General features: G+C 62.3%; 197 protein-coding genes, 2 tRNA genes, 1 pseudogene and 1 riboswitch (2 of these 201 cut by a window edge). Of the genes and pseudogenes, 95 read left to right on the plus strand and 105 right to left on the minus strand.

All coding sequences use genetic code 11. The annotated features are described in order from the left end of the window. Positions 1 to 359, plus strand: partial view of a MarC family protein gene (locus tag FX984_RS27880; RefSeq protein ID WP_003217330.1) — the 3' portion only. It extends 238 nt beyond the left edge of the window; only the last 359 of its 597 coding nucleotides appear in the window; its start codon lies beyond the left edge, outside the window; its stop codon occupies positions 357 to 359. Here FX984_RS27880 and FX984_RS27885 read toward each other — a convergent pair. The 5 genes from FX984_RS27885 to cobG form a co-directional block, all read right to left on the minus strand. After that, entirely contained in the window at positions 356 to 1,135 is a 780-nt protein-coding gene (locus FX984_RS27885; protein ID WP_027607752.1) for a hypothetical protein, read from the minus strand. The genes FX984_RS27880 and FX984_RS27885 overlap by 4 nt on opposite strands. A 237-nt stretch (positions 1,136 to 1,372) precedes the next feature. Further along, on the minus strand, positions 1,373 to 3,010 hold the full coding sequence (gene cobJ / locus FX984_RS27890; protein WP_098480451.1) for a precorrin-3B C(17)-methyltransferase: 1,638 nt from the start codon (positions 3,008 to 3,010) through the stop codon (positions 1,373 to 1,375). Beyond that, a complete protein-coding gene (locus FX984_RS27895; RefSeq protein ID WP_027607750.1) occupies positions 3,010 to 3,741 on the minus strand; it encodes a precorrin-2 C(20)-methyltransferase in 732 nt (243 codons plus the stop codon). The genes cobJ and FX984_RS27895 overlap by 1 nt, the downstream gene beginning before the upstream one ends. After that, positions 3,741 to 4,367 carry a precorrin-8X methylmutase gene (locus FX984_RS27900; RefSeq protein WP_027607749.1) on the minus strand — a complete coding sequence of 209 codons (627 nt, stop codon included), beginning with the start codon at positions 4,365 to 4,367 and terminating at the stop codon, positions 3,741 to 3,743. Before FX984_RS27900 ends, FX984_RS27895 begins: the two co-directional genes overlap by 1 nt. Beyond that, on the minus strand, positions 4,360 to 5,706 hold the full coding sequence (cobG, locus tag FX984_RS27905) for a precorrin-3B synthase (RefSeq protein WP_146478269.1): 1,347 nt from the start codon (positions 5,704 to 5,706) through the stop codon (positions 4,360 to 4,362). Before cobG ends, FX984_RS27900 begins: the two co-directional genes overlap by 8 nt. A 38-nt stretch (positions 5,707 to 5,744) precedes the next feature. Between cobG and cbiE the strand changes: the two genes are divergently transcribed. From cbiE to FX984_RS27925, 4 genes are all read left to right on the plus strand, one after another. Beyond that, positions 5,745 to 6,950, plus strand: coding sequence for a precorrin-6y C5,15-methyltransferase (decarboxylating) subunit CbiE (gene cbiE / locus FX984_RS27910; RefSeq protein WP_146478271.1), 1,206 nt, complete (start codon positions 5,745 to 5,747; stop codon positions 6,948 to 6,950). After that, entirely contained in the window at positions 6,947 to 7,672 is a 726-nt protein-coding gene (locus FX984_RS27915) for a cobalt-precorrin-6A reductase (RefSeq protein WP_146478273.1), read from the plus strand. The genes cbiE and FX984_RS27915 overlap by 4 nt, the downstream gene beginning before the upstream one ends. Before the next feature lie 127 nt (positions 7,673 to 7,799). Continuing rightward, positions 7,800 to 8,078, plus strand: coding sequence for a hypothetical protein (locus tag FX984_RS27920; protein WP_065925573.1), 279 nt, complete (start codon positions 7,800 to 7,802; stop codon positions 8,076 to 8,078). Further along, entirely contained in the window at positions 8,075 to 8,563 is a 489-nt protein-coding gene (locus FX984_RS27925; protein WP_027607744.1) for a PIN domain-containing protein, read from the plus strand. Before FX984_RS27920 ends, FX984_RS27925 begins: the two co-directional genes overlap by 4 nt. A gap of 58 nt (positions 8,564 to 8,621) precedes the next feature. Here the strand turns inward: FX984_RS27925 and FX984_RS27930 are convergent, their stop codons facing one another. Continuing rightward, positions 8,622 to 8,873 (minus strand): DUF6124 family protein, encoded by a 252-nt coding sequence (locus tag FX984_RS27930; RefSeq protein WP_027607743.1) that lies wholly within the window; start codon positions 8,871 to 8,873, stop codon positions 8,622 to 8,624. A gap of 443 nt (positions 8,874 to 9,316) precedes the next feature. Here FX984_RS27930 and FX984_RS27935 point away from each other — a divergent pair, with 443 nt between their 5' ends. From FX984_RS27935 to FX984_RS27980, 10 genes are all read left to right on the plus strand, one after another. Next, positions 9,317 to 9,673: a helix-turn-helix domain-containing protein gene (locus FX984_RS27935; protein WP_154905406.1), complete on the plus strand. Its 357-nt coding sequence runs from the start codon at positions 9,317 to 9,319 to the stop codon at positions 9,671 to 9,673. Between the two features lie 175 nt (positions 9,674 to 9,848). Then, positions 9,849 to 10,244: a DUF2946 domain-containing protein gene (locus tag FX984_RS27940; protein ID WP_098480458.1), complete on the plus strand. Its 396-nt coding sequence runs from the start codon at positions 9,849 to 9,851 to the stop codon at positions 10,242 to 10,244. 47 nt (positions 10,245 to 10,291) lie between these two features. Beyond that, a complete protein-coding gene (locus FX984_RS27945; RefSeq protein WP_027607741.1) occupies positions 10,292 to 10,774 on the plus strand; it encodes a copper chaperone PCu(A)C in 483 nt (160 codons plus the stop codon). A gap of 11 nt (positions 10,775 to 10,785) precedes the next feature. Then, positions 10,786 to 11,187, plus strand: a complete 402-nt coding sequence (locus FX984_RS27950) for a DUF2946 domain-containing protein (protein ID WP_027607740.1) — start codon at positions 10,786 to 10,788, stop codon at positions 11,185 to 11,187. Between the two features lie 93 nt (positions 11,188 to 11,280). Next, positions 11,281 to 13,350 carry a TonB-dependent copper receptor gene (locus FX984_RS27955; RefSeq protein WP_146478274.1) on the plus strand — a complete coding sequence of 690 codons (2,070 nt, stop codon included), beginning with the start codon at positions 11,281 to 11,283 and terminating at the stop codon, positions 13,348 to 13,350. 118 nt (positions 13,351 to 13,468) lie between these two features. Beyond that, entirely contained in the window at positions 13,469 to 14,851 is a 1,383-nt protein-coding gene (locus tag FX984_RS27960; RefSeq protein ID WP_146478275.1) for a PepSY-associated TM helix domain-containing protein, read from the plus strand. 152 nt (positions 14,852 to 15,003) lie between these two features. Next, positions 15,004 to 17,112: a TonB-dependent receptor gene (locus FX984_RS27965; RefSeq protein ID WP_146478276.1), complete on the plus strand. Its 2,109-nt coding sequence runs from the start codon at positions 15,004 to 15,006 to the stop codon at positions 17,110 to 17,112. 44 nt (positions 17,113 to 17,156) lie between these two features. Then, a complete protein-coding gene (locus tag FX984_RS27970) occupies positions 17,157 to 17,939 on the plus strand; it encodes an ABC transporter ATP-binding protein (protein ID WP_092358940.1) in 783 nt (260 codons plus the stop codon). Continuing rightward, complete coding sequence (locus FX984_RS27975) at positions 17,936 to 18,883, plus strand: ABC transporter substrate-binding protein (protein WP_146478277.1); 948 nt, start codon at positions 17,936 to 17,938, stop codon at positions 18,881 to 18,883. Before FX984_RS27970 ends, FX984_RS27975 begins: the two co-directional genes overlap by 4 nt. Continuing rightward, the gene (locus FX984_RS27980; protein WP_146478278.1) at positions 18,880 to 19,890 is read left to right on the plus strand and encodes a FecCD family ABC transporter permease; all 1,011 of its coding nucleotides are present in this window, start codon (positions 18,880 to 18,882) and stop codon (positions 19,888 to 19,890) included. Before FX984_RS27975 ends, FX984_RS27980 begins: the two co-directional genes overlap by 4 nt. 3 nt (positions 19,891 to 19,893) lie before the next feature. On the opposite strand, the gene FX984_RS27985 is transcribed toward FX984_RS27980, so the two are convergent. Then, positions 19,894 to 26,454 carry a DUF4329 domain-containing protein gene (locus tag FX984_RS27985; RefSeq protein ID WP_190329710.1) on the minus strand — a complete coding sequence of 2,187 codons (6,561 nt, stop codon included), beginning with the start codon at positions 26,452 to 26,454 and terminating at the stop codon, positions 19,894 to 19,896. 311 nt (positions 26,455 to 26,765) lie between these two features. Here FX984_RS27985 and urtA point away from each other — a divergent pair, with 311 nt between their 5' ends. The 11 genes from urtA (at position 26,766) to ureC (ending at position 36,793) form a co-directional block, all read left to right on the plus strand. After that, positions 26,766 to 28,031 carry an urea ABC transporter substrate-binding protein gene (gene urtA / locus FX984_RS27990; protein ID WP_027607732.1) on the plus strand — a complete coding sequence of 422 codons (1,266 nt, stop codon included), beginning with the start codon at positions 26,766 to 26,768 and terminating at the stop codon, positions 28,029 to 28,031. A 154-nt stretch (positions 28,032 to 28,185) separates the two neighbouring features. Next, positions 28,186 to 29,688: an urea ABC transporter permease subunit UrtB gene (gene urtB, locus FX984_RS27995; protein ID WP_146478280.1), complete on the plus strand. Its 1,503-nt coding sequence runs from the start codon at positions 28,186 to 28,188 to the stop codon at positions 29,686 to 29,688. Beyond that, positions 29,688 to 30,755 carry an urea ABC transporter permease subunit UrtC gene (gene urtC / locus FX984_RS28000; RefSeq protein ID WP_027607730.1) on the plus strand — a complete coding sequence of 356 codons (1,068 nt, stop codon included), beginning with the start codon at positions 29,688 to 29,690 and terminating at the stop codon, positions 30,753 to 30,755. Before urtB ends, urtC begins: the two co-directional genes overlap by 1 nt. Continuing rightward, positions 30,752 to 31,585, plus strand: coding sequence for an urea ABC transporter ATP-binding protein UrtD (gene urtD / locus FX984_RS28005; RefSeq protein WP_043293781.1), 834 nt, complete (start codon positions 30,752 to 30,754; stop codon positions 31,583 to 31,585). The genes urtC and urtD overlap by 4 nt, the downstream gene beginning before the upstream one ends. Positions 31,586 to 31,597: 12 nt before the next feature. Next, on the plus strand, positions 31,598 to 32,296 hold the full coding sequence (urtE, locus tag FX984_RS28010) for an urea ABC transporter ATP-binding subunit UrtE (protein WP_027607728.1): 699 nt from the start codon (positions 31,598 to 31,600) through the stop codon (positions 32,294 to 32,296). Between the two features lie 33 nt (positions 32,297 to 32,329). Next, complete coding sequence (locus tag FX984_RS28015) at positions 32,330 to 33,169, plus strand: urease accessory protein UreD (protein ID WP_027607727.1); 840 nt, start codon at positions 32,330 to 32,332, stop codon at positions 33,167 to 33,169. A 146-nt stretch (positions 33,170 to 33,315) separates the two neighbouring features. Further along, positions 33,316 to 33,618, plus strand: a complete 303-nt coding sequence (ureA, locus tag FX984_RS28020; protein ID WP_003171437.1) for an urease subunit gamma — start codon at positions 33,316 to 33,318, stop codon at positions 33,616 to 33,618. A 9-nt stretch (positions 33,619 to 33,627) separates the two neighbouring features. Continuing rightward, a complete protein-coding gene (locus FX984_RS28025) occupies positions 33,628 to 34,140 on the plus strand; it encodes a GNAT family N-acetyltransferase (RefSeq protein WP_027607726.1) in 513 nt (170 codons plus the stop codon). A 5-nt stretch (positions 34,141 to 34,145) separates the two neighbouring features. Then, positions 34,146 to 34,679, plus strand: coding sequence for a GNAT family N-acetyltransferase (locus tag FX984_RS28030; protein ID WP_027607725.1), 534 nt, complete (start codon positions 34,146 to 34,148; stop codon positions 34,677 to 34,679). Beyond that, complete coding sequence (locus FX984_RS28035; protein WP_027607724.1) at positions 34,676 to 34,981, plus strand: urease subunit beta; 306 nt, start codon at positions 34,676 to 34,678, stop codon at positions 34,979 to 34,981. The genes FX984_RS28030 and FX984_RS28035 overlap by 4 nt, the downstream gene beginning before the upstream one ends. Positions 34,982 to 35,092: 111 nt before the next feature. Continuing rightward, entirely contained in the window at positions 35,093 to 36,793 is a 1,701-nt protein-coding gene (ureC, locus tag FX984_RS28040) for an urease subunit alpha (protein WP_027607723.1), read from the plus strand. 46 nt (positions 36,794 to 36,839) lie between these two features. Here the strand turns inward: ureC and FX984_RS28045 are convergent, their stop codons facing one another. After that, positions 36,840 to 37,778 (minus strand): DnaJ C-terminal domain-containing protein, encoded by a 939-nt coding sequence (locus tag FX984_RS28045; protein ID WP_027607722.1) that lies wholly within the window; start codon positions 37,776 to 37,778, stop codon positions 36,840 to 36,842. 238 nt (positions 37,779 to 38,016) lie between these two features. Here FX984_RS28045 and FX984_RS28050 point away from each other — a divergent pair, with 238 nt between their 5' ends. After that, positions 38,017 to 39,285 (plus strand): Hsp70 family protein, encoded by a 1,269-nt coding sequence (locus FX984_RS28050; RefSeq protein WP_027607721.1) that lies wholly within the window; start codon positions 38,017 to 38,019, stop codon positions 39,283 to 39,285. Positions 39,286 to 39,480: 195 nt separating this feature from the next. Beyond that, positions 39,481 to 40,629 carry an integrase core domain-containing protein gene (locus FX984_RS28055; RefSeq protein WP_098480417.1) on the plus strand — a complete coding sequence of 383 codons (1,149 nt, stop codon included), beginning with the start codon at positions 39,481 to 39,483 and terminating at the stop codon, positions 40,627 to 40,629. Positions 40,630 to 40,706: 77 nt separating this feature from the next. Here the strand turns inward: FX984_RS28055 and FX984_RS28060 are convergent, their stop codons facing one another. From FX984_RS28060 to FX984_RS28070, 3 genes are all read right to left on the minus strand, one after another. After that, positions 40,707 to 41,720, minus strand: coding sequence for an AI-2E family transporter (locus tag FX984_RS28060; RefSeq protein WP_027607720.1), 1,014 nt, complete (start codon positions 41,718 to 41,720; stop codon positions 40,707 to 40,709). A gap of 176 nt (positions 41,721 to 41,896) precedes the next feature. Further along, positions 41,897 to 42,196 (minus strand): PsiF family protein, encoded by a 300-nt coding sequence (locus FX984_RS28065; protein ID WP_027607719.1) that lies wholly within the window; start codon positions 42,194 to 42,196, stop codon positions 41,897 to 41,899. Between the two features lie 71 nt (positions 42,197 to 42,267). Next, positions 42,268 to 43,056, minus strand: coding sequence for an AraC family transcriptional regulator (locus FX984_RS28070; protein ID WP_027607718.1), 789 nt, complete (start codon positions 43,054 to 43,056; stop codon positions 42,268 to 42,270). A gap of 97 nt (positions 43,057 to 43,153) precedes the next feature. Here FX984_RS28070 and FX984_RS28075 point away from each other — a divergent pair, with 97 nt between their 5' ends. Further along, positions 43,154 to 44,032 carry a DMT family transporter gene (locus FX984_RS28075; protein WP_027607717.1) on the plus strand — a complete coding sequence of 293 codons (879 nt, stop codon included), beginning with the start codon at positions 43,154 to 43,156 and terminating at the stop codon, positions 44,030 to 44,032. Here the strand turns inward: FX984_RS28075 and FX984_RS28080 are convergent. Beyond that, the gene (locus FX984_RS28080; protein WP_146476863.1) at positions 44,029 to 44,919 is read right to left on the minus strand and encodes an esterase/lipase family protein; all 891 of its coding nucleotides are present in this window, start codon (positions 44,917 to 44,919) and stop codon (positions 44,029 to 44,031) included. The two genes, FX984_RS28075 and FX984_RS28080, sit on opposite strands and share 4 nt — an antisense overlap. A 176-nt stretch (positions 44,920 to 45,095) precedes the next feature. Between FX984_RS28080 and FX984_RS28085 the strand changes: the two genes are divergently transcribed. Further along, positions 45,096 to 45,626, plus strand: a complete 531-nt coding sequence (locus FX984_RS28085; RefSeq protein ID WP_027607715.1) for a ferritin-like domain-containing protein — start codon at positions 45,096 to 45,098, stop codon at positions 45,624 to 45,626. Between the two features lie 128 nt (positions 45,627 to 45,754). Here the strand turns inward: FX984_RS28085 and FX984_RS28090 are convergent, their stop codons facing one another. Further along, positions 45,755 to 47,824 (minus strand): AsmA family protein, encoded by a 2,070-nt coding sequence (locus FX984_RS28090; RefSeq protein ID WP_108573620.1) that lies wholly within the window; start codon positions 47,822 to 47,824, stop codon positions 45,755 to 45,757. 358 nt (positions 47,825 to 48,182) lie between these two features. Between FX984_RS28090 and FX984_RS28095 the strand changes: the two genes are divergently transcribed. Together FX984_RS28095 and FX984_RS28100 are read left to right on the plus strand one after the other, a co-directional pair. Next, complete coding sequence (locus FX984_RS28095; protein WP_065925601.1) at positions 48,183 to 48,554, plus strand: hypothetical protein; 372 nt, start codon at positions 48,183 to 48,185, stop codon at positions 48,552 to 48,554. Between the two features lie 163 nt (positions 48,555 to 48,717). After that, complete coding sequence (locus tag FX984_RS28100; RefSeq protein ID WP_027607712.1) at positions 48,718 to 49,350, plus strand: TetR family transcriptional regulator; 633 nt, start codon at positions 48,718 to 48,720, stop codon at positions 49,348 to 49,350. A 5-nt stretch (positions 49,351 to 49,355) separates the two neighbouring features. Here FX984_RS28100 and FX984_RS28105 read toward each other — a convergent pair whose 3' ends face one another. Continuing rightward, positions 49,356 to 49,877 carry a C40 family peptidase gene (locus FX984_RS28105; RefSeq protein WP_027607711.1) on the minus strand — a complete coding sequence of 174 codons (522 nt, stop codon included), beginning with the start codon at positions 49,875 to 49,877 and terminating at the stop codon, positions 49,356 to 49,358. Positions 49,878 to 50,216: 339 nt separating this feature from the next. Between FX984_RS28105 and ureE the strand changes: the two genes are divergently transcribed. The 5 genes from ureE to FX984_RS28130 all read left to right on the plus strand — a co-directional run bounded on the left by ureE (position 50,217) and on the right by FX984_RS28130 (position 53,921). Further along, positions 50,217 to 50,717 (plus strand): urease accessory protein UreE, encoded by a 501-nt coding sequence (gene ureE / locus FX984_RS28110; RefSeq protein ID WP_065947138.1) that lies wholly within the window; start codon positions 50,217 to 50,219, stop codon positions 50,715 to 50,717. Next, positions 50,714 to 51,388, plus strand: coding sequence for an urease accessory protein UreF (locus FX984_RS28115; protein WP_027607709.1), 675 nt, complete (start codon positions 50,714 to 50,716; stop codon positions 51,386 to 51,388). The genes ureE and FX984_RS28115 overlap by 4 nt, the downstream gene beginning before the upstream one ends. 21 nt (positions 51,389 to 51,409) lie before the next feature. Continuing rightward, complete coding sequence (ureG, locus tag FX984_RS28120) at positions 51,410 to 52,024, plus strand: urease accessory protein UreG (protein ID WP_012721947.1); 615 nt, start codon at positions 51,410 to 51,412, stop codon at positions 52,022 to 52,024. A gap of 22 nt (positions 52,025 to 52,046) precedes the next feature. Next, the gene (locus FX984_RS28125; RefSeq protein WP_092358952.1) at positions 52,047 to 52,619 is read left to right on the plus strand and encodes a HupE/UreJ family protein; all 573 of its coding nucleotides are present in this window, start codon (positions 52,047 to 52,049) and stop codon (positions 52,617 to 52,619) included. Between the two features lie 180 nt (positions 52,620 to 52,799). Continuing rightward, complete coding sequence (locus tag FX984_RS28130; RefSeq protein WP_027607707.1) at positions 52,800 to 53,921, plus strand: AGE family epimerase/isomerase; 1,122 nt, start codon at positions 52,800 to 52,802, stop codon at positions 53,919 to 53,921. 27 nt (positions 53,922 to 53,948) lie between these two features. Here the strand turns inward: FX984_RS28130 and FX984_RS28135 are convergent, their stop codons facing one another. From FX984_RS28135 to amaB, 9 genes are all read right to left on the minus strand, one after another. Beyond that, the gene (locus FX984_RS28135; RefSeq protein ID WP_092358954.1) at positions 53,949 to 54,854 is read right to left on the minus strand and encodes a cation diffusion facilitator family transporter; all 906 of its coding nucleotides are present in this window, start codon (positions 54,852 to 54,854) and stop codon (positions 53,949 to 53,951) included. A 150-nt stretch (positions 54,855 to 55,004) separates the two neighbouring features. Then, positions 55,005 to 55,769: an SDR family oxidoreductase gene (locus FX984_RS28140; protein WP_027607705.1), complete on the minus strand. Its 765-nt coding sequence runs from the start codon at positions 55,767 to 55,769 to the stop codon at positions 55,005 to 55,007. 726 nt (positions 55,770 to 56,495) lie between these two features. Next, positions 56,496 to 57,212 (minus strand): ABC transporter ATP-binding protein, encoded by a 717-nt coding sequence (locus FX984_RS28150; protein ID WP_027607704.1) that lies wholly within the window; start codon positions 57,210 to 57,212, stop codon positions 56,496 to 56,498. After that, positions 57,209 to 58,084 carry an ABC transporter ATP-binding protein gene (locus FX984_RS28155; RefSeq protein WP_027607703.1) on the minus strand — a complete coding sequence of 292 codons (876 nt, stop codon included), beginning with the start codon at positions 58,082 to 58,084 and terminating at the stop codon, positions 57,209 to 57,211. Before FX984_RS28155 ends, FX984_RS28150 begins: the two co-directional genes overlap by 4 nt. Further along, entirely contained in the window at positions 58,081 to 59,358 is a 1,278-nt protein-coding gene (gene livM, locus FX984_RS28160) for a high-affinity branched-chain amino acid ABC transporter permease LivM (protein ID WP_027607702.1), read from the minus strand. The genes FX984_RS28155 and livM overlap by 4 nt, the downstream gene beginning before the upstream one ends. 2 nt (positions 59,359 to 59,360) lie before the next feature. Continuing rightward, complete coding sequence (locus tag FX984_RS28165; protein WP_003236186.1) at positions 59,361 to 60,275, minus strand: ABC transporter permease subunit; 915 nt, start codon at positions 60,273 to 60,275, stop codon at positions 59,361 to 59,363. Positions 60,276 to 60,458: 183 nt separating this feature from the next. Continuing rightward, positions 60,459 to 61,595, minus strand: a complete 1,137-nt coding sequence (locus FX984_RS28170) for a branched-chain amino acid ABC transporter substrate-binding protein (RefSeq protein ID WP_027607701.1) — start codon at positions 61,593 to 61,595, stop codon at positions 60,459 to 60,461. 374 nt (positions 61,596 to 61,969) lie between these two features. After that, a complete protein-coding gene (amaA, locus tag FX984_RS28175) occupies positions 61,970 to 63,253 on the minus strand; it encodes an L-pipecolate oxidase (RefSeq protein ID WP_146476862.1) in 1,284 nt (427 codons plus the stop codon). A gap of 171 nt (positions 63,254 to 63,424) precedes the next feature. Further along, the gene (gene amaB, locus FX984_RS28180; protein ID WP_027607699.1) at positions 63,425 to 64,915 is read right to left on the minus strand and encodes an L-piperidine-6-carboxylate dehydrogenase; all 1,491 of its coding nucleotides are present in this window, start codon (positions 64,913 to 64,915) and stop codon (positions 63,425 to 63,427) included. Positions 64,916 to 65,068: 153 nt separating this feature from the next. On the opposite strand from amaB, the gene FX984_RS28185 reads away from it, so the two are divergent. The 3 genes from FX984_RS28185 (at position 65,069) to nadE (ending at position 68,225) form a co-directional block, all read left to right on the plus strand. Then, the gene (locus FX984_RS28185) at positions 65,069 to 65,959 is read left to right on the plus strand and encodes a LysR family transcriptional regulator (RefSeq protein ID WP_146476861.1); all 891 of its coding nucleotides are present in this window, start codon (positions 65,069 to 65,071) and stop codon (positions 65,957 to 65,959) included. A gap of 220 nt (positions 65,960 to 66,179) precedes the next feature. After that, entirely contained in the window at positions 66,180 to 67,394 is a 1,215-nt protein-coding gene (gene pncB, locus FX984_RS28190) for a nicotinate phosphoribosyltransferase (RefSeq protein WP_012721934.1), read from the plus strand. A 3-nt stretch (positions 67,395 to 67,397) separates the two neighbouring features. Further along, a complete protein-coding gene (gene nadE, locus FX984_RS28195) occupies positions 67,398 to 68,225 on the plus strand; it encodes an NAD(+) synthase (RefSeq protein WP_027607697.1) in 828 nt (275 codons plus the stop codon). A gap of 75 nt (positions 68,226 to 68,300) precedes the next feature. Here nadE and azu read toward each other — a convergent pair whose 3' ends face one another. Continuing rightward, positions 68,301 to 68,747 (minus strand): azurin, encoded by a 447-nt coding sequence (gene azu, locus FX984_RS28200; protein WP_027607696.1) that lies wholly within the window; start codon positions 68,745 to 68,747, stop codon positions 68,301 to 68,303. Positions 68,748 to 69,079: 332 nt separating this feature from the next. Between azu and FX984_RS28205 the strand changes: the two genes are divergently transcribed. Then, positions 69,080 to 69,262, plus strand: coding sequence for a hypothetical protein (locus FX984_RS28205; protein ID WP_027607695.1), 183 nt, complete (start codon positions 69,080 to 69,082; stop codon positions 69,260 to 69,262). Positions 69,263 to 69,308: 46 nt separating this feature from the next. Here the strand turns inward: FX984_RS28205 and FX984_RS28210 are convergent, their stop codons facing one another. The 13 genes from FX984_RS28210 to rnr all read right to left on the minus strand — a co-directional run bounded on the left by FX984_RS28210 (position 69,309) and on the right by rnr (position 87,462). Next, positions 69,309 to 70,199 (minus strand): transglutaminase family protein, encoded by an 891-nt coding sequence (locus tag FX984_RS28210; protein WP_092358964.1) that lies wholly within the window; start codon positions 70,197 to 70,199, stop codon positions 69,309 to 69,311. Then, complete coding sequence (locus FX984_RS28215; RefSeq protein ID WP_092358966.1) at positions 70,199 to 72,685, minus strand: circularly permuted type 2 ATP-grasp protein; 2,487 nt, start codon at positions 72,683 to 72,685, stop codon at positions 70,199 to 70,201. The genes FX984_RS28210 and FX984_RS28215 overlap by 1 nt, the downstream gene beginning before the upstream one ends. A 96-nt stretch (positions 72,686 to 72,781) precedes the next feature. Further along, on the minus strand, positions 72,782 to 76,072 hold the full coding sequence (locus tag FX984_RS28220) for a transglutaminase family protein (RefSeq protein WP_146476860.1): 3,291 nt from the start codon (positions 76,070 to 76,072) through the stop codon (positions 72,782 to 72,784). Between the two features lie 187 nt (positions 76,073 to 76,259). Further along, the gene (locus FX984_RS28225) at positions 76,260 to 76,721 is read right to left on the minus strand and encodes a hypothetical protein (RefSeq protein WP_146476859.1); all 462 of its coding nucleotides are present in this window, start codon (positions 76,719 to 76,721) and stop codon (positions 76,260 to 76,262) included. Further along, positions 76,718 to 77,638, minus strand: coding sequence for an Ssp4 family T6SS effector (ssp4, locus tag FX984_RS28230; protein WP_027607691.1), 921 nt, complete (start codon positions 77,636 to 77,638; stop codon positions 76,718 to 76,720). The genes FX984_RS28225 and ssp4 overlap by 4 nt, the downstream gene beginning before the upstream one ends. 207 nt (positions 77,639 to 77,845) lie before the next feature. Beyond that, entirely contained in the window at positions 77,846 to 80,149 is a 2,304-nt protein-coding gene (locus tag FX984_RS28235; protein WP_027607690.1) for a YgiQ family radical SAM protein, read from the minus strand. Positions 80,150 to 80,245: 96 nt separating this feature from the next. Further along, on the minus strand, positions 80,246 to 81,643 hold the full coding sequence (gene dnaB / locus FX984_RS28240) for a replicative DNA helicase (protein ID WP_017526410.1): 1,398 nt from the start codon (positions 81,641 to 81,643) through the stop codon (positions 80,246 to 80,248). 110 nt (positions 81,644 to 81,753) lie between these two features. After that, positions 81,754 to 82,200, minus strand: coding sequence for a 50S ribosomal protein L9 (rplI, locus tag FX984_RS28245; protein ID WP_003171376.1), 447 nt, complete (start codon positions 82,198 to 82,200; stop codon positions 81,754 to 81,756). 18 nt (positions 82,201 to 82,218) lie between these two features. Next, complete coding sequence (locus FX984_RS28250; protein ID WP_065925619.1) at positions 82,219 to 83,109, minus strand: YybS family protein; 891 nt, start codon at positions 83,107 to 83,109, stop codon at positions 82,219 to 82,221. 36 nt (positions 83,110 to 83,145) lie between these two features. After that, positions 83,146 to 83,376 carry a 30S ribosomal protein S18 gene (gene rpsR / locus FX984_RS28255; protein ID WP_003171373.1) on the minus strand — a complete coding sequence of 77 codons (231 nt, stop codon included), beginning with the start codon at positions 83,374 to 83,376 and terminating at the stop codon, positions 83,146 to 83,148. Positions 83,377 to 83,405: 29 nt separating this feature from the next. Then, on the minus strand, positions 83,406 to 83,828 hold the full coding sequence (rpsF, locus tag FX984_RS28260) for a 30S ribosomal protein S6 (protein WP_003171371.1): 423 nt from the start codon (positions 83,826 to 83,828) through the stop codon (positions 83,406 to 83,408). A 248-nt stretch (positions 83,829 to 84,076) separates the two neighbouring features. Continuing rightward, positions 84,077 to 84,832: a 23S rRNA (guanosine(2251)-2'-O)-methyltransferase RlmB gene (gene rlmB / locus FX984_RS28265; protein ID WP_027607688.1), complete on the minus strand. Its 756-nt coding sequence runs from the start codon at positions 84,830 to 84,832 to the stop codon at positions 84,077 to 84,079. Next, complete coding sequence (rnr, locus tag FX984_RS28270; protein WP_027607687.1) at positions 84,829 to 87,462, minus strand: ribonuclease R; 2,634 nt, start codon at positions 87,460 to 87,462, stop codon at positions 84,829 to 84,831. The genes rlmB and rnr overlap by 4 nt, the downstream gene beginning before the upstream one ends. A gap of 224 nt (positions 87,463 to 87,686) precedes the next feature. On the opposite strand from rnr, the gene FX984_RS28275 reads away from it, so the two are divergent. The 4 genes from FX984_RS28275 (at position 87,687) to FX984_RS28290 (ending at position 90,750) form a co-directional block, all read left to right on the plus strand. Further along, positions 87,687 to 87,773: transfer RNA gene (locus tag FX984_RS28275), tRNA-Leu, on the plus strand. Positions 87,774 to 87,927: 154 nt separating this feature from the next. Then, positions 87,928 to 88,014: transfer RNA gene (locus FX984_RS28280), tRNA-Leu, on the plus strand. Between the two features lie 145 nt (positions 88,015 to 88,159). Next, on the plus strand, positions 88,160 to 89,185 hold the full coding sequence (locus FX984_RS28285) for an iron ABC transporter substrate-binding protein (RefSeq protein ID WP_065925621.1): 1,026 nt from the start codon (positions 88,160 to 88,162) through the stop codon (positions 89,183 to 89,185). Next, the gene (locus FX984_RS28290) at positions 89,185 to 90,750 is read left to right on the plus strand and encodes an ABC transporter permease (protein ID WP_092359357.1); all 1,566 of its coding nucleotides are present in this window, start codon (positions 89,185 to 89,187) and stop codon (positions 90,748 to 90,750) included. The genes FX984_RS28285 and FX984_RS28290 overlap by 1 nt, the downstream gene beginning before the upstream one ends. A gap of 47 nt (positions 90,751 to 90,797) precedes the next feature. On the opposite strand, the gene FX984_RS28295 is transcribed toward FX984_RS28290, so the two are convergent. The 12 genes from FX984_RS28295 to FX984_RS28350 form a co-directional block, all read right to left on the minus strand. Continuing rightward, positions 90,798 to 92,732 (minus strand): methyl-accepting chemotaxis protein, encoded by a 1,935-nt coding sequence (locus FX984_RS28295; RefSeq protein WP_027604895.1) that lies wholly within the window; start codon positions 92,730 to 92,732, stop codon positions 90,798 to 90,800. A gap of 139 nt (positions 92,733 to 92,871) precedes the next feature. Next, the gene (locus FX984_RS28300; protein ID WP_027604896.1) at positions 92,872 to 94,161 is read right to left on the minus strand and encodes an adenylosuccinate synthase; all 1,290 of its coding nucleotides are present in this window, start codon (positions 94,159 to 94,161) and stop codon (positions 92,872 to 92,874) included. A gap of 54 nt (positions 94,162 to 94,215) precedes the next feature. Next, positions 94,216 to 95,403 (minus strand): ATP phosphoribosyltransferase regulatory subunit, encoded by a 1,188-nt coding sequence (locus FX984_RS28305; protein WP_092359361.1) that lies wholly within the window; start codon positions 95,401 to 95,403, stop codon positions 94,216 to 94,218. Positions 95,404 to 95,696: 293 nt separating this feature from the next. After that, the gene (hflC, locus tag FX984_RS28310) at positions 95,697 to 96,563 is read right to left on the minus strand and encodes a protease modulator HflC (RefSeq protein ID WP_010213607.1); all 867 of its coding nucleotides are present in this window, start codon (positions 96,561 to 96,563) and stop codon (positions 95,697 to 95,699) included. After that, positions 96,563 to 97,738 (minus strand): FtsH protease activity modulator HflK, encoded by a 1,176-nt coding sequence (gene hflK, locus FX984_RS28315; RefSeq protein ID WP_092359364.1) that lies wholly within the window; start codon positions 97,736 to 97,738, stop codon positions 96,563 to 96,565. The genes hflC and hflK overlap by 1 nt, the downstream gene beginning before the upstream one ends. Before the next feature lie 96 nt (positions 97,739 to 97,834). Then, positions 97,835 to 99,136, minus strand: a complete 1,302-nt coding sequence (gene hflX, locus FX984_RS28320) for a ribosome rescue GTPase HflX (RefSeq protein ID WP_027604899.1) — start codon at positions 99,134 to 99,136, stop codon at positions 97,835 to 97,837. A 12-nt stretch (positions 99,137 to 99,148) separates the two neighbouring features. Further along, entirely contained in the window at positions 99,149 to 99,409 is a 261-nt protein-coding gene (gene hfq / locus FX984_RS28325; protein WP_003171355.1) for an RNA chaperone Hfq, read from the minus strand. Between the two features lie 94 nt (positions 99,410 to 99,503). Continuing rightward, positions 99,504 to 100,475, minus strand: coding sequence for a tRNA (adenosine(37)-N6)-dimethylallyltransferase MiaA (gene miaA / locus FX984_RS28330; RefSeq protein ID WP_027604900.1), 972 nt, complete (start codon positions 100,473 to 100,475; stop codon positions 99,504 to 99,506). Next, positions 100,475 to 102,388, minus strand: a complete 1,914-nt coding sequence (gene mutL, locus FX984_RS28335) for a DNA mismatch repair endonuclease MutL (RefSeq protein ID WP_146476858.1) — start codon at positions 102,386 to 102,388, stop codon at positions 100,475 to 100,477. Before mutL ends, miaA begins: the two co-directional genes overlap by 1 nt. Beyond that, positions 102,388 to 103,809, minus strand: coding sequence for an N-acetylmuramoyl-L-alanine amidase (locus FX984_RS28340; protein WP_027604902.1), 1,422 nt, complete (start codon positions 103,807 to 103,809; stop codon positions 102,388 to 102,390). Before FX984_RS28340 ends, mutL begins: the two co-directional genes overlap by 1 nt. A 15-nt stretch (positions 103,810 to 103,824) precedes the next feature. Next, complete coding sequence (gene tsaE, locus FX984_RS28345) at positions 103,825 to 104,295, minus strand: tRNA (adenosine(37)-N6)-threonylcarbamoyltransferase complex ATPase subunit type 1 TsaE (RefSeq protein WP_027604903.1); 471 nt, start codon at positions 104,293 to 104,295, stop codon at positions 103,825 to 103,827. Beyond that, positions 104,283 to 105,143 carry an NAD(P)H-hydrate dehydratase gene (locus FX984_RS28350; RefSeq protein ID WP_146476857.1) on the minus strand — a complete coding sequence of 287 codons (861 nt, stop codon included), beginning with the start codon at positions 105,141 to 105,143 and terminating at the stop codon, positions 104,283 to 104,285. Before FX984_RS28350 ends, tsaE begins: the two co-directional genes overlap by 13 nt. 63 nt (positions 105,144 to 105,206) lie before the next feature. Here FX984_RS28350 and queG point away from each other — a divergent pair, with 63 nt between their 5' ends. After that, positions 105,207 to 106,271 (plus strand): tRNA epoxyqueuosine(34) reductase QueG, encoded by a 1,065-nt coding sequence (gene queG / locus FX984_RS28355; protein ID WP_027604905.1) that lies wholly within the window; start codon positions 105,207 to 105,209, stop codon positions 106,269 to 106,271. Here queG and FX984_RS28360 read toward each other — a convergent pair. Beyond that, a complete protein-coding gene (locus tag FX984_RS28360; protein WP_027604906.1) occupies positions 106,268 to 106,882 on the minus strand; it encodes a trimeric intracellular cation channel family protein in 615 nt (204 codons plus the stop codon). The genes queG and FX984_RS28360 overlap by 4 nt on opposite strands. A 175-nt stretch (positions 106,883 to 107,057) precedes the next feature. Continuing rightward, entirely contained in the window at positions 107,058 to 107,600 is a 543-nt protein-coding gene (gene orn, locus FX984_RS28365; protein ID WP_010213620.1) for an oligoribonuclease, read from the minus strand. A 108-nt stretch (positions 107,601 to 107,708) separates the two neighbouring features. Between orn and rsgA the strand changes: the two genes are divergently transcribed. Continuing rightward, the gene (rsgA, locus tag FX984_RS28370; RefSeq protein ID WP_017734951.1) at positions 107,709 to 108,740 is read left to right on the plus strand and encodes a small ribosomal subunit biogenesis GTPase RsgA; all 1,032 of its coding nucleotides are present in this window, start codon (positions 107,709 to 107,711) and stop codon (positions 108,738 to 108,740) included. A 49-nt stretch (positions 108,741 to 108,789) separates the two neighbouring features. On the opposite strand, the gene motB is transcribed toward rsgA, so the two are convergent. Further along, entirely contained in the window at positions 108,790 to 109,812 is a 1,023-nt protein-coding gene (gene motB / locus FX984_RS28375) for a flagellar motor protein MotB (protein WP_027604909.1), read from the minus strand. Positions 109,813 to 109,815: 3 nt separating this feature from the next. Continuing rightward, a complete protein-coding gene (gene motA / locus FX984_RS28380; RefSeq protein WP_003171338.1) occupies positions 109,816 to 110,667 on the minus strand; it encodes a flagellar motor stator protein MotA in 852 nt (283 codons plus the stop codon). Positions 110,668 to 110,834: 167 nt separating this feature from the next. On the opposite strand from motA, the gene FX984_RS28385 reads away from it, so the two are divergent. The 3 genes from FX984_RS28385 to asd are packed head-to-tail and all read left to right on the plus strand — an operon-like array spanning position 110,835 to position 114,121. Further along, positions 110,835 to 112,370, plus strand: coding sequence for an HDOD domain-containing protein (locus FX984_RS28385; protein WP_027604910.1), 1,536 nt, complete (start codon positions 110,835 to 110,837; stop codon positions 112,368 to 112,370). A gap of 58 nt (positions 112,371 to 112,428) precedes the next feature. Next, positions 112,429 to 113,244 carry a rhodanese-like domain-containing protein gene (locus FX984_RS28390; protein WP_027604911.1) on the plus strand — a complete coding sequence of 272 codons (816 nt, stop codon included), beginning with the start codon at positions 112,429 to 112,431 and terminating at the stop codon, positions 113,242 to 113,244. A 16-nt stretch (positions 113,245 to 113,260) separates the two neighbouring features. Continuing rightward, positions 113,261 to 114,121, plus strand: a complete 861-nt coding sequence (asd, locus tag FX984_RS28395) for an archaetidylserine decarboxylase (RefSeq protein WP_146476856.1) — start codon at positions 113,261 to 113,263, stop codon at positions 114,119 to 114,121. A 50-nt stretch (positions 114,122 to 114,171) separates the two neighbouring features. Here asd and serB read toward each other — a convergent pair whose 3' ends face one another. After that, positions 114,172 to 115,386 carry a phosphoserine phosphatase SerB gene (serB, locus tag FX984_RS28400; RefSeq protein WP_027604912.1) on the minus strand — a complete coding sequence of 405 codons (1,215 nt, stop codon included), beginning with the start codon at positions 115,384 to 115,386 and terminating at the stop codon, positions 114,172 to 114,174. A gap of 133 nt (positions 115,387 to 115,519) precedes the next feature. Between serB and FX984_RS28405 the strand changes: the two genes are divergently transcribed. Then, positions 115,520 to 117,052: an AhpA/YtjB family protein gene (locus tag FX984_RS28405; protein WP_027604913.1), complete on the plus strand. Its 1,533-nt coding sequence runs from the start codon at positions 115,520 to 115,522 to the stop codon at positions 117,050 to 117,052. A gap of 168 nt (positions 117,053 to 117,220) precedes the next feature. On the opposite strand, the gene FX984_RS28410 is transcribed toward FX984_RS28405, so the two are convergent. The 8 genes from FX984_RS28410 to FX984_RS28445 form a co-directional block, all read right to left on the minus strand. Then, positions 117,221 to 117,931 (minus strand): PqiC family protein, encoded by a 711-nt coding sequence (locus tag FX984_RS28410; protein WP_027604914.1) that lies wholly within the window; start codon positions 117,929 to 117,931, stop codon positions 117,221 to 117,223. Between the two features lie 173 nt (positions 117,932 to 118,104). Then, entirely contained in the window at positions 118,105 to 120,369 is a 2,265-nt protein-coding gene (gene parC, locus FX984_RS28415) for a DNA topoisomerase IV subunit A (protein ID WP_146476855.1), read from the minus strand. 73 nt (positions 120,370 to 120,442) lie between these two features. Further along, positions 120,443 to 121,438, minus strand: a complete 996-nt coding sequence (locus tag FX984_RS28420) for an esterase-like activity of phytase family protein (RefSeq protein ID WP_108573630.1) — start codon at positions 121,436 to 121,438, stop codon at positions 120,443 to 120,445. Continuing rightward, a complete protein-coding gene (parE, locus tag FX984_RS28425; RefSeq protein ID WP_027604917.1) occupies positions 121,438 to 123,342 on the minus strand; it encodes a DNA topoisomerase IV subunit B in 1,905 nt (634 codons plus the stop codon). The genes FX984_RS28420 and parE overlap by 1 nt, the downstream gene beginning before the upstream one ends. Positions 123,343 to 123,386: 44 nt before the next feature. Next, positions 123,387 to 123,995 (minus strand): YqiA/YcfP family alpha/beta fold hydrolase, encoded by a 609-nt coding sequence (locus FX984_RS28430; RefSeq protein WP_027604918.1) that lies wholly within the window; start codon positions 123,993 to 123,995, stop codon positions 123,387 to 123,389. 49 nt (positions 123,996 to 124,044) lie between these two features. After that, positions 124,045 to 124,860 (minus strand): 3',5'-cyclic-AMP phosphodiesterase, encoded by an 816-nt coding sequence (gene cpdA, locus FX984_RS28435; protein ID WP_146476854.1) that lies wholly within the window; start codon positions 124,858 to 124,860, stop codon positions 124,045 to 124,047. A gap of 97 nt (positions 124,861 to 124,957) precedes the next feature. Continuing rightward, complete coding sequence (locus FX984_RS28440) at positions 124,958 to 125,407, minus strand: DUF1249 domain-containing protein (RefSeq protein WP_017526444.1); 450 nt, start codon at positions 125,405 to 125,407, stop codon at positions 124,958 to 124,960. After that, positions 125,398 to 126,015, minus strand: a complete 618-nt coding sequence (locus FX984_RS28445) for an NUDIX domain-containing protein (RefSeq protein ID WP_027604920.1) — start codon at positions 126,013 to 126,015, stop codon at positions 125,398 to 125,400. Before FX984_RS28445 ends, FX984_RS28440 begins: the two co-directional genes overlap by 10 nt. Positions 126,016 to 126,208: 193 nt before the next feature. Between FX984_RS28445 and FX984_RS28450 the strand changes: the two genes are divergently transcribed. Then, positions 126,209 to 126,955 (plus strand): RsiV family protein, encoded by a 747-nt coding sequence (locus FX984_RS28450; RefSeq protein ID WP_027604921.1) that lies wholly within the window; start codon positions 126,209 to 126,211, stop codon positions 126,953 to 126,955. On the opposite strand, the gene cytX is transcribed toward FX984_RS28450, so the two are convergent. Both cytX and thiC read right to left on the minus strand, forming a co-directional pair. Then, entirely contained in the window at positions 126,924 to 128,216 is a 1,293-nt protein-coding gene (gene cytX / locus FX984_RS28455; RefSeq protein WP_027604922.1) for a putative hydroxymethylpyrimidine transporter CytX, read from the minus strand. The genes FX984_RS28450 and cytX overlap by 32 nt on opposite strands. Positions 128,217 to 128,374: 158 nt before the next feature. Beyond that, positions 128,375 to 130,279 carry a phosphomethylpyrimidine synthase ThiC gene (gene thiC / locus FX984_RS28460; RefSeq protein ID WP_027604923.1) on the minus strand — a complete coding sequence of 635 codons (1,905 nt, stop codon included), beginning with the start codon at positions 130,277 to 130,279 and terminating at the stop codon, positions 128,375 to 128,377. Between the two features lie 149 nt (positions 130,280 to 130,428). Next, a riboswitch (TPP riboswitch) is annotated at positions 130,429 to 130,534 on the minus strand. Positions 130,535 to 130,730: 196 nt separating this feature from the next. Between thiC and FX984_RS28465 the strand changes: the two genes are divergently transcribed. Next, positions 130,731 to 132,170, plus strand: coding sequence for a TolC family outer membrane protein (locus tag FX984_RS28465; protein ID WP_027604924.1), 1,440 nt, complete (start codon positions 130,731 to 130,733; stop codon positions 132,168 to 132,170). Positions 132,171 to 132,232: 62 nt separating this feature from the next. Here the strand turns inward: FX984_RS28465 and waaA are convergent, their stop codons facing one another. Both waaA and FX984_RS28475 read right to left on the minus strand, forming a co-directional pair. Beyond that, positions 132,233 to 133,510 (minus strand): lipid IV(A) 3-deoxy-D-manno-octulosonic acid transferase, encoded by a 1,278-nt coding sequence (waaA, locus tag FX984_RS28470; RefSeq protein WP_027604925.1) that lies wholly within the window; start codon positions 133,508 to 133,510, stop codon positions 132,233 to 132,235. Positions 133,511 to 133,533: 23 nt separating this feature from the next. Further along, positions 133,534 to 134,424: a LysR family transcriptional regulator gene (locus tag FX984_RS28475; RefSeq protein WP_027604926.1), complete on the minus strand. Its 891-nt coding sequence runs from the start codon at positions 134,422 to 134,424 to the stop codon at positions 133,534 to 133,536. A gap of 102 nt (positions 134,425 to 134,526) precedes the next feature. Here FX984_RS28475 and FX984_RS28480 point away from each other — a divergent pair, with 102 nt between their 5' ends. The 4 genes from FX984_RS28480 (at position 134,527) to FX984_RS28495 (ending at position 137,976) form a co-directional block, all read left to right on the plus strand. Then, positions 134,527 to 134,862: a DMT family transporter gene (locus tag FX984_RS28480; protein ID WP_027604927.1), complete on the plus strand. Its 336-nt coding sequence runs from the start codon at positions 134,527 to 134,529 to the stop codon at positions 134,860 to 134,862. A gap of 119 nt (positions 134,863 to 134,981) precedes the next feature. Next, positions 134,982 to 136,157, plus strand: coding sequence for an NAD(P)/FAD-dependent oxidoreductase (locus FX984_RS28485; protein ID WP_027604928.1), 1,176 nt, complete (start codon positions 134,982 to 134,984; stop codon positions 136,155 to 136,157). Continuing rightward, the gene (locus FX984_RS28490; RefSeq protein WP_027604929.1) at positions 136,154 to 136,966 is read left to right on the plus strand and encodes an aldo/keto reductase; all 813 of its coding nucleotides are present in this window, start codon (positions 136,154 to 136,156) and stop codon (positions 136,964 to 136,966) included. The genes FX984_RS28485 and FX984_RS28490 overlap by 4 nt, the downstream gene beginning before the upstream one ends. Positions 136,967 to 137,007: 41 nt before the next feature. Beyond that, positions 137,008 to 137,976, plus strand: coding sequence for a hypothetical protein (locus FX984_RS28495; RefSeq protein WP_027604930.1), 969 nt, complete (start codon positions 137,008 to 137,010; stop codon positions 137,974 to 137,976). Between the two features lie 18 nt (positions 137,977 to 137,994). Here FX984_RS28495 and FX984_RS28500 read toward each other — a convergent pair whose 3' ends face one another. The 6 genes from FX984_RS28500 to FX984_RS28525 form a co-directional block, all read right to left on the minus strand. Beyond that, positions 137,995 to 138,930, minus strand: a complete 936-nt coding sequence (locus tag FX984_RS28500) for an NAD-dependent epimerase/dehydratase family protein (protein ID WP_146476853.1) — start codon at positions 138,928 to 138,930, stop codon at positions 137,995 to 137,997. Beyond that, positions 138,923 to 140,347 (minus strand): bifunctional D-glycero-beta-D-manno-heptose-7-phosphate kinase/D-glycero-beta-D-manno-heptose 1-phosphate adenylyltransferase HldE, encoded by a 1,425-nt coding sequence (gene hldE / locus FX984_RS28505; protein WP_027604932.1) that lies wholly within the window; start codon positions 140,345 to 140,347, stop codon positions 138,923 to 138,925. Before hldE ends, FX984_RS28500 begins: the two co-directional genes overlap by 8 nt. Positions 140,348 to 140,450: 103 nt before the next feature. Continuing rightward, positions 140,451 to 141,059, minus strand: coding sequence for an adenylyl-sulfate kinase (cysC, locus tag FX984_RS28510; RefSeq protein WP_146476852.1), 609 nt, complete (start codon positions 141,057 to 141,059; stop codon positions 140,451 to 140,453). Next, a complete protein-coding gene (locus FX984_RS28515; RefSeq protein ID WP_027604934.1) occupies positions 141,052 to 141,756 on the minus strand; it encodes a sulfotransferase family 2 domain-containing protein in 705 nt (234 codons plus the stop codon). The genes cysC and FX984_RS28515 overlap by 8 nt, the downstream gene beginning before the upstream one ends. Positions 141,757 to 141,909: 153 nt before the next feature. Beyond that, the gene (gene msbA / locus FX984_RS28520) at positions 141,910 to 143,718 is read right to left on the minus strand and encodes a lipid A export permease/ATP-binding protein MsbA (RefSeq protein ID WP_027604935.1); all 1,809 of its coding nucleotides are present in this window, start codon (positions 143,716 to 143,718) and stop codon (positions 141,910 to 141,912) included. A gap of 9 nt (positions 143,719 to 143,727) precedes the next feature. Next, positions 143,728 to 144,906 carry an O-antigen ligase family protein gene (locus FX984_RS28525; RefSeq protein ID WP_027604936.1) on the minus strand — a complete coding sequence of 393 codons (1,179 nt, stop codon included), beginning with the start codon at positions 144,904 to 144,906 and terminating at the stop codon, positions 143,728 to 143,730. Between the two features lie 148 nt (positions 144,907 to 145,054). Here FX984_RS28525 and FX984_RS28530 point away from each other — a divergent pair, with 148 nt between their 5' ends. Continuing rightward, on the plus strand, positions 145,055 to 145,621 hold the full coding sequence (locus FX984_RS28530; protein WP_027604937.1) for a BUD32 family EKC/KEOPS complex subunit: 567 nt from the start codon (positions 145,055 to 145,057) through the stop codon (positions 145,619 to 145,621). Here FX984_RS28530 and FX984_RS28535 read toward each other — a convergent pair. The 7 genes from FX984_RS28535 to FX984_RS28565 are packed head-to-tail and all read right to left on the minus strand — an operon-like array spanning position 145,610 to position 153,704. Further along, entirely contained in the window at positions 145,610 to 146,707 is a 1,098-nt protein-coding gene (locus FX984_RS28535; protein ID WP_027604938.1) for a glycosyltransferase, read from the minus strand. The genes FX984_RS28530 and FX984_RS28535 overlap by 12 nt on opposite strands. Before the next feature lie 39 nt (positions 146,708 to 146,746). Beyond that, positions 146,747 to 147,511, minus strand: coding sequence for a hypothetical protein (locus FX984_RS28540; RefSeq protein ID WP_027604939.1), 765 nt, complete (start codon positions 147,509 to 147,511; stop codon positions 146,747 to 146,749). 51 nt (positions 147,512 to 147,562) lie between these two features. Continuing rightward, positions 147,563 to 148,519: a glycosyltransferase family protein gene (locus tag FX984_RS28545; protein ID WP_146476851.1), complete on the minus strand. Its 957-nt coding sequence runs from the start codon at positions 148,517 to 148,519 to the stop codon at positions 147,563 to 147,565. 23 nt (positions 148,520 to 148,542) lie between these two features. Next, complete coding sequence (locus FX984_RS28550; protein ID WP_146476850.1) at positions 148,543 to 149,940, minus strand: PIG-L deacetylase family protein; 1,398 nt, start codon at positions 149,938 to 149,940, stop codon at positions 148,543 to 148,545. Beyond that, complete coding sequence (locus FX984_RS28555; RefSeq protein ID WP_027604942.1) at positions 149,937 to 150,833, minus strand: GNAT family N-acetyltransferase; 897 nt, start codon at positions 150,831 to 150,833, stop codon at positions 149,937 to 149,939. Before FX984_RS28555 ends, FX984_RS28550 begins: the two co-directional genes overlap by 4 nt. Next, positions 150,833 to 151,963: a glycosyltransferase gene (locus tag FX984_RS28560; protein WP_146476849.1), complete on the minus strand. Its 1,131-nt coding sequence runs from the start codon at positions 151,961 to 151,963 to the stop codon at positions 150,833 to 150,835. Before FX984_RS28560 ends, FX984_RS28555 begins: the two co-directional genes overlap by 1 nt. Next, a complete protein-coding gene (locus tag FX984_RS28565; protein ID WP_027604944.1) occupies positions 151,947 to 153,704 on the minus strand; it encodes a carbamoyltransferase family protein in 1,758 nt (585 codons plus the stop codon). The genes FX984_RS28560 and FX984_RS28565 overlap by 17 nt, the downstream gene beginning before the upstream one ends. A gap of 284 nt (positions 153,705 to 153,988) precedes the next feature. Here FX984_RS28565 and FX984_RS28570 point away from each other — a divergent pair, with 284 nt between their 5' ends. Further along, a complete protein-coding gene (locus FX984_RS28570; RefSeq protein ID WP_146476848.1) occupies positions 153,989 to 156,088 on the plus strand; it encodes a TonB-dependent receptor family protein in 2,100 nt (699 codons plus the stop codon). A gap of 180 nt (positions 156,089 to 156,268) precedes the next feature. Here FX984_RS28570 and FX984_RS28575 read toward each other — a convergent pair whose 3' ends face one another. The 12 genes from FX984_RS28575 to glnE all read right to left on the minus strand — a co-directional run bounded on the left by FX984_RS28575 (position 156,269) and on the right by glnE (position 170,814). Then, positions 156,269 to 157,195 (minus strand): ABC transporter permease, encoded by a 927-nt coding sequence (locus tag FX984_RS28575; RefSeq protein WP_146476847.1) that lies wholly within the window; start codon positions 157,193 to 157,195, stop codon positions 156,269 to 156,271. Next, entirely contained in the window at positions 157,192 to 158,178 is a 987-nt protein-coding gene (locus FX984_RS28580; RefSeq protein ID WP_146476846.1) for an ABC transporter permease, read from the minus strand. The genes FX984_RS28575 and FX984_RS28580 overlap by 4 nt, the downstream gene beginning before the upstream one ends. After that, on the minus strand, positions 158,171 to 159,694 hold the full coding sequence (locus FX984_RS28585; protein ID WP_146476845.1) for a sugar ABC transporter ATP-binding protein: 1,524 nt from the start codon (positions 159,692 to 159,694) through the stop codon (positions 158,171 to 158,173). The genes FX984_RS28580 and FX984_RS28585 overlap by 8 nt, the downstream gene beginning before the upstream one ends. Beyond that, positions 159,694 to 160,680, minus strand: coding sequence for a sugar ABC transporter substrate-binding protein (locus FX984_RS28590; RefSeq protein ID WP_092359401.1), 987 nt, complete (start codon positions 160,678 to 160,680; stop codon positions 159,694 to 159,696). Before FX984_RS28590 ends, FX984_RS28585 begins: the two co-directional genes overlap by 1 nt. 190 nt (positions 160,681 to 160,870) lie before the next feature. After that, positions 160,871 to 162,313 (minus strand): lipopolysaccharide kinase InaA family protein, encoded by a 1,443-nt coding sequence (locus FX984_RS28595; RefSeq protein WP_146476844.1) that lies wholly within the window; start codon positions 162,311 to 162,313, stop codon positions 160,871 to 160,873. Beyond that, positions 162,313 to 163,065, minus strand: coding sequence for a lipopolysaccharide kinase InaA family protein (locus FX984_RS28600; protein ID WP_027604951.1), 753 nt, complete (start codon positions 163,063 to 163,065; stop codon positions 162,313 to 162,315). The genes FX984_RS28595 and FX984_RS28600 overlap by 1 nt, the downstream gene beginning before the upstream one ends. Further along, positions 163,062 to 163,796 (minus strand): lipopolysaccharide kinase InaA family protein, encoded by a 735-nt coding sequence (locus FX984_RS28605; protein ID WP_027604952.1) that lies wholly within the window; start codon positions 163,794 to 163,796, stop codon positions 163,062 to 163,064. Before FX984_RS28605 ends, FX984_RS28600 begins: the two co-directional genes overlap by 4 nt. Continuing rightward, entirely contained in the window at positions 163,796 to 164,602 is an 807-nt protein-coding gene (rfaP, locus tag FX984_RS28610) for a lipopolysaccharide core heptose(I) kinase RfaP (protein WP_115486431.1), read from the minus strand. The genes FX984_RS28605 and rfaP overlap by 1 nt, the downstream gene beginning before the upstream one ends. Then, positions 164,599 to 165,723 (minus strand): glycosyltransferase family 4 protein, encoded by a 1,125-nt coding sequence (locus FX984_RS28615; RefSeq protein WP_146476843.1) that lies wholly within the window; start codon positions 165,721 to 165,723, stop codon positions 164,599 to 164,601. The genes rfaP and FX984_RS28615 overlap by 4 nt, the downstream gene beginning before the upstream one ends. Beyond that, positions 165,723 to 166,784, minus strand: coding sequence for a lipopolysaccharide heptosyltransferase I (waaC, locus tag FX984_RS28620; RefSeq protein WP_146476842.1), 1,062 nt, complete (start codon positions 166,782 to 166,784; stop codon positions 165,723 to 165,725). The genes FX984_RS28615 and waaC overlap by 1 nt, the downstream gene beginning before the upstream one ends. Position 166,785: 1 nt before the next feature. Beyond that, complete coding sequence (waaF, locus tag FX984_RS28625; RefSeq protein ID WP_146476841.1) at positions 166,786 to 167,820, minus strand: lipopolysaccharide heptosyltransferase II; 1,035 nt, start codon at positions 167,818 to 167,820, stop codon at positions 166,786 to 166,788. A gap of 54 nt (positions 167,821 to 167,874) precedes the next feature. Further along, positions 167,875 to 170,814 (minus strand): bifunctional [glutamate--ammonia ligase]-adenylyl-L-tyrosine phosphorylase/[glutamate--ammonia-ligase] adenylyltransferase, encoded by a 2,940-nt coding sequence (glnE, locus tag FX984_RS28630; protein WP_146476840.1) that lies wholly within the window; start codon positions 170,812 to 170,814, stop codon positions 167,875 to 167,877. Between the two features lie 383 nt (positions 170,815 to 171,197). Between glnE and aceE the strand changes: the two genes are divergently transcribed. From aceE to msrA, 4 genes are all read left to right on the plus strand, one after another. Next, positions 171,198 to 173,843, plus strand: coding sequence for a pyruvate dehydrogenase (acetyl-transferring), homodimeric type (gene aceE, locus FX984_RS28635; RefSeq protein ID WP_027604958.1), 2,646 nt, complete (start codon positions 171,198 to 171,200; stop codon positions 173,841 to 173,843). Positions 173,844 to 173,854: 11 nt separating this feature from the next. Then, entirely contained in the window at positions 173,855 to 175,504 is a 1,650-nt protein-coding gene (gene aceF, locus FX984_RS28640; RefSeq protein ID WP_027604959.1) for a dihydrolipoyllysine-residue acetyltransferase, read from the plus strand. 303 nt (positions 175,505 to 175,807) lie between these two features. Beyond that, a complete protein-coding gene (locus FX984_RS28645) occupies positions 175,808 to 178,501 on the plus strand; it encodes a putative bifunctional diguanylate cyclase/phosphodiesterase (protein ID WP_027604960.1) in 2,694 nt (897 codons plus the stop codon). A 72-nt stretch (positions 178,502 to 178,573) separates the two neighbouring features. After that, positions 178,574 to 179,221: a peptide-methionine (S)-S-oxide reductase MsrA gene (gene msrA / locus FX984_RS28650; RefSeq protein WP_027604961.1), complete on the plus strand. Its 648-nt coding sequence runs from the start codon at positions 178,574 to 178,576 to the stop codon at positions 179,219 to 179,221. Positions 179,222 to 179,311: 90 nt separating this feature from the next. Here the strand turns inward: msrA and FX984_RS28655 are convergent, their stop codons facing one another. Then, the gene (locus FX984_RS28655) at positions 179,312 to 180,148 is read right to left on the minus strand and encodes a 23S rRNA (adenine(2030)-N(6))-methyltransferase RlmJ (protein WP_098480495.1); all 837 of its coding nucleotides are present in this window, start codon (positions 180,146 to 180,148) and stop codon (positions 179,312 to 179,314) included. A 175-nt stretch (positions 180,149 to 180,323) separates the two neighbouring features. Here FX984_RS28655 and FX984_RS28660 point away from each other — a divergent pair, with 175 nt between their 5' ends. Next, positions 180,324 to 181,601: an O-acetylhomoserine aminocarboxypropyltransferase/cysteine synthase family protein gene (locus FX984_RS28660; RefSeq protein WP_027604963.1), complete on the plus strand. Its 1,278-nt coding sequence runs from the start codon at positions 180,324 to 180,326 to the stop codon at positions 181,599 to 181,601. On the opposite strand, the gene FX984_RS28665 is transcribed toward FX984_RS28660, so the two are convergent. The 3 genes from FX984_RS28665 to putP form a co-directional block, all read right to left on the minus strand. Beyond that, a complete protein-coding gene (locus FX984_RS28665; protein WP_027604964.1) occupies positions 181,587 to 182,312 on the minus strand; it encodes a DUF4123 domain-containing protein in 726 nt (241 codons plus the stop codon). The genes FX984_RS28660 and FX984_RS28665 overlap by 15 nt on opposite strands. Beyond that, positions 182,287 to 184,341, minus strand: a complete 2,055-nt coding sequence (locus FX984_RS28670; protein ID WP_146476839.1) for a type VI secretion system Vgr family protein — start codon at positions 184,339 to 184,341, stop codon at positions 182,287 to 182,289. Before FX984_RS28670 ends, FX984_RS28665 begins: the two co-directional genes overlap by 26 nt. A 203-nt stretch (positions 184,342 to 184,544) precedes the next feature. Beyond that, the gene (putP, locus tag FX984_RS28675; protein WP_027604965.1) at positions 184,545 to 186,029 is read right to left on the minus strand and encodes a sodium/proline symporter PutP; all 1,485 of its coding nucleotides are present in this window, start codon (positions 186,027 to 186,029) and stop codon (positions 184,545 to 184,547) included. Positions 186,030 to 186,489: 460 nt separating this feature from the next. On the opposite strand from putP, the gene putA reads away from it, so the two are divergent. Both putA and FX984_RS28685 read left to right on the plus strand, forming a co-directional pair. Continuing rightward, a complete protein-coding gene (gene putA, locus FX984_RS28680) occupies positions 186,490 to 190,443 on the plus strand; it encodes a trifunctional transcriptional regulator/proline dehydrogenase/L-glutamate gamma-semialdehyde dehydrogenase (RefSeq protein WP_098480497.1) in 3,954 nt (1,317 codons plus the stop codon). 153 nt (positions 190,444 to 190,596) lie between these two features. Further along, the gene (locus FX984_RS28685) at positions 190,597 to 192,399 is read left to right on the plus strand and encodes an acyl-CoA dehydrogenase (protein ID WP_098480498.1); all 1,803 of its coding nucleotides are present in this window, start codon (positions 190,597 to 190,599) and stop codon (positions 192,397 to 192,399) included. Here the strand turns inward: FX984_RS28685 and FX984_RS28690 are convergent. Together FX984_RS28690 and FX984_RS28695 are read right to left on the minus strand one after the other, a co-directional pair. Beyond that, positions 192,396 to 192,686 carry a cell division protein ZapA gene (locus FX984_RS28690; protein WP_017526490.1) on the minus strand — a complete coding sequence of 97 codons (291 nt, stop codon included), beginning with the start codon at positions 192,684 to 192,686 and terminating at the stop codon, positions 192,396 to 192,398. The two genes, FX984_RS28685 and FX984_RS28690, sit on opposite strands and share 4 nt — an antisense overlap. Then, positions 192,683 to 192,913 (minus strand): hypothetical protein, encoded by a 231-nt coding sequence (locus FX984_RS28695; RefSeq protein ID WP_003187970.1) that lies wholly within the window; start codon positions 192,911 to 192,913, stop codon positions 192,683 to 192,685. Before FX984_RS28695 ends, FX984_RS28690 begins: the two co-directional genes overlap by 4 nt. A 290-nt stretch (positions 192,914 to 193,203) precedes the next feature. Here FX984_RS28695 and FX984_RS33305 point away from each other — a divergent pair. The 5 genes and pseudogenes from FX984_RS33305 to selO form a co-directional block, all read left to right on the plus strand. Further along, positions 193,204 to 193,959, plus strand: a pseudogene (locus FX984_RS33305) (MCP four helix bundle domain-containing protein); the annotation flags it as partial. Further along, complete coding sequence (locus FX984_RS33310) at positions 193,951 to 194,814, plus strand: methyl-accepting chemotaxis protein (protein ID WP_370671258.1); 864 nt, start codon at positions 193,951 to 193,953, stop codon at positions 194,812 to 194,814. The pseudogene FX984_RS33305 and the gene FX984_RS33310, both read left to right, overlap by 9 nt. A 233-nt stretch (positions 194,815 to 195,047) precedes the next feature. Then, positions 195,048 to 196,790 (plus strand): potassium/proton antiporter, encoded by a 1,743-nt coding sequence (locus FX984_RS28705; RefSeq protein WP_027604969.1) that lies wholly within the window; start codon positions 195,048 to 195,050, stop codon positions 196,788 to 196,790. Positions 196,791 to 196,842: 52 nt separating this feature from the next. Then, on the plus strand, positions 196,843 to 200,226 hold the full coding sequence (gene mscK / locus FX984_RS28710; RefSeq protein WP_027604970.1) for a mechanosensitive channel MscK: 3,384 nt from the start codon (positions 196,843 to 196,845) through the stop codon (positions 200,224 to 200,226). 48 nt (positions 200,227 to 200,274) lie between these two features. Beyond that, on the plus strand, positions 200,275 to 201,738 hold the full coding sequence (gene selO, locus FX984_RS28715) for a protein adenylyltransferase SelO (RefSeq protein WP_146476838.1): 1,464 nt from the start codon (positions 200,275 to 200,277) through the stop codon (positions 201,736 to 201,738). Between the two features lie 18 nt (positions 201,739 to 201,756). Here selO and FX984_RS28720 read toward each other — a convergent pair whose 3' ends face one another. Further along, positions 201,757 to 202,158 carry a helix-turn-helix domain-containing protein gene (locus FX984_RS28720; protein WP_146476837.1) on the minus strand — a complete coding sequence of 134 codons (402 nt, stop codon included), beginning with the start codon at positions 202,156 to 202,158 and terminating at the stop codon, positions 201,757 to 201,759. Positions 202,159 to 202,164: 6 nt separating this feature from the next. Continuing rightward, positions 202,165 to 202,452 carry a type II toxin-antitoxin system HigB family toxin gene (locus FX984_RS28725; protein ID WP_027604973.1) on the minus strand — a complete coding sequence of 96 codons (288 nt, stop codon included), beginning with the start codon at positions 202,450 to 202,452 and terminating at the stop codon, positions 202,165 to 202,167. A 234-nt stretch (positions 202,453 to 202,686) separates the two neighbouring features. Between FX984_RS28725 and trxC the strand changes: the two genes are divergently transcribed. Further along, complete coding sequence (trxC, locus tag FX984_RS28730) at positions 202,687 to 203,121, plus strand: thioredoxin TrxC (RefSeq protein WP_146476836.1); 435 nt, start codon at positions 202,687 to 202,689, stop codon at positions 203,119 to 203,121. A 77-nt stretch (positions 203,122 to 203,198) separates the two neighbouring features. Here the strand turns inward: trxC and FX984_RS28735 are convergent, their stop codons facing one another. Then, on the minus strand, positions 203,199 to 203,969 hold the full coding sequence (locus FX984_RS28735) for a ParA family protein (protein ID WP_027604975.1): 771 nt from the start codon (positions 203,967 to 203,969) through the stop codon (positions 203,199 to 203,201). Between the two features lie 337 nt (positions 203,970 to 204,306). On the opposite strand from FX984_RS28735, the gene FX984_RS28740 reads away from it, so the two are divergent. The 20 genes from FX984_RS28740 (at position 204,307) to FX984_RS28835 (ending at position 221,790) form a co-directional block, all read left to right on the plus strand. Further along, a complete protein-coding gene (locus tag FX984_RS28740; protein WP_027604976.1) occupies positions 204,307 to 205,026 on the plus strand; it encodes a beta-ketoacyl synthase chain length factor in 720 nt (239 codons plus the stop codon). After that, the gene (locus FX984_RS28745) at positions 205,002 to 205,814 is read left to right on the plus strand and encodes a lysophospholipid acyltransferase family protein (RefSeq protein WP_027604977.1); all 813 of its coding nucleotides are present in this window, start codon (positions 205,002 to 205,004) and stop codon (positions 205,812 to 205,814) included. Before FX984_RS28740 ends, FX984_RS28745 begins: the two co-directional genes overlap by 25 nt. Continuing rightward, positions 205,792 to 206,061, plus strand: coding sequence for a phosphopantetheine-binding protein (locus FX984_RS28750; RefSeq protein ID WP_027604978.1), 270 nt, complete (start codon positions 205,792 to 205,794; stop codon positions 206,059 to 206,061). The genes FX984_RS28745 and FX984_RS28750 overlap by 23 nt, the downstream gene beginning before the upstream one ends. Positions 206,062 to 206,070: 9 nt before the next feature. Then, positions 206,071 to 206,325: an acyl carrier protein gene (locus FX984_RS28755; protein WP_003187949.1), complete on the plus strand. Its 255-nt coding sequence runs from the start codon at positions 206,071 to 206,073 to the stop codon at positions 206,323 to 206,325. Beyond that, positions 206,322 to 206,867 carry a COG4648 family protein gene (locus FX984_RS28760; RefSeq protein WP_065925689.1) on the plus strand — a complete coding sequence of 182 codons (546 nt, stop codon included), beginning with the start codon at positions 206,322 to 206,324 and terminating at the stop codon, positions 206,865 to 206,867. Before FX984_RS28755 ends, FX984_RS28760 begins: the two co-directional genes overlap by 4 nt. Next, complete coding sequence (locus FX984_RS28765) at positions 206,864 to 208,534, plus strand: acyl-CoA synthetase family protein (RefSeq protein ID WP_146476835.1); 1,671 nt, start codon at positions 206,864 to 206,866, stop codon at positions 208,532 to 208,534. The genes FX984_RS28760 and FX984_RS28765 overlap by 4 nt, the downstream gene beginning before the upstream one ends. Positions 208,535 to 208,755: 221 nt before the next feature. Then, the gene (locus FX984_RS28770; protein WP_065925691.1) at positions 208,756 to 209,490 is read left to right on the plus strand and encodes a glycosyltransferase family 2 protein; all 735 of its coding nucleotides are present in this window, start codon (positions 208,756 to 208,758) and stop codon (positions 209,488 to 209,490) included. Next, on the plus strand, positions 209,487 to 210,422 hold the full coding sequence (locus FX984_RS28775) for a lysophospholipid acyltransferase family protein (RefSeq protein WP_146476834.1): 936 nt from the start codon (positions 209,487 to 209,489) through the stop codon (positions 210,420 to 210,422). Before FX984_RS28770 ends, FX984_RS28775 begins: the two co-directional genes overlap by 4 nt. Further along, a complete protein-coding gene (locus FX984_RS28780) occupies positions 210,406 to 211,947 on the plus strand; it encodes an HAL/PAL/TAL family ammonia-lyase (RefSeq protein WP_027604983.1) in 1,542 nt (513 codons plus the stop codon). Before FX984_RS28775 ends, FX984_RS28780 begins: the two co-directional genes overlap by 17 nt. Beyond that, positions 211,940 to 212,365: an acyl-CoA thioesterase gene (locus FX984_RS28785; protein WP_027604984.1), complete on the plus strand. Its 426-nt coding sequence runs from the start codon at positions 211,940 to 211,942 to the stop codon at positions 212,363 to 212,365. The genes FX984_RS28780 and FX984_RS28785 overlap by 8 nt, the downstream gene beginning before the upstream one ends. Then, positions 212,362 to 212,952 carry an outer membrane lipoprotein carrier protein LolA gene (locus FX984_RS28790; RefSeq protein ID WP_027604985.1) on the plus strand — a complete coding sequence of 197 codons (591 nt, stop codon included), beginning with the start codon at positions 212,362 to 212,364 and terminating at the stop codon, positions 212,950 to 212,952. Before FX984_RS28785 ends, FX984_RS28790 begins: the two co-directional genes overlap by 4 nt. Next, a complete protein-coding gene (locus FX984_RS28795) occupies positions 212,942 to 215,254 on the plus strand; it encodes an MMPL family transporter (RefSeq protein WP_027604986.1) in 2,313 nt (770 codons plus the stop codon). Before FX984_RS28790 ends, FX984_RS28795 begins: the two co-directional genes overlap by 11 nt. Positions 215,255 to 215,287: 33 nt before the next feature. Continuing rightward, on the plus strand, positions 215,288 to 216,535 hold the full coding sequence (locus FX984_RS28800; RefSeq protein ID WP_098480506.1) for an NAD(P)/FAD-dependent oxidoreductase: 1,248 nt from the start codon (positions 215,288 to 215,290) through the stop codon (positions 216,533 to 216,535). Further along, positions 216,532 to 217,266: a class I SAM-dependent methyltransferase gene (locus tag FX984_RS28805; protein ID WP_027604988.1), complete on the plus strand. Its 735-nt coding sequence runs from the start codon at positions 216,532 to 216,534 to the stop codon at positions 217,264 to 217,266. The genes FX984_RS28800 and FX984_RS28805 overlap by 4 nt, the downstream gene beginning before the upstream one ends. After that, on the plus strand, positions 217,263 to 217,745 hold the full coding sequence (locus tag FX984_RS28810) for a hypothetical protein (RefSeq protein ID WP_146476833.1): 483 nt from the start codon (positions 217,263 to 217,265) through the stop codon (positions 217,743 to 217,745). The genes FX984_RS28805 and FX984_RS28810 overlap by 4 nt, the downstream gene beginning before the upstream one ends. Beyond that, entirely contained in the window at positions 217,742 to 218,908 is a 1,167-nt protein-coding gene (locus FX984_RS28815; RefSeq protein ID WP_098480507.1) for a beta-ketoacyl-[acyl-carrier-protein] synthase family protein, read from the plus strand. Before FX984_RS28810 ends, FX984_RS28815 begins: the two co-directional genes overlap by 4 nt. After that, entirely contained in the window at positions 218,905 to 219,366 is a 462-nt protein-coding gene (locus tag FX984_RS28820) for a hotdog family protein (RefSeq protein WP_027604991.1), read from the plus strand. Before FX984_RS28815 ends, FX984_RS28820 begins: the two co-directional genes overlap by 4 nt. Further along, positions 219,363 to 220,091 (plus strand): 3-oxoacyl-ACP reductase FabG, encoded by a 729-nt coding sequence (gene fabG, locus FX984_RS28825; protein ID WP_027604992.1) that lies wholly within the window; start codon positions 219,363 to 219,365, stop codon positions 220,089 to 220,091. Before FX984_RS28820 ends, fabG begins: the two co-directional genes overlap by 4 nt. Continuing rightward, entirely contained in the window at positions 220,091 to 221,317 is a 1,227-nt protein-coding gene (locus FX984_RS28830) for a beta-ketoacyl-ACP synthase (protein ID WP_027604993.1), read from the plus strand. Before fabG ends, FX984_RS28830 begins: the two co-directional genes overlap by 1 nt. Before the next feature lie 26 nt (positions 221,318 to 221,343). Beyond that, entirely contained in the window at positions 221,344 to 221,790 is a 447-nt protein-coding gene (locus tag FX984_RS28835) for a hypothetical protein (RefSeq protein ID WP_065946649.1), read from the plus strand. Positions 221,791 to 221,854: 64 nt separating this feature from the next. Here the strand turns inward: FX984_RS28835 and FX984_RS28840 are convergent, their stop codons facing one another. Beyond that, entirely contained in the window at positions 221,855 to 222,748 is an 894-nt protein-coding gene (locus tag FX984_RS28840) for a LysR family transcriptional regulator (RefSeq protein WP_146476832.1), read from the minus strand. A 172-nt stretch (positions 222,749 to 222,920) separates the two neighbouring features. Here FX984_RS28840 and FX984_RS28845 point away from each other — a divergent pair, with 172 nt between their 5' ends. From FX984_RS28845 to FX984_RS28855, 3 genes are all read left to right on the plus strand, one after another. Continuing rightward, a complete protein-coding gene (locus tag FX984_RS28845; RefSeq protein WP_371914546.1) occupies positions 222,921 to 224,150 on the plus strand; it encodes an MFS transporter in 1,230 nt (409 codons plus the stop codon). 76 nt (positions 224,151 to 224,226) lie between these two features. After that, a complete protein-coding gene (locus FX984_RS28850) occupies positions 224,227 to 225,492 on the plus strand; it encodes an AAA family ATPase (protein WP_146476831.1) in 1,266 nt (421 codons plus the stop codon). Then, complete coding sequence (locus tag FX984_RS28855) at positions 225,489 to 226,133, plus strand: retron system putative HNH endonuclease (RefSeq protein WP_081744406.1); 645 nt, start codon at positions 225,489 to 225,491, stop codon at positions 226,131 to 226,133. The genes FX984_RS28850 and FX984_RS28855 overlap by 4 nt, the downstream gene beginning before the upstream one ends. On the opposite strand, the gene FX984_RS28860 is transcribed toward FX984_RS28855, so the two are convergent. The 4 genes from FX984_RS28860 to gltB all read right to left on the minus strand — a co-directional run. Continuing rightward, complete coding sequence (locus FX984_RS28860; RefSeq protein ID WP_146476830.1) at positions 226,091 to 226,669, minus strand: cytochrome b/b6 domain-containing protein; 579 nt, start codon at positions 226,667 to 226,669, stop codon at positions 226,091 to 226,093. The two genes, FX984_RS28855 and FX984_RS28860, sit on opposite strands and share 43 nt — an antisense overlap. Positions 226,670 to 226,864: 195 nt before the next feature. Next, on the minus strand, positions 226,865 to 227,932 hold the full coding sequence (gene hemE, locus FX984_RS28865) for a uroporphyrinogen decarboxylase (RefSeq protein ID WP_027604999.1): 1,068 nt from the start codon (positions 227,930 to 227,932) through the stop codon (positions 226,865 to 226,867). Positions 227,933 to 228,174: 242 nt separating this feature from the next. Beyond that, complete coding sequence (locus FX984_RS28870) at positions 228,175 to 229,593, minus strand: FAD-dependent oxidoreductase (protein WP_053140574.1); 1,419 nt, start codon at positions 229,591 to 229,593, stop codon at positions 228,175 to 228,177. A gap of 32 nt (positions 229,594 to 229,625) precedes the next feature. Continuing rightward, positions 229,626 to 230,686 carry the 3' portion of a glutamate synthase large subunit gene (gene gltB, locus FX984_RS28875; protein WP_027605001.1) on the minus strand. 3,385 nt of this gene lie beyond the right edge of the window, so 1,061 of the gene's 4,446 nt are visible here — the last part of the coding sequence; the start codon falls outside the window, past its right edge; its stop codon occupies positions 229,626 to 229,628.

A 230,686-nucleotide genomic window follows, 5' to 3' on the forward strand; every position in this document is an offset into this window, starting at 1 on the left:
TGCTGTTTATCTCCGCCCTGGGCATGGCCCAGGGCAAGTCGGCCGTGCAGACCGACAATGTGCAGCAGGACGTGACCATCGTGCCGCTGACCATTCCCCTCACGGTCGGCCCCGGCACCATCGGTGCGCTGTTGGTCATGGGCGTCAGCCAACCGCACTGGGATGACAAGATCACGGCCATCCTCAGCATCGCCCTGGCCAGCCTCACGGTCGGTGTGGTGCTGTACCTGTCCAACCGTATCGAACGGATTCTCGGTGACCAGGGCTTGCAGATTGTCAGTCGGTTGATGGGATTGTTCGTGTGTGCCCTCGCCGCGCAAATCATCTTTACCGGGGTGCGCGGCTACCTGGTGCCTTAGATCCGGTATTTGGCGATCGCCGACTGCACCTTGTCGCCCGCGCTCTCGCGCATCAGCTGGATGGTTTTTTCGTTGACCATCGAGGTATTCAGCACCAGGCAGGTCTGCCCGCTGAAGGCCTCGAACGAGGAACTGTCCCACTCCAGAAACGGCAGCCCCACCTGTTTGTTCACGCCTTGGGTGCTGTACGTCACCAGCACCATCATCAATTCGCCGTCGGTTTCGGCGCAGGATGCCAGGCCGAAATCACCGCCCTGGTGCACCGTACTGTTGCGCTTGAACAGTTCGAATGAACTCGGTTGCTGCTTCAGTGCCTCCAGCGCATCGGCTGCCAGTTTCGGCAGCGCCGTAACCAGCGGTCCCGAAACCGACGCCCCCGCCAGTATCGTGGCGATGATATTCAGCGCCGCCAATTGCACGGTCAGGCCCTTGCCCGACTGTGAGACCCGCTTGAAACTGCTGCGCACCGGCAGCCAGCCCAGGCTGATCATCACCTTGATAAATTCGTCGTACCAGGCCTCGGTACCTCGCTGGATCTTCAATACATCGCTGACGTAGCTGCTGGCCAGCAGATAGCTTTTGCGGATGTATTCCCGGTTCAACCCGGACAGCCCCTCGGCAAACGAAATCACGCTGTTGTTGACCACCGCCGCGTTGCAGTCGTCCTCCGTGTCGAGCGGCAATGAGGGCTGCGCACCTCGCGCCCTCGGCAATGTGTAGCGCGCAATCAACTTGCGCCGTTTTGTGTTGTTGATCCTTCTGTGATGTCGCTCCATTTCAGTTCTCCACAAACACCCCGGCTCGGGGCTTGTGTCCACACTAGTCCAGTCAGCGGCGGCTCTTCCATGCCACAAACATCGCTTGCCGGAACGCGGCAAAAAACGCTGCCCAGCAATGACAGGGCGCCCCTCGTGGCCTTCCGGCTTTCGTCACTCAAAAAAGAAAAAGCCCCGAGCAACAGCAGGTGATCACCCATTGTCATTCGGAGCTTTCGTGCAGCCATCCAGGCGTTTTCAGGAGGCGGGTTTTGCACCGTACCAGCGCGGTGTGTACACCCATTCACCGCCACCGGCGCGAGGGAATGTGCAGGTAGTGGATGAGCCGACCAGCACCATGGTGCGCATGTCCACCTGGTCTGGCGTGAGTTGCCCGAGGGTGGTGACGCGCAGGGTCTGGCCGGGGCGACCGATATCGCGACCCAGCACCACCGGGGTCTCAGGCCTGCGGTGTTGCGCGACGATTTCCAGGGCGCGCCCCAGCTGCCAAGGCCGCGAACGCGAGATCGGGTTGTAGAACGCCAGGGCCAGGTCGGCCTGGGACGCGAGGTCCAGGCGCTTTTCGATGATCGACCAGGGCTTGAGGTTGTCCGACAGCGACATCACGCAAAAGTCGTGGCCCAACGGCGCGCCGGCCTGGGCGGCAGTGGCCAGGGAGGCCGAAACCCCCGGCAGGATTTCCAGGTCGACCTGATGCCACGCCGGATCGCCGGACTCGTGCAACGCCTCGATCACCGCCGCCGCCATGGCGAAGACGCCCGGGTCGCCGGACGACACCACCACCACCGAACGCCCCTGGGCGGCCAGCTCGAAGGCGTGGCGGGCGCGCTGCATCTCTTCGCGGTTATCGGTGCAATGCTGTACCTGATCGTCACGGAACGGCCCGGCCATGCGCACGTAGGTTTCATAGCCCAGCACATCGGTGCAGCGCGCCAGCTCGGCCTTGACCGCCGGCACCATCAGCTCGGCGGCGCCAGGGCCCAGGCCGATCACGGCAAGGCGGCCGCGGCAGCGGCCGACCTGGGCCAGCTCCAGCGGTTGGTCAGCCACCTCGATGACAATATCGGCAGCCTGGGTAACGCCGCCAAAGCGCAGCGGCACGCCCAACGCCGACGCGGCTTCGTGCAACGACGGGTCAGCCATCTGCGTATCGCTGGCCAACAGGCACGCCAGGGATTGCACGGCAATACCCGCCTCGTGCAAGGCCGCGCGCACACGCTCGGCCAACTGCGCACCCGGCTTGCAGGTCACGCACACCGTCTTTGGATAGATCAGCAACTCGTTGGCGGCAGGCACACGCTCGGCACTGCCCACGTGAATGGCTAGATGCGCCTGTTGGTCCTGAGGCAAATTCGCCTGGTCCAACCACGGTGCCGCACCTTCGATGCGCACGCTTTCGCCCGCCAGCAGGTCGGACACGAAGCGCTTGCCCAGTTCCAGGTCTGCCAGCTCATAACCCGCAGGCGGGTTGAGCAGGCAGGTGCCGAAACGCAGCTCGCCACTGGTGGTGATCGCCGCAGCGACACCCAGTGCTGCCGCGATGTCCCGCGCCATGACGTTCACACCGCCAAGACCACCGAGCAACGGCACCACGGCGCTGCCATCTTCCGCCACGGCCAGCACGGCGGGTTCTTCGCCTTTCTCCAGCAGCAGCGGCGCCAGGGTGCGGATCACGATGCCGGCCGCACACAGGGCGATCAGCGGCGTGCCCTGCTGGTAGAGCTGACGCAGGGTCGCGCCGAATTCGCCGTAAGGCTGGTCCGCCCCCTCAACCCGCCCGGCCAGGCCGTGGATCAGTGCCCCAGGGTAAACCTGCTGGATCCTGCGCGCGGTGGCCAGGCTGCCCTGGCCCAGAATGACAATCGCCGGGGTCATCAACCTTGCCACCGTTCACCCGGCACGATGATCAGCGAGAAGTACGGCGAAGACATCGGCTCCACCTGGTCCAGCGCCACGATTTTCTGGTTGGCCATGGTCGCGCGCTCCACATACAGTGCGCGCTCGGCCAGGCCGAGTTCTTCGAGTACCTGGCGCACCTTGGGGAAGTTGCGCCCCAGCTTCATGATCACCGCCGCGTCGGCATCCGCCAGGCGGCGCTTGAGGTCTTCGTGGGGCAATACGCCCGACAGCACCGACAGGCTCTGGTTGCGATACACCAACGGCGCGCCCAGCACCGAGGCGCCGCCAAGCATCGAGCACACACCGGGGATAACCTCGGCTTCGTAGCGCTCGGCCAAGCGGTCATGCAAATACATATAGGAGCCGTAGAAGAACGGGTCGCCTTCACAGATCACCGCCACGTCGCGACCGGCGTCCAGGTGCACGGCCACCTCGACACTGGCGGTGTCGTAGAAGTCGCTGATCACTTGTTCATAGGACAACGGCGCCGGCAGCGCTTCGGTGGTCACCGGGTACACCAGCGGCATCAGGGTTTGCTGTGGCACCAGGTGGTCTTCGATGATGCCGAAGGCGTTACCCTTCTTGCCCTTGGCCACGAAATACGCCACCACCGGCGATTCGCGCAGCAGGCGCAGGGCCTTGAGGGTAATCAGTTCCGGGTCGCCGGGGCCGACGCCCAGGCCGATCAAACGTCCGCGTGCCGGCATTATTCGACCTCCGTGGCGAGCGCATTCACCGCCGCGGCGGCCATGGCACTGCCGCCCAGGCGGCCCTGCATGATCACGAACGGTACGCCGCGGCTGTCCGCTGCCAGCATCGCCTTGGATTCGGCCGCGCCGACAAACCCGACCGGGAAGCCGAGGATCAACGCCGGTTTTGGTGCACCCGCGTCGAGCATTTCCAGCAGGTAGAACAACGCCGTCGGCGCATTGCCGATCACCACCACGCTGCCTTCCAGGTGCGGACGCCACAGCTCCAGGGCCGCAGCGGAACGGGTATTGCCCAGCTCCCGCGCCAACTCCGGCACGCTGTCGTCGCGCAGGGTGCAGATCACCGGGTTGTTGGCCGGCAGGCGCGCACGGGTCACGCCTTCGGAGACCATCCGCGCATCACACAGAATCGGCGCACCAGCGGCCAGCGCATCGCGCCCGGCCTTGCCCGCACCGGTGGAGAACTGCAGGCCATCGATGGCCTCGACCATGCCGCAGGCATGGATCACCCGCACCGCGAGTTTCTCCAGGTCGGCCGGGATACGCTCCAACTTGGCTTCCGCGCGAATAATGGCGAAGGAGTTGCGATAGATCTCCTGACCGTCGCGGATGTAATCAATCATCGGTGTTGCTCCGTGGGTGAGCGCGCAGCAAGGCGCCCGCCGCTTCAATGGAAAGGGTGCGTGCGTGCAGCCGGCCGAAACCGGGGTGGGCTGCATCGCGAAAATACAGGTCGTAGTGGCCGGGGCTCACCGCCAGCAAGGTGACCGGCGCGATATGTGCGGCGGCGCAGGAACGCGAGCAGCCGGACAGGTGCACGTCATGGCCGGGATGCAGCGCGGCCAAGTGCACGGCGTCGGCCTTGGTGTCGGCGAGGGCTTTGGCGCAGCCGCTGGAACCGGTGCAGGCGATCACGCGGGCCAAGGGTTGGTCGACGGTGCAGAGGAAACCCAGTTGCGCCAGGCGTTGGGTCACGGCGTGAGGTTTTTCGACGTTGGGCAGTAACACACCTTGCCAGGGGGTGAAGCGCACGGTGCCGTCGCCATATTCGCTGGCGAGCTGCGCCACGCCTGTGAGCATCGTCGAATCCAGGCGCCCCAAGGGTGCGATGGCCGCGACGTAGAATTGATTGCTTTGAGCCTGTGGATAACTCCCGAGGTGCAGCAAAGCGCCGCTGGGCGGGCGTTTGAAGCCATCGGCCGGCAGCAGCGGCAGGCTGAGGCGGCTCAGCAACTTATCCACAGCCAGGTGGCGCATGCGGGTTTGTTCCGGGGTGGCGAGGTCAAGAAACGCCTCCAGCACCGCCACCACCAACCCATGGCCCTGTGCCAACGGCACGGCGGCCAACGGCGCATCCCGCCCTGGACAACCCGCCAGGCCGAACGCAAGGAGCGTCTCGCCATTGCGTACGAACGCCGACAGCCACAGATCATGATGATGCTCGAGCATCGCCAGGGCCTCGCCGCCATCCAGTTGCACGGCGAACTTGGCCGACAGCTCATGGAAACGCGGACGGTTTTGCAGGCTGGCGAGGATCTGCTCGGCCAGCGGCCGGGTGTCGAACAGCATCTGCGGGTCGATACCGGCGCTGGGGCTGAGCATCAGGTTGCGCACGTCATCGCCAGCGGCGTTACTCGGGCCCAGATCGGCGGCCAGCAGCATGGCGATCAAGGCGTCTTGCTCGGCACCGATCCCACGTATCTGCAGGTTGGCGCGGTTGGTCGCCTCGATCACCCCGCCCGCATAGGCCTGGGCCGCGTCCGCCACGGCACAGGCCTGGGCGGCGCTGATCGAGCCACCGGCCAGTTTGATCCGGCAGATGCCGCCATCCAGCGCCTGGACGATACGCAGCAACCCCGGACAAGCCGAGGGGCGCAAGGTATTCACAGCGGGCGTTGGGTTCACGGGGCTACCGGTTGACGGGTAAAGGCGCGGTATTATGCCTGCTTTGTCCGGCGGCATGAAAAGCCTGCCCGTCGGATGTCGCTCAAGGAATTGATATGTCGCCCTGGCTGACGGTTGTAGGCATCGGTGAAGACGGCTTCAAGGGGCTGGGCAGGAATGCCCGGCATGCCCTGTTGCGCGCTTCGCGGATTATAGGTAGTCAGCGCCAGTTGGACCTGTTGCCGGTGTGTATTCGCGGTGAGCGCCAGGTGTGGCCGAGCCCGTTCTCCCTGGAACCGGTACTGGCGCGGCGTGGCGAGCCTGTGTGCGTGCTGGCCAGTGGTGACCCGATGTTTTATGGCGTAGGGGCCAGCCTGGCGCGACAGGTGGCGGCTGAAGAACTGCTGATTTTGCCGGCGCCGTCGTCGGTGTCGTTGGCGGCGGCGCGGCTGGGCTGGCCGTTGCAGGAGGTGGTGACGCTGTCCGTAGTGGCCCGGCCAGTGGCGGCGATCAATGCGCATCTGGCCACAGGTGTGCGTATATTGGTACTGAGTAATGACGGCGGCAGTCCTGCGTTGATTGCTTCGTTGTTGGCTGAATCCGGGTTTGGGCCCAGCCGATTGACAGTATTTGAACACCTGGGCAGCGCAAATGAGCGGCGCATCGACGGTTTGGCTGAGGATTGGCAGCACGCCTGTGTCGCCGATTTGAACCTGGTCGCCATCGACTGCGTGGCCTCCAGCGACACACCACGTCTGTCGCGCCTCGCTGGCTTGCCCGATTCCGCCTTCCGGCACGACGGCCAACTGACCAAACGCGATGTGCGCGCCATGACCCTCGCCCGCCTCGCCCCGATGCCCGGCGAACTGCTGTGGGACGTGGGTGCGGGCAGCGGCTCCATCGGTATCGAATGGATGCGCGCCCATCCGAGCTGCCGAGCATTGGCAATTGAAGCAGACGAAGGCCGACAGGGCCTTATTGAACACAATCGCGACGCCCTCGGCGTGCCCGGTTTGCAGTTGATTCGTGGCAAAGCCCCGGAAGCGTTGCACGGCCTTACAGCTCCCGACGCCATCTTCATCGGCGGCGGCGTCACCCGCGACGGCGTGCTCGACACCTGCTGGCAACACCTGCGCCCCGGGGGTCGGTTGGTGGCCAATGCCGTCACCCTGCAAAGCGAAATGACCTTGATGAACTGGCGCGCGGCGCATGGCGGCGAACTGACGCGCATCCACGTCGCTCAGGCCCAGCCACTGGGTGAGTTCGATACGTGGCGCCAGGCGCTTCCAATCACCCTGCTGGAAGTGGTCAAGCCGCGATGAAACGCATCCTGCTGCTGGGCGGTGTGACCGAAGCGCTGGCTATCGCGCGCACCTTGGGGCCGGCGCATATCTACAGCCTGGCGGGTGTGGGGCGTGTGCCTACCGATCTTACCTGCCAGGTGCGTGTCGGCGGTTATGGCGGCGCCGAAGGCTTGGCGCAGTTTGTTCGCGATGAACAGATCAGCCTGATCCTCGACGCGACCCATCCGTATGCGGCGCAGATCAGCCGCAATGCCGCCGAGGCTGCACGGTTGGGCGGTGTGCAGTGTTGGGCATTGCGTCGCCCGGCGTGGCAGCCGCAGGCCGGCGATGACTGGCGGGAGGTCAATGACTGGGCTGAGTTGATCGACGCCTTGAAACCCTTCAAGCGTCCGCTGTTCACCTTGGGCCGCGAGCCATTGCAGCATCTCGACGAAATCCCCGCCGAGCAGTTCTGGACGTTGCGCGCGCTGGATGTGTATCCGGGGAATGATCGCTGTGAAGTGATCGGCGCGCGCGGACCGTTTCTGATCGAAGATGAACGCGCGTTGTTTGAACGGCGTGGGATTGATGTGCTGATCAGCAAGAACAGTGGCAGCACCGCCACCGAGCCGAAGCTGGAAGTGGCGCGGGAACGGGGGGTGCCGGTGTTGGTGTTGAAGCGGCCGGTGTTGGCGGCGGTGGATCGGGAGCTTTTGTCGCCCGCAGAAACAATCGATTCGTTGGCAGATTTCATTCGATAGATCAGGATCATCCGCCACCCTCTATCCAATCTTTTTGTTACCTCAAGGGACGGCGATGAACCCACAACACGAAGTGCTAAACTCCAGGAACAGTTCAAGCCAGGCCCAACGGTATTCAGGAGCTGACATGATAGAAGTTAAAGAAGCCGTACAAGTCGCCAAGGCGGTCGCAAACGACTTTCTCGGGCAAGAAACAGCACTACAAGACCTGATGCTTGAGGAAGTAGAGTTAGACCCAGACAATAAAACCTGGGCAATAACACTGGGCTTCAATGTCCCCAACCCTAATAACTATGAAAGGCTAGGCGCATCTTTAGCCGGACAAATGCATGCAAGAAAATACAAAACATTCATCATCGACTCGGAGACTGGCGAGTTCCGCTCCATGAAGATTCGCGAAGTATGATCGAAGCCTACATCAAGCAATACCGAAGAAAAGGAATCATCGTTGATACTAACTTGCTGCTTCTGGCACTGATAGGAGGAACGTCCAGCATCGTGGAGTTCAAGAGAACACGCGGCTACAGCGATGCAGACTATCAACTTTTGCTCAAAGTGATTGACCAGTTCGAAAAACTTGTTTCAACCCCTCACATTCTCGCTGAAGTCAGCAACCTGACAAATGGACTTCATGGAAACAAGCTGCGCGATTTTTATGCAACATTAAAAAACTCACTATCAACAATAATCGAGGTCCATCATCCAGCCTTGGATATAAGTCGCGATTATGAGCTTTCACCCTACGGCCTTACCGACGTTGGCATTGTTGCCGCAGCAAAAGATAACTATCTGGTTTTGACTGACGATCTCAGAGTCGCTGGGTTTGCTCATCAGCACTGCGTAGATGTCGTCAACTTCAATCATATACGGGAAGCCAGCTGGGAGGTCTAAGACCTGCCACACGATCATTCCCACACATATGCGCAGGAACGATCGCTCATCGAACTTGTTAACTACTCGCGGCGGTTGCCTGCCCTGCTCCTTCGTGCACCCTGTCAGCGAGCAATTGTGCCAGCTCGATCAACTGCGCAACGCCCAGTAATTCCTCGCGTGGTGCGCCTTCCAGGTTAAAGGCAAGGTCGCAACTCAGCGCGTTGGCCGAGGCAAGTGTTTCGCTGAGGTTGACCAACAGGTCTTCGGTGCTGATGCCATCGGCCACGGTGAACAGCCGGACGGGGGGATTGGGGGTGGGTTTGATCATTGTGAAGCTCCTCAGGAATGTGGAGCTGCCACTGATTCGCCGCGACGCGATAGGGTGGCAGCTGTACGCAGGTTCGCGGACCGGTCCCGAGGCAACCCGGCATACCCAAAGGTATCCCGCGCACAGCCGCCATAGCGCCGCACAGTAGACGATAAAAAAGCATCAACTGAAAGCAGACGATAGCGCTTTTGCTCTTAGGAAGTCGGGCCGCGACGCCCGTCCGCGGCATTTGCAGCGGTGTACGAAGACTAGAGATTGAGTTTCCTACCGGCAACCTCAAAGAGTTGTCGGAAGTTTCTGTGGAACGACCTCATATTCGGGCTGCGCGGCGGATCAAGGAGAATTTACCTACATGCGTAACGGAACCCGCTGACTACCTAGAACCGCATACCCTTGGCGATGATCCTCGACGCTTTGTCCTACGGCGTAAACATGAGGTTCACATGACTAACAAACCCCGTACGCAGCACCTGACTCGACCTGCTGAAAGCACAATTATCGAGCACATAATCGCGAACCCAGAGTTCGCGCACGCGCTAAGCCTTGAGGCCGACGAACTAAAATTGGATGAACCCGAAGTCGCAGCTCGATTAAACCAATGGCTGGAAAAAGCCCAATACCTATCTGACAGAAAGACGACGTTCACAGTTTTCGACGCTGCTGACCATCTCCACAAACAAGAAGAGATGGATGCTTTCCTTGAAGCCTGTATCGAAGAAGACCCAGGCGATGGCTCATTGATCAAGGTGGCGCGAGCCGACATTGCCCGCGCGACTCGCAGGCTCAACGCGAAGCAATAGCCACACACAATCCAAAATGTGGGAGGGGCGTTGACTTGAAGATCGGCATCCTCTCGATTCCCCGTCTATCCTCAAACCCAGCACTGCGACACCAAACCACACCACCACTTTTTACTTATCCCCCCCGATCAGGCTAAATACCCGCCTGATCGTTTAACCCTACGGATTGTCCGCCATGGCCCGTCAACGCTTTGCAATTGCCTGGATCGCCTGCCTTGCAGTGCTGTTCAACGCCTTTGCCATGCCAATGGCCAGCGCGATGCAACAATCCAAGGACCCCGTGCAGCAATTGCTGTGGGGCAGTTTCTGTTCGTCCAATGGCGCCAGCATGAAGACCATTGCCCTGGGCAAGCTGGAGATTCCGGCGCCGCAGCCGGACGATCATTCCACCATGCAGCATTGCTGGTGTTGCTCGGGCTCGGCGCCGTTGGTGGCGTTGCCGGGGCATGTGCCGCAGTTGTATCTCACGCGATTCGAGACGGTACAGCGTCAACCACACACCCCATTGCAAACCCCCACCCCGCGCCAGCAATGGCCGAGCCTTAACCCCCGCGCCTCTCCAACGTCCTGATCTTCTTCGCAAGTGAACTGCGTTTAGAACCGTTCTGGAGAACTGCCATGCTTAAATCTTCCCTGCTTCTGGCTGCGTTGCTGCTGCCGGTGTTCAGTGCTGCCAATGCCGAAGACTACAAGGCCGGCGACCTGCTGGTCAGCGATCCCTGGTCCCAGGAATTGCCGCCCAACGCGCCCACCGTCGCCGCGTATTTCGTGATTCATAACACCGGCGCTACCCCGGACCGCCTGCTCAGTGTCGACACACCAGTGGCCGACAAGGCCGAGCTGCATGAGCATGTGATGCAGGGCGACTTGATGAAGATGCAGCAAGTCCCCAGCGTTGCCGTACCGGCCAAGGGTGACCTGACCTTCGCGCCCATGGCGTATCACGTCATGTTGCTGGGCCTCAAGGACCGCAGCCTGCTGGCCGATGGCAAGCAATTCCCGCTGACCCTGACCTTTGAAAAAGCCGGCAAGGTCGAGGTGGAAGTGTCGGTACAGAAAGTACCGCCGATGGCCGGCCACGCGCACAAGCACCCTCAATAGACTGACTCCAGATGGGCGCCCCTCGCGCCAGGCTATCCCCACACCGCCGCGTGAAGCGCGGCAGTTGGATCAGCCTGTTCGCCATGCTGATGATCTTTATCGGTCCGCTGATTTCCCAAGCGATGCCGATGGATCATCACGCCGGTATGTCGATGAACATGTCCATGGACATGCCCGGCGACCACGGCGACGTCCATCACAAGAAAGCCCCTGACGAACACCACGCGCTCTGGTCCAAGTGCGGCTATTGCGACTTGCTCTACAGTTGCCCGGCCCTGCCCGGCAGCGTGTCATTCACGGCCATCGGTACCCCGCCGCCGGCCAATGCCCTTACCCCCGCACCGCGCCTGGGCCATGCCCGGCAGAGCATCTTCCCCGGCGCCCGCAGCCGCGCCCCGCCCATCGCCTCGTAAGCACCTGACACCGTTACTTCACCCCGGCCGACTTTAGACAGACAGCCGCAGGCTGCTGGCCGTGTTGTTTACGATTGATTGATGGAATTTGTCATGTCCAGGTTTACTGCTGACTCCCGTTTGGGAAGCACCTCTGTGCTCGCTGCCCTATGCGGCGCCCTGCTCGTTCCCCACGCCCAGGCCGATGAACATGCCGAGCATGAGCTGACGCCCACGGTGATCACCGCCATTGCGCCCAGCTCGCCGCTGACCGTGGTCACCAACCCCAAGGACCCACGCCAACCGGTGCCCGCCAGCGACGGCGGCGACTACCTCAAGACCATCCCCGGCTTCGCCCTGGTACGCAACGGCGGCACCAATGGCGACCCGGTGCTGCGCGGCATGTTCGGCTCGCGCCTGAACATCCTCACCAACGGCAGCATGATGCTCGGCGCCTGCCCCGGCAGGATGGATGCGCCGACCTCCTACATTTCGCCGGAAACCTACGACAAGCTCACCGTGATCAAAGGCCCGCAGACCGTACTCTGGGGCCCCGGTGCTTCAGCCGGCACCATCCTGTTCGAGCGCGAACCGGAACACTTCGGTGAACTCGGCACGCGGCTCAACGCGAGTGTGCTGGCCGGCTCCAACGGGCGCTTCGACAAGGTCATCGATGCCGCCGCCGGTGGGCCGCTGGGCTATGTGCGGGTGATCGGCAACCAGGCCCATGCCGATGACTACAAGGACGGCAACAACGACACCGTCGCCTCGCGCTACGACAAATGGAATGGCGACGTCGCCGTCGGCTTCACCCCGGATGCCGACACCCTGCTGGAGCTCACCGCCGGCCGTGGCGACGGCGAAGCGCGTTACGCCGGGCGCGGTATGGACGGTTCGCAGTTCCTGCGCGAAAGCCTGGGCCTGCGCTTCGAGAAATCGAATATCGGCGAAGTGCTGGATAAGGTCGAAGCCCAGATCTACTACAACTACGCCGACCACGTGATGGACAACTACAGCCTGCGCACACCCTCAGGCACCGGGATGATGGCCGGGCCCATGGCCTCCAACGTCGACCGCCGCACCCTCGGCGCGCGCATCAAGGCCACCTGGCGCTGGGCCGATGTACAACTGATCAGCGGCCTGGATGCGCAGACCAACGAACACCGCCAACGCAGCAGCATGGGCATCGACACCTACAAGGATTTGCCCAAGGTCAAGGACGCCAACTTCCACAACTACGGCGTATTCGGCGAACTGACGTGGTACGCCGCCGACCGTGACCGCCTGATCACCGGCGCGCGCCTGGACCGCGCCTCGGCCAAGGACTTCCGGCAAACCACCGGCTCCGGGATGAGTGCACGCGCCAACCCGACCGCCGACGACATCCGCGCCGATACGTTGCCCTCGGGTTTTGTGCGCTATGAGCACGACCTGGCCGACAGCCCGACCACCCTCTATGCCGGCCTGGGCCACTCGGAGCGCTTCCCGGATTACTGGGAGCTGTTCTCGCCCAACACCGGCGCAGTCGGTTCGGTCAACGCCTTCGACGGCGTGAAGCCGGAGAAAACCACCCAGCTCGACGTCGGCGCGCAGTACAAAGCCGACAACCTCGAAGCCTGGGCCTCGGGCTACGTCGGCCAGGTGCGTGACTTCATCCTGTTCGACTACCGGGCGGGGATGATGGGCACCACCTCCCAGGCGCGCAATGTGGACGCGCGCATCATGGGAGGTGAACTCGGCGCGGCCTACAAACTGACGCAGAACTGGAAAGCCGATGCCACCCTCGCCTACGCCTGGGGCAAGAACAGCAGCGACGGCAAGGCCCTGCCGCAAATGCCACCGTTGGATGCACGCTTCGGCCTGACCTACAGCGAAGACGACTGGAGTGCCGGCGCGTTGTGGCGGGTAGTGGCGGCGCAGAACCGCATCGACCAGAACAAGGGCAATGTGGTCGGCAAGGACTACGACAAGAGCGGCGGTTTTGGCGTGTTCTCGGTCAATGGCGCCTATCGCATCAACAAGAATTTCAAGGTCAGCACCGGCGTCGACAACCTGTTCGGCAAAGCCTACGCCGAGCACCTGAACCTGGCCGGCAACGCCGGGTTCGGCTACCCGGCCAACGACCCGCAGGCCATCAAGGAGCCGGGGCGCACCCTGTGGACCAAGGTTGACATGAGCTTCTAAAAGCATCGCGGGCAAGCCCCCTCCCACAGTTGGAATGCATTCCACATGTGGGAGGGGGCTTGCCCCCGATAGCAGTCTGACCAACGACAAAAAATTCAAGCTTTGCGGAGCATCCCTGATGACCACTCAAAAAGTTTCCTTCTACAACCTGGCCTGGCGCTGGCACTTCTACGCCGGCCTCTTCGTCGCCCCTTTCATGGTGCTGCTGGCCCTGACCGGCATCATCTACCTGTTCAAACCCCAGCTCGATCCGCTGATGTACAGCGACCTGCTCAAGGTGCAAAGCGCCGAGCACGCCTTGAGCGCCGACGAACAGTTGCAACGCGCCCAGGCGGCCTTTCCCCAGGGCAAGATCAGCAAGTACCTGCCACCCGCCGACGCCACCAGCAGCGCGCAGTTCGTGATGCACGACGGCGGGCGCGAAGTGATAGTGTTCGTCGACCCCTATCGTGGCACCGTACTCGGTGAGCAGGATGCGAAAAACAACCTGCAAGCCATCGCCCGCGCCCTGCACGGCGAGCTGATGATCGGCACCGTCGGCGATCGCCTGGTGGAGCTCGCCGCCGGTTGGGGCGTGATGCTGGTGGTGTCCGGCCTGTACCTGTGGTGGCCGCGCGGCAAAACGTCGGCCGGGGTGTTATGGCCGCGTTTCACGAGCCGTGGCCGCGTGTTCTGGCGTGACCTGCATGCCGTCGCCGGCTTCTGGGGCGCGGCGTTTCTGCTGGTGATGCTGCTCAGCGGCATGACCTGGACCGGCTTCTGGGGCAAGCAATACGCCGACCTTTGGAACACTTTCCCGGCGGCGATGTGGAACAACGTGCCGCAGTCCGATCAGCAGGCGCGGGTGCTCAATACCGCAACGCAACAGACCGTGCCCTGGGCCATGGAAAACACGCCGATGCCGATGTCCGGCGACCATGCCGAACACATGAACCACGGCGCCATGCACGCTGCTCCCGCCGCGCCCACGGTGCGCCTGCAACAGGTGGTGGACCTGGCCACGGCACGCAAGGTCGAGCCCGGCTACAGCATCACTTTCCCCACCACCGCCGAAGGCGTGTTCACCGTCGCGGTGTTCGCCGACGACCCGCGCAACGACGCCACCCTGCATGTGGACCAGTACACCGGCAAAGTCCTCGCCGATGTGCGCTGGGCGCACTACAACACCGTGGCGCGGGCCACCGAGACCGGCGTGATGCTGCACGAGGGCAAGATGTTCGGCTGGGTGAACCAGCTGATCGTGCTGCTGATCTGCCTGATGATCCTGCTCAGCGCGGTGAGTGGCGTGTTGATCTGGTGGAAGCGTCGGCCCCAGGGCGGCCTGGGAGTTCCGCCGTTGCGTCATGACCTGCCGAAGTGGAAAACCGCGATGGTGATCATGCTCGGGCTGGCGCTCCTGTTCCCGCTGGTGGGCGCCTCGTTGATCGCGGTCTGGGCGCTGGATCGCCTGGTGTTTTCACGGTTGTTCAGCCAACGTGAATCCACCTCAGGTTCGCTATGAAGTAGGCGAGATGCCCTACATAGAGGCGTTAGGTAGTCTTACGCGGGCTTTCGCCAAAGACGCAGGAAGTGTTAACTTATAACACTTCCTGCATACCTCAGCTCGCCGCGCCCAGCGGCGAGCACCGCCTCGAAGAAGCGATTTTCCGCCCAATGAACAAGTACCTAGTGTCCGGCCTGTGCCTGCTCGCCCTGCATGACAGCGCCCAGGCCCTGACCCTGCCCGCCAGCCCGGTGACCGCAGCGGCCGTGGATGACCAACACGTCGACCTGAACACACCGACCACCGCAGGCTCGCGCCTGAATCTCAGCGCGCTGCAAACCCCGGGCAGTGTCGAAAGCCAGACCGGCACGCAGATCCGCGCGCGTGGCGGCGCCAGCGTGCAGGACGCCATTTCCCGTGCCACCGGCATCAGCCGCACCGGCACACCGGGCGATGGCGGCACCTCGCTGGCGGCCCGTGGCTTTACCGGCCAGGGCTCGGTGATGCAACTGTACGACGGCACCCGCATGTACATGGGCATGGGCACCTCGACCTTCCCGGTGGACACCTGGGCGGTGGAACGCGTAGACGTTTTGCGCGGCCCGGCCTCGGTGCTGTACGGCGAAGGCGCCACCGGTGCGGTGATCAATACCGTGCCGAAAAAACCCTTCGAAGGCGAGATCGAAAACCACCTCCGCCTCGGCTACGGCGCCTACGATCGCCAGCAACAAGCCCTGGACAGCGGCGGCTCGCTGACCGACACCCTGAGCTATCGCCTGAACCTCAACCGCCTGCGCAGCCACGGCTTTATCGACCATGGCGACTCCAGCAGCGACTTCGTCAGCGGCGCCCTGCGCTGGCAGGCGGCGGACAACCTGAGCTTCACCCTGGCCAGCGACTACGGCGACCAGCGCCCGCAGAACTACTTCGGCACGCCGCTGATCAATGGCCAGTTGCACAAGGGCCTGCGCGACAAGAACTACAACGTCAGCAACGACACCCAGCACTACAACGACCAGTGGACGCGCCTGACCAGCGAGTGGCAGATCACTGACAACGTCAGCGCCACCAATGAACTGTTCTACCTGAAGAACCAGCGCCGCTGGCAGAACGCCGAGAACTACAACGTCACCAACGGGCAACTGACCCGCAGCGGCAACTTCGGCATCAAGCACAACCAGGAACAGGTCGGCGATCGCCAGACCTTCACCTTCAAGCACAGCCTGTTCGGCCTCGACAGCCAGACGGTGACGGGCGTGGAATACAACCGCATCCGTTTCCGCCTGGCCAGCAACTCACCGTTCAACGACGTACTGCCCGGCGGCCAGCCGGTGGATATCAACGATCCGGCGCCCGCTCGGTTCGACAGCCAGAACCCGTTCAAACCGCTGTTCGCCACCACCACCAAAACGGTCGCCGGTTTCGCCGAAAACCGCCTGCAACTCACCGACCAACTGGCGCTGGTCACCGGCATCCGCCGCGACTATGCCCACGTCGAGCGCGATGATTTGCGTGACGCCAGCCAAAGCGACAAGACCCTCACCGGTAATAACTGGAAGGCCGGCCTGGTCTACGCAATCACCCCCGACACCTCGGTCTACGGCCAGAACGCCACCAGCACCGACGGGGTCGGCGGCCTGATTTCCCTGAGCCCTGGCCAGCAGCAGTTCGACCTCTCCACCGCCAGGCAAACCGAGATCGGCCTCAAGCAGGCCTTCTGGGATCAACGCGGCGAATGGACAGTGGCGGCCTACCATATCGTCAAGAAGAAACTGCTCACCGACGTCCCCGGCAACCCGGACCTCAAGCAGCAAGTCGGCCAGCAATCCTCCAGCGGCCTGGAAGCCAGCCTCGACCTGCAACTGCCGCACGCCTGGGCGCTGCAAGCCAACGCAGCCGTCGTGCGGGCGCAGTACGACGACTTCAAACAGGCTGTCGACGGCGTACAAGTGTCCCGCGACGGCAATCGCCCGGTGGACGTGCCACGCCGCACCGCCAACCTGTGGCTGAGCAAGGCCCTGAGCGACGACATCCGCGCCGGTGCCGGGGTGCGCTATGTCGATGCACGGTATGCCGACATGGCCAACCAGAACGAGCTGCCGAGCTACACCGTGGTCGATGCCACGCTGTCGTGGAAGGCGATGCGCAACACCACCCTGGGCCTGCAACTGAACAACCTGTTCGACCGCACCTACGCGGTCAGCCAGTACAACGACGGCCAGCAATGGATCCTCGGTGAACCGCGCTCGTTCTTCGTCACGGCGGACTACACCTTCTAACTGACCCAAACACCGTTGGATCCCTGCAGGCCTTGAGAGACTTGATGACTTCACTTACCCTCACCCGCATCAACTGGGCCCCGGCGAACCACAGCCAACACCCGTTCCAACTGCGTGACGCAGGCCTTCACGTCGCTGCGGGGGAGTTCGTCGGGCTGATCGGCCCCAATGGCAGCGGCAAGACCAGCCTGTTGCGCTGCGCCTATCGGTTCACCCAGCCGGAGCGCGGCGACGTATTGCTCGCCCACCGGAACCTGTGGAAGCAAGGCGCCAAGTGGTGTGCGCAACGTATCGCCGTGGTGTTGCAGGAGTTCCCGGATGCCTTTGGCCTGCGAGTCGATGAAGTGGTCGCCATGGGCCGCACGCCCCACAAGGGCCTGTTCGACAGCGACACCCTGGAGGATCGGCAGCTGGTGCAACAGGCGCTGGTATCGGTGGGCATGCAGGGCTTTGAAGCGCATGCCTTCGCCACCCTCTCGGGCGGTGAAAAACAGCGCGTCATCCTCGCCCGCGCCCTGGCCCAGCAACCGCAATTACTGATCCTCGACGAACCGACCAACCACCTCGATCCACGCTACCAGCTTGAGCTGTTGAGGCTGGTCAAGCGCCTGGGTATCGGCACCCTGGCCAGCATCCACGACCTCAACCTGGCCGCCGCTTTTTGTGATCGGCTCTACGTGATCGACCACGGGCGCATCGTCGCCAGCGGCACGCCTCACCAGGTGCTGACCACTGAACTGCTGCGCGATGTGTTCGGCGTCGAGGCGCTGATCGACACTCATCCCCTGGCCGACCATCCCCGCATCACCTGGATAACCCAACCATGATCCTGCGCGCCTTCGCCCTTGTGGCCCTGCTGTTCGGTGCTTCACCAGCCTTCGCTGAAGCCACCCATTACCCGGTCACCGTCAAAAGCTGCAACCGCGACGTGACCTTCCGGGAGGCGCCGAAGCATGCGGTGAGCCATGACATCAACATGACCCAGATGATGCTCGCCCTGGGCCTCAAACCGCGGATGGCCGGCTATAGCGGCATCACCGGCTGGAAGTCGGTCACCCCGGATATGGCCCGGACTCTCGATGGCCTGCCGGAGCTGGCGAGCAAGTACCCGTCGGTGGAAACCCTGCTCAATGCCAATGTGGATTTCTTCTTTGCCGGCTGGGACTACGGCATGCGCGTGGGCGGCGACCTGACGCCGAACACCCTGCTGCCCCTGGGGATCAACGTGTACGAGCTGACCGAGTCGTGCGCCTTCGTGATGAAGCGCCCGGCCGCGACCCTGGACGACACCTATAACGACCTGCGCAACCTGGGCAGGATTTTCGACGTGCAGGACCGCGCCAATGCCTTGATCGCGCAGATGCAGGCACAGGTCGCCGAGGTGCAGACAGACCTGCCCGCCCACAAGCCGCGCGTGTTCCTCTACGACAGCGGCGAAGACCGCGCCATGACCTCCGGCCGCCTCGGTATGCCCCAGGCGCTGATCGACGCGGCCGGCGGGCGCAACATCCTCGATGACGTCGACGCCAGCTGGACCCGCGTCAACTGGGAGATGGTGGTGGAGCGCAATCCACAGGTGATCGTGATCGTCGACTACAGCGAAGTCACCGCCGATCAAAAACAGCAGTTCCTGCTCAACAACCCGGCGCTGCAAGGGGTGGACGCGATCAGGAACCAGCGCTTTATCGTGATCCCGTATGTACAAGCCACGCCGGGCATCGATAACGTGCTGGCGGTGGAAACCCTGGCCAAGGGGTTCCACGGCGAATGATCACCCGTCGTTACCCCCTGTTGCTTGCCGTCCTGGGCGCATTGCTGCTGGTGTCCTGTGTGATATCCCTGGGCTTTGGCCCGGCGCGGGTACCGGCGGACGTGGTGTGGCGCATCCTGCTGTACAAGGTCTTCGGCATCGGCGAAGTGAGTTGGTCGGCCGGGCTGGCACCTATCGTCTGGCTGATCCGCGTGCCGCGCATGCTGCTGGGGGCGTTGGTGGGGGCCGGGCTGGCGTTGATCGGTGCGGTGTTGCAGGCGGTCACGCGTAATCCGCTGGCCGATCCGCACCTGCTGGGTGTCACTTCCGGCGCGACCCTGGGCGCGGTGATCGTGGTGCTGCATGTAGGCGAGATCATCGGCCTGCTGACCTTGCCCATCGCCGCCTTTATCGGCGCCCTGTCGAGCATGATCGTGGTGCTCGCGGTAGCCAGTCGCAATGGCCGGCTGGAGAGTGATCGCCTGTTGCTGTGCGGCGTGGCAGTGTCGTTCGTGATGATGGCGGCGGCCAATCTGCTGCTGTTCATGGGCGACCATCGCGCCGCCTCGGCGGTGATGTTCTGGATGCTCGGCGGCCTCGGCCTGGCACGCTGGGAACTGCTGGCGATTCCGGGCGCCAGCGTAGTGCTCGGGCTCCTGGTGCTGGTGGGCATGGCCCGCCCGTTGAACGCGCTGATGGCCGGCGAACAGACCGCCGTGACCCTTGGCCTGAACGCCCGCAATGTACGGCTGAAGGTGTTCCTGGTCGCCTCGTTGATGACCGGCGTGCTGGTGTCCATCAGCGGCTCCATCGGCTTTGTCGGGCTGATGGTGCCGCACATCGCCCGGCGCCTGGTGGGCGCCGAGCATCGTCGCTTGCTGCCGGTGTGTGCAGTGCTGGGCAGCCTGTTCCTGATCTGGGTCGATGTGGCGGCGCGCACCTTGATCGCCCCCGAAGACCTGCCGATCGGCGTGGCCACGGCGGCGATCGGCGGCCTGTTCTTCATCGGCCTGATGCGCAAGCGCTGACGTTTACAGCTCGTCGCGGTCGCGCAGGCTCAGCGGTTCGTCGACCTCGGGCACGGCGACTTCCAGGCCATTGGAGCGCTCCACTTGCCGTTCGGACAGTAGACCCTCGTTCATCCAGAAGTCGTCCTTGTCCAGCACAAACAGCTTGCCGGTCCTGGCCACGCCCTTCAGGAACACGGTGGGATACACGTCGGGACCGCCCACCAGGACCCGGCTTTCCTGCGCCGAATAACTGGGCAAGTACTTCAACAACGCACCGGCCTGGCTCGACAGATACAGACCCGGCGACGGCCGCGACAGCCTGCGCAACACCCTGATGAAATAACTCAGGAAGGTCGGCGCCACGAAATGACGCGTCAGGGCGATATCTTTCGGCGCCCGGCTGTCGGTGGCCGGCATGCTGTTGTAGAGCAGATGGACACCCGCAACCGCATATGGCTGCGGAAAGTCCGGCAGGGGCGCTGGCGGCACCGCCGGTTGTACAGGGCCCAGCGGCCCGCTGTAGAACAGGCGCAGAATCAGCGACTGGTCGGCCCCGGCCGCTACCGGCAAGGTAGCCAGGAACGACGTGCCCGCCGCATTGGCGAGTATCGCCGAGAGGTACTGTTTGCCCTGATACGGCGAAAGCTGGCGCCGGAGATAGCGCGCGGCATCATCCCCATCGGAAAAAACCGGACCGCAGGCCGCACGCCAAGGCGGCACAAACACCTCATCGACACCGGGTTTCCAGAACGTATCGACACGATTGCGCGTGGTCCAGACCTCGCCTCGGACCAGCGTATCCAGGACCCCTTTGTCGAGCAGGCGATGGACGTAACTGAGCAGGGTCATCCGGCCTGCGCGCAACTGCTGCCGTGTTTCAAGCAGCGAGCCCCACGAATCCAGCTGCGCATCCGTGCCCAGGTATTGATACCTGAGCAGGGCACCATCCGCGCATGACAGGTAAAACGTGAGTTGCTTGCCCCTGATTCCGTGAATCGAGAAGCGGATGCCGATGTCCATGTCCGTGGGCGAAAAAAATGCCTGGTGCAACGGATCCGTGGCCGGCGTGACGCTGTCGCTGCTGGCACACAGGTAGAAGCCTTCCAGCCCATAGCCCTGGGGGAAAAGACCGTCGGGAAAGACTTGCGCAAAGTCACGATAACTCTGGCGCACCAGCGGCATGCTGACCATGTAGTGCCCGTTTTTCTGCGATTTGAACACGTAGCCGAACTGCAGGTGTTCGCCATGCCGACGATGCTGATGGGCATACCGCACCGCGTCCTGCTCCTGGGTGAACAGCGGGCTGAACGCCGGGTCTGCCAGTGCGTTCCGGATCGCCAATGGCGCGGGGCGGTCGCTATTGACGATGAAGGCGCCAAGGATCCGGCGTGGCGTGCCCCACGTCGGGCTGCCCTCCACCACCCGCAAGACACCCGCATTGGCCAAGCGCGTGACAAATTCGCCAGGCGCCAGCGCGGCGTTGCGAATCTGACGTTCGAGCAGGTTTTCCAGGCGATCGCGTCGTGTCTCGTCGAGGGGCAAAAGCTGTTTTCTCAGCGCTTCCTCCAGCGCGGAGTGGCTGCGTGTGTAGCTCACCACACAGCCATCGGAACCCAGCAGGTACTCGCGGTTCAGGCGTGCGTCCTGGCCTGCGAGGGCCGAAGAAATCACGCGGGTGGACAGCATGTTGCGATAGAGGCCGGCCTGCGCCAGTTCGAGTACGAAGGGCAACTCCCGGGCCGGGCTGGAGCGGTAACGTGCAACCACCGTATGGGCCGCCGGGAAGCCACCGGTACTGACCACCTCATCCGGGAAAATCCACTTGGGGTCGAAGTCTTCCTGGGGCACCTTGAGCGGTTCGGTGGCGACAAACAGGCCATCGGGACGCTGCAGAATCAACCCGCCCAGCAGACCATTGCCCTGCAGCAGCGAACGGACGTGCCGGGCCGCATCGTCCTGGGAATGAAAGGCCGGGCCCAGGCGACGGCGGATGAAGTTGGCGTAGGGGCGCCAGGCCACGCCACCCTGGCCTACCGCTCCCCGGCGGTCCCAGCACTGGCTGGTGTAGAGCACCCGCAGGTCCGCAGGCTGGGCGACCTGTGACACATAGCGCTGGACGTCCAGCGTCCCGTTGTGCAGGTTCATCCCGGCGATGATCACGCCCGTGCCGTCGGTGGCCTCCTTGAGCAGGGAGGATGCCGGAGGTTGGTAGCGCAACAAGGCGCCATCGTGTGTCGACACATACACCGGCAGTATCGCAGTGGCTGCCGGGCGCGGCAGATGCCGGGCATCCTGTTCGGCGCGCAGCAGCACCTCGGGGGTGATGAAGAACCGTGCCAGCCAGGCCTCGGGGGTGGGCAATCCCGCCGGCACCCATTGCTGCGAAAACAGCAGGCCGGCCAGCTCGAACCCCTTGGCGAATTCGCCACCGGCCAGATAACCGACGCCCCTGGAGGAGTCACTCAACCAACGCCCGCCGGAGGTGATCGCCAGCAGTTCACTGACCACAAACTCATCGCGCTGCGGATGCTTGAGGATGTACGCCGTGCAGCGTTGCGCATCCAGGTTCCTGCCGTACCAGCGCACATGGGCATTGAGTGCCGCGGCATCGAGACTGTCGAAGATCGCGCCGAACGCCGGTGCCTGCAGATCGACTTCGGCGTAGTCGAAGTTGGGCGTCCAGTCGTTGTAGACCCGGCCGCGCGGCCCCCACAACGCGCTGCGCACCAGCACGCTCAAGGTGCCGGCATCGGCCAGCCGGGCGACGATGTCCACCGGCTTGAGCCGGCCGCTCTCCAACCGCTCGAAATAGCCATGCTGGCCTGCTTCGCGCCGGGTATTGCTCAGTACCAGCAGCTCATTGGCCGAGCCACTGGGGCGATAGCTGATCAGGTTATTCGGCGAACCGCTCAGATAGGCCGGCAGCCGCGACTCGATCACCGAACGGATCTCCACATCGGAGAACAGCGTGGCGTTGACTTCCAGATCGGCCAGCGTCCAGCCAAGACGCCGCTGGCGTTCCAGGTCAGCCACGGATAACGCGGTATGCGAACTGTAGCGCGCATACAGCTGATGGCCCGCAGGCGGCACCAGATAAGCACTGCCGTTGGCAGGGCGCAGCAGGTCGGAGGCGAAGCCGTCGCCGGAAATGGCCACCGGCTCAGTGAATACAAATCGCCCATCGTCCCGCTTGAGGACATACCCGGCATAGGCATTGCTGCGGCGAACGCCGATGCGTTCATGGGCATGCCGCGCGGCGTCGTCCGCGGTCAGGAACATCCCGCTCAAGGGCAGCGCGCCTGAACCGAGCGGCAAGTGCTCGCTGTCATACAACGGCCCGAGGGTGTTCCACAGGCCGCCTTGCTGGACCACCGACAACGCGCCCGCGCGAATCACTCGGCGCACGAAGTCCCGCGGCGACAACGTGCCGTCGAGCAAGGCCGCTTCATTGCCGTTGTCGGTCACGGTTTGGCCGTCGACGACAAACAGCTCGTTGGCAGACGAGGCACTCGGCACCTGCCAGTGCAGCAAAGCGTTATCAGCGGTGCGCAGATACAGCTTGAGACCAAGCTCAGCGAGCTGGATACCGGTGCTGGCGATCGCTTGCCTCATGGCGTCCACCAGCAACGGCGGCGTAGCAAAGCGCTTGTACAGCCACGCCTCCTTGGGCGGAAGGCGCTCCGGCGCCTGGGCCGGCTGGGCGTGGTAGAGGCCCACCAGGCGATAATTCGGCACCAGCCTTGGCTCACCGCGGTCCCCCACGGGAAACAGACTGTCCAGGGTCGTCCCCAACGGCGCCGGCAACGTAGCGATGTAATTCGAGGTGGTACGGTGTTTCAGCACCACGCCCACCGCCGCCTGCCCCAGCAAGTCGACGCTGCTCAGGGCGACCAGCACCGCGCTGTGCCCCATCGACAGCAGCGGGGTAAAAAACGGCAGGTCCTGCACCGAGGTGACAGGGCTGCCCAGGGTCCAGCCGTGCAGCACACGCCCCCGCACCCCACCCCAGACCTTGCTGCCCACCACGACCCGCAGGTCCCCGGCCTGCGCCAGGTTCCACACCGCCCCCTCGAACGCGGTGAGAGGCTGCGCCGGCTCGATCCCCGTCAACTGCCGCAACAGGGATTGTTCGGCCTGGGAACCGCTGCTCGTGTACTTGAGCAATGCTCCGTCAGGACCGGACAGATAATGCACCGGGGTGAAATCACGGTGGGACAGGGCAAACACCTGATCGGCATTCAAGAAGAAGCTGCCGGTCAGCACAACCTGGTCCGGGTTGTAGCCCGGGTTGTAGCGCTCCACCTCGCCAGGCTCGGCCGGATAGGAACGGTAGAAGCCCTGGCATTCATAAGAGGGCGGAGCAATGAACCGGGACCGATCATCCGTGCCCAGGAGGGTGAGGAAGTCGAACCGCACGCCGGTGCTGACTTGCGGCTCGGTGGCAAAGAAATGCCCGCCAGGCTTTTTCAGGATGACTCCACCGAACTCGCGCGCGCGTCGCGTCCCGATACGCCGGTGAGCCCACAGTGCCGCATCATCCGCAGACACAAACGCCGGGCTCAAGGCCGGCAGGGAAGCCACGGCGGTCGCGGCGCTCGGCAGGGACGACGCGGCGGCAAACGCTCGCCAGTGCCGGTCAATGACGCCAGGCGGCCCCCATAGCGCATTGCCCAGGACCACCCGCAGGCGACTGACCCCAGCCAACTTGCGCACGCCTTCGGCAGGCGCATAGGTACCGTCCGCCAGGTCTCTGGCAATCAGGCTGCCGCCCGGCGCCGGCGCGAACAATCGCGTGAATGCGGCCTGGTCCGCCCCTTCCGGCTCCAGCACAAGCAGGCTGTCTGCAGCGCCGGAGAGGTAGCCCGGCACGCGCAGTTGATGAATCCTGTGGGCCTCGACATCAGTAAAGCCCTGGAAGTAGACGCTGGCATCTTCGCGGGCCCACTTCGTCTTGAAGTCGGCATCGAGGTTCTCCCATGACAACGCCATGTGCGAGCCGAACCAGGCGTGCAGTTGATAACCACCGGGTAACGCCAACTGTTTGCTGTAAGCGTCCCACGGGTAGAACCCCTGGAACCCATAAGGGTTGGTGCCCGCCTGCAGCAATTGCGTCAGTACAAAGTGCTGGTCGGGGTGCTTCAGAATCAGCGCCACATAGGCGCGGTCACGGCGCTCGCCCACCTGCGCATGGGCAAACTGTGCGGCCTTGTCGGCCGACGAAAACGCCTGGCCGAGGCTGGCCTGCTTGAAGGGGAAGCGTGCATAGGGCGTCCAGTTGTTCTCGACCACGCCTTCCACGTCCCACAGCGGGCTGGTCTGTTCGACGCTCAACTCACCGGCTTCGGCCACCTGTTTCACAAACTGGCGCGGGGTCAGGGTTCCCGCCGCGAGGGCCAGGTCAAGGCCGGGCTCATCGGTGGTGAACAATCGCGTTTCCGCCGGTGAGCCGCTGAACCGGTAGCGCAGCAAGGCATTGTCCTTGGTGCGCAGGTACAGCGAGATGCCCAGCACGGAGGGCGCCGTATGCATGTAGCGGCGGGCCTTGGCGATGTAGGCCGCCAGCTCCCGAGGGCTGAAGAACTGCTGGTACAGCCACGGTTCCACCGTCGGAAACTGCGCCGGCACCGGCCGCGACAGATAGAAGAAGCCCTGCAGGTGAAAGCCCTCCGGCAAGGGTGGCCCGCCCGCCAGCAAAGGCAGGTGGTTGTCGGTGGGCAACTGCTCTGCACTGCTGAGTACGAAGGGCTGGGTGGCGGCGAACTCATCGCGCAGCTCATGCTTGAGCAGCAGGGCCATCTGGCTGACATTCGGCATGCGCCGCATGCGCGCCTGCACGGCGTTGAGCGCCTGGGTGACCTCGGGATACACCGCCCCGCAGGCGATGGTGGGCTGGCCGCTGTTCAATGGCAGATAGGGCCGCCAGCGCTGATCGATGACACCGGGCACCCCGCCCCAGTCATCGCTGGCGACCAGCAACGACAGGCGGCCTACCGACGCCACTTTCCTGATAAAGCCTTCGAGCGTGCCATCGTGACCATCGGCGGGCACGGCTGTACTGACGTCGTCGATCCAGTCGACAAACTTGCGCTCGGCCTCGGAAAAACCCGGCTGGTACTTGAGCAATACGCCCTGGGGGCCCGACAAGTAGGCGGTGCCGAACGCACGCCCTTCATAGTGGTTGAAGACCACATCGCGGGTGGAAAAAAAGCTGTTGAAGATACGCACCTGGCGGTCCCGATAACCGGGATTGAGGGCCTTGAGCTGGGCAAACTGGTCAGGGTGAGAATGCACCCCGCCCACCAGTTTGTAGCCCGCAGGATCGAGGAACTCGTTCTGCGCCCCGCGCTCCAGCAACAGCGAAAAGTCGAACGTCGCCGCCTTGCCGGGAATCGGCTCGGTGGCAAACACTTTGCTATCGGCCAGGCGCTGGAGAATGACACTGCCGTACTCGCGGTCGCGCTTGTCGCCAATGCGCTCGTGCACATAGCGTGCAGCATCGTCGGCACTGATAAACCCAGGGCTGAGGGTATATCGAAGGCCCCTCGCTGCCGCGCGCTCCTCTCTGGATAAATGCTCTTGCATGACACTCCCTTGATCATGTTCGTCGTCGGTGCCCATGGGCACCGGGCTCGCACAACGCTTGCCATGCAGAAGCGTCCTCGCTTGAACCGCCAGCAGGGCGCTGCATAGTTATCGAGGCCCCAGGCACTCTTTAGGCGCATCCCCTGCACCGCCAACGCCTGCACGCTCCGCATTGGTGCGTCAACGCCAGGCACCGGGCTCCAGCCCCCGCAAAACCGGGCGTTGCGCCATCGGGCACAGCCCTTGCTAGTACCCCTTCAGCGTTCACATCGGCCTATCAAAAAAAACTAAACGTTTACGGAGACCGCACCATGAAGCGTCGCAGCTTGATCAAGGCTTTCACCCTGTCCGCCTCCATTGTCGCCATGGGCCTGACCTGGACCGTGCAGGCCGCCGAGACCATCAAGGTCGGCATCCTGCACTCGCTGTCCGGGACCATGGCCATCTCCGAAACGTCCCTCAAAGACATGGCGCTGATGACCATCGACGAGATCAACGCCAAGGGCGGGGTGAACGGCAAGATGCTTGAGCCGGTGGTGGTGGACCCGGCGTCGAACTGGCCGCTGTTCGCGGAAAAGGGCCGGCAGCTGCTGACCCAGGACAAGGTCGCCGTGGTGTTCGGCTGCTGGACCTCGGTGTCGCGCAAATCGGTATTGCCGGTGTTCGAAGAGCTCAACGGCCTGCTGTTCTACCCGGTGCAATACGAGGGTGAAGAGATGTCGCCGAACGTGTTCTACACCGGTGCGGCGCCGAACCAGCAGGCGATCCCGGCGGTGGAATACCTGATGAGCGAAGAAGGCGGCAGCGCCAAGCGTTTCTTCCTGCTCGGCACCGACTATGTGTACCCGCGCACCACCAACAAGATCCTGCGTTCGTTCCTGCATTCCAAAGGCGTGGCGGACAAGGACATCGAAGAGGTCTACACCCCGTTCGGCCATGCCGATTACCAGACCATCGTCGCCAACATCAAGAAGTTCTCCGCCGGCGGCAAGACGGCGGTGATTTCCACCGTGAACGGCGACTCCAACGTGCCGTTCTACAAGGAGCTGGCCAACCAGGGTTTGAAGGCGACCGACGTACCGGTGGTGGCCTTCTCCGTGGGTGAAGAAGAGCTGCGCGGCATCGACACCAAGCCGCTGGTGGGCAACCTCGCGGCCTGGAACTACTTCCAGTCAGTGGAGAACCCGGTGAACAAGAAGTTTGTCGCCGACTGGAAAGCCTACGCGAAGAAACACAACCTGCCGGGCGCGGACAAAGCGGTGACCAACGACCCGATGGAAGCCACCTACGTGGGCATCCACATGTGGGCGCAGGCAGCCGAGAAAGCCAAGTCCACCGATGTCGACAAAGTGCGCGAAGCCCTGGCCGGCCAGACCTTTGCCGCGCCATCGGGCTTTACCTTGACCATGGACAAGACCAACCACCACCTGCACAAGCCGGTGATGATCGGCGAGATCCAGTCCGACGGGCAGTTCTCGGTGGTGTGGCAGACCCAGGAGCCGATCCGGGCGCAGCCGTGGAGCCCGTACATTCCTGGCAATGACAAGAAGCCGGACTACGCGGTGAAGAGCAACTAAGTCTCACGACAGATCAAAAATGTGGGAGGGGCGGTGCGACGATTCGACTTGCCCCCGATAGCTGAGTGTCAGGCACTGCATGTGCTGACTGATGCACCGCAATCGGGGGCAAGCCCCCTCCCACAATTGACCGCGTACGATCAGGACAATTTGTATGCCCACTGCCCTGCACCGTTTCATCCTCACGGCCCTGCTATTGCTGCCTTTGGCGGCCCATGCCGGCGACGCCGAAGACTTCCTGGCCGCCAACCCGACGCAACAAGCCAAGCTCCTCCAGGACTGGGCCGCCCAGCCCGATCCGGCGCGCATCGAGTTGGTGGACGCCCTGCAACAGGGCCAGCTCACGCTCAACGGCGAGACCAGGACCGTACGCCTGAACAACCGCCTGCGCGGCTTGATCGACAACGTGCAGGCCAGCCAGCAACTGCTCGCCGCCGACCCCAAGGTGCGCCTGGCCGCGGCACGCACCCTGCAAAAAAGCGCGCAACCGGCGCAACTGAAATTCCTCGACCAGCAGGTCGCCGCCGAGACCAACGAGGATGTGCACTCCGCCCTCAGCCTGGCCCTGGCCAACCTGCAACTGGTCGACACCGACCCGGCCGTGCGCCTCGCCGCCGTGCGTCTGCTCGGCAGTACCGGCGACCCGCTGGCCCGCACGCGCCTCGAAGCGCTGCTGGAGCCCGGGGTGGAAACCGACGCCGCCGTGCACACCGCCGCCGAGACCAGCCTGGCCCAGGTCAAACGCAAACTGATGCTGGGTGAGATCCTCGGCCAGGCCTTCAGCGGCATGTCCCTGGGCTCGATCCTGTTGCTGGCGGCCCTGGGCCTGGCGATCACCTTCGGCCTGCTCGGCGTGATCAACATGGCCCACGGCGAGATGCTGATGCTCGGTGCCTACTCCACCTACGTGGTGCAGCTGCTGATGCAGCGCTATGTGCCCCAGGCCATCGAGTTCTACCCGTTGATCGCACTGCCGGTGGCGTTCTTCGTCACCGCCGCCATCGGCATGGCCCTGGAGCGTACGGTGATTCGTCACCTGTATGGACGCCCGCTGGAAACCCTGCTCGCCACCTGGGGCATCAGCCTGATGCTGATCCAACTGGTGCGCCTGGTGTTCGGTGCGCAGAACGTCGAGGTCTCCAACCCTGCGTGGCTGTCCGGCGGGATCCAGGTGCTGCCCAACCTGGTGCTGCCCTACAACCGCATCGTGATCATCGCCTTCGCGCTGTTTGTGGTCGTGCTCACCTGGCTGCTGCTGAACAAGACGCGCCTGGGCCTCAACGTGCGCGCCGTGACCCAGAACCGCAACATGGCCGCCTGCTGCGGCGTGCCCACCGGGCGGGTGGACATGCTCGCGTTTGGCCTGGGCTCCGGTATCGCGGGCTTGGGCGGCGTGGCGCTGAGCCAGATCGGCAACGTCGGCCCTGACCTGGGCCAGAGCTATATCATCGACTCGTTCCTGGTGGTGGTACTCGGCGGCGTCGGCCAGTTGGCCGGCAGCGTGATGGCAGGGTTCGGCCTGGGTATCGCCAACAAGATCCTGGAACCGCAGATCGGTGCCGTGCTCGGCAAGATCCTGATCCTCGCGCTGATCATTCTGTTTATCCAGAAACGCCCGCAGGGACTCTTCGCACTGAAAGGACGGGTGATCGACTGATGAACCAGCCATTGATGCTTACGGCCACGCAAAAGGCCGGCCCCCAGGTGACGATTGCAGTCGGCGCGGTGGTGCTGTTGCTGCTGCTGGCCCTGCCGGTGTGTTCGCTGCTGTCGCCGGAAAACCCGCTGCATGTATCGGCCTACACCCTGACACTGGTGGGCAAGATCCTTTGCTACGCCATTGTCGCCCTCGCCCTGGACCTGGTGTGGGGCTACGCGGGGATGTTGTCCCTGGGCCACGGCCTGTTCTTTGCCCTCGGCGGTTATGCCATGGGCATGTACCTGATGCGCCAGGCCGCAGGCAGTGAGCTGCCGGCGTTCATGACGTTTTTGTCGTGGACCGAATTGCCCTGGTATTGGGTCGGCACCGAGCACTTCCTCTGGGCCCTGTGCCTGGTGGTGCTGGCGCCGGGCGTGCTGGCGCTGGTGTTCGGTTTCTTCGCGTTCCGCTCGCGGATCAAGGGCGTGTATTTCTCGATCATGACCCAGGCGCTGACCTTTGCCGGGATGCTGTTGTTCTTTCGCAACGAGACCGGGTTCGGTGGCAATAACGGCTTCACCAACTTCCGCAGCATCCTCGGTTTCGGCATCACCGAACCGGGCACGCGGGCCGTGCTGTTCGTGGCCACGGTGGTGCTGCTGGTGGCGAGCCTGTACATCGGCTGGCGCCTGGCCCGGAGCAAGTTCGGCCGGGTGCTGACCGCCCTGCGCGATGCCGAGAACCGCCTGATGTTCTGCGGCTACGACCCGCGCGGCTTCAAGCTGTTCGTGTGGGTGCTGAGCGCGGTGCTGTGCGGCCTGGCAGGCGCGTTGTACGTGCCGCAGGTGGGCATCATCAACCCGAGTGAAATGTCGCCGACCAACTCCATCGAAGCCGCCGTGTGGGTGGCCCTGGGCGGGCGTGGCACGCTGATCGGGCCGTTGCTCGGCGCCGGCGTGGTCAACGGCATGAAGAGCTGGTTCACCGTGGCCTTCCCGGAGTACTGGCTGTTCTTCCTCGGGGCGCTGTTCATCATCGTCACCCTGTACCTGCCCAAGGGCGTTATCGGGCTGTTGAAGAAATGAGGAACGTCATGCTCGAACCTATTTTCGATGCGGGCAGCGGCCGCGATGCCATCGGCATCGGCCAGGCCGCAGGCACCGGCCTGAACACCCGCCACGGCACCATCCTGACCCTGGAAGATATCAGCGTCAGCTTCGATGGGTTCAAGGCGCTCAACGACTTGAACCTGTACATCGGCGTCGGTGAATTGCGCTGCATCATCGGCCCCAACGGCGCGGGCAAGACCACACTGATGGACGTGATCACCGGCAAGACCCGGCCCAGCCACGGCAAGGCCTGGTTTGGCGAAACCCTCGACTTGACCAGCATGAGCGAAGTGCAGATCGCCCAGGCCGGCATCGGCCGCAAGTTCCAGAAACCCACGGTGTTCGAAGCCCTGAGCGTGTTCGAAAACCTGGAGCTGGCGCAGAAGACCGACAAGTCAGTGTGGGCCAGCCTGCGTGCGCGCCTGAGCGGCGAGCAAAAGGATGGAATCGATGAAGTGCTCGATACCATCCGCCTCACCGCCTCAATGCATCGGCCCGCCGGCTTGCTCTCCCACGGCCAGAAGCAGTTCCTGGAAATCGGCATGCTGCTGATGCAAGACCCGCAACTGTTGCTGCTGGACGAACCGGTGGCGGGCATGACCGACGCCGAGACCGAATTCACCGCCGAACTGTTCAAGCGCCTGGCGGGCAAGCATTCGTTGATGGTGGTGGAACACGACATGGGCTTTGTCGGCTCGATTGCCGACCACGTCACCGTGTTGCACCAGGGCAGCGTGCTGGCCGAAGGGTCGCTGGAACAGGTGCAGGAAAATGAGCGGGTGATCGAGGTCTACCTCGGTCGCTAAGGAGAACTGAACATGCTGCAAGTCGACAAGCTGCACCAGTACTACGGCGGTAGCCACATCCTGCGCGGGCTGTCCTTCGACGTGAAGATCGGCGAAGTCACCTGCCTGCTCGGCCGTAACGGCGTGGGCAAGACCACCCTGCTCAAATGCCTGATGGGGTTGCTGCCGGCCAAGGAAGGCGCGGTGAACTGGGAGGGCAAGGCCATCACCGGCTTCAAGCCGCACCAGCGCGTGCACGCCGGCATCGCCTACGTGCCCCAGGGCCGGGAGATTTTCGGGCGGCTGACGGTGGAAGAAAACCTGTTGATGGGGCTGTCGCGTTTTCCCGGTTCCGAAGCCAAGGAAGTGCCGGCGTTTATCTACGAACTGTTCCCGGTTTTGCTGCAAATGAAGCACCGACGTGGCGGCGATTTGTCCGGCGGCCAGCAGCAACAGTTGGCCATCGGCCGCGCCCTGGCCAGCCGCCCGCGCCTGTTGATCCTCGATGAGCCCACCGAAGGCATCCAGCCCTCGGTGATCAAGGAGATCGGCGCCGTGATCAAGAAGCTCGCGGCGCGCGGCGATATGGCGATCCTGCTGGTGGAGCAGTTCTACGACTTTGCCGCCGAACTGGCCGACCAGTACCTGGTGATGTCGCGCGGTGAAATCGTGCAGCAGGGCCGTGGTGAAAATATGGAGAGTGAGGGTGTGCGCGGTTTGGTTACCATCTAACCTGTAGCGTCCTGACGATAAGCACAAGAAACCATGAACCTGCCCGTTTCCCCTGCCCTGTTCACCCCCAGCTGGCACGCCGAGCTGGACCTCGGCTACGCGCGTTTCGGCGACACCACGCGCCCGGTGATGCGCCGTCACCTTGGCCCGCTGCGGGTGCAAAAGCACCTGTACGCCGAAGGCCCCGAGGTGTGCCAGCACATCATCGTGCACCCGCCCGGCGGGATTGCCGGCGGCGACCGCCTGGACATCCGCGCCCATGTCGCCGAGGGTGCCTGGGCGCAATTGACCAGCCCCGGCGCGGCGAAGTGGTATCGCGCCAGCGGCCCGGCGTATCAGCAACTTGATCTCACCGTGGAAGCCGGCGCGACCCTGGAATGGCTGCCCCAGGAAACCATCGTGTTCAGCGCCGCCCAGGCCGAACTCAGCACCCGCATCGACCTGCACGGCGATGCCCGGCTGTTCTACTGGGACGTGATCGCCCTGGGGCGCCCGGCCAGTGGCGAGCGCTTCGACCTGGGCCACTTTCAATCGCACCTGGATATCCGCCGCGACGGCCAGTTGCTCTGGCACGAGCGCCAGCGCATTGTGGGCGCCGATGGCCTGCTCGACTCGCCCATCGGCCTGGACGGCCAACCGGTGTTCGCCACGCTGCTGGTGACCGGCGATATCGAGCCCGAATTACTCGAACACTGCCGCGCCCTGCCCCACGCCGTGCGCGGCGACCTGACCCAACTGCCCGGCTTGCTGGTCGCCCGCTGCCTGGCCAGTGAAGCGCTGCTGGCGCGGGGGTGGTTGATTGATTTATGGAAATTGTTACGCCCGGCGGTGCTAGGACGGGAAGCAGTCTCACCACGAATATGGAGCACATGAAGATCAAAATGTGGGAGGGGGCTTGCTCCCGATGGTGGTGGGTCAGTGAAAGATGTATTGCCTGACACCCCCCATCGGGGGCAAGCCCCCTCCCACACTTGATCTCTGTTGTATTTAAGAATGCATTCTTTGAAGGACCTTGAACCATGGACCTGACCCCACGGGAAAAAGACAAACTGCTGATCTTCACCGCCGGCTTAGTCGCCGAACGGCGCCTGGCGCGCGGTGTGAAGCTCAACTACCCGGAAACCATCGCCTATATCTCCGCCGCCTTGATGGAAGGCGCCCGCGATGGCCGCACCGTGGCCGACCTGATGCACTACGGCACCACCCTGCTCAGCCGTGAACAGGTGATGGAAGGCATCCCGGAAATGATCCCGGATATCCAGGTGGAAGCCACCTTCCCCGATGGCACCAAGCTGGTGACCGTCCACCAACCCATCGCGTGAGGCACGGCCATGATTCGTGATGCAACCGAGCAAGACCTGCCGGCGATCCGCGACATCTACAACGACGCGGTACTCAACACCACGGCAATCTGGAACGAACAACCGGTGGACCTCGGCAACCGCCAGGCCTGGTTCAGTGCACGCCAGGCCCAGGGCTATCCGATCCTGGTCGCAGTGGAGAACGATGAAGTCACCGGCTACGCCTCATTCGGCGACTGGCGCCCGTTCGAAGGCTTTCGCTACAGCGTCGAACACTCGGTGTACGTACGCAACGACCAGCGCGGCAAGGGCCTCGGCCCACGCCTGATGCAAACCCTGATCGAGCGCGCCCGCAGTGGCGGCAAACACGTAATGGTGGCGGCCATCGAAAGCGGCAACCGGGCCTCGATCCGCCTGCATGAACGCCTGGGTTTCGTCACCACCGGGCAAATGCCCCAAGTGGGCATCAAGTTCGGCCGCTGGCTGGACCTGACCTTTATGCAACTGACATTGAATCCGGGCGCGCAACCGCCCAAGGAGTGAGTTCGATGAACGCCGCGCAACTGCGTCGAGTCAATGCTGAAAGTTTTGCCCACTACCGTCGGGGCCTGATCGAGCTGTTGCTGGATGCGGTCAAGCACGGTGCGTCGGTGGGTTTCATGGCCGACTTCGATGAGGCCCAGGCCCGTGCCTATCTGGACGGGGTACAGGCGAGCATTGAAGACGCCAGCCTGTTGCTGTGGGTGGTGGTGCGCGATGAGCAGGTGATCGCCAGCGTACAGTTGGCGCTGTGCCAGAAAGCCAACGGCCTGAACCGCGCCGAAGTGCAAAAGCTGCTGGTGCACAGCAACGCGCGGCGCCACGGCCTGGGCCAACAATTGATGAACACCCTGGAACTCGCCGCGCGTCAGCACAAGCGCGGCCTGCTGTACCTGGACACCGAAGCCGGCTCGCCTGCCGAAGCCTTCTACCAGTCGCTGCGCTACACCAAGATCGGTGAACTGCCCGACTACTGCCAAAGCCCGGACGGGCGCTACAGCCCGACCGCCATCTACTTCAAGACCCTGGGGCAACCTGCATGATTCCTGGCGAATATCAGATCCAGCCTGGCGAGATCGAACTCAACGTCGGCCGACGCACCGTCACCCTCAGCGTGGCCAACAGCGGCGACCGGCCGATCCAGGTGGGTTCGCACTACCATTTTTTCGAGACCAATGACGCGCTGACATTTGACCGCCCATTGAGCCGCGGCATGCGCCTGAATATTCCGGCGGGCACGGCGGTGCGGTTCGAGCCGGGGCAGAGCCGTGAGGTCGAGCTGGTGGATTTGAGCGGCGGGCGGCGGGTGTTCGGGTTTGCCGGGCGGATCATGGGCGACCTTTAGGGCCTCATCGGGGGCAAGCCCCCTCCCACAGGGGAACGCATTCCAAAGGTGGGAGGGGGCTTGCCCCCGATAGCGATTTCACATTCAACACAAATATTTCAGGGCACACACATGAAAATCAGCCGCCAAGCCTACGCCGACATGTACGGCCCCACCGTCGGTGACAAGGTCCGCCTGGCCGACACCGAGCTGTTCGTCGAAGTCGAGCAGGACTTCACCGTCTACGGCGAAGAAGTGAAATTCGGCGGCGGCAAAGTGATCCGCGACGGCCAGGGCCAGAGCCAATTGCTCGCCCATGAAGTCGTCGACACCCTGATCACCAACGCGCTGATCATCGATCACTGGGGCATCGTCAAGGCCGACGTCGGCTTGAAGAACGGCCGCATCCACGCGATCGGCAAGGCCGGTAACCCGGATATCCAGCCCGGCGTGACCATGGCCATCGGCGCCAGCACCGAAGTGATCGCCGGCGAAGGCATGATCCTCACCGCCGGCGGCATCGACTCCCACGTGCATTTCATCTGCCCGCAGCAGATCGAAGAGGCGCTGACCAGCGGCGTCACCACCATGATCGGCGGCGGCACCGGGCCGGCCACCGGCACCAACGCCACCACCTGCACCTCCGGGCCCTGGCACCTGGCGCGCATGCTGCAGGCCAGCGACTCGTTCCCGATGAACATAGGGTTGACCGGCAAGGGCAACGCCAGCTTGCCCGAGCCGTTGATCGAGCAGGTCAAGGCCGGCGCCATCGGCTTGAAGCTGCACGAAGACTGGGGCACCACCCCCGCCAGCATCGACAACTGCCTGAGCGTCGCCGACCAGTACGACGTACAGGTGGCGATCCACAGCGACACCCTCAACGAATCCGGCTTTGTCGAAACCACCCTGGCCGCGCTCAAGGGCCGCACCATCCACACCTACCACACCGAAGGTGCCGGCGGCGGCCACGCGCCGGACATCATCAAGGCCTGCGGCTTTCCCAATGTGCTGCCCAGCTCCACCAACCCGACGCGGCCGTTCACGCGCAACACCATCGACGAGCACCTGGACATGTTGATGGTCTGCCATCACCTGGACCCGAGCATTGCCGAAGACGTGGCCTTCGCCGAAAGCCGCATCCGCCGCGAGACCATCGCCGCCGAAGACATCCTGCACGACCTCGGCGCGTTCTCGATGATCAGCTCCGACAGCCAGGCCATGGGCCGCGTCGGTGAAGTGATCACGCGCACCTGGCAGACCGCCGACAAGATGAAGAAACAGCGCGGCGCCCTGCCCGGTGACGGCCCCGGCAACGACAACTTCCGCGCCAAGCGCTACATCGCCAAGTACACCATCAACCCGGCGATCACCCACGGCATCAGCCATATCGTCGGTTCCATCGAAGTGGGCAAGTGGGCTGACCTGGTGCTGTGGCGCCCGGCGTTCTTCGGCATCAAGCCGACCCTGATCCTCAAGGGCGGCGCGATTGCGTCCAGCCTGATGGGCGATGCCAATGCATCGATCCCCACCCCGCAGCCGGTGCACTACCGCCCGATGTTCGCCAGTTTCGGCAGCTCATTGCATGCCACCAGCCTGACCTTTATCAGCCAGGCAGCCCTGGACGCAGGCTTGCCGCAAGCCCTGGGCCTGAAGAAACAGATTGGGGTGGTGAAAGGGTGTCGCGATGTGCAGAAAACCGACCTGATCCACAACGATTACCTGCCGGACATCGAGGTGGACCCACAGACCTATCAGGTCAAGGCCGACGGGGTGCTGCTGTGGTGTGAGCCGGCGGATGTGTTGCCGATGGCGCAGCGGTATTTCCTGTTCTGACTTGAAACCTGTGGTGAGGGAGCTTGTGCCCTCACCACAAATCCCCTTAGAACTGCTCGCGCGGATTGAACGCGGCTTTTTTTGCCAGCTCCTGCCACAACGCTTTCACGTCGTCATCGCCTGCCGGCGGCATCACCGCCTTGAGCTGCACGTACAGGAAGCCGCGCTGCCCGGCCTTGTTCAGCAAACCATGGCCCTTGGCGCGCATGCGCTGGCCGTTCTGGCTGCCGGCCGGCACCTTGAGGTTGATCTTGCCGGTCAGGGTCGGCACGGCCACTTCCGCGCCCAACGCCAACTCCCACGGCGCCAGCGGCAGGTTGATGATCAGGTTTTCGCCATCCACTTCGAACTTCGGGTGCGGCGCAAACTTGACGATCAGGTACAGGTCACCGTTGGCCCCGCCGCCAACACCCGGTGCGCCCTGGCCCTTGAGGCGAATACGCTCACCGTCGGCCACGCCGGCGGGGATCTTCACGTTCAGGCTCTTGGTGGTGTTGCTGACATGCCGGCCCGAGGCGTCGTATTGCGGCACCTGGAAGCTGATCTGCTTGGACTCGGTGGACAGTGTCTCTTCGAGGAACACCGACAGCTGCATCTCCACGTCCTGGCCTTTGCGCCCGGTTGGACGGCGCTGGCCGCCACCGAAGGCATCGCCACGCCCGCCAAAGATCGAGCTGAAGAAGTCGGAAAAATCCTCGGTGCCCTGGCCACCGCCAAACCCGCCACGGCTCTGCCAGCCTGGCGGGCCCTGGAACGGCTGGCCATGCTGGCCGTATTTGCGCAGTTCGTCGTATTCGGCGCGCTTGTCGGCGCTTTTAAGCGCTTCATAGGCTTCGGACGCGTCCTTGAACTTGGCTTCGGCGTCTTTTTCCTTGCTCACGTCCGGGTGATATTTGCGCGCGAGCTTGCGATAGGCGGCCTTGATTTCCTTGTCATCGGCGCTCGGCTCGACACCCAGAATCTTGTAGTAGTCTTTGAAATCCATCGGCGGTTCACCATCCTTAATCGAGATCGCACAGCCCGGGGCACAACGTGCGCTGGTTTGCACCTGTTGAGTCTTGTGGCCTGGGGGTGCGTCAAAGTGTTATCGGCGCTTGCCGTATGCACCAGATGTGGGGGCGAATGCTGAACTTTCAAGCACGATTTAACGGATGGTCGGCCTACGCATCCGCCCTCGACTGGCATACACTGCGCGGCCGTTTTTCAACCGGAACCCGATAGACATGAAAAACCCATCCCCAGCCCGTGCCTGCGGTATCGACTTCGGCACGTCCAACTCCACCGTCGGCTGGATCCGCCCCGGCATGGAAACGCTTATCGCGCTGGAGGACGACAAGATCACCCTGCCGTCGGTGGTGTTCTTCAACTTCGAGGAGCGCCGCCCGGTCTACGGTCGCCTGGCCCTGCACGAATACCTGGAGAACTACGAAGGCCGGCTGATGCGCTCGCTCAAGAGCCTGCTGGGTTCCAAGTTGATCAAGCACGACACCAGCGTATTGGGCACGGCGATGCCGTTCACCGACCTGCTGGCGCTGTTTATCGGCCAACTCAAGAGCCGCGCCGAAGCCACCGCCGGCCGCGAATTCGAAGAAGTGGTGCTGGGCCGCCCGGTGTTTTTCGTCGATGACGACCCGATGGCCGACCAGGAAGCCGAAAACACCCTGGTCGACGTAGCGCGCAAGATCGGTTTCAAGGACATCTCGTTCCAGTACGAACCGATTGCCGCTGCGTTCGACTACGAGTCCACCATCGAGAAGGAAGAGCTGGTACTGATCGTCGACATCGGCGGGGGTACGTCCGACTTCTCGCTGGTGCGCCTGTCCCCGGAGCGCCGCCACAACGACAACCGCCAGGACGACATCCTCGCCACCGGCGGCGTGCACATCGGCGGGACCGACTTCGACAAGCAACTGTCCCTGGCCGGCATGATGCCGCTGTTCGGCTATGGCAGCCGCATGAAAAGCGGTGCCTACATGCCCACCAGCCACCACATGAACCTGGCGACCTGGCACACCATCAACTCGGTGTACTCGCAGAAATCCCAGCTGGCCCTGGGCAGCATGCGCTATGACATCGAAGACACCGGCGGCATCGATCGCCTGTTCAAGCTGATCGAACAGCGCGCCGGGCACTGGCTGGCCATGGAAGTGGAAGAGACCAAGATCCAGCTCACCCACGAAGACAGCCGCCACGTGCCGCTGGACCGGGTTGAAGCGGGGTTGAGCGTGGACCTGAGCCGCGCACTGTTCGAGTCGGCCATCGATGGCTTGCTGGAGCGCGTGCGCAACAGCGTGACGCAGTTGCTCACCGACGCTTCCGTGGAGGTGGCCCAGGTGGACACGGTGTTCTTCACCGGCGGTTCCAGCGGCATCCCGGCGCTGCGCCACAGCATCTCGGCCATGCTGCCGAATGCCCGGCATGTGGAGGGGAATATCTTCGGCAGTATCGGCAGTGGTTTGGCGATCGAGGCGAGCAAGCGCTACGGCTGCTGAGTTTTACCTGAAATACCGTGGCGACTTCATCGGGGGCAAGCCCCCTCCCACACTGACCGTGTTCACAAGTCGACCTGTGTAGACACAGTAAATGTGGGAGGGGGCTTGCCCCGGTACAAACCGGGGACATCGTTTACATTTCTAACCGGGGACATGGTTTACAGGCTAATACGCATGATCAGGAGGTAACTGATCATGCCCTGGAACCAAGAGTCCCCCATGAATCAAAGAATCAAGCTGGTAGCTGATTGGCTTTCTGGCAACTTCACTAAAAGCCAGTTGGCACGCCGCTTTGACGTTAGCCGACCTACCGTCGATAAGTGGATTGCCCGGCACGACGGCGATTTGAGGTCTTTATCCGAACTGTCCCGGCGACCTCACAACAGCCCAAATAAAACCGACGACGAGATTTTGGCCCGTGTAGTCGCGATGAAGGAGGCTCACGATAAATGGGGGCCGAAAAAGCTTCTCGAGCTATTACGGCTGGAAGATCCCTCCGTCACCTGGCCCTCTCCAAGTACGGCCGGTCAATGGCTTGACCGACTTGGGCTCGTCAAAAAGCGGCGCTTCAAACGCCGACACAGCATTTCCCACGCACAAATGCGAAAGGCCGACGAACCTAACAAGACGTGGTGTGCTGACTACAAAGGGCAGTTCAAGATGCTTAATGCTCAGATGTGCTTCCCTTTGACCGTCACAGACCATGCGACGCGGCTGATTTTAGCGTGTAGGGCCCATCCCAAGATCATGACCCAGCCCGTAAAACAGGCCTTTGAGAGGCTTTTTCAGGAGTACGGCATGCCGGAAGTTATCCGTTCAGACAACGGGGTACCGTTCGCCTCTCCTGGCCTGGCAAGAATCTCCACACTGGCAGTTTGGTGGATTCGGCTGGGTATTTATCCCGAGCGAACCATGCCGGGAAGACCCGCCCAGAATGGTCGCCATGAACGAATGCACCGTAGCTTGAAACTTGAGTTGCCCTTAGGGAAAAACTTAGTCGAGCAGCAGCTTTTGCTGGAGCATTTCAGGCATGAGTTTAATTACGTACGCCCTCACGAAGCGCTCGGCATGAAAAGTCCGGGAGACTTGTATGTGCCGTCCACCCGAATTTATCCAGGATGCTTGCCCGATGTGGAATATCCGGCAGAAATGAAAGTTCGAAGCGTCAGGCAGGACGGATCGATCAAGTGGAACGGCAAGTTGGTATTTATCAGCGAGGCGCTGTCCGGGGAAAGGATAGGGCTCAAAGAAGCTGAAGATGATGCTTGGGATTTGTACCTGTGTGATTATCCCTTGGGGAGGCTTGGACGAGGTATGACCCGCGTCCAGGCCTCAAATGTGTAAACGATGTCCCCGGTTTCAGATGTAAACGATGTCTACGGTTCTACACCCCGATGGGGCCCGCCCAGGCAACACACGCCTTAAACCATACCACCGAGCTTCAGCTCACTCTTCAGATACGCATAGTAAATCGGCCCCGCCACCACCCCCGGCAAACCAAACGCCGCTTCAAACACCAGCATCGCCAGGAGCAACTCCCACGACTTGGCACTGATCTGCCCGCCGACGATGCGCGCGTTGAGGAAGTACTCGACCTTGTGGATCACGATCAGATACCCCAGCGCCGCCACCGCCACCCAGATCGACAACGACAGCGCGACGATGGTGATCAGGGTGTTGGACATCAGGTTGCCGATCACCGGCAACAGGCCGAGCAGGAAGGTCAGCACGATCAGGGTCTTGGTCAGCGGCAGGTGGATGCCGCACAGCGGAAGCACCACGGCGAGGAACACGGCGGTGAAGGCGGTGTTGAGCGCGGCGATCTTGATCTGTGCGAAGACGATGTTGCGGAACGCCTGGACCAGCAGGTGCAGGCGGTCGAACAGCGCCGCGGCCAGGGGTTTGCGCTTGGTCAGGTCGGGCACCCGCTGCAGGGCGATGATCGCGCCGAGCACCATGCCGATCAGCAGGGTGACGAACATGTGGGCGGCGTCTTTGCCGACCAGTTGCAGTTCGCTCAGGTGCTTGCTCAGCCAGTCGCCGATGGCTACACGGAACTCGGCCGCGCTGGCGGGCAGGTAGGCATCGAGGAACGGCGGCAGTTGGCCGCGCGCGCGGTCGACTACGCCCATGAATTTATCCAGGGAAGCCCCGGGGTTTTCCGCTTCATGAAGCAGGAAGCTGATGGCGCCGGCGAAGATCAGGGCCAGCACGCTGACGATCAGGGTGCCGAGCAAGGCCACCGCCAGCCAGCGCGCGCGGCGCCCTTCGATCAGCCGTTGCAGTTGGGGGGTGAGCATGTTGACCAGTTCATAGACCAACAGGCCGGCCAGCAGGCTGGGCAGCAATTTCAGCGGCAATACCAGCAGCAACCCGCCGAAAATGATGATGTAGCTGGCCAGCAATAACACGTGACGCTGAGAAAACGTTGGCATACAGCCTCAAAACGAACGGCGTTAAAGGATGTGTAGGAGCGAGCTTGCTCGCGAAGGTCGCCAACGATAACGCGTTTATTCTGAATAAACGCGGGGTAATTGCGTTCTTCGCGAGCAAGCTCGCTCCTACAGAGGGGCTGTGTGCGAGTGTCGCAGCCTTCTGGGGCCTGGGGCTATCAATTCTTCAGGCAGGTGCTCATGAACGTCTTGCGGGCATCGCCGGTCAGCGCCTTGGTTTTCGCCGACGCATTGCAATCCTTCATCTTCTGCTGTTGCGGGGTGAGCGTCTTCGCATCATTGGCCGCCGGCGCCGACAGGCAGGTTTTCATGAAAGCCTTGCGCTCGTCGCCCTTGAGCGTCTTGGTAGTGGCTTCGGCATTGCAGGTGGTCATCTTGTTTTGCTGGGCAGTGGCGGCAAAGCCCTGGGAACACAGCAGCAGGCCCATCATCAACAGCGGAATACGCAGCATCTTCATGGAGTTTTCTCCCTGTTACCGTGCCGGGAGGCACGGCCTACCCAGCAGTGTAGCCAAACCTTGTTACATCTTCATCGGCTGCGAATATTCGTCCGCCGGTACTGCTCCGGGGTGCAGCCGGCCTGGCGCTGGAACATCGCGATAAACGCCGAGGCGCTGCTGTAGCCGAGGTCAAACGCCACATTTTGCACACTGCGCTCGCTGTCGAGGGCTTCGATGGCGGCGAGGTAGCGCAGGCGCTGGCGCCATTCGCCGAAGCTCATGCCCAGCTCGCGCACAAATTGTCGCGCCAGGGTGCGCTCGCTCACATGCACCTGGTCGGCCCAGTGCGCCAGGGGGCGATTGTCAGCGGGGTCGGCCTGCATGCCTTCCAACACGCCGAGCAGCCCGGGGTGGCGGGCGTAGGGCAAAAAACCCTCGTGGATCGGCGCCTGCCTGAGCTGGTCGACCAGCACCTGGGCCAGGCGAATATCGGCGTCGGTGTGCGGGATATTGACGTCACGCTGGGCGAAGTCGCTGAGGATGGCCTTGAGGATGTCGCTGATCGCCAGGGTGCAGGGCTGCTGGGGTAATTGCTCGCAAAGCTGCGGTGAAAGGCCCACCGAACGGTAGACAATCGCCTGGGCATTGTAGGAACTGTGTTCGGTATTGGGTGGGATCCACACCGCGTACTGCGGTGGCGACATAAAGCGGTTGCCGGCCACTTCCATGCGCATTACGCCACTGGCGGAGTAGTCCAGCGAGCCCCAGACATGCTGGTGCGGGGTGCACTCCGTGTCGGGGGCAAAGTCGGAGTAACGGAAGTACACGGGGCTTGGCAGGCTGCCAAAATCCGCAAGGCGTACGGTGTGTCGGGCCATATTGTCTGGATACAGAGGTCGTTTGTCTGGATCGCAGTATAGGCTTCGATCCAGACAATGGATAATCCTGGCTCATCAACACATCTGGTTTCTTTCGATGCAATACGCGTATCCCCTGCTGGCCATCTTTATCTGGGCCGGCAATACCGTGGTCAATAAATTGGCCGTGGGTTCGATCTTCCCGGCTGAAATCGGCTTTTATCGCTGGTTGCTGGCGGCCCTGCTCTTTACGCCGTTCATGCTCAAGCCGGTCATCGCCCACTGGCCGCTGATCCGCCCGAACCTGGGCAAGATCGGCATCCTTGGCGTGCTGGGCATGGCGGTGTACCAGAGCCTGGCGTACTACGCTGCCTCGCTGACCAGCGCCACCAATATGGGCATCATCCTGTCGTTGATGCCGTTGATGGCCTTGACGGCGGCCATCATCAGCCTGGGCCAGCGCCTGACCTTGGGCGCACTGACGGGGGCGGTGCTGTCATTCGCAGGGGTAGTGGTGGTGGTGTCGGCCGGCAGCCTCGGCGCGTTGCTGCAGCACGGCGTGAACCTGGGCGATGCGATGATGCTGGTCGCGACCCTGGCGTACGCGGTCTACAGCACCCTGTTGAAAAAATGGCAACTGCGCCTGCCGCCGCTGGTGCTCCTGTATCTGCAGGTGCTGGTGGCGGTGGTGGTGCTGTTTCCGCTGTTTCTGTTCTCGGCAAAAGCCGGCCTGGGCTGGACGAATATTCCGCTGGTGCTCTATGCATGCTTGCTGGCTTCGATGCTGGCGCCACTGGCGTGGATGCACTCGGTGAAGACCCTGGGCCCCAGCCGCACCACGTTGTTTTTCAACCTGCTGCCGTTGATTACCGCATTGATTGCGGCCGTGGTGCTCAGGGAAGAATTGGCGTTGTATCACCTGGTGGGCGGTTTGCTGACCTTGGGCGGGGTGATTTTGTCGGAGCGCTGGACCACGCCGGTGCGCCGCCAGGCTTAAACCCCGGCCGCCTTCAGGCGCTGGGCATGCTCGACGAACAACCGAATCGGCTCGGCGCCCTTGCCGACCAGGCCCATGGATTGGTTGACGATATCGAAGTGGTCCAGGGCGTAGTCATCGCCGATCACCCGCCCCAGGTGCGAGCTGCAGCGCCCGACCATGCCGTCGCACTGGCCCTTCTCGCGCACGAAGCTGCGGGCGAACAATCGGCAGCTGCGATTCGTCCCGTCCAGCAGGTTGCGTCCGCGATCGGTCTTGCCCGGTTGCAAGGTGCCGGACCATGAGTAGTAGCGCACGCCATTGTCCACCTCCGCCCCGTGCCCGCCCCAGATATGCGGCAACCCTTGGGGATACTTGCGGTTGAACAGCGCCACGCCTGCGCTGGTCAGGGAATGGTGGGACGCCTGCAAGTCCGCCTTGAAACGCGGGCCGCGATAGCCGGTTTCCAGCAGGCTCATCACCGTTGCAACCAGATGAAACAGCGCGCTCATCAGCCGGCCCTTCACGCTGTCGGCCGGATAATGGGCGTGGATATGGTCCGCCAGTTCCGAACCGTGGTTGGGCCCGGCCACCGACGTCACCGACGCCACCCACTCCGGGCGCTTGGCCGCCGCATAACGGGCGGTCAGCGCGCCCTGGCTATGGCCGATCAGGTTGACCTTGTCGGCGCCGGTCTCAAGGCGAATCCGCTCGATCTGCGCCAGCAACTGCTCGCCACGCACCTCGCTGGAGTCCAGCGGCGCCACCTGGATGGGAAACACCTGCGCCCCACCCGCCCGCAGTGCCGGGACAATGCCGTACCAGTAAGGGAAGAACCCCAGGCGCACGAACCCCAGCATGCCGGGCACCAGCACCAAGGGATAACGCGTGGCTAACGACTGCGACATGAAGCGAACGTCCTTGATCAAGAGAGGATGATGGCAGGCTAGCCCAATTCCGGCGACGCGCTGATGACACGCCTGGCAAATCCAATAAAACTTTTTGCTGCGCCCGTGACTCACAACTGGGAGCGATCACGCCGACAGAGCGTGGCGTAAAACCGGATTAGCCCCAGGAGATTGAGATGACTGAAGCAAACTTGACTGACGTTGCGACCCTGCGCAGCCGCGCCCGCCAGAACGTCGAAAACGGTGCCGTGACCGAGGGCTATGACGCCGACCGCGAAGAGATCATCCGCCTGCTCAACGGCTCCCTGGCCACTGAACTGGTGTGTGTGCTGCGCTACAAGCGCCACTACTTCATGGCCAGCGGCGTTAAAGCTGCCGTCGCCGCGCAGGAATTCCTCGAACACGCCACCCAGGAAGCCGAGCACGCCGACAAACTGGCCGAACGCATCGTGCAGCTGGGCGGCGAGCCGGAGTTCAACCCGGACCTGCTGTCGAAGAACTCCCATGCCCAATACGTGGCCGGTAACAGCTTGAAGGAAATGGTCTACGAAGACCTGGTGGCCGAGCGGATCGCGGTGGACAGCTACCGCGAAATCATCCAGTACATCGGTGATAAGGATCCGACCACGCGCCGTCTGTTTGAAGAGATCCTGGCTCAGGAAGAAGAGCATGCGGACGATATGGCCGACATCCTCGAAAGTCTCTAAGCAGCGCAATTCAAAACATGTGGGAGGGGGCTTGCCCCCGATGCGTCGTTTCAGCCACTGCATCTGGTGACTGACACTCCGTCATCGGGGGCAAGCCCCCTCCCACATTGGGGTTTGTGTTCTATATGCTAGCCCTTCACCGTCTTCGGCGCCTTGCCTTCCTTCATCTGCTGCAACAACGGTGCACACTGGTTCGGCGCATCGGCGCTCGGTGCCACCAGCGCCAACAGACCCGCTGCCGGGCCGGCGATCACGCCCAGTGCCACCATGCCCGCGCCCCGCAGGGCCAGGGGGATGGCCTTTACACCCGCATTGGGCTTGATGAACGGGCCATTGACGTACAACGGCGAACGCAGGGAAAACAGGCGGAAGCCCTTGGACTCGGGGGTGATGGTCAGGTCGAGCTGTTCGGTGGCCATGTTGGCGGTGCCATCGATATAGATGATCGCGTTCTCGGTATCGAACACAAACAAGCGCGTGGTTGCCAGGCCGGTCTTGATCCCGAAGTCCGCCGCCGCGCAGTTGATCTTCACTTCCTTGTCGCCGAACAGGCGACCCACCACGTAGTTGCCCACGTTGAGCCCGGCAATTTCCATCAGGCCACGGCTGATGGCGCCGTCGTTGATCAGCATCTTCAGGTCACCGTTGGAGGTGCCCAGCAGCGCCGCGACGGAGTTGCCACGCCCGGAAATATCGGCATCGCCGTTGAGTTCACCAAAGCTGGTTTTCATCGGTTCGAAGGTCGGGAACAACTGCTTGAGCTTGAAGTTGCGCGCAGTCAGTTTGGCGCGGCCTTCCATCGGCGTGGTGCGGCCGTTCAAGCGGATCTGCGCATCCAGCTTGCCGCCAGCGACGCCGAATCGCAGCGGTTCCAGGCTCAGTTCGCCGTCGTTGAGCACCAGGTGGGTATAGAGGTCGGTGAAGGGCAACTCGGCACTGTGCACGATGCGTTTGCCGGTGAATTCCACATCGGCATCCATGTCGCGCCAGCGCTCGGTGCGGAACTCTTCCACCGGCAGCACTTTGGTCGCCGGCTGCTTGCTCTCACCGCCACGCGCTTTTTGCTTGGCGTTGGAGTCGGCACCGATCAGGGGGGCGAGGTCGCTCATCAGCAATTGGTTGGACACCAACGCACCGCTGAGCTTGGGACGTGGCTGGCTGGCGACATAGGCGAGGTTGCCGTGAATATCGCTGTTGCCGATCTTGCCGTTGAAGTTTTCGTAGCTGAATGACGCGCCGCTGGCCTCGTGCAACTTGGCGATCAAGTGGCCGTCAGTCGAGTAGGCCGGCGAATCCGGCAAGGTGACGCCGGTCAGCGGGTAGAGGTTACCCAGGCTGCTGCCGGACAGTTTCAGGCGCAGGTCCAGGGCGCCGAGGTTCAACGGGTCGGTCAAGGTGCCGGCCAACGCGATGCTGGTATCGGCAATCCTGACCTGGGCTTGCAGCGGAAACGGCCTGGCCGCGTCCTGCAGGGCCAGCAGGCCACCGATCTTGCCGCTGCCGTCGAGTTTCTGGCCGTGATACTGGCCCTTGACCTTGAGGGCGAACGCATAGTCCTGGGGCGCGGAGCCTTTTTCCAGGGCCTTCCTGGCATCGGCGTCGCCGACGATTTCGCCGAACGGAATCGGCTTGCCCAGGGGGTCGATGATCACGTCCAACTGAGTCTTGAGGGTCTGGTCGTCGAGGGTCACGTGGCCTTTGTCGAAGCCAATGGCGCCGATGTCCACCACCCAGTTGGAAGGTTCGGCGTCGGGGTCCTTGGGGTCGAACGTGAACGTCCAGTTGGCGCGGCCATCGGCCAGGCGCTGCAACTCGGCACTCGGTTCGGTGAGGTCGATACGCGGGATCACCACGCGCTGCACCAGCAACGCCAGCGGCGAAATACGCAGCTCGACCTTTTTCAGCGTGACCATCTGCGGTTTTTTCGACCAGTCGGGGTTGCCCAGGGTCAGGTCCTCGGCAATCACATGGGGCCACGGCACCCAGGCGCGCCAGCCGCCTTCATCGGGCTCACGTGCCCACACCACCGCCAGGTTGCCATTGATGGCAAACGGACGATGCAGTTCTTCGGAGACTTTGGCATTGAGGGGCGGTTTGATGCGGTTCCAGTCAAAGAACACCAGGACCAGTACCACCACAGCGATTAACACAACGAAGCTGGCGCAGCTCCACATGACGATTTTACGAGTGCGCGTCATTGCACAGGACTCCTGAATACGACCGGCTGAACCAACACCTGTAGGACAGCTTATAAAACTACGACTGGCAAACCGCTCGTGGGTTTAACCCAATCTCCGATTTACCCTTGAAAACCTGCTTTCCTGACCGTTTCGACAGATTCGATCCTCCACGGCGCACCATTGTTACCCGGATTCGTGTCGAAAATACCCACCTCGGTGCAAAACCGCGTGCTTGAGAGGCCCGATCTAGAGCCTCCCTGAAGAACAATCAATTCTGTTGATTATTACCATTGTGTTTATGAACTTTTATATCGACTTATCGAGAGTAGCATTAGCCCCGTACCCACTTTATCGCCCTCCCAAGGAGCAACCCATCATGAAACGCCAAGTACTCGCTACCGTCCTGTTATCCATCCTGGCTTCCAGCGCCTTTGCCCTGCCAGCCGCCGAACAGGTTACCCCACAAGCCAAGGCCGACGCCGTTCACTTCAACCAGACCCTGGCCCGCAGCGGTTCGCAAGAAGACGAGAACCGTGACTACGCCAAAGGTGCTGTCGCTGAAAACGGTTCGGAACACGCCAACAAGCGTGCCTACACTGAAGGTGTTGCCGAAGGTGGCCGTGATCGCCTGGAACAGAAAGGCCTGGTTGAAGGTGGTGCGGAACAAGCCAACGAACGTGCCTACACCGAAGGTGTTGCCGAAGGTGGTGCTGATCGCCTGCAAGAACTGCATCAAGCTCAGAGCTGACCCTGTGGTGGCCCAGAAAAAAGCCCGATCTGCCGACCGGGCTTTTGACTTTTTGTAGCGCCTGTCACGCAACACTCCCCACCTATTCCCCGCCAAGTTCGACGTCAATGAAGCTGTTTTGCTAGAGTGCGTCGCTGTACTTGCCGACAAAGCCCGCCCGCCCATGCTGCCCCGTGCCGAACAGAAGCAACAGACCCGCCTCGCCCTGATGGACGCTGCCCGCCATCTGATGGAGTGTGGCCGTGGGTTTGGCAGCCTGAGCCTGCGTGAAGTGGCCAAGGCCGCAGGCATTGTCCCCACCGGCTTCTATCGCCACTTTGCCGATATGGACCAGCTTGGACTTGTATTGGTGAGTGAGGTGGGCCAGACCTTTCGCGCCACCATTCGCCTGGTGCGCCACAACGAATTCGTGATGGGCGGCATTATCGATGCCTCAGTGCGGATTTTTCTCGATGTGGTCTCGGCCAACCGCTCGCAATTCCTGTTCCTGGCCCGCGAGCAATACGGCGGTTGCCTGGCGGTGCGCCAAGCCATCGGTGCCCTGCGTGAAGACATCACCCGCGACCTGGCGGCCGACCTGACCCTGATGCCCAAGTTGCAGCACCTGGACGCCGATGGCCTGCATGTAATGGCCGACCTGATCGTCAAGAGCGTGTTCGCCACCCTTCCCGACATCATTGATCCACCGGCCCAGGCCTTGCCTGCCCACCTCACGCCCCAGGCGAAAATCACCCAGCAACTGCGCTTTATCTTTATCGGCCTCAAGCATTGGCAAGGCCTGGGCAGTACGGAGTAAGCCGGCTATCCCGCCGAGTGAAAGCGCTTGGCGGTACTGTAGTTCTTGTTCCAGTAGCGATTGCTCAGTGAGTCGATTCGCACCGTCTTGCCGGCGCGCGGCGAATGAATGAATTTGCCCTCGCCTATATAAAGGCCGACATGGCTGACCTGACTGCGCCCGTTACCTTTGAAGAACACCGCATCCCCAGGTTTGAGCGCGTTACGCTTGATCGTCATGGCATTGGAACGGTGCATCGCCGCCGTGGTGCGGGGTATACGGATATTGGCTTCGGTCCTGAACAGGTAGACCAGCAAGCTGCTGCAGTCGAAGCCCTGCTCCACGGTGTTCCCGCCCCATTTATACGAGGTGCCCAGCAATTGATGGGCGCGGTCGATCACATTGTCGATGGCTGGGCGCTTTTGCAGCGACTGCAGGGGCGTCGCGATCTCGAGAGGGGCTGCCCCGCGCGGCTGGATATTGGCCGAGGACGAGGGAGTGACCAGGTAAAGACTGAAAATGAATAAACACACAATTGATTTGAACATACTGGAACTCGCCGTGGATGTTTAGCACGGCGCAAATCCTAACGGTCTGGCGCGTAAGCAGATGAACGCCGAATCCTTACATCCAGTAGGACAAATCCGAAAATCCCATATACGAAAAAACGGAAGGAACTTGATGTGATAAACACCACCCGCCAACAAAAAGAGCACCATTTAAGTGCTGAATAGCCGGCAGCGCACCAACAGCAAGCACTCGCAGCACTCAACCCCGCCCTATTCAGTGGCATCTCCTCGCGCACCGACAGAGAATTCCTACATCAATACCTGATTGGCAAGGCCCTTGCTCTAGCACTTCCATCGCTCATAGCTGGAAGCTTCCTGATGCTGGTGATCCACCGCCGAATCGCCCCCCAAGCCCTCTGGGCCGCTGAGCTGCTGCTGAATTTCGAAGCACGCAGCAAGAGCCGCCTGCGCTGTTTCAGTGCCGACGGTGAAGACGTCGGCCTGTTTCTGGAGCGCGGCCAGCCGCCGCTGCACGATGGCGAATTCCTGCAAGCCGAAGACGGACGTGTCGTACGCGTGTGCGCCCGCCCTGAACACCTGCTACACGTCACCTGCAGCAACGCGTTTGAACTGACCCGCGCCGCCTACCACCTCGGCAACCGCCATGTGGCCTTGCAAGTGGGAGACGGCTGGTTGCGCCTGCTCGATGACTACGTGCTCAAGGCCATGCTTGAGCAACTGGGCGCCCACACCGAAACCATCGAGGCGCCGTTCCAACCGGAACACGGCGCCTATGGCGGCGGTCACCACCACTCCCGGCATGGCGATGAAGATTTCAACTACCCGCCCAAGCTGCATCAGTTCGGCGTACGTCTATGAACCCAGCCTGGGCGCTGTTGCGTCTGGCCAGTCCGCAATTGCCGATTGGCGGCTACAGCTATTCCCAGGGCCTGGAAATGGCCGTGGAGAACGGCCGCGTCAACGATGCCGCCAGCGCTCGGCGCTGGATCAGCGACCAATTGCTGCTCAACCTCGCGCGCTTCGAAGCTCCGCTGTTGCTCGCCCATTGCCGCGCCGCCGCAGAGCAGGACTGGCCAGCGTTGGCGCAGCTGTGCGAAGCGCATCAAGCCAGCCGCGAAACCCGGGAGCTGTATCAGGAAAGCCGACAGATGGGTTATTCCCTGCAGCAGTTGCTCAATGGCCTGCCGGAACTGGACAGCGACGCCCGCCGCTTCCTGGAGCAACGCCGCGAACCGCACTTGGCCCTCGGCTGGGCACTGGCCGCGCGCGCCTGGGCGATCAGCGCCGACGACGCCCTCGCCGCCTGGCTCTGGAGCTGGCTGGAAAACCAATTGGCCGTGCTGATGAAAACCCTGCCCCTGGGCCAGCAAGCCGCGCAACGCCTGACCAGCGAGCTGCTGCCCCAGCTGCAACAGGCCCGGCAGGACGCCGCCCGCATCGACCCCCAGCATTTCGGCAGCGCCGCCTTCGGCCTGTCCTTGGCGAGCATGGCCCACGAGCGCCAGTACAGCCGCCTGTTCCGTTCCTAAGGTTTTTTTGGAGAATCAGACATGAACACACAACCCCTGCGTGTCGGTATCGGTGGCCCGGTCGGCTCCGGCAAGACCGCCCTGACCCTGGCCCTGTGCCTCGCGCTGCGCGATCGCTACAACCTGGCGGTGGTCACCAACGACATCTACACCCGCGAAGACGCCGACTTCCTGGTGCGCAACCAGGCCCTGGCGCCGGAGCGCATCATCGGCGTGGAAACCGGCGGCTGCCCGCACACGGCGATTCGCGAGGACGCCTCGATCAATCTGGAAGCGGTGGACCAACTCAATCGCCGCTTTCCCGGCCTGGACCTGATCCTGGTGGAGTCCGGCGGCGATAACCTGTCGGCCACCTTCAGCCCGGAGCTGTCGGACCTGACCATCTATGTGATCGATGTGTCCGCCGGCGACAAGCTGCCGCGCAAAGGCGGGCCTGGTATTTGCAAATCCGACCTGCTGGTGATCAACAAGATCGACCTGGCGCCGCTGGTGGGCGCGTCGCTGGAGCTGATGAACAGCGACACCCAGCGCATGCGCAACGGCAAACCCTTTGTGTTCAGCAACCAGAAAACCGGGGTAGGCCTGGAAGAAATCGTCGCCTTTATCGAACGCCAAGGCCTGCTGACCGCCGCCTGATCAACCCATAAGGAACCTGTTTATGAACCTCAATAAACTCCTCGCAGCCGCCGCCCTGCTGCTCGCGCCCGCCCTGGCCTTCGCTCACCCTGGCCACGGCGACAACGGCCTGGTAGCCGGTATCAGCCACCCGCTGGGCGGCCTCGACCACCTGCTGGCCATGCTTGCGGTCGGCCTGTGGGCCGCGCAACAAAAGGGTGCCGCGCGCTGGGCCCTGCCGTGCACCTTTGTCGGCACCATGCTGATGGGCGGCGTGCTGGGCTTTGAAGGGCTGCAATTGCCCGCGCTGGAAAGCGGGATCGCCGCCTCGGTGCTGGCCCTGGGCCTGGCGGTGGCACTGGCGGTGCGTCCGCCGTTGTTCATGGCCATGGGTGCGACGGCGTTGTTTGCGTTGTTCCATGGTGTGGCCCATGGCTTGGAGCTGCCGGACATGTCGAGCCCTTGGGCGTATGCCGCCGGTTTTGTCGGCGCGACCGCTGCACTGCACGCGGCCGGGTATGCGCTGGTGCGCTGGCTGCCGGCCGCAGCGGCGCCGCTGGTGCGGATTGCCGGAGCGGCTTCGGCGGCGACTGGGGTGTGGTTGCTGGCAGGCTAAGATTTGCAGCGCTTATAAGGCCCTTATCGGGGCAAGTTCCCTCACATTCGACCGAGTTCCACCTGTGGAACGCAGTCAAAAGTGGGAGGGGGCTTGCCCCCGATAGCGGTGGCGCAGACACCACAGTTCCCAAGCCTGCTACCATGCGCGCCTACACCCCTGCCGTGACGACGCCAGCCGATGCCCATCGCTCCAAGCTCCGCCCCCCAGCCTTCGTTGAATGCCGTGCTCACGCACTTCCACACCCTGATCGTGCCGCTCTGGCAGGGCCCGGGCTGGAATGCCGAATTGGCGCTGCCCTATGAGGCGCTGGACGCCGATCACCGCCCACTGCCGCCGCAACGCTACCGCGCCATGGCCTGCGCGCGGCAGTTGTACCTGTTCGCCAGCCTGATCGGCGCGCCAGGGGCGGCTTTCGCTGAAGAGCGCGCGGCGGTGCTGTTCCGCTCCCTGCAACGGCATTTCCACGATGCCGAACACGGCGGCTGGTTCTACAGCGTCGACCCCGCCGGCCAGCCGCTGGACAAGCGCAAAGACCTCTACACCCACGCCTTCATCATCTTTGCCTGCGCCCATTACTGGGCCAAGGTGCGTGAACCGCTGGTGGAATCGGTGCTGAACGCCGCCCTCGAAGTCGTCGCCCAGCGCTTCGCCACCGAGGACGGCCTGTACGAGGCGGTGCTGGAACGCAACTGGTCGTCCCTCCAGTCCGGCCCGCTGCAAAACCCGTTGATGCACCTGGCCGAAGGTTTCCTAGCCACCCTCGCGGTGCGCGAGGATGCCCCTGTGCAAGCGGCCCTGCTGGCCTTGGCGACGGCCATGCAGCAGCGTTTCATCAACCGCCGGCACGGCGTGATGATGGAAAAGCCGCTGGGCGCTGTGGATAACTGGTTTGAGCCGGGGCACCAGTTCGAGTGGTTCTTTTTGCTCGAATCGTCGCCCGTGCTGCGCGGCACGCCGCTGCATGCGTCACTGACGCGGGCGTTTGCCTACGCTGAGCAAAAGGGTGTGGACAGCGCGACCGGAGCGGTCAGCGGCATGTTGGCACTCGACGGCAGCGTGCGCGACGGCACCCAGCGTATCTGGGCCCAGGCCGAGTACCTGCGGGCACTGACCTTGCGCCCTGGCAGTGAGGCGGTGCTGCAGCGCCAGCTGCTGGCGCTGCAACAGCATTTCCTGCATGAGAAAGGCTGGCATGAATGCCTGGATGCCAACGGCGCGGTGAGCCGACGGGATATGCCATCGACCACCCCTTATCATTTGGCAACCTGCTACCAGGGGCTGATCCAGCCTCTCGGGTGACCTGCAGGGCCTCGGTCTAACGACCCATCACGCAATCCACTTGCGATCCCCGGTAAAGCTGATCGTCAGCCAGCGCGCCGCATCCGGTGCGCCGAGCCCTGTGGATATCTCTTCACGCAGCCCATCCAGGGTCGCGACGTTATCCACCGGGTAATCCGCCGGCAGCACCACATGGATTTCGATAAACCGCGCCCGACCGTGCTTTTGCACGTAGGACACGTAGTCATCGAACCCATGCCTGGCCTGCGCCGCGTCCATCACCTCGCGCACTTTGTCATCCAGGTGATCCGGCGCGATCCCCAGCACCTCGCGCAACGCCGGGCGCAGGATCTTGAACGCCGGTGCCAGCATGCTCAGGGCCAGCAGGATCAGGATCAATGGGTCGACATACACCGCCCACTCGCCATAGCCCTGGGACTTGAGCAACAGCGCGGCGAGAAAGCTGACCAGCAGGCCCACCGAGAGCATCGCGTCCACCAGCCAACTGATGTTGTCGAACTGGATCAGCGAGGATTTCAGCCTGCGGTTGCGATAGCGCACATAGAAGAAGTAGGCGAACTCGACCACGGTAAACACCGCCGCGTAGATGATCACCAGGCCCAACTCGATCTCGCGCCCGCCATTGATAATGCCGAACACACCGTTCAGGAACGCATAGATGGCGATCAGCAGCAGGAAGCTGCCTTCGATCAGCAGCACCATGGGCTCCAGATGCCAATAGCCGAACTGGAAGCGCTCGTTGCTTTTCTTGGCGATCAGCTTGGCCGTGATCAGCATCAACACCTTGATGGCGGTGGCGATCAGCGAGAAAAAGCCGTCGAACAGAATGGATTGGGCGCCAGATATCACACCCGTGACAATCCCGGCGATCGCTACCGCGAACATCAGGATCGTCGATTGCTTGAGCAGTGACTGCTCACCTCGGTTACTCACATTTCCTCCCGTCAAAACCTTTAAACCGCAGGGTGCGGTGGGGTTTTCAGGGGTGGAGTGTACCTTATGGCCTGTTTTGGCCGATTTGACGCCATCGGGGCGGTGCGACGATTCGCCAAGCCCCCGATGGCAGCAACGCGGTCTAGAGCCTTACTTGGCCCCCCGCTCAATCGCAAACCCAGCCCAGGTCTGGCTCACCGGCATCAGTTCCAGGCGGTTGATGTTGACGTGCGCCGGCGTGTTCAGCACCCAGAAGATGGTGTCGGCAATGTCCTGCGGCTGGATCGGCTCGGCACCGGCGTAGGTCGCGTCGTAGCGCGCCTGGTCACCGCCGAAGCGCACCAGGGAGAACTCGCTTTCGCACAGGCCCGGCTCGATGTTGGTCACACGCACGCCGGTGCCCTGCAGGTCACACCGCAGGTTCAGGGAGAACTGCTTCACGAACGCCTTGGAACCGCCATACACATGGCTGCCCGGGTACGGGTAGCTGCCGGCGATGGAGCCCAGGTTGATGATCCCGGCGCCACGGCCATGGGCGATCAGGCGCGGCAGCAGCAGGCTGGTGGTGGTCAGCAGGCCTTTGATGTTGGTGTCGACCATGGTTTCCCAGTCGTCGAGGTTGCACTTGGGCGCCGGGTCGGTGCCCACGGCCAGGCCGGCGTTGTTGATCAGCCCGCGCAGGGTGGCGAACGATGGCGGCAGGTTGGCGATCGCCTCTTCCATGCCTGTGCGATCCCGTACGTCCACCACCAGGCCGTGCACTTCGGTCTGCTTGGAAAGCTCCTCGACCAGCGCATTCAAACGCTCGGCACGACGACCGGTAAGCACCAGTTTCCAGCCGGCCTCGGCAAACCGGCGGGCGCAGGCTTCGCCGAAACCTGAGGTGGCGCCAGTAATAAACAGCGTGTTGGACATGGTGTTCTCCTTGCGGGCATCGGGAAAAAAATCAGCCAGCAGAATGCCCTTACGCCGCGGTTGCGGCAACCGCCATGCACAGAACTTCATGCACGACTGGTCATTTTTTAATCATTCAGAGCAAAGCCTTATGAACCGTGGCTTGCAGCCATATGCGCGCAGGTTATCCACAGCTGCGCCCACAGTCTCTGGGGGCAAGTGCAAAACGCTTCAGGCCGCTGTGTACAAGGCTTCCAGGCGATTTTAGAAAGTTTTTTGCTTGACCTGGACGAAGGCGTATGTAGGCCCAGGGGCGGCGGGACAAATCGAGCGATGGCTCCAGGCCAGTCATTCCGGCCTCTGCGGCCGTCTTTCCAGAGTTTAGTCACAGACTTATCCACAGGCTGGCGGGACATATTTCAGTCATATACCTGTGTCTTTAAACAGGTTGACAAACCCCTCGATCGGCCGCGAAAAAGCCACTGATCAAAAAACAACCACACAGCTGAAAGCCACGGTTTTAAAGGGGTTCAGCCAGCTACTCCCACGTTACCCACAGCCGGTTCCACAGTGGATGGGGACAAGTCAAAAGTGTGACAAAACAGGGATTTGCGGCGGCTATATGTCGCGCTTTGGAGGGGGGCTGGATTTGTTTTCCACAATTTGGGATCGGTCTTGCAGGCGACACAAAACAAATGTGGGAGGGGGCTTGCCCCCTCCCACAGGGGTACTGCGTCGTTATTTGGATCAGTGGCCACCGAGGTAAGCGTTGCGCACTTCCTCGTTCACCAAAAGCTCCTTGCCGGTGCCGGTAAGGCGAATCTCACCGTTGACCATCACATACGCCCGGTCCGACAAACGCAGTGCATGGTTGGCGTTCTGCTCCACCAGGAAGATGGTCATCCCGGTGGAGGCCAGCTCGCGCAGGGTGGAAAAGATCTGCTTCACCACAATCGGCGCCAGGCCCAGGCTCGGTTCGTCCAGCAGCAACAACTTGGGTCGGCTCATCAGCGCGCGGGCGATGGCGAGCATTTGCTGCTCGCCACCGGACATGGTCATGGCGCGCTGGTTACGTCGTTCCTTGAGCCGTGGGAACAGCTCGAACATGCGTTGCATATCGTCCTGGGCGAACTTGTCGCCAATGGGGATGGTGCCCATCAGCAGGTTTTCCTCGACGGTCATGTCGGGGAACACCCGCCGCCCTTCCGGCGACTGTGCAATGCCGTTGGAGGCAATGTAGTGGGACGACTTGTGGGTAATGTCGACGCCGTTGTAGAGGATCTGCCCCGACTCGGCCCGTGGCTGGCCGAAGATCGACATCAGCAGCGTGGATTTACCCGCGCCGTTGGAGCCGATCAGGCTCACGGTTTCGCCTTCGTTGATGTGCAGCGAGACTTTTTTCAGGGCCTGGATAGGGCCGTAGAACACGTCCAGGTCCTTCATTTCGAGGATAGGTGCACTCATACCAGCTCCTCTTCGTCAGCGCCCAGGTAGGCGGCAATCACTTTCGGGTCGTTGCGGATCGCTTCCGGCCCGCCTTCGGCAATCACGTTGCCGTGGTCCAGCACCACAATGTGGTCGGAAATACTCATCACCATGCCCATGTCGTGTTCGATCAGCACCACCGTCAGGTCGTGTTCGTCGCGCAACAGGCGAATCATCGCGCTGAGGGCTTCGGTTTCCTGGGGGTTGAGGCCCGCTGCCGGTTCGTCCAGGCAGATGATCTGCGGCCGGGTGCACATGGCGCGGGCGATTTCCAGGCGGCGCTGCTGGCCGTAGGAAAGCTCACCGGCCAGGCGGTTGGCGCAGTCCACCAGGTCCACCACTTCGAGCCAGTAGAACGCGTGGTCGAGGGCATCGCTTTCGGCCTTGCGGTAGCCCTTGGTGTTGAGGATGCCCGCCAGCATGTTGCGGTTGACCCACATGTGCTGGGCCACCAGCAGGTTTTCCAGCACCGACATTTCCTTGAACAGGCGAATGTTCTGGAAGGTCCGGGCCAGACCGGCGCGGTTGACCAGGTGGGTGCCGCCGAACATCTTGTAGTACACCCGGCTCAAGAAGCTTTTCGGCGATACGAAGTCGACGGCCTTGAAGCGCTCGCCGAGCAGCTGGATCACATTGGTCTGCTTGCCACGGATGTTCAGTTCGATCTTGCCGCCGCTGGCTTTGTAGAAGCCGGTGAGGCAGTTGAACACGGTGGTCTTGCCCGCGCCGTTGGGGCCGATCAGGGCGAAGATCGAGTTGCGTTCGACCTTGAGGCTCACATCGCTCAAGGCCTTGATGCCACCGAAGTGCATCATCAGGTGTTCCACGGAGAGGACGACTTCCTTGCTCATGGCGCTACCCCCTTGCGCGGTGTCACACCGGTGCGGCTGATCCGGATCAGGCCGCGCGGTCGCCAGATCATCATCACCACCATCAGCACGCCAAACAGCAGCACGCGGTATTCGCTGAAGCTGCGCAGCAGTTCAGGCGCGACGGTCAACACGAACGCCGCGATCACCACGCCGACCGTCGAGCCCATGCCGCCCAGTACCACGATGGCCAGGATCAGCGCCGACTCGAAGAAGGTGAACGACGACGGGTTGACGAAGCCTTGGTAGCTGGCGAAGAACACCCCGGCCAAACCGGCAGTGGACGCGCCGATGGTGAAGGCCGAGAGCTTGACCAGCACGTGGTTCAGGCCCATGGAACGGCAGGCGATCTCATCTTCGCGCAAGGCTTCCCAGGCGCGGCCGACCGGCATGCGGGTCAGGCGGTGCTTGATGTACAGCACGGCCAGCACCACCAGGAACAGCACGATGTAGATGAACATGAACTTGATGTTGGGGTTGTAATCGATGCCGAAGAACTCGTGGAACGGAACCCCGCCCTCCTTGGCCTTGCGCCCGAACTCCAGGCCCAGGAAGGTCGGCGAAGGCACCGGCATACCGTTGGGGCCGCCGGTGAATGACAGCCAGTTGTTGAGCACCAGGCGAATGATTTCACCGAAGCCCAGGGTCACGATGGCCAGGTAGTCACCGTGCATTCGCAGCACCGGGAAGCCGAGTATGCACCCCGCTAAAGCCGCTGCGATGGCTGCCAGCGGCAACACGCTCCAGAAGCCCAGGCCGAGGTATTGATAACCCAGCGCCAGGCCGTAGGCGCCGATGGCGTAGAACGCCACGTAACCCAGGTCGAGCAGCCCGGCCAGGCCGACCACGATGTTCAGGCCCAGGCCCAGCAACACGTAGATCAGCCCGAGGATCACCACGGTCAGCAGGTACTTGTTGGCGAAGATCGGGAACACGATGGCGATCACGATCAGCGCCGGGATGATCCAGCGCAGCCGCGACTTGTAGTCCGGTGGCAGTACATGCACGCCGGAGCCGCTGCTCTCGAAGCCCTGCAGAATCTTCAGGCCCTTGGGGGTTTGCAGGAACAGGCTGAGGGCAAAGCGCCCGGCCATCACGATGGCAACCAGGGTAGCCACACGGGCCGGTTCCAGGTTGAAGCTGTAGCCGTCGAGGACCACGCCGACGATCGGACCGAACACGATCAACGAAATCAGCCCGGCAAGGACCGTATCGACCACACTTTTCTTGATATCGATGGGTTTGGCAGCAGACATGTTTACACCTTAGCCACGAGTGGGCGACCAAGCAGGCCCTGGGGACGGAAAATCAGAATCACCACCAGCAGGGAGAAACTGAACACGTCTTTGTAGTCGGAGTTGATCAACCCCGAGAACAACGACTCGGAAATACCCAGGATGATCCCGCCCAGCATCGCCCCAGGCAGGGAACCGATGCCGCCGAGTACCGCTGCGGTAAACGCCTTGATGCCGATGATGAAGCCGGCATAGAAGTCGAACGTGCCGTAGTTGAGGGTGATCAGCACGCCGGCCAGGGCCGCCATGGCGGCACCGATGACAAACACGTAGGAGATCACGCGGTCGGTGTTGATCCCCAGGATCGAGGCCATCTTGCGGTCTTGCTGGGTGGCGCGGCACATGCGGCCGAGCTTGGTGTACTTGATGATGTAGGTGAGCAACGCCATGCCGGCAAACGCCGCCACGAGGATGAAGACCTTGGTGTACGTGAGTTGGACGAACCCGCTGCCGATGTCGACGCGCCAGGCGCCGGCCAGCAGAGTTGGAATGCCTTGTTGTTTCGCGCCCTGGGCGATCTGCGCGTAGTTCTGCAGGATCAGGGAGATGCCGATGGCGCTGATCAGCGGAGCCAGGCGGGTGGAGTTGCGCAGCGGTTTGTAGGCGACCCGTTCGATGACCCAACCGTATACGCCGGTGACGACCACGGTGAAGATCAGGGTGCCGAGAATGAGCAGCGGGAAGGATTCGATGCCGAAGTAAGCCAGCAGTGCCAGACTGATCGCCGCGAGGTAAGCGGAAATCATATAAACCTCGCCGTGGGCGAAGTTGATCATGCCAATGATGCCATAGACCATTGTGTAGCCGATGGCGATCAGGCCATAGACCGACCCGAGGGTCAGGCCGTTGACCAGTTGCTGCAGGAAAATACCATCCATAACGCAATCTCACGCGGTGAGCACCTGCACACCAATCGGTGTGCGGCGCTTCTGGAGGAAAAGACAGATCTCAATAACAACGCTGTCCCAATGTGGGAGGGGGCTTGCTCCCGATAGCGGTGTGTCAGTCAACAATTGTTCATCTGACCCACCGCATCGGGGGCAAGCCCCCTCCCACATGGATTACTTCTGCTTTTCCAGCTGGTGGTATTTGCCGTCTTTATCCCACTGGTAAACCACGTAGTCGGAGACTTTCAGGTCGCCCTTTGCGTCCCAGGTCTTCTCGCCCATCACGGTTTTGACCGGGTGCGCTTTCAGCCATTTGGCCGCGTCTTCGCCCTTGTTGGACTTGGCGCCGTTGAAGCCGGCAGCCAGGGCCTGCAGCGAGGCGTAGGCGTACAGGGTGTAGCCCTCAGGCTCGTAGCCGGCCTTGCGGAACTCTTCCACCACGGCCTTGCTGTCCGGCAGCAGGCGTGGGTCGGCGCCAAAGGTCATGTACACGCCATCGACGTATTGCGCGCCGCCGGCGGTGGCCACCAGTTCATCGGTCACTACGCCGTCATCGGACATGAACTTGACGTCCTTCAGGCCCGCTTCACGAATCTGGCGAACCAATGGACCGGCTTCCGGGTGCAGGCCACCGAAGTACACGACGTCGGCGCCCAGGGAGCGGATCTTGGTGACCAGCGCACTGAAGTCTTTCTCGCCACGGGTCAGGCCTTCTTCCAGCACCGGCTTGACGCCGCGCTTGGTCAACTGGGCAGCGGTGGCGTCGGCCAGGCCTTTGCCGTAGGTGTCCTTGTCGTTGATGACGGCGACTTTCTTGCCCTTGAGCACGTCGACGATGTAGTCGCCGGCGACGATGCCTTGCTGGTCGTCACGCCCGCACATACGGAACATGGCGCCCAGGCCGCGTTCGGTCACTTGTGGGTTGGTAGAACCTGGGGTGATCGCGATGATGCCCGCTTCGTCGTAGACCTCGGAGGCCGGGATGGTGTTCGACGAGCAGAAGTGCCCGACTACGCCAATCACTTTGTCCTGGTCAGCCAGGCGGTTGGCCACGGCCACGGCCTGCTTGGGTTCGCATGCGTCGTCGCCTGCCACCAGCACGACTTTCTCGCCGTTGATGCCACCGGCCTTGTTGATCACCTCGGCTGCCGCCTGGGCACCCTTCATGTACTGCTCACCGAACGAGGCGTTGGCGCCGGTCATCGGCCCCGCAACGCCAATCTTCACATCAGCTTGAACAAACGTAGAAACACCCAGCGCCGCTGCAACGGCGAGGGCCAGAAAACCTTTCTTGTAAAACGTCTGGGACATGAGTGGTGCTCCGATATTTTTGATTTTTGGCACGACAACTTGCGTTCAAACTTTTCACTGAAAGCCCAGAGCAAGCCTCGTGCCATTACGTTTTTATTCTTCAAAAAGACACGGTGTCATTGTTATTGCAGGCGTTTCGGCTCCGCTCGCCAGGACGTGCAACCCTCTAGCATCAATAGGTGCAACCCATGGGCCGAAAAAGTACAACCCTGACGGGTCGCACCTGCAACCAAAGCAATAAACGACAGTTCCTACAGCTGTAACAGCCTGCGTAACGGAACTGCACATTTACAGTGCGCAACTGCTACGACCTGCACCAATACAGATTAGTAGCCGGCTAAGAAAATGCAGGCTTCTGAGCGGTATTTCGCTGATCAGATCACGATCCTCAGGCATTGCCCGGCGTGATACAGCGAAAATCCGGCTTCATACAGGCAACTGCGCAGCCCAACCCCGGCCAGCGGTTGCATGGGTGCAAACGGAATCGGCAAGGCTTGGGGATCCTGGTGACATAGATAGTCGGCGAACGCCTTGCCGACCACGCTGCCGGTGGTCACACCGCGCCCGTTATAGCCGGTTACCGCCACCAGGCCGGGGGCGGGCTCGAACAGGCGCATCAGGTGATCGGGGGTGAAGGCGATGCAGCCGGTCCAGGTGAATTCCCATTGCACCGATTTGAGGTACGGGAAGTAATGTTGCTGCACCCGATCAGCCCACGCCTTGAGGAACCAGGCCGGTTTCTGGTTACCGTTGCCCAGGCTGCCGAGCAACAGGCGGCCATCGGCATCGCGGCGGATGCTGCTCAGTACCTGGCGCGTGTCCCATGAGCCTTGGCCGCCGGGTAGAATCTGCTCGGCGGCGGCGTCGGTCAGCGGCGCGGAGGCGACCTGGTAGTAGTAGCCGGGGAAAAAATTGCGTCGCAGCTCGGTCCACTCACCTTCGGTGTAGGCGTTGGAAGCGATGACCACTTGTGCAGCCTGCACCGAACCGCTGGCGGTCTGAACGGACCAGCTCGCACCTTGGCGCTCCAACCGGGTGACCGGCGAATGGTCGAACAACTGCCCGCCAAGTCCCACGGCGGCATTCGCCAAACCGCTGGTGTAGGCCATCGGGTTCAAGGTGCCGGCACGCCGGTCCAGCAAGGCGGCAGCGATTTTCTTGGTGCCGGTGGCGTGTTCGCAGGCCTGGCCGGTGAGCAATTCCACCGGCGCGCCACGGCGCTTCCACTGCTCTTCACGACTGCGCAAATCCGCCTCGCCACGGGCGTTATGTGCCATGTGCAAGGTGCCCTCGCGACGCAATTGGCAATCGATGGTGTATTTGTCGATCAGGCTGAACACCAGCGACGGTGCCGCGCCGAGCATGCGGTTGAGCTGGCTGCCCACCGTTTCGCCGAAACCGGCTTCGATCTCGTCCGGAGGGATCCACAGGCCGGCATTCACCAACCCGACGTTACGCCCCGAACCGCCGTGGCCGGTGCGATGGGCCTCCAGCACGGCGACGCTTTTACCCTGTTCCAGCAAATGAATGGCGGCGGACAAACCGGTGATGCCGGCGCCGATCACGCACACATCCACCTTGACCTCGCCCTGGAGCGCGGCACGGTCCGGCCGGCCAGGGGTGAGGTGTTCCCACAAACATGTTTCGCGTAGTGCCATTGCCAGACTCCGGTGAGACCCAACAAACAACAATCTTGATGTGCAATGCGGTCACATGTGGGAGGGGGCTTGCCCCCGATCGCAGTGTGTCAATCAACAGATGTGCAGCTGACCCACCGCTTTCGGGGGCAAGCCCCCTCCCACATGTGACCGCATTCCGTCTTGAGGAGGTCAGTCGAAGGTGATGCCTTGAGCCAGCGGCAACTCCAGCGAGTAGTTCACGGTATTGGTCTGGCGGCGCATATACCCGCGCCATGCATCCGAACCCGACTCGCGCCCGCCACCGGTCTCTTTCTCACCGCCAAACGCGCCGCCAATCTCCGCGCCGCTCGGGCCGATGTTGACGTTGGCGATTCCGCAGTCGCTGCCCACCGCCGACATGAATTGCTCGGCCTCGCGCACGTCAGTGGTGAAGATGCACGACGACAGGCCTTGGGGTACGGCGTTGTTCAGGCGCAGGGCTTCGGCGAAGTCCTTGTAGCCGACGACATACAGAATCGGCGCGAAGGTTTCGGTGCACACCACATCGCTTTGCTCAGGCATTTCGACAATGGCCGGTGACACGTAGTAGGCGTTGGGGAACTTGTCTTCCAACTGGCGCTCGCCGCCGAACACCTTGCCGCCTTCACTCAAGGCCTGCTCCAGGGCGTCCTGCATAGCGTCGAAGCCATGCTTGTCGATCAGCGGGCCGACCAGGTTGCCCTCCAGCGGGTGGCCGATGCGCACTTTGGAATAGGCGGCCTTGAGGCGGGTGACGATTTCTTCCTTGACCGACTCGTGGGCGATCAGGCGGCGCAGGGTGGTGCAGCGCTGGCCGGCGGTGCCGACGGCGCTGAACAGGATGGCGCGCACGGCCATGTCCAGGTCGGCGCTCGGGCCGAGGATCATGGCGTTGTTGCCGCCCAGCTCGAGGATGCTGCGGGCAAACCGCGCGGCAACTTTCGGCGCCACTTCGCGGCCCATGCGGGTGCTGCCGGTGGCGCTGATCAGGGCCACGCGTGGGTCATCCACCAGCGCAGCGCCGGCATCGCGGCCGCCGATGATGACCTGGCTCAGGTACTGCGGCGCATCCTTGAAATTCTTCAGCACACGCTCGAACAGCGCCTGGCACGCCAGGGCGGTGAGCGGGGTCTTTTCCGACGGTTTCCAGATCACTGCGTTGCCGCACACCAGCGCCAGTGTGGTGTTCCACGCCCACACGGCCACCGGGAAGTTGAAGGCGCTGATCACCCCGACCACACCCAGCGGGTGCCAGGTTTCACGCATATGGTGGCCTGGGCGCTCGGAGGCGATGGTCAAGCCGTACAACTGGCGGGACAGGCCCACGGCGAAGTCGCAGATGTCGATCATTTCCTGCACTTCACCCAGGCCTTCCTGGGTGATCTTGCCGGCTTCCCAGGACACCAGCTCGCCCAGATCGGCCTTGTATTCGCGCAGTACATCGCCGAACTGGCGCACCAACTCGCCGCGACGGGGTGCCGGCACGTTGCGCCAGGCCTCGAATGCATGCTCGGCGCGACTGACCTGTTGCTCCACCTCGGCGGCACCTTCCCAGTGCACACTGCCGATACGGCTGCCATCAATGGGCGAATGCACGGGTTGTTTACCCGCCTGGTACAGCGCCGGGTTTACCCCGAGACGATCAAGCAATGCGGCAACCATGGGTCACTCCTTTAATCTTCGAACAAAAAATCGCACCGCGGCACGCACGGCGATCCAGGCCTTATTTGTAGCTGGCCCAAGACTTGCCAACAAACGACGATTAGGCGAGATATCATTCCGTTTATTCATGCAAAGAATAAAAAGAGGCATGCCGTGCTGAACAAAAGACATTTGCCCTCGATCACCGCGCTGCAGTGTTTCGAGGCCGCCACCCGCCACCTGAGCTTCACCCGCGCCGCCGAGGAGCTGAACCTCACGCAAAGCGCAGTGAGCAAACAGGTCGCGCAGTTGGAGGAATTACTCCAGCACCTGCTGTTCCGCCGCGTACGCCGCCGCTTGCAGATGACTCCGGCAGGTGACCTGTACCTGGTGGAAGTACGCAAGATCCTCACGCAGGTGGAGATGTCCACCCACTACCTGCGCTCCTATGGCGGCGAGACCGAAGTGTTGCGCGTGTCCACCCCCTACACCTTTGGCGCGCGCTGGCTGGTGCCGCGCCTCAAGGGCTGGCGACTGCGCCACCCGCAGATCCACCTGGACCTGTGCAACGAACAGGAGCCGGACGAACTGCTGCAAGGCAAGGCCGACATGGCCTTCTACTTCGGCCAGGGCTCGCGCCCCGGCACCGAGAGCCTGAAACTGTTCAGCGAAGAGCTGGTGCCGGTGTGCGCCCCGGAAAGCCTGCCGGCGCAGCCGTTCACCGATCCCACGCAACTGAGCGACCTGGTGCTGCTGCAAAACGCCTCGCGCCCCCAGGGCTGGCACGACTGGTTTGCCGACCAGGGTTATCACACCGAACACAGCTACCACGGGCCGCGTTTCGACACCTTTTATATGTGCATTCGTGCGGCGCAGGTCGGTTGCGGCGTGGCCTTGTTGCCGCGCTTTCTGGTGGAAGAAGAACTGGCCGACGGCAAGCTGGTGATCCCCTGGCAGCATGCAATGCCCAGCCAGGACGCTTATTACCTGGCCTTCCCGGAACACGCGGCGGAGGTGCCCAAGGTGCGGGAGTTTGTGAAGTGGATGATGGAGCAGGTTATTTAGCGCCTGGAAAATCGCTATCGGGAGCAAGTCGAATCGTCGCACCGCCCCTCCCACATCTGGAACGCATTCCAAGTGTGGGAGGGGGCTTGCCCCCGATGGCGCCAGTGGCCTTGGAAAAAAATCACTGGCAAACCTACCCGCGTCTATGCGCCACTAGCCCTCTTCCTTAATTATGCGTAAAGGTCCGCCCCCATCGCCGACCTGTCTGGAGATTCCCGTTATGAGCGAGAGTGTGTTTGCCGATCGCATCGTGCAGAACTTGCTCGACACCGACTTCTACAAGCTGACCATGATGCAGGCGGTGCTGCACAACTACCCCAATGTGGAAGTTGAATGGGAGTTTCGTTGCCGCAACAGCGAAGACCTGCGCCCGTACCTGGCGGAGATCCGCTACCAGATCGAGCGCCTCGCCGAGCTGAGCCTGAGCCCCGACCAACTGGGGTTCCTGGAACGCATCAGCTTTATGAAGCCGGATTTTCTGCGCTTTCTCGGGCTGTTTCGCTTCAACCTGCGCTATGTGCAGACCGGCATCGAGAACGGCGAGTTGTTTATCCGCCTGCGCGGGCCGTGGCTGCATGTGATTCTGTTTGAAGTGCCGATGCTGGCGATCGTCAGCGAAGTGCGCAACCGCTACCGTTACCAGACGGTGATCCTCGAACAGGCCCGCGAGCAGCTGTACCGCAAGTTCGACTGGCTGACGGCCAACGCCAGCAGCGATGAGCTGTCCGAGCTGCAAGTGGCCGACTTCGGCACGCGCCGACGCTTCTCGTACCGCGTGCAGGAAGAGGTGGTCAGCGTGCTCAAGCATGACTTCCCCGGGCGTTTTGTCGGCACCAGCAACGTACACCTGGCCCGCGAGTTCGATATGAAGCCACTGGGCACCATGGCCCATGAATGGATCATGGCCCACCAGCAACTCGGCCCGCGCCTGATCGACAGCCAGATCGCCGCCCTCGACTGTTGGGTCCGCGAATACCGTGGCCTGCTGGGTATCGCCCTGACCGATTGCATCACCACCGACGCCTTCCTTGGCGACTTCGACTTGTACTTCGCCAAGCTGTTCGATGGCCTGCGCCATGACTCCGGCGACCCGGTGCAGTGGGCCGAAAAAGCCATCGCCCACTACCACAAGCTGGGCATCGAGCCGATGAGCAAGACCCTGGTGTTCTCCGACAGCCTGTCGTTGCCCAAGGCCTTGGAAATATTCCGCGCGCTGCGTGGTCGCATTAATGTGAGCTTCGGCATCGGCACCAACCTGACCTGCGATATTCCAGGGGTGGAACCGATGAGCATCGTGCTTAAAATGACCGCCTGCAATGGCCAGCCCGTCGCGAAGATCTCCGATGAAGCGGGCAAGACCCACTGCACCGACCCGAATTTTGTCGCCTATTTGCGTCATGTTTTCAAAGTACCTGCCATCTCTAGCAAGGAGTGAATCATGCAAGCCGTACAGCGTGAGATTGCTGAACAGCTCAAGGTCCAAGCACCGTTCAAGGACCAGGCCGCCCTCGAGGCCGAGGTCGCCCGGCGCGTAGCGTTTATCCAGGACTGCCTGCGTAATTCCGGGCTCAAGACACTGGTGTTGGGCATCAGCGGCGGCGTCGACTCCCTGACTGCCGGCCTCTTGGCCCAACGCGCGATGCAGGAACTGCGCTCTCGCACCGGTGACGAGGCCTACCGCTTTATCGCCGTGCGCCTGCCCTACGAAACCCAGTTCGATGAAATCGATGCCCAGGCCTCGGTGGACTTTATCGACCCGGACGAGCGCCACACCGTGAATATCGGCCCGGCGGTGAAAGCCCTGGCCAATGAAGTGGCGGCGTTTGAAGGCAAGGCGGCGGTGTCCCGCGACTTCGTGCTCGGCAACACCAAGGCGCGCATGCGCATGGTGGCGCAGTACACCATCGCCGGCGCGGCCAGCGGCCTGGTGATCGGTACCGACCATGCGGCGGAAGCGGTGATGGGCTTTTTCACCAAGTTCGGTGATGGCGCCTGCGACCTGGCGCCGTTGAGCGGCCTGGTGAAAAACCAGGTACGCGCGATTGCGCGGTTCTTTGGTGCGCCGGAGTCGTTGGTGGAGAAGGTGCCGACGGCCGATCTGGAAGACCTGTCGCCAGGCAAGCCGGATGAAGCGTCACATGGCGTGACCTATGCCGAGATCGATGCGTTCCTGCACGGTGAGCCGGTGCGCGAGGAAGCGTTCCGGATCATCTGCGAGACGTACCGCAAGACCGAGCACAAGCGGGTGATGCCGTTTGCGCCGTGAGGTGAGCCAGATAGTGGTGTGTTGATTGGCAGGCAGTCATCGGGGGGCAAGCCCCCGATGAACGATAACGCGGTCTTACTTCAGGACCACAGTGCCCTTCATCATCGAAATGTGGCCTGGGAACGAGCAGAAGAACGCGTAATCCGTACCGGCCGCCAGTTTCGAGACATCGAAGGTCACCGAATCCTTCTCGCCGGCACCAATGATCTTGGTGTGGGCGATGATGCGATCGTCACCCTCTTTCAGGTAGTTCTTGTCGATGCCAGCGGCCATGCCATCAGTGGCAACCGGCTGCATGTTGGCGGCGCTGGTCAGCACCCAGTTATGGCCCATGACGTTTTTCGGCAGGCTGCCGGAGTGAGTCAACTCAACCGTAAACGTCTTGCAGCTCTTGTCGATCGTGATTTCCTTGGTGTTGAAGGACATCTGGTCAGTGGAGTCGACGGTGACCTTGCACTCTGCAGCAAGCAACTGGCCGCTGGCCAGAGTCAGCAGGGAAACAGCAACGAGTTTGGCAAACATGTGAATCTCCAAGGCAGGGTTTAAACAACGCGTAATGCGACAAGGGTGCCTGAGGCAGGCAAAAACTCTTATGACCTGAATCAACAGATTGTATACAACTTTAGGCTATCAGACTTATCGACACAATCAACCAGCCAAAGTGCCGCAGGCTGTCTATGATCGGCCCATCACCCACTGGAGCCCGAGCCATGCACCTCAACCAACTGTTCAATGGCCTCCTGGCCGCGTACGCCTGCGGTAAGTGAAGGCCAAGCGCCCCTTGAAGCTGCTACCATGTCGTCCCAAGGCAGCTGCGCGCCGCCACCCTCACCTTCGACCCTAGAGGATCGCCCATGGCAAAACCTAATTACTCCTTCGCCAAACGTCAGAGAGACTTGGCCAAGGAACAGAAGAAAGAGGAAAAACTGCAACGCAAGAAAGCCGCGGTAGATGAAGAAGCGGGCGCACTCAACCCGGATGCTGATGGTGAAGTAACGAACGACGAGACTGAAACACCAAAAGATCCAGCTGAATAATTTTCGTTGTGGTGAGCAGGCCACCCCGGCTCACCACGCTCCCCTGCTATTCCAGCGGCATCACCGTCACCCGCACCTCCGGGTCATGGCTCCCTCCCCCCAGAATCACCCCACGCAACGGCGACACATCGGAGAAGTCCCGGCCCCAGGCCAGGGTGATGTGCTCCAGTGCCGGCTGCACATTGTTCGTCGGATCGAAATCCACCCACCCCGATACCGGGCAATACACCGAGACCCATGCGTGGGAGGCATCGGCGCCGATCAGCCGTGGCTGGCCGGGTGGTGGCTGGGTGAGCAGGTAGCCGCTGATGTAACGCGCCGCCAGGCCGCGCGAGCGCAGGCAGGCGAGCATCAGGTGGGCGAAGTCCTGGCACACGCCGCGGCGACGCTCCAGCACTTCCACCAGCGGCGTGGCGACCTGGGTGGCTTCGGCATCGAAGGTGAATTCACTGAAGATCTTTTCCATCAGCGCCTGCACACCCAACAGCAACGGTTTGCCAGGGGGAAAACAGCTTTCGGAAAATTCGACGAAGGTTTTCTTCAAGTGCACGTAGGGCGATTCGAAGCGATAGCGACAGGCTTCGATCAACTCGAGCGACAGCGGCTGGCTGCCGTAGGTCAGGCTGTCGCGGGTCTGGTCCCAGGCGGGCGACTGCTGGAAATCCAGCACCGGCCGCGCCAGCACTTCCACGGTCAGCCCGGCGTTCACCAGTAATTCATCATGGGGCCGCTCGAACGCCAGGCGGGTGATCGGGTTGCCGAACACGTCCAGCTCATCCCGGCGTGACGACGGCGGCGGGCTGATATCCAGTTGCTGGGCGCTGCAACGCTGCCAGGCGCACGGCCTCGGCCATAAATGCGCGAGCTGCTGGGCCAGGGACACCGGGCTGTCGTAGTGGTAATGGGTATCGTGGAAAATCTGGTAGCGCGCACTCATCACACCGACACCGTTTGCTGACTGACATCATCCACATGGGCAAAGTGGCGCAAAGCCAGACGATCCGATACCTGCCCACTCTCATCGGCGACCGCCTGCAGCAGGTCGGCCAGGCCTTCCAGTGCGGCACGCACGCTGGATTCGCCAAACAACGGGTTCTCCAGGCACGCCAGGTCGAAACGCGCCAGGCGCTCCACCAATGGGCCCAGGCCGGTTTCCCGAGGCACACCAAAATCGTCGTTGAGACGTCGCAGCGTGCGGCTCACCAGCTTGAGCTGGAACAGCACCGCGTGGGGGTTTTGCTCGTCCAGCAGCAGCAGGTCGAGTACCGGGATCAACTGCGGCACCGCCAGGTAGCGCGAGCGGTAGGTGATGCTGCTGTTGCCCAGCTCCAGCAACCACTCCAGGCCCGCTTGATCGAACACCGCCACGCCGCGCAGGAATGCCGCCAGGCTGCTGCTGAGAAATTGCAGGCGCTCGATGCGCCGGCCCATCATCAGGAAGCGCCAGCCTTCGTCGCGGGTCATGTCGTCCAGAGCAAACCCGGACAGCGCCGCCAGGGACATCACCAGGCGGTTGAGGAAGTCCAGCAACTCACCAAAATCCGGGCTTTCGCTCTCCAGCTCCAGGGCTTCGCGCTGCAACTCCACCAGGGCCTGCCAGTTTTCACGGGACAGCTTGCCGCGCACCTGGGACGCCGCCCACTGCAAGCGTTGCAGGTTGGCGCGCAGGCTCGACGGCCAATCATCGCCGAGCAAGGCCGCCTGCAAACGCTCGGGCAGCTCGCCCTCCTCCGGCAGCAGGCGCAGGTTTTCACCCAACTCGACCGCCGCCTGCAAGGCCAGGGGGTCATCGCCGTCGACATAGCGCGCCAGCACGATGCGCAGCCAGCGTGCGCTGTCGTCGCAGCGTTCGCAGTAACGGCCGAACCAGAACAGGTTTTCCACCACGCGGGACGGCAGATAAGGGTCGCGGCGCACCAGGTCGTGTGCACCGATCGCGCGTTGGGCGCGCCAATGCTCGCCACTGCTGGCACGTTCGCCCAGCACCCAGGTGTCCTTGCTGGCGCCGCCGCGCTGCATCGATACCACTTCGGCATCGGCGTCGGCCGCCACGCGGGTCAGGCCGCCGGGCAATACACGGTAGCCCTCCGCGCTGGCCACGGCATACACGCGCATGCCGATGGCGCGGTGTTGCAGGTGATCCTCCACGGTGTGCCACACCGGTGCCTGGGACAGTTGCGCCAGCTCCTGGGCGACGTAGGCGTAAGGCCGCGCACGCATGCGTTCGGCCAGGGCCTGGCGTTGCTCGTCGTTCAAGTCGCGACCGAATACCGGGGTGAAACTTTGCGACGGAAACGCTGGCTTGATCAGCAGTTCCGGCAGTTTCTCCAGGGCTTCGGCGAGCACCGGCGCCTCACCGCACCACCAGGTGGCGATGGACGGCAGGATCAATTCTTCGCCGAACAGGAACTGGTTGATCCTGGGCAGAAAGCCGAGCAAACCGGGGGATTCCAGCACGCCGCTGCCCAGGGCATTGGCCACCAGCACATTGCCCTGGCGCGCGGCGTCGAGCAGGCCGGGTACGCCGAGGGCGGAGTCGGTGCGCAGCTCCAGCGGGTCGCAGAAGTCGTCGTCGAGGCGACGCATGATCGCGTGCACCCGGCGCAGGCCACTGAGGGTTTTCAGGAACACCGTGCTGTCGCGCACCGTGAGGTCGCCGCCTTCCACCAGCGGGTAGCCGAGCTGACGCGCGAGGTACAGGTGTTCGAAATAGCTCTCGTTGAAACGCCCAGGGGTGAGCAGCACGATCAGCGGCGGCTGGTCATCGCTCGGCGCCTGGCGGGCCAGGGTTTCCTGGAGCGTGCGGAAGAAACCGGTGAGGTGCTGCACCTGCAGATCACGGTACAGGTCCGGGAAGGCGCGGGACACGATGGTGCGGTTTTCCAACGCATAACCGGCGCCCGAAGGCGCCTGCGTGCGGTCGGCGGTGACCCACCAGCGGCCATCCGGGGTACGCGCCAGGTCCACGGCATACAGGTGAAGAAACGCACCATCAGGCGGTTGGATGCCCTGGCACGGCCAGAGGAAATTGTTATGCCCGAACACCAGCTCGGCCGGCAGCAGGCCTTCCTTGATCAAGCGTTGCGGCCCGTAGAGGTCCGCCAGTACGGCGTTGAGCAGGCGCGCACGCTGGGCGATACCCGCTGACAGCTGCTGCCATTCATCGGCCGCCAGCACATGGGGCAGCAGGTCCAGTTCCCACGGGCGATCGGCGCCCTTGGGGTCGGCGTAGACGTTATAGGTGACGCCGTTTTCCTGGATCTGCCTTGTCAGCAGCGCCTGGCGCTGGGCCAGTTGCGCGGGTGTGCTGCGTTGCAGGTGATCGAGCAAGCGCTGCCAATGGGCGCGTACTGCGCCACTGTCGTCCAGCAGTTCGTGATAAGTACCCGCGGTCAGCGGGTATTGGTCGAGCAAGTCGGGCATGGAACGCTCGGCAGAGGCAAAGGGGCTCAGTTTAATTCAAATTCACTGCAATCTAATGTGGGAGGGCGCTTGCTCCCTCCCACATTGTGATCGCTTTTAGTCATTTTTATTGGAGTGACGCCGCAGATCCAGGGTCATCGGCAATTCGTCATTGATCACAACACTCGGCACGGTGAGCTTGCCAGGCGTGTGGCCGAGACGGAAAAACCGCGCCATGCGCCGGCTCTCCGCCTCATTGGCGTTTACCGGCAGGCTGTCGTAGTTACGCCCGCCCGGATGCGCGACATGGTACTGGCAGCCGCCCAGGGAGCGTTGCATCCAGGTGTCCAGCAGGTCGAACACCAGCGGCGCGTGCACCGGGATGGTCGGTTGCAGGCAGTTGGCAGGTTGCCAGGCGCGGTAACGCACGCCGGCGACGAACTCGCCAATGCGCCCGGTCGGTTGCAGTGGCACCGGGATGCCATTGCAGGTCAGCAGGTAGCGTTGCGGCGGCAGCCCGCTCACCTTCACCTGCAAGCGCTCCAGGGACGAATCCACATAGCGCACCGTGCCGCCCACCGCGCCCTCTTCGCCCAGTACATGCCAAGGCTCCAGGGCCTGGCGCAGTTCCAGTTCGATCCCGCTGACGGCGTAATCGCCCACCTTGGGGAAGCGGAACTCCAGGTGCGCGGCGAACCATTCGGCGCGCAACGGGTAACCGGCGGCGTTCAACTCGACGATCACATCGGCAAAGTCCTGCTCGATAAAGTGCGGCAACAGGAAGCGGTCATGCAATTCGGTGCCCCAGCGCGCCAGTTTCGGCGGCGCATAGGGTTCACGCCAGAAGCGCGCGACCAAGGCCCGCAGCAGCAATTGCTGGGTCAGGCTCATGCGTGCGTGGGGCGGCATTTCAAAGGCACGCAACTCCAGCAGGCCCAAGCGGCCGGTGGCTCCATCCGGCGAATAGAGTTTGTCGATACAGAATTCGGCGCGGTGGGTGTTGCCCGTCACGTCGATCAACAGGTTGCGCAGCAGGCGATCCACTAACCACGGCGGGCATTCTTCACCCGGCTGCGGCATTTGGGCAAAGGCGATTTCCAGCTCATACAGCGCGTCGTTGCGGGCTTCGTCCACCCGCGGTGCCTGGGAGGTCGGGCCGATAAACAGGCCGGAAAACAGGTACGAGAGCGAGGGGTGGTTATGCCAATAGCTGATCAGGCTGCGCAGCAGGTCGGGCCGGCGCAGGAACGGCGAGTCCTTAGGCGTCGCGCCCCCCAGCACAAAGTGGTTGCCGCCGCCGGTGCCGGTGTGGCGGCCGTCGATCATGAACTTCTCGGTGGTCAGCCGGGTTTGCCGCGCCTCCTCGTAGAGGAATTCGGTGCGTTCCACCAACTCGTCCCAGGTCGCGGACGGCTGCACGTTGACCTCGATCACACCCGGATCCGGCGTAACGCGGAAGTTGCTCAGGCGCATATCGAACGGCGGTTCGTAGCCTTCCAGCAGCACCGGGCAGTGCAATTCCTCGGCGGTGGCTTCGATGGCGGCCACCAGTTCCAGGTAATCCTCGACGCGTTCCAGGGGCGGCATAAACAGGTACAGGCGCCCTTCCCGCGCTTCGGCACACAGGGCAGTGCGGGTCAGCCAGTCGGCGGACTCGTCGACCTCGGGCACTCGCTCGTCGTTCGGCGCGGGTTCGCCATGGCTTTGCAGTTGCGCACTGGCCGGCAGTTCCGGCTGATCCTGGTTAGGGTCGGTGGGGTGCACGAACGGATACTCCGCCGCCGTCACCCACGGCTGCGAGGCCAACGGCAGGCGATAGCCCAGCGGCGAATCCCCCGGCACCAGGCGGCAATGGTTATCGCGCAGGTACCAGCGCCCGCTCTGCCAGCGGTCATTGGCCGCCGTACGCGCCAGCGGCAGTACCTGGCCGATGACTTTATCCAGGCCCTGGCTGAACACCTTGCGCAGGCGTTCGCGCTCCAGCTCGTCACTCAAGCGCGGGTCCTGGGCCGTGACGTTTTGCGGCAGCGCACCTTCGCGCCACAGGTAGTAGAAGTTGTCTTCGAAGGCCGGGAATACAAAGCGCGCCGGCAGCTTGAGGCGCTCGGCGACGCTGGCCAGGAAGCGCCCGGCCATTACGCCATCGGCGCCGTAGTCCTGTTGTTCATCGGCGATCAGCGCGCTGTTGTGCCAGATGGGCACGCCGTCACGGCGCCAGTAGCAGTTAAGCGACCAGCGCGGCAATTGCTCGCCGGGGTACCACTTGCCCTGGCCGAAGTGCACCAGGCCCTTGGGTGCGTAGTGCTTGCGCATGCGCTGGAACAGCTCGGCGGACAAGCGCCGCTTGTCCGGCCCGAGGGCTGCGGTGTTCCACTCGGCGCCGTCAGGGTCGTCGATGGAGACGAAGGTCGGCTCGCCGCCCATGGTCAGGCGTACATCATCCTTGAGCAGGTCGCCATCGATCTGCCGGCCCAGGGCCTGGATCGCCAGCCATTGCTCTTCGGTGTAGGGCTTGGTGACCCGTGGCGCTTCCCAGATGCGCTCCACCGACATCTCGTGGGTAAATTCGCACTCGCAGGGTTCCACCAGCCCACTGATCGGCGCGGCGGACGATGGATCGGGACTACAGGCCAACGGGATATGCCCTTCACCGGCGAACAGCCCGGAGGTGGCATCCAGGCCGATCCAGCCGGCACCGGGCAAATACACTTCGCACCAGGCGTGCAGGTCGGTGAAGTCGACTTCGGTGCCGGAGGGGCCGTCGAGGGCTTTGACGTCGGCGGTCAGCTGGATCAGATAGCCGGACACAAACCGCGCCGCCAACCCGAGGTTGCGCAGCAATTGCACCAGCAGCCAGGCCGAATCACGGCAGGAGCCGGACGCGTTTTCCAGGGTGAATTCCGGGGTTTGCACCCCCGGTTCCATGCGAATCAGGTAGCCGATGTCGGCGGCCAGGCGCTGGTTGAGGCCCACCAGGAAATCCACGGCCGGCAGCGGGGTGCGGTCGATACCCGCCAGGTAGGCGGCAAACCTCGGCGTCAGCGGCAGGGTTTCCAGGTACGGCGCCAGCTCGCGCTGTTCATCGGCGGCATAGCTGAAGGGAATTTTTTCGGCGTAGGGCTCAAGGAAAAAATCGAACGGGTTGAACACCGCCATCTCGGCGACCAGGTCAACCTCGATGCGCAGTTCATCGGTCTTTTCCGGGAACACCAGACGCGCCAGGTAATTGCCCTGGGGGTCCTGCTGCCAATTGATGAAGTGCTGCTCGGGCAGCACTTTGAGTGCGTAGGACAAAATCCGCGTGCGGCTATGGGCCGCCGGGCGCAGACGTACAATCTGTGGGCCGAGTTCGACCGCGCGGTCGTAGCGGTAATGCGTAACGTGGTGCAACGCGACATGAATCGACACGGCGGCCTCCTGCGAGCCAGGGCATGGACACAACGCGCGCAAGACTTATGCCAGAGCGGCGGTCATTGCGCTTTATCGTAAGACCCGGTGCAGTACAGCACCAAAACGGCGCCGACGGTGGTGTCGTGGTGCAGGCGCCGCACATATTTGTGGCGTTAATGTGAGGATGGGTGGCGAATCTACCCAATCAACGGGTTTTGCGCTTTGCGATTACGGCTGGTTTAACCGCCTGCCGAATGCGACGGATTCCCACGAGTTTCATGCGCATCTCTCGTTGAACCTTGCTGTTAAGTGTCAATAATCCGAGCAATGGGAATAACAGCGCCAACCCATACAGGACTTTGTGAGGCTGGAATTGAACCATCGGAACTACAAACAGTAGACAGGCGACATAGATACCGACCATTCCCCACACCCATGAGGGTCGGCCCCGCAAAATCATAAAGTTGCTATGGACCGTCAACAGAATGAGCAGCGCCCCGGCAGACATGATCTTGAGCCCCACTTGAGCCATCGGCGCATCACGAAAATAGGTGATGAACGCCAGCGCCACAGCCAACGCCAAAGAAAAACACGCAGCAAATACGCCGCCCATAAACGTCAGAAAGTATTGTCTGAAAAAGTCGCGTAGCGTCATCAATTCGCTCATTCGCTTACCTCCTCGTACAGTCCAATCGCGATGGTGTTGACGTTTCCGGAGTAGGCACTCCCGCCAAACCCAACGCTTGCGCCTAGGACGTCTTTGATCTGGGTAGTGGTGCTGTGCTTGAGCTGCGTAGGGGTGAAACGCTTGGTGAGTTCGCCCGACGCCTGCCTCAATTTGATCATCTTCGCGGTCAAGCTGGGATGGTTGATGCTCAGCAGCTCTTTCGTCAGCTTGGCTCTTTCCTGGCGATTCAAACCGCGAAGCACATCACGCAGGCTCTTGCCCGTCGATGCTTTGGCGGCCCTGACCAGCTTGACCGTCGTCAGGGCCGAAGCGCCCACGCCAGCCAGTGATACGGCGTCCAGCACGATGGACGCATTCTGGTACCAGCCTTCACTGTCGAGCGAATCCTTGACCTCAGGTTTGGCGACTTCCAGCGCTGTTCGGGCAATGCCGTTGAAACACTGAAGCGTACTTGCGCCGGCAGCCGCATACCCCACTACAACGATGACGGAACTGGCGCCAGCGCTGAAAGGCACCAGAATTGTTCCACTGGCGATCGCAGCCCAACTGATGACCGCCCCCAAGCAGGAGATTCCGGTATTCACGGCTTCGCCAATCAGTCGCGATTCTCGAGGATTGCTCACGACATGTTGAGCAAACTGTGTTGGCGCAATGTACTTCTGCGCTTCACGCAAAATGATGCGCTTGGGCTTGATGCTGCAGATGGGCTTGAATTCGCGCAGGGTAATGACATTGAAGTCAGCGTCGATATACACCACCCCCGCGCCGACGATGCTGGGGTCGGCGTCGATGGCCGCGAACAGCCGTGGCAGGTTGATCTGGCTTTCGATGCGCTGGCGCGCCATGAACTGGGAGCGGTTGGAGTCCATGCCGATGCCGGCCAGGGGGTTGCCCATGGGGTGTTCTTCCTTGAAGAGGTGGAGACTGGACTGACGCTATCGGGGGCAAGCCCCCTCCGACACTTGTCTGTATTCGCAATCCAATGTGGGAGGGGGCTTGCCCCCGATAGCGATTTAATGGGCGCCACCTTACCAAACAGCCTCCCCACCGCCTAGAAAGCAAAACGCCAGCACAAGGCTGGCGTTTGCATTTTCAAGCGACGATCAACGCGGCACAACCGGCTTGCGGGCCGGCTTGCCGCCCTTGCCCTTGGCCGCATCACTGCGTTCCTTGGCCGCCTGCTTGTTACGCGCCTGGGCCGCCGCCTTGGCTTGCTCACGCTTGTCCCACGGGTTGCTGCCGTCACTGCCACGGGGCGGCAAGCCGGTGTGCTGGGTGAGGATCCTGGTGGTGGTTTCCTTGGCGACCTTGTGGCTGCCAGCCGGCGTCGAGTTCTTGCGACGGGCGCTCTGGTAGCTGTCGGTGCTCGGCTGGTGCAGCGGGATCAGCTGGTCCTTGCCCGGCCCGATCAGGTCGGCACGGCCCATGCGGGTCAGCGCTTCACGCAGCATCGGCCAGCCCTTCGGGTCGTGATAGCGCAGGAACGCCTTGTGCAGGCGGCGCTGCTCTTCGCTCTTGACGATGGTCACCGCGTCGCTCTTATAGGTGACCTTGCGCAGCGGGTTCTTGCCCGAGTGATACATCGCGGTGGCGGTGGCCATCGGCGACGGGTAGAACGCCTGCACCTGGTCGGCGCGGAAGCCGTTGCCCTTGAGCCACAGGGCCAGGTTCATCATGTCTTCATCGGTGGTGCCCGGGTGGGCGGCGATGAAGTACGGGATCAGGTACTGCTCCTTGCCCGCTTCCTTGGTGTACTTCTCGAACATGCGCTTGAACTTGTCATAGCTGCCGATGCCCGGCTTCATCATCTGGTTGAGCGGACCTTCCTCGGTGTGTTCCGGGGCGATCTTGAGGTAGCCACCGACGTGGTGGGTGACCAGCTCCTTGACGTATTCCGGCGACTCGACCGCGAGGTCGTAGCGCAGGCCGGAAGCGATCAGGATCTTCTTCACCCCCGGCAATGCACGGGCGCTGCGGTACAACTGGATCAACGACGAGTGGTCGGTGTTCAGGTTCGGGCAGATACCGGGGAATACGCACGACGGCTTGCGGCACGCGGATTCGATTTCCGGGCTCTTGCAGGCAATGCGGTACATGTTCGCGGTCGGGCCGCCGAGGTCGGAGATCACACCTGTGAAACCTGGAACCTTGTCGCGGATCTCTTCGATTTCGCGAATGATCGACTCTTCGGAACGGTTCTGGATGATCCGGCCTTCGTGCTCGGTGATCGAGCAGAAGGTGCAGCCGCCGAAGCAGCCACGCATGATGTTCACCGAGAAACGGATCATGTCGTAGGCCGGGATTTTCTCCTTGCCGTACGCCGGGTGCGGAACACGGGCGTACGGCATGCCGAACACGTAGTCCATTTCTTCGGTGGTCATCGGAATGGGCGGCGGGTTGAACCATACGTCCACTTCGCCGTGCTTCTGCACCAGGGCGCGGGCGTTGCCTGGGTTGGTTTCCAGGTGCAGCACGCGGTTGGCGTGGGCATAGAGCACGGCGTCGCCACGGACTTTTTCCACCGAGGGCAGGCGGATCACGGTCTTGTCGCGGGTCATGCGCGGGCTGGCCAGGATCTGCACGACCTTGGCTTCTTCCGGATCATCGACCGGCCCCTTTTCCTGCTCGATGGCGCAGGCCTGGGTGTCCTGGGTGTTGACGTACGGGTTGATGATCTTGTCGACCTTGCCCGGGCGGTCGATACGTGTGGAATCCACTTCGTACCAGCCGGCTGGGGTATCGCGACGGATGAACGCGGTGCCGCGCACATCGGTAATGTCTTCGATCTTGTGGCCCCACGACAGGCGCTGGGCGACTTCGACGATGGCCCGCTCGGCGTTGCCGTACAGCAGGATATCGGCGGTGGCGTCGATCAGGATCGAGTTGCGCACGCGGTCCTGCCAGTAGTCGTAGTGGGCGATGCGGCGCAGGGATGCTTCGATGCCGCCGAGTACGATCGGCACGTTCTTGTAGGCTTCCTTGCAACGCTGGCTGTACACCAGGCTGGCGCGGTCCGGGCGTTTGCCGGCCATGCCGCCTGGGGTGTAGGCGTCATCGGAACGGATTTTCTTGTCGGCAGTGTAGCGGTTGATCATCGAGTCCATGTTGCCGGCCGCGACGCCGAAGAACAGGTTCGGCTCGCCCAGTTTCATGAAGTCGTCTTTGGACTGCCAGTTCGGCTGCGCAATGATCCCGACGCGGAAGCCCTGGGACTCCAGCAGCCGGCCGATGATGGCCATGCCGAACGACGGGTGGTCCACGTAGGCATCACCGGTGACGATGATGATGTCGCACGAATCCCAGCCAAGCTGATCCATCTCCTCCCTGCTCATCGGCAGGAATGGCGCAGGGCCGAAACATTCGGCCCAGTACTTGGGATAGTCAAATAACGGCTTGGCTGTTTGCATGACGGTGACCGGTGTTGAGATGAAAAATCGCGGGCGCGGAATATAGCACAAATTTTGACCAATTCCGACGGTAATGGTCGGAATTGAGCAGACGGGTTATTCGTCGTCGTCGAAGTTGTAGCTGCCCGGCGCCAGGTTCTCGAAGCGTGTGTATTTACCGATGAACGCCAGGCGGATAAAGCCGATCGGGCCGTTACGCTGCTTGCCGATAATGATCTCGGCAATGCCTTTGTGCTCGGTCTCGGGGTGATACACCTCGTCGCGGTACACGAACATGATCACGTCGGCATCCTGCTCGATCGCTCCGGATTCCCGCAAGTCGGAGTTCACCGGGCGCTTGTTGGGGCGTTGTTCCAGGGAGCGGTTGAGCTGGGACAGGGCGACTACCGGGCAGTTGAATTCCTTGGCCAGGGCCTTGAGCGACCGAGAGATTTCGGAAATTTCGTTGGTGCGGTTATCGCCACTGGAGCCCGGGATCTGCATCAATTGCAGGTAGTCGATCATGATCAGGGCGATGTCACCGTGCTCACGTACCAGGCGGCGCGTACGTGCACGCATCTCGGACGGGCTGATACCGGCGGTGTCATCGATAAACAGCTTGCGGTCGTTGAGCAGGTTGACCGCCGAAGTCAGGCGCGGCCAGTCGTCGTCTTCCAGGCGACCGGCACGCACCTTGGTCTGGTCGATACGGCCGAGGGACGACAGCATACGCATGATCAGCGATTCGCCTGGCATCTCGAGGGAGTACACCAGGACGGTCTTGTCGCTGCGCAACACGGCGTTTTCCACCAGGTTCATCGCAAAGGTGGTCTTACCCATGGATGGACGGCCGGCGACGATGATCAGGTCGGACGGCTGCAGGCCGCTGGTCTTCTCGTCGAGGTCGGTGTAGCCGGTGGAAATACCGGTGATGGCGTTGTCGGTGTTGAACAAGGTGTCGATGCGGTCGATGGCCTTGGTCAACAGGTCGTTGACGCTGACCGGGCCGCCGGTTTTCGGGCGCGCTTCGGCGATCTGGAAGATCTGGCGCTCGGCTTCGTCAAGGATTTCGGCGGCGGTGCGGCCTTCGGGGTTGAAGGCGCTGTCGGCGATTTCGGTGCTGATGCCGATCAACTGGCGCAGGGTGGCGCGCTCGCGAACGATCTGGGCATAGGCCTTGATGTTGGCGACGGACGGCGTGTTTTTTGCCAGCTCACCCAGGTAGCCCAGGCCACCGACCTGGGAGGTCTGGCCTTCCTTGTCCAACTGCTCGGCCAGGGTCACCACGTCGATTGGGGAGTTCTGGTCGGCCAGCTTGGCGATGGCACGGAAGATCAGGCGGTGGTCATGACGATAGAAATCACCGTCCGAGACTTGATCCAGCACGCGTTCCCAGGCGTTGTTGTCCAGCATCAGGCCACCGAGCACGGCCTGTTCGGCCTCGATGGAATGCGGCGGCACCTTCAGGGCAGCGGTTTGCAGATCGTATTGCTCAGGAGCTGAAATATCGTTCATGGCCACTTGGAATTAGGGGATTGTAGAAAAACAAAAGGCACGACCTGTAAACAGGATCGTGCCCGATGTTAACTGCCCGGCACACGAGGTGCCAGTCAGTTAGGTGCGACTTAAGCTGCTACCACGACAACGCGTACGGTGGCTTCAACTTCGGCGTGCAGGTGCACGGCTACGTCGAATTCGCCTACGTTGCGGATGGTGCCGTTCGGCAGACGAACTTCGCTCTTCTGCACTTCAACGCCGGAGGCGGTCAGTGCATCAGCGATGTCGTGGGTGCCGATCGAACCGAACAGCTTGCCTTCGTCACCGGCGGTGGCAGTGATAGTCACTTCCAGCTCAGCCAGTTGGGCAGCGCGAGTTTCGGCCGAAGCTTTCTTGTCTGCTGCTGCTTTTTCCAGCTCGGCACGACGCTCTTCAAACGCAGCCAGGTTGGCAGCGGTTGCAGCGGTGGCTTTGCCGTATGGCAGCAGGTAGTTACGACCGTAGCCGGCCTTAACGTTCACTTTGTCGCCCAGGTTGCCCAGGTTGGCGACTTTTTCCAGAAGGATCAGTTGCATGTGAAAATCCTCTAACTTTTAACCTTCACCGTTCGCGTTATCGGCGTCTTTCGGCGCAGAACGTCCGCGAAAATCAATCAGGCTGTCGACAATGGCCAAGACCACGAGTAACGGACCGATCAAGTGCATGAGCGGCAGGACGGTGACGTAGATCCCCACCAGCCAGAAACTGGCCAGTCTTTTCTGCGCGACAAGCCCGTGAATCAGGGACAAGCCAGCGAAGAACAGCGGCACACCGCACAACGGCAACAGGATCAAGGTGTGCCACCCGATAAACGGGGCAACGCACATGACGGCCAGCAGTGACAGCGCAACGCGCTTGGGGATCCGGATTGCGCGAAACTCGCTTCCGAAACCGCCGGGGTTATACAACAACGCCTGCCAATAGCGCCCAAGAATCAGGCACAACACACTAAAGACCTGCACCGAAACCGCTGTCGAAATGATCAACATCGGAACTGCCAGTGAAGCGAGTGCTGCTTTCTGGTCTGCCGAGAACTTCTCGTAAGACTCACCCATCACCAGCGGCAAGACGTGTTGAAACGTCTGCGCCAGCGACTCGATGAAGGAACCGAAGACGGTCCCCAGGCTCACCGCACACAACAACCCCACGGCCGTGCTGACCAGCAGCACGCGATTCCAGGAATGCCCGGCGCGCAAAACCAACGCCAGGCTGCAACTCCCCAACAGCACCAGAAGCGCTGTCGGGTCTTGCAGGAAATGCCAGCTCACCAACACTGACAACAACCCCAGACCCAGGACGCTCAAGGCGTCCGAACCGCGCCGCAGGAGCACAAGGCAACCCGCGGCGGCACCCAACCAGAACAACAACGGCAACACTGCACATCCAGCCACTACCAGAGTGGCCTGCACACGACCGCGCATGATGAACTCAGCTAAGGCGCGCATGCATTCAATCCCTTACTACTTGTCGACTGCCCGGTCTCAGCGGCCGTGGCTGTCGGTGTAGGCCAGCAGGGCCAGGAAGCGGGCGCGCTTGATAGCGGTAGCCAGCTGACGCTGATAACGTGCTTTGGTACCGGTGATACGGCTTGGAACGATTTTGCCGGTCTCGGATACGTAGGCTTTCAGAGTGTTGAGATCTTTGTAGTCGATCTCCTTCACTTCTTCAGCGGTGAAGCGGCAAAACTTACGACGACGGAAGAAACGTGCCATTTGATAGGCTCCTTAATAAGGTCCGTGGATTACTCGTCAGCGTTATCGCTGCTGTCGCTGTCATCACTATCAGCGCTATCAGCGCCTTCGTGCTCAGGACGGTCGCGACGCTCACGGCGCTCACTGCGGTTTTCTTCAGCCTTGAGCATCTCGGATTGGCCGGTAACGGCTTCTTCGCGACGGATGACCAGGTTACGGATCACTGCATCGTTGTAGCGGAAGTTGTCTTCCAGCTCGGCCAGGGCCTTGCCAGTGCACTCAACGTTCAGCATCACGTAGTGAGCCTTGTGAACATTGTTGATTGCGTAGGCCAGTTGACGACGACCCCAATCTTCCAGACGGTGGATTTTGCCGCCGTCTTCTTCGATCAGCTTGGTGTAACGCTCAACCATGCCGCCGACTTGCTCGCTTTGATCCGGGTGGACCAAAAAGATGATTTCGTAATGACGCATGAATGCTCCTTACGGGTTGTAGCCTGCCGCTCAAAAACGGTCAGACAAGGAGTGAATGACACTTATGGATCTTGCCGCAGGGAGGCACATCGGTGCCTGCCAGGAAGGCAAGGGGCGCAATTGTAGAGAAGGGGAAGAACGGGCGCAAGGTGATTGGTGATTATTTGAACAATCGCCCAGGCACCACAAAAGCAAATGTGGGAGGGGACAGTCCCCTCCCACATGTTGGTTCTACGCCAGGCTTGGAATTACTTCTTCGCCTTGGCCTTGGCACCACGCTGACGCTGGGCCTCAAACAGGCACACACCGGTCGCAACCGACACGTTCAGGCTGCTGACGCTACCGGCCATCGGCAGGTGCACCAGATAATCGCAATGTTCACGGGTCAGGCGACGCATGCCCTTGCCTTCGGCCCCCATGATGAGGATGGTCGGACCGGTGAGGTCCTGGTCATAAATGCTGACCTCGGCCTCTCCCGCCGTGCCCACGACCCACAGGCCGCGCTGCTGGAGTTTCTCCAGGGTGCGCGCCAGGTTGGTCACGGCCACCAGCGGAATCACTTCCGCCGCGCCACAGGCGACTTTACGCACCACCGGCGTCAAGGTAGCCGACTTGTCCTTCGGCACAATCACCGCCAACGCACCCGCAGCATCCGCCGAGCGCAGGCACGCGCCGAGGTTGTGCGGGTCGGTCACGCCGTCCAGCACCAGCAGCAGCGGTGCACCTTCGGTACGGTCGAGCAGCTCATCGAGCATCGCTTCGCCCCAGACCTGGCTCGGACTGACGTCCGCCACCACACCCTGGTGAACGCCTTCGACCCACACGTCCATTTCACGCCGTTCGGCCTGGCCGATGGCGACTTTGTTTTGGCTGGCCAACTCGACCAACGCCTGTACGCGCGGCTCGCTGCGACCTTCGGCCAGCCAGACTTGCTTGACGCGCTTAGGATGGTGACGCAGCAGTGCTTCTACGGCGTGGACGCCGTAGATTTTTTCCAGACTCATGACTTGGCCTTAGGTTTGCGCGACCCGCCGCTTTTCGCGGGGGCCGAACCCGCTTTTGGCGGGCCTTTACGGTGTTTACTGGGCTTGCTCGACGGCTTTTCCGCCCCTTGGGACTTTCCCCCAGACGCCGCTTTACCACCGCTTTTGGCTTCGTTGAGCAACTGCTGCTTCAACTCACGACTTTTGCGCAGTTCGGCGTTTTTCGCCGCCGCGTCGCTTGGGCGGTAGGCCTCGGGGGCTTTGTCCTTGGCTGCTGGACGGCGCCCGGCCTTGGCTGGAGCGGGCTCTGCAACTGCCGCTTTGGCGGGAGTGCCTTTGCCTTTGCTTGCAGGCGAAGTCGTCTCGCTGCCACGCTTTTTACGGCCCGGCGCTTCGGCGGGCTTGTCAGGCATGCCAAAGTCGATCTTGCGCTCGTCGAGATCGACGCGCATGACCTGCACTTCCACGGTATCGCCCAAACGGAAGCTGCGACCGGTACGCTCGCCCGCCAGGCGGTGGTGCACAGGGTCGAAGTGGTAGTAGTCACCCGGCAAGGCGGTGACGTGCACCAGGCCTTCGACGTAGATGTCGGTCAGCTCGACGAACAGGCCAAAGCCGGTCACGGCGGTGATCACGCCTGGGAACGACTCGCCCACGCGGTCCTTCATGAACTCGCACTTGAGCCAGTTCACCACGTCGCGGGTGGCTTCGTCGGCGCGGCGCTCGCTCATGGAGCACTGCTCGCCCAACTGTTCCAGGGCCGCTTCGTCGTACGGGTAGATCCGCGCCTTCGGAATGGTCATGGCACCGGCACGCTTGACGTGCGGGGTGTTCTGCTTGGAATGGATCACGCTGCGGATTGCGCGGTGCGTGAGCAAGTCCGGATAACGGCGAATCGGCGAGGTGAAGTGGGTGTACGCCTCGTAATTCAGGCCGAAGTGGCCCTGGTTGTCGGCGCTGTACACCGCCTGGCTCAGGGAGCGCAGCATCACGGTCTGGATCACGTGGTAATCCGGACGGTCCTTGATGCTGGCCAGCAGTGCCTGGTAGTCCTTCGGCGTCGGGCCGTCCTTGCCTTTGTGCAGGGACAGGCCCAGCTCGCCGAGGAACGCGCGCAGTTTTTCCAGGCGCTCCGGTGGCGGGCCATCGTGTACACGGTAGAGCGCAGGGATTTCGTGCTTTTTCAGGAATTCAGCGGTGGCCACGTTGGCCGCCAGCATGCATTCCTCGATCAGCTTGTGCGCATCGTTACGGGTGGTCGGGGTGATCGCGGCGATCTTGCGCTCGGAACCGAAGACAATCCGGGTTTCCTGGGTTTCAAAATCGATCGCGCCACGCACATGACGGGCACCCAGCAACACTTTGTACAACGCGTACAGCTGCTTGAGGTGCGGCACCACATGCCCGTACTCACCACGCAACGCCTTGGCTTCGCTGGTTTTCGGCTGCTCCAGGATGGTGCTGACCTTGTTGTAGGTCAGGCGTGCCTGGGAGTGGATCACCGCTTCGTAGAACTGGTAATCGGTCATTTCGCCGGTTTTCGAGATAGTCATCTCGCAGACCATGGCCAAACGGTCGACTTTCGGGTTCAGGGAGCACAGGCCGTTGGACAGCTGCTCGGGCAGCATCGGGATCACGCGCTCAGGGAAATACACGGAGTTGCCGCGTACCTGGGCCTCGTTATCCAGGGCCGAACCGATCTTCACATAGCTGGAGACGTCGGCAATCGCGACGAACAACTTCCAGCCACCGGAGAACAGGCGCAGCTTGCCGGGCTTGGCTTCGCAGTAGACCGCATCGTCGAAGTCGCGGGCATCTTCACCGTCAATCGTGACAAACGGCAGATGGCGCAGGTCGATGCGTTTTTCCTTGTCCTTCTCTTCGACTTCCGGCTTGAGCTTGGCGGCTTCCTTGAGCACAGCCTCAGGCCAGACGTGAGGAATGTCGTAGGTGCGCAGCGCGACGTCGATTTCCATGCCCGGCGCCATGTAGTTGCCGACCACTTCAACAATATCGCCCTGGGGCTGGAAGCGCGCAGTCGGCCAGTGGGTGATTTTCACCTCGACGAACTGGCCGACCTTGGCAGCGCCATTGCGGCCCGGGGTGATCAGCACTTCCTGCTGGACCTTCGGGTTATCCGGCACAACAAAGCCGATACCGCCTTCTTCGAAGTAGCGGCCGACGATGGACTCGTGGGCACGGGACACCACTTCGACAATCACGCCTTCACGGCGACCGCGACGGTCCAGGCCGGAAACCCGCGCCAGGGCACGGTCGCCATCGAACACCAGGCGCATCTGCGCCGGGCTCATGAACAGGTCATCACTGCCGTCATCCGGGATCAGGAAGCCGAACCCGTCACGGTGGCCGGCAATGCGGCCGAGGATCAGGTCGAGCTTATCCACGGGTGCGTAGGTGCCACGGCGGGTGTAGATCAGTTGAGCATCGCGCTCCATGGCACGCAGGCGGCGGCGCAGGGCTTCGAGCTGGTCTTCGGTGGTCAGACCGAACTCTTCGACCAGCTGCTCACGGCTAGCAGGCGAACCCCGATCGGCGAGGTGCGCCAGGATCAGTTCGCGGCTAGGAATAGGGTTTTCATATTTTTCCGCTTCACGAGCGGCCTCGGGATCGAGGGACTGCCAATCGGCCATTAGAGATTTTTCACCTTGTCTATATGCGGGTTAGTTTGGCATACGCGTATTGAAACGGGAAATTTCAGGCATCAACAAGCGTTTAAAAGCCTTTTACAGCCCTCGCCGCGCACCTTGCACGACCATTGGCGAAATTTCCCAGGTTTTTTTCATAGCAGGGGTTTACAGCTAAAAAACGGCTCCGTATAGTGCGCGCCATCGACGACGGCAACGTTGTTGATGCTGCCCAGGTGGTGAAATTGGTAGACACGCCAGCTTCAGGTGCTGGTGATCGCAAGGTCGTGGAAGTTCGAGTCTTCTCCTGGGCACCAAATTCAGATCAAACCCGCGAAAGCGGGTTTTTTCGTTTCAGGCTTCTGATTTTTAACGAGAAAAACGATTTATATTTTTCGAATCAGGGGTTTACAGATTAAAAAGCCCGCCGTATAGTTCGCCCCATCAACAGCGGCAACGTTGCTTGATAATGCCCAGGTGGTGAAATTGGTAGACACGCCAGCTTCAGGTGCTGGTGATCGCAAGGTCGTGGAAGTTCGAGTCTTCTCCTGGGCACCAAATTCAGATCAAACCCGCGAAAGCGGGTTTTTTCGTTTCCGGGGTTTGAAAAACCCATCAGCAATTTCCCCCCTTCGGCGCACTTGAGAAGTTTTATCGTTTATCCTTGCAATGATTTGTTGCACTCAAGTGAGGAAAACCCCGGATGATGATCCGCGATACCCGTCTCAAGACATCCCTTCTGCGTGGCCTGACCATCACTCTGCTCGGCCTGACCCTACTCTCCCCCGCCGCCTACTCCGCCGACAAAGTCTCCCTGACCCTGTACAACGGCCAACACAAAGAAGTCGGCGATGAACTCGCCAAGGCCTTCGAAGCCAGGACCGGTATTCACGTCAACGTACGCAAGGGCAGCAGCAACCAACTGGCCAGCCAAGTCGTGGAGGAAGGCGACCGCTCCCCTGCCGACGTGATCTACACCGAAGAATCGCCGCCATTGAACAAACTTGGCGAGCAAGGCCTGCTGGCCAAGATCGATGCAGGCACGCTCGACGTCCTGCCCAAGGATTACGTGGGTCGTAACGGCGACTGGATGGGCGTGACCGCACGCACCCGCGTCGTAGCCTTCAACCCCAAACTGATTGCCGAGAAAGACCTGCCCAAGTCGGTATTGGATTTCGCCGGCCCCGAGTGGCAAGGCAAGGTCGGCTTCGTACCTACCAGCGGTGCCTTCCAGGAACAGGCCGTGGCGATCATCAAGCTGCACGGCCGTGAAGCCGCCGAAGAATGGCTGACCGGCCTGCGTGCCTTCGGCAAGGTGTACAGCAACAATATGGTCGCCCTGAAGGCCGTGGAAAACGGCGAAGTAGCCACCGTTCTGGTGAACAACTACTACTGGTTTGCCCTGAAGAAAGAAAAAACCAACCTCGATTCCCAACTGCACTACTTCACCGATGGCGATGCCGGCGGCCTGATCACCGTGTCTTCGGCGGCCGCGCTGAAGTCCAGCAAGCATCCCAAAGAAGCCCAGCAACTGCTGGCGTTCATGGCCAGCGAAGAAGGCCAGCGCGTGATTACCACTACCTCGGCCGAGTACCCGCTGCGCAAAGGCATGGAATCCAACCGCGGCCTTAAGCCCTTCAGCGAACTGCAGCCGCCGAAAGTCACGCCTGCCGACCTGGGCAACGCAGAAGAAGCCCTGGACCTGGAACGTGAGGTTGGCTTGAACTGATGAACCCATCGCTACCCACCCCCGCCCTGCGCGGGGGGCTCAGCCCGCGCCGCAAGCGCCCTTCGATCTGGCTACTGCTCCCCGTCCTGCTACTGGTTGGCCTGAGCCTGCTGCCACTGGTGTACGTCGGGCTGAAGGCCTGGCAGGCGGGCTGGGCGCAGGCGGTGCATCTGCTCTGGCGCCCCTATGTGTTCGGGCTGCTGCGCAATACCCTGGCGCTGATGGTCGGCGTGACGGTGGCGTGCGGCGTGATCGGCCTGTCCCTGGCCTGGCTGCTGGAACGCAGCAATCTGCCAGGGCGCCGCCTCTGGGGTGTAGTCCTGTGCCTGCCGTTCGCGGTGCCGGCGTTTGTCAGCAGCTTCACCTGGGTATCCCTGAGCGCCCACTTCGAAGGGCTCGGCGGCGCGATCCTGGTGATGACCCTGTCCAAATACCCGCTGGTGTTTTTGCCAGTGGCCGCAACCTTGCGCAACCTGGACCCTTCCCTTGAAGAATCGGCCCGCACCCTGGGGCTGAATCGCTGGGGCGTATTCCTGCGCATCACCCTGCCCTTGCTGTGGCCGTCGCTGCTGGCCGGGGCACTGCTGATTGCCCTGCATATGCTGGTGGAGTTCGGCGCGCTGTCGATCATCGGCCTGCAAACCTTCACCACCGCGATCTACCAGCAATTCGAACTGGAGTTCAGCAACGCCAATGCCGCGATGCTTTCTGCGGTATTGCTGGTGATGTGCCTGACCCTGCTGTGGCTGGAACTGCGCGTGCGCGGCAAGGGCCGGCACGTGCGCATCGGCCAGGGCGCGGCGCGGCATGGGGAGCAGGTGCGACTGGGCAAGTGGGCGCCACTGGGCCAGGTGTATTGCCTGGCGCTGGCGATCATCGGCAGCGGCATCCCCTTGGGCATGCTCGGCTATTGGCTGGCGGTAGGTTCATCGGCGGCATTTCCAATGGCCGAGATTGGCGAGGCATTGCTGTCCTCCCTGATGCTGTCGCTGGGTGGCGCGGCACTGTGCCTGGCGCTGGCGGTACCGGTGGGGCTGCTGGTGGTGCGCTACAAGGGCCGACTGGCAATCTGGGCCGAGCGCCTGCCGTACCTGCTGCACGCCCTGCCCGGCCTGGTGATTGCACTGACACTGGTGTATTTCGCCCTGCATTACGTGCCGGCGCTGTACCAGACCTCTGCGTTGCTGCTGATCGCCTATGCCTTGTTGTTTCTTCCATTGGCCCAGGCGCCGATCCGCACGGCCTTGAACAAAGCCGCACCGCAACTGGAAGAGGCTGCACGCACGCTGGGGGCATCGTCGTTCAGTGCGTTTTGCCGAGTGACGCTGCCGATTATTTTTCCGGCATTGGGTGCGGCATTTGCGCTGGTGTTCCTGGACGCCATGAAGGAATTGACGGCGACGCTGCTGCTCAGCCCCACCGGGCTGAATACCTTGGCGACTGCCGTGTGGGCGCACACCTCGAATGTGGAGTTTGCGGCGGCGGCGCCTTATGCGGCGCTGTTGATCGTGGTGTCGGGGTTGCCGGTCTATCTGCTGACAACTCGGATGTACTTGAGCCGCTGAGATCGCTATCGGGGGGCAAGCCCCCGATGAGACCTGAACAGACGACGCTAAGCCCGGAACTGCCCCAGACTCGCCTTCAACTGCGCCGCCAACCCATCCAGCACCTTGCCACTGGCGGTAGTCTCCACCACCGCCTGCGCCGCACGCTCGGCCTGGGCATGGATCACCTCGACCCGGCCTCGTACCGCATGGGCGCCCTGGGCCTGATGCTCGGCGGCGCGGGTAGCCAGGCCAATCGCTGCATGCACCTGCTCCACCGAGGCCTGCACCGTCTGCTGCAAGCGCACGCTGTCGCGCAGCACCAGCAAACCTTCGTTGGCCTGGCGCCCGGCCTTGCCGATGGTTTCCACCGCCTCCCGAGCGCCCTGCTGCAACGCGACGATATGGGCCTGGATATCGCCGGTAGAGCTTTGGGTCTTGCTGGCCAACGCACGCACTTCGTCCGCCACCACCGCAAAGCCACGCCCCGTTTCGCCGGCACGCGCTGCTTCGATGGCGGCGTTGAGCGCCAGCAGGTTGGTCTGCTCGGCGATACCATGGATGACCGTCAGCACCACTTCGATCTGCTCGCTTTGCTGGGCCAGGCGCTCGATAACCTGGGACCCGGCCTGGACCTGCCCCGCCAACGCTTCGATCAAACTGCCGACTTCGGCCGACGTGCGCGAGTTCTCGTCCGTCGCCTGACGAATATCCACCACCTGCTGCAACGCCGCCTGCATGGCGTGGCTTTCGGCCTGGGCCTCGTCGGCCATTTGCGACAGCGCGCGCAAACTCTCCGCCACCTCATCACGCTGCAAGCCAGCGGCCGCATCGGCGCCGGCATTGCGCAAGGTCATGGCGCCGATTTCCACGCCGGTACGCTGGGCCACATCGCCCGCCTCGCGCACGATGGGTTGCAACTTATCCACAAAACGATTGACCGCCGAGGCCATGTCGCCGATTTCGTCCTTGCTGTTGATCTGCACGCGCTTGGTGAGGTCGCCCTCGCCTGCTGCCAGGTCATCCATGGCCGCGATAAGCAGTTTCAGGCGATTGACCACACGACGGCCGAGAACCACGGCGATCAGCAGCAATACGCCGAAACCGACCACCGCCAGCCCCATGCCGATGCGCCAACGCAAGGTACCGGCAGCCTCCTGCACGGCGCCAGTGGTGTTGACGGTCATCTGGGTCGCAGTGGCTTGCGCCGACTGCAGGCGAGCGCCCATGGCCGCCGCGCTATCCGCCGCGGCACCTTTGAGGCTGTCGCCGACCAACTGATCACCGCTGGCTATCAGTGCGGCAAAACGCTTGTCCAGCGCTTGCAGATCGGCCTCGACCGACGCGGTCGACACCCCCATGAGCACCTTGCCAATCTCCACGCCGTTAGGACTGATGGACGCCTCGACGTAGAACACCGAAGGATCGTTCTTCGCGGCGTTCAGGACTTTGTCCAGGGCGCGATCGCCCTGGCCTTTTTCCAGCAACGCCTTGTTGATCGGATTTTCGCGATTCAGATAACGAGTCAGGTGCTCACCCGCCGCGTCGTCATAGACCACGAACAGCACGTTGGGATTGCGCTGGGCGCGTCGGGCAAACTCGGACAGCGTTGGCACATCGCTGTCCCACATGGCGCGGGGCGCCACCGAGGCCAGCAGTTGCGCCATATCGTTGGCGGAGTCTTGCAGGTCTTTTTCCAGGGTCGCACGCAACTGTTTCTGCTCTGCCTGCAGGCGCTCGGAAAGCCCGGCGGTCAGACGCTGACGGGTACTGGTGGACAAGCTGTCCAGGCTCGACGTGACTTCCTTGCCGGCCTGGGCCAATTCACCGGACAGCTTCTGGCTGTCGATGCCCAGGCGACTGCCTAAATCGGCCTCCAGCGCCGTGACCGTGCTCCGGGTGAGAGCGACCGCCACCAGCACTTGCACCAAAAGAGCGATACCTAGGGTAACGAACACCGGCCGCAACAGACGGCTTTGTAACAATGAGAGAACGGCAGACATCGGGAATCCCTCCACCACGGGTGCCATTAATTTGATAGCACCGCGAAAGAAAGAAACATAGCAAGGGTCGTGCCGCTTGGCATGCAGATACGACAAAGGGCTCCCGAAGGAGCCCTTTGCTTTTTACATCAATAGCTTATTAAGCGAACGGGTGACGCAGAACGATGGTCTCGTTGCGATCCGGGCCCGTCGAAATAATGTCAATCGGCGCACCGATCAGCTCTTCAACGCGCTTGATGTAGGCACGGGCATTGGCTGGCAACTCTTCCAGGGTCTTGGCACCCACGGTCGACTCGCTCCAGCCCGGCACTTCTTCGTACACAGGCTGCAGGCCCACGTAGCTGTCGGCGTCAACCGGGGCAACGTCCTTGCCTTCGGCATCTTTGTAGCCGACGCAGATGTTGATGGTTTCCAGGCCGTCGAGTACATCCAGCTTGGTGAAGCAGATGCCCGAGATGCTGTTCACATCGATCGCGCGACGCAGGATAACGGCGTCGAACCAGCCACAGCGACGAGCACGGCCGGTGGTCGCGCCGAATTCGTGACCCTGCTTGGCCAGGTGCGCACCGACTTCGTCGAACAGTTCAGTCGGGAACGGGCCCGAACCTACACGGGTGGTGTAGGCCTTGGTGATGCCGAGGATGTAGTCCAGGAACATAGGACCAACGCCCGAACCGGTAGCGACGCCGCCGGCAGTGGTGTTGGAGCTGGTCACGTACGGGTAGGTACCGTGGTCGATGTCCAGCAACGAACCCTGGGCGCCTTCGAACATGATGTCCTTGCCGGCGCGACGCAGGTCGTGCAGCTCGGCGGTCACATCCAGCATCAGCGGCTTGAGCAGCTCAGCGTATTCCTTGCACTCGGCCAGGGTCTTGTCGAATTCGATGGCTGGCTCTTTGTAGTAACCCACCAGCATGAAGTTGTGGTAATCCACCAGTTCACGCAGCTTGTCTTCAAAGCGCGGCATGTTGAGCAGGTCGCCCACACGCAGGCCACGACGCGCGACCTTGTCTTCGTAGGCCGGGCCGATGCCGCGACCGGTGGTGCCGATCTTCAGCTCGCCACGGGCCTTTTCACGAGCCTGGTCCAGCGCAACGTGGAAGGACAGGATCAGCGGGCAGGACGGGCTGATACGCAGGCGCTCGCGCACCGGTACGCCTTTCTCTTCCAGCTTGGTGATCTCACGCAGCAGGGCATCCGGCGCAACCACGACGCCGTTGCCGATCAGGCACTGCACGCCTTCGCGCAGGACGCCCGACGGGATCAGGTGCAAGACGGTTTTTTCGCCGTCGATGACCAGGGTGTGGCCAGCGTTGTGACCGCCTTGGTAGCGCACTACGGCGGCAGCATGTTCGGTCAGCAGATCAACGATCTTGCCTTTGCCCTCATCACCCCATTGGGTGCCCAGGACTACGACATTCTTACCCATAACACTTGTCCTCATTCGCGCAAACTTGGTGCCGGCGATGGCCGGCAGGAAAACTCAAGAAGCCAGTGGCGATACTTGCCAAAGCCCGTTCTGCAGAATCAATTGCCGGTCGCAGTCCGCTTCACGGGCGGCGGCCAATGGCTGCCCAGGCAATGCCTGGACAACACGCTGACCCTCACTGCGCAACTGGCAAACCTGCTGCCAGAGTGCTGCGTCCGTACTGTCGGGCATCCAGATGCCACCAGACGGCAGCTCGACCTCAGCACGCCCCAGGGTCACCAGGGTTTTCAAATCGGTGGAAAAGCCGGTGGCCGGACGCGCACGACCGAAGTCGGCGCCGATGTCGTCGTAACGACCACCTTGGGCGATGGCCTGGCCAACACCCGGCACAAACACCGCGAACACCACACCGGTGTGGTAGTGGTAGCCGCGCAGCTCGCCCAAATCAAAATACAGCGGCAACTGCGGGAACCGCGCCGACAACCGCTCAGCAATCGCCAACAGGTCATCCAGTGCAGCCAATACCGGCGCCGGCGCCTTGGCCAGGCGTTCACGTGCAGCCACCAGCACTTCACGGCCGCCACACAGGTTGACCAGTGCACGCAGCATCTCGGCCAGATCCGCAGGCACGCCAGCGGTCAGGGCGATGACTTCATCGATCGCCTTGCGCTGCAGGGCATCGAACAGCTGTTGCTCGGCTTCACCGGACAAACCGGCCGCACGGGCCAGGCCACGGTAGATACCCACGTGACCGAGGTCCATGTGGACATCTGGCACATCAGCCAGTTGCAGCATGGCCAGCATCAGGCTGATCACTTCAACGTCGCTGCTCGGGCTGGCATCACCGTACAACTCCGCGCCCAATTGGATCGGGCTGCGGGAGGACGACAAGGCACGCGGTTGAGCGTGCAGCACGCTGCCGGCGTAGCACAGGCGGCTCGGGCCTTCGCGGCGCAGGGTGTGCGCATCGATGCGTGCCACTTGCGGCGTGATGTCGGCACGGAACCCCATTTGCCGGCCCGATTGCGGGTCGATGACCTTGAAGGTGCGCAGATCCAGGTCCTGGCCCGCGCCGGTCAGCAGGGATTCCAGGTACTCGATATGGGGGGTCACGACAAACTCGTAACCCCAGCTCTGGAACAGATCCAACACCTGGCGACGCGCTACTTCAATGCGCGCAGCTTCTGGTGGCAGTACTTCTTCGATGCCATCTGGCAGCAGCCAGCGGTCTACCGTTGCCATTACGCCATTCCCCTATGATCCGGGCGGCCAGCCCTCGGCCGAGCCTTGAGTGAAGCAGAAAATACCCGCCCCCTGCATAAACCACGCGCAAGAGCGACGTGACGAACGACCTGTTAACGGCCTCGTCGGGCACTTTCCTCGAAAAACCTGTCACGCCTGCCGAATCAAACATGCAGACGCAAAAAAGCCGGGAATTTCCCGGCTGCCGCATCATACACCCGTTTTCTGAAAGGATCACCCCGCCAGGCGTTTTAGCCGCCCGACGGAGTGCGCCCTACAAAATCACGGGCTGGTTACTTGGACTTTTCCAGGTAGCGGAAGAAGTCGCTGCTTGGGTCCAGCACCATGACGTCGGTTTTGTTCGCGAAGCTTTCACGGTAGGCACGCAGGCTACGGTAGAACGCGTAGAACTCCTGGTCCTGGCCGTAAGCCTTGGCGTAGATCGCCGCAGCTTGAGCATCACCATCACCACGGGCCTCTTCAGACTCGCGATAGGCTTCTGCCAGCAGTACACGGCGCTGACGGTCGGCATCCGCACGGATACCTTCAGCCAGCTCGTTACCCTTGGCACGGTGCTCACGGGCCTCACGCTCACGCTCGGTGCTCATGCGCTCGAACACGCTGCGGTTCACTTCCTTCGGCAAATCGATGGCCTTGACCCGAACATCGACAACTTCGATCCCCAGCTCTTTTTCCGCCATCGTGTTCAACGAACGGGTGATATCCGCCATCAGCGCATCACGTTCACCGGACACCACCTCGTGCAGGGTGCGCTTACCAAACTGGTCACGCAGGCCCGACTCCAGACGGCGCGACAAACGCTCGTCGGCAATCTGCTTGAGGCCGGAGGTCGCAGTGTAGAAGCGCTCGGCATCCTTGACGCGCCACTTGGCGTAGGCGTCAACCATCACAGCTTTCTTTTCCAGGGTCAGGAAGCGCTGTGTCGGTGCATCCAGGGTCATCAGGCGCGCGTCGAACTTGCGCACCTGGTTGACGTAGGGGACTTTCACATGCAGGCCCGGCTGGACATCCGCCTGGACCACGCGACCGAATTGCAGCAGCACCGCACGCTCGGTCTGAGCCACGATGTAGAAGCAGTTCCAGGCAGCGATGACCACGACGACGCCCACAATCAGGGCGGTCAGCGATTTATTGCTCATCAACGACTCTCCCTGGTACGTGTTTGCTGTTGCAGCAAGTCAGCGGCCGCACGGGCGCTCGCTTCATTGGCAGCGGCATTGGAACCGGTGGACGGTGCACTGGAGCTGCTGCGACCACCTTCGATCATCTTGTCCAGCGGCAGGTACAGCAGGTTGTTCTGCCCACCCTTGCTGCCGGTCACGAGGACCTTGCTGGTGTTGCTGAAGACTTCCTGCATGGTGTCCAGGTACAGACGCTCACGCGTCACTTCAGGCGCCTTGCGGTACTCGGCGACCAGCTTGGTAAAGCGATCCGCTTCACCTTTGGCGCGGGAGACCACTTCATCACGGTAACCGTTGGCATCCTCGAGGATACGCTGGGCCTGGCCACGGGCTTCCGGCACGACGCCGTTGGCGTAGGTCTCAGCCTGGTTGCGCGAACGCTGCTCGTCTTCACGGGCGCGGATCACGTCGTCGAAGGCTTCCTGCACTTCACGCGGTGCCGCTGCGCTCTGTACGTTCACCTGGGTGACGGTGATACCGGTGCGATAGGTATCGAGGAACCGTTGCAGGCGCTCCTTGATTTCGCTGGCCATCAGTTCACGGCCTTCGGTCAGCACCTGGTCCATGGCGGTGGAACCCACCACGTGGCGCAGGGCGCTTTCGGTTGCGTGTTGCAGGCTGATTTCCGGCTGATCGACGTTCAGCACGAAGTCCTGCAGGTTGCTGATCTTGTACTGCACGGTCAGCGGCACTTCGACGATGTTCTCGTCTTCGGTCAGCATCTGGCCCTGCTTGGTGTAGGCACGCTCACGCGTGACGTTCTCCATGTACTTCTTGTCGATCGGCGGGAAATAGATATTCAGGCCAGGACCGACAGTCTCGTAGTACTTGCCGAAGCGCAGAACCACGGCTTGCTCCTGCTCGTCCACGACGTATACGGCGCTGTACAGCCATACGGCCGCCAGCACGACAAGACCCAGGCCCAGCAGGCCGTAGCCGCCGCCCTTGCCGGTGCGACCACCTTCATCACCACCCCGTTTTTTTCCACCACCGAACAACCCATTCAGGCTTTCCTGCAGCTTTCGGAAGGCCTCGTCGAGATCTGGTGGCCCCTTGCGGTCGCCATTATTGCGGCGCTTACCACCCCAAGGATCCTGATTATTCGAGTTGCCACCCGGCTCATTCCAAGCCATAGCGCTCTCCATCTGATAAAGCAAAGACGCACCCACGGCGCGCCGACCAATGCTACAGAATGCCTGCTACTGCGGCACAACCGCTTTCGGAGGCTTTTATTGCAAAGTGTGTTGTTCGATGAACTCTGTCGGTACTACGCCTTCACGGCTGACCAGCCGATTGAGCTCCGAGCGCGGCAATCGAACGGCCAGCAAGCTGACACCTTCTTCGTCGTGTTCTTCTTTCTGTACCGCGCCCAGCTCGAAAAACTGTGCACGCAGTCGAGCAAAACGCTGAGGCAAGCGCAAGGTGCCGACGAACAAATCGCTGCCGAGCAATTCGGCAATGGCTTGTTCAAGCAGCTCCAAACCACTGCCATCGCGCGCCGACAGCCAGACCCGCTGGGGCTTGCCGTTCTCGTCGCGCTGGATTTGTGGCTCGACGCCTTCAAGCAAATCGAGTTTGTTATAGACCTCGAGGATCGGCAAGTCCTGGGCGCCAATCTCGCCCAGCACGACCATCACCTGTTCAATCTGCAACATGCGATCCGGTTCGGCCGCATCGATCACGTGCAACAGCAGGTCGGAATTGCTCGACTCCTCGAGCGTAGACCGAAATGCCTCGACCAGCTTGTGGGGCAGGTGCCGAATGAAACCCACGGTATCGGCCAGGACAATCGGCCCCAGGTCGTCGATATCCAGACGGCGCAAGGTCGGGTCGAGGGTCGCGAACAGTTGGTCAGCCGCGTACACGTCCGATTTGGTCACGTTGTTGAACAGCGTGGACTTGCCGGCGTTGGTGTAGCCCACCAGCGATACGGTAGGGATATCGGCACGCGAACGGCCACGTCGCGATTGCTCGCGCTGGCTGCGCACCTTCTCCAGTCGGCCCTTGATCTGACGCAGGCGAACCCGCAGCAGGCGCCGGTCGGTTTCCAACTGGGTTTCACCCGGGCCCCGCATGCCGATACCGCCACCCTGACGCTCAAGGTGAGTCCAACCGCGAACCAGCCGAGTGCTCATGTGGTCAAGCTGGGCCAATTCGACCTGGAGCTTGCCCTCATGGGTACGGGCGCGTTGGGCGAAAATATCGAGAATCAGGCCGGTGCGGTCGATCACGCGACACTCGAATACACGTTCGAGGTTACGTTCCTGACTGGGCGTGAGGGTGTGATTGAAGATCACCAGATCGGCTTCTTCGGCATGGACCAGGTCGCGCAGTTCCTCGACCTTGCCGCTGCCAATCAGGAATTTGGCGGTTGGCCGATGACGCGGCACGTTAAAAAACGCAACGGTCTCGGCGCCGGCCGAATTTGCCAGCTCCTGAAACTCCTGCGGATCTTCGCGCGCCTCAGGGTCCTGTCCATCCAAGTGAACGAGGATGACTCGCTCACCACCACCGTGGCGCTCAAAGAACAAAGGAGACTCCTATCAGGCGTTACCTGGCTCAGCGTCAGCTGCATCATCACCGGCGGCGCTAGGCAGACGGATTGGACGAACTGGAACCACTGTCGAGATAGCGTGCTTGTAGACCATCTGGCTGACGGTGTTTTTCAGCAGGATCACGAACTGGTCGAACGACTCGATCGTGCCTTGCAGCTTGATACCGTTGACCAGGTAGATGGAAACCCCCACTTTCTCTTTACGTAAAGTATTCAAGTAAGGGTCTTGTAGCGAATGCCCTTTTGACATGTGCCGCACTCCTTTAAGGATCAATAATAAAAAATCGGAAAATAGATAGCTTATGGCCGTCACACCCCCAAGGATAGACGGCAATTGCAAGGACTCAGCTCAATATGGAGACCGTTCCCAAGTATTTCAAGGCGCGTGACAGATTGTCGCTGTCCAGGCTGTCCAACCAGTGCAAATCGCTCCAGCTGCGCAGCCAGGTGAACTGGCGCTTCGCTAATTGGCGCGTGGCAATGATGCCGCGCTCCTGCATTTCGGCTGACGTCAGCTTGCCATCCAGATGATCCCAGACTTGGCGGTAGCCTACAGCACGTATCGAAGGTAACCCTGGATGCAGGTCACCTCTTGAACGCAGTGCTACGACCTCGTCCACAAACCCCTGTTCCAACATAATTGTGAATCTTTGTGCAATTCGTTCATGCAGCACCTGGCGATTTGCCGGAGCGATGGCCAGATTCGCCACAGTATAGGGCAATTGTGACTGTCCAGATGCGCCTGCATCAGCACTTTGCGCAGTTTGTTTCAGCCGCAGTTCAGTCATGGTCTGCCCGCTGACCCGCCAGACTTCCAGGGCGCGACTGAGGCGCTGGGGATCATTGGGGTGAATACGCGCGGCAGATACCGGGTCAACCGCTGCCAACTGGTCGTGCAGGGCTTGCCAGCCAAGGCGTGCAGCCTCTTCTTCGAGTTCAGCGCGCACCTGGGCATCGGCGGGCGGCATGTCGGCCAGCCCTTCCTGCAAAGCCTTGTAGTAGAGCATCGTGCCGCCCACCAGCAAGGGGATGTTGCCCCGCGCGGTGATCTCGGCCATGGCGGCCAGGGCGTCGGTGCGGAAATCCGCTGCGGAATAGCTCTCGGCCGGGTCGATGATGTCGATCAACCGGTGCGGATACTGCGCCAGCAGCGCTTTGGAAGGCTTGGCGGTGCCGATGTCCATGTCCCGGTAAACCAGGGCAGAGTCGACACTGATCAGCTCGCACGGCAGCACCTTGGTGAGCTCGATGGCCAGGTCGGTCTTGCCGGCGGCCGTGGGGCCCATCAGGAAGATCGCGGGGGGCAAGGCACTCATCAACGGCCGCGCAAGAACAGTTTGTCCAGATCATCCAGGCCCATCTGGGTCCAGGTCGGACGGCCATGGTTGCACTGGCCGCTGCGTTCGGTGTTTTCCATGTCGCGCAGCAGGCCGTTCATTTCCGGCAGGGCCAGGCGGCGATTGGCGCGGATGGCACCGTGGCAGGCCATGGTGCCGAGCAGTTCGTTGATGTGTGCCTGGATACGGTCACTGGTGCCGTACTCCATCAGGTCAGCCAATACATCGGCCACCAGCCGGTTGGCCTCGGCCTGCTTGAGCAGCGCGGGAATCTGGCGGATCGCCAGGGTTTCCGGGCCCAGGCGCTGCAACTCGAAGCCCAGTTTCTGGAACAGACCGTGATGCTCTTCGGCGCAATCGGCCTCACGCTGGCTGACGGCCAGGGATTCCGGCACCAGCAACGGCTGGCCACTCAGGCCTTCGCTGGCCATGGCGATCTTCAGGCGCTCGTACATGATCCGCTCGTGGGCGGCGTGCATGTCCACCAGCACCAGGCCATGGGCATTTTCCGCGAGGATGTAGATGCCCTTGAGCTGCGCCAACGCGTAGCCCAGGGGTGGAATATCACCGCCACCTTCCGGCAAGGCCACGGCGCCCGGCTCGGCACCTGGCAGCGGCGCAAAGAACTCACGATAGGCAGCCTGCGCTTCGGCGACCGGCACGGCCGATTGCGGACGCGGTGTGTATTGGTACTGATAACCCGCCCCCGAGCCCGAACCCGGCGCCGTGTAGCTCGGCTGGGGTTGCGGCGATTGCAGCAGGTTTGCCGCCAGGCTCATTTCGCCCTGAGGGCCAAACTCGCCCGCTTCGGGGCCGCTCGGCCGCACCACCGCCGTCACGATGGGCGCAGACAACTGGTCATCCGGGCGCACATCGCCCAGGGCACGGTGCAAGGTGCCATAGAGGAAGTCATGCACCATGCGCCCGTCACGGAAGCGTACTTCGTGCTTGGTCGGGTGCACGTTGACGTCCACTACCGAAGGGTCGACCTCGAAAAACAGCACAAAGGTCGGATGCCGACCGTTGAACAACACATCGCGATAAGCCTGGCGCACCGCGTGGGCCACCAGTTTGTCGCGTACCGCCCGGCCATTCACAAAGAAATACTGCAAGTCCGCCTGGCTGCGGGAGAAGGTCGGCAAGCCCACCCAACCCCACAGGCGCAGGCCGTTGCGTTCGATTTCAATCGGCAGCGCCTGCTCCAGGAACCCCGCACCGCACACTGCCGCGACACGGCGAGCACGTGCGGCGTCGTCGTTGGCTTCGTGCAGGCTAAGGATGGTCTTGCCGTTGTGGCGCAGGTGAAACGCCACATCGAAACGCGCCAGGGCCAGGCGCTTGATGACTTCTTGCAGGTGATCGAATTCGGTTTTTTCGGCCTTGAGGAATTTGCGCCGCGCCGGGGTGTTGAAGAACAGGTCGCGCACTTCCACCGAGGTGCCCACCGGATGGGCAGCCGGCTGGACCCGAGGCGCCATGTCGCGGCCTTCGGTCTCCACCTGCCAGGCCTGCTCGGCATCACGGGTGCGCGACGTCAGGGTCAGGCGCGCCACGGAGCTGATGGAGGCCAATGCCTCACCGCGAAAGCCCAGGCTCATCACCCGCTCCAGGTCTTCCAGGTCGCGGATCTTGCTGGTGGCGTGACGGGCCAGGGCCAGCGGCAGGTCATCGGAGGAGATCCCACTGCCATCGTCGCGGACGCGCAGCAGCTTGACGCCGCCCTGCTCCACATCGACATCGATGCGTCGGGCGCCGGAGTCGATGCTGTTCTCCAGCAACTCCTTGATCACCGAGGCCGGCCGTTCAACGACCTCGCCCGCCGCAATCTGGTTGGCGAGGCGCGGGCTGAGCAATTCAATGCGCGACCCGCTGTTCAAGACTGATTCGCTCATTACTGCGCCGCCAATTCAGTGCCGGGGATGGTCAATACCTGGCCGATTTTCAACTCATCGCTCTTCAGGTTGTTGGCGCTGCGCAGGGACGCGGCCGAGACCTGGAAACGCACGGCCAGCATGGCCACGGTGTCGCCGGGCTGCACGCGATGGTCGCGCGGGCCCTGGGCGATTTTGCCGGAGTCGCGCAACCAGGCAATGTAGGTGCCCGGCGGCGGGTTCTGCTGGAAGAACTGGCGCACGCCAGCACTGATGGAGCGCGCCAAGGCCTGCTGGTGGCTGGCACTGGCCAGCTTCGAGGCTTCGTTGGCATTGGAGATAAACCCGGTTTCCACCAGGATCGATGGGATGTCCGGCGATTTCAACACCATGAACCCGGCCTGTTCCACGCGCTGCTTATGCAACGAGGTCACCCGGCCGATGTTGCTCAACACCTTCTGGCCGACGTTCAAGCTGGAGGTCAGCGAGGCCGTCATCGACAGGTCAAGCAGTACCCCGGCGAGCATCTTGTCCTTGTCATCGAGGGACACGTTACCGGCCCCGCCGATCAAGTCGGAACGGTTTTCACTGTCGGCCAGCCAGCGCGCGGTCTCGGACGTGGCGCCGCGATCCGACAGGGCAAACACCGAGGCACCGAAGGCCGCCGTCGAAGGCGCGGCGTCCGCATGGATCGAGACGAACAGGTCGGCGCCCTTCTTACGGGCGATTTCGGTACGGCCGCGCAACGGAATGAAGTAGTCGCCGGTACGGGTCAGTTCGGCGCGGTAGCCTTTCATGCCGTTGACCTGGCGCTGCAGCTCACGGGCGATGGCCAGCACCACGTCTTTCTCATGCTGGCCGCGCGAGCCGGACGCGCCCGGGTCTTCACCGCCGTGGCCGGCATCGATCACCACGATAATGTCGCGCTTGCCGGCCGGCGCTGGCGGCGGCGGTGGCAGCTTGACCTGGGGTTGGGACGGGTTGACCGGTACGGCCGGCACTGTCGCCACGGCCGGGGTTGGCGCCGGCGGCGGCGCGGCATCGGCGGCGTTGTCGAACAGATCGACCACCAGCCGGTTGCCGTATTGGGCGTTTGGCGCCAGGGAGAAGCTTTTCGGGGTCACGACCTTTTTCAGGTCGATCACCACCCGCAGGTCGGTCGGCGTGCGCTGCGCCGAGCGCATGGCGGTAATCGGCGTGTTGGCGGTGGACACGTTCAACGGCGCGGCCAGGGTCGCACCATTGATGTCGATCACCAGGCGATCGGGCGCCGTGAGGGTAAAGACACTGTGCTGGACCGGGCCAGACAGGTCGAACACCAGTCGCGTGTTATCCGGCGCTCGCCACAGGCGAACACTCTTCACCTGTGAAGCAGCCAGAGCATTGACAGTCATTGCCGCAAGCAACACCCCTACGACAGCAACCAACGCGCGAAAGCGCATACCTAACCCCACCAATTATTTGAATTCCAAAGCCAGAGCGGCGCACCACGACTCACCGCGCGCACCCTGGGGCAACAACTTCAGCTGACGTCCGTGATCATGCGGCGTAATGGTAATGGTCAGGTCCGGCTTTGGCAAAAAGCCTGTGCCTTTATCTGGCCACTCGATCAGGCACAGCGCGTCTTCATCGAAGTAATCACGGATGCCCATGAATTCGAGTTCTTCGGGATCGACCAGGCGGTAGAGATCGAAATGGAACGCCCGCACTGCGCCGATCTCGTAGGGTTCAACCAGGGTGAACGTGGGACTCTTGACCGCCCCCGTGTGGCCCAGACCGCGAATGATCCCCCGGGACAGCGTGGTCTTGCCCGCCCCCAGGTCGCCTTCAAGAAAGATCAGGCCTGACCCGGCCGTGACCTGGGCAATACGCTGACCTAACGCCACCATGGCGTCTTCATCGGCCAGGAAAAGAATTACTTCAGACACGGCGACTGTTCCTCCAGCAATTGACGAATGGCGGGTATCAGGTCGCTGGCGGCCAGCCCGCGACCAAAGCTGCCCTGGCGATCTCCCGCCGTGGCGTGCAACCAGACGGCCAGGCAGCTGGCTTCATACGCCGGCATGCCCTGGGCCAGCAGCGCACCTACCAGGCCGGCCAAAACATCACCGAGGCCCGCCGTCGCCATCGCCGGATGGCCTTGATCGCAGCGTGAAACGCGCCCGTCCAGGCTGGCAATCAAACTGCCAGCACCCTTGAGGATAGCCACTGTCTTGAATTTCTGGCTCAACGCGCGCGCCACCTTAAGACGGTCGGCCTGAACCTCGGCTGTCGAAATTCCCAACAAGCGCGCCGCCTCCCCCGGATGCGGAGTGATCACGCAATCGGCCGGCAGGCTCACGCTGCCAGTCGCCAGTTGATTGAGCGCATCGGCATCCCAGACCTGCGGCTGCCGTGCATTGGCTGCAACAGACAACAGGCTTTTACCCCAGGCGGCTTCGCCCAGGCCGGGGCCAATGACGATTACCGAGATTTTTTCCAGCAAGCCCATCAACTGGTTGGCCGAACTCACGCCGACGCTCATGACTTCCGGCAAACGCGCCAGCGCGGCCGGCACGTGCTCAAGGCGAGTGGCCAGGGACACCATGCCCGCGCCACTGCGCAGGGCGCTTTCGGCACTCAACAGCGCGGCACCGCCAAAGCCCCGGTCGCCGCCAATCATCAGCAGGTGACCGAACTGGCCTTTATGGGCGTCAGGGGAACGCGCAGCCAGTTGCGGCAAATGGCCGTGCAACAAAGGCTGAACGTCGGTTATTTCGTGTTTTGTCTGCGGCATGCGTCTTCAAGCTCCGATGTCTGGCAGAATTATACGCATCTAACCTGTGGTTTCCCGTGTCTCATGCCCGCTATTACCTCCGATCTGCCCGCCCTCGCCCAATCGATCAAAGACTGGGGCCGCGAGCTGGGCTTTCAACAAGTCGGCATCAGCGGCCTGGACCTGGCCGAGCATGAACACCATCTGCAACGCTGGCTCGACGCGGGCTACCACGGCGAGATGGACTACATGGGCGCCCATGGCAGCAAACGCTCGCACCCGGACGAACTGGTGCCGGGTACCCTGCGCGTGGTGTCGCTGCGCATGGATTACCTGCCCGGCGACACGCAGATGGCGCAACTGCTGGCAAAACCGGAAAAAGCCTACATCTCCCGTTATGCCCTGGGCCGTGACTACCACAAGCTGATCCGCAAGCGCGTGCAGCAGTTGGCCGACCGTATCCAGGCGCAGATCGGCCCTTTCGGCTTTCGCGCCTTTGTCGACAGTGCGCCCGTGCTGGAAAAGGCCATTGCCGAACAAGCCGGCCTTGGCTGGATCGGTAAAAACACCCTGGTGCTCAATCGCAAGGCTGGCAGTTATTTCTTCCTCAGCGAACTGTTTGTCGATTTGCCGCTGCCCGTGGATCCACCCCACGCCACCGAGCACTGCGGCCGCTGCACCGCCTGCCTGGACATCTGCCCCACCAACGCGTTTGTCGGCCCCTATGTGCTGGACGCCCGGCGCTGCATTTCCTACCTGACCATCGAACTCAAGAGCGCGATCCCGGAAGACCTGCGCCCGCTGATCGGCAATCGGGTATTCGGCTGCGATGACTGTCAGATCGTTTGTCCGTGGAATCGTTTCGCGCGACCCACTGCCGAAAGCGATTTCAAGCCACGGCACAACCTGGACAACGCCGAGCTGGCGGAACTGTTCATGTGGGATGAGGATAAATTCCTCAGCAGTACCGAAGGCTCACCATTGCGCCGTGCCGGTTACGAGCGCTGGCTGCGCAACCTGGCGGTGGGCCTGGGCAATGCGCCGTCGAGCATTCCGGTGCTGGAAGCCTTGAAGGCGCGTCGGGATTACCCGTCGGAGCTGGTACGCGAACATGTGGAATGGGCGCTGAACCAGCACGCATCGCGCTAGTGCACGTCGTCGTTGTAGACGAACTTGGGCATTTCCCAGTGAAAACGGATCGCCAGCAGGCGCAATAGAAAGCCGCTGAACAGGGTCAGTAGAATCGCCTGCTCGCTGGGCAGTTCCAGGTAGAGGCACAGCAGGTAGAACCAGGCGGCGAGGAATGACACGCTGGCGTACAGTTCACGACGGAAGATCAGCGGAATGTCGTTGCAGAAGATATCCCGCAGAATGCCGCCGAAGACGCCGGTGATCACCCCGCTGACCGAGGCCACCAGCATGCCGTGGCCCATTTCCAGGGCGGTCATGCAGCCGATCAAGGTGAACGCGACCAGGCCCACGGCATCCAGCGCGAGGAACAGCGAGCGCAGGCGACGCATCAAGGGTGCGATAAAGATCGTCACCAGCGCCGCGATGGAGGTCAGCACCAGGTATTCCGGGTGCTTGACCCACGTCAGAGGGTAGTGACCGAGCAATACGTCGCGTACCGAGCCGCCGCCCAATGCCGTCACGCAGGCGATCAGCACCACACCAAACCAGTCCATGCCGCGCCGGCCGGCGGACAACGCGCCGGTCATGGCTTCGGCGGTGATGGCGATGAGGTAGAGCATCAGCAGCATGAAGGCGATCCTTGTAGTGAGCGGGCTTGCCCCGCGCTGGGCTGCGCAGCAGCCCCAAATACTTGGCGATGATATCTATAGGGAAAAATGCGGCAACAGCAGTGGGGCCGCTAGGCAGCCCAGCGCGGGGCAAGCCCGCTCACTACAGAAAGCCCGGACACGATAAGAAACCGTTTCAAGCCTTGATGAAATGCTTGCGGTAATGCTGCAGCTCGGCGATCGACTCGCGAATGTCATCCAGCGCCAGGTGGGTGCTGCCTTTATGGAAGCTGTCCTTGACCTCCGGCGCCCAGCGCGCGGCCAGTTCCTTGAGCGTGGACACATCCAGGTTGCGGTAGTGGAAGTAGCTTTCCAGCGCCTTCATGTGGGTATAAAGGAAGCGGCGGTCCTGGCAGATGCTGTTGCCGCAGATCGGCGACTTGCCCTTGGGCACCCATTTCTCCAGGAAGGCAATGGTTTCGGCTTCGGCTTCGGCCATGCTGATGCGGCTGTCACGCACACGCTGGGTCAGGCCGGAGTTGCCGTGGGTGCGGGTGTTCCACTCGTCCATGGTGGCGAGCACGGCGTCGCTGTGGTGGATCGCGATCACCGGACCTTCGGCCAAGGTGTTGAGGTTGCTGTCGGTGACAATGGTCGCCATCTCGATGATGACGTCGGTGTCAGGGTTCAGACCGGTCATTTCCAGATCGATCCAAATCAGGTTCTGTGGGTTTTGCATGGCTTGATTCTCTTGGCACCTTGGCGTAGCTGCGCAGTTTAGCAGGCGGGGCCGTGCTAGACTCGCGACCGTTTTACCCAACCTTTGCATTATCGACACGGAACACCAATGGCCAAACGCCAGCTCAATCGTCGCCAAAACTGGCGCATCGAAAAGATTCAAGGTGAACGCGCCGCCCGCGCCGCCAAACGTGAATCCTCCGCCGTGGAAGCGCTCGAGGGCGGCGACCTGGGCCCCGAACAGACGGGCCTGGTAATCGCGCACTTCGGTGTGCAGGTCGAAGTCGAGGCGCTGGAAGGCGAACTCGCGGGCCAGGTGTTCCGCTGCCACTTGCGTGCCAACCTGCCTGCGCTGGTCACCGGCGACAAGGTGGTCTGGCGCGCCGGCAACCAGGGCATCGGCGTGATCGTCGCCCAACTGCCGCGCACCACCGAGCTGCGCCGCCCCGACAGCCGTGGCCAGCTCAAGCCGGTAGCGGCCAACGTCGACATGATCGTGATCGTGTTTGCACCGCTGCCCGAGCCCCATGCCAACCTGATCGACCGCTACCTGGTGGCGGCCGAGCATGCCGGCATTCGCCCGTTGTTGCTGCTGAACAAATTCGACCTGATCGACGAGCAGAATGCCCCCGCGCTCAACGCGCTGCTGGCGGTCTACCGCACCCTGGGCTACCCGGTGCTGGAAGTCTCGGCCCATCACGGCAATGGCATGGAACAGCTGCAACAGCAGTTGGACGGACGTATCAGCGTCTTTGTCGGCCAGTCGGGCGTGGGCAAATCCTCGCTGGTCAATAGCCTGCTGCCGGAAGTCGATACCCGCGTGGGCCCGCTGTCGGAGCTGTCCGGCCAGGGCACCCACACCACCACCACGGCGCGGCTGTTCCACTTCCCGGGCGGCGGTGAGTTGATCGACTCCCCGGGCATCCGTGAATTCGGCCTCGGCCATGTCAGCCGCAGCGATGTGGAAGCGGGCTTTATCGAATTCAACGACCTGATCGGCACCTGCCGCTTCCGCGATTGCAAACACGATCGCGAGCCGGGCTGCGCCCTGCTCAAGGCCCTGGAAGACGGCCGCGTGCAGCAGCAGCGAATGAACAGCTATCGGTCGATTATTGCGAGCTTGCCGGAAAGCAGTTACTAAACTGGCGAAACAACAAGGCCGCGATCATCGCGGCCTTGTTGTATATGGCTTAGGAACCCGTCCCCGGCACCGTAGGATCTTTCACCCCGCCATCATCAAACAGGTTCAGCTTCTGCCGCAGCTCATGGGCCGGCAATGGCTCCTGGCCGTGCGGAATGGTGTTCGGGTCGGCCGGGGCCTCACCTGGCGCGCCCGCCCCTGAGGTTGGGACCGATGGTGGTACATGCTGGTCACCTTCAATCGCACGCTGGGCCTTTTTGGTCAGCACCACGATATCGATGCGGCGGTTGATCGGGTTGAACGGATCCTTCGCATCAAACAGTTGCGAGGACGCAAACCCCACCACCCGCGCCACTTGCGGGTCCGGATAGCTGCCAGCCACCAGCGCACGACGCGCGGCGTTGGCACGGTTGGCGGAAAGCTCCCAGTTGCCGAAGTCACCCTGGCCCGCGTAAGGCTTGGCATCGGTGTGGCCGCTGATGCTGATCTTGTTCGGCACCGCCTTGATGGTGTCGGCCATGGCCAGCAGGATGTCTTCAAAGTACGGTTTCAAACGCGCGCTGCCAGAGTCGAACATCGGCCGGTTGGCGGCGTCGGTGATCTGGATACGCAAGCCATCCGGGGTGATCTCGAACGAAATCTGATCCTTGAACTTCAGCAGTTGCGGGTTTTCCTCGACCTTGTTCTGCAACTCTTGCAGCAACAGCTCAAGACGTTCCTGCTCGACCTGCTCGGCCATGGCTTCGACGGTATCGCGCTCGATCGGGATTTTTTCCTGCGGTGCCTCGGTCTTGACTTCCGGGTTGATGGTGCGCTCAGGCGCCAACTGCGGCGAACCGCCCAGGTCGATCACGAAGGGCGTGCCGCTTTCCGAGAAGCCAATCGGGTCTTTGAAGTAGCCGGCAATGGCGATCTTCTGTTCGGGCGTGGCGGTGGACATCAGCCACAGCACCAGGAAGAACGCCATCATCGCCGTGGCAAAGTCGGCGAAAGCGATTTTCCAGGCGCCGCCGTGGTGCCCCGCAGCGAAGCGCTTGACGCGCTTGATGATTATCGGCTGGTTGTTTTCCATGGCTTAGCGACCGCGAACCGCTTGTTCCAGCTCGGCGAAGCTTGGGCGATGCTTCGGGTACAGCACCTTGCGACCGAACTCCACCGCCAACGAAGGCGGCATGCCGGAAGCGGACGCCACCAGGCTGGCCTTGATCGATTCGTACAGGTTGATTTCTTCCTTGGCGTCGTGGGCCAGGGAGGTCGCCAGCGGGCCGAAGAAGCCGTAGGCCGCGAGAATACCGAAGAAGGTCCCCACCAACGCCGCACCTACGTGCATGCCGATAGCCGCCTGGTCACCTTCCCCCAGGGAAGCCATGGTTACCACGATACCCAGTACCGCCGCGACGATACCGAAGCCGGGCATGCCGTCGGCTACACCGGTCACGGCATGGGAAGGATGCTCCAATTCTTCCTTGAGGCTGAACAATTCCATGTCGAACAGGCCTTCAAGCTCATGGGGAGCCATGTTGCCGGAGGACATGATGCGCAGGTAGTCGCAGATATAGGCGGTCATGCGCTCATCTTTGAGCACGGCCGGGTACTTGGCGAAAATCGGGCTGGCCGCGGCGTCTTCGATGTCGGCCTCGATGGCCATCATGCCTTCGCGGCGGCTCTTGTTGAGGATCTCGTAAACCAGGCCCAACACTTCCAGGTAGAACGTGTGGGTGAAACGCGAACCGAACATGCTCAGCGACTTCTTGATCACGTGCATGGTCATGTAGCCGGGGTTCGCCTGCAGGAAGGCACCCAGTGCCGCACCACCGATAATCATCACCTCGAAAGGCTGGATCAGTGCCGCAATTTTACCGTGGGACAGGACGTAGCCGCCGAGCACGCTCGCGAAGACGACGATAATGCCGATAATTTTAGCCATAGGAGATGAGTACTTGCGCCGTCGGGTTCATGGACATATTTGGGGGAACTGGAAAACTCTTGTTCTACTTATCGGCAAAACTGCGCCAGACTATAGCCCGTTAAGGCGAAAAGCCAGTTCGGCCCGCTCCGGGTGTGTTGACCGCAAGTGATGATCGCGCCCCAATCATGGCTAATGAAACGACAGTCCCAACTGCAAAACCTGCTTCTCTAGCCGCTTGGATCAAGCGCCTGGACGAAGTGCTGCTGCCTGTTCCACAGGCCAGCCATGACCGCGTGTGCAAAGCCATCCGCGATAGCCGCAGTTCGTTGCGGGATATTGCCGAGCTGATGCAAGACAGCCCGGCCCTCGTACTCAGTGTCATGCGCGAGGCCAACAGCCACACCCATGGCAGCCTGACGGCGCCGGCGGAAAACCTCGAAGTGGCGCTTAACCGCCTGGGCCTCAAACGCGCCGAGGAACTGCTGGCACGCCTGCCGTCGGTGCCGGCCCATGAAATTCCCGTAGCGCTGCGCCAGCTGTTGCTGGTCAGCCAGCACGCCTCGCAACAAGCCAATGGATTGTTCGGCAGTCGCCTGGCGCGGCTGTGGCAGGACATTCACTGGGGCAGCCTGCTGTTTCTTTCACCGCTGTGGCCGATGGCCGTTGCCTACCCCAAGCTCCTGGAAGAATGGGAACTGCGGGTCATCCACAAGGGCGAGTCGGCACGCAAGGTCGAACAGGCATTGTTCGGCGTGCGCCTGCTGGACCTGTGCCTCGGCCTGACCGAGACCTGGCACCTGCCGATCTGGGTATCCCAGGGTTATACCCTGTTGCGGACCGAGCAGCGCTTACTGGTCAAGGCCCTGCACATCGCCCGCGAAGACGACCCTCTTCGTCACCAGCAACTGCTCGACGCCGACCCAAACCTGCGCCGCTGGTTGAATCAGCCGGCCAATACCGTGCTGCTGGCCAACGGCCTGGCGATGTCGGCCCAGGAGTCCTGGACCTGCCCGCACACCCAGCGCTGGCAGTACCTCACCGCGTTGTACCTGCAACAGCCCCTGGGCGAGGTGCAGCAACAGGTGCACCAGCAAGCCGTCACCAGCGCTCGCAGCACCTTGATGCCCGACCTCTGGCACCCGGCGCTGTCGCTGATCTGGCCGTGGCATGTGCACAAGATTCATCGCGGCCTGCTGCCTGCACCACCGCCCACCGCCGAAGCCCTGGCCGTCTGGCGCAAGCGTTGTACCGAACTGCTGGTAGAGCCGAGCCGCTTTGCCAACGCCATGCATTTGACCACGTGCGCCAAGGAAGCCCTGGTGGCCAGCGGCATGCAGCGCGTCCTGCTGTTCATGGCCGATCGTGCCCTGAGCACCTTGCGCGTGCATCAGGCCGACGGCCTGCCGAAGGACGCCGCCAACCTGAGCCTGGACGTGGTCAACAGTACGCTGCTGCAGCGCCTGCTGGAAAAGTCCGCCCAGGTGCGCCTCACACCGGAAAACCACGCCCAGTTCTCGGCACTGCTGCCGCCGATCCTGCGCCGCCTGTTCACCGGCGAGCACCTGTTGTTGCGGTCCATGAGCTGCAACGGTCGCGTGGTGATGGTGATGGTCGCCGACCAGGGCGGCGGGCCGTTCTCGGAAACCACCGTGCAGGCCTTCGGTAAAACCGCCCAATGCATCGAGAAAGCCCTGCACAGCTTTACCAACCGCAGCGCTTGATGCTTGCGCTACAATCGCCGTCCTTTAATCGCCAACATTCGTGCCCAGGAGACCTCACATGCCTGACTTCTCTGGCTTGCCGCTGGTGATCGAATCCAGTGACCTGCTCGCTCAACTGGATGCCGAACACCTGATTCTGGTGGACCTCACCAGTGCCGCCCGCTACGCCGAAGGGCACATCCCCGGCGCGCACTTCGTTGACCCCAAGCGCACCCAACTGGGCCAGGCGCCGGCGCCCGGCCTGCTGCCCGGCAAGGCCGAGCTTGAGAAACTGTTCGGCGAACTGGGCCACACGCCCGACGCCACCTACGTGGTCTATGACGACGAAGGCGGTGGCTGGGCCGGGCGTTTCATCTGGATGCTCGATGTGATCGGCCACCAGAAATACCACTACCTGGATGGCGGCCTGCTGGCGTGGCTGGAGGGCAAGCACCCGCTCTCCACCGACGTGCCCGCCCCGGCCGGCGGCCCGGTCAGCCTTACGCTGCACGATGGCCCCACTGCCACCCGCGAATACCTGCAAAGCCGTCTCGGCGCTGCCGACCTGGGCATCTGGGATGCGCGTGGCCCGCTGGAATACTCCGGCGAGAAAGTCCTCGCGGCCAAAGGCGGCCACATCCCCGGCGCGGTGAATTTCGAGTGGACCGCCGGCATGGACAAGGCGCGCAACCTGCGCATTCGCCGCGACATGCCGCAGATCCTCGAAGACCTCGGGCTGACCAAAGACAAAGAAATCATCACCCACTGCCAGACTCATCATCGCTCTGGCTTCACCTACCTGGTGGCCAAGGCGCTCGGTTATCCGCGAGTCAAAGGTTATGCCGGTTCCTGGGGCGAATGGGGCAACCACCCCGACACCCCCGTCGAGATTTAAGGTTTAAGGACAGTCAATGAAAAAGCAGTTGTTTATCCTCAGCCAGTACCTGCTGCCGCACCACCTGCTGTCGCGGTTGGCCGGCTGCATCGCCGAGTGCCGCGTGCGCTGGTTCAAGAATGCCTTCACCACGTGGTTCGCCAAGCACTATCAAGTGGATATGTCCCAGGCCCTGGTAGAAGACGTGACCGCTTACGAGCACTTCAACGCCTTCTTCACCCGCGCCCTGAAAGACGGCGCCCGCCCACTCGACCAGACCCCTGGCGCAGTGCTGAGCCCAGCCGATGGCGCGGTCAGCCAGCTTGGCCCCATCGAACACGGTCGCGTGTTCCAGGCCAAAGGCCACAGCTTCAGCGTACTGGAACTGCTGGGCGGCGATGCAGCGGTCGCCGCGCCGTTCATGGGCGGCGATTTCGCCACCATCTACCTGTCGCCGAAGGACTACCACCGGGTGCATATGCCTCTGGCCGGTACCCTGCGTGAAATGGTCTACGTACCTGGGCGGATTTTCTCGGTGAACCAGACCACCGCCGAAAACGTGCCGGAGTTGTTTGCGCGTAACGAGCGCGTTGTCTGCCTGTTCGACACCGAACGTGGCCCGATGGCCGTGGTATTGGTGGGAGCGATGATTGTCGCGTCGATTGAAACCGTATGGGCCGGCCTGGTGACTCCGCCGAAGCGCGAGCTGAAAACCTTCCGCTATGACGAAGCTGCCCGCGCGCCGATTCACCTGGAGAAGGGTGCGGAATTGGGTCGCTTCAAGTTGGGCTCCACTGCGATCGTGCTGTTCGGGCCGGATCAGGTGAAGTGGGCAGAGGAACTGGTGGCAGGTTCGCCGGTGCAGATGGGCCAAGGCATAGCGTTACCTAAAGCCTGACGCCGAACCCAATGTGGGAGAGGGCTTGCCCCCCTCCCACGTTTAGTCAGTTACAACTGACCGTCGCGGTCGCGAAAACCCAGCAGATACAGCACGCCATCCAACCCCAGGGTAGAAATCGCCTGCTTGGCCGATTGCTTGACCAATGGCTTGGCACGGAATGCCACACCCAAACCGGCAATGGCCAGCATCGGCAGGTCGTTGGCGCCGTCACCGACCGCAATGGTCTGCTCCAGACGCAAACCTTCCTTGTGGGCCAATTCCTTCAGCAGGTCCGCCTTGCGCTGCGCATCGACAATCGGCTCGACCGCGACGCCGGTCACCTTGCCATCCACCACTTCCAATTCGTTGGCGAACACATAGTCGATGCCCAGCTTGGCCTGCAATTGCTTGGCGAAGTAGGTGAAGCCACCCGACAGGATTGCTGTCTTGTAGCCCAGGCGCTTGAGTTCGGCAAACAGGGTTTCGGCGCCTTCGGTCAGGCGCAGCGACGCGCCGATGGAGTCCAGCACGCTCACGTCCAGGCCCTTGAGCAAGGCCAGGCGCTCCTTGAAGCTGGCGCGGAAATCCAATTCCCCGGCCATGGCGCGCTCGGTGATTTCGGACACCTGCTCACCCACGCCGGCCGCCTTGGCCAACTCGTCGATGACTTCGGCTTCGATCAGCGTGGAGTCCATGTCGAACACCGCCAGGCGGCGGTTGCGGCGGAACAGAGAATCCTCCTGGAAGGCGATATCGACATTCAGCTCCTGGGCCACGCTGAGGAATTCGGCGCGCAGGGCTTGCGGGTCGGCCGGCTCACCGCGCACGGAGAACTCGATGCAGCCCTTGCCCTTGTCGGCCGGGGTGTCCAATGGCATGCGCCCCGACAGACGGTCGATATGGTCGATGTTCAAACCATACTGCGCGGTGATGGAGCTGACGCGCTGCAGCTGTTCGGCGGTGACCTTGCGGGTCAGCAGCGTCACGATATGGCGCTTCTTGCCCTGGCCGGCCACCCACTGCTGGTAATCCGCTTCGGACACCGGGGTGAAACGCACCTGCTGATCGAGCTTATACGCCGTAAACAGGATGTCCTTGAGCACCGATGAGGCCTGCTCGGTGCTGGGGATTTCCACCAGGATGCCGAACGACAGCGTGTCGTGGATCACCGCCTGGCCGATGTCGAGAATGTTCACACCACCCTGGGCCAGAACGCCGGTAATGGCTGCGGTAAGACCTGGGCGGTCTTCACCAGTGATGTTAATCAGGACAATTTCGCGCAAGGCGCACCCCCAGGCTGGAAAAAAACCGCATTCTACCCACTTTCAGTGACCATCGGGCACAGCCAGCGCTTTGCCGGTCTTGGGCCTGTCGCTATACTGCGCGTCAACTTCACGGACCAAGAGCCGAGCTCAAGTGAACCGGCCCACGCCAGTAAAAACCGACAACTTCTTCCTGCTGATCTTCCGGGCACTGCGCCACCGCCGTGTACCGATCGCATTACGCATCGCCAGCCATAACGTGATCCTGGTCGCATTGGCCCTGGTGATCTACGCCTGCGTGATGGGTTTGCAATTCAAGCAGGCCATGCACGAGCAGGCCGACGCCCTGGGCGAGAGCCTGACCACGCAGACCGCCACTTCGGCGACTGAGCTGCTGGTGTCCAACGACATCCTCAGCCTCAACGTGCTGCTCAACAACCTGACCAAGAACCCGCTGGTGGCCCATGCCGCCATCTACAGCGTGGACAACCGCATCATGGCCGAAGCCGGGCAGCGCCCGAAAAACGGCCTGTTGGGCGAAGCCGAAGGCCTGTACCAGAGCAATATCACGTTTCAGGATGTGAAGGCCGGCCAACTGCGTATCAGCCTCGACATGCAGCAGTTCCAGCAGCCGATGACCATCAGCCTGCAAAGCATGGGCATCCTCAGCGCCATCCTGCTGGCATTGGCCCTGGCCCTGAGCCTGCGCCTGGGGCGGCATATCTCCACGCCGCTCATGCAACTGCGCATCTGGCTGCGGGACATCGACGAGCACACCCCGGCAACCGACCGCCAGGATGAAATCGGCGACCTTGCCCGCCAGCTGCACGCCAGCTTCGCCCCGGAACCGGTGGTGCCCGAGGTCGAGCCAGAGCCTGAATACGACGACACCGATTACGACGAAGAGCCGGAGTTCGAAGTGCGCAACCTGCGTGACCCGGGCTTCGACGAGCGTCCGCCGGTGGCGGGCCTCAAGCCGGCACCGCGCCATGCCTTCAAGGCCGAAGAAGACGAGCTGGACGATGAAGACCCCTTCGCCGACCTGCGCGATACGTCAGCCGACAGCCCCGCAATCGCCCCCAAGGCAGCGCCGGTACGCAGCAGCGAGCCGCAGTACAGCGCTGTGCTCGCCGTGCAACTGGGTGCCCAGGACCAATTGCGTCGCCTGCCCCGCGCACGCCTGACCGAACTGCTGGAGCGCTACCGCGACTGCCTCGACCAGGCCGCCTCGCTGTACCAGAGCGAACTGCACACCCTGAACGACGGCAGCACGCTGATGCTGTTCCACAGCGAAGACAGCGGCGAAGACTACCTGACCAATGCGATTTGCTGTGGTGAGTTGCTGCGCGCCCTGGGCCATGAATTGCAGATCGAAGTCGCCGACAGCGGCATCACCCTGCAACTGCAACTGGGCCTCACCGTGGGCGACGACCTGTTCGGCATGAGCCAGATCGACCTGCTGCTGACTGAAAACGCCCAGGACGCACTGGCCTTGTCCCAGCACAGCCGCAACCTGCTGCTGGTGGAGCGCAAGATCAGTGAAGACACGCTGATCCGCCAACGCGCGCGTATCCGCCCGATTGCCAGCCCCGAGGGGGCAAGCTGCGTGGAACGGTTGATGGAACCGTATCCATCGATGCTGGAGCGGCAGTTGGCACGGATGCATGAGACCCGCTCCAAGCCCTGAAGCACACCGCCGGACTAATGTCTCCTGTAGGAGCGAGCTTGCTCGCTCCTACAGGAGACATTAGGGCTTGCCCTCTCCCATATTTGGATCTCCACAAACCTCAAGTAAATCGCACACAAACAAAAGGCCCGCTGAATCAGCGGGCCTTTTGTTTATGTGGCATTCAGATCAGAATCTGAACACTTCCATATCCGTACGGATCGGCGTAGCCATCGGCATCTTCGGCTTTTGCGGCTCTGCCGGCTTGGCCTGTACCGGGGCCGACTTACGGGGCGCCTCGGCGATGGGGGGCTGGTTGGCCAGGGGCTTGAGGGCCACCGACAACTGCTGCGCCAATTGCTGCAGCAGCACGCCCTGGGCCTGAACCTGAGACGCAGTGGTGCCGGCATGTTCTTCCTGCAGGTGCACGATGCGGTTATCACGCACCTGGCCGCGACGGTCGATCAAGCGCCATTGCGCATCGAGGATCGCCGGTTGTGATTTACCGGAGTCGAGCCGGGTAATGGTCAGCAACACCTGCACATCCGGGCTGAAGCCGGTTGGCGCGGGCGCCAGGACCACACGCTGGCTGTCCAACTGACCGGCCACCTGACGCAACATCAACTGGTTGATGTCAGACGATAAACTGCCTGCCCAACGACCATCGGTGGAACCTTGCAGGCTTCCATCGTTCTGACGTTGCAGCAGGGTTTCGCGTTGCAGGTAGTCGGCGACGACCACCGGCCCGAGCAAAACGGCCATGCCAGCGGTCTGGGCTGGCTGAGCTGGACTTCCGCTGTCCAGCTGGTACAGCGACACAGGCTGGTGTGTGCTGCAACCCGCCAACCCCAAAAGGCCAGCGAGCATCAAAAATAGAGGAACGCGTGGAGCAGTCATCATCCCATCCAGGTGGCTGCCACAAGGCGAACCACAATGTAATACTAAAAATAACCTAAACACGCTCGGCCACGCCGGCGCTGGAAAGGCCATATCATCCGTGAATATGCGCCATGACTCCAGCGCCAAAGCGTCGATCTACGCTTTAAATCGTAGATCGAGGGCTCTAATACGCCTTAAACCGGCGTCTCCAACAGCAAAGCATCCACACGCTGGAAGCCGCGGGGCAGTTTATTACCGCGACGACCACGCTCGCCCTTGTAGTGTTCGAGGTCGTCGGGGCGCAATGACAACGTGCGCTTGCCGGCCTGGAGCACCAGGGTGGAACCTTCCGGGATCACCGCGATGTCGGTCACGTACTCTTCGCGACTGGCCACCCGCTCGCCGGGAATACCAATAATCTTGTTGCCCTTGCCTTTGCCCAACTGCGGCAGATCGCTGATCTTGAACACCAGCAAGCGCCCTTCGGTGGTCACCGACGCCAGCCAGTTGCCTTCGCGGTCTTCCACCGGACGCGGCAGGATGACCTTGGCGTTGTTCGGCAGGCTCAACAATGCCTTGCCCGCCTTGTTCTTGGCCTGCAGGTCTTCACCCTTGACCACGAACCCGTAGCCCGCGTCGGAAGCGATCACATACAGAGAATCGTCATCCGGCAGCAGCACACATTCAAAATTCGCCCCAGGTGGCGGCGTCAGGCGACCGGTCAACGGCTCGCCCTGCCCCCGCGCCGATGGCAAGGTATGGGCCGGCACCGAATAACTGCGCCCGGTGGAGTCAATAAACACCGCAAACTGGTTGGAACGCCCAGCCGCAGCGGTCTTGAAGCCATCACCGGCCTTGTACGACAGACCAGTGGCGTCAATATCATGCCCTTTGGCTGAACGAACCCAACCCTTTTCCGACAGAACGACGGTAATTTTCTCGTTCGGCAGCAGTTCGGTCTCTGTCAGCGCCTTGGCTTCGGCACGCTGCACGATTGGCGAACGGCGGTCGTCGCCATAGGTTTCGGCGTCCTTGATCAACTCGCTGCGCACCAGCTTCTTCAGCTTGGCTTCGCTGCCCAGCAGGGCTTGCAGCTTGGCTTGCTCCTTGAGCAGCGCGTCCTGTTCGTCGCGCAGCTTCATCTCTTCCAGGCGTGCCAACTGACGCAAGCGGGTGTCGAGGATGTAGTCGGCCTGGATCTCGCTCAGCTCGAAACGCGCGATCAGCTCGGCTTTCGGGTGCTCGGCGGTACGGATGATGTGGATCACTTCATCCAGGTTGAGGTAGGCAATCAGCAAGCCGTCCAACAGGTGCAGGCGGCGTTCGACCTTGTCGAGGCGGAACTGCAGGCGGCGGCGTACGGTTTGTATCCGGAACTCCAGCCACTCGACCAGCAGGTTGCGCAGGTTCTTCAACTGCGGCTTGCCGTCCAGGCCGATGATGTTGACGTTGACCCGGTAGCTGGACTCCAGGTCCGTGCTGGCAAACAGATGCTGCATCAGCACTTCGTGGTCGACCCGGCTGTTGGTCGGGATGATCACGATGCGGCAGGGGTTTTCGTGGTCGGACTCGTCACGCAGGTCAGCGACCTGGGGCAGTTTCGACGGTTTGGCCTGCATCAGCGCAGCAATCTGCTCCAGCACCTTGGCCCCGGATACCTGGTGCGGCAGGGCGGTGACGATAATGTCGCCGTCTTCGATGTGATACACGGCACGCATGCGCACCGAGCCCTTGCCGGTTTCGTACATCTTCAGCAGGTCGGCGCGCGGCGTGATGATTTCCGCTTCGGTCGGGTAATCCGGGCCCTGGATATGCTCGCACAGCTGCTCGACCGTGGCCTTTGGCTCATCCAGCAAGCGCACGCAGGCGGTGGCGACTTCGCGCAGGTTGTGCGGCGGTACGTCGGTGGCCATGCCGACCGCGATACCGGTGGTGCCATTGAGCAGGATATTCGGCAAACGTGCGGGCAACACCAGGGGCTCGTCGAGAGTACCGTCAAAGTTCGGCCCCCAGTTCGCGGTACCCTGGCCCAGTTCGCTGAGCAACACCTCCGAATAGCGCGACAGGCGCGCCTCGGTGTAACGCATGGCCGCGAAGGACTTGGGATCATCCGGCGCACCCCAGTTACCCTGGCCGTCGACGAGGGTGTAGCGGTAGCTGAACGGCTGGGCCATCAGCACCATGGCTTCGTAGCACGCCGAATCGCCATGGGGGTGGAACTTACCGAGCACGTCACCGACGGTACGCGCCGACTTCTTGTGCTTGGAGTCGGCGTCCAGGCCCAACTCACTCATGGCGTAGATGATGCGCCGCTGTACGGGCTTGAGGCCGTCGCCGATATGCGGCAAGGCACGGTCCATGATCACGTACATGGAGTAGTTGAGGTAGGCATTTTCGGTGAAGTCAGCCAGCGACCGGCGTTCTACGCCATCTAAGCTGTCTGCGAGGATGTCACTCATGCGGGCCTCATCATTGTTTGGTAAGGCGCAGCGGAAATGCCGCCGCGCCGGATCGATTCAAAAAAGTAGCCGCTCATGGCTGGGCGCTCCAGCCGCCGGCGGGGGCGGCAAAACGATAGACCATGGGGCGTTTTTCCCCATCGGCGCGGGGGCCGAAATTATTGTCGATGCCCAGCCAGGCACCGTCTGCGTCCACCACCAGGGCTTCGGCCAGGCCATAGGGCTGGGCGTAACGCCGCTCGGGCGTCAGGGTTTCGTCGGCGAACGACCAGCATAGCTCGACCTTGGCCGTGACCGTATCGCGCCGGCAGATCTGGAACGCATTGCGCTCCAGGGTAAACAGCTTGCCGTTGAACAGTGACAGATCGGCGAAATCCTTGGACACCGCCTTGGCACCGACGAACTTGGCCGGCTGCATCTCCTGGCCGGCCTCGCTCAGCAACACGCAAGGGCCGTCGCAATCCCAAAGGCTTTGCGGGCGCTTGATGGAGATGAGGCCGCGCCGCTCACGCTCCGCAGCCAGCCAGAGCTGATTGCCCTCGGGGTTGATTGCCAGGCCTTCGAACAACGCATTGAAGTGCAGCAACATGCCACTGGCCCGGGCTTCACGCACCATGCCCGGGGCGATCTTCAACCATTCAGGCGCACCGTTCACCGGCACCTGCAGCACCGCCGCATGGGCTTCGCTGACAATGTAGCGATTGCCGGCGGCATCGCAGGTGATGCCTTCGAAATCCAGGTCGCCACCGCGAATGAACGACGCAGCCTTAGTGCGCGAACGCAGCCCCCAGGGCAACCCGGATTCCGGCACCGGCGGCACATCGATGCTTACCGCTTCGGCTTGCCAGGTCGGCGCACGGGTATCGAGACGGTAGATCTGGTCGTCATCACGATCGGAAACCGTCCACAGCGCCTTGCCACACAGCGCCAGGCCCGACAGGTTCCCGCCGCGCATGCCGTCCACCGGGTATTCGGACACCAGCTTGAGCTCAGCCACGGGCGCGGCAACTACCGAAGTGGCCACCAGCCCGCTCAACATCAGGATCGCCAGGGCGAAACCTGTGCGCATCAGCCCAGGACCTCGGCGAGGTTGCCTTTGGATTCCAGCCAGGACTTGCGGTCCGGCGCGCGTTTCTTCGCCAGCAGCATGTCCATCATTTCCGAGGTGGCGGCGAAGTCTTCCAGGGTCAACTGCACCAGGCGCCGGGTGTTGGGGTCCATGGTGGTTTCACGCAGTTGCGGCGGGTTCATTTCACCCAGGCCCTTGAATCGGGTGACCTGCGGCTTGCCACGCTTCTTCTCGGCCACCAGGCGGTCGAGAATGCCATCGCGCTCGGCTTCGTCCAGGGCGTAGAAAATCTCCTTGCCCAGGTCGATCCGGTACAGCGGCGGCATGGCGACGTAGACGTGACCGGCATCCACCAACGGACGGAAGTGCTGCACGAACAACGCGCACAGCAGGGTCGCGATGTGCAGGCCGTCGGAGTCGGCGTCGGCGAGGATGCAGATCTTGCCGTAGCGCAGCTGGCTCATGTCGGCTGCGCCCGGGTCGACGCCGATGGCCACGGCGATGTTGTGCACTTCCTGGCTGGCAAGGACTTCGCTGCCATCGACTTCCCAGGTATTGAGGATCTTGCCGCGCAACGGCAGGATCGCCTGGAACTCCTTGTCCCGCGCTTGCTTGGCGGAACCACCGGCGGAGTCACCTTCGACCAGGAACAGCTCGGAGCGCATCGGGTCCTGCCCGGCGCAATCGGCCAGCTTGCCCGGCAATGCCGGGCCCTGGGTAATGCGCTTGCGCTCGACCTTCTTGCTGGCCTTGAGGCGACGGCCGGCGTTGTTGATCGCCAGTTCCGCCAGGGCCAGGCCCAGTTCCGGGTGCTCGTTGAGCCACAGGCTGAAAGCATCCTTGACCACACCGGAGACAAACGCCGCCGCTTCGCGGGACGACAGGCGCTCCTTGGTCTGGCCGGAGAACTGCGGTTCCTGCATTTTCATCGACAGCACGAACGCAATGCGCTCCCACACGTCTTCCGGCGCCAGCTTCACACCACGGGGCAGCAGGCTGCGGTATTCACAGAATTCGCGCATGGCATCCAGCAGGCCCTGGCGCAAACCGTTGACGTGGGTGCCGCCCTGGGCGGTGGGGATCAGGTTGACATAGCTTTCCTGCACGCTGTCGCCGCCTTCGGGCAGCCACAGCAGCGCCCAGTCGACGGCTTCCTTGTTGCCGGCCAGGCTGCCGCAGAACGGCTCGTTGGGCAGGCGTTCGAAATCACTGACGGAGTCTTCCAGGTAGGAACGCAGGCCGTCTTCGTAGTGCCACTCGACTTTCTCGCCAGTGCCTTTGTCTTCAAAGGTCACCAGCAGGCCCGGGCACAATACGGCCTTGGCCTTGAGCACGTGCTTGAGGCGGCTGATGGAGAATTTCGGCGAGTCGAAGTACTTAGGGTCCGGCGCGAAGTACACGCTGGTGCCGGTATTGCGCTTGCCGACGGTACCGATGACCTGCAGGTCGGTGGCTTTGTAGCCATCGGCGAAGGTCATCTCGTACTCGTTGCCGTCGCGCTTGACCTTGACCCGCACCAGCGTGGACAGGGCGTTGACCACGGAAATACCCACACCGTGCAAGCCACCGGAGAACTGGTAGTTCTTGTTGGAGAACTTACCGCCGGCGTGCAGCTTGGTGAGGATCAGCTCGACGCCCGACACGCCCTCTTCCGGGTGAATGTCCACCGGCATGCCGCGACCATCGTCGGACACTTCCAGGGAGTGGTCGGCGTGAAGAATGACGTGCACCGACTTGGCGTGCCCGGCCAAGGCTTCGTCGACACTGTTGTCGATGACTTCCTGGGCAAGGTGGTTCGGCCGACTGGTGTCGGTGTACATGCCGGGGCGTTTGCGCACCGGGTCGAGGCCCGAGAGGACTTCGATGGCGTCGGCGTTATAAGAGCTAGCGCTGGGAGTGGCCATGGGGTCTCGTCGTGAGTCGTTCGATTAAAAAGTGACCTGCGGCTTTACAGTGCTGCAAAGTCGAAGGATTGATACTGATCTGCGCCAATGCCGGCAAAACTCAACAGCGTCGGCAATTGCCGGGCGAACCCCTGGTAACCATGGTCGCCACCGGCCTGGATGCGCAAGGCACAGGCACGGTAATACCCTTGGGCGAGGCGATAATCCAGTGTTTCATCGCCGGTCTGCAACCACACCTGGTAACGCGCGGCGTCCTGGGGCGCCGGTACTTCCAGCTCGGCCAGCGCCGTGACATGGTCGTGGGTCAGTTCCCAGGTTTCATCGGTGTAGAGGTTCTTCTGGGTACCCAGGTAACCGTCGAACATCCGATGGGGGCTGACCGCCGGGTTGACCAGCAGTGCCTTGAGGCCATGGCGCTCGGCAAGATGGGTTGCATAGTAGCCGCCGAGCGAGCTGCCGACCAGCAGCGGCCGCCCCAGCTGGGCAATGGCTTCCTCCAATTGAGGAATTGCCTGACGTGGATGGTGATGCAGGGCCGGCACACGCAGTTGGTCGGCCAAGCCGAGGGCATCCATCACGGTCACCAGTTGGCAGGCCTTGTTGGACGCGGGCGCGCTGTTGAAACCGTGGATATACAGGATCGAAGCGGACATGCCGGGCTCTCCGTGCTTCAGCCAAAGAGGCGCAGTTTACAGGTAAATCTCAGTAGCCGTTGCTACCGTAATCCACCGTAAACGTGAAGCCGACCAGGCGTTCCACCCCGGTTTCCAGCCGTCCGTCGGCATGCAGGCGCAGCCAGCGATAACCCGGCGCTTGCTCGCTGACGCTGAAATCCTCGCTGCCCGGCGCGAACTGAATGCAGGTGGACGGCGAAGCCAGCAGGCGCACGCCGTTGCGCTCGCGGTCGATCTCCTGGTGCACATGGCCCCAGAGCACGGCCTTGACCTGGGGAAAACGGTCGAGCACGGCAAACAGGGCTTCGGGGTTGCGCAGGCCGATCGGTTCCATCCAGGCACAGCCGATGGGCACAGGGTGATGATGGAAGCACACCAGATGGTGCCGGCTCGGCGCCTCGCTGAGCGCTTGGGCCAACAGTTGCAGTTGCTGGTCCTGCAGGTAGCCGGGCACGGAACCGGGAACGGCGGAGTCCAGCAGGGTAACGCGCCAGTTGCCGACATCCACCACCGGTTCGAGCAAGTCGCTGTGTACCGCGGCGTGGGCCATGATCTGCGGCTCGTCGTGGTTGCCGGGAATCCAGCGCATGGGAGCGCCGATGGCCGCGGTCAGAGCGCGAAACTGCTGGTATGACTCCAGCGTGCCGTCCTGGGACAGATCCCCAGTGGCCAGCATCAGGTCGATGTGCGGCTGCTGCCGGCGCACCAACTCAACCACCCGCTGCAGGCTCTCGCGGGTGTTCATGCCCAGCAGCGTGCCGTCGGCTTCGGCAAACAGGTGGCTGTCGGACAATTGCACCAGCAACGCCGGCGCATCGGGGTTCACGGTGGATACGCTCGGCAAGGCGCTCTCCCAGGGCAATCACAGGAAAATGGAGGTAGGGCGATTATGCTGGGGCAGGATACAAAGAGGAAACCCAGGAAGCAGACGCAGTTCACATCTACCGCACGACTTCGAACTCGTGGCCCAGGGCCAGGCAATGGCTCAACCATTCACCAAGGAACACATTGAGCTGTGCTTTCTCATCGGGCTGGTGCATGAACACATTCGGGTAAGGATAGATGCTGCGAAAGCGCCGCGCATGTTCGGCGCTGATCACTTCGGCCATCCGCGCATCGTGGTACACCTGCACTTCCAGCTGCGGCACCGGCAGCCACGGCAGGCTGTGTTCCTGGCGCACCCGCAGGGTGGTGGTGTACGGGCAATTGACGATGACTTCCAGGGCCAGCACGCCCAGCATCTGGTCGCCATGGGTCACGCCGATGCGGCGCGCCTCCGGGGTGTGGCGCATGTCGGGCAACAGGCGCATCAGCCGCGCATAGTTGGCCTCGCAGGCGGCTTGCAGCCCGATCAGGTCGACTCGATAACGTTCCCGTGCCTTTACTGCCATAACCCCCTCACTTCCGCGCGATTAAGCGCAAGCCATTGCAGGGCGATAATGCTGGCTGCGTTGGAAATCCTGCCGTCGCGCACGGCTTGCAGGGCGTCTTCAAAAGCCCAGACCGTGACGCGGATGTCTTCTGCCTCTTCTTCCAGTCCATGGACACCACCGGCCCCCGAGCTGTCGCAGCGACCCAGGTACAAGTGGACAAATTCGGTACTGCCACCGGGCGACGGAAAATACTTGGTGATCGGCCACAGTGCGGAGAACGTCAGCCCAGCTTCCTCCTCGGCCTCGCGGTGTGCAACCTCCTCCGGCTGCTCATCCCTGTCGATCAGGCCGGCGACCATCTCGATCAACCATGGATTGTCGGTACGGCCCATGGCACCCACGCGAAACTGCTCGTTGAGCACCACTTCATCACGCTGCGGATCGTAGGGCAGAACACACACGGCGTCGTGACGGACGAAGACTTCGCGATTGATCACTCGGCTCATGCCGCCAGCGAATTTTTCGTGGCGCAATTGCACGCGATCGAGCTGGTAGAAGCCCTTGTAGGCATTGTCGCGCTGAACAATCTCGATCGTGCTCGGCGTCGATTTCGCAATGTCTGTCATACCCTTCCTCATCATGTCCGGTGCAATTCGCGCCATCCTAACGCGCTCGTGCCCCTTGGTGCAGCCCCTTTGCGGTTGCCGGGCCAGACGGAGGAGGTCAAACTCACGCTCAATCAGCTTAGTGGCGAACTGACTGCCTTGCTGGTAGTCGAAGCTGCACAATTTCGCTCTTATCGATAGACGAAGGACATCCATGTCGCTTTTAAAAATCGCCTCCGTGGCCTGCATCGCCCTGACCCTCGGCGCCTGCCAAAGCCTGTTCCAACCCAGCTATCGCACACCGCTGGAAGCCACCCGCGACGCCAGCGAGCAGAGCAAGCCGGGCTGCGCCGCCAGCGATTGCCCGCTGGTGAATATCGACACCGTGCACTTTGCCAAGGAACCCAAGCTGGATGCCCTGATCGAACAACGCCTGCTGGAAATGACCCGCACCAACGCGGGCGACCCGCTGCCGTCGAGCCTGGAGTCCTATCGCGAGCAATTCCTCGGCACCGCCGCCCCACGCAACAGCATGTACTTGCAGGCCAAGGTACGGGAGCAGCATGACGGTTTGGTAATCATCGAGCTGTCCAGCTACCTGGATCAGGGCGCCACCCACGGCGAGCCTGGCCGCGCGTTCATCAACTATTCGCGCCAGCAGCAAAAAGCCCTGTGGCTGAGCGATATGCTGCTGCCAGGCAAGGAAGACGCGTTCTGGAAAGCCGCCCAGGTGGCGCATAACAGCTGGCTGATCAGCACCCGCCTGAGCCTGGAACCGGAGTTCGTGAAAACCTACCCGTTCCAGAAAACCCCGAACGTGGCGCTGACCTACGGGGGCGTGATCCTCAAGTACCCCACCAGCACCATCGCGCCGTACGCCCTGGGCCATGTCGAGTTGCAGATCCCCTACTCGCGCCTGGAAGGCATCCTCAAGCCTGAGCTGGTGCCCGCGCGCCGCTGAAGGCCCGTCCCAGGATGAACTGCAACAACCCTGCCAGCACCAGCGCCGGCAGGGTTGCGCCGATGTCCGGGTACAGGTTGGCCAACAGGTGATACGTGCCGATGCCACCCAGCCAGGCCAACAGAGCCGGCCAACGCAGGCCGGCGAGCGTGCCATGATGACCACGACGGCGCAGGATGAAATGATCCACCAGCACCACGCCGAACAACGGCGCAAACACTGAGCCGATCAGCAACAGGAAGTTCTGGTATTGCGCCAACGGGGCAAAACAGGCAATCAGGGTGCAGATCACACCAATGGCCAGGGCAAGGTGCTCGACCTTCACACGCAACAGCATCCCACTGGACACCGCCGCCGAGTGAATATCGGCAAAGGCGTTTTCCGACTCGTCCAACAGGATCAGCAGCAGCGGAATCCCCAGGCCGGCCCCGGCCAGCGCCAGCAGCAGCGCATTCACTTCACCGCTGGGCGCAAACGCCAGGGTGTAGGCCACGCCCAGGCTCATCAGCCAGAAATTGCCGATAAAGAAGCCCAGCGCCGTGCCGCCAAACACGTTTTTGGCGCGCTTGCCGAAGCGGGAGTAATCGGCAATCAGCGGCAACCACGACAGCGGCATGGCGATGGCGATATCAAAGCCCGCCGCAAAGGGCATCGAACCGTCACCGGCCTGGGCCCGGAGTGCGCCGAGGTCAGCCTTGGCGAACAGGTTCCAGGTCAGCCACAGGCAGGCCGCCAGCAGCAGCCAGATCCCCCATTTGCGCAGGATCTGCCGTACGAAGGTCAATGGCCCGCTGACCGCCAGCAAGGTCGCCAAACCACCGAAGAACAGTGTCCACAGCAACGGACTGGCCAACAGGCTGCCGTCGCTGAACGCGCGTACGCCCAACAGGCTGGCGGCATCGCGCATCACAATGATCTCGAACGAGCCCCAGCCGATCAGTTGCAGCAGGTTCAGCAACGCCGGCAGGCTCGCGCCTTTGGCCCCGAGGCTGAGCTTGAGCGCGGCCATGGCGGACAGGCCGGTGTCGCTGCCGATTACACCGACGGCGGCCAGCAACAGCACGCCGACCAGGGTGCCGAGGAAAACCGCCAGCAAGGAACCGGACAAGCCCAGGCCCGGCGCGAGCAAGGCGCCGGTTTGCAGGACCATCAGGCCGATGCCGAGGGAGAACCACAGGGAGAACAGGTCGCGGGCGCCGAAGACGCGTTTGTCAGCAGGCACCGCGATGTCGGGGGAGTAGGTGCTGGGTTGAATGCTCAAGGGTGTTATCTCTGAGGGGCATTTTTGTTTGAAAGATTGCTATCGGGGCGGTGCGACGACTCGACAAGCCCCCTCCCACACTTGAATGTGTTCGCCATTCAAAATGTGGGAGGGGGCTTGCCCCCGATGACGGCGGTACAGGCACCGCCGTCTCTGGGTCAGACCTTCTTGTACAACTGACTGCCTTCCTGCTTGAACCGCTCCGCCTGCTCCGCCAGGCCCTTGGCCACGTCCACATCCACCGCGTCAATGCGCTGGTTGGCCGCGTACTCGCGCACTTCCTGGGTGATTTTCATCGAGCAGAACTTCGGCCCGCACATGGAGCAGAAGTGCGCGACCTTGGCCGAGTCCTTCGGCAGGGTTTCGTCGTGGTACGAACGCGCGGTGTCCGGGTCCAGGCCGAGGTTGAACTGGTCTTCCCAGCGGAACTCGAAGCGCGCCTTGCTCAAGGCGTTATCGCGGATCTGCGCGCCCGGATGCCCCTTGGCCAAGTCCGCCGCATGGGCGGCGATCTTGTAGGTGATGATCCCGGTCTTCACGTCATCCTTGTTCGGCAGACCCAGGTGCTCCTTGGGCGTGACGTAGCAGAGCATGGCGCAACCGAACCAGCCGATCATCGCCGCACCGATGCCGGAGGTAATGTGATCATAGCCCGGCGCGATGTCGGTGGTCAGTGGGCCAAGGGTGTAGAACGGCGCTTCGTCGCAGCATTCGAGCTGCTTGTCCATGTTCTCCTTGATCAACTGCATCGGCACGTGGCCAGGGCCTTCGATCATGGTTTGCACGTCGTGCTTCCAGGCGATCTTGGTCAGCTCGCCAAGGGTTTCCAGTTCGCCGAACTGCGCGGCGTCGTTGGCGTCGGCAATCGAGCCCGGGCGCAGGCCGTCGCCGAGGGAGAAGCTGACGTCATAGGCCTTCATGATTTCGCAGATTTCGTCGAAATGCGTGTAGGTGAAGTTCTCTTTGTGGTGCGCCAGGCACCACTTGGCCATGATCGAACCGCCACGGGACACGATGCCGGTGACGCGCTTGGCGGTCAGCGGCACGTAGCGCAGCAGCACGCCGGCGTGGATGGTGAAGTAATCGACGCCCTGCTCGGCCTGTTCGATCAGGGTGTCGCGGAACAGCTCCCAGGTCAGGTCTTCGGCCGCGCCGCCGACTTTTTCCAGGGCCTGGTAGATCGGCACGGTACCGATCGGCACCGGCGAGTTGCGGATGATCCACTCACGGGTTTCGTGGATGTGCTTGCCGGTGGACAGGTCCATCACGGTGTCCGAGCCCCAGCGAATGCCCCAGGTGAGTTTCGCCACTTCTTCTTCGATGGACGAACCCAGGGCGCTGTTGCCGATGTTGCCGTTGATCTTCACCAGGAAGTTACGGCCGATGATCATCGGTTCCAGTTCGGTGTGGTTGATGTTGGCCGGGATGATCGCGCGGCCACGGGCGATTTCTTCACGCACGAATTCAGGGGTGATGATTTTCGGCACGCTGGCGCCGAAGCTGTGGCCGGCGTGTTGCTGGTCGAGCAGGCCACTGGCGCGGGCTTCTTCCAGCTTCATGTTTTCGCGGATGGCGACGTATTCCATCTCGGCGGTGATGATGCCTTTGCGCGCGTAGTGCATCTGGGTGACGTTGGCCCCGGCCTTGGCGCGGCGCGGGTTTTTCACGTGGGCGAAACGCAGCGCAGTCAGCTCCGCATCGCTCAGGCGCTGTTGGCCAAAGTGCGAACTCAAGCCCGACAGGCGCTCGGTGTCGCCACGCGCTTCGATCCACGGCGAGCGCACATCGCCCAGGCCTTTGCGCACGTCGATGATCACATTCGGGTCGGTGTACGGGCCGGAGGTGTCGTAGACCACCACGGGCGCATTGATTTCGCCGCCGAAGTCGGTGGGGGTCACGTCCAGGCTGATTTCACGCATGGGTACGCGAATGTCCGGGCGAGTGCCCTGCACGTAGATTTTTTGCGAGCGGGTAAACGGCTGCACAGAGCCGGAGTCGACCTTGGCCGATTCACTCAAGTGCACGGTGTTTTTCAGTTTTGTACTTTTTATTTCTGTGCTCATCACGGGCTCTCCAACTATCCAGGCGGTGGATTTTTTGTCGGAGCGAACCTGTGACGGACGGATGCACTGAAACCAGTGCTGTGCTTGGTGCACGAGGGTTGTTCGAAGGTCGAACAACATCCCGGACGAAGCACAAGAGGACTCGCCGGGGGACGAGAAATCTTGTTCCCTACGCAGGCGTTAACCTGATCAGGTTCAACGGGATCCGGTATTTACCGATCTCAGCCTTCCAACAAGGCACCCCGACAAGAACTTGGCCAGTCTAGACCATGCCGTGGGCAAATTGCCAATAGCGGTGCATTCAGCGTGATGAATGGCGTGATTGCGGGATTGTTGCGCCGAGTCAGCGCCACTACACTCGATTGCCGCCACAATGCTTGACGCCAGGAATGGCCCGTCTTAGCCTTGGGCGCTAAATTATCACCGTAATATTCACACTAGGGATCGCCTCATGCTGCGCAAACTCTCACTGGCTCTCGCCGTGTCTTGTGCGACCAACGGAATGGTCTGGGCAGCTGAAGCGCCCTTGTCCGCCAAAACTGACCTGGTCAGCGTCTATCAGGAAGCAGTGGACAACAACGCCGACCTGGCCGCCGCCCGCGCCCAATACGGCGCGCAGAAAGAAGTCGTGCCCCAGGCCCGCGCGGGGTTGCTGCCGAACCTGTCGGGCGGTGCCGACATCAATAACGTGCGCACCCAGATCGACACACCCGCCGCCACCGCCAACCGCGATGCCCACTCCTGGCGCGCAACCCTGAGCCAGCCGCTGTTCCGCGCCGATCGCTGGTTCCAACTGCAAGCCGCCGAAGCCACCAACGAACAGGCGGCGCTGCAACTCTCGGCCACCGAACAGAACCTGATCCTGCAAAGCGCCGAGAGCTACTTCGCCGTGCTGCGCGCCCAGGACAACCTGGCCTCGACCAAGGCCGAGGAAAATGCCTTCAAGCGCCAGCTGGATCAATCCAACGAGCGCTTCGACGTGGGCCTGTCGGACAAGACCGATGTGCTGCAATCCCAGGCCAGCTATGACACTGCACGGGCCAACCGGATCCTGGCCCAGCGCCAGGTGGACGATGCCTTTGAAGCGCTGATTACCCTGACCAACCGCCAGTACAACTCGATCCAGGGCATTGTCCACACGCTACCGGTGTTGCCGCCGCTGCCCAACGACGCCAAGGCCTGGGTCGAGACCGCCGGTCGCCAGAACCTGAACCTGCTGGCCAGCAACTACGCCGTCACGGCCGCCGAAGAAACCCTCAAGCAGCGCAAGGCCGGCCACGCACCGACCCTGGACGCCGTCGCACAGTATGAAAAAGGTGACAACGACGCCCTTGGCTTCAGCAACCCGAATGCCTTTGGCACGCCCTACCGTGGCGATGTGGAGCAGCGCACCATCGGCCTGCGCCTGAACATCCCGATCTACAGCGGCGGCCTGACCAGCTCGCAGGTGCGGGAGTCGTATTCGCGCCTGGGCCAGACCGAGCAGCAACGCGAAGGCCTGCGTCGCCAGGTGGTGGAAAACACGCGCAACCTGCACCGTGCGGTGAACACCGATGTGGAACAGGTCCAGGCGCGCCGCCAGTCGATCATCTCCAACCAGAGCGCCGTGGAAGCCACGGAAATCGGTTACCAGGTGGGTACGCGCAATATAGTCGATGTGCTGGACTCACAGCGCCAGCTCTACGCGTCGGTGCGCAACTACAACAACAGCCGCTATGACTACATCCTCGACAACCTGCGCCTGAAACAGGCGGCGGGCACCTTGAACCCAGGGGACCTGCAGGACCTGACGCGCTACCTCAAGGCCGACTACAACCCGGATCGTGACTTCCTGCCACCGGACCTGGCCAAGGCGGCCGCCGAGCAGCTCAAGGCTCGCCCGGGCTACTGAGCGCACCGCGAAACCAATGTGGGAGCGGGCTTGTTCCCTCCCATATTGGTAACGGTGTTAAGTCAGTGAGCTATCAGTCGATCCAAACCATCCAGCAAGCGCTTAAGCGCCCCCTGGTTAGCCTGCATCACCTTGAGCCCCGCCTGTGCCATCCGGCGTGCATCCTGCGGCAGTTCGAACAGCTGGCGTACGGCCTCGGCCAGCCCTTCTGCGTCCTCCACCTCTCGCAACGCCCCCGCTTCGCGCATCATCGCGCTGATTTCGAGGAAGTTGAACACATGGGGCCCCATGATCACCGGCTTGGCCAGCGCCGCCGGTTCCAGCGGGTTGTGCCCGCCGGTCGCGACCAGGCTGCCGCCGACAAAGGCACTGTCCGCCAGGGCATAGAGAAACAACAGCTCGCCCATGGTATCGCCGAGCAGTACCGACGTTTGCGCGGTCACCGGCTCGCCGCTGGAGCGACGCACCGTGGCAAACCCTTGTTGCGCACACAACTCGAACATCGGGCCGAAGCGCTCCTGATGACGCGGCACCAGGATCAGCAGCGCGTTGGGATAGCTCTCGAGCAGTTGCCGGTGGGCCGCCAGCACCACGTCATCTTCGCCTTCGTGGGTGCTGGCAGCGATCCACACCGGGCGCTCGGCGGCGCCCCATTGCTCGCGCAGGGCGGCGGCGCGCAGCGGCAGCTCGGGGTCGATGGTCAGGTCGAACTTGATCGAACCGGTGACTTCGACGGTTTCCGCGCGTGCGCCCAGGCTCAGGAAGCGCTGGGCCTCGGTCTCGGTCTGTACCGCGAACAGGCTCATTTCCGATAACATCGGCGCCGTCAGCCTGGCAAAACGCGCATAGCCCTTGGCCGAGCGCGCCGACAGCCGCGCATTGGCCAAAGCCACCGGAATACCGCGCCGGGCACAGGCGTGGATATGGTTGGGCCACAACTCCGTCTCCATGATCACCGCCAGCCTGGGCTGTACACGATCGAGAAAACGCTTGGCTGCACAGGGCAAATCGTAAGGCAGGTAGCAATGCTGGATGCGCGGCTCGTTGGCGAACAACGCCTGGATGCGCTCGGAACCGGTGGGCGTCATGCAGGTGACGGTGACCGGCAGCTGTGGATAACGCGCCAACAAACCGCGGATCATCGGCGCCGCGGCAATGCTCTCGCCCACCGACACCGCATGCACCCAGATCCCGCCCGGTTGCATCACCGGCAAGCCATAGGAAAACCGCTCGCCGACGCGCCGGGCATAGGCCGGCGCCTTGCGTGCACGCAACCAGAGACGTAAGGCCACCAACGGCAGCGCCAGGTAAAACAGACAGCTGTAGAGAGTTCTATTCATGGCGGCGGAGTTTATCGGCTTTTTCAGTCGATCGCCTGCAAGCACTCGGCAAAACGTTTGGCGAGAAAGCGCGCGGCGGGGCCCAGGTGCTCGTCGCGCCGCCAGACCAGCTCCACCACCAGGGCCGGTGGCGTCCATTCGCTGTCCAATTCCACCATCTGCTGCTGATAGGTCGGGTACTGCACGATATGCCGTGGCAGCCACGCCCAGCCCAGGCCGCTCATCAGCCATTCGGCCAATACGTAGAAACTGTCGGCACGCCACACCAGCGGGCTGGCCGCTTCGCTGCCGGGGTAGACACTGGTCTGGGTCGACATCAACAACTGGCGAAACTGGGCCAGGTGCTGGCAGGTCACGTACGACTCCTTGGCCAGCGGGTGGTTCACCCCGCACACCGTGACCATCTCCACACTGCCCACCACCCGCCGCTCCAGGGCTTCGGGGATCTGGTCGTGATAGAACAGCAGGCCCAGGTCGGCCTGGCGCTCCACCAACTTGCGCGCCACATCGCCCTGGGCGGCGCTGGACAGTTGTACTTCCAGCAGCGGGTACTGCCCCGCCAATGCCTCAAGGCTGTCGAGTACCGGCTGGAACAACATGGCTTCATCCTGGGCCAGGCGCAGGCAGGCTTCTTCACCGCGGGTCAGTGACAGTGCCCGGCCATTGAGGCGCTCACATTGGCGCAGCACTTCGCGGGCCTCCTCCAGCAACACACTGCCGGCTTCGGTCAGGCTGGGCTGGCGGCCGCTGCTACGGTCGAACAGGCTCACGCCAAGGTCCGTCTCCAGCATCGCAATCGCGTTGCTGACTGCCGATTGCGCCTTGCGCTGCCCGCGCGCCACCGCTGAAAACGAACGCTGCTCGGCGACGCTGACAAACAAACGCATCTGCTCCAGGTTCCATTGCATGCTCATGCCACAACCCATCTTAATTTCGGATAGGTAATGACTTTACCCCATCTGATAAAACTCTAGAATGCCGGCCTTATCAGATTGCTTTACACCGAGGACTCACCCATGAACGCCGCCTACTGCTACCTGGCTATTGCCATCTGCTCGGAAGTGATCGCTACCGTTTCCATGAAAGCCATCAAGGGCTGGAGTACTCCCATCCCGCTGTTGCTGGTGATCGTCGGCTATGGCGTGGCGTTCTGGATGCTGACCCTGGTGGTGCGTACCGTGCCCGTCGGCGTGGCCTATGCGGTATGGGCCGGGATGGGCATCGTGATGGTCAGCATTGCCGCGCTGTTTATCTATGGGCAGAAGCTCGATGTGCCGGCGATGCTGGGGATGGGCCTGATTGTGCTGGGCGTGGTGGTCATCCAGCTGTTTTCGAAAACCGCCGGGCATTGAGTGTTCACTTGAGCCTCCATTGAATCCAGGACTCGCCGCCTCGCTAAAGCGCGACAGCGCCTGCGGTGTGCATGGTGCGGGATGTATACTTGCGGCCTTGTTTTGAAATGAGGTCGCCCATGCCATCCGTTATTTCCACCGACGTCCTGATTGTCGGCGCCGGAGTTGCCGGCCTCTGGCTGAATGCGCGCCTACGCCGCCAGGGGTTTTCCACGGTGCTGGTGGAAAACGCCACATTAGGTGGCGGGCAAAGCGTGAAATCCCAGGGGATTATCCACGGCGGTGCCAAATATGCCCTGCACGGCGCCCTCACCGGCGCCTCCGAAGCCATTGCCGATATGCCGCGCCGCTGGCGTGAAGCCCTGGCCGGTGACGGCGAGCTGGACCTGTCCGGCGTGCGCGTGCTCTCGCAAGCCCATTACCTGTGGTCCCCTGGCACGATCGCCGGCAACCTCACCAGCTTTTTTGCCAGCAAGGCCGTGCGCGGCCGTGTCGATCAGGTCAAGGGCGACGACCTGCCGCCGGCCCTGCAAGACCGTGGCTTCAAGGGCAAGGTCTATCGCCTGGCCGAACTGGTGGTGGACGTACCCAGCGTGATCGAACGCCTGGCGCAACTGGCCGGTGACGGCTTGCTCGCCGGGCAGCGCATCGAACCACTGCGCGAAGGCGACACCCTGGTGGGCCTGAAGGTCGATGGCCGCGAAATCCGCGCCCAGCGCATCGTCCTGAGCGCCGGCGGCGGTACCGCCGAACTGCTCGCCGCCCTCGGCCTGAGCCAGCCGGCCATGCAGAAACGCCCGTTGCATATGATCATCGCCAAGGGCCCAGGCCTGAAGCCGCTGTACGCCCACTGCCTGGGCGGCGGTACCAAGCCGCGCATCACCGTCACCACGCACCCGGCTGCCGATGGCAATTGGGTGTGGTACCTGGGCGGCGACATTGCCGAGGCCGACGGCGTGGCACGCACACCCGAAGAACAGATAGCCACCGCCCGGAAAGAGCTGGCGCACCTGCTGCCCTGGATCGATATGAGCCAGACCCGCTGGGCGACGCTGCGGGTCGACCGCGCAGAACCCCTGCAATCGGGCCTGAGCCGGCCTGACAACGCCTTCGTCGCCGAAGAGGGCCGCCTGCTGGTGGGCTGGCCGACCAAGCTGGCGCTGGCGCCGGATTTCGCCGATCGCGTGATCAACAGCCTCGAACGCGACGGCATCCGCCCAACCGCATCGGAGCCTTTGCCCGACCTGCCAAAACCCGCCATCGGCGTACCGGCCTGGGAGCAACTGTTGCCATGAGCCTGCCGACCCTGCACGACCTGCACCGCCCCTTGGGCAGCACCGGCCTGCTGGTGTCGCCGCTCGGCCTCGGCACCGTCAAGCTGGGCCGCGACCAGGGTGTGAAGTACCCCAGCGGTTTCACCATTCCCGATGACGACGAAGCACGGATGTTGCTGCGCCAGGCCCGCCAGCTGGGCATCAACCTGATCGATACCGCACCCGCCTACGGGCGCAGCGAAGAACGCCTGGGGCCACTGCTGCGCGGCCAGCGCCAGGACTGGGTGATTGTCAGCAAGGTCGGCGAGGAGTTCGAAGCAGGCCTGTCCCGCCATGATTTCAGCGCTGCCCATACACGGATGTCGATCGAGCGCAGCTTGAAACGACTTGAAACGGATTTTATCGATCTGGTGCTGGTGCACTCCGATGGCAACGACCTGCACATCCTCAACGACTGTGAGGTGTACCCGACCCTCGCGCAGTTGAAACAAGAGGGCAAGATTCGCGGTTTCGGCTTCTCCGGCAAAACCGTCGAAGGTGGCGTGAGGGCTCTGGAACAAGGTGATTGCGCGATGGTCACCTACAATCTGAACGAACAGGCGGAAAAAGCCGTCATTGAGCATGCGGCGGCCCATGGCAAGGGCATCCTGGTCAAAAAGGCGCTGGCCAGCGGCCACGTCTGCCTGGAACCGGGAATGGATCCAATACACGCCAGTTTCATGCTGTTGTTTGCGCAAACGGGCGTCGCCAGTGCTATTGTCGGGACCATCAATCCGCTGCACCTGGCCCATAACGTGGCGACCGCTGCCAAGGTCATTCGTCAACTCTGATGCCGCCGACGCGGCCGACCCCGTCGCAAGAAGGAGCCGACATGCCGCGAACGCTCATAAGAAAAAACCCCAGCAACTTCAAGACACTGCCCCTGCACGTCGAAGCCACCCCCGAAGGCCTGAGCTACCAGAGCGTGGGTATGCCGCTCAACTTCGCCCAGACCCTGCAACGGCGCAAGCCGGTAGAGGTGCCGGATGCCGAACGCTTCGCCCTGGAACTGGCCAACCTCGGCGTATCGGTGCGCCTGACACTGCACTGGCAAAACAAGGATTACTGGGTGTTGGTGCGCCAGCGTCGCCAGGACCGTGGCGATGTGGTGCTCAAGCTGATCTCCGGCTACGTGCCCGCCCATGAACTGAACCTGCCGCTGCACACCGCCATCCAGGAGATTGCCGAGGAGTGCCTGCTGGAGACCCCGGAAGGCTGGCTCGGCGGGCGCTTCAACGACACCTGGTTGCCGGCCCCCTACTCCGCCGCGCTGCATTACCGCGAAGCCTTGCCGTTTCGCCTGAGCCCTTTGTCAGGGGCCGCACGCCCGGTACGTTGCGCAACCACCCAACTGATCGAGCGCCCGCGGGCCTATGTGCATGTGCCGACCGCGTCGCTGCAACTGATTTATGACTTGCGCCTGGAAGTGCCGAAGGAAGCCAAATCCCTGAGCCTGTTCCATGTGGATGAGCGGCTTGAAGGCGACCAACTGGTGGCACGCCTGGACCGCCAGCGCCCGGACCTGTACCTGATGCCATTGAAAGACGGCCAACCGCTCGCCGAGCTCTACACCGTCAAGAAAGACCAGCTCTACCCCGCCAGCACCCGCGGCCTGTACCTGGCGGAAAGCTTCGCCCAGCAGGAAGGCTGGCTGGTGCGCGACGAACGCATTCGCTGGAAGGATTGGCTGCGGCAGCAAGGCCTGGCGGAGCCTGAGAAAGAATCGAAATTGAAGCGCCTGACCGGCAAGGCGCGCCAGATGCTGCGCAAGATCGTGCCAAAGAAAAAAACCAGCCGATGAGGGCTGGCTTCTGCTGGATCAGCCCTTGAGCAACCGCGCCAGGCCAACCGTCAACGGGGTCGGCTCAGGCAGCTTGAAGCTGGCCAGCAAACGCTGGTTATTTGCCCGCGAATGCCGAATGTCTCCCGAGCGTGCCGGGCCGTAAGTCACGGCAGGCAACGTACCAATGGCCTCTTCCAGCGCCTGCAGCACCTGCTTGAGGGTAGTCGTGCGGTTCCAGCCGACGTTGATCGCCCCCAACGGCGCGTCCGGGGCTTCGATGGCCTGCACCAGCACGTCCACCAGGTCTTCCACGTACATGAAGTCGCGGGTCTGCTCGCCATCGCCGAACACGGTAATCGGCAGGCCTTGCTGAGCCCGTTCGCTGAAGATGCTGATCACGCCGGAGTACGGCGATGACGGATCCTGGCGCGGGCCGAAGATATTGAAGAAGCGGAAAATCACCGGTTCCAGGCCATGCTGGCGCCGGTAGAAGTCGAAGTAATGCTCGCCGGCCAACTTGTCCGAGGCATAGGGCGTCAACGGCGCCTTGGCGGTCTCTTCGTCAATGGAAGCACCTTCGCCGTTGTTGCCATACACCGCCGCGCTGGAAGCGAATACCACCCGCTTCACACCGGCTTTGCGCATGGCTTCGCAGACATTCAAGGTACCGACGAAATTGCTCTGGTGCGTGCTGACCGGGTCATCCACCGAAGCCTGCACGGAAGCGACCGCCGCCAGGTGCACCACCGCCGTCGCACCGACAGCGGCACGCGCCACCATCTCGGCGTCGGCGACATCCCCCTCGAGCAGCTCGACGCGCGGGTTGTCCAGCGGCAGGTTGCTGCGTTTGCCCGTGGACAGGTTATCCAGCACTCGCACTGCGTAGCCCTTGGCAAGCAGCGCGTCGACCAGGTGCGAGCCAATGAAGCCCGCGCCACCGGTGATCAGGACCAACGGATCAGCCTTACTCATTGCTGCGGATCTTCTCGACAATGGCGGTGGTCGAGCTGTTCTCAACCAGGCCCAGCACTTTGACCTTGCCGCCGTAGGCGCTGACGATGTCGGCACCGACCACCTGGTCGACGGAGTAGTCGCCGCCCTTGACCAGCACGTCCGGCTTGACCTGGGCCAGCAGGTTTTCCGGGGTGGCTTCAGGGAAGCTGATCACCCAATCCACCGCGCCCAACCCGGCCAATACCGCCATGCGTCGGTCGACGCTGTTGATCGGACGGCCAGGGCCTTTCAGGCGGCTGACCGACGCGTCATCGTTGACCGCGACGATCAGGCGATCACCTTGGGCGCGAGCCTGCTCCAGGTAGGTCACATGGCCGGCGTGGAGGATGTCGAAACAGCCATTGGTGAACACAATGCTTTCGTTGTGGGCACGGGCATCGTCAATCGCCAGCAGCAATTGCTCGATGCTCAGCACACCACGTTCCGAACCTTCGGAGCGCTGGATCGCCCGGCGCAGTTCAGGCGCGCTGATCGCGGCCGTCCCCAGCTTGCCGACCACAATACCCGCCGCCAGGTTGGCCAGGGCCACGGCGTGGGGCAACTCTTCGCCGGCCGCAATGGAGGCCGCCAGGGTGGAAATCACGGTGTCACCGGCACCGGTGACGTCAAACACTTCACGGGCACGCGCCGGCAGGTGCATCGCCGGGTGACCGGGACGCAGCAGGGTCATGCCGTGCTCGCCACGGGTCACCAGCAAGGCGCCGAGGTCAAGGTCGGCCATGAGTGCCGCGCCTTTGCTCACCAGGTCGTGCTCATCGGCGCAACCGCCGACGATGGCTTCGAACTCGCTGAGGTTCGGTGTGATCAGGCTGGCACCTCGATAAATCGAGAAGTCCTTGCCCTTGGGATCGGCCAGTACCGGAATGTTCCGCGCCTTGGCGGCCTGGATCAGTTCCTGGTGGTTCTTCAGGGCGCCTTTGCCGTAGTCGGACAACACCAGCACCTTGATACCTTCAAGCAACGCGTCGACCTGGCCGCTGAGGGCCAGGGCGTCGGTGGCGAAGGGTTCTTCAAAATCGATACGCAGCAATTGCTGGTGACGGCTCATCACCCTCAGCTTGACGATGGTCGGCTGATGGGCAATGCGCTGGAACAGCGCGCGCACGCCGGCGCCGCGCAGGCTGTTGGCCAGGCTGTCGGCGGCTTCGTCGTCGCCGGTCACACCGACCAGGGAGGCCGGGGCGCCGAGGGCGGCAATATTGAGGGCAACGTTGGCAGCGCCACCTGGACGGTCTTCGATTTGCTCGACCTTGACTACCGGTACCGGCGCCTCAGGGGAAATCCGTGAGGTACCGCCATGCCAGTAACGGTCGAGCATGACATCGCCGACCACCAAGACAGGGGCTTGATCGAATCGCGGCATGGACAACTTCATGGAGCAACCCACATACAAAATGAACAGGGGCGCGATATTAGCACAGGGTGAGCGCCGCCTAGTTCGAGAGCTTTATCCGCGATGCATCAGGCACTGAAACTGATCACTTTTTAAACAGTATCGCCAGGATGTGCTCCACGGCTTCGGCCAGCTCGACCTCATCGGTATTGATTTCGCAGTCGGCCGCAAGCGGTGCCTCATAGGGGCTGTCCAACCCGGTGAAGGCCTTGATGCGCCCCTCCAGTGCGGCGCGGTACAAGCCCTTGGGATCGCGCCGGGCACATACGTCAAAGGGCGTGCTGACATAAATCTCAAAGAACTGCTCCGGCCCGAACAGCGCCCTGGCGCTCGCGCGATCGACGCTGAACGGCGAGATCGCCGACACAATGACAATCAAGCCGGCGTCCACCATCAGGCGCGCCACTTCGCCGATACGCCGGATATTTTCCTTGCGCGCCGCATCGCTCATGCCCAGGTCATTGCACAGCCCCGCGCGCAAGTTATCGCCATCGAGCACGAAGGTGTGCCGTCCCTGCTCGTTGAGTTGCACCTCCAGGGCATTGGCCAGGGTCGACTTGCCGGACCCGGACAGCCCCGTCAGCCATACGCAGCAGGGCTGCTGATGCTTGAGCGCCGCCCGTGCGGCCACGGACAGCGATAGGGAAAAGGGACGGATGGCAGCGCAACCGCCGGTCAGCAACTGGCTATTCATAACCCAACACCTCGTAGTCACGTTGATAGGCACGCCTGACCAATCGGCGCGTACGCGAGGAGCAAAAGTCCCTGACCGCCTCGTGGCGACGCCCCAGTGAAACATTCAGATGCGGCAGGGATGAGTCCACCCCGAGGCGTTCGCACAGGTGCAGGAAGTCCTCCTGCAAAGACTCCTGGCGCCCGAGAAAGTCCATGGCCATCTGGCCCATGTGGTCGACCAGGAAGTCGGTCTGGGGAGCGAAGTGCAATTGGCGTCGCAGGTTATCCGGGTGCAGCCAGCCGGCAACGAAATGGTCGAAGTCACGGTAGCTGGAAACCAGCGCCTGGGCTTGCAGGTCGCGAGGGCCCATGGCGTTGCCGCGCAAATAGGTGTAGGCCGAGTAGGCACGCTCCAGCGGGTCGCGTACGAAGGCAAATTTGAAGCTGCGCTCGCAGTGCTGGGGAAATTGCTGCTCATACCAGTAATATGGCAGATGCCCCGGCCAGCGCCCCTCGAGAAGTGCCGAGCACAGGCTGCTACCGGCGCATTTGGGCACATGGATAAACACGCACTGGTGTCGTTCGAAAGCCGGGTTAAGCGTTGCTACCCCAGACAGGGATTTGTTCACCGCCTGGCGATCCACCACCGACAAACGCCCCAGCAGAAACACCCTCTGGTGCTTGGGAAGCAGCTTCCACAGTAGACGTTGCAGCATTCCAATACCCACGCAAGAAGGTTAGCCCTCTCGTTCGTCATTCGAATCGAGAAGGCCAACATAACAAACGACAAGCGCTGGATTATTTGGCTTTGGTCAAGCCCTGTAACGGGCCCGATACAAACACCGGGGCGCATTGCGCGCCCCGGCTGGTCAGGTGATGTTTGCCGTCGCCGGCTCGTCCAGCCCCATGGCGTGCAGGCGCGAGTAATAACCACCCATGGCCAGCAGTTCGAGATGTGTCCCGCGCTCGACAATTTCGCCGTGGTCCATCACCAGAATCAGGTCGGCTTTCTCGATGGTGGACAACCGGTGCGCAATCACCAGGGTGGTGCGACCTTTCATGACCTTGTCCAGTGCAGCCTGGATATGCCGCTCGGACTCGGTATCCAGGGCCGAAGTGGCCTCATCGAGGATCAGCAGCGGGGCATTTTTCAGCAGGGCCCGGGCGATCGCCAGGCGCTGACGTTGACCACCGGAAAGCAGCACGCCATTTTCACCGACTTCGGTGTCCAGGCCTTTTGGCAGCTCGGAGATGAAGTCCATGGCGTAGGCGTCGGCGGCGGCTTTCTCGATGTCGGCACGAGGTGCATCCGCGAGGTCGCCATAGGCGATGTTGTTGGCCACGGTGTCGTTGAACAAGGTCACATGCTGGGTCACCTGGGCCACGTGACGACGCAGGTTACGCAAGCGATAGTCTTCGATCTCGACCTCGTCCAGCAGGATTTCCCCGGTTTCGTGATGGTAGAAACGCGGGATCAGGCTGGCCAGGGTCGACTTGCCGCTGCCCGAGCGGCCGACCAGGGCGATCATCTGCCCAGGGGCTGCGCTGAAGCTGATGTTCTTGAGCACCTCACGCTCCGTACCCGGGTAGGTGAAGCTCAGGTTGCGCACGTCCAGGCGACCGCTGACGCGATCACGCTCCACAGTGCCGCTGTCGACTTCGGGCTCTTCATCCAGTTGTTCGAAGATGCTCTCGGCACCGGCCACGCCTTTCTGGATCGTCGAGCTGACTTCCGACAGCTGGCGAATCGGCTTGGGCAGCAGGCCCGCCGCAGTAATGTAGGCCACCAGGTCACCCGCCGTGGCTTCACCGCGCAACAGCAGCACCAGGAACATCAACGCGGCCATGGCCGTGTAGATCACCAGTTGCAGCATCGGCGTATAGACCGCACCGGTCTTGTTCATGCGCAGTTGCTTGTCGGTATTGCCCTGGCTGGCGGCGGCAAAGCGACGCTCCTCGTAGCTTTCGCCACCGAAGCTGCGCACCACCCGGTAACCCTGGATGGTTTCCGAAGCGACGTGCGTCACATCGCCCATTGCCACCTGGATCTTCTTGCTCTGCTTGCGGAATTTCTTGCTGGTGCTGCCGACCATGATCGCGATCAGCGGCAGGATCGCCAGCATCACGAGGGTCAGCTTCCAGTTCATCCACAGCAGGTAGCCGAACAGGAACACCACCGTCAGGCCTTCGCGGATCACCACCTTGATTGCATCGGTGGCCGCACCGGTGACCATGGTCACGTTGAAGGTGATACGGGAAATCAGGTGCCCGGAGTTGTGGGTATCGAAATAGCGGTTCGGCAACACCAGCAGCTTGTTGAACAACTGGACCCGCAGGTCATGCACCAGCCCCAGGGAAACCTTGGCCAGGTAGTAGTTGCCCAGGAACGACCCCAGCCCCTGCCACGCGGCGATCAGGATGATCAGCAGCGGCACGGCCATCAGCAACTTCAGGTCCTTGAACAGCGGGATCTTGGGCAGGAACACCACATCGGGGTTGCTCAAGCCATCGACGAAGTACTTGAGAATCCCGGCGAGCATTGGCTGGGTCGAAGCGAAGATCACGAAGCCCACGATACTCAGCAGGAACATGCCGAGGTACGGTTTCACATAGCCCAGCAGCCGGAAATAGATTTTCAGGCTGGATTCCTGGTCCGCTTTGGGCGGTGCGTCACTCATGTGTCGAGCTCACTGATTGGGTAGGACGCGAACTTTATCACACGCGTCGGGTTTGGCCCGAGCCCAGACCAAAACACTGGCCAGGGCAATCGGCAGCCAGGAGATAAACCACTCGGCCCGCGGCGTGCCGGTCAGGCTGGCGGCATCGAATTGCATGGCCAGGAACGAAAACACCCACATGCCGATGATGCCCTTGCCATAGAGCGTGTCGCGGGCCTTCCAGGCCTGCCACAGCACACCGAACCACAGGCCGCACCACAGCAGCAGGCCGGGCAGGCCCAACTCGATGCTCACGTGGGTGAACAGGTTGTGGGAGTGATCGAAAAAGAGGTTGTCGGCAAATACCTTGTAGTCCCCGCCCAGCCCCAGGCCGGTCCACGGGCGCTCGCTGATCATCTGCACGGCGGCCATGAAGATCTGCGGGCGGTAAGACACACCCCGTGCCAGCACCAGGGACTGCATGGCGAAGAACACCGCCAGCGCCGCGATGACCGCACCAATGGCAATCACCGTGCTACGGCGGTCACGGCACCAGGCCGGCATTGCCACGACAGTCAGCAACAACGCCAGTGCGGCGCCGCGGCTTTGACTCAGCACCACGAACAACCCAAGCAACGCGATGGACACTGCCCATGCCACCTGCATCCAGCGACCGCGCGGCAGCCAGTGCAGCAACCACACGGCGGCCAGGCCGATCACATAGGCACCCAGGATCGGATGGCTCAACTGGCCCAGGCCTTCGAGACGCGCATACCAGTCGTTATGCTCAAAGCCATAGAATTTGATGATCGCCAGGAGCGACGACAGGGCCAGGCCGAAACCACCCCATTGCATCACGCGGATCACCTGCTCGGTCCGACCACAGGCGAGTACCGGGAAAAACAGCAGGAACACGCCGATGTACAGCAGACGCTTGGCTTCGCGCGAAGGGTCCTCGGCATTGGTCCACGTCAGGCTGATCGCCCCCCAAGCTGCCAGCAACCCGACCATCACGCAGAGCCAGCGCTGCTCGCGCCAGACCTCCATGAGACGCTCACGGGCCGACCAGGCAAACACCATCGCCGGCAACCACAGGAACAGCGTCAAACCCTGTTGATAAATCTTATTGGTCGGGGCAAAAGCAATCGCCAGCAAAAACCAAAGTAACCCGAAAATCATCCATACCTGCGCCCAACGACTTGCTTGCATCACCCGCTCCTGAATACGTTCAACCCGCCAACCCGGCATGGTTAAAACCCAAAACTTTCGGCATTATTACCGATCACTGTGCCCGCGACTCCCACAAGGCTTTCCGACGATGCAATGTTCAAGGCTTTCCCAAGCCGATTTAACCGCGATGATTGAAGGTGCCAGAATCCTGGAACAGGACAGCTACGGGCCCAAAGTCTACCTGCTGACCGACGGGAACATCCTCAAGCTGTTTCGCCGCAAGCGCCTGCTGTCGTCCGCGCTGTTCCGCCCGTACTCCAAGCGTTTCATCGACAACGTGGCGCAGTTGCAACAACGAGGCATCCCGACCCTGACCGTGCTCGCGTTCTTTCAACTGACGGCGCCCGGCATGACCGCCGTACTCTACCGCCCCTTGCCGGGCGAAACGCTGCGCCAGATTTCCAACCGTGAAGGCTTTGACTGGCACACCAACCTCGACCCGCTGGTGGCCCTTATTCGCCGCCTGCATGGCGCGGGCATCTACTTCCGTTCGTTGCACCTGGGCAATATTGTCGTGACACCGGACAATGAAATGGGCCTGATCGACGTGGCCGACATGCGCTTCCTGCGCGCGCCCCTGAACCCGGAACTGGCAAGGCGCAACCTGCAACACTTCGCCCGCTATATTGCGCGCGAGAAGCTGAACGAACACTTTCCAATGCAAGCACTGGAGCAAGCACTGCTAGCGGCATGAGAACAGCCGCCGGGTGGTTTCAGTGAAATCGTTCCAGGCCTGCTCCGGCGCCAACGCCCGCGATTGAGCCTCGACAACCTGCACGCCGGAACTCACGAACGCGCGTGCCAGGAGTTGCCCCCAGGACGTGGCGCTGTCTACGGGCGCGTACCAGCCGGCATCACCCAGTTGTTCGCGGAACACTGCCAGTTCGCTGGTCAGTACAGGCACGCCGGCCATCACCGCCTCTTGCAGGATCAACCCCAGGCCCTCTTCCGTCGACGGAATGGCGACCCAGTCAAACGCCCGATAAAGGGTCGCCGCCTCAGGAATATGCCCCGGCAGGTACACCTTGTCGCGCAAGCCAAGCGCCTCGATACGCGCCTCAAGCCTGGGCCTCGCCGGCCCCTCGCCGATGATCACCAGGCGCGCATCCGGCCGATCGGCCGTCGCACTGGCAAAGGCCTCCAGCAAACAGCCGAACCCCTTGCCGTCGACCAGTCGACCTACCGCCCCCACTGCCGGCGAGCCATCCAACGGCAGCCCCAGGCGGGATCGCGCCGGCTCACGGGCAAGCGCGGCGGCACGAAACACCGCAGGATCGAAGGCACTGCGCAGCACCGCCACGGGCCTTTGCAGGTAACGCTCAAGGGAACCGGCGAGGGTTTGCGACACGGCCGCCAGCGTCAGTTGCGACGCCGGGAGTTGCTCGAAGAGTTTGCGATCAGCTTTGCGCAAGCGCGTGACACCATGAAAAATCACCACGGCCCGCACCTGCGGCAGGTGCTTGAGCACCGGTAAAAGCACCCGCGCGACACCGATGCCATCCAGCAGTACAACCTGCACATCCTCAGGCAGGGCCTTCTGGAAGCGCGCACGCATCCACGGCATCAGCCACTTCCACAGGTGCCGCCCCTTGAGCCTGGCGGATGAGAGGTTCCACTCGACGGCCTGCTCTACCAGGCCATCGCTGCCGGCGGCGCTGCCCTGAAGCAACCAGGTGTGCACCGGTACATCGCTGTCGGCCTGGGCCAGTATTTGCTGATGAACCTTCTGCACCGAAGCGAATGCAGAGCCACCAGCCCACATGATGTTGAGAATACTCATCGAAAAAACCTTATGCGGCGTTGGTGTGGCTCGTCGTATTTACTGGCGGATCAACCAACCGATGCCGACCCCCAGGATCAGCATGAGCACCAGCTTGACCCGCTCTCGCCGCTTGCGCCGCGCCTTGGTCAAGCGCTCTTCCGCCGTCGCCACATGCAAACCGAAACCGGTGTGCAAGACCGCATCGCCCTCCAGGGTGACGGCGCCCAGGTTCAGCTGCGCGTAACGCCTGGAAAGCCCTTTCTCACCCTCGAACCCGGCATAGGGCGCACATAACCGGTATTCCTTGATACGTCGCAGCCCCGGGTTCAGCGAGAACCCTTGCCACTCAGGCTTATCGGACAGCAAGGAATAACAAGGTACCCCGCCAATCACCTCGCGCGGCCCCAGATGAATATAGGGGCTGTGCACCTGCAAGTCGTAAACGTAATTGCGCAACCAGACTTGGAGAATATCGGGACGCTGCTCCAGCACGGTCTTCGAATCCTCGACAAACCCGGGTCGATAAAACGCCCAGTCATCTTCGCAATGGAATATGTACGGGGTCTTGACCGACCCGTAGGCCAAGTCGATGGATGCCAATTGCCCCAGCTTCGGGCGGTTGATCAGGAACGTGCAATGGCCGAGCCAATGCTCGGGAATCGCCAGGCGTACCGCGTCATCGCCAGAGTCTTCGGTAATGAAGACTTCGCGGATGGCCGCTGTATTGAACAGATCGAAGCTCGCGAGCGTGCGCTTCAGCAAATCGAAGCGACCACAACTGGTCACGACGAGCGTTATATCGCTTTGAGCGGAGAATTGCATTCAAGCCTCGATAATATCATAAGGCCACCAAGCGCGGCCACCTGGCAGATATCAAACGCCTAGTTTCAAGCGCAGCGTTTCCAGCAAACTCAACGGTGCCCGGGGCCGCAGCGGCGGCTTCAGCGCCTCGACAATGCGCTGGCCGATGCGCGCAAAGCTGAACTGGCTGACCGCGAGGTCCTGCCCGTTGCGCGCAATCTCGGCCGCCAGTTGAGGATTGGATCGCAATGCAGCGAGTTTTTCCTGCAACTGGGGAATGTCTTTGTAGAACACCACATTGACCATGTCCTTGAAGCCAAGGGCCTGGTTTTCCGCGGCGCCCTGGTCAAACGCCAGCAGCACACAACCACAGGCCATGGCTTCGAAGTTCTTGATCATATACTCGCCCATGCCCACGTCGGCACTGACGAAAAAACGAATCCGGTTGAGGGTTGCGCAATATTCCTCACCGGATTTGGTGCGCGTAACCACCAAAGGTTCAACGCGGGCCAATTCATCGAGCAATGCCTTGCGACCACTGTAGGCCACGCTGTTGGTGCTGCCGACAAATGCCAGCTCAATGTCGCGTTCCAACCCCTGGGCCTGCAACAGCGCCTGATCGTAGCCCTTGGGCACGAACACCGCATCGAAGCCTTCGGCGCGCAGGCGCTCGGTCACCATATGCCCCGAACTGATGACCCGCACCCACGGCAACCGACGGTAATGGGCACTGAACTTGCCCGTGTACTTGCAGGGAATGTAGTTCTGGTAGGCATCGTGTTCGAGGATCACCAGGTTCGGGATCGTACGGATAAAGCCGGCCTGGCGAATCTCCTGCTTGAACCGCAGGAAGAACACGACGCGGTCATAACGGCTCACGTCGACTTCACGCTTGAAGTAACCGCGCAGGTTGCGCTGCTCAGCACTGCTCAGCCAGCGGGTATCACACTCGCAGTGCTCGGCAATGCCTTCGTACAGGCGATCCAGAATCGCGCGCTGTTCTTTCTGTACCAGAAACAAAACTTTCATGACCTTCCCTTTCACAACTGCCGTCACAAACGCCAGAACAACTCATGCCGTCGTACGGCCTTGCGGAAAAACTCGTTCTCACCATAAGGCGACCGCGTCCGCCCCGCCAAGACCCGCTGCAGCCAGCGCCGCACACGACGCTTGAACGGCGGGGCGGGTTGCAGGTCATGCATCATGCCCAGCGCCATGGCCTTGTCGCGCTGCCGGGCCGGCGACAGCGACAGGCTGCATGGCCACAGTTCCAGCGCGTCATCGAACAGCGGCGGCAAGGCAATACCGGTGCCCGCGTCGCCCATGGGCCAGCGGTCGTTGTCATGCAGGTGGTTGGCGTAGCCGAGCACGGTGGTCGGCTGCCATTCCAAGCCTTGCAGGGCCTCGATCACCGCTTGCTGCGCACAGATATGGTCTGGATGGGGATCCAGGATCGGATGGGGCAACACGATCACTTCAGGGCGTGCCGTCAACAACACTTGGCGCAGGTCGGCCAGCAGATTGTTCCAGGTCGGCAGGCCATCGGCATCCGCCGGCAACGGGAAAGGGTTGAATTGGCGGAACAGGCGGGTATCCGACAGGTCGGCCTCGCGCGAAGCGATCGGCTGATCAGGCGCAGCGCGCATCGCCGGCAGTTGCAGGCAGAAGTAACCCAGCTGCACGCAGTGTGCCTGTGGCACACCGGCCCAAAGCGGCACGGCTATGCTGTCCCAGGCGCGCAAACGCCCTTTGGTCCGCGCGGCCTCGACCGGATCCAGGCCCATGCGTTGATAGTGCTCGGCTTCGATTTCACCGGCGGTGAGGGTCACGATCCACGGCTTCTCGGCCTGGCTGTAAAGACCGAAGGCAGCCAATTCGGCATCGTCGGCATGAGGCGCGATAACCATGACCCGCTGCGCCGAATAATCCGGCGTGCCCCAGGCCCACAGCCGAGGAGCGCCCTGCACAGTACAAAAACGCCCGCGCAAGCGCAGCTCACCGGACATCAGGGCCGGCGCCCAGCCACTGAGGTTCAGGTAGCGAACGCCATTCACCCCGCGCTCGAAGGCCTGTCGGTCAGTGCTCTCGCCGCCCAGAATCTCAATGGCCGGATCCAGGAAACGTCCCAACCAACCACTCTTGACCTTGATAGCCAATACCAGGGTCGCCTCGGCTTGCAGCAGCGAATCCACCCGCAGCCGGTCACCGTCGAAGCGAACCCCAGCCACCTCGGCATCCGTCGAAAACCGGTATCGGTAGTCTTCGTTGGGCGCATAAAACAGATGGTCGGCAAACCATGCCTCGTGGGCGACCCAGGCCAGCACACCGAGCACCAACGGCAGCCACCACGCCACCCAGATACCGATCACCACCAGCAGCAGCAAGCCGATCAGCAAACCGACCCGTTTGTTGCGCCGATGGCGCTTGAGCAATTGCTGTTTGCGGCTCATACGGTCAGCACCGGCACAGGGTTGCACCAACGGTCCTTGTACTCGCGGTCAGCACGCCCAAAGGAGAAACGCAGCGGCTTGCCCACTTCACGGGCCTGTTCCCAGGCGCCCTGGGTGTTGAGGAAGCTCAGGACACTGCCCGGGCTGAACGCACGGGTTTCAGGGTCGACACCACCGTTGACGTACTCCACGCTGATCCACTCCGGCGACTCGACCCGGTACACCAACTGGACAGCGATGGGCGCATCATTGAGGAAGATCACCGAACCGATCAGCCATTCGCGCAGCAACTCGATCACCTCGGCCATGCGCTCGGCGCCGGTGGCGACAAAGCCCCAGCGGCGCAGGAACAGATCGCAGTAGATCGCGGCCAACTCCCCACTGGAAAACTCGCTCACCGGTCGCACCACCCCACCGGCCTCTTCCAGCAAGCGCAGTTCGCGACGCTGGTTGTAGCGAAACTTCTTCGACAGTTCTTCCGGGGTGCGGGCCATGGCCAACTGTTCGGCCTGGGGCTTGAGGCCGCTGAAACGGCCTTCATTCAGGGCCGACAAATAGCGTGCACGGTGCCGCAAGGGCGCCTGGGCTGCAGGCGCGGCGGGCAGGATCAACTCGGCGTTGCCCAGGTCGAACAGGCCTTTTTTGCCGCGCTGCTTGAGCACATCCTTGGACAAGGCCAGGTCGCGCCCCCAGGTCGCGATGCAGGCCTGAAGCTCGCCACCCTGCTCCCAGGCCAGGTAACGCACCGGGATGTCGGCCAGCCCGGCCAGACGTTCGATCACTTGCGGGTGGGTCGCGACACTGCCGCCAAAACGTTGCCAGGCATCGCTGTAGACCGGCGCGTCGACGACGGACCAGCCACGCTCGCGCCAGCCTTGGAATCGATTGAGCATCAAGCCCCCGCGGTCAGTTCAATAACGTGCGGCAATTGCCAGAAGGTATCGCGTACCGCCTGATCCGAGAAACGCTCGCGCAGGCGCACCAGCATCATCTCGGCGCACTGCCGTTGCTGGTGTTGGTCCATCGCTGCCAGGTGCCGCAGCCCCTGGGCAAGGTGTCCGGCATCGCCGAAGGGAAACAGGATACCCACGCCTTCGACCACTTCCTTCGCGCCGCCACAGGCCGTGGCCAGCAACGGGACGCCGGCCGCCATGGCTTCCAGCAGCACCATGCCAAAGGGTTCATGGTCGGAGCTCAGGGCAAACACATCGAATGCCCGGAAGTACCGACGCGCATCCGGCACCTGGCCGAGGAACAGCACCTTGTCCGCAATGCCCAGCTCCCGGGCGAGGGCCTTGAGGTCCTGCTCCAGGCGACCGCTGCCGAGGATGGCCAGGCGGCTGTCGGCCGGCAAGTGCGCCAGCGCCCGGGCAAAGCCCTTGAGCAATGTGGCCTGGTCCTTGTCCGGGTGCAGGCGACCGACATTGCCGACCACCCATTCGTCCGGCGACAACCCCAACGCGTCACGCGCCTCATGTGCAGGCACCTGGGTGGCCTGCAAGGCGTCAACGTCGATGCGGTTGTACAACGTCTGGATGCGCGCCGCCGGCCAGGTCGGCAGGCAGCGGCGCATATCGTCACGCACCGCGTCGGAAACCCCCAGCAGGCTGAGGCGCTTGCGGAAGATCCCGGCAAACAGCCTGCGACTGCGACGCTGGTAGTCACCAAAGGCGTGATGCACGCCAATCACCGGCAGCCGCGTGCCGAGCAAGGCGATGTAGATCGGCTTGAAACGGTGCGCGATACAAAAACTGAAGTTGCGCGATGCGGCGATCTTGCGCAATTCACGGATGGCACCCAGCTTCAGGCCACGAATGGCCTTGGAGCTGAATTCCATGAACAACACTTCATCGGACGCGCAACCGGCGGCCACGTGCGGGTCGGCGACCCCGGTGAGAAACACCGTGGTCACCTTGTAGCCGGAGCCTGCGAACAGGCTGGCGTACTGCCGCGCGCAGTCCAGGAACGGCCCGTCATAGCCATGGCAGAACTGCAGGACGTGGCGTTCAGCCGAGCGCGTCATAAGGGTCCACGCCGTCCTTGACGACCAGGATGTCTTCCATGATCAGGTACTGCAGGTCGGAGCCGAAGAACATGTTCAGCGCGTCGGTCGGCGAGCAGATCATCGCTTCGCCACGACGGTTGAGCGAGGTGTTCAGGGACACGCCGTTGCCGGTCAGTACTTCCAGCTCTTTCATCATGTCGTAGTAGCGCGGGTTGTATTCGCGCTTGAGCACCTGGGCGCGGGAGGTACCGTCTTCATGCACCACTTCCGGCACGCGGGTCTTCCACTCTTCCGACACTTCAAAGGTGAAGGTCATGAACGGCGCCGGGTGGTCGACCTTGATCATCTGGGGCGCTACGGTGTCGAGCATCGACGGGCAGAAAGGCCTCCAGCGCTCGCGGAACTTGATCTGGTGGTTGATGCGGTCTGCCACGCCGGTCGCACTTGGGCAACCGATGATCGAACGACCGCCCAGGGCGCGCGGGCCAAACTCCATGCGGCCCTGGAACCAGGCCACCGGGTTGCCGTCGACCATGATCTTGGCGATGCGCTTGGGCATGTTCTCGATCCTGCGCCAGTTCGGCTTGCTCTCGTGCTTGGCGCAGGCGGCGATCACGTCTTCATTGCTGTAGGACGGACCGAGGTAGACGTGTTCCATCTTCTCCACCGGTACACCACGGGCGTGGGACACGTACGCGGCGGCACCGACAGCAGTGCCGGCATCGCCGGACGCCGGTTGCACGAACAGCTCTTTCACGTCGTCACGGGCAATGATCTTCTGGTTCAGCTTGACGTTCAGCGCGCAGCCGCCGGCGAAGGCCAGCTTGCCGGTGTCCTTGAGGATGTCGCCCAGGTAATGGTCGATCATCTGCAAGGCCAGCTTTTCAAACAGCGCCTGCATGCTGGCGGCGTAGTGGATGTACGGCTCGTCGGCGATGTCGCCTTCGCGCTTGGGGCCCAGCCACTCGATCAGTTTCGGCGAGAAGTAGAAGCCCTTGCCCTTCTCTTTATAACGGCGCAGGCCGATGACGTTGGCGTAGTCGGTGTTGATCACCAGCTCGCCGTTTTCAAACGAGGCCAGGCGCGAGAAGTCGTACTTGCTGGCATCGCCGTACGGCGCCATGCCCATGACCTTGAACTCGCCGTCGAGCATCTCGAAACCGAGGAACTCGGTGATCGCGCCGTACAGGCCGCCGAGGGAGTCCGGATCGTAGAATTCCTTGATCTTGTGGATCTTGCCGTTCTCGCCGTAGCCGAAGAACGTGGTGGCGTACTCACCCTTGCCGTCGATGCCGAGGATCGCGGTCTTCTCCTGGAAGCCGGAGCAGTGGTAGGCGCTGGACGCGTGGGCAAGGTGGTGTTCAACCGGTTCGATCTTGATTTTCTTCGGATCGAAGCCCAGTTGCTCCAGGCACCAGACGATCTTGTTGCGATAGCGCTTGTAGCGACGGTTGCCCATCAGGATCGCGTCAAGCGCGCGGTCCGGGGCGTACCAGTAACGCTTGGCGTAGTGCCAGCGCGCCTCGCCGAACAGGCTGATCGGGGCAAACGGGATCGCCACCACATCGACGTCGGAAGGCTTGATGCCGGCCTGTTCCAGGCAGAACTTCGCCGACTCGTAGGGCATGCGGTTCTTTGCATGTTTGTCGCGTACGAAGCGCTCTTCTTCGGCGGCCGCGATCAGCTTGCCGTCGATATACAAGGCTGCGGAAGGATCATGGCTAAGGGCGCCGGACAGGCCAAGAATCGTCAATGCCACAGGGGTCTAGCCTCTTTTAGTCTGCATGCAGGCGGGTTGCGCCTGAAAAAAGTGTGCTTCCCGCCTGGGCAGGAAACAGCTAAAGGGCGGGATTATAGCTCAAAAGCAGTGGGAAGCTGTTAGCGGCGAGCGGCAAGAGTCGCCTGCAGCATCGCCGTGTGCACAGTGCGAGCGCGCTGATGGGGCGCGTAGCCGAATTCCTGAATGATAAAAATCTTCCCAGTCACTAAACTCGCGCCCTTTTGCGCGTTTACACCCTAAGCGCCACGGATTCCGGCTGACTCATGACCCCTCTCGCTCGCTTCAACCTGTTGCTGCCCGGCCTGCTCGCCCTGTGCGGCGTCGCCCAGGCTGACGACCCCGCGCTGATCCTCGACCCCAGCGTCGTCACCGGCTCGCGCAGCGCCAGCCCGACCTTCGACCTGCCCTACTCCGTGGACGGCATCGGCCGCGAGCAGATCAGCGACGGCCAATTGGGCATCAACGCCTCCGAAGCCTTGTCCCGCGTGCCCGGCCTGGTGGTGCAGAACCGCCAGAACTATGCCCAGGACCTGCAGATTTCCTCCCGTGGCTTCGGCGCCCGCTCGGCGTTCGGTGTGCGCGGCATCAAGCTGATCGCCGACGGCATCCCCGCCAGCACCCCGGATGGCCAGGGCCAGGCCGCCACGTTCAACCTCGACACCGCCGAGCATATCGAAGTGCTGCGCGGCCCGGCCGCCACCCTGTATGGCAGCAATGCCGGCGGCGTGATCCAGATGTTTTCCCGCGATGGCGAAGGCCCGCCGCGCATCGGCGCCGAAACCCTGGTGGGCAGCGACGGCCTGAACAAGAACCACCTGAGCGCTGAAGGCGCGGCGAACGGCGCAGGCTTTGTACTCGACGCCTCGCGCATGGATACCAACGGCTACCGCGACCACAGCAGCGCCCGTCGCGACCAGACCTTCGCCAAGCTCAACTTCCAACCGGATGACGACAGCAAGCTGGCGCTGATCTACAGCAGCCTGGAGCAGAACGGTACCCAGGATCCACTGGGGCAGACCTGGGACGCCTACAAGGCCGACCCGCGCTCGGTGAGCAGCAATGCGCTGACGTACAACACGCGCAAAAGTATCGATCATCAGCAATTGGGCATGAATTATGAGCGGTATTTCGGTGATGCGACGCTGCAGGTGAACGGGTATACCGGGCGGCGGAGTGTGATTCAGTATCTGTCGATCCCGGACAGGTTCGGCAGTGGCGCCGCCAACCCGGCTAACGCTCGCGGCGGTGTGGTAGCTTTCGACCGCAAGTTCTATGGCGGCTCCCTCCATTGGCTGCAACCCATCACCAGCGCACCCGGCGACCTGACCCTGATCACCGGCCTCGACTACGACCGCAGCCAGGATGATCGCCAAGGTTATTCCAACACCGTCAATGGGGTGCATGGTGTCAAAGGGGCCTTGGGCCGCGATGAAATCGACACCGCCACCAGCCTCGACCCGTTCGTGCAAGCCAACTGGCTGCTGGGTGACTGGACCCTGCAAGCCGGCCTGCGCCACAGCACCATGGAAATGGACGTAGACGATCACTTCCTCAGCGACGGCAACGACAGCGGCAGCAAGACCTACCAGAAGAACACGCCGTCGGTCAGCGTCATGTACGCCTTCACACCTGACTTGCACGGTTATGTAAGCGCGGGCAAAGGTTTCGAAACCCCAACCCAGGCCGAGTCCGCGTACTCCAGCACGGCGAACGGCTTCAACTTTGCGCTCAAGCCATCGGTCAGCAAACAGTATGAAATCGGCCTGAAAGCTCGCATTGGCCAGGACACCCGCGTGAATGCGGCCCTCTTTCAGATCACCACCGAGGACGAACTGGTAGTGCAGCAATCCAGCGGAGGGCGCACCACTTACCAAAACGCCGGCCGCACCCTGCGCCGCGGCTTCGAACTGGGCATCGAAAGCCAACTCAGCGAACAGTGGAGCACCAACCTCGCGTACACGCGCCTGCAAGCCACCTACGACAGCGACTTCACCAGTGGCACAACTCCCGTGGACAAAGGCAACTACCTTCCCGGCGTGCCGCAAACCACGCTGTTCGCCGAGCTGAACTGGAAACCCCGGGACTGGGTCAGTACCGCTGTCGAAGGCCTGTACCGCAGCAAGGTCTACGTCGAAGACACCAACAGCCAACACGCTGCGCCGGGCTACAGCGTGTTCAACTGGCGCGCACGGTTCGAGCAGAAGGTCGAACACTGGACCTTCCACCAGACCCTGCGCCTGGACAACCTGCTGGACCGCCAGTACGTCGGTTCGGTGATCGTCGGCGACGGCAATGGCCGCTACTACGAAGCGGCGCCCGGGCGCTCCTGGTACGCCGGGGCGGGTGCCGAGTATCAATTCTGAACGCACCACACCTTCAATGTGGGAGGCCCCGCGCTGTCGCGCAGCAAACCGGAACCCCTGTGGCGAGCGGGCTTGTCCCCCTCACCACAGGAATGCGGTCGCCTGAAATTGTTTATGCAATAAGGGGAGTTTGCTCATTCCCCCAAGCGTCGGATGGAGTCCAGCTTTCGGGGTGCAACACTAGACGCGCTCCAGCATCCGCCGGCTGGCGAAACTGAAGCTCAGCACGATAAAGATCAGCACCCCGGTCGCCACCTGCTGCCAGTAGAAATTCCAGCCGATCAGCAGCAGCCCGTTGGCGATCACGTTGATAAACAGCACTCCGAGCAGCGTCCCGGGAATATTTGCCCGGCCCTGTCGGCTCAAGGTGGTGCCGATAAACACCGCGCCAATCGCATTGAGCAAAAACGCGTTCCCGGACAGCGGCACATAGGCGCTGACTGTCGAGCTGAGCAACACACCGGCCACCCCACAGGCCAGGGCGGTAGCCAGGGCCACGATGGTGACGATGCGCCGCACCGACAACCCCGAGTAATACGCCAGCAGCGGCTGGGTGCCCTGGGCCAGCAACTCACGGCCCAGGCGTCCGCGCGCCAGGGCCAGGCCGTAGAACAGCGCCAGCCCCACTACCACCAGCAGCGGTGTCAGCCCAGTGAGCTCAGGCTTCAAGCCTTGGCTGATATAGATCGGCTGGCCGCCGTCCGAGAGCAGTTGCTGGGCGCTGGTGCCGATAAACAGGGTGCCCAGGGTGGCCAGGAACGGACTGATGCGCAGCCCGGCAATCAGGCCGGCGTTGACCAGCCCCACCAGCAGCGCCGCCGCCAGCGCGCCCGTGGCCGCCACCGCCCAGCCATGGCCGCCATTGAGCAGCACCACAAAGCTGAAACTGGCAAAGTCCAGCGCCGTGCCCACCGACAGGTCGATGCCACCGGCCGCCACCGCGTAGGTCATGCCGATAGCGACAATCGCCAGCAGCACGAAGTTGTTCAGCACCAGGCTTTGCAGGTTGCCTGCACTGAGGAAGCCCGGCGCTTGCAGCGCAAACACCACGACAATCAGGGTGAATACCAGTGGCAATGTCAGCGGCAATACGGCGCGTGCGTTCATGCCGTCGCCCCTCGGTTCACTGCACTGGAGGCTGCGACGACCAGCAGGATCAACACGCCCTGCACACCATTGACCCAGAAGCTGGAGAGGTTAAGCAGTTGAAAGCCATTGATCAGAAAACCAATCAACAGCGCCGCCAGCAACGTCCCAGGAATGCTCGCCACCAGCCGGCGGGAAAACACCACACCGAGAAAGGCGATCGCCACCACCGACAGCAGCATGTCACCGGAGCCGGTGGTGCTGCCGCTGAAGAACGCCGCCGAACACAGCGCAGCCACCGCGGCACATAGACCGGACAGCAGATAGCTCGACAATACGTAGACGGGCACTCCAATGCCCGCCGCTTCGGCCGCCTGGGGGTATTCGCCCACCGCATGCAGGCGCAGCCCATAGGCCGAGTGCTGGATAAGCAGCGTCAACACGCCCGCCGTCACCAGCAGCACCCAGGCCAGGGCCGGTACGCCCAACCAGGTGCCACCACTGAGCAGGTCCAGCAGCGGCGAGTCCGTGGAGACCACCGTGTTCTCCGTCAACACCAACTCCAGCCCCGCCAATACATTCATGCTCGCCAGGGTCGCCAGCAACGGCGGCAAACGCAGCACCACCACGGCCAGCCCATTCAGCAAGCCGACCGCCAAACCGCAGCCCAGAGTCAGCAGCAACGTCAACCCGAGATCCAGGCCGGCATTATTGAGGCGGCTGAATACCGCCGCGCACAAGCCCAGGTTGGCCGCCAGCGACAGGTCCAGCCCTCCAGCCACCACGTTCGAGCCGCCGCCGATAATCACGCAGGTGAGCCCGAAGGCCAGCACGCCGAGGATCGCCGACTGACTGAACACATTGGCCAGATTGCCCACCGACAGAAAATTCGGCGCAGCCACGGCAAACCCCAGCAGGATCGCCACAAACACCCCCACCGACCCACGGCGCAGCACCAGCACCCACAACCGCTGCGATAACCCAGGCGTCGCCGCTTCAAGCATGTTCCACCTCGCGAGCATTTGAAGTCGCAGCAGCCACGGCTCCCGTCGCACAGGCCAGCAACTGATCGCTGTCCGCCTCCCCGGCACGGAATTCACCGGCGATCTCACCCCGATGCAGCACCAGGATTCGGTCACTGATCCCCAGCAACTCCGGCAAATCCGACGACAACACCAGCACCGCCGCGCCCTCTTCCACCAAGCGTCCGATCAAGCGGTAGATTTCCACCTTGGCCCCCACATCCACCCCCACGCAGGGCTCATCCAACAGGTACACGGCGGAGCGGCGGCTCAGCCACTTCCCCAGGGCGACCTTCTGCTGGTTGCCGCCACTGAGCTGGCTGACCGCCGCTTGGGGCCCAGGCGCCTTGATTGCCAATTCGTCGATCAGCCGCAGGCTTTCCGCCTGCTCCTTGCGGCGGCTCAACAAGCCCCAGCGGCTGAACCGTCCGAGCCCCGCCAGCGTCAGGTTTTCCAGCACCGAAAGCACCGGCGAGATCCCCTGGCTGCGCCGCTCTTCCGGCACCAGCGCAAGGCCCTCGGCAATCGCCTGGGCCGGCGAACGCAGGCGCAGCAAACGCCCGTCCAGATGCACACTGCCGCTGTCGGCGCGCTCGACACCGAAGAGTGTCTTGAACAACTCCTTGGCTCCCGAGCCGACCAGCCCGGTCAGGCCGACGATTTCTCCGCGCCGCACCTCCAGATCGATCTGCCGATAGCGCCGCGCCAGGCTCAACCCGCGTACCTGCAACAGCGGCGCTCCCGGTGCAACCTTGGCCTTGGGGTACATCTCCTGCACCTCGCGATTTACCATCAGCCGCGCAATCTCGGCGCTGGACGTATGCCGGGGCTGCACCACCGCCACGTCCCGACCATTGCGCAGCACCGTGACTTCATCGCAGAGGCTGTCGATTTCCTGTAGGTAATGGGAGATGTACAGGATGGATAAACCCTGGTCGCGCAGGCGCTTGACGATGCGCAGCAACTGGTCGACTTCACGCTTGACCAAGGCCACGCTGGGCTCGTCGAACACCAGGATCTTGGGCTGGCGAATCAACGCCCGGGTGATTTGCAGCACCTGGCGTTCGGCGCTGTTCAGCTCGCTCACCAGCGCACCGGCGGGCAATTGCAGATCAAAATATTCCGCCAGCAAGCGCTCGGCTTCACGTTGCTGCCGGCGTCGATCCACAAAGGGCCCGCGCCGCAATTCATGCCCGAAAAACAGCGCCTCGCCCACGGTAAAACTGGCGGGCAACAGACGCTCCTGATGGATGAACTGCACGCCCAGCGCATCCACCTGGCGCGGTGACAAGGCGGCGTACGACTGGCCATCGATACTCACCTGCCCCGCGTCCGCCTTGTGGATGCCGGCCAGGATCTTGATCAAGGTCGACTTGCCCGCACCGTTCTCCCCCACCAGGCCGTGGATGCTGCCGCGTTCGACTTTAAGGCTTGCGTCATCCAGCGCCAGGGTGGCGCCAAAGCGTTTATGCAAGTGTTGCAGGTGCAATGCCGGCATCAGTCACCCCGCAGTTGCTGAACCTGGTCCAGGTTGGCCGCGGTGGTCAGCAGCGTGGCCACATGGGTTTCCTTGGGCAGGTCTCGTTGCCCGGCCAGGTAGCGCGCCACGTTCTGCACAGCGGTCTTGCCGATCAACGCCGGTTGCTGCGCCACCACCGCCCCCACCGGCGAATTTGCCTGGCCGAGCAGCGCCAGCACTTCCGGCGTACCGTCGACGCCGTAAGTCTTGATCTCGGTGCGCCCGGCATCGATCAGCGCCTTGCTCGCGCCCAACTGCGGAATGTCCCACGCCGACCAGATCGCCGAGACGCTGCCCGCCGGGTATTTGTTGAGCAGCGCCGAGACTTGTGAATAAGCATCCTGCACGGTGTTGGGGATCACGTCGCGAAGTTCCGGCTGGATGATTTCCAGCTGGGGGTAATCCTTGAGCGCCAGCTTCAACTGGTCATAACGGATCGCACACACCGGCACGCCGTAGAAACCGTTGAACACCAGGATCTTGCCTTTGCCGCCGGCGTCCTTGATCAACTGATCGGCCAACGCCTTGCCGGTGGCGACGTTGTCGGAGGTGGTGTTGTTGAGGCTGTACTGGGACGGTGCATCGATGGTGAACAGCGGGATGCCGGCCTTGCTGATGCGCTTGAGCCAGGGGTCGATCACGCTGAGGGTGCCGAGGGTCTGGATCACGGCGTCGGGTTTCTGGGTGACCACGGTTTGCAGCTGGGTCACCAGGTTCTTGTCGTTACGCCCGGCATCGAGGGTGATCGGCGTGCCGCCCAGGCGCTTGATCTCATCGACCTGGGCCTGGAACGCCTTGATATCGAAATAGTGGCTGGTGCCGGTCATGCTCACGGCAATGCGCTTGCCGGCCAGGGACGGCACGGCCTCATCGCCCTCGGCAGCCTGGACGCTGACGACATGGCCCAGCAACAGCGCGGCGCCAAGGCAGATCAAACGGGAAAGCGAGGAAAGGCTGGAAGGCATACAGGGCTCCGCTGCGACCGGTGAAAGGGTTCACCAGGAGGCATTGCAGAGCCCGTGCCAGGATTTTTATTGCATTAAATCAAGGGGGTAACGTTTCCGCATGAAGGCGGACTGTCGTTCTGGGGCAACAACTGCCTGATAACTGTTGCTCAGGCAACAGCTCTTGATCGTTCACCCTGGGAGGGAACGATCAGGTCGGTTGCTTCGGCAAACGCTGATCAATCAGCTGATACAACGCACTACTCTCAGGCCAGTTCCGCATAAACCGCGCACGGTCCCTGGCATACGCCGGGGCGAAGCTGGCGGCAGAGCTGTGTTGGCACATCGCGTCGAGGTCGATCAGTGACCAGCGATCCTTATCCCAGAACAGGTTATGGCCCTTGAAGTCGCCATGGCTGATGCGCTCGCGAATCAGCTCGGCGAACAACTGGTCCAGCGCCAGCAGTTCGTTTTCCGGCGCGTCACCGTGTTCGATATAGGGCGCGAAACGCTCGATGATGTCCGGGCCCGGCAGGTATTCGGTGACCAGGTAAGCGCGGCTGCGCAGCCAGAAAAAGCGCTTTTCCAGTACGGCCAGCGGCTTGGGCGTGGCGATGCCGAGGAACGCCAGGCGATTGCCTTCGCGCCAGGAATGCCAGGCGCGGCTCGGGCGCCAGAAGCGCTTGAGCCAATGGGCGAAGCCCTTGATGTTGTAGCGCTTGATCACCAATGGCCGGCCGGCCACATCGACCTTGGCCACGCTGGCCGCACCACCGGTCTTGTACAGGTGGCCCTGGTCGAGCAACGCATCCGCCTGCTCCAGCACCGGCAGCATCGCCGGCTCTTCCTCGCGACGGATCGCGCGCAAGGCAAAGGCGCCACGCACCACGCTGAACAGCGTGCAGTCGCGCCCCACTTTGTTCAACAAGTCCTTCAAACGCCAGGCGCTGACCTTGCGCACCTGTTTTTCCAGGGCTTGCAGGGGCAAGGCGTGCTCGCCGTTGCTCAGCAGGTAGTACACCAGCAGTTCTTCGGTAAACGGCTCGAGGTTTTTCGGCAACTGGGCGAAAAACACCCCGAGGTTTTCCAGCACACGGTCGCGCGACAGGGGCTTGCCCGCCTCTTCAACACGAATGCCGGCGCCATCGATCAAGTACAGCTTGCCGTCCCGGCGCAGCAGGTTGTCCAGGTGCAGGTCTTCCTGCCACAGGCCCTTGGCATGCATCTGGCCGATCGCACCCAGGGCCTCGGCCAGCACGGCGGTTTGCTCGTCGGCCAGTGGCGGTAGCGCTTCAACGGCGTGCCAGGCATCGGCCAGGCTCTCGGCACCTTCGATAAACTCGAACAGCAGCCAGCCGCCCTCGCCGTCCTGCAAGCCATCGGCGAGCAACAGCGGGGTGGTCAGGCCTTGCTCGGCCAGCAGGCGTACGCCGCTGAGTTCACGCTGGAAATGCCGCGCGGCCTTGCCGCCCACCAATAACTTGGCCAGCACCGGACGCCCGCGCCAGATCGCCGCGCCCACGTAACGCTCGCCCGGCAACACCCGCAACAGGCTCAGCAGTTGCAGTTGGCCAGGGCCGGCGGCATCCGCCAGGTCGATAGTGAGGGGCAGGCTCGGCGTGCGGCCGGCGTTTTTCAACTCGGACAGGCGCATCAGCGGTTCTCCTTGTGGCTACGCCGCTTCGTCAGGCGTTGCAGCCAGGTGGTGACGAGCGCGCTGCCTTCGGGCTGATCGAGGTAAGCCGCCAGCAATTGACGCACCTGTGCGTCCGACCACTGCGGTGCCCGGCGCAACAACGGCTCCAGGTCCTTGACCCGGTCACGCCAGCCGAACAGCAGCGGGCGGGTTTTCTCCAGGTCGATCAACTGCGCGGCGTAGCCGTCCCCGGTGGCCTGCAGGAAAATATGCTTGGGGTAGAAACAGCCATGCACCTGGCCGACGCTGTGCAACCGGCGCGCCAGTTGACCGCAGGCCAGCAGGATCGCGCGGTGCTGGGCATCGCTGAGTTGCGCCCATTGCTCCAGCAACGAATCCAGGTCATTCCAGCCGTCCAGGGCACGGGTCAGCAGCATCGCGCGGTGCTCACCGGCGACTTTGCGCTCGCCGTAGAACGCCGCCTGCAACGCCGGGATCCCGAGCTTGCGGTAACGGCTGATGTTGCGGAACTCGCGGGAGAAACTGGGCTCGCCCAATGGCCGGTGCAAGCTGCGCGTGAGGTAGTTGCTCTGGCGCTTGAGGTAATAGCCGTGGCCGTCGAGTTCCAGGCGAAATACGCTGCTCCAGCCGCCACGACTGGTGTTCGGCTCGTCCACCGCGTCCAGTTGCCTGGCCCACAGGGCGTCGAAGGTCGCAAGGCCGTGGCGCTCCAGCAGGGCGCGATCTTCAGCCGCCAGGAAATCACTCATTCACGTCCCTCGAAAAACTTCACTACGTGGCGAATCCGCCGTTTGTCCGACTCACTCAGGTGCCGACACCCACGGTACTGCATGTAGAAGCGCAGGCGCTGAGTGGCCGACAAGTGATACTTGGCCACCTTGTCCAGGCAGGCCAGGTCCTTGGTGATGCGATACTTGAGCCAGAAACCGCGCCAGAAATCGCCGTTGGGGCAATCGATCAGGTACAGGGTGGCCTGGTCGTCGATCAGCAGGTTGCGCCACTTCAAGTCGTTATGGGTAAAGCGATGATCGTGCATGGTGCGCGTGTATTCGGCGAGCTGGCGGCTGACCGCGTTGACCCACTTGGGGTCGCGCAGGCGCGCATCCTTACGTTCGGCCAGGACCGAGAGGTCTTCGGTCCTCGGCAACTCGCGGGTGATCATTGCGCCACGATCATAGGCCAGGCCGCTGCGCTCCAGGCCCCAGGCGACCACATCGGCGGTGGGAATGCCCCACTTGGCGAAGCGCTTGAGGTTCTGCCATTCGGACTTGACCCGCGGCTTGCCCAGGTAGCGCCGCAGGCCCTTGCCGGCGCCGGTGTAGCGTTTGACGTAGTAGTTGACCCCGCCACGCTCCACCCGGATCACTTCCGACAGCGGGTCGCGTGTCAGCCGCTCGCCTTGCAGGGCAAATACCGCTTCGAGGCTTCCAAAATCATCCGCCAGTGCGGCGTAGGCAGGCTCCAGGTTCCAACCCGCCATCAGATCGCATCCCCATAACGTTGCTTGCGCGCGTAGAGCTTGTCGGCCTTGCGCTGCATCAGGCTCAGGGACGCCGATTGCTCGGCCAGGACCTGGCGCAGCGGCTGGCGGAAGTAGCCCTTGAGGAAGCGCAATTTATCGCGCCGGGTCAGGCCGATGTCCAACGCTGAGTAGTACAGCGCTGAGAGGTCCTTGTCGCGCCAGCGCAGCGGCAGATGGGCGCGCATTTGCGCCCGGTGCAGGTCGATCACCGAGAGCTTGATGTTGCGTGCATCGATCGGCCTGGACGTGTCCAGCAGGAAGTGGCACAGGTAGCAGTCGCGGTGATTCACGCCGCCCCGGTGCATGTCCCCGACCATGCGCGCCAGTTCGGCCGTGAGTGCATGGCGCAGTGCAGGTGTGGGCGGTTCGGCGACCCAGTTGACGGTCAGGTCTTCAAGGCTGATGGTCGGCGCCAGCTCTTCGGTGATGATGAACGAGTGCTGGTCCGCCGGGTTGCTGCCTTTTTCGCCGAAAGCCACGCCGGTCATGGTCGGCACGCCGATCGCCTGCAAGCGGTGAATGGCATCCCATTCCAGGCCGGCGCCGAGCACCGGCAGCTTGGCGGTGATCAGGTTCTTGAAGATTTCCGCCCAGCCGATGCCGCGGTGGATTTTGACGAAATACGGGCGGCCATCCACCTCGGTGCGCAACGTGCGACGCGCCGCCAGTTCACGGAATACCTGGCCTTGTAGTTTCTCGACTTCGGCGAAGGCGTCACGCCCGGCCCATAACGTCTTGAACGGTTCGGCAAGAATCAACTTCATCGTTTTGGCTCCGCCAGGATCACATCCGCAGCGCGCTGCGGCATGCTGTAGAGGTCGGCCGTCTCGGCGAAGGCCAACCCATTGCGGCCCCAGGCCGCGCGCTGTGCAGAATCGGTCAACATCTGCGCCAGGTACTGGTTCAACTGAGCCTGTTCAAACGGCTCGTCCAGCACCAGGCCGCTGTCGGCTTCGGCGATGTAATGGGCATAACCACATACGGCCGAGACCAGCACCGGCAACCCGGCCACCAGGGCTTCGAGCAACACGGTGCCGGTGTTTTCGTTGTACGCCGGGTGGATCAACAGGTCGGCGCCCAGCAGGAAACGCGGAATATCGCTGCGCCCCTTGAGGAACTGCACGTTATCGCCCAGCCCGAGGGTGGCGCTTTGCAGTTGGAATACCTTGGGGTCGTCCTGGCCGATGACAAACAGGCGCGTGCGTTTTTTCAGCTCAGCCGGCAATGCGGCCAGCGCTTTCAGGCTGCGGTCGACGCCCTTGGTCTTGAAGCCGGAACCGATCTGCACCAGCAGCAGGTCGTCATCGCCCAGGTTGAACTCCTTGCGGAAGCCTTCACGAATCTCGGCCGCATTCGGCGGCGCGCGGCGGTCCTGGGCAATGCCCGGTGGCAGCAGGTGGAAACGCTCCAGCGGCGTGTCGTAATGCTTGATGAACAGCGGCTGCTGCACTTCGGAAATCATCAAGACTTCGGTCTTGGCGTCCTTGGCAAACACCGCGCGCTCGTACTCGGCAAAGTGGCGATAGCGGCCAAAACTGCGGTACAGCGAATGGCGCAGGTTTTGTGCCTTGTCTTCGAAGCAGCCGTCAGCGGCGTAGTACACGTCCAGGCCAGGCATCTTGTTGAAGCCGATCAGGCGGTCCACCGGGCGCTTGGCCAGGTCGGCCTCCATCCAGGCGCTGAGCTTCTCGTTGCGCCGATGGTTGAAGAACGCCTTGACCGGCGCCACCAGCACTTCGAAGCCGGGCGGAATGTCGCCCTCCCAGATCAGCGTGTAGACACGAATCTGATGGCCGCGCTGCTGGCACTCCAGGGCGATGCGCATGAAATCGCGCTGCAGGCCGCCGAAGGGGAAATATTTGTACAGAACAAAAGCCAGTTGCATCAGTGCAGCTCCTCAGCCAGTAACAACGTGCTCAGCCGGGTTGCCACACGCTCAGGGTTCAGGCGCGTGAAACACAGGGGCGACTCGCGCTTGATGTCGAACCGACGCAGGTCGTCGGCCGTCGGTTGATAGGTACATTGTTTTTGCAGGCACGGCGCACAGGCAAAGTCGCTGGCCAGGTGAATCTGGCCCTTGCCGTAGGCGCCGGTCAGCCCGGGGTTGGTGGGGCCGAACAGGGAAATGGTCGGCACATCCAATGCCGCCGCCAAATGCCCGAGTCCGGTGTCCACCGCCACACAGGCGCGGGCGCCGGCCAATACCCGGGCCACGCCGGCCAGGTTCAGCTTGGGCAGCACTTCGGCGTTGTTCAGGCCTTGGGCCAGGCGCTCCGCCCGGGCCTTTTCGGCGGCGTTGCCCCACGGCAACTTCACGTCCACGCCCAGGCGGCCCATACGTTCAGCCAATTCGCGCCAGTAGGCTTCGGGCCAATGCTTGGTGTCCCAGGTGGTGCCGTGCAGCAGCAGGACGAAGGGCTTTTTCGGCGGCAGGCCGAGCAGTTTTTCGGTGCTGAGGCCGTAGTCGCCCAAGCCTTTGGGCAAGTCATAGCCGAGGGCCACGGCGAACAGTTGGCGCAAGCGCTCCACCGCATGCTGCCCACGGGCCACGGCCAGGCGCCGCGAGTAGAAGCGCGCCGCAATCGGCTCACGGGCCGAGTGTTTGTCGAATCCGGCCACCGGAGCCCGCACGTACCGGGTCAGCCAGGCGCTTTTGAACAGGCCCTGGGCATCGATCACCAGATCGTACTTGGTCGACTGGACTTGCTGCTTGAAGCGCCGCCACTCGCCGCTCTTGAAGGTTTCCCAGAGGTTCTTGCGCCAGCGGCGGATCGCCACCGGGATCACCTTGTCCACCGCCGGATGCCAGGTGGGGATTTCAGCAAAGCCTTCTTCCACCACCCAGTCGAAGCGAATGCCGGGGATCGCCCGTGCCGCGTCAGTCAGTGCCGGCAAGGCGTGGATCACGTCGCCCAGGGATGAGGTCTTGATTACCAGTACCCGCAACTCAGTGAACCTCGACCACGTCGCCCTGCAACCGCTGCAAGGCATCGGTTACCGGCTGCGGCAGCAATTGGCGCAGGCAGTTGTAATGGCCGAAGCGGCAGGTGCGATCAAAGCACGGGCTGCACTCCAGCCCCAGGCGCACCACTTCGACCTGGTCGGCCAACGGCGGGGTGAAGCCCGGCGAGGTGGAGCCGTACACCGCCACCAACGGGCGGTTCAGCGCAGCGGCCACATGCATCAGGCCGGAGTCGTTGGACACCACGGCGTCCGCACAGGACAGCAAGTCGATGGCCTCGGCCAGGGACGTGTCGCCACTGAGGTTGACGGCCTCTTCGCGCAGGCCCGGGATCAGGCGCTGGCGAATATCTTCACCCACCGAGTGATCGTTTTTCGAACCGAACAACCACACCTGCCAGCCTTCGCGAATCTTCATCTCGGCGACTTTGGCGTAGTGGTCCGACGGCCAGCGCTTGGACTCGCCAAACTCCGCCCCGGGGCACAGGGCCAACACCGGACGATCCAGGGCCAGGCCGAACTTGGCCAGTGCCGCATCGCGGGTCACCGGGTCGATCTGCAGGCTGGGGCGCGGGTACGGCTTGGGCAGCTCGGCGCCCGGCGCATAGGCCAGGGCCATGAAGCGTTCGATCATCAGCGGGTAGCGCGCCTTGTCCAGCGTGCGTACATCATTAAGCAGCACATAGCGAAACTCGCCGCGCCAGCCGGTGCGCTTGGGGATACCGGCAAAATACGGCACCAGCGCCGATTTGAGCGAGTTGGGCAGCAGGATCGCCTGGTCGTACTGGCCCGCCAAGGATTTGCCGATGCGACGGCGGGTCGCCAATTCCAGGGCACCGTGGCCGAGCGGAAAGCTCAAGGCCTTGTGCACTTCGGGCATGCGCTCGAGGATCGGCCGGCTCCACTCGGGGGCGAGCACGTCGATCTGGCAGTCCGGGTAGCGCATACGCAGGCTCTGGAACAGAGTCTGCGCCATCACCATGTCACCGACCCAACTGGGCCCAACGATCAGAATATTCATGTAGTTTCCACAAACGATGCGGGGAGGCTTATGCCTCCCCGCCCTAATAGTGTTTCAACCCAACCCCAGCGCCTGCCAGATTCGCATCACCTGGCGCCGTTCGTCAGCGAACTGATCACCGGGTACCGTACCGGCCTCGTTCTGCAAGGCCTGGCGATGCGCGGCGGAACGGTAGGCCTTATACACCTCGCGCAGCAGATGGGCATCGGCGGCGGGCATCAAGCCCACCTGCTCGAGGCCTTCCAGAATGCGGATATTGTCGGTGTAGCGCAGCAACGATGGATGTTGCGCAGACCACGCCAAAGCCGCGTATTGCACCATAAATTCAATATCGACGATACCTCCGGCGTCCTGCTTGAGGTCGAACAGCACCGTGGCGTCGAAGGCATTGGCGCCGGTGCCGGCCGCCGTGGCCTTGGTGCCCAGGTTGTCACGCATCTTGGCGCGCATCTCGCTGACCTCCTGGCGCAACTTCGCCAAGTCGCGCTCACGCCCCAGCACTTTAGCCCGTACCTGCTCGAATGCCTGGCCCACATCCTGGCTGCCCACCAGCACCCGCGCGCGGATCAGGGCCTGATGTTCCCAGGTCCATGCTTCATTTTGTTGATAGCGATCAAACGCCCCGAGGGAACTGACCAGCAACCCGGATGCGCCGGATGGTCGCAGGCGCATGTCGACTTCATACAATTGGCCGGAGTTGGTCTGGGTGGTCAGCAGATGAATGATCCGCTGGCCCAGGCGCGTAAAGAACTGCGCGCCGTCGATCGGCTTGGCGCCGTCGGTCTCGGCCTGCGGGTCGCCATCGTGGATAAACACCAGGTCCAGGTCCGAACCATGCCCCAGTTCGATGCCGCCGACTTTCCCATAACCGACAATGATGAACCCAGGATCGCACAAGGTACCGTCCAAGCGCTGCGGCGAGCCGTGGCGCGCGACCGTCTGGCGCCAGGCCAGGGCCAGCACTTGTTCGAGGATGGCTTCGGCGAGCCAGGTCAGGTAGTCGCTGACTTTCATCAACGGCAGGCTGCCAGCGATTTCCGACGCGGCCACGCGCAGGCGGTGGGCCAGCTTGAAGTGCCGCAGGGCTTCCATCTGCTGTTCAAGGTCATCCTCGGGGATGCGCGTAAGGCGCTCGCGCAACTCAGCGGCAAGTTCCGGCGCCAGCGGTGGCTTGAACAAACGGCCTTCGTTGAGCAACTCATCCAGCAGCAGCGGGAAGCGCGTGATCTGCTCGGCGATCCATGGACTGGCGGCGCACAGGGTCAGCAGGCGGCGCAGGGCGTCGGGGTTTTCCGTCAGCAGCACCAGATAGGCGGAACGCCGGGCGACGGCCTCCACCAGCGGCAGTACACGCTCCAGCACCAGGTCCGGGTTGGCGTGCTCGACGGCCTGGGCCAGCAAGCGCGGGATAAAGGCATCCAGGCGTTCACGCCCCAGGCGCTGCATGGCCCGCAGTTGCGGGCTGTTGCGCAGGCTGGCCAAGGCTTTAAGGGCCTTGGTGGCGTCGGTGAAGCCGCCTTCAGCCAATTGACGGCAAGCGGCCTCTTCATCCTGGGACTCTTCCCACAGCGGCAGCCATTCCCCGCCCACGACCAACTCGCTTTCCGCGCCTTCTTCTTCATCAGGATCCGCAATCACCTGGCGGAAGTGCCAGTCCACGCGGCCACGCCAGTACATCAGGCGCTCGTGGAACGCCGCCCAGTCGGCAAAGCCGAGCATAAAGGCAATGCGCGCCTGGTCTTCAGGGCTGTCCGGCAGCATTTGGGTCTGGCGGTCGGCAATCGCCTGGATCGCATGTTCGGTGTAACGCAGGAATTCATAGCCATTACGCAACTCGGCGATCACCGCCGGCGGCAGGTAGCCCTGGCCTTCCAGGGTGCCGAGCACCTTGAGCAGCGGCCGTTGCTGCAGGCTGAGGTCGCGGCCGCCATGGATCAGCTGGAACGCCTGGGCGATAAATTCCACTTCGCGGATGCCGCCCGAGCCCAGCTTGATATTGTCGGCCATGCCTTTGCGCCGGACTTCCTGCTGGATCAGCTGCTTCATGGTGCGCAGCGCCTCGATGGCGGAAAAGTCCAGGTAACGGCGGTACACGAACGGCCGCAGCATATCGAGCAGTTGCGCACCGGCCACCTGGTCACCGGCAACCACACGCGCCTTGATCATGGCGTAGCGTTCCCAGTCGCGACCCTGGTCCTGGTAGTACTGCTCCAGCGCATTGAAGCTGAGCACCAGGGCACCGGCCGAACCGTAGGGGCGCAGGCGCATGTCGACACGGAACACAAAGCCGTCGACGGTCATCGGGTCGAGGGACTTGATCAATTTTTGACCAAGGCGAATAAAGAACTCCTGGTTATCCAGGGAGCGCTTCACGCCCACGGTTTCGCCGCCCTCGGGGTAGGCGAAGATCAGGTCGATATCCGACGAGAGGTTCAGCTCCACCGCGCCGAGCTTGCCCATGCCGAGGATGACCATGTGCTGCAGTTCGCCGCTGCGCCGCCCGGTCGGCGTGCCGAACTGCACGCAGTGGCGCTGGTACAGCCATTGGTAGGCCTGGTCGATGCTGGCGTCGGCCATGTCGGAGAGGTCACGACAGGTTTGCACCAGGTCGGCCTGGCGGGTCAGGTCACGCCAGATGATGCGCACTTGCTGGCGGGTACGCTGGCGACGCAGTACGCGGCCCAGCTCATCTTCTGTTTCGGCCTGTTGCACGGCACCGGCAATCTGCCCGCACAGCTCGCCCGGCGCAAAGCCGCGATCCAGCTCGCCCCAGGCCGCCAGCTCGAGCAACATCAAAGGGTCACGAACACTCTGTTCAATGACGAAATCACTGGCGGCGCACACGCGGGCGAAGTCGGCCCACCGTTGCGGCGTCCACGCAGAAAGGCCATGATCGTCGTCCAGCGCGGCCACGGCGTCACGAAATGACTGCTCGGCCCGCTGGGCCTTTGGCAACAGAATGGCCGGCAGTTCGGCCAGCGTTGGAAGGCTCATGGTCTATCCTTGGTCGGCGTGTAAATGGCCTGCTGCTGTGAAGGCAGGCGCCGCGCTCGATGAAGGACTGTCGAACAAAGGTGATAAATAGCTGAAAATATGTAATTTTTGGCAGGCAACATTAAACTTCTACCTTTTCTTGTTCGCAAAAGATCAACAATAACGATTATGCTCACCAGCCAGACCGAGCAATCCGCTCGGTCTTGTGTAGTTTTACTACTCGTATATACATTCGAAAGGCTGAAATGGCCGACGATTTGTAGTAAAACTACAGGACGCCGAAGCAACCTTCGGCCATCCAAGAATTTATGTCGTCTGCCCACAAGGCCAGTCGCAAACTTCAGGCAACCGATTCTGGTAGCCTTTCCGCCCTGGAGCAAGCCATGCAAGACCTCGATCCCGTCGAAACCCAGGAATGGCTGGACGCCCTGGAATCGGTTCTCGACAAAGAAGGCGAAGACCGTGCTCACTACCTGATGACCCGTATGGGCGAACTCGCGACCCGCAGCGGCTCGCAACTGCCCTACGCCATCACCACGCCATACCGCAACACCATCCCCGTTACCCACGAAGCACGCATGCCTGGCGACCTGTTCATGGAACGCCGCATTCGCTCGCTGGTACGTTGGAACGCCATGGCGATGGTAATGCGCACGAACTTGAAAGATTCTGACCTGGGCGGTCACATCTCCAGCTTCGCTTCCAGCGCAACCCTGTATGACATCGGCTTCAACTACTTCTTCCAGGCCCCGACCGAAGAACACGGCGGCGACCTGATCTACTTCCAGGGCCACACCTCGCCGGGCGTCTACGCTCGTGCGTTCATGGAAGGTCGCATCAGCGAAGAGCAAATGAACAACTTCCGCCAGGAAGTCGACGGTCAGGGCCTGTCGTCCTACCCGCACCCTTGGCTGATGCCTGATTTCTGGCAGTTCCCGACGGTATCCATGGGCCTGGGCCCGATCCAGGCGATCTACCAGGCACGCTTCATGAAGTACCTGGAAGCCCGTGGCTTCATCCCGGAAGGCAAGCAGAAAGTCTGGTGCTTCCTGGGCGACGGCGAGTGCGACGAGCCGGAATCCCTGGGTGCCATCTCCCTGGCCGGCCGCGAGAAGCTGGACAACCTGATCTTCGTCATCAACTGCAACCTGCAGCGCCTCGACGGCCCGGTTCGCGGCAACGGCAAGATCATCCAGGAACTCGAAGGCGTGTTCCGCGGTGCCCAGTGGAACGTGACCAAGGTCATCTGGGGCCGTTTCTGGGACCCACTGCTGGCCAAGGACGTCGACGGTATCCTGCAACGTCGCATGGACGAAGTCATCGACGGCGAGTACCAGAACTACAAGGCCAAAGACGGCGCGTTCGTGCGTGAACATTTCTTCAACACGCCTGAACTCAAGGCGATGGTTGCCGACCTGTCCGACGACGAGATCTGGAAACTCAACCGTGGCGGCCACGACCCGTACAAGGTCTATGCGGCGTACCACGAAGCGGTCAACCACAAAGAACAACCGACCGTCATCCTGGCCAAGACCATCAAGGGTTATGGCACCGGTGCCGGCGAAGCGAAAAACACCGCGCACAACACCAAGAAAGTCGATGTCGACAGCCTGAAGCTGTTCCGCGACCGCTTCGACATCCCGGTCAAGGACGAAGAGCTGGAGAACCTGCCGTTCTTCAAGCCTGAGGCGAACAGCGCCGAAGCCCGCTACCTGAGCGAGCGTCGTACCGCACTGGGCGGTTTCGTGCCACAGCGCCGCGCCAAGAGCTTCAACATCCCGACACCTCCGCTGGATACCCTCAAGGCGATCCTGGACGGCTCGGGCGACCGTGAAATCTCCACCACCATGGCCTTCGTGCGGATCCTCGCGCAGCTGGTCAAGGACAAGGAGATCGGCTCGCGCATCGTGCCGATCATCCCGGACGAAGCCCGTACTTTCGGTATGGAAGGCATGTTCCGCCAGTTGGGCATCTACTCCTCCGTCGGCCAGCTCTACGAGCCAGTCGATAAAGACCAGGTGATGTTCTACAAGGAAGACAAGAAGGGCCAGATCCTCGAAGAAGGCATCAACGAAGCGGGCGCCATGAGTTCCTTCATCGCTGCCGGTACTTCGTACTCCAGCCACAACCAGCCGATGCTGCCGTTCTACATCTTCTACTCGATGTTCGGTTTCCAGCGTATCGGCGACCTGGCTTGGGCAGCGGGCGACAGCCGTACCCGTGGTTTCCTGATCGGCGGTACCGCCGGCCGTACCACTCTGAACGGCGAAGGCCTGCAACACGAAGACGGTCACAGCCACATCCTGGCTGCCACCATCCCGAACTGCCGCACCTTTGATCCAACCTACGGCTATGAGCTGGCGGTGATCATCCAGGACGGCATGAAGAAGATGACCGAAGAGCAGCAGGACGTTTTCTACTACATCACCGTGATGAACGAGTCCTACCAGCAGCCAGCCATGCCGGCCGGCGTGGAAGAAGGCATCATCAAGGGCATGTACCTGCTCGAAGAAGACACCAAGGAAGCGGCGCACCACGTGCAGCTGATGGGCTCCGGCACCATCCTGCGTGAAGTCCGTGAAGCGGCGAAGATCCTGCGTGAAGAGTTCAACGTCGGCGCCGACGTCTGGAGCGTTACCAGCTTCAACGAACTGCGTCGCGACGGCCTGGCCGTAGAGCGCAACAACCGCCTGCACCCGGGCCAGAAGCCTGCGCAGAGCTATGTCGAAGAGTGCCTGGCCGGCCGTAAAGGTCCAGTCATTGCCTCTACCGACTACATGAAACTGTTTGCTGAACAAATTCGCCAGTGGGTCCCGTCCAAGGAATTCAAAGTCCTGGGCACCGACGGTTTCGGCCGCAGTGACAGCCGCAAGAAGCTGCGTCACTTCTTCGAAGTCGACCGTCACTTCGTGGTGTTGGCAGCCCTGGAAGCCTTGGCTGACCGCGGTGAGATCGAACCCAAGGTGGTAGCTGACGCTATCGTCAAGTTCGGGATCAACCCGGAAAAACGCAACCCACTGGACTGCTGAGGAGACTTTTTGTGAGCGAACTCATTCGCGTACCTGACATCGGCAGCGGTGAAGGTGAAGTAATCGAGCTGTTTGTGAAGGTCGGCGACACCGTCGAAGCCGACCAGAGCATCCTGACCCTGGAATCGGACAAGGCGAGCATGGAAATCCCTGCTCCCAAGGCCGGCGTGGTCAAGAGCCTGAAAGTGAAGCTGGGCGACCGCCTGAAAGAAGGCGACGAACTGCTGGAACTGGAAATCGAAGGTGCCGCTGATGCGGCCCCTGCGGCGGCTCCTGCTGCCGCTGCTGCACCGGCGCCTGCCGCGGAAAAACCTGCCGCTGCTGCCGAGGCTCCTGCAGCCCCGGCTGCTGCTCCAGCCGCAGCGACTGTCCAGGACATTCATGTTCCGGACATCGGCTCGTCGGGCAAGGCCAAGATCATCGAGCTGCTGGTCAAGGTCGGCGACACCGTCGAAGCCGACCAGTCGCTGATCACCCTGGAGTCCGACAAGGCCTCCATGGAAATCCCATCGCCGGCTGCCGGCGTTGTGGAAAGCATCGCGGTCAAGCTGGAAGACGAAGTCGGCACGGGCGACTTCATCCTCAAGCTGAAAGTACAAGGCGCTGCGCCTGCCGCTGCTCCAGCACCGGCTGCTGCTCCGGCGGCCAAGGCTGAAGCCGCTCCGGCCGCTGCCGCCCCTGCGCCTGCTGCAAAAGCCGAGGCCGCTCCGGCCCCTGCGGCTGCCGCACCGGCGCCAAGCGGTGCCAAGGTTCACGCAGGCCCGGCGGTTCGCCAACTGGCGCGTGAATTCGGCGTCGAGCTGAACGCTGTGTCGGCCACCGGCCCCCACGGTCGCGTACTGAAGGAAGACGTGCAGGTCTACGTCAAAGCCATGATGCAGAAAGCCAAGGAAGCTCCGGCTGCCGGCACTGCTACTGGCGGCGCGGGGATTCCACCGATCCCGGTGGTGGACTTCAGCCGCTTCGGCGAGACCGAAGAAGTGCCGATGACCCGCCTGATGCAAATCGGCGCGTCAAGCCTGCACCGCAGCTGGCTGAACATTCCGCACGTGACCCAATTCGACCAGGCCGACATCACCGACCTGGAAGCTTTCCGCGTTGCGCAGAAAGCCGTGGCCGAGAAGGCCGGCGTGAAACTGACCGTGCTGCCGCTGCTGCTCAAGGCCTGCGCGCACCTGCTCAAGGAGCTGCCGGACTTCAACAGTTCGCTGGCGCCAAGCGGCAAGGCGATCATTCGCAAGAAGTACGTGCACGTAGGCTTTGCCGTCGACACGCCGGATGGCCTGCTGGTACCGGTCATCAAGAACGTCGACCAGAAGAGCCTGCTGCAGCTTGCCGCCGAGGCTGCTGCACTGGCGGCCAAAGCCCGTGACAAGAAGCTCACCGCAGACGACATGCAAGGCGCGTGCTTCACCATCTCCAGCCTCGGTCACATTGGCGGTACGGGCTTCACGCCAATCGTCAACGCGCCGGAAGTGGCGATCCTGGGCGTTTCCAAGGCCACCATCCAGCCAGTCTGGGACGGTAAAGCGTTCCAGCCCAAGCTGATGCTGCCACTGTCGCTGTCCTACGATCACCGTGTGATCAACGGCGCGGCCGCTGCACGCTTCACCCAGCGCCTGAGCCAGTTGCTGAACGACATCCGCACCATCCTGCTGTAAGCCACAGCGGCCTCCCTTTCATCGGGGAGGCCTGGTTGCACCGATTTCCGAGCGCCACGCTCGTACCTCAACCCCGTCAATTTGGCGGGGCTTTTTTTGCTTTTCTCTACAGACAGAACAGGGTTGTACACCTTCTGTCATCCTGACTGAAGAATTCCCCCGCCCGGCCGATAACCCCCTTATAGCACTTAGCCTTCATCCTCTCTTGTCAGCCCGCGCCGCATGATGCAACCTTGCCGCAGGCAACAGTAAAGAGGGCGTGAGCCCGGCGCCGTGCGCGTTATTTGAAGTGAGTTCCCCCCCATGAAAAGCCAACCCGATGTCGCCCGTATGGCGGCCGAGGTAGTGACGCAGTTACCGGTGCCTTCGCGCCTCGGTATGCTGCGTTTCGAGCGGCTTAATGAGGCAAGCTGGGCCCTTCTGTACCTCGACCCTAACTGCGAGCGCCAATTCGGCCTGTCGGCGGTCGAGCTGTGTGCACTGCTCGGTACCCCCTTCGCCAGCCTGATGGAGCCTCAGGCTCGCTATCAACTGCACGACGCCATCCAACAGCAACTGAGCGACAGCCCTCACTACCTGGTGCGCTACACCCTGCACACCAACGATGGCCCCCTGAGCCTGCTGGAAATGGGCGAAGCCTACAAACAACACAATCGCCACCTGCTGCGCGGCTACCTGATGGTGGTCGACGGCCTGTTCAACGAAATCTCCCTGCCCGCCCCGACGGAGGACCTGGAAAGCCAGAACAGCCGCCTGCAGATCGCCCTGGAGCTCAACCAGCGCGCCCAGCAGGAACAACTGCAGCACCTGGAGCGGGTGCGCGCCCAGCAGGAGCTGATCCTGTTGCTGGCCCGCCAGCGCTACACCGCCAACAATTCGCTGCAGGAAGCCGCAGAGCTGATCACCCGCAGCGCCTGTGACATCTACCAGATCGACTGCGCCAGCATCTGGAACCTCGAAGGCCAGCGCCTGGTACCGATCTCGGCCTACCACCGCGATGACCAGCAGCACCACCTGCCTGAGCCCATCGACGCCAGTTGCTTTCCGGATTACCTGGAAGCCCTGCACACCAGCCGGGCAATCGACGCGACCAACGCGATGCGCGACCCGCGCACCCGGGAAATGGCCGAGAACCTGCGCGCCAAGGATATCCACGCCATGCTCGATGCGAGCATCCGCGTCGATGGTCAGGTGGTCGGTGTGCTGTGCCTGGAACAGGGCGGCAGCCCGCGTGCCTGGCAGGCCGATGAGATTGCCTTTGCCGGCGAACTGGCCGACCAATTCGCGCAAGTGATCAACAACCACAACCGCCGTACCGCCACCAGCGCCCTGCACCTGTTCCAGCGTGCCGTGGAGCAAAGTGCCAATGCCTTTTTGCTGGTCAACTGCGACGGCGTGGTGGAATACGTCAACCCAAGCTTTACCGCGATCACCCAATACAGCGCCGAAGAAGTCCACGGCCACCGCCTGGCCCAACTGCCGGCCCTGGAAAACCTCAGCGAGCTGCTGTTCGACGCACCGTCGAGCCTGGCCAAGAGCAACAGCTGGCAGGGCGAGTTCAAGAGCCGACGTAAAAACCTCGAGCCCTACTGGGGCCAGCTGTCGATTTCCAAGGTGTATGGCGACAACCGTGAGCTGACCCACTACATCGGCATCTACGAAGACATCACCCAGAACAAACTGGCCCAGCAGCGCATCGAACGCCTGGCCTACACCGATAACCTGACCAACCTGGGCAACCGTCCGGCATTTATCCGCAATCTGGATGAGCGCTTTGCCCGCGACAGCGACAGCCCGATCAGCCTGTTGCTGGTGGACATCGACAACTTCAAGCGCATCAACGACAGCCTCGGCCACCAGACCGGCGACAAGCTGCTGATCAGCCTGGCCCGCCGCCTGCGCAACAGCCTGAGTGCCGGCGGCAGCCTGGCGCGTTTTGCCAGTAACGAATTCGCGGTGCTGCTGGACGACACTGACCTGGAAAGCGGCCAACAGGTGGCCAGCCAACTGCTGGCGACCCTCGACAAACCGATGTTCGTCGACAACCAACTGATCAGCGTCACCGGCTCGGTGGGCCTGGCCTGCGCGCCGCTGCACGGCCGCGACCCGCAGACCCTGATGCGCAACGCCGGCCTGGCCCTGCACAAGGCCAAGGCCAACGGCAAACACCAGGTACAGGTGTTCACCGAAGCCTTGAACGCCGAGGCCAGCTACAAGCTGTTCGTGGAGAACAACCTGCGTCGTGCCCTGACCCAGAACGAACTGGACGTGTTCTACCAGCCCAAGCTGTGCCTGCGCAGCGGCCGCTTGCTGGGCATGGAAGCGCTGCTGCGCTGGAACCATCCGGAAAAGGGCATGATCCGCCCCGATCAGTTCATCAGCGTCGCCGAAGAAACCGGCCTGATCATCCCGATCGGCAAATGGATCGCGCGCCAGGCCTGCCGCATGAGCAAGCAACTGAGCGCCGCCGGCCTGGGCAATCTGCAGGTGGCGATCAACCTGTCGCCCAAGCAATTCTCCGACCCGGACCTGGTGGCCTCGATCGCCACGATCCTCAAGGAAGAACAGCTGCCGGCCAACCTGCTGGAACTGGAGCTGACCGAAGGCCTGCTGCTGGAAGCGACCGAAGACACGCGCCTGCAACTGGACCAGCTCAAGAGCTTCGGCCTGACCCTGGCCATGGACGACTTCGGCACCGGCTACTCGTCACTGAGCTACCTGAAAAAATTCCCCATCGACATCATCAAGATCGACCGCAGCTTTATCCACGAAATCCCGGACAACCAGGACGACATGGAAATCACCTCGGCCGTGATCGCCATGGCCCACAACCTCAAGCTCAAGGTGGTGGCCGAAGGCATCGAGACCGCCGAGCAACTGGCGTTCCTGCGTCGGCACCGTTGCGACGTTGGCCAGGGCTACCTGTTCGACCGGCCGATCCCCGGTGCAGAGCTGCTCGAGAAGCTTAGACGCTACCCGCGCGGGCCAATCGCCTGACAGCGCTGTAACACTCGGGCACACTGGCTGTCTGAAATTTACCGCTAACCCAACCTGACGAGAGGACTGCTCATGGTCTTGCGCTCGGAAATTCTGGTGAACAAAAACGTGCTGCCTACTCAAGAACAAGCGTTGCCCGGTCGTGAAACCCCGATGAACCTGCCGCAGACGCACTTCGTCAACGGCAACCCGCTGCTGGGCCCATTCGTCGACGACGTCGGCTTCGCGATCTTCGGCCTGGGTTGTTTCTGGGGCGCCGAGCGCAAGTTCTGGCAGCGCGATGGCGTGGTCAGCACCGTGGTCGGCTATGCCGGTGGTTTCACGCCGAACCCGACGTATGAAGAAGTCTGCTCGGGCCTGACCGGCCACAGCGAAGTGGTGCTGGTGGTGTATGACCAGGCCAAGGTGAACTACGAAGACCTGCTGAAGATGTTCTGGGAACTGCACAACCCGACCCAGGGCATGCGCCAGGGTAATGACATCGGCACCCAGTACCGCTCGGTGATCTATGCGACCACGCCTGAGCAACTGGCGGCGGCGCAGGCCAGTGCCGAGGCGTATCAGGCTGAACTGACCAAAGCGGGCCTGGGTGTGATTACCACCGAGATCGACGAGGCGCCAACGGTGTACTTCGCCGAGGCGTATCACCAGCAGTACCTTGCGAAGAATCCACAGGGCTACTGTGGGATCGGCGGTACCGGCGTGACTTGCCCGATCTGAAGATCGGAGCTGCAAGTTTCAAGCTACAAGCTGCAAGTGGTGTTTTCTGCTCTCACTTGCAGCTTGAGGCTTGAAGCTTGCAACTTACAACTACTCAGCGATGAGCCAATCCATCTGCCACCCACCCTGGGTCTGGCCAAGCTGCTTGGACAGCCACGGCAGCAGCTCGCGCAACTCCTCTTCCAGGCCCCACGGCGGGTTGGCAATCGCCAGGCCCGAGCCGGTCAGGGTGTTGGGCGTGTCCAGCGGATGCACCAGCAATTCCACGCGCAGCAACTTCGGCGCACCGGTGCCGGCCAGGTCCTGGTAGAAGCGACGCAGCATGCGCTGGTCCTTCACCGGGTACCAGATCGCCGCGACCGTCTGGCGCATACGGCTGACGGCTTCCTTGAGGGACGCAGCACAGCGCTGCATTTCGTCGAGTTTTTCAAACGGCGGATCGATCAGCATCAACGCACGCTTTTCCGGCACCGGTAACAGCGCGCGCGGCACATGCCAGCCTTCGCCCAAATGAACCTTGACCCGACGATCGCCCTTCATGTTGTCCTTGAGCAACACGCCGTCTTCCGGGTGTTTTTCATTGAGCAGCACGCGGTCCTGGGGGCGCGTAAGGCGGCGCGCCAGCTCCGGTGAGCCCGGGTAGTAGCGCAACTGGCCATCGGGGTTCATCTCGTGCAGCACGCGCATGTAGTCGGCGGTCAACGGCGGTAGATCGTCGGCGCCCCACAAACGCGCGATACCTTCCAGGTACTCACCCGTGCGATTGGCCTGGTCACCTTGCAGGTCGTACAGGCCAATCCCGGCATGGGTGTCGAGGTAGGCGAACGGCTGCTCCTTGCGCGACATCAGGGCGATGAGGCGGGTCAAGGTCAGGTGTTTGAAGACATCGGCGTGGTTGCCGGCGTGAAAGGCGTGACGATAATTCATGGTTGCTCCTGCGCAGGGGGCGAAGTTTACCTTCTACGGGCGCAAAGGTGCAGGGCCGCATGCCGGGCGGCGCTTATGCCGCAAACGCAGGCAGCCCGTTGAAAAAAATCTAAATGTCGACGGCGAGGCGGATTTATTGTGGCCATCCACCACTCCAGGGAGGTCAATAACAATCATGAAAGACGCCACCATCGCGCTGCACCACGGTTTCAAGTCGGACCCGACCACCAAGGCCGTCGCCGTGCCGATCTACCAGAACGTCGCCTTCGAATTCGATAACGCCCAACACGGCGCCGACCTGTTCAACCTGGACGTACCCGGCAATATCTACACGCGCATCATGAACCCCACCAACGATGTGCTGGAGCAGCGCATTGCCGCCCTTGAAGGTGGTATCGCGGCGCTGGCAGTCTCGGCCGGCAGCGCGGCGATTCACTATGCCATCCAGACCTTGACCCGTGCGGGTGACAATATCGTCACCACACCGCAACTCTACGGTGGCACCTACACGCTGTTCGCCCACCTGCTGCCGAGCTTTGGCGTGGAGGTGCGTTTCGCCCGGGACGACAGCGCCGCCGCCATCGCCGAACTGATCGACGACGACACCAAGCTGGTGTACTGCGAAAGCATCGGCAACCCGGCGGGCAATATCATCGACATCGAAGCCCTGGCCGACGTCGCCCATGCCCGCGGCGTGCCGCTGGTAGTGGACAACACCGTGGCCACGCCGATCCTGTGCAAGCCGATCCAGTTCGGCGCCGACATCGTGGTGCACTCGGTGACCAAGTACGTCGGCGGCCATGGCAACTCCCTGGGCGGTGTAATTGTCGACAGTGGCACGTTCCCGTGGACGAAATACGCGGATAAATTCCCCGGCCTCAACCAGCCCGAGCCGGCCTATCACGGCGTGGTCTATACCGAAAAATTCGGCCCCGCCGCCTTCATCGCCCGTGCCCGCACCGTGCCACTGCGCAACACCGGTGCAGCGTTGGCGCCGATGAATGCCTTCCTGTTGCTGCAAGGCCTGGAAACACTGGCATTGCGCATGGAGCGCCACACCGAAAACGCCCTGAAAATCGCGCAATTCCTGCAAGGCCATGCCGAGGTGGAGTGGGTCAGCTACGCCGGCCTGCCGGACCACCCGCACCACGCATTGGCGCAGAAATACATGCAGGGCAAACCGTCGGCGATCCTGTCCTTCGGTTTGAAAGGCGGCTTTGATGCCGGTGTGCGCTTCTACGACGCCCTGCAAATCTTCAAGCGCCTGGTCAACATCGGCGACGCCAAGTCCCTGGCCTGCCACCCGGCTTCCACCACTCACCGACAGATGAACGAGCAGGAACAGGCCAAGGCCGGCGTAAAGCCGGAAATGATTCGCCTGTCGGTGGGTATCGAAGCGGTCGAAGACCTGATCGACGACCTGCAACAGGCGCTGGCCTCAACTCAACTCTGAGTCCAGGTAGCCCGCCAGCGCTTCAGCGCTGATGTCCGTACTGCGCGCGAAGTAGGCGACCTTGTGCCGCAAGGTCGCCGGCGTAAAAGCGGCATACAGGTCGGGGCGCTGCTCTTCCAGCCACTGCAGCAGGTTGTCGATCAGGGTCTGCGGCGACTGCGCGGCCAAGTGCGCCAATAACGCGTCAGGCACGCGCCACCAAGGGCTGGCCTTGGCCGCAGTGACCGATGGCGTCGCCACGCTCAACGGCTGGCCATTGATCAGATAGCGCTGGAACACGGGCAGTACTGCGCCGATTTCATCGTCCAGTTTCTGCACAATCGGCAGAAACTGGGCGCCATCCCAGAAGCGCAGGAACACGCTCCGCTCATCGGGAAGCACTATCTTGGTCAGGCCTTGCAGGTGAGCAACGACGACTTCCAGCGGACTGGACGATACCGCCAGCCAACCCCAGTCCGAGGCTTCAGTGGTTGCGATCCAATCGAGGAAGGCACTGTCGGGCTCGACAACCGCTGCGTAGGGCATCACCTCATCCCACCCGGCATAGGCCGTACCTGCCCAGAGCGCTTGAGGCAACATCCCGCCGGCCGAGACTTGCCACGCAGCCAGCGGCTTCGCGTCGCTGGCACTGCTCAGTACCACGTAAAGCCGCTCATTGGGGAGTAGAGGGCATTGTGCCAGCCAGTCATCGGGGCTCAAGGGTTGGGACATCAGGGTAAATTCCTTTTAAGGTTGAATGGAATGGGAGAGCGCACTGCCCGTCACTGCAGCGTTGGCACTCTTCACAAAACGGCGCGCTCCGTTTCAGGCTGGCGACCTGTATCCGGCTCAGCGGTGCAGGTATAACCGCCAGCAACGCCGCTTTCACCCCAGGCATCAATGGCGACGCCGCCGGAGCAGGCGCGCCTCCCAGTTGAATGGGCGTGCTGCTGAAAATCCCCTCTGCCGACAGCGTGATCGACTGCCCACTGGCCTGGATTGTCACGCTCGCGCCCGCATCAATGACAACACTCTGCCCGGCACCCATCCGGATGGCCCGCCCGGCCCGCATCTGCTGCGAACCGCCGACCACCAGATGGTCGTCCTGCTTGAGTTCCGTCAAACGGTTGCCATGGGTGATGCGCTGCTCTTCGCCGTGTACTTCATGGTGCGACTCACCGCCCACCCTGATGCGGCGCTGATGGTCGATCTGCACCTGCTGGTCATGCAGCACATGCTGGGTCCAATCCCGCTGGGCGCGCAGGTAGATCTCCTCGGCGCCCTTGCGGTCTTCGATGCGCAGTTCGTTGTAGCCACCGCCACCGGGGCTGCTCTGGCTACGGAAGATACTGCGGGTCTTGTCTGCCGGCAGGTCGAGGGGGACCGGGGTCGCCGCGTTCGGCAGGCAGGCCATCACCAGCGGCATGTCCATATCCCCATTGGCGAACCCCACCAGTACTTCCATGCCCACTCGCGGGATAAGTACCGAGCCATAGCGGTCATGGGCCCAACCGCTGGCCACCCGCAGCCAGCAGCTGGAATGATCGTCATGCGCCCCAGCGCGATCCCAGGCCAACTGCACCTTGACCCGGCCGTATTCGTCGCAGTGGATTTCACTGTCGACGGGGCCGGTGACCACCGCGCTTTGATAACCCGACAACGCCGGCCGCGCCTGCTCCGGCAAGGGCGGGCGGAAGATCACGTCCCACGGAGTCGCCACACATTCATTGCGATACCCCTGAAGAAAATCTCCACCGCCAACCTCGGTGACAGCCTCCTCCAGAACCTGGGGCTGCCTGCCTTCGTGGGTCACTTGCGTCACCAGCCACACGTCATTCCATTCGTCCCGCGGATGCCCGGTCAACTTGAAGAACCGGCCGCTGCTCAATGCAGGGTCATCGCCGCTGGCACGGGCTATTCGATAGTCGCTACGGTGCCGCTCCAGGCCACGTTGCGCGAGATACTTGCCGTGGGGGCGATCGGAAAAGTGACCGGGGTAGGCCTGCGCCTCAAACCGTGGAAGCTGTTCGCCGACCACGCCACTCTCCAGCACCAGGCTCGGCTTGAGAAAGTCGTAGTCACGCAGGTTGACCGCGGTGGTGCGGGTTTCCAACCGCAGCGCAAAGCGCTTGATGGCCGGCGTATCCGCCACCATCCCGGAGCCCGGCATGTAGGGCGTAGGCTGATCTGGCGAGGCGAAAACGGTCTGGTCATCGCCAAACACCAGCAGGTGTCCTTCGGGCGAATGCTGGAAGTGGTAGTGAATCCCCTGCTCGGCGCATAGGCGCTGAATGAAGGCCAGGTCGCTCTCGCCAAACTGCACGCAATACTCGCGTTCGGGATAGGCACCACTGAGGTGAAATTCGAATTGGTCGGCATGGAGCCGCTGCTCCGCCAGCACCTGCGCAATGATCTGCGGCACCGTCTTGTGCTGGAAGATCCGCTGGTGACTGCTGTGCGCGAGATAGGCCAACTGCGGCACAAGGCTGATCTGGTAACGCGTCAGCCGCCGCCCGGAATCGCCCTGCGCGACCCGATAAACCAGGCCGTGGACACCACGGCCGTGAGCGTCGAAGCCCAGGTATGCCGGGCGATGCAGCAGGCTTTCCAGGTCCAGGTCGGGCTGTTCGCTGACCAGTTCAAGATCAAAACGATACGGCTGGCTGATGGCTTCGCTACCCCGGAACTCAAACACCTTGAGTTCACTCGACACACCGTCGAGGGTCAGGGTAAAGGCACTTTGATTGGCAGGAGCGAACATCCGGTGTTTCTCTGCGAGGGGTAGGCGGGAGATTCTGCACCACTGCCTCACCCTGCCGGGCACAGCCCAAATAAATCAGTAAAACCCTACATGTGTACGTAGGAGTCCTACTCAGTCCAGCTCGAATCGCACGCAAAAAAAGACCCGCCATCCTTAGGACGCGGGCCTTCTTTTAATTCATCGAGCGCTCAGCGCCCGGCAAATCACTTGTTGAGGTTGTAGTCTTTTTCCGCCGCATCAAAGCGCTCGACCATACCGGCTGTCGGTGCGCCCAGCTTGCTCACGACGTAGATCGCCAGGCTGGCGAAGATGAAGCCTGGGATGATTTCGTACAGGCCCAGCAGTTCGAAGTGCTTCCACACGATCACGGTGATCGCGCCGACCAGGATCCCGGCCAGTGCGCCGTTGCGGGTCATGTTCTTCCAGATCACCGAGATCAGCACCACAGGGCCGAACGCAGCACCGAAACCGGCCCAGGCGTAGCTCACCAGGCCCAGGACGCGGTTGTTCGGGTTGGCGGCCATGGCGATAGCGATCAAGGCCACCAGCAGTACCATCAGGCGGCCGACCCACACCAGTTCAAGCTGGGAAGCGCTTTTGCGCAGGAAGGTCTTGTAGAAGTCTTCGGTCAGGGCGCTGGAGCACACCAGCAACTGGCAGCTGAGGGTGCTCATGACCGCAGCCAGGATGGCCGACAGCAGTACGCCCGCGATCCATGGGTTGAACAGCAACTTGGCCAGTTCGATGAACACGCGTTCATGGTTCTCGTTGACCGGGCCCGCCACTTCCGGGTGCGCCGAGAAGTAGGCGATGCCGAAGAAGCCCACAGCCACGGTGCCGCCCAGGCACAGGATCATCCAGGTCATGGAGATGCGACGCGCGTTGGCGATCGACTTCACCGAATCCGCCGCCATGAAGCGCGCGAGGATGTGTGGCTGGCCGAAGTAACCCAGGCCCCAGCCCATCAGCGAGATGATGCCGATGAAGGTGGTGTTTTTCAGCATGTTGAAGTTGTCGGGATTCTTGGCTTCGATAGCCAGGAAGGTGGTGTCGACGCCACCGGTGGCCAGCAGCACGATGATCGGCGTGAGGATCAGCGCGAAAATCATCAGCGTGGCTTGTACGGTGTCGGTCCAGCTGACGGCCAGGAAACCACCCACGAAGGTGTAGGCAATCGTCGCCGCAGCGCCGGCCCACAGCGCGGTCTCGTAGGACATGCCGAAGGTGCTTTCGAACAGGCGGGCACCGGCCACGATGCCGGACGCGCAGTAGATGGTGAAGAACACCAGGATCACGACCGCAGAGATGATCCGCAGCAGGCCGCTTTTATCTTCGAAACGGCTGGAGAAGTAGTCCGGCAGGGTCAGAGCGTCGCCGTTGTGCTCGGTCTGTACCCGCAGGCGACCGGCCACGAACAGCCAGTTGAGGTAGGCACCGACGATCAGGCCGATGGCGATCCAGCTTTCCGACAGGCCGGACATGTAGATCGCGCCCGGCAGGCCCATCAACAACCAGCCGCTCATGTCGGAAGCACCGGCTGACAAGGCAGTCACCACGCTCCCGAGGCTGCGACCGCCAAGGATGTAATCGGAAAGGTTGTTGGTGGAGCGATAGGCCATGAAGCCGATCAGCACCATTGCTGCGATGTAGATCACGAACGTGATCAGGGTTGGATTACTAACGCTCATAGGAGTGACGCCCTGGCTTTGTTTTTATGTAGCGGCGGTCTGTCAGACGGCCACCTACTGGAAGTAGGTAAACGTAACTGCGTGCCGCGCATTTATGACTGACGTTTCCCCAGGAAAGCCGCCAGCCGATGAACCAAACCCTAAAGCCGGTTGCACCTTGGGCGCGAATGCTATTCAACAAAGCAAATAAGGTGCAACCAGTTTCTTGGGAATAAGTTGCACCCAAGTGTAAAACACGCAAAACGCCCCTTTTTTGCTCCTTTTCGGAGCAAGAACAGCCGATCTCAGAAGCAAATGCACCAAGCCGAAGCGGATTCCGTCGCCGGCCAATTTTTTTCCGATCAAGCGACGAAAAATTCATCGACAAAATGGGTTGCACCCGGTTGCACCTCTCCCTGAGCAAAGCTAATCTTGCCGCCAGCTGATGCCACTCGGTAGTGGCACCCATGAGGATAAGAAAATGGCTACGACCACCCTTGGGGTCAAACTCGACGACCCGACCCGCGAACGCCTCAAGGCGGCCGCGACCTCCATTGATCGCACGCCGCACTGGCTGATCAAGCAGGCGATTTTCAATTACCTGGAGAAACTCGAGGGTGGTGCAACCCTGACCGAGCTCAACGGCTTGAGCAGCAAGGACGCTGACGACGCAGGCGAAGTCCAGAGCGACCACGCCCACCAGTGCTTCCTTGAGTTCGCCGAGAGCATCCTGCCGCAATCCGTACTGCGCGCTTCGATCACCGCCGCTTACCGTCGCCCCGAGCCGGAAGTGGTGCCGATGCTGATCGAACAGGCCCGCCTGCCGGTGCAAATGGCCGAAGCCACCAACAAGCTCGCCGCTTCGATTGCGGAAAAATTGCGCAATCAGAAGAGTGCCGGCGGCCGTGCCGGGATTGTCCAGGGCCTGCTGCAGGAATTCTCGCTGTCGTCCCAGGAAGGCGTAGCCCTGATGTGCCTGGCCGAAGCACTGCTGCGGATCCCGGACAAAGGCACCCGCGACGCGCTGATCCGCGACAAGATCAGCACCGGCAACTGGCATCCGCACCTGGGCAACAGCCCGTCGCTGTTCGTCAACGCCGCTACCTGGGGCCTGCTGCTGACCGGCAAACTGGTCGCTACCCATAACGAAGCCGGCCTCACCTCATCCCTGAGCCGCATCATCGGCAAGAGCGGCGAGCCAATGATCCGCAAGGGCGTCGACATGGCCATGCGCCTGATGGGCGAGCAGTTCGTGACCGGCGAAACCATCGCCGAAGCCCTGGCCAACGCGAGCAAATTCGAAGCCAAGGGTTTCCGCTATTCCTACGACATGCTCGGTGAAGCCGCCCTCACCGAACACGACGCGCAGAAATACCTGGCCTCGTACGAGCAAGCCATTCACTCCATCGGCAAAGCCTCCCACGGCCGTGGGATTTATGAAGGCCCGGGCATCTCCATCAAGCTGTCGGCCCTGCACCCGCGTTACAGCCGTGCGCAGTACGAACGTGTGATGGATGAGCTGTACCCGCGCCTGCTGTCCCTGACCCTGCTGGCCAAGCAATACGATATCGGCCTGAACATCGACGCCGAAGAAGCCGACCGTCTGGAACTGTCGCTGGATCTGCTCGAGCGCCTGTGCTTCGAACCGCAGCTGACCGGCTGGAACGGCATTGGCTTCGTGATCCAGGCCTACCAGAAGCGTTGCCCGTATGTGATCGACTACGTCATCGACCTGGCACGCCGCAGCCGCCATCGCCTGATGATCCGCCTGGTAAAAGGCGCGTACTGGGACAGCGAGATCAAGCGCGCCCAGGTCGAAGGCCTGGAAGGCTACCCGGTGTATACCCGCAAGGTGTACACCGACGTTTCCTACATTGCCTGTGCACGCAAGCTGCTGTCGGTACCGGAAGTCATCTACCCGCAGTTCGCTACGCACAACGCCCATACCTTGTCGGCGATTTACCATATCGCCGGTCAGAACTATTACCCCGGCCAGTATGAATTCCAATGCCTGCACGGCATGGGTGAACCGCTGTACGAGCAGGTAGTAGGCAAGGTTTCCGAAGGCAAGCTGAACCGTCCGTGCCGCGTGTACGCACCGGTCGGCACTCACGAAACACTGCTGGCTTACCTGGTGCGTCGCCTGCTGGAAAACGGCGCCAACACCTCGTTCGTCAACCGCATCGCCGACCAGTCCATCTCGATCCAGGAGCTGGTGGCCGATCCAGTGGCCAGCATCGAGCAGATGGCGACGCTGGAAGGCGGCTTCGGCCTGCCGCACCCGCGTATCCCGCTGCCCCGTGACCTGTACGGCAGCGACCGTGCCAACTCGGCCGGTATCGACCTGGCCAACGAACACCGCCTGGCATCGCTGTCCTGCGCCCTGCTGGCCACCGCGCACAACAACTGGAAGGCCGCGCCGATGCTCGGTTGCGCCGCCAGCGATCAAGCGGCGGCACCGGTATTGAACCCGTCCGACCTGCGTGACGTGGTCGGTCACGTGCAAGAAGCCACCGTCGAAGACGTCGACAACGCGATCCAGTGCGCCATCAGCGCCGGCCCGATCTGGCAGGCCACCCCGCCCGCCGAACGCGCCGCGATCCTGGAACGTGCCGCCGACCTGATGGAAGGCGAGATCCAGCCGCTGATGGGCCTGCTGGCCCGCGAAGCCGGCAAGACCTTCGCCAACGCCATCGCCGAAGTACGTGAGGCCGTGGACTTCCTGCGCTACTACGCGGTACAGGCGCGCAACGACTTCACCAATGACGCCCACCGCCCACTGGGTCCGGTGGTGTGCATCAGCCCGTGGAACTTCCCGCTGGCGATTTTCAGTGGGCAAGTGGCTGCCGCACTGGCCGCCGGTAACCCGGTACTGGCCAAGCCAGCCGAACAAACCCCGCTGGTGGCTGCACAAGCCGTGCGCATCCTGCTCGAAGCCGGTATTCCCCAAGGCGTGCTGCAATTGCTGCCGGGCCAGGGTGAAAGCGTCGGTGCGCGCCTGGTGGGTGATGATCGCGTCAAGGGCGTGATGTTCACCGGTTCCACCGAAGTCGCGCGCCTGCTGCAACGCAATGTCGCCGGACGCCTGGATGCCCAGGGCCGTCCGATCCCGCTGATCGCCGAAACCGGCGGCCAGAACGCAATGATCGTCGACTCCTCGGCACTCACCGAACAAGTGGTCATCGACGTGGTGTCCTCGGCCTTCGACAGCGCCGGTCAACGTTGCTCGGCCCTGCGCGTGTTGTGCCTGCAGGAAGATTCGGCAGACCGCGTGATCGAAATGCTCAAGGGCGCCATGGCTGAATGCCGCCTGGGCAACCCGGAACGCCTGTCGGTGGACATCGGCCCGGTGATCGACGCCGAAGCCAAGGCCGGCATCGAGAAACACATCCAGGCCATGCGCGACAAAGGCCGCAATGTGTACCAGGTGGCGATTGCCGACGGTGAAGAAATCAAGCGCGGCACCTTCGTGATGCCCACCCTGATCGAGCTGGAAAGCTTTGACGAACTGCAACGGGAGATCTTTGGCCCGGTGCTGCACGTGGTGCGCTATAAGCGCAAGGAGATCGACCAGCTTATCGGCCAGATCAACGCTTCCGGCTATGGCCTGACCCTCGGCGTGCATACCCGTATCGACGAGACCATCGCCAAGGTGATAGACAACGTCAATGCCGGTAACGTCTACGTCAACCGCAACATCGTCGGTGCCGTGGTCGGCGTGCAGCCGTTCGGCGGCGAAGGCCTGTCGGGCACAGGCCCGAAAGCCGGTGGTCCGCTGTACCTGTACCGCTTGCTGTCGACCCGTCCTACCGATGCGATCGAGCAATCCTTCGTACGTGGCGACAAGCTGGCGGCACCGGACGTACGTCTGCGTGATGCCATGAGCCAACCGCTGACCGCCCTGAAAACCTGGGCCGACAGCAATAAGTTCAGCGAGCTGAGTGCGCTGTGCAGCCAGTTCGCCGCGCAGTCCCAAAGCGGAATCACCCGTCAGTTGGCCGGCCCGACCGGCGAGCGCAACAGCTACGCCATCCTGCCCCGCGAGCACGTACTGTGCCTGGCGGACGTGGAAGGCGATCTGTTGACTCAACTGGCGGCGGTATTGGCCGTCGGCGGTTCGGCGGTGTGGCCGGAAACCGACCTGACCAAGGCCGTGTTCCCACGCCTGCCGAAGGAGATTCAGGCGAAAATCAAGCGCGTGGCCGACTGGACCAAGGACGAGGTGGTGTTTGACGCCGTCCTGCACCACGGCGATTCCGACCAACTGCGTGGGGTGTGCCAGCAAGTGGCGCAGCGTGGCGGGGCGATTGTCGGGGTACATGGTTTGTCTCAGGGCGAAACATCCATTGCCTTGGAGCGCCTGGTGATCGAGCGTGCGTTGAGCGTTAACACCGCGGCTGCCGGCGGTAATGCCAGCCTGATGACCATCGGCTAACTGAATGTGGGAGGGGGCTTGCCCCCTCCCACATTTGATCACATTTCAATTCCCCTCCCCGCGTTCTGCCTCTTCATCACCCAGATCAATCTTGCTATCCAGTCTTTATTCGCGCACTTAGACTCAGGCCAATTCCTCCAAAGGTAAGCCGCCATGTCCGAGACGCTGCTCAGTTCCCGCAATCTGGCTTTCGAGCTGTACGAAGTCCTCGATGCCGAGGGCCTGACCCAGCGCGAGCGGTTTGCCGAGCACAATCGCGAAACGTTCGATGCCGCGATCAGCACGGCGCGCAGCATCGCCGAAAAGCACTTCGCCCCCCACAACCGTAAGAACGACGAAAACGAACCGCGCTACGAAAACGGCGCAGCCATCCTGATTCCGGAAGTCAAACCGGCGGTGGATGCGTTCCTGGAAGCCGGCTTCCTCAATGCGGCCCGCAGCTTCGAAGCCGGTGGCATGCAGTTGCCGACCCTGCTGTCCCAGGCCTGCTTCGCTCACTTCCAATCCGCCAACGCGGCCTCGACGTCCTACCCGTTCCTGACCATGGGCGCCGCCAACCTGATCGAAAGCTTCGGCACCGAGGAGCAAAAACAGCGCTTCCTGCAACCGATGATCGAAGGCCGCTTCTTCGGCACCATGGCCCTGACCGAGCCCCACGCCGGCTCATCGCTGTCGGATATTCGTACCCGCGCCGAGCCCGCGGCTGACGGCAGCTATCGCCTCAAAGGCAACAAGATCTTCATCTCCGGCGGCGACCACCCGCTGTCGGAAAACATCGTGCACATGGTGCTGGCCAAGCTGCCGGACGCGCCCGCTGGGGTGAAGGGCATTTCGCTGTTTATCGTGCCCAAGTTCCTGGTCAACGACGACGGCAGCCTCGGCGCGCGCAACGACGTGCTGCTGGCCGGGCTGTTTCATAAGATGGGCTGGCGTGGCACCACGTCCACGGCACTGAATTTCGGCGATAACGGCAACTGCGTCGGCTATCTGGTGGGTAAACCGCACCAAGGCCTGAGCTGCATGTTCCAGATGATGAACGAGGCACGCATCGGTGTCGGCATGGGCGCGGTGATGCTCGGTTACGCCGGCTATCTCTATTCGCTGGAATACGCCCGCGAACGCCCGCAAGGCCGCTTGCCCGACAGCAAGGACCCAGGCACCGCGCCGGTCTCGATCATCCAGCACGCCGATATCAAGCGCATGCTGCTGACGCAAAAAGCCTACGTCGAAGGTGCCTTTGACCTGGGCCTGTACGCCGCGCGGCTGTTCGATGACACCACCACACTGGAAACCGAGGCCGAACGCAAACAGGCCCATGAACTGCTGGACCTGCTCACCCCCATCGTCAAATCCTGGCCCTCGGAGTTCTGCCTCAAGGCCAACGAACTGGCGATCCAGATCCTCGGCGGCCACGGTTATACCCGCGAATACCCGGTGGAGCAGTACTACCGCGACAACCGCCTGAACCCGATCCACGAGGGCACCCATGGCATCCAGTCCCTGGACCTGCTGGGGCGCAAGCTGGCGCAGAACGGCGGCGCGGGCCTGAAGCAACTGATCCGGCTGATCGCCGACACGGGCGCACGGGCACAGGAATATCCAGGCCTGACGGCATTGAGAGAGCCGCTGGAGCACCTGGTCAGCCGCCTGCAAAGCGTGACCATCGGCCTGCTGACGGATCTCGCCCAGGGCAAGGTCAACAGCAGCCTGGCGAACTCGGCGCTGTACCTGAAGGTATTCGGACATACGGTGATTGGCTGGCGCTGGCTGGAACAGGCGATTCGCGCCGAAGAAGGGCTGACCAAGGGCAATGGGGCCGATGTCGCCTTCTATAAAGGCAAGCTCCAGGCCGCCCGGTACTTCCTGACTTGGGAGATTCCGGGCTGCCATCATGAACTGGTGATTCTGGAGGCACGGGATGATACGTGCCTGGGGATGCAGGATGAGTGGTTCTAGGGCTGGATCGCCTTGGAAATCACCTCGACCGTGGCGCTGACTTGCTCTTGGTAACGGTCGAGTTCCTGCTGGTGAGCCTGCTGCATTTCGATCTGCTCGGCGCACAGGTTCAGCGCCGCCAGCACCAGTAGCTTGTCACCGATCAGGGTCGGGTACTTTTTCTTGGTGGTGGCCAGGGAGGCCTTGAGCATGGTCACGGCGTGCATCAGAGTTTTATCTTCCCCGGCCGGGGCCTTGATCGAGTAATCCTCTCCGAGAATCGAAACGACCTTTATCCCTTCATTCATGCGCTGACAGGGCCTGCGCTCACGCGCTCAACCAGCGCCTGGATCCGGGCTGCGGTGGCGCCGTGCTTTTCTTCCTGCTCCATCAGGTTCAGTTGCAGGCTGTCGTTCTCATCCTTGGCGCGAGCCAGTTCGGCCTTGAGGGATTCGTTGCTGCCCAGTAGCTCCTGATTCTGCTGTACCAGGTCGCTGACCAGTTGTTCCAGTTGGCTGAGGGATGCTTCTAACATTTTGATTTCTCGGGCTTTTTCAAAGGGCGGTGACGATAAAGAAAATTCACCTCGGATGCCAGGGTTATCCCTGGCGCGCAGCCCGTTTTCAAGGGCCGGGCCACGCTTTCGAGCCTTAGTGACTGCATTTCCCCCATCTGGTTCCTGAATCCGCGCAACCCCTCGTCAGATGCGACAAAAACGCACAGCCCCCTCTAGACTTTAGTCGTACGCCCGATAGAGAGGCACACCCCGTCTCATGACCGCACGGATTGCGCCTCTCCCAGGATTTCCGCATGTCGCTTCGTAATATGAATATCGCTCCGAGGGCCTTCCTCGGCTTCGCGTTTATTGGCGCGTTGATGTTGTTTCTAGGCGTGTTCGCCCTGAACCAGATGAGCAAGATCCGTGGCGCCACCGAAGACATCACCTTGTCCAGCGTGCCAAGCATCCGCGCCCTGGATGAGTTCACCCAACTGACCCTGCGCCTGCGCGTGTTGTCTTATCGCTTGCTGACCAACCGCGAGCCGGATGTGCAGCAAAAGACCCTGGAAGCCTTCGAACTGCGCAACCAGCAGATCCGCACCGCCCAGGGCGTCTACGAGAAACTGATCGAAAGCAGCGAAGAACGTAGCACCTACAACGAATATGTAAGCCTGCTGGGCCAGTACCATCAGATTGAAGAGCGCATGAAGAGCCTGTCACGGGCCAACCAGGTGGATGAGCTGCGCAGCCTGCTTAACACCGAATTGCTGAGCAACTCCGAGCAGGTCAACGCCGTGCTGACGCGCCTGCTGGACCTCAATAACAAGATGGCCCTGGCCACCAATCAGGAGGCCGAAGACCAGTACAACGCGGCCTTCAACCTGGTCGTGGGCCTGCTGGTGATCGCCACGCTGCTGACCCTGCTGTTTGCCTGGCTGCTGACCCGCAGCATCACCCTGCCGATTTCACAGGCACTGGAAGCGGCGGAAGAAGTCGCCGAAGGCAACCTGACACGGCCGATCAAAGTCGACGGCAACGATGAAGCCGGGCGCCTGCTCGCCGCCATGGCCAAGATGCAGGACAAACTGCGCGACACCCTGCAACGCATCGCGGGTTCCGCCACCCAACTGGCTTCCGCCGCCGAGGAACTGAACGCCGTCACCGACGAAAGTGCCCGTGGCCTGACCCGGCAAAACAACGAAATCGAGCAAGCCGCCACCGCCGTCAACGAGATGACCAGCGCCGTGGAAGAAGTCGCACGCAATGCGGTGAGCACCTCGGAAGCCTCGCGCAACGCCACCACGTCTGCTGGCGACGGCCGCGACCTGGTGCAGGAAACCGTCAGCGCCATCGAGCGCATGAGCGGCGATGTGCAGGCTACCGCCACCCTGATCGGCGAACTGGCCAATGAGTCGCGCGATATCGGCAAAGTGCTGGACGTGATTCGCGGCCTGGCCGACCAGACCAATTTGCTGGCCCTGAACGCGGCGATTGAAGCCGCACGCGCCGGTGAAGCCGGTCGCGGGTTCGCGGTGGTCGCCGATGAAGTGCGGGCCCTGGCCCATCGCACCCAGCAGTCCACCAGCGAGATCGAGCGGATGATCGGCAGTATCCAGGCCGGCACCGAGCACGCGGTGGACTCGATGCGCAACAGTACCGAACGGGCGGAGTCGACGCTGAACATCGCCAAAGGCGCCGGGATGTCGCTGGACACCATCAACACGGCGATTGTCGAGATCAACGAGCGCAACCTGGTGATCGCCAGCGCGGCGGAAGAACAGGCGCAGGTGGCGCGGGAAGTGGACCGCAACCTGGTGAACATTCGTGATCTGTCGGTGCAATCCGCTACGGGCGCCAGTCAGACCAGCGCCGCGAGCAGCGAATTGTCACGCCTGGCGGTAGACCTGAACGGGATGGTAGGCCGCTTCCGCCTCTAACGCCCTGCACTGGCTTGAAATGTGGGAGGGGGCTTGCTCCCGATAGCGGTGGATCAGTTAAAGACAAGCTGACTGACATACCGCCATCGGGGGCAAGCCCCCTCCCACATTCAGATCTGCGCCCGACGTTAAAAGCTTTTTGACAGCACCGCAATTCAACAGGTTAGAATCCCTGGCACGCAGACTGCATGGTCAGTTTGCGTCCCGTCTTGTTTGCCCATGGAGTACTGCCTTTGAATGCGACGACCATCAACAGCCTGTTCTTGATCGGCGCGTTGCTGGTGAGTGCGAGCATTCTGGTGAGTTCTCTTTCCTCGCGCCTGGGTATCCCGATCCTGGTGATCATCCTGGCCGTGGGCATGGTGGCCGGCGTCGATGGCGGCGGCATCATTTTCGACAATTACCCGACTGCCTACCTGGTGGGCAACCTCGCGCTGGCAGTGATCCTGCTCGACGGCGGTTTGCGTACACGGGTGGCGAGTTTCCGCGTGGCACTCTGGCCGGCATTGTCCCTGGCCACCGTGGGGGTGTTGATTACCACCGGCCTCACCGGCATGGCGGCGGCCTGGCTGTTTGACCTGAATATTATCCAGGGCCTGCTGATCGGTGCGATTGTCGGCTCGACCGACGCCGCAGCGGTGTTCTCGCTGCTGGGCGGCAAGGGCCTGAACGAACGGGTGACCGCCAGCCTCGAGATCGAATCCGGCAGTAACGACCCGATGGCGGTGTTCCTCACCGTCACCCTGATCGACATGCTCGCCAGCGGCCAGACCGGCCTGCACTGGAGCCTGCTGACCCACCTGGTGCGCGAGTTCGGCATCGGTGGCATCGTCGGCCTCGGCGGCGGCTGGCTGATGCTGCAGATGGTCAACCGCATCAACCTGGCCACCGGCCTGTACCCGATCCTGGTGATCGCCGGCGGCCTGTTCGTGTTCGCCCTGACCAACGCCTTCCATGGCAGCGGCTTCCTCGCCGTGTACCTGTGCGGCCTGGTGATCGGCAATCGCCCGGTGCGTAGCCGTCATGGCATTTTGCATATGCTCGACGGCATGGCCTGGCTCGCGCAGATCGGTATGTTCCTGGTGCTGGGCCTGCTGGTCACGCCCCATGATTTGCTGCCGATTGCCCTGCCGGCCCTGGGCCTGGCGCTGTGGATGATCCTGTTTGCGCGGCCGCTGTCGGTGATGGTCGGCCTGCTGCCGTTCAAAGCCTTCCATGGCCGCGAAAAGGCCTTTATCGCCTGGGTCGGCCTGCGCGGCGCGGTGCCGATCATCCTGGCAGTGTTCCCGTTGATGGCCGGCCTGCCCCATGCGCAGCTGTACTTCAACCTGGCGTTCTTTATCGTGCTGGTGTCGCTGCTGGTACAGGGCACCAGCCTGCCGTGGGTGGCCAAGCTGCTCAAAGTGACCGTTCCGCCGGACCCGGCGCCGATCTCCCGCGCAGCCCTGGAAGTGCACGTCACCAGCGAGTGGGAGCTGTTCGTCTACCGCCTCGGCGCAGAAAAATGGTGCATCGGCGCGGCCCTGCGTGAGCTGAAAATGCCCGAAGGCACGCGCATCGCGGCCCTGTTCCGTGGCCAGCAACTGCTCCATCCGTCGGGTAGTACGGTGCTGGAAGTCGGCGATCTGCTCTGTGTGATCGGCCATGAACACAACCTGCCGGCCCTGGGCAAACTGTTCAGCCAGGCACCGCAACGCGGCCTCGATTTGCGCTTCTTCGGCGACTTCGTCCTCGAAGGCGACGCCCAGCTGGGCGCGGTTTCGGCGCTGTATGGCCTCAAGCTCGAAGGGATCGACCCGGACATGCCGCTGAGCCGCTTCATCACCCAGAAAGTCGGCGGCGCGCCGGTAGTGGGCGACCAGGTGGAGTGGAACAACACCATCTGGACCGTCGCGGTCATGGACGGGAACAAGATTGGCAAAGTCGGCGTCAGATTCCCCGAAGGAAGTCGCCCGGGCCCCGGACTCTTCCTCTAAACTGCGGGGCGACAGCACGCCCCCGATTCTTCACCTTGCTCGATCGGTCTCTATGCCAACCCTGCGCACTTTTCTCGCCACTGCCCTGCTGGGCCTGACCCTTTGTGTCGGCAGCGTCTACGCCGCCGACCCGCCCAGCGCCGACGCCATCCAGCAAACCCTGGACAAGCTGCCGGATCGCAAACTGCCCGACGCCGACATGAAGGCGCTGCAGTCGATCCTGCAACAGACCCTGACCTACCTGGGCAACAAGCAGGATTACGAGCAGCGCCTGGTCGACCTCAAGCGCCAGCTGGAAGACGCGCCGCGCCAGACCAGCGAGAACCAGCGCGAACTGACCCGACTCAAGGCCACCAAGGTCATTCCGGTGGCCCAACGCTACGCCACCCTGCCGGTGCCGCAGCTTGAGCAACTGCTGGTGCAGCGCAGCACCCAGCAAGGCGACCTGCAAAAGGAACTGGCCGACGCCAACAGCCTGACCATCGCCGCCCAGACCCGTCCCGAGCGCGCCCAGACCGAAATCAGCAGCAGCCAGACGCGTATCCAGCAGATCAATGCCACCCTCAAGGCCGGCAAGGACAATGGCAAAGCCCTCAGCGGCGACCAGCGCAACCAACTGAATGCCGAACTGGCCTCCCTGAATGCCCTGATCCCCCTGCGCCGCCAGGAGCTGGCCGGCAACAGCCAGCTGCAGGACCTGGGCAACAGCCAGCACGACCTGATCCAGGAAAAAACCGCGCGCCTGGAACAGGAGATCCAGGACCTGCAAACCCTGATCAACCAGAAGCGCCTGGCCCAGTCCCAGCAGACCGTCACCCAACAGTCCATCGAAGCGCAGAAAGCCGGCGGCAGCAGCCTGCTGGCCACGGAAAGCGCGGCCAACCTGAAGCTGTCCGACTACCTGCTCAAGAGCACCGACCGCCTCAACGACCTGACCCAGAAGAACCTGCAGACCAAGCAACAGCTGGACACCGTGACCCAGAGCGATTCGGCCCTGGACGAGCAGATCAATGTGCTCAAGGGCAGCCTGCTCCTGTCGAAGATTCTGTATAAGCAGAAACAAGCGTTGCCCCGCCTGACGGTGGACCGCGACCTGGCGGACGATATCGCCAACATTCGCCTGTACCAGTTCGAGGTCAACCAACAGCGCGAGCTGATCAGCTCCCCCAGCACCTATGTGGATAACCTGCTGGCCAACCAGCCGCCGGCCGACGTCACCCCGCAACTGCGGCGCACCCTGCTGGAACTGGCGATCACCCGCAGCGACCTGCTGGAGCGCCTGAGCCGCGAGCTGAGCGCGCTGCTCAACGAATCCATCACCCTGCAACTGAACCAGAAACAACTGCTCAGCACCGCCACCACCCTGCGCGCGACGCTCGATGAACAGATGTTCTGGATCCCCAGCAACAAGCCGCTGGACACCGAGTGGCTGGAAACCGTGCCGGCGCACCTGAGCAAGCAGGTCACCACCCTGCCCTGGGCCTCCAGCGTCAGCGAGCTGTACGACGGCCTGACCCAGCGTCCGCTGCTGTTTTTGCCGTTGCTGCTGCTGATCGGTGCCCTGTTGTGGCGCCGCAACGCGCTGTACGCGCGCCTGAAAAGAGTCCATCTGGACATCGGCCACTTCAAACGCGACAGCCAATGGCACACGCCCCAGGCGATCCTGGTGAATATCCTGTTGGCGATGCCGGTAGCACTGGGCCTGGCGCTGTGCGGCTACGCACTGCAAATAGATGCCCGCGGACAAAACGCCAACCTCGGCGCGGCCCTGTTGCAGATTGCCCAGGCGTGGCTGGTGTTCTACACCGCCTACCGCATCCTGGCGCCGGGTGGCGTGGCCGAGTTGCACTTCCGCTGGGAAAAGCCCCAGGTCGAATTCCTCCAGGGCTGGGTGCGCAAGCTCGGGCTGGTGGTGCTGGCCCTGGTGGCCGTGGTGGCGATTGCCGAGCATCAACCGGCGGCGCTGGCCGACGACGTGCTGGGCATTGGGGTGGTCCTGACCTGCTACGCCCTGATGGCCTGGCTGCTGGGACGCCTGCTGCTGCACAGCCCGACCCACGAAAAAGCCTCGCTGTTCCGCAAAGCCGTGGGCCTGCTGTTTACCGCCCTGCCTATCGCGCTGTTCATTGCCGTGTGCTTTGGCTACTACTACACCGCCCTCAAGCTCAGCGATCGGCTGATCAACACCCTGTACCTGCTGATGTTCTGGCTGGTCATCGAAGCCACCTTCGTCCGCGGCCTGGGCGTTGCCGCCCGACGCCTGGCCTATTCCCGCGCCCTGGCCAAACGCCAGGCCGCCAAGGAAGCCGGCGAAGGCGAAGCGGTGATCGAAGAGCCGACCCTGGATATCGAACAGGTCAACGAACAATCGATGCGCCTGATCCGCCTGGCGCTGCTCGGCGGCTTTATCGCGGCGCTGTACTGGGTATGGTCGGACCTGATCTCGGTATTTTCCTACCTGGACAACGTCACCCTCTACGAATACACCAGCGGCACCGGTGCCAATATCAGCATGGTGCCGATCAGCATCGGCGACCTGCTCGGCGCGCTGATCATCATCGGCATCACCTTCGCCCTGGCGCGCAACCTGCCCGGCCTGCTGGAAGTGCTGGTGCTGTCCAAGCTGGACCTGGCCCAGGGCAGTGCCTACGCCACGACCACCTTGCTGTCCTACATCATTGCCGGCGTGGGCTTTGTCTCGACCCTGTCCACCCTCGGCGTGAGCTGGGACAAGTTGCAATGGCTGGTGGCCGCGCTGTCGGTGGGGTTGGGCTTCGGCATGCAGGAGATCTTCGCCAACTTTATCTCCGGCATCATGATCCTGTTCGAGCGCCCGGTGCGCATCGGCGACACCATCACCATCGGCAACCTGTCGGGCACGGTGAGCAAGATCCGCATCCGCGCCACCACCATCACCGACTTCGACCGCAAGGACATCATCGTCCCGAACAAGACGTTCATTACCGGGCAACTGATCAACTGGTCCCTGACCGACACCATCACCCGCGTGACCCTCAAGCTGGGCGTGGACTACGGCTCCGACCTGGACCTGGTGAAGGAATTGTTGCTCAAGGCTGCGCGAGAAAACCCAAGGGTGTTGAAGGAACCGGAACCCCATGTGTACTTCCTCAACTTCGGCGAAAGTACGCTGGACCACGAACTGCGCATGCACGTGCGCGACCTCGGTGACCGCAACCCGGTGATCGACGAAGTGAACCGCTTTATCAACCGCGAGTTCAAGAACCACCACATCAACATCTCGTTCCGGCAGATGGAGGTGTACCTGAAAAACCTCCACGGCCAGGAGTACAAGCTGGTGCCGGTGGAGGACGAGAAGAGAACCATCGTCGGACCGACCGAGGCGCCAGATGTGCCGGAGCCGCCGGACGGCAAAGTGGCGGATGCACCCGAGCCACCGCCCAGCAAACTCGACTAAACGCCCTATCCCCAGCAGAATGCTCGGACATTCTGCTGGAGATGGCCGGTGAAAGCCCTCGACGAACTGACCTTCGACAACCGCTTCGCACGCCTGGGCGACGCGTTCTCAACCCACGTATTGCCCGAGCCCCTCGACGAACCGCGCCTGGTGGTGGCAAGCAATGCCGCCATGGCCCTGCTCGACCTCGACCCTGCCGTGGCGCAAACGCCGGTGTTCGCCGAGCTGTTCAGCGGCCATAAGCTGTGGGCCGAAGCCGAGCCGCGGGCAATGGTCTACTCCGGGCACCAGTTCGGCGGCTACACCCCGCAGCTGGGCGATGGTCGGGGATTGCTGCTGGGCGAGGTATACAACGAGGCCGGCGAGCATTGGGACCTGCACCTCAAGGGTGCCGGGATGACGCCCTACTCGCGCATGGGCGATGGCCGCGCGGTGCTGCGCTCGTCGATTCGGGAGTTCCTGGCCTCCGAAGCGCTGCATGCACTGGGCATCCCCAGCAGCCGTGCGTTGTGCGTGATCGGCTCCAGCACCCCGGTCTGGCGTGAGAAGCAGGAACGTGGGGCGATGGTGCTGCGCCTGGCGCCCAGCCATATCCGTTTTGGTCATTTCGAATATTTCTACTACACCAAAAAGCCCGAACAGCAGGCCGAGCTGGCCGAACACGTGTTGAACCTGCATTACCCCGAGTGCCGCGAACAGCCCGAGCCCTACCTGGCGATGTTCCGTGAAATCGTCGAGCGCAATGCCGAGATGATCGCCAAATGGCAGGCCTATGGTTTCTGCCACGGCGTGATGAACACCGACAACATGTCGATCCTCGGCATCACCTTCGACTTCGGGCCGTTTGCGTTTCTCGACGACTTTGACGCGCACTTCATCTGCAATCACTCGGACCATGAAGGACGTTACTCCTTCAGCAACCAGGTGCCCATCGGCCAGTGGAACCTCAGCGCGCTGGCCCAGGCGCTCACGCCATTTATCAGCGTCGATGCCTTGAAAGAAGCCCTTAGCCTGTACCTGCCGCTGTACCAGGCTCACTACCTGGACCTGATGCGCCGCCGACTGGGGCTGTCCACTGCCGAAGACGACGACCAGAAGCTGGTGGAGCGGTTGCTGAAGCTGATGCAGAACAGCGGCGTGGATTACACGCTGTTCTTCCGGCGACTTGGGGATGAATCGGCAGCGATGGCGGTGGCGAAGCTGCGCGATGACTTTGTCGACCTCGCCGGGTTCGATGCCTGGGCCGAGCTGTACACGGCCCGTGTTGCGCGGGATGGGGATTACAGCGAAGAGCAGCGCCGTGAGCGGATGCATGCAGTGAACCCGCTGTACATCCTGCGCAACTACCTCGCACAGAACGCTATCGCCGCCGCCGAATCAGGCGACTACAGCGAAGTGCAGCGACTGCATGAGGTGCTTTCCAAGCCGTTCGAGGAGCAAGCGGGGATGGAACAGTACGCGCAACGACCGCCGGATTGGGGCAAGCATTTGGAGATCAGTTGTTCGTCGTGATACGTGCCATGCCCACGGTTAGATGAACAGGTCGACCGGCACCTTGAAAAAATCCGCCAGCCAACGAATCTGTCGCACGTTCAGCTGGCGTTTTCCACTGAGGATTTCCGAGACCACCGATTGAGCGCCAACACCCGGCAAATCACTCTGAGTCAGGCCATGCTCCTGCATCATTGATCGCAGTACGTCGACACCGCTCGCCTCGGGCATCAGCCAATGCTCCAGGTCATAAGCCTCGACCCAGTCACCGATGATATCGACAACGCCCATCAACGGATGGGCTTCGTCATCCCCGACGATATCCAGTAATTCGTCGAGCGCCTCCACCAACATATCGTAGTCAGCCTCGGTTTTGGGCTTGCGCAGCAGCGGTGATACGAATTGCCAGTGCTCGGCGACCTGCTCGATCAATACACTCATTTTCAATCACTCCTTCCATTTACCCTTGTCGTATTCCCGATGGTCCAGCACATGCCGAATATAAAGCCGCTGCATTCGGTAGCGCACAATCGCAATGAGCCGTAGCTTGTTACCACCGATGTTGAAGACGTGTAATGCCCCCACCTTATCCACTGCAGGAAAAATCAATTTCAACGCCGCGAAGTCTTCGGGATTGAGGACTTTGACTTTCCGATACCACTCATCCAAAGCAGTGGCTGAATGAGGCCACTTCAACTTGGCACTTCTGATTTGTTTCGCACTGATTACACGCATGCAACATCCCTATCGCATATTGCTATGAAGGTTAAACCCGAACGCCGACTATCGCAATTTGCTATGGCACCGAACGGACCAATGGTGCTATTTCGAACAAGCACTTCCAGCCTAGATAGGCATGCGCCAATCGACATTTGCGAATCTGTTAGCACATGCGTCGCCACCCCCGAGCTTGATAAAGCTGATGCCTGACTCCAGATAGGAGCATTGGCCACATCCACGGAGCCCACCATGTCCGAACCTCTCGTTATCCCCTGCCCCCATTGCAACGGCCTCAACCGCATCCCCGCAGAACGCCTGGGTGATACGCCCAAGTGCGGGCGCTGCAAGCAACCGGTTCTACTGGGCAAGCCTTTCGAGCTGAAACAAGGTGACTACGCCAGTCAGATCAAGGGCGACCTGCCGCTGCTGGTGGATGTGTGGGCCAATTGGTGCGGGCCGTGCAAGTCGTTCGCGCCGGTGTTTGAACAGGCGGCCGGGGAGCTGGAAGGCAAGTGCAGGCTGGCCAAGCTGGACAGCGAGGCCAATCAGCAGCTGTCGGCACAATTGGGGATTCGTTCGATCCCCAGTCTGATTCTGTTCAAGAGCGGCCGCGAAGTGGCGCGCCAGAGCGGAGCGTTTCCGTTGCCGCAGCTGATGAGCTGGTTGCGTAGCCAGGGGGTGTAATCGGACCTGGAGAACAATGCTGGACAGTGTGGGAGGGGCTTGTCCCCTCCCACAGAGGTTTTGTGTCGCCAGCAAAATCAGGCGTTTTCCAGCAGGTTATGCAGCTCCACAAATTGCAGTGTGAGCTTGTGCCGTGGATCCAGGTGGATCAGCGGCTTGTTCTCCTGGTGCGACTCGCGCATGCGCACCGAGCTGGCCAGGTACACCGGCAACACCGGCAAGCCCTCGGCAATCAACTCATCGAGCATTTGCTGCGGCAGGCTCGCCCGCGCCTGGAACTGGTTGACCACGATGCCTTCCACTTCGAGGCCTTCGTTGTGGTCTTCCTTCAATTCTTCGATTTCAGCCAGCAGGCCATACAGGGCCTGGCGCGAGAAGCTGTCGCAATCGAAGGGGATCAATACACGATCAGCGGCAATCAGCGCAGAAACCGCATAAAAGTTCAGGGCTGGCGGGGTATCCAGGTAGATCCGGTCGTAATCTTCGCCCAGCTCATCGAGCAGCTTTCGCAGCTTGTTGATCTTGTGCTTGGCCTCAAGCTTGGGCTGCAGGTCCGCGAGTTCGGCGGTGGCGGTAATGACGTGCAGGTTATCGAAGGGGGTTTCGTAGATATCGACCTTGTTCTTCTTCGAAAACGGCCCGGAAGACAGGGTTTGCTTGAAAAAGTCCGCGATCCCCATGGGGATGTCGTCGCCAGTCAGCCCCGTCAGGTATTGGGTTGAATTGGCCTGTGCATCGAGGTCCACCAACAGGGTTCGATAGCCTTCGCTGGCGCTGACCGCCGCCAGGTTGCAGGCGATGCTCGACTTGCCAACACCGCCTTTTTGATTGAACACCACGCGCCGCATGGAAAAACCTCCGTGTATCAATGAATGTCCGAGTGTAGAGGGCAAAAGCGCCTGTTAGCTACCTCGTTCATCGATGCATTGCTGCATTGCATCGGGTCTGTCATATGTCGCGTACAAATGAAAAGGAAGTGTCCGACGATCCAAGTTGCCCCTCGTTGAAGGACAATCTGTAAACCTTCCCGACTTATTTGTAATCGGCCTTGCACAATTCTTTACCAAAGTTTGCTAGAACCCCGCAGCACCGGGATAATGCGCGCCACTCGGCGATTGCTCCTTGTCCCGGTATTCGGGGCCAAAAGCCGCACATGGAAGCCCGCAGGGGCGGGATAACTTCTCAGTGATCAACTTCAACATCGCCCAATGGCGCGCCTGGGCCCCCGGCCTGGAAAGCGCGGACGACTGGCACGCCTGGTGCCAGGCCCCGGTGTTGCTGCCTGCCAGCGATGCCTCGCCCGACGTGTCGTTCCTGCCGGCCATGCAGCGCCGCCGCCTGAGCCGCCTGGCGCGCATGGCGTTCAGCGTAGGCTGGCCGCTGGCCGACGGCCTGCAAGACCTGCCGCTGGTGTTTGTTTCCCGGCATGGCGAAACCCCGCGCACCCTCGACATCCTCAGCGACCTGGCCAACGACCAGCCGCTGTCGCCGACCCAATTCAGCCTGTCGGTGCACAACGCGGTGATTGGCCTGTGGTCGATCCTGCGCAATGAAACCAGCGAAATGACAGCCCTCGCCGCCGCCGGCGATGGCCTGGAGCACGGCATGCTCGAAGCCGCGGCCCTGCTCAACGAAGGCGCTCCGGCGGTATTGCTGGTCATCACCGAAGAACAGCCGCCCGAGGCCTACGCCAGTTGGATCGTTGACGTGCCGTTTCCCTACGCCCTCGGCCTGCTGCTGACACCAGGCGACGAGTGGCAACTGGAACTCAGCGCCGGCACTGTCCAACCCACTCAAACCCAGTGGCCCCACGCCCTGAACCTGCTGCGCACCCTGCTTACCGAACAGGGCGCCTGCCAACATGCCTGGAAGAACCGTGTATGGAACTGGCAACGCAAGTCGTGAACGATAAGCCACGGGATGCCTACTACTGGCGCCTGTTCGCCACTGCCGCGAGCTTCTTCGTGTTCGGCGTCGGCGGGTTGTGCCTGCGTTTGCTGGTCTTTCCCCTGCTCAGCTGCCTGCCGGGCAACGTAGAAAGGCACCAGCGCCGCGCCCGCCATACCATCAGCAAGCTGTTCTGGTTCTTTATCCGCCTGATGCAACGCGCCGGCGTGCTGACCTACAGCGTCGAAGGCGCCGAAAGGCTCGGCCAGCCGGGCCAGATGATCATCGCCAACCACCCTTCGCTGATCGACGTGGTGTTCCTGATCGGCCTGATGCGCCAGACCAATTGCGTGATCAAGCAGAGCCTGTTTCAAAACCCGTTCACCCGTGGCCCGGTGCGCGACGCGGGTTACATAAGCAACGACGGCAGCGCAGACATGCTCGACGCCGCCGCTGACGCCCTGCGCAACGGCCAGACGCTGATCATCTTTCCCGAAGGCACCCGCACCACCCCCGGCGTGGCGCCCGCCTTTCATCGCGGGGCCGCCGCCATTGCCCTGCGCGGTGCGACAATCATCACCCCGGTAGTGATCAAGGTCAGCCCCACCACTCTGACCAAGGCAGAACCCTGGTATCGCATCCCTAAATGCCGTTTTCACTTCAGTTTGCGCGTGGGGGCCGATATAGAACCACAGGCGTTCGCAACACTGGGGCCCGCGCCCCAGGCCTCACGCAAGCTCAACGATTACCTGCACCATTATTTCATTAAGGAGCTCGCCGAAGATGAGCGACCAACACCGCCTTGAGCACGATATAAAGCTGTTGATCATCGAGGCCCTGGGCCTGGAAGACATAAGCGCCGACGACATCGGCAGCGACCAAACCCTGTTCGGCGAAGGCCTGGGCCTGGATTCGGTAGACGCCCTGGAATTGGGCCTGGCGATCCAGAAAACGTACGGCATCAAGATCGATGCCGACGCCAAGGACACCCGCAATCACTTCACCAACGTGGCCAGCCTTGCGGCGTTCGTCACGGCCAGACAGGCAGCTTGAGACCGGACCATGCAAACTCGTGACGATATTTTCAACACCCTGCGCGATGCCTTGGTGGAACTGTTTGAACTGCCCCCGGAGCGCGTCACCCTCGACGCCAACCTGTATCAGGACCTGGAGATCGACAGCATCGATGCCGTGGACCTGATCGACCATATCAAGCGCCAGACCGGCAAGAAGATCGCCGCCGAAGAGTTCAAGGCCGTGCGCACCGTCAACGACGTGGTTGAGGCGGTGTACCGTCTGGTCCAGCCTGCCGCATGAGCCGGCTGATCGGCCTTGGCCTGTTATTGGCGGGGCTGTTGTACCCGTTTGCGGTGTATTACGGCACCGAGCACTTTGCGCCCTGGCAATTCGGCCTGCTGCTGGGCAGCCTGTGGCTGCTGCGCGCGGTCACGGGTGCGGCGCGCCCCGGCAGCCGCTGGATGGCGTTGGCGGTGATCGTGTTTTGCCTGGCCCTGGCCTGGTTCGACAACCCGCACCTGTTGCGCTGGTACCCGAGCCTGGTCAGTGCGTTCATGTTGGCGCTGTTCGGCCTGAGCCTGAAATACGGCCCGCCGATGGTGGAGCGTCTGGCGCGCATGACCGACCCGGTGCTGCCGCCGCACGCGATCGTGTATACGCGCCAGGTCACCGTGGTGTGGTGCGTGTTTTTTCTGTGTAATGGCCTGCTCGCCGCCGCCCTCACCCTATGGGCGCCGTTGAGCTGGTGGACGTTGTACAACGGCTTGATTGCCTACGGGCTGATGGGGCTGTTGTTTGCCGTGGAATGGCTGGTACGACAAAGGGTTCGAGGCCGCGTATGAATGGGTTGAATCTTGAGCACCTGTTGCTCGAGCCGCTGGAACAGCGTTTGGTGACCACCGAACCTGCGATGAATCACGCCCAGCTCTGGGAGCACTCCCTGAGCCTGGCCGCCGGGTTGCAAGCCCGTGGTATACAGCGCCTGGCCCTGCACCTGGAAGACGCCGGCCTGCTGGCGATTGCACTGCTGGGCGCCTGGCGCGCCGGGGCCAGCGTACTGCTGCCCGCCGATCTGCAACCCCAGACCCGCCAACGCTGGGACGCGGTTGTCGACGCCTGGCTGACTGAAGCGGCAGACCTGGACGCGCTGTATCAAGCACCGTTGAGCCCGGCCGCCCTCGACCTGGACACCTGCCAACTGAGCCTGTGCACCTCCGGCTCCAGCGGCGAACCCAAGCGTATCGACAAGACCCTGCGCCAGTTGGCCAATGAAGTCCAGGCCCTGGAAGCCCTGTGGGGCGCCGACCTGAAGGACGCCTGCATCATCGGCAGTGTCGCCACCCAGCACATCTACGGTTTGCTGTTCCGTGTGCTGTGGCCGCTGTGCGCCGGTCGCAGCTTTGTGCGCCGCCAGCTGGCGTTTCCGGAAGACATGCAACGCGCCAGCCGCGAACACCCGCAATTCGCCTGGGTCGCCAGCCCGGCGCTGCTCAAGCGCATGGGTGACAACCTCGATTGGCCGGCGCTGAGCCAGGTATCGCGGGTGTTCTCGTCGGGCGGCGCCCTGCCCATCGAGGCGGCCGGCAGTCTATACGAGCGCTTGCAGCAATGGCCGACCGAGATCCTCGGCAGCTCGGAAACCGGCGGTATCGCCTGGCGCCAGGGTGCGCAACCCTGGCAGCCGTTCGCCGATGTACACCTGAGCCAGGACGCCGACGGTGCCCTGCGCATCGCCTCGCCATACTTGCCCGTCGGGCACATAGAACAAACCGCTGACGCGGCGCGCATCCATGCCGATGGTCGCTTCGAGCTGCTCGGGCGCCTGGACCGTATCGTCAAGCTGGAAGAAAAACGCATCTCCCTGCCCATGCTTGAGCAGGCGCTGATGGCCCACCCGTGGGTCGCCGAAACGCGCCTGGGGGTGGTGCAGGAAAACCGCGCCTCCCTCGGCGCGCTGGTGGTGCTGAGTGCCGACGGCCTGCACGCCTTGCGCAACCAGGGCCGACGGACTGTCACCCAGACCCTGCGCCAGCATTTGAGCCAGCATTGCGAAGCCCTGGCGCTGCCACGTCGCTGGCGGCTGCTGCGCCAGCTGCCGCTGAATGCCCAGGGCAAACTGCCCCAGGCCGATGTGGCCGCGCTGCTGCTGGCGCCCCGGCCCAAGGCGCCGGAAGTGATGGAGCAAGTCGAAGTCGATGGCGAATGGACCTTGCAACTGAGCGTGCCGCCAGACCTGGCCTATTTCAGCGGCCACTTCCCGGTCACTCCGGTATTGCCCGGCGTGGTCCAGGTGGAGTGGGCGTTCAACCTCGGCCAACAACTGCTCGATCTGCCCGCCACCTTTGCCGGCATGGAAGTGCTCAAGTTCCAGCAACTGGTGCGCCCCGGCGACCGTATCGAACTGCACCTGCGCTTTGACCAGGAACGCGGCAAGTTGTATTTCGCCTACCGCAACGGCGTCGCCGCCTGCTCCAGCGGCCGCATCCAATTGGAAGCGGCCCATGCATAAGCTTTTGTGGCGAGCGGGCTTGCCCCGCGTTGGGCTGCGTAGCGGCCCCAAAACCTGCGCCGGAGGTCTGTCTGACACGTCTCGGTTACCTTACTGGGGCCGCTCCGCGGCCCAACGCGGGGCAAGCCCGCTCACCACAACAAGCCCGCTCGCCACGACAAGCCGGTTCACTACAACAAGCCCGCTCGCCACAGGTTATTTACCAGACGCTGAGGGATACCATGCATAACCCCTGCGCCCTGATCCCGGTCTACAACCACGAAGCCGCCGTGCCCGCCGTGGTCCACAGCCTGTTGAACAGTGGCCTGCCGTGCCTGTTGGTGGACGATGGCAGCAGCCCGGCCTGCGCAGCGGTGCTGGCGCAACTGGCGCGGCTGGACAATGTCACCCTGCTGACCCTGCCGACCAATCAGGGCAAGGGCGGCGCAGTGATGGCGGGCTTTCGCGAAGCGGCGCGCCTGGGCTTCAGCCACGCCTTGCAGGTCGATGCCGACGGCCAGCACGACCTGCGTGAAGTCGAAACGTTTATCGACGCGTCCCGCAGGCAGCCCAACGCAATCATCTGCGGCTACCCCGAATACGACGAAAGCGTGCCCAAGGGCCGTTTGTATGCGCGTTACCTGACCCATGTGTGGGTGTGGATCAACACCCTGTCACTGCAGATCCGCGACTCGATGTGCGGCTTTCGCGTGTACCCGCTGGCACCGGTGCTGGCGCTGATGGACTCGGCCTATATCGGCACGCACATGGACTTCGACTCCGACATCCTGGTGCGCCTTGCCTGGCGCAACCAGCCGATGCGCTGGCTGCCGACCCAGGTGCATTACCCCGCCGACGGCCTGTCGCACTTCCGCCTGTTCCGCGACAACGTACGCATCAGTGCCATGCACACCCGCCTGTTCTTCGGCATGTTGGTGCGTGCGCCGCTGATCCTGTGGCGACGGTGGCAGGCATGAGCGACAGCACCAAGCACTGGGCCGACCGCGAAGAACGCGGCAGCTACTGGCTGATGAAATTCACCGCCCTCGCCGCCAAGGTCCTCGGCCGCCGCCTGCTGAGCCCGGTGCTGTACGGCATCGTGCTGTACTTCTTCCTGTTCGGCCGCACCGCGCGCCAGAGCGCCTGGCAATACCAGCAGCGCCTGGCCGACTGGAGCGGGCGCGATGAACTGCGCCCCAGCCAGCGCAGAGTCTTTGCCCAGTTCATGGCCTTCGCCGATGCCCTGCTCGACAAACTCGACGTGTGGAACGGCAAGCTGCGCCTGGAACAGATCGAGATCAACGACCCGGCGAAACTGCGCGGGCAACTGCGCGCCGGGCGCGGACAGATGCTGGTGGGCGCCCACCTGGGCAACCTCGAAGTGTGCCGCGCGCTGGCGGAAATCGGCGAACAGGTCACCATGAACGTGCTGGTGCACACCAAGCACGCCGAACGCTTCAACCGCCTGCTGGGCGAAGCCGGTGCCACCCACTTGCGCCTGATCCAGGTCAGCGAGCTGGACCCGGCCACCATGCTGCTGCTCAGCCAGCGCCTGGACGACGGCGAGTGGCTGGCGATTGCCGGCGACCGCGTGCCCTTGCATGGCGGGCGCACGGTGCGCGTGGATTTCCTCGGCCATGACGCCGCGTTCCCCCAAGGCCCGTGGCTGCTGGCGGGCCTGCTGAAGTGCCCGGTCAACCTGCTGATGTGCCTGAAACACCAGGGCCGCTATCGCCTGACCATCGAGCCCTTCGCGCAATTGATCGAATGGAAACGCAGCACCCGCGAGCAGGTCATCGCCCTGTGGACCGCGCGCTACGCCGCACGCCTGGGCCAGTTCTGCCTGGAAGCGCCCCAACAATGGTTCAACTTTTACCCTTTCTGGAAGACCGATGACGACGCATCTTGAGCCGGTAACCTTTGGCGAACGCCCCCTGCGCATCGAAGACGTGCTGGCCCTGGCCAACCGTCAGGTGCCTACCCAGCTGCAAGGCGATGCCGCGTATCGCCAGCGCATCGCCAAGGGCGCACAGTTCCTCGACTCGCTGCTGGACAAGGAAGGCGTGATCTACGGCGTGACCACCGGCTACGGTGACTCCTGCGTGGTCGCGGTGCCGTTGCAACACGTGGAGGCCCTGCCCCGTCACCTGTACACCTTCCACGGTTGCGGCCTGGGCAAGTTGCTCGACGCCCAGGCCACCCGTGCGGTGCTGGCGGCGCGCTTGCAGTCGCTGTGCCACGGTGTCTCCGGGGTGCGCGTGGAACTGCTGGAGCGCCTGCATGGGTTCCTCGAACACGACGTGCTGCCGCTGATCCCGGAAGAAGGCTCGGTGGGCGCCAGCGGTGACCTGACCCCGCTGTCCTACGTGGCCGCGACCCTGTCCGGCGAGCGTGAAGTGCTGTTCCGTGGCGAGCGTCGCCAGGCAGCCGACGTGCATCGCGAACTCGGCTGGGAGCCGCTGGTACTGCGCCCCAAGGAAGCCCTGGCACTGATGAACGGCACCGCGGTGATGACCGGCATCGCTTGCCTGGCCTTCGCCCGCGCCGATTACCTGCTGCAACTGGCCACCCGTATCACCGCGCTGAACGTGGTGGCGCTGCAAGGCAACCCGGAACACTTCGACGAGCGCCTGTTCGCCGCCAAGCCACATCCGGGGCAGATGCAAGTCGCCGCCTGGCTACGCGAGGATCTGGCGATCGACGCGCCGACCGCGCCGCTGCATCGCCTGCAGGATCGCTACTCGCTGCGCTGCGCGCCCCACGTCCTCGGCGTGCTGGCCGACAGCCTGAACTGGCTGCGTTCGTTTATCGAGATCGAGCTGAACAGCGCCAACGACAACCCGATCATCGACGCCGAAGAAGAACGCGTGCTGCATGGCGGGCACTTCTACGGCGGGCATATCGCCTTTGCCATGGACAGCCTCAAGACCCTGGTGGCCAACGTCGCCGACCTGCTTGACCGCCAGCTCGCCCTGCTGGTGGACGTGCGCTACAACCACGGCCTGCCGAGCAACCTGTCCGGCGCACCGGCGGACCGCGCGATGATCAACCACGGTTTCAAGGCGGTGCAGATCGGCACCAGCGCCTGGACCGCCGAAGCACTGAAAAACACCATGCCGGCCAGCGTGTTCTCGCGCTCCACCGAGTGCCACAACCAGGACAAGGTGAGCATGGGCACCATCGCCGCCCGCGATGCGATCCGCGTGCTGGAGCTGACCGAACAGGTCGCCGCCGCCACCCTGCTCGCCGCCAACCAGGGTGTGTGGCTGCGCGCCCAGGCCGACGACGCACGCCCGTTGCCGCCGGCGCTGGCGGCCATGCATGCAGAGCTGGCCCAGGACTTCCCGCCGGTCATCGAAGACCGTGCTCTCGAAGGCGAACTGCGCCTGTGCCTGCAACGCATCGCCGAGCAACACTGGAGGCTGCATGCGTAGCCCTGGCGTATTGCACAGCGACACCGAAATCCTGGTGCCGTTTTTTGACGTCGACACCATGCACGTCGTCTGGCACGGGCATTACGTGAAGTACCTGGAAGTCGCACGCTGCGCGCTGCTGGACAAGATCGGCCATAACTACACGGCGATGCTCGAAGCCGGCTACGCCTGGCCGGTGATCGACATGCAACTGCGCTATGTGCGCGGTGCGGTGTTCGGCCAGACGATCAACGTGCGCGCCAGCCTGGTGGAGTGGGAGAACCGCTTGAAGGTCAATTACCTGATCACCGACCTGGCCAGCGGCGAGCGCCTGACCCGCGCCAGCACTGTGCAGGTGGCGGTGGACATCGCCACTCGCGAGATGCAGCTGGCGTCCCCCAAAGTATTCACCGACGCCGTCGACAGGGCCTTGTCATGAAACTGATCACCTTCCTCGGCGCGTTGCTGCTGTCGCTTCAAGCCCAGGCCTTCGACCTGCAACAACTCAGCGACCAGTTGGCCAAACCCTCTGTGATCCACGGCAGCTTTATCCAGGAAAAACACCTGCGTGCGCTGCCGCAGCCGTTGGTCAGCAAGGGCACCTTCGTCCTGGCCAAGGACCACGGCCTGCTGTGGCTGCTGAAAACCCCGCTGCAACAGGACTACCGCATCAGCGCCCAAGGCATTGCCCGGCGTGACGCCAACGGCTGGCAACTGCTGCCGAACAAGAGCGCCGGCGCCGAACAGAACCGTCTGTTCCTCGCCGTGCTCCAGGGCGACAGCAGCGGCTTGCAGCGCGACTTCGAGCTGCAACTGCAAGGCGAAGCCCGGCAATGGAAGCTCACGCTCATCCCGCGTTCACTGCTGCTCAAGCAGGTATTCACCCAGATCAATATCGACGGCGGTGAACTGGTGCAGAAGATCGAACTGCTGGAAACCCAAGGCGACAGCACTGTGCTGCGCATGCAGGACAGCAGCGCCGGCCAGCCATTGAGCGACGCGGAGCAACACGATTTTGCCCAGTGAGCGCCTGCTGCCCCGCCTGTTCCTGATCCTGCTGGTGGCCGTGCTGGCCCTGGCCGGCTGGCAGTGGCGCGATGGTGCACCGCTGTCGGCCAACCTGATGGAGCTGGTGCCGGGCAGTACGCCGGACGCCCTGGAACTGCAAGCCGAACAGCGCATGCAGGAGCCGCTCAACCGCGAAATGCTGGTGTTGGTGGGGCACGCCGATCGCCAGCAAGCGGTGGCCGTGGCCCAGCAATTGGGCGAGCGCTGGCAGGCCAGCGGCTTGTTCGAGAAGGTCCAATGGAACCTGCAAGCCGACCTGCCGGCACTGCGTGAACAGTTGCTGCGCGGGCGGCTGGCGATGCTCTCGACCAAGGACCGCGAACAACTGATCGACCACCCGGACGCGTTCATCCAGCAACGGGTGCAGTCGCTGTTCGACCCCTTCACCGGCTTCAGCCTGGTGCCGAGCCAGGACGACTGGCTGGGCCTGACCGGGCGCATCCAGAACAGCCAGCCGCAACGCGGCTCGGTGCAACTGGACATCGGCAGCGGCGCCTTGATCGCCGATGCCGACGGCAAGAGCTGGGTGCTGCTGCGGGCGCGCACCACCGGCAATGCCTTCGACATGAAACTGCCGCTGCAGGTGGCGGATCTGCTCCAGGCCAGCCGCACGCAGGCCGGCGAACACGGCGCGCAATTGCTCGCCGCCAGCGGTTTGCTTTACGCCGCCAATGGCCAGCAGCAGGCCACGCGGGAAATCACCTGGGTCGGCGGCGGCGCCACCGTCGGCATTCTGCTGCTGCTGTTGCTGGCGTTCCGCCGCTGGCGAGTGCTGCTGGCGTTTGTACCGGTGCTGGTGGGCATGCTGTTTGGTGCCGTCGCTTGCGTGGCGCTGTTCGGCCATATGCATGTGATGACCCTGGTGCTCGGCTCCAGCCTGATCGGCGTCGCGGTGGATTACCCGCTGCACTACCTGTCGAAAAGCTGGAGCATGAACCCCTGGCGCAGTTGGCCGGCATTGCGCCTGACGCTGCCAGGGCTGAGCCTGAGCCTGGCCACCAGCTGCATCGGCTACCTGGCGCTGGCCTGGACGCCCTTCCCGGCCTTGACGCAAATCGCGGTGTTCTCCGCCGCGGGCCTGGTCGGCGCCTACCTGTCAGCGGTGTGCCTGCTGCCGGCACTGCTCAAGGGTGTCGAACTGCGCCCGGCCCAATGGCCGCTGCGCGTCGCCGAATGCCTGTGGCGGGTGCGGGCCACCTTGCTCAAGCGTGTGCCCAGTCCGGTGCTGCTGGTGTGGGTGCTGCTGTTCTGCGCCGGCGGCCTTTGGCAGCTGGACAGCAAAAACGATATTCGCCAGTGGATCGGTGCGCCGCCGCAACTGCTGCAAGAGGCACAGGCCGTGGCGCGCATTACCGGTTTCCAGCCCACCAGCCAGTTTTTCCTGATACGGGCCGACAACCAGCCGCAGTTGCTGGAGCGGCAAGCCGCCCTGGGCCAACGCCTGGACCAACTGGTGAATATGGACAAGCTCCAGGGTTACCTGGCTCTCAACCAACTGGTCAGCCTGCCCGCCGAACAGCAGCAACTGCGCGATGCCCTGAGCACACTTCCACAGCATTGGCAGCCGCTGCTGGACCTCGGCGTGCCCGCCGGCGCCCTGCACGCCGAAGTCGCGCAACTGCAAGCGCTGCCCACCGAAGACATCGACGCTGCGCTGGTGGGCCCCTTGGCCGAACCCTGGCGCACGCTGTGGCTGGGCCCGGTGGACGGCGGCGTGGCGGCCATGGTCAGCCTGCAGGGCTTGAACAACCCGGCGCTGCTGCGGGTGCAGGCCGTGGACCTGCCCGGCGTGCAGTTGGTGGATCGTCTCGGGGATTTGAACCGTGTATTCGCCGACACGCAGATCAGCGCCGCCGAATTGAAGTTGATGTCGTGCGTGCTGATCGTGCTGTTACTGATCCTGCCGTTCGGTTTCGGCGGGGCCTTGCGCATCGTCGCCCTGCCGTTGCTGGCTGCACTGTGCAGCCTGGCCAGCCTGGGTTGGCTGGGCCAGCCGCTGACCCTGTTCAGCCTGTTCGGGTTGCTGCTGGTCACGGCCATCAGTGTCGACTATGCGATTTTGATGCGCGAACAGATCGGCGGCCCCGCTGTCAGCCTTTTAGGGACGCTGCTGGCAGCGCTGACGACCTGGTTGTCGTTCGGCCTGCTGGCGGTGTCCAGTACCCCGGCAGTGAGTAATTTCGGCCTGTCGGTCAGCCTGGGCCTGGCATTCAGCTTTATGCTGGCCCCCTGGGCCGGCCAACGGAAACACGCCTCATGAATGTAGTTATCGCCAAAGCGGCAAGGAGCCCTCGTGCCCATAGTTGAAATGGAACGTCGCCAGGTGGTGGTGATTGGTGCCGGGCCATCCGGCGCGATTGCCGCCGCACTGCTCAAACGCAAAGGGCATGATGTATTGATCATCGAGCGCCAGCATTTCCCGCGCTTCTCGATCGGAGAAAGCCTGCTGTCGCACTGCATCGATTTCATCGAAGAGGCCGGCATGCTCGACGCCGTGCAGGCGGCGGGATTCCAGGTAAAAACCGGTGCCGCGTTTGCCTGGGGCGAGCGTTACAGCGCGTTCGATTTCGGTGACACCTTCAGCAACGGCAAGCCCACTACCTTCCAGGTGCAGCGCGGCGAGTTCGACAAGTTGCTGGCCGATCAGGCCGCCCAGCAAGGCGTCGACATCCGCTACGGCGAAACCATCGTCGGCGTGGATTTCTCCGGTGAGTGCCGCTACCTGCATGTGCGCCGCGAGAACGGCAGCGAGTACCACATCAAGGCCAAGTTCGTGCTCGATGCCAGCGGCTACGGCCGCGTGCTGCCGCGCCTGCTCGACCTGGAGGCGCCGTCGAATTTCCCGCTGCGCCAGGCGGTGTTCACCCACGTTGAAGACCGCATCGAACACCCAGGCTTCGACCGCACCAAGATCCTGGTCACCACGCACCCTACGAAACGCGACATCTGGTTCTGGACCATCCCGTTCAGCAACGGTCGCTGCTCGGTGGGTGTGGTCGCGGCCAAGGCGCATTTCGACGCGCGCGATGCGGACCTCGACGCCTGCCTGCGCGGTTTTATCGACGAAACCCCGAGCTTGTCCGGCGTGCTGGACAACGCCGTATGGGACACACCGGCGCGCACCATCGGCGGCTACTCGGCCAACGTCAAAACCCTGCACGGCCCCGGCTTTGCGCTGCTGGGCAATGCGGCGGAATTCCTCGACCCGGTGTTCTCCTCCGGCGTGACCATCGCCATGCGCTCGGCGAGCATGGCCGCCGGCGTGCTGCATCGTCAGCTCAAAGGCGAGACCGTGGACTGGCAAACCGAGTTTGCCGAGCCGCTCAAGCGCGGTGTCGACACCTTCCGCTGCTACGTCGAGGGCTGGTATGCAGGCACCTTCCAGGATGTGATTTTCCACCCCGGCAGCTCACCGGACATTCGCCGGATGATCAGTTCGATCCTCGCAGGTTACGCGTGGGACGAACGCAACCCGTTTGTCAGCGAGCCCAAGCGACGTTTGCGGATGTTGTCGGAAATTTGCGCGAGTGAACCGGTATGACGTCTCAATACCTGAGTAAAAACTACGTCGAAGAAACCCGCTTCGGCTTCTGGTTCCTGCGCAGCCATACCTGGCAGCACCATGTATTGCGCGTGGCAATCAACGACCTGCGCAGCCTGTTCACCGACCCGTTGCCCGAGGCGCCGGTGCTGCTGGACGCCGGTTGCGGCCAGGGCAAGTCATTCCAGTACTTGCAACAGGTGTTTGCCCCCGCGCGCCTGATCGGCCTGGATGCCGACCCCCACAGCCTGGAGCTGAGCAAGGCCGAAGCCGCGCGCCAGGGCCTGGCCATCGAATTGATCGGCAGCGACTGCGCCACCCTCGATGTGCCGGACGCCAGCGTCGACATCCTGTTCTGCCACCAGACCTTCCATCACCTGGTTGAACAGCATCGCGCACTCAAGGAGTTCTACCGGGTGCTCAAGCCGGGCGGTTACTTGCTGTTTGCCGAATCCACCGAAGCCTATATCGACACATGGGTCATTCGCTGGTTGTTCCGCCATCCCATGCATGTGCAGAAAAGCGCCGAAGAGTACCTGCAGATGCTCCGCGAGCAGGGCTTTGAGTTCGGCCCGCAGAACGTTTCGTACCCCTACCTGTGGTGGAGCCGTTCCCGCGACTTCGGCCTGCTGGAGCGCTGGGGCCTGCGTACCCCGCCGCCGGTGGGCCAGCGTGAGGAAACCCTGGTCAACTGCGTGGCGCGCAAACCCCTGGCGAGCGCCACACCATGATGCGCAGCCTGTTGATCGGTTGCCTGTTGCTGCTGAGCGCCTGCGCCAGCCAGGCGCCGCTGCCTGAAAAAACCCCGGCCCTGGCCTTGCCGCTACAGCTGCATGTGCAGCGCCTGGCGGACGGCCAGAGCCAGGACTGGCTGCTGGTGATCCAACGCGAAGGCGGCGCAATCCGCTGGTCGATGATGGACCCCCTGGGCATTCCCCAGGCCCGGCAAAAACTGATCGATGGCCAGTGGCAGGCCGACGGTCTGTTGCCGCCCAATCCCCAGGCGCGCGAGCTGTTTGCCGCACTGTTGTTTGCCTTGGCCTCGGCCGATGACGTACGCGCGCTCTACCCCGGCGCCCAGGCGATGGACCTCACGCGGACCCTGCCGGGCCATTGGCAGATCGTCTACCAATCGTCAGAAGTCTTCAGTGTGAACATGAGCGGCCAGCCCTTGAGCTACCGCATCACGCCACTCGGTGCCGCCCGATGAGCGCCTACCTCAATGCCCTCGGCGTGATTTGCGCCCTTGGCCGTGGCCAGGCCGCCGTCAGTCGCAGCCTGTTTGCCGGCGACTGCTCGGGAATGCGTGCCGAAAGCGGCTGGGTGCCGGAGCGCACGCTGCCGGTAGGCAGTGTGCACGGCGAGCTGGTGACCATCCCGGTGGAACTCGGCCAGCAAAGCAGCCGCAATAACCAACTGCTGCTGGAGGCGGCGCTGCAGATCGAGGGCGAGATTCGCCAGGCGATCCACCGCTATGGCGCCTCGCGGGTCGGGGTGGTGCTCGGCACCAGCACCTCGGGCATCGACGAAGCCAGCCGCGGTATCGCCCAGTACCTGCGCGATCAGCACTTCCCCAGCGACTACGACTACCAGCAACAGGAACTCAGCGCCCCGGCGAATTTTCTCGCCGACTGGCTGCAACTGAGCGGCCCGGCCTATGTGATTTCCACCGCCTGCACCTCCAGCGCCCGGGCCTTGATGAGCGCACAACGCCTGCTCGACCTGGGAGTGTGCGACGCGGTGCTCTGCGGCGGCGTCGACAGCCTGTGCAAGCTGACCCTCAATGGGTTCGACGCGTTGGAAGCGGTGTCCAACGAACGCTGCAACCCGTTTTCGTTGAACCGCAACGGCATCAATATCGGCGAAGCGGCGGTGCTGTTCCTGATGACTAAAACGCCTGCGGCGATCGCCCTGCTCGGCAGCGGTGCGAGTTGCGATGCGCACCATATTTCCGCGCCGGAACCCGCCGGCAAAGGCGCGTTGCAGGCGATGCGCAAGGCCCTGGCCAGCGCAAAAGTGCAGCCCGGGCAGATCGGCTACCTGAACCTGCACGGCACCGCCACCCAACACAACGACGCCATGGAAAGCCTGGCCGTCGCCAGCCTGTTCCCCGACGGCGTGGCCTGCTCGTCGACCAAACCCATGAGCGGCCACACCCTGGGCGCGGCCGGCGCGCTGGAAGCCGCGTTCTGCTGGCTGAGCCTGGCCCACGGCCGGGTGCCGCCCCATGTGTGGGACGGCCAGGCCGACCCCACGCTGCCCGCCCTGCAATGGGCGCAGGCGGGGGACACCTTGGAAAAACCCCGCCTGATGAGCAACTCGTTTGCCTTCGGTGGCAACAATGTCAGCCTGATAATCGGAGAGGCCCCATGACCGATTGGCCACTCGCCGAACTGCTGCCCCACGCGGGCGACATGATCCTGATCGACCAGGTGCTGTCGTTCGATGAAGAGCAGATTCACACCCGCCTCACCGTCAAGCCCGGCGGCCTGTTCAACCGCCCTGACGGCAGCCTGCCGGCCTGGGTCGGCGTCGAGTTGATGGCGCAGAGCGTCGCCGCCTACGCCGGCTGCCGTGCCCGTCAAAAGGGTGAAGCGGTGGAACTGGGCTTCCTGCTCGGCACACGCAAGTTCGAGTGCAACGTGGAACACTTCCCGGCCGGCGCCGAGTTGAACATCCACGGCCTGCGTTCCCTGGAAGACGACAACGGCATGGGTGTGTTCGAATGCCACCTCACCGGTAGCGGTATCCAGGCCAGTGCGCGCCTGAATGTATTTCGACCGCCCCAGGCGGCCAACTATTTAGATGAATCGAAGGACGAAACGCCATGACTGAACCCGTACTGGTCACCGGCTCCAGCCGTGGCATCGGCCGCGCCATTGCCCTGCGCCTGGCCCAGGCCGGGCATGACATCGTGCTGCATTGCCGCAGCGGTCACGCCGAAGCCTGCGCGGTACAGGTCGAGATCGAGGCCTTGGGCCGCCAGGCGCGGGTGCTGCAATTCGATGTGGCGGACCGCGCCGCGTGCAAGCAGATCCTTGAAGCCGATGTTGAGCAACACGGTGCTTATTACGGCGTGGTGCTCAACGCCGGCCTGACCCGCGACGGTGCCTTCCCGGCCCTGTCGGAAGACGATTGGGACGTGGTGATGCGCACCAACCTGGATGGTTTCTACAACGTGCTGCACCCGGTGATGATGCCGATGATTCGTCGTCGCGCAGCCGGGCGTATCGTGTGCATCACCTCGGTCTCCGGGTTGATCGGCAACCGTGGCCAGGTCAACTACAGCGCCTCCAAGGCCGGCCTGATCGGTGCGGCCAAGGCCCTCGCCATCGAACTGGGCAAGCGCAGGATCACCGTCAACTGCGTCGCCCCCGGCCTGATCGACACCGCCATGCTGGATGAAAACGTACCGGTGGAAGAACTGATGAAGATGATCCCGGCGCAACGCATGGGCACCCCGGAAGAAGTCGCCGGTGCGGTGAATTTCCTCATGTCGGCCGAAGCCGGCTATATCACGCGCCAGGTCCTGGCCGTGAATGGAGGCCTGTGCTGATGAAACGCGTCGTCGTCACCGGCATGGCCGGCGTGACCTCCCTGGGCAGCGACTGGGACACCATCGCCGCCAACTTCCGCGCCAACCGCAGCGGCATCCGACGCATGGACGAGTGGGAGCGTTTTACCGAATTGAACACGCGCCTGGCCGGGCCGGTCGATGATTTCGTCGTGCCCGCCCATTGGACGCGCAAGCAGCTGCGCAGCATGGGCCGTGTCTCGCGCCTGGCGGTGTGGGCGGCGGAACAGGCGTTGCAGGACGCGGGCTTGCTCGGCGACGAGTCGATCAAGGACGGGCGCATGGGCGTGGCCTGTGGCTCGTCCACCGGCAGTACCGACGAGATCAAAGCCTTCGGCAATATGCTGCTGAACTCGGTGGCCGAGGGGCTCAATGCCAACTCCTACGTGCGCATGATGCCCCACACCACGGCGGCGAATATCAGCATCTTCTTTGGCCTCACCGGGCGGCTGATCCCCACGTCCAGCGCGTGTACCAGCGGCAGCCAGGGCATCGGCTATGCCTATGAAGCGATCAAGTTCGGCCGCCTGCCGTTGATGCTCGCCGGCGGCGCCGAGGAGCTGTGCCCCACCGAAGCCATGGTGTTCGACGCGCTGTATGCCACCAGCCTGAAGAACGATGCGCCGCAGACCAGTCCACGTCCCTACGACAGCGGCCGCGATGGCTTGGTGATCGGCGAAGGCGGCGGCATGCTGGTGCTCGAAGAGCTGGAACACGCACTGGCGCGGGGCGCGCATATCCATGCCGAGATCGTCGGTTTCGGCAGCAATGCCGACGGCCAGCACACCACGCGCCCGGAACAGAAAACCATGCGCCGCGCCATGGAGCTGGCCCTGGAAGATGCGGGCCTGGAGCCGGCCGCCATCGGCTACGTCAACGGCCACGGCACCGCCACCGACCAGGGCGATATCGCCGAGACCCAGGCTACCAGCAGCCTGTTCGGCAGCCGCATGCCCATCAGCTCGCAGAAAAGCTTCCTCGGCCACACCTTGGGCGCCTGCGGTGCGCTGGAATCGTGGTTCAGCATCGAGATGATGAACCGCGACCAATACGTGCACACCTTCAACCTGGACTCCGTCGACCCGCAATGCGGCGAGCTGGATTACCTGCAGGGTGAATTCCGCGAGATGCACCACGACTACGTGATGAACAACAACTTTGCCTTTGGCGGCGTCAATACTTCGTTGATCTTCCGCCGCTGGTCCTGACTTTTTAATCGATTGGAGAATACGGAATGTCTTCCTTGCTACGCGTCACCCTGATCACCCTGGCTCTGCTGGTCACCGCCGGCTGCACCAGCAAGCCGGTCCTCAACACCCAGCACGACCTGCCGGCCGACGCCCAGGTCAGCGAAGAAAAGATGAAAAAGGTGATCGTCAACGCCCTGCAAAAACGCGATTGGACAGTGCAACGCCTGAGCCCGCAACTGGTACAGGCCGAAATCATCGTGCGCAACCAGTACTACGCGGCCATCGACATCCGCTACACCCGCAACAGCTACGCCATCACCTACCGCGACAGCCGCCAACTGGGCTACAAGGACGGCAAGATCCATCGCAACTACAACCGTTGGGTGAACAACCTGGACAGCGACATCATGGCGGGACTGCGCAGCAATGGCGTGAGTGGTGAGGCAGGGTCGGCAGCGCAGTTGTTTGAGCAGACGGGAACGTCGAAGTAAAACCAAGGCCGGGCACATCCTCTGTGGCGAGCGGGCTTGCCACAGAGAGCCCGTTGGCGGTGAGTTATTGCACCGCCTTGCGCGTCAACAACTCCACAAACGCCTGCGCCATCGGCGTTTGTGCGCCTTTGCGCTGCACCAGCCATACCGCCGTCACCGCCTCCTGATCCAACAAGGTGCGATAGACCACGCCATCGATGCGTATCCGTTGGTACGACGCCGGCAGCACCGACACGCCCAAGCCCGCCGCCACCAACCCGATGATGGTCATCGCCTCCCCCGCTTCCTGGGCGAAGTGCGGGCTGAAGCCGGCATCACGGGCCAGGTTGAGCAGTTGGGCGTACAGGCCACTGCCGTAGGTGCGAGGGAAAAATACAAAGGGTTCCTCCGCCAGTTGCGCAAGGTGCAGGCCACGCTCACTGCCCTCCACTAAGGGGTGGTCAGCGTTTAATACGGCAACCAGCGGTTCGCGCATCAGCTCAATCACACTCAATGAGTCCGGCAACGGCAGCGGACGCATCAGCCCAACCTGGATCGACTCATCCACCAGCGATTCGGCCACTTCGGTGCTGCTCATTTCCTGCAGGTTCAGGTGCACCGCCGGGAAGGCTTGGCGAAACGCGAAGATCGCCTGCGGAATCGTGGAGTTGAACGGCGCCGACGAGGTGAAGCCGATCTTCAACTCGCCCAGCTCCCCCAACTGCGCACGGCGGGCCACATCCGCCGCCTTGTCGACCTGGGCCAGTACCAGCCGCGCCTCGTGCAGGAACAAGCGCCCGGCCTCGCTCAGTTCGACCCGACGATTGGTACGCTCAAACAAGCGCGCGCCCACCTCCTGCTCCAGTGCCTGGATCTGCTGGCTCAATGGCGGTTGCGAGATGCCCAGCACCTGCGCGGCACGGCCAAAGTGCAGTTCTTCGGCAACGGCAATGAAGTACCGCAGGTGACGTAGTTCCATGCCAGCCTCATTAGGTCGTAAAAGCTATCAAACGGGTCGAACAATATATTGGAAAGAATCATTAGCCAGCTATATTCTTTTTTGCATTGCCAGTCCTGGCAGGCTTTTCCTCCCCGAGGTCTCCGTGAAATCTGCTGTCGCTCCATTCGCCCAAGACGTCCCGCCCACCGCCCTGGATGAGGTGGTGGCGCAGCTCAATGACGCATACATCGAAAAAGGCACGCCGATGTTCATGCGCACGGTGCTGGCGCTGTTCTCCGGCGGCTTCGCCACGTTCGCCCTGCTGTATTGCGTACAGCCGATGATGCCGGCGCTGTCCCACGAGTTCTCGATCAATGCGGCACAAAGCAGCCTGATCCTCTCAGTGGCGACGGCGATGCTGGCGCTGGGTTTGCTGATTACCGGGCCGATTTCCGACACCCTGGGCCGCAAACCGGTGATGGTCGCCGCGTTGTTTTGCGCCGCGCTGGCGACCATCGCCAGCGGCCTGATGCCGTCCTGGGAAGGGATTCTGCTGATGCGTGCGCTGGTGGGCCTGTCCTTGAGCGGACTGGCTGCCGTGGCGATGACGTACCTGAGCGAAGAAATCCACCCCCAGCACATTGGCCTGGCCATGGGCCTGTACATCGGCGGCAACGCCATCGGGGGCATGAGCGGACGCCTGATCATCGGTGTACTGATCGACTTCGTCAGCTGGCACACCGCAATGCTGATCATCGGCGCCCTGGCGCTGATTGCCGCCACGGTGTTCTGGAAGATCCTCCCCGAATCGCGCAACTTCCGCGCCAGCAGCCTCAAGCCGCGCAGCCTGGTGGATGGCTTCGTCATGCATTTCAAGGATGCCGGCCTGCCGTGGCTGTTCCTTGAAGCCTTCCTGCTGATGGGCGCATTCGTGACGATGTTCAACTACATCGGCTATCGCCTGCTGGCCGACCCGTATGGCCTGAGCCAGGCCTTGGTGGGCCTGCTGTCGCTGGTGTACCTCTCGGGCATCTACAGCTCGGCGAAAATCGGCTCCCTGGCCGACCGCCTCGGCCGCCGCCGCGTGCTCTGGGCCACCATCGTGCTGATGCTCGGCGGCATGGCCCTGACCCTGTTCACCCCACTGTGGCTGGTGGTGCCGGGCATGCTGATCTTCACCTTCGGCTTCTTTGGCGCCCACTCGGTGGCCAGCAGTTGGATCGGGCGCCGCGCGGTGAAAGCCAAGGGGCAGGCGTCGTCGCTGTATCTTTTTTGCTATTACGTAGGCTCAAGCATCGCCGGGACAGCGGGCGGCTTCTTCTGGCACTTCGGCGGATGGAACGGCATCGGCGCGTTTATCGTGGCGCTGTTGATGGGTGCGTTGCTGGTGGCGTTGAAGTTGGCGAAGTTGCCGCCGTTGGGGAGCGCAAAAAGCGCGTAACACCTGCACCTCTGGCGGTTCCGGCGGGCCAAGGTACACTGTCGGCATTCGTCAGTCTTGGTAAAGGAAAGCCAGAATGCGCCTGGACCAGCTTCATATTCAGAATTTTCGTTGCTACGAAGATGCCACTTTTGACTTTCAGCCGGGTTTTAACCTGGTGGTGGGGGTTAATGGGAGCGGTAAGACTTCGTTGTTGCAGGCGGTGGCGGCAAGCCTGTATTCGTTTTCATCGTCATTGGGGGGAGCGGCTCTTCAGATCTCAAACCAAGATGCAAGGTTCGAAATCCAAGAGTTCGAGGGTCGCTATAGGTTTGAACGTATATATCCCGTGACACTGGATGCTGTCGGCTCCGCTTTCGGCCGCGCGGCTTGGAATGAATCGTTGGTACGTGAAGGTCAACTCAAGGTCTTTGATATCCCAGTACTCAACAGTTCAATTGATATCCTCAACCCATCATCAAAAAACATTGTTGATCTCCCGCTCATGGCTTTTTATCGAGCTGACCGCCGATGGAATTCGTCTGATATATCTGTTGAATTCGCAGCACGCCAACAACCCTCAAGACTAGACGCCTACAAAGACTGGTTTGATGCCTCTGCAAATCTAGAAACATTTGAAAGCTGGCTTATTGGAAAAACCTTAGAACGCCTTCAGAAAATGTCTCGTTCCACAGCATCACCCAAGTTCAATGACGAGCTCCAACTGATAAATTCAGCGCTGACCCACGCTCTACCTGACGCAAAAGGGATTGAGTACGACCTTGGTATTCGCAGCTTACTGGTGCATTTTGAAAACAATAGAAGCTTAACTTTTAACAGTTTGAGCGATGGACAGCGCGGCATGCTGGCAATGGTTTCTGACATAGCTCGGCGAATGTGCCTACTCAATCCACACTTAAAAAATAAAGTTTTAGAAGAGACAACTGGAATTGTCATAATCGACGAACTGGACATCCACTTGCACCCTGGATGGCAGCGGACAATAGCTTCGACTTTGAAAAAACTATTCCCTAAAATCCAATTCATCGCAGCCAGTCACTCGCCTCAAATTATTGGTAGTCTCAGGCCAGGAGAAGTCATTCTCTTAACTAATGAATCCCCCTCTCATCCCCGCGTTACTTATGGGTTAGACTCCAGCCGAATCCTTGAAGAAGTCATGGGTGTCTCCGAGCGCGAGCCAAAAGTAGAAGTACTTCTAAGCGAACTATTCAGCACCATCGAAGATAACGAACTGGAAAAGGCCAAAACCCAGCTCCAAGCACTTAAAAAACTAGCGCCAGACCTACCCGAATTTGCTGGTGCCCAAGCGCTGATTCGCCGCAAGGAGATACTCAGAAAATGAAACAAGTGTTCAAAGGAACTGAACCTGCTTCTTTTAGTCAGTGGAAAGCTTCAATCAACGACGAATGGGTACCCACATACTCTACGCTGCAGAATCCCGAAAAACGTGAACTGCATGTCAGCTTATTGCTGGAACAAGGTGGCTTTTGTTGTTACTGCGGCAGAGATATTGATGCTGCATCCAGCCACATCGAACACTTCCGTCCCCAGGAGCATTTCGAAGAGCTGGCGCTTGAATACCAAAACCTTCATGCCTCCTGCATCAGGGAAACCAAGCCCGGTTCGCCTTTGCATTGCGGGCACGTCAAAGGCAATTGGTTTGATGAAGCTGAACATATCTCGCCCACCGAGGACGGTTGTGAACTGCGCTTCCGCTATCTATTGACGGGGCAAATCCAAGCGACAGATACCAATGACTCGCCAGCAACAAAAATGATCGAAGTCCTAGCCTTGGATATCGCCTATCTGAACAACCGCCGCCAAGATGCCTTAGAGCGCGTATTCGATCCGGCATTTGTTGCCCAGGCCACTGACGAGGACTTCAAAACCATTACGACTGCATTACGCGCGACAGAACTCGGTAATCAGCAAGCCTTCGATCATGTGGTTGCACGATTTGCAGAACAAATTCTGACACCCTGATCCCCGAGCACAGCACCGGATGTCTTCTCAAAAGACATCCGCGCCATCACCCGCTTGCCCCGGCGCTCATGCATGACTACGGCGCCGATATGCAGGACCAGCATCAGCAGCAACCCCACACACGAGAGCACATGCACACGGGTATACAGGGCGATGCGGGCCGGGTCGTGGTCGAGGGGGGCGATGGAGAGCAGGTTAAAGATATTGATCGGGCGATCCATCATCAGCACGCCGGTCGCCAACACCGCGGCGAGCACCAGGTACATGGCCTTGTGAACCAGCAACGCCAGGTATTCCTGCGGTGTTCGCTTGACGGAAAAGTCCAGGCCGTGGGCAAAGGAACAATAGACCCGCAAGACAAACACCGGAATATAGACAGTGGTCAGCGACACATTGAAGAACGCCACCCACGCCTTGACCGAGGCGGGCACGCTGAATACAGCCACGAAAAAACCCGACAATAACGCCCACACAATAATGACAGCCGAAACCCAATGCAGCAGTTTCTGGCTCGTTGAATACGCTGAAGTGTTCATCCTGAGATCACCTGACAATGAACGCCATGCACTGGCGAGAGGAAGAGTCGGGTAGGATTTTTACCGAGGCAAGTTACCGGAGGCTGTAGGAGAAATCCCAAAGCATCCACATTACCAAGGCAGGACTTAACGAACGCTGAAACGCAGCGAATCCCCCTTCGCCAGGCAAAGGGGGATCCGATTCAGGCGGGAGTATTACGGGTGGTATTGCGCTGACAGCTCGTGCACGGCCTGCAGGAAGGCACCCGCATGGTCCGGGTTCACTTCCGGAGTGATGCCATGGCCGAGGTTGAACACGTGGCCACTGCCTGTACCGTAGCTGGCCAGGATGCGGCCGACTTCGGTGCGGATCGCTTCCGGCTTGGCGTACAGCACGGTCGGGTCCATGTTGCCTTGCAGCGCGACCTTGCCACCGACACGACGACGGGCTTCGCCGATATCGCAGGTCCAATCCAGGCCCAGTGCATCCGCGCCAGCGTCGGCGATGCTTTCAAGCCACAGGCCACCGCCCTTGGTGAACAGGATGACCGGCACTTTACGGCCTTCGTGTTCACGGATCAGGCCGCTGACGATCTTGCGCATGTAGGCCAGGGAGAATTCCTGGTACGCCGCCGCCGACAGGTTGCCACCCCAGGTATCGAAGATCTGCACGGCTTGCGCACCGGCCATGATCTGGCCGTTGAGGTAGGAGGTGACCGACTGGGCCAGCTTGTCCAGCAACAGGTGCATGGCTTGCGGGTTGTCGTAGAGCATGGCCTTGGTCTTGCGGAAGTCTTTCGACGAGCCGCCTTCGACCATGTAGGTGGCCAGGGTCCATGGGCTGCCGGAGAAGCCGATCAGCGGCACGCGGCCGTTCAGCTCGCGGCGGATGGTGCTGACGGCGTCCATCACGTAGCCGAGGTCTTTGTGCGGGTCGGGGATCGGTAGGGCTTCGATATCGGCCAGGGTGCTGATGACTTTCTTGAAACGCGGGCCTTCACCGGTCTCGAAGTACAGGCCTTGGCCCATGGCGTCGGGGATGGTGAGGATGTCGGAGAAGAGGATGGCCGCATCCAGTTGCGGGTAGCGATCCAGTGGCTGCAGCGTGACTTCGCAGGCGAACTCCGGGTTCATGCACAGGCTCATGAAGTCGCCAGCGTGGGCGCGACTGGCGCGGTATTCCGGCAGGTAGCGACCGGCCTGGCGCATCATCCACACAGGGGTGACGTCCACGGGTTGCTTGAGCAGGGCACGAAGGAAACGGTCGTTCTTGAGGGCAGTCATGTCGGCATCCGCAAAAAAAGTGCGGGCATTTTCTCAGAGCGCGACGCAAAAGGCACGGCAAGAGCGGTGCCTTTTGTCTATCGGGTCAATTTGTCGCGGTAGCTAGCTGTGGTGAGGGGGCTTGCCCCCCGTCGGGTTCACCGCAGATCAAAGGGGCTGCTTCGCAGCCCGGCGCGGGACAAGCCCGCTCACCACAGCAAGCCCCTCCCACATTTTGATCTCCTTTCAACCTGGGATCAGGGTCAGACTTGCAGGTAGTCCAGGATCCCTTCGGCGGCATTGCGGCCTTCGAAGATCGCCGTCACCACCAGGTCAGAGCCGCGCACCATGTCGCCACCGGCGAAGATTTTCGGGTTGCTGGTCTGGTGCTTGTACTGGCCTTGTTCCGGGGCGACAACGCGGCCCTGGCTGTCGGTCTGGATCTCGAACTGCTCGAACCACGGCGCCGGGCTTGGACGGAAGCCGAAGGCGATGACCACGGCGTCGGCCGGGATGATCTCTTCGGAGCCCGGGATCGGCTCGGGGCTGCGACGGCCACGGGCGTCCGGTTCGCCGAGACGGGTCTCGACCACCTTCACGCCTTCGACGCGGTCTTCACCGACGATGGCGATCGGCTGACGGTTGTAGAGGAACTTCACACCTTCTTCCTTGGCGTTCTTCACCTCTTTGCGCGAGCCGGGCATGTTGGCTTCGTCACGGCGATACGCACAGGTCACCGACTTGGCGCCCTGGCGGATCGACGTACGGTTGCAGTCCATCGCCGTGTCGCCACCGCCGAGGACCACGACCTTTTTGCCTTTCATGTCGACGAAGTCTTCCGGCGACTTTTCAAAGCCCAGGTTGCGGTTGACGTTGGCGATCAGGAAGTCGAGCGCGTCATACACGCCCGGCAAATCCTCACCGGCAAAACCGCCCTTCATGTAGGTGTAGGTGCCCATGCCCATGAACACCGCATCGTATTCTTCGAGCAGTTGCTCCATGGTCACGTCTTTGCCGATTTCAGTGTTCAGGCGGAACTCGATGCCCATGCCGGTGAAGACTTCGCGGCGATTGCTCAACACGGTCTTTTCCAGCTTGAACTCGGGGATGCCGAAGGTCAGCAGGCCGCCGATTTCCGGGTTCTTGTCGAACACCACCGGGGTCACGCCGCCGCGCACCAGCACGTCGGCACAGCCCAGGCCCGCCGGGCCCGCACCGATGATCGCGACACGCTTGCCGGTCGGCTTGACCTTGGACATGTCCGGACGCCAGCCCATGGCGAACGCGGTATCGGTGATGTACTTCTCCACCGAACCGATGGTCACCGCGCCGAAACCGTCGTTCAGGGTGCAGGCACCCTCGCACAGACGGTCCTGCGGGCACACCCGGCCGCAGACTTCCGGCAGGGTGTTGGTCTGGTGGGACAGCTCGGCGGCGGCGAGGATGTTGCCCTCGGCCACCAGCTTGAGCCAGTTGGGAATGAAGTTGTGCACCGGGCACTTCCATTCGCAATACGGGTTACCGCAACCCAGGCAGCGATGGGCCTGGTCGGCCGAATGCTGGGGTTTGAAGGGTTCGTAGATTTCCACGAACTCTTTCTTGCGTTGACGCAACAGTTTCTTCTTCGGATCTTTGCGCCCGACATCGATGAACTGGAAGTCGTTATTCAGACGTTCAGCCATGTTAAAACCTCATCAAACTCTTCAGGCGCATATCACTGCGGGTTGGCACGGATGCTGGAAAGCAACGATTTCAGGTTGGCAGCCTTGGGCTTGACCAGCCAGAAACGACGCAGGTAATCATCGAGGTTTTCAGCGAGGTTACGACCCCATTCGCTGCCGGTCTCCTCGACGTACTCGTCCAGCACGTGCTGCAAGTGGTTCCGGTAGGATTCCATGGCTTCGCCGCTGATCCGCTGGATCTCGACCAACTCGTGGTTGACCTTGTCGACGAAGGTGTTGTCCTGGTCGAGCACGTAGGCGAAACCGCCGGTCATGCCCGAACCGAAGTTGTAACCGGTCTTGCCCAGTACCGCGACAAAGCCACCGGTCATGTACTCGCAGCAGTGATCGCCCGTGCCTTCCACCACGGTGTGGGCACCGGAGTTACGCACGGCGAAACGCTCACCGGCCGTACCGGCGGCGAACAGCTTGCCACCGGTGGCGCCGTACAGGCAGGTGTTGCCGATGATGGCACTGTCCTGGGTCTTGTAGACGCTGCCTTTGGGCGGAACGATGACCAGCTTGCCGCCGGTCATGCCCTTGCCTACGTAGTCGTTGGCGTCGCCTTCCAGGTACATGTGCAGGCCGCCGGCGTTCCACACGCCGAAGCTCTGGCCCGCAGTGCCCTTGAAGCGGAACGTGATCGGCGCCTTGGCCATGCCCTGGTTGCCGTGCTTGCGCGCAATTTCGCCGGAGATGCGTGCGCCGATGGAACGGTCGCAGTTGCAGATATCCAGGGCGAATTCGCCACCAATGGCGTCGTTGATCGAGGAACCGGCCATCTCGACCATTTTCTCGGCCAGCAGGCCTTTGTCGAACGGCGGGTTGCGATCCACCTGGCAGAATTGTGGCTTGTCTGCAGGGATATGATCGCTGCCCAACAACGGCGTCAGGTCCAGGTGCTGTTGCTTGGCGGTCTGGCCTTCGAGGATGTCCAGCAGGTCGGTGCGACCGATCAGCTCTTCCAGGGAACGCACGCCCAGCTTGGCCAGCCACTCACGGGTTTCTTCGGCGACGTAAGTGAAGAAATTCACCACCATGTCGACGGTGCCGA

Source organism: Pseudomonas marginalis, assembly GCF_008692035.1.
Classification (GTDB): domain Bacteria; phylum Pseudomonadota; class Gammaproteobacteria; order Pseudomonadales; family Pseudomonadaceae; genus Aquipseudomonas; species Aquipseudomonas marginalis.

Excerpts from the sequence above, each read along its gene's own strand:
- FX984_RS28810 (WP_146476833.1), top strand. The coding sequence starts at position 217,263 with ATGATGCGCAGCCTGTTGATCGGTTGCCTGTTGCTGCTGAGCGCCTGC.
- FX984_RS28690 (WP_017526490.1), bottom strand. The coding sequence starts at position 192,686 with ATGAATGAAGGGATAAAGGTCGTTTCGATTCTCGGAGAGGATTACTCG.
- FX984_RS28065 (WP_027607719.1), bottom strand. The coding sequence starts at position 42,196 with ATGAAGATGCTGCGTATTCCGCTGTTGATGATGGGCCTGCTGCTGTGT.
- FX984_RS28295 (WP_027604895.1), bottom strand. The coding sequence starts at position 92,732 with ATGTCTGCCGTTCTCTCATTGTTACAAAGCCGTCTGTTGCGGCCGGTG.
- FX984_RS28495 (WP_027604930.1), top strand. The coding sequence starts at position 137,008 with ATGCCGCGAACGCTCATAAGAAAAAACCCCAGCAACTTCAAGACACTG.
- FX984_RS28235 (WP_027607690.1), bottom strand. The coding sequence starts at position 80,149 with ATGCAAACAGCCAAGCCGTTATTTGACTATCCCAAGTACTGGGCCGAA.
- glnE (WP_146476840.1), bottom strand. The coding sequence starts at position 170,814 with ATGAGCCTTCCAACGCTGGCCGAACTGCCGGCCATTCTGTTGCCAAAG.
- FX984_RS28685 (WP_098480498.1), top strand. The coding sequence starts at position 190,597 with ATGTCCGAGACGCTGCTCAGTTCCCGCAATCTGGCTTTCGAGCTGTAC.
- FX984_RS28750 (WP_027604978.1), top strand. The coding sequence starts at position 205,792 with ATGAGCGACCAACACCGCCTTGAGCACGATATAAAGCTGTTGATCATC.
- trxC (WP_146476836.1), top strand. The coding sequence starts at position 202,687 with ATGTCCGAACCTCTCGTTATCCCCTGCCCCCATTGCAACGGCCTCAAC.
- FX984_RS28075 (WP_027607717.1), top strand. The coding sequence starts at position 43,154 with ATGCAATACGCGTATCCCCTGCTGGCCATCTTTATCTGGGCCGGCAAT.
- FX984_RS28250 (WP_065925619.1), bottom strand. The coding sequence starts at position 83,109 with ATGCGCGCCTTAGCTGAGTTCATCATGCGCGGTCGTGTGCAGGCCACT.
- FX984_RS28615 (WP_146476843.1), bottom strand. The coding sequence starts at position 165,723 with ATGCAACTGGCTTTTGTTCTGTACAAATATTTCCCCTTCGGCGGCCTG.
- FX984_RS33310 (WP_370671258.1), top strand. The coding sequence starts at position 193,951 with ATGCAGGACAAACTGCGCGACACCCTGCAACGCATCGCGGGTTCCGCC.
- FX984_RS28745 (WP_027604977.1), top strand. The coding sequence starts at position 205,002 with ATGGAACTGGCAACGCAAGTCGTGAACGATAAGCCACGGGATGCCTAC.
- FX984_RS28070 (WP_027607718.1), bottom strand. The coding sequence starts at position 43,056 with ATGGCCCGACACACCGTACGCCTTGCGGATTTTGGCAGCCTGCCAAGC.
- FX984_RS27940 (WP_098480458.1), top strand. The coding sequence starts at position 9,849 with ATGGCCCGTCAACGCTTTGCAATTGCCTGGATCGCCTGCCTTGCAGTG.
- hldE (WP_027604932.1), bottom strand. The coding sequence starts at position 140,347 with ATGAAGTTGTCCATGCCGCGATTCGATCAAGCCCCTGTCTTGGTGGTC.
- FX984_RS27985 (WP_190329710.1), bottom strand. The coding sequence starts at position 26,454 with ATGCAAGAGCATTTATCCAGAGAGGAGCGCGCGGCAGCGAGGGGCCTT.
- FX984_RS27925 (WP_027607744.1), top strand. The coding sequence starts at position 8,075 with ATGATCGAAGCCTACATCAAGCAATACCGAAGAAAAGGAATCATCGTT.
- FX984_RS28350 (WP_146476857.1), bottom strand. The coding sequence starts at position 105,143 with ATGCCGCAGACAAAACACGAAATAACCGACGTTCAGCCTTTGTTGCAC.
- FX984_RS28500 (WP_146476853.1), bottom strand. The coding sequence starts at position 138,930 with ATGAGTAAGGCTGATCCGTTGGTCCTGATCACCGGTGGCGCGGGCTTC.
- fabG (WP_027604992.1), top strand. The coding sequence starts at position 219,363 with ATGACTGAACCCGTACTGGTCACCGGCTCCAGCCGTGGCATCGGCCGC.
- FX984_RS28090 (WP_108573620.1), bottom strand. The coding sequence starts at position 47,824 with ATGACGCGCACTCGTAAAATCGTCATGTGGAGCTGCGCCAGCTTCGTT.
- cobG (WP_146478269.1), bottom strand. The coding sequence starts at position 5,706 with ATGCCGCCGGACAAAGCAGGCATAATACCGCGCCTTTACCCGTCAACC.
- FX984_RS28660 (WP_027604963.1), top strand. The coding sequence starts at position 180,324 with ATGAAAGACGCCACCATCGCGCTGCACCACGGTTTCAAGTCGGACCCG.
- rpsR (WP_003171373.1), bottom strand. The coding sequence starts at position 83,376 with ATGGCACGTTTCTTCCGTCGTCGTAAGTTTTGCCGCTTCACCGCTGAA.
- FX984_RS28080 (WP_146476863.1), bottom strand. The coding sequence starts at position 44,919 with ATGTCGCAGTCGTTAGCCACGCGTTATCCCTTGGTGCTGGTGCCCGGC.
- FX984_RS27930 (WP_027607743.1), bottom strand. The coding sequence starts at position 8,873 with ATGATCAAACCCACCCCCAATCCCCCCGTCCGGCTGTTCACCGTGGCC.
- FX984_RS28390 (WP_027604911.1), top strand. The coding sequence starts at position 112,429 with ATGCCTGACTTCTCTGGCTTGCCGCTGGTGATCGAATCCAGTGACCTG.
- rnr (WP_027607687.1), bottom strand. The coding sequence starts at position 87,462 with ATGGCCGATTGGCAGTCCCTCGATCCCGAGGCCGCTCGTGAAGCGGAA.
- FX984_RS28030 (WP_027607725.1), top strand. The coding sequence starts at position 34,146 with ATGAACGCCGCGCAACTGCGTCGAGTCAATGCTGAAAGTTTTGCCCAC.
- FX984_RS28205 (WP_027607695.1), top strand. The coding sequence starts at position 69,080 with ATGGCAAAACCTAATTACTCCTTCGCCAAACGTCAGAGAGACTTGGCC.
- FX984_RS28805 (WP_027604988.1), top strand. The coding sequence starts at position 216,532 with ATGACGTCTCAATACCTGAGTAAAAACTACGTCGAAGAAACCCGCTTC.
- FX984_RS28095 (WP_065925601.1), top strand. The coding sequence starts at position 48,183 with ATGAAACGCCAAGTACTCGCTACCGTCCTGTTATCCATCCTGGCTTCC.
- FX984_RS28115 (WP_027607709.1), top strand. The coding sequence starts at position 50,714 with ATGAACCCAGCCTGGGCGCTGTTGCGTCTGGCCAGTCCGCAATTGCCG.
- FX984_RS28410 (WP_027604914.1), bottom strand. The coding sequence starts at position 117,931 with ATGATGACTGCTCCACGCGTTCCTCTATTTTTGATGCTCGCTGGCCTT.
- FX984_RS28360 (WP_027604906.1), bottom strand. The coding sequence starts at position 106,882 with ATGCTGCTGATGCTCTACCTCATCGCCATCACCGCCGAAGCCATGACC.
- FX984_RS28580 (WP_146476846.1), bottom strand. The coding sequence starts at position 158,178 with ATGCTTGAAGCGGCGACGCCTGGGTTATCGCAGCGGTTGTGGGTGCTG.
- FX984_RS27900 (WP_027607749.1), bottom strand. The coding sequence starts at position 4,367 with ATGATTGATTACATCCGCGACGGTCAGGAGATCTATCGCAACTCCTTC.
- FX984_RS28575 (WP_146476847.1), bottom strand. The coding sequence starts at position 157,195 with ATGAACGCACGCGCCGTATTGCCGCTGACATTGCCACTGGTATTCACC.
- pncB (WP_012721934.1), top strand. The coding sequence starts at position 66,180 with ATGAGCGAGAGTGTGTTTGCCGATCGCATCGTGCAGAACTTGCTCGAC.
- FX984_RS28300 (WP_027604896.1), bottom strand. The coding sequence starts at position 94,161 with ATGGGTAAGAATGTCGTAGTCCTGGGCACCCAATGGGGTGATGAGGGC.
- FX984_RS28055 (WP_098480417.1), top strand. The coding sequence starts at position 39,481 with ATGCCCTGGAACCAAGAGTCCCCCATGAATCAAAGAATCAAGCTGGTA.
- FX984_RS27980 (WP_146478278.1), top strand. The coding sequence starts at position 18,880 with ATGATCACCCGTCGTTACCCCCTGTTGCTTGCCGTCCTGGGCGCATTG.
- FX984_RS28025 (WP_027607726.1), top strand. The coding sequence starts at position 33,628 with ATGATTCGTGATGCAACCGAGCAAGACCTGCCGGCGATCCGCGACATC.
- FX984_RS28490 (WP_027604929.1), top strand. The coding sequence starts at position 136,154 with ATGAGCCTGCCGACCCTGCACGACCTGCACCGCCCCTTGGGCAGCACC.
- miaA (WP_027604900.1), bottom strand. The coding sequence starts at position 100,475 with ATGAGTGCCTTGCCCCCCGCGATCTTCCTGATGGGCCCCACGGCCGCC.
- aceE (WP_027604958.1), top strand. The coding sequence starts at position 171,198 with ATGCAAGACCTCGATCCCGTCGAAACCCAGGAATGGCTGGACGCCCTG.
- hfq (WP_003171355.1), bottom strand. The coding sequence starts at position 99,409 with ATGTCAAAAGGGCATTCGCTACAAGACCCTTACTTGAATACTTTACGT.
- FX984_RS28015 (WP_027607727.1), top strand. The coding sequence starts at position 32,330 with ATGAACCTGCCCGTTTCCCCTGCCCTGTTCACCCCCAGCTGGCACGCC.
- hflK (WP_092359364.1), bottom strand. The coding sequence starts at position 97,738 with ATGGCTTGGAATGAGCCGGGTGGCAACTCGAATAATCAGGATCCTTGG.
- rfaP (WP_115486431.1), bottom strand. The coding sequence starts at position 164,602 with ATGAAGTTGATTCTTGCCGAACCGTTCAAGACGTTATGGGCCGGGCGT.
- FX984_RS28585 (WP_146476845.1), bottom strand. The coding sequence starts at position 159,694 with ATGCCGGCATTGCACCTGCAACACTTGCATAAACGCTTTGGCGCCACC.
- urtA (WP_027607732.1), top strand. The coding sequence starts at position 26,766 with ATGAAGCGTCGCAGCTTGATCAAGGCTTTCACCCTGTCCGCCTCCATT.
- FX984_RS28720 (WP_146476837.1), bottom strand. The coding sequence starts at position 202,158 with ATGAGTGTATTGATCGAGCAGGTCGCCGAGCACTGGCAATTCGTATCA.
- FX984_RS28105 (WP_027607711.1), bottom strand. The coding sequence starts at position 49,877 with ATGTTCAAATCAATTGTGTGTTTATTCATTTTCAGTCTTTACCTGGTC.
- FX984_RS28560 (WP_146476849.1), bottom strand. The coding sequence starts at position 151,963 with ATGACGCGCTCGGCTGAACGCCACGTCCTGCAGTTCTGCCATGGCTAT.
- FX984_RS28870 (WP_053140574.1), bottom strand. The coding sequence starts at position 229,593 with ATGGCTGAACGTCTGAATAACGACTTCCAGTTCATCGATGTCGGGCGC.
- motA (WP_003171338.1), bottom strand. The coding sequence starts at position 110,667 with ATGGCTAAAATTATCGGCATTATCGTCGTCTTCGCGAGCGTGCTCGGC.
- FX984_RS27955 (WP_146478274.1), top strand. The coding sequence starts at position 11,281 with ATGTCCAGGTTTACTGCTGACTCCCGTTTGGGAAGCACCTCTGTGCTC.
- FX984_RS28150 (WP_027607704.1), bottom strand. The coding sequence starts at position 57,212 with ATGAGTGCACCTATCCTCGAAATGAAGGACCTGGACGTGTTCTACGGC.
- dnaB (WP_017526410.1), bottom strand. The coding sequence starts at position 81,643 with ATGAACGATATTTCAGCTCCTGAGCAATACGATCTGCAAACCGCTGCC.
- hemE (WP_027604999.1), bottom strand. The coding sequence starts at position 227,932 with ATGACTGCCCTCAAGAACGACCGTTTCCTTCGTGCCCTGCTCAAGCAA.
- rpsF (WP_003171371.1), bottom strand. The coding sequence starts at position 83,828 with ATGCGTCATTACGAAATCATCTTTTTGGTCCACCCGGATCAAAGCGAG.
- cobJ (WP_098480451.1), bottom strand. The coding sequence starts at position 3,010 with ATGACCCCGGCGATTGTCATTCTGGGCCAGGGCAGCCTGGCCACCGCG.
- FX984_RS28290 (WP_092359357.1), top strand. The coding sequence starts at position 89,185 with ATGAACCCATCGCTACCCACCCCCGCCCTGCGCGGGGGGCTCAGCCCG.
- FX984_RS28755 (WP_003187949.1), top strand. The coding sequence starts at position 206,071 with ATGCAAACTCGTGACGATATTTTCAACACCCTGCGCGATGCCTTGGTG.
- msbA (WP_027604935.1), bottom strand. The coding sequence starts at position 143,718 with ATGAGTGACGCACCGCCCAAAGCGGACCAGGAATCCAGCCTGAAAATC.
- FX984_RS27965 (WP_146478276.1), top strand. The coding sequence starts at position 15,004 with ATGAACAAGTACCTAGTGTCCGGCCTGTGCCTGCTCGCCCTGCATGAC.
- FX984_RS27920 (WP_065925573.1), top strand. The coding sequence starts at position 7,800 with ATGATAGAAGTTAAAGAAGCCGTACAAGTCGCCAAGGCGGTCGCAAAC.
- FX984_RS27970 (WP_092358940.1), top strand. The coding sequence starts at position 17,157 with ATGACTTCACTTACCCTCACCCGCATCAACTGGGCCCCGGCGAACCAC.
- hflC (WP_010213607.1), bottom strand. The coding sequence starts at position 96,563 with ATGAGCAATAAATCGCTGACCGCCCTGATTGTGGGCGTCGTCGTGGTC.
- ureG (WP_012721947.1), top strand. The coding sequence starts at position 51,410 with ATGAACACACAACCCCTGCGTGTCGGTATCGGTGGCCCGGTCGGCTCC.
- FX984_RS28050 (WP_027607721.1), top strand. The coding sequence starts at position 38,017 with ATGAAAAACCCATCCCCAGCCCGTGCCTGCGGTATCGACTTCGGCACG.
- FX984_RS27915 (WP_146478273.1), top strand. The coding sequence starts at position 6,947 with ATGAAACGCATCCTGCTGCTGGGCGGTGTGACCGAAGCGCTGGCTATC.
- ureC (WP_027607723.1), top strand. The coding sequence starts at position 35,093 with ATGAAAATCAGCCGCCAAGCCTACGCCGACATGTACGGCCCCACCGTC.
- amaB (WP_027607699.1), bottom strand. The coding sequence starts at position 64,915 with ATGGTTGCCGCATTGCTTGATCGTCTCGGGGTAAACCCGGCGCTGTAC.
- FX984_RS28210 (WP_092358964.1), bottom strand. The coding sequence starts at position 70,199 with ATGAGTGCGCGCTACCAGATTTTCCACGATACCCATTACCACTACGAC.
- FX984_RS28530 (WP_027604937.1), top strand. The coding sequence starts at position 145,055 with ATGATTGAAGGTGCCAGAATCCTGGAACAGGACAGCTACGGGCCCAAA.
- FX984_RS28665 (WP_027604964.1), bottom strand. The coding sequence starts at position 182,312 with ATGTCCCAACCCTTGAGCCCCGATGACTGGCTGGCACAATGCCCTCTA.
- cbiE (WP_146478271.1), top strand. The coding sequence starts at position 5,745 with ATGTCGCCCTGGCTGACGGTTGTAGGCATCGGTGAAGACGGCTTCAAG.
- FX984_RS28385 (WP_027604910.1), top strand. The coding sequence starts at position 110,835 with ATGGCTAATGAAACGACAGTCCCAACTGCAAAACCTGCTTCTCTAGCC.
- FX984_RS28570 (WP_146476848.1), top strand. The coding sequence starts at position 153,989 with ATGACCCCTCTCGCTCGCTTCAACCTGTTGCTGCCCGGCCTGCTCGCC.
- mutL (WP_146476858.1), bottom strand. The coding sequence starts at position 102,388 with ATGAGCGAATCAGTCTTGAACAGCGGGTCGCGCATTGAATTGCTCAGC.
- FX984_RS28670 (WP_146476839.1), bottom strand. The coding sequence starts at position 184,341 with ATGTTCGCTCCTGCCAATCAAAGTGCCTTTACCCTGACCCTCGACGGT.
- FX984_RS28305 (WP_092359361.1), bottom strand. The coding sequence starts at position 95,403 with ATGGCAACGGTAGACCGCTGGCTGCTGCCAGATGGCATCGAAGAAGTA.
- FX984_RS28170 (WP_027607701.1), bottom strand. The coding sequence starts at position 61,595 with ATGTCCCAGACGTTTTACAAGAAAGGTTTTCTGGCCCTCGCCGTTGCA.
- FX984_RS28535 (WP_027604938.1), bottom strand. The coding sequence starts at position 146,707 with ATGAGTATTCTCAACATCATGTGGGCTGGTGGCTCTGCATTCGCTTCG.
- parE (WP_027604917.1), bottom strand. The coding sequence starts at position 123,342 with ATGGCCACTCCCAGCGCTAGCTCTTATAACGCCGACGCCATCGAAGTC.
- amaA (WP_146476862.1), bottom strand. The coding sequence starts at position 63,253 with ATGGCACTACGCGAAACATGTTTGTGGGAACACCTCACCCCTGGCCGG.
- FX984_RS28420 (WP_108573630.1), bottom strand. The coding sequence starts at position 121,438 with ATGCGCACAGGTTTCGCCCTGGCGATCCTGATGTTGAGCGGGCTGGTG.
- FX984_RS28835 (WP_065946649.1), top strand. The coding sequence starts at position 221,344 with ATGTCTTCCTTGCTACGCGTCACCCTGATCACCCTGGCTCTGCTGGTC.
- FX984_RS28430 (WP_027604918.1), bottom strand. The coding sequence starts at position 123,995 with ATGTCCGCTTCGATCCTGTATATCCACGGTTTCAACAGCGCGCCCGCG.
- FX984_RS28340 (WP_027604902.1), bottom strand. The coding sequence starts at position 103,809 with ATGCGCTTTCGCGCGTTGGTTGCTGTCGTAGGGGTGTTGCTTGCGGCA.
- FX984_RS28225 (WP_146476859.1), bottom strand. The coding sequence starts at position 76,721 with ATGAGCGAATTGATGACGCTACGCGACTTTTTCAGACAATACTTTCTG.
- putP (WP_027604965.1), bottom strand. The coding sequence starts at position 186,029 with ATGAGCGTTAGTAATCCAACCCTGATCACGTTCGTGATCTACATCGCA.
- rlmB (WP_027607688.1), bottom strand. The coding sequence starts at position 84,832 with ATGAGTCTGGAAAAAATCTACGGCGTCCACGCCGTAGAAGCACTGCTG.
- livM (WP_027607702.1), bottom strand. The coding sequence starts at position 59,358 with ATGTCTGCTGCCAAACCCATCGATATCAAGAAAAGTGTGGTCGATACG.
- ureA (WP_003171437.1), top strand. The coding sequence starts at position 33,316 with ATGGACCTGACCCCACGGGAAAAAGACAAACTGCTGATCTTCACCGCC.
- FX984_RS28860 (WP_146476830.1), bottom strand. The coding sequence starts at position 226,669 with ATGAACACTTCAGCGTATTCAACGAGCCAGAAACTGCTGCATTGGGTT.
- FX984_RS28515 (WP_027604934.1), bottom strand. The coding sequence starts at position 141,756 with ATGCTGCAACGTCTACTGTGGAAGCTGCTTCCCAAGCACCAGAGGGTG.
- FX984_RS28550 (WP_146476850.1), bottom strand. The coding sequence starts at position 149,940 with ATGAGCCGCAAACAGCAATTGCTCAAGCGCCATCGGCGCAACAAACGG.
- FX984_RS27885 (WP_027607752.1), bottom strand. The coding sequence starts at position 1,135 with ATGGAGCGACATCACAGAAGGATCAACAACACAAAACGGCGCAAGTTG.
- FX984_RS27895 (WP_027607750.1), bottom strand. The coding sequence starts at position 3,741 with ATGCCGGCACGCGGACGTTTGATCGGCCTGGGCGTCGGCCCCGGCGAC.
- thiC (WP_027604923.1), bottom strand. The coding sequence starts at position 130,279 with ATGAGCACAGAAATAAAAAGTACAAAACTGAAAAACACCGTGCACTTG.
- parC (WP_146476855.1), bottom strand. The coding sequence starts at position 120,369 with ATGAGTGACATCCTCGCAGACAGCTTAGATGGCGTAGAACGCCGGTCG.
- FX984_RS28100 (WP_027607712.1), top strand. The coding sequence starts at position 48,718 with ATGCTGCCCCGTGCCGAACAGAAGCAACAGACCCGCCTCGCCCTGATG.
- FX984_RS28815 (WP_098480507.1), top strand. The coding sequence starts at position 217,742 with ATGAGCGCCTACCTCAATGCCCTCGGCGTGATTTGCGCCCTTGGCCGT.
- FX984_RS28735 (WP_027604975.1), bottom strand. The coding sequence starts at position 203,969 with ATGCGGCGCGTGGTGTTCAATCAAAAAGGCGGTGTTGGCAAGTCGAGC.
- waaF (WP_146476841.1), bottom strand. The coding sequence starts at position 167,820 with ATGAATATTCTGATCGTTGGGCCCAGTTGGGTCGGTGACATGGTGATG.
- FX984_RS28855 (WP_081744406.1), top strand. The coding sequence starts at position 225,489 with ATGAAACAAGTGTTCAAAGGAACTGAACCTGCTTCTTTTAGTCAGTGG.
- FX984_RS28540 (WP_027604939.1), bottom strand. The coding sequence starts at position 147,511 with ATGCAATTCTCCGCTCAAAGCGATATAACGCTCGTCGTGACCAGTTGT.
- FX984_RS28035 (WP_027607724.1), top strand. The coding sequence starts at position 34,676 with ATGATTCCTGGCGAATATCAGATCCAGCCTGGCGAGATCGAACTCAAC.
- orn (WP_010213620.1), bottom strand. The coding sequence starts at position 107,600 with ATGCAAAACCCACAGAACCTGATTTGGATCGATCTGGAAATGACCGGT.
- FX984_RS28140 (WP_027607705.1), bottom strand. The coding sequence starts at position 55,769 with ATGTCCAACACGCTGTTTATTACTGGCGCCACCTCAGGTTTCGGCGAA.
- FX984_RS28545 (WP_146476851.1), bottom strand. The coding sequence starts at position 148,519 with ATGAAAGTTTTGTTTCTGGTACAGAAAGAACAGCGCGCGATTCTGGAT.
- FX984_RS28645 (WP_027604960.1), top strand. The coding sequence starts at position 175,808 with ATGAAAAGCCAACCCGATGTCGCCCGTATGGCGGCCGAGGTAGTGACG.
- FX984_RS28450 (WP_027604921.1), top strand. The coding sequence starts at position 126,209 with ATGTCGCTTTTAAAAATCGCCTCCGTGGCCTGCATCGCCCTGACCCTC.
- FX984_RS28655 (WP_098480495.1), bottom strand. The coding sequence starts at position 180,148 with ATGAATTATCGTCACGCCTTTCACGCCGGCAACCACGCCGATGTCTTC.
- urtE (WP_027607728.1), top strand. The coding sequence starts at position 31,598 with ATGCTGCAAGTCGACAAGCTGCACCAGTACTACGGCGGTAGCCACATC.
- FX984_RS28850 (WP_146476831.1), top strand. The coding sequence starts at position 224,227 with ATGCGCCTGGACCAGCTTCATATTCAGAATTTTCGTTGCTACGAAGAT.
- FX984_RS28595 (WP_146476844.1), bottom strand. The coding sequence starts at position 162,313 with ATGCGCCTGTCCGAGTTGAAAAACGCCGGCCGCACGCCGAGCCTGCCC.
- FX984_RS27950 (WP_027607740.1), top strand. The coding sequence starts at position 10,786 with ATGGGCGCCCCTCGCGCCAGGCTATCCCCACACCGCCGCGTGAAGCGC.
- FX984_RS28790 (WP_027604985.1), top strand. The coding sequence starts at position 212,362 with ATGAAACTGATCACCTTCCTCGGCGCGTTGCTGCTGTCGCTTCAAGCC.
- msrA (WP_027604961.1), top strand. The coding sequence starts at position 178,574 with ATGGTCTTGCGCTCGGAAATTCTGGTGAACAAAAACGTGCTGCCTACT.
- FX984_RS28600 (WP_027604951.1), bottom strand. The coding sequence starts at position 163,065 with ATGAGTGATTTCCTGGCGGCTGAAGATCGCGCCCTGCTGGAGCGCCAC.
- urtB (WP_146478280.1), top strand. The coding sequence starts at position 28,186 with ATGCCCACTGCCCTGCACCGTTTCATCCTCACGGCCCTGCTATTGCTG.
- FX984_RS28695 (WP_003187970.1), bottom strand. The coding sequence starts at position 192,913 with ATGTTAGAAGCATCCCTCAGCCAACTGGAACAACTGGTCAGCGACCTG.
- FX984_RS28820 (WP_027604991.1), top strand. The coding sequence starts at position 218,905 with ATGACCGATTGGCCACTCGCCGAACTGCTGCCCCACGCGGGCGACATG.
- FX984_RS28770 (WP_065925691.1), top strand. The coding sequence starts at position 208,756 with ATGCATAACCCCTGCGCCCTGATCCCGGTCTACAACCACGAAGCCGCC.
- FX984_RS28480 (WP_027604927.1), top strand. The coding sequence starts at position 134,527 with ATGAACGCCGCCTACTGCTACCTGGCTATTGCCATCTGCTCGGAAGTG.
- mscK (WP_027604970.1), top strand. The coding sequence starts at position 196,843 with ATGCCAACCCTGCGCACTTTTCTCGCCACTGCCCTGCTGGGCCTGACC.
- FX984_RS28440 (WP_017526444.1), bottom strand. The coding sequence starts at position 125,407 with ATGGCAGTAAAGGCACGGGAACGTTATCGAGTCGACCTGATCGGGCTG.
- urtD (WP_043293781.1), top strand. The coding sequence starts at position 30,752 with ATGAGGAACGTCATGCTCGAACCTATTTTCGATGCGGGCAGCGGCCGC.
- FX984_RS28045 (WP_027607722.1), bottom strand. The coding sequence starts at position 37,778 with ATGGATTTCAAAGACTACTACAAGATTCTGGGTGTCGAGCCGAGCGCC.
- rsgA (WP_017734951.1), top strand. The coding sequence starts at position 107,709 with ATGGCCAAACGCCAGCTCAATCGTCGCCAAAACTGGCGCATCGAAAAG.
- FX984_RS28165 (WP_003236186.1), bottom strand. The coding sequence starts at position 60,275 with ATGGATGGTATTTTCCTGCAGCAACTGGTCAACGGCCTGACCCTCGGG.
- urtC (WP_027607730.1), top strand. The coding sequence starts at position 29,688 with ATGAACCAGCCATTGATGCTTACGGCCACGCAAAAGGCCGGCCCCCAG.
- FX984_RS28475 (WP_027604926.1), bottom strand. The coding sequence starts at position 134,424 with ATGAGCATGCAATGGAACCTGGAGCAGATGCGTTTGTTTGTCAGCGTC.
- asd (WP_146476856.1), top strand. The coding sequence starts at position 113,261 with ATGAAAAAGCAGTTGTTTATCCTCAGCCAGTACCTGCTGCCGCACCAC.
- FX984_RS28840 (WP_146476832.1), bottom strand. The coding sequence starts at position 222,748 with ATGGAACTACGTCACCTGCGGTACTTCATTGCCGTTGCCGAAGAACTG.
- cysC (WP_146476852.1), bottom strand. The coding sequence starts at position 141,059 with ATGAATAGCCAGTTGCTGACCGGCGGTTGCGCTGCCATCCGTCCCTTT.
- FX984_RS27975 (WP_146478277.1), top strand. The coding sequence starts at position 17,936 with ATGATCCTGCGCGCCTTCGCCCTTGTGGCCCTGCTGTTCGGTGCTTCA.
- FX984_RS28765 (WP_146476835.1), top strand. The coding sequence starts at position 206,864 with ATGAATGGGTTGAATCTTGAGCACCTGTTGCTCGAGCCGCTGGAACAG.
- ssp4 (WP_027607691.1), bottom strand. The coding sequence starts at position 77,638 with ATGGGCAACCCCCTGGCCGGCATCGGCATGGACTCCAACCGCTCCCAG.
- FX984_RS28285 (WP_065925621.1), top strand. The coding sequence starts at position 88,160 with ATGATGATCCGCGATACCCGTCTCAAGACATCCCTTCTGCGTGGCCTG.
- waaA (WP_027604925.1), bottom strand. The coding sequence starts at position 133,510 with ATGAATAGAACTCTCTACAGCTGTCTGTTTTACCTGGCGCTGCCGTTG.
- FX984_RS27945 (WP_027607741.1), top strand. The coding sequence starts at position 10,292 with ATGCTTAAATCTTCCCTGCTTCTGGCTGCGTTGCTGCTGCCGGTGTTC.
- FX984_RS28130 (WP_027607707.1), top strand. The coding sequence starts at position 52,800 with ATGCCCATCGCTCCAAGCTCCGCCCCCCAGCCTTCGTTGAATGCCGTG.
- FX984_RS27935 (WP_154905406.1), top strand. The coding sequence starts at position 9,317 with ATGACTAACAAACCCCGTACGCAGCACCTGACTCGACCTGCTGAAAGC.
- FX984_RS28760 (WP_065925689.1), top strand. The coding sequence starts at position 206,322 with ATGAGCCGGCTGATCGGCCTTGGCCTGTTATTGGCGGGGCTGTTGTAC.
- nadE (WP_027607697.1), top strand. The coding sequence starts at position 67,398 with ATGCAAGCCGTACAGCGTGAGATTGCTGAACAGCTCAAGGTCCAAGCA.
- rplI (WP_003171376.1), bottom strand. The coding sequence starts at position 82,200 with ATGCAACTGATCCTTCTGGAAAAAGTCGCCAACCTGGGCAACCTGGGC.
- FX984_RS28590 (WP_092359401.1), bottom strand. The coding sequence starts at position 160,680 with ATGCCTTCCAGCCTTTCCTCGCTTTCCCGTTTGATCTGCCTTGGCGCC.
- FX984_RS28125 (WP_092358952.1), top strand. The coding sequence starts at position 52,047 with ATGAACCTCAATAAACTCCTCGCAGCCGCCGCCCTGCTGCTCGCGCCC.
- FX984_RS28830 (WP_027604993.1), top strand. The coding sequence starts at position 220,091 with ATGAAACGCGTCGTCGTCACCGGCATGGCCGGCGTGACCTCCCTGGGC.
- FX984_RS27960 (WP_146478275.1), top strand. The coding sequence starts at position 13,469 with ATGACCACTCAAAAAGTTTCCTTCTACAACCTGGCCTGGCGCTGGCAC.
- FX984_RS28555 (WP_027604942.1), bottom strand. The coding sequence starts at position 150,833 with ATGCTCAATCGATTCCAAGGCTGGCGCGAGCGTGGCTGGTCCGTCGTC.
- FX984_RS28155 (WP_027607703.1), bottom strand. The coding sequence starts at position 58,084 with ATGAGCAAGGAAGTCGTCCTCTCCGTGGAACACCTGATGATGCACTTC.
- FX984_RS28445 (WP_027604920.1), bottom strand. The coding sequence starts at position 126,015 with ATGACAGACATTGCGAAATCGACGCCGAGCACGATCGAGATTGTTCAG.
- FX984_RS28060 (WP_027607720.1), bottom strand. The coding sequence starts at position 41,720 with ATGCCAACGTTTTCTCAGCGTCACGTGTTATTGCTGGCCAGCTACATC.
- FX984_RS28525 (WP_027604936.1), bottom strand. The coding sequence starts at position 144,906 with ATGCAAGCAAGTCGTTGGGCGCAGGTATGGATGATTTTCGGGTTACTT.
- motB (WP_027604909.1), bottom strand. The coding sequence starts at position 109,812 with ATGGAAAACAACCAGCCGATAATCATCAAGCGCGTCAAGCGCTTCGCT.
- FX984_RS28605 (WP_027604952.1), bottom strand. The coding sequence starts at position 163,796 with ATGGCGGGTTGGAACCTGGAGCCTGCCTACGCCGCACTGGCGGATGAT.
- FX984_RS28465 (WP_027604924.1), top strand. The coding sequence starts at position 130,731 with ATGCTGCGCAAACTCTCACTGGCTCTCGCCGTGTCTTGTGCGACCAAC.
- ureE (WP_065947138.1), top strand. The coding sequence starts at position 50,217 with ATGCTGGTGATCCACCGCCGAATCGCCCCCCAAGCCCTCTGGGCCGCT.
- azu (WP_027607696.1), bottom strand. The coding sequence starts at position 68,747 with ATGTTTGCCAAACTCGTTGCTGTTTCCCTGCTGACTCTGGCCAGCGGC.
- FX984_RS28215 (WP_092358966.1), bottom strand. The coding sequence starts at position 72,685 with ATGCCCGACTTGCTCGACCAATACCCGCTGACCGCGGGTACTTATCAC.
- FX984_RS28725 (WP_027604973.1), bottom strand. The coding sequence starts at position 202,452 with ATGCGTGTAATCAGTGCGAAACAAATCAGAAGTGCCAAGTTGAAGTGG.
- FX984_RS28485 (WP_027604928.1), top strand. The coding sequence starts at position 134,982 with ATGCCATCCGTTATTTCCACCGACGTCCTGATTGTCGGCGCCGGAGTT.
- queG (WP_027604905.1), top strand. The coding sequence starts at position 105,207 with ATGCCCGCTATTACCTCCGATCTGCCCGCCCTCGCCCAATCGATCAAA.
- putA (WP_098480497.1), top strand. The coding sequence starts at position 186,490 with ATGGCTACGACCACCCTTGGGGTCAAACTCGACGACCCGACCCGCGAA.
- FX984_RS28785 (WP_027604984.1), top strand. The coding sequence starts at position 211,940 with ATGCGTAGCCCTGGCGTATTGCACAGCGACACCGAAATCCTGGTGCCG.
- FX984_RS28780 (WP_027604983.1), top strand. The coding sequence starts at position 210,406 with ATGACGACGCATCTTGAGCCGGTAACCTTTGGCGAACGCCCCCTGCGC.
- FX984_RS28085 (WP_027607715.1), top strand. The coding sequence starts at position 45,096 with ATGACTGAAGCAAACTTGACTGACGTTGCGACCCTGCGCAGCCGCGCC.
- FX984_RS28775 (WP_146476834.1), top strand. The coding sequence starts at position 209,487 with ATGAGCGACAGCACCAAGCACTGGGCCGACCGCGAAGAACGCGGCAGC.